The organism is Paraglaciecola sp. MB-3u-78, from assembly GCF_002835935.1.
GTDB lineage: Bacteria > Pseudomonadota > Gammaproteobacteria > Enterobacterales > Alteromonadaceae > Paraglaciecola.
On sequence record NZ_PJCF01000004.1, the window covers coordinates 403,699 to 634,384 of the forward strand.

General features: G+C 41.0%; 190 protein-coding genes, 1 tRNA gene, 9 pseudogenes and 1 CRISPR repeat array (2 of these 201 running past the window's edge). Of the genes and pseudogenes, 116 read left to right on the forward strand and 84 right to left on the reverse strand.

What is annotated here, in order from left to right; translation table 11 throughout:
• Positions 1-89: the 3' portion of a tetratricopeptide repeat protein gene (locus tag CXF95_RS08595; RefSeq protein WP_101198291.1), read on the forward strand. Its footprint begins 1,489 nt before the window's first position; 89 of the gene's 1,578 nt are visible here — the last part of the coding sequence; its start codon lies off the left edge, out of view; its stop codon occupies positions 87-89.
• 293 nt (positions 90-382) lie between these two features.
• On the opposite strand, the gene CXF95_RS08600 is transcribed toward CXF95_RS08595, so the two are convergent.
• Positions 383-796, reverse strand: a complete 414-nt coding sequence (locus CXF95_RS08600; protein WP_101198292.1) for a hypothetical protein — start codon at positions 794-796, stop codon at positions 383-385.
• 25 nt (positions 797-821) lie between these two features.
• Complete coding sequence (locus tag CXF95_RS08605) at positions 822-1,343, reverse strand: hypothetical protein (RefSeq protein ID WP_157828107.1); 522 nt, start codon at positions 1,341-1,343, stop codon at positions 822-824.
• 567 nt (positions 1,344-1,910) lie between these two features.
• Here CXF95_RS08605 and CXF95_RS08610 point away from each other — a divergent pair.
• The gene (locus CXF95_RS08610) at positions 1,911-2,702 is read left to right on the forward strand and encodes an aminotransferase class I/II-fold pyridoxal phosphate-dependent enzyme (RefSeq protein WP_232787730.1); all 792 of its coding nucleotides are present in this window, start codon (positions 1,911-1,913) and stop codon (positions 2,700-2,702) included.
• Positions 2,656-2,937, forward strand: coding sequence for an aminotransferase class I/II-fold pyridoxal phosphate-dependent enzyme (locus CXF95_RS30495; protein ID WP_232787731.1), 282 nt, complete (start codon positions 2,656-2,658; stop codon positions 2,935-2,937). Before CXF95_RS08610 ends, CXF95_RS30495 begins: the two co-directional genes overlap by 47 nt.
• A gap of 215 nt (positions 2,938-3,152) precedes the next feature.
• Here CXF95_RS30495 and CXF95_RS08615 read toward each other — a convergent pair whose 3' ends face one another.
• Complete coding sequence (locus tag CXF95_RS08615) at positions 3,153-4,433, reverse strand: citrate synthase (protein WP_101198294.1); 1,281 nt, start codon at positions 4,431-4,433, stop codon at positions 3,153-3,155.
• 490 nt (positions 4,434-4,923) lie between these two features.
• Here CXF95_RS08615 and sdhC point away from each other — a divergent pair, with 490 nt between their 5' ends.
• The 17 genes and pseudogenes from sdhC to CXF95_RS08695 all read left to right on the forward strand — a co-directional run bounded on the left by sdhC (position 4,924) and on the right by CXF95_RS08695 (position 31,593).
• Entirely contained in the window at positions 4,924-5,298 is a 375-nt protein-coding gene (gene sdhC / locus CXF95_RS08620; RefSeq protein WP_101198295.1) for a succinate dehydrogenase, cytochrome b556 subunit, read from the forward strand.
• On the forward strand, positions 5,292-5,639 hold the full coding sequence (sdhD, locus tag CXF95_RS08625; protein ID WP_101198296.1) for a succinate dehydrogenase, hydrophobic membrane anchor protein: 348 nt from the start codon (positions 5,292-5,294) through the stop codon (positions 5,637-5,639). The genes sdhC and sdhD overlap by 7 nt, the downstream gene beginning before the upstream one ends.
• A complete protein-coding gene (gene sdhA, locus CXF95_RS08630) occupies positions 5,640-7,409 on the forward strand; it encodes a succinate dehydrogenase flavoprotein subunit (protein WP_101198297.1) in 1,770 nt (589 codons plus the stop codon).
• An 11-nt stretch (positions 7,410-7,420) separates the two neighbouring features.
• Positions 7,421-8,131, forward strand: coding sequence for a succinate dehydrogenase iron-sulfur subunit (locus CXF95_RS08635; protein WP_101198298.1), 711 nt, complete (start codon positions 7,421-7,423; stop codon positions 8,129-8,131).
• Between the two features lie 74 nt (positions 8,132-8,205).
• Entirely contained in the window at positions 8,206-11,031 is a 2,826-nt protein-coding gene (locus CXF95_RS08640) for a 2-oxoglutarate dehydrogenase E1 component (RefSeq protein WP_101198299.1), read from the forward strand.
• 9 nt (positions 11,032-11,040) lie between these two features.
• Complete coding sequence (gene odhB, locus CXF95_RS08645) at positions 11,041-12,504, forward strand: 2-oxoglutarate dehydrogenase complex dihydrolipoyllysine-residue succinyltransferase (protein ID WP_101198300.1); 1,464 nt, start codon at positions 11,041-11,043, stop codon at positions 12,502-12,504.
• Positions 12,505-12,644: 140 nt separating this feature from the next.
• On the forward strand, positions 12,645-13,811 hold the full coding sequence (gene sucC / locus CXF95_RS08650; protein ID WP_101198301.1) for an ADP-forming succinate--CoA ligase subunit beta: 1,167 nt from the start codon (positions 12,645-12,647) through the stop codon (positions 13,809-13,811).
• Positions 13,811-14,683, forward strand: coding sequence for a succinate--CoA ligase subunit alpha (gene sucD / locus CXF95_RS08655; protein WP_101198302.1), 873 nt, complete (start codon positions 13,811-13,813; stop codon positions 14,681-14,683). Before sucC ends, sucD begins: the two co-directional genes overlap by 1 nt.
• A gap of 582 nt (positions 14,684-15,265) precedes the next feature.
• A complete protein-coding gene (ltrA, locus tag CXF95_RS08660) occupies positions 15,266-16,216 on the forward strand; it encodes a group II intron reverse transcriptase/maturase (protein WP_198556529.1) in 951 nt (316 codons plus the stop codon).
• A 5-nt stretch (positions 16,217-16,221) separates the two neighbouring features.
• Entirely contained in the window at positions 16,222-16,593 is a 372-nt protein-coding gene (locus CXF95_RS29940; protein ID WP_198556530.1) for a group II intron maturase-specific domain-containing protein, read from the forward strand.
• A gap of 570 nt (positions 16,594-17,163) precedes the next feature.
• Positions 17,164-17,529, forward strand: a pseudogene (locus CXF95_RS08665) (TonB-dependent receptor plug domain-containing protein); the annotation flags it as partial.
• 106 nt (positions 17,530-17,635) lie between these two features.
• Positions 17,636-19,075 (forward strand): IS66 family transposase, encoded by a 1,440-nt coding sequence (locus CXF95_RS08670; protein WP_101197042.1) that lies wholly within the window; start codon positions 17,636-17,638, stop codon positions 19,073-19,075.
• Positions 18,996-21,782, forward strand: coding sequence for a TonB-dependent receptor (locus tag CXF95_RS08675; RefSeq protein WP_232787732.1), 2,787 nt, complete (start codon positions 18,996-18,998; stop codon positions 21,780-21,782). The genes CXF95_RS08670 and CXF95_RS08675 overlap by 80 nt, the downstream gene beginning before the upstream one ends.
• A 101-nt stretch (positions 21,783-21,883) precedes the next feature.
• Positions 21,884-26,218 (forward strand): pullulanase-type alpha-1,6-glucosidase, encoded by a 4,335-nt coding sequence (pulA, locus tag CXF95_RS08680; protein ID WP_101198751.1) that lies wholly within the window; start codon positions 21,884-21,886, stop codon positions 26,216-26,218.
• Positions 26,219-26,321: 103 nt separating this feature from the next.
• Positions 26,322-27,836, forward strand: a complete 1,515-nt coding sequence (locus CXF95_RS08685) for a tryptophan halogenase family protein (protein ID WP_232787733.1) — start codon at positions 26,322-26,324, stop codon at positions 27,834-27,836.
• A gap of 25 nt (positions 27,837-27,861) precedes the next feature.
• On the forward strand, positions 27,862-30,525 hold the full coding sequence (locus tag CXF95_RS08690) for an alpha-amylase family glycosyl hydrolase (RefSeq protein WP_101198303.1): 2,664 nt from the start codon (positions 27,862-27,864) through the stop codon (positions 30,523-30,525).
• 126 nt (positions 30,526-30,651) lie between these two features.
• Positions 30,652-31,593 (forward strand): alpha/beta hydrolase, encoded by a 942-nt coding sequence (locus CXF95_RS08695; RefSeq protein ID WP_101198304.1) that lies wholly within the window; start codon positions 30,652-30,654, stop codon positions 31,591-31,593.
• 17 nt (positions 31,594-31,610) lie between these two features.
• Here the strand turns inward: CXF95_RS08695 and CXF95_RS08700 are convergent, their stop codons facing one another.
• Positions 31,611-33,410 carry a hypothetical protein gene (locus CXF95_RS08700; RefSeq protein WP_101198305.1) on the reverse strand — a complete coding sequence of 600 codons (1,800 nt, stop codon included), beginning with the start codon at positions 33,408-33,410 and terminating at the stop codon, positions 31,611-31,613.
• Entirely contained in the window at positions 33,397-35,241 is a 1,845-nt protein-coding gene (locus CXF95_RS08705; protein WP_101198306.1) for a hypothetical protein, read from the reverse strand. Before CXF95_RS08705 ends, CXF95_RS08700 begins: the two co-directional genes overlap by 14 nt.
• 187 nt (positions 35,242-35,428) lie before the next feature.
• Here CXF95_RS08705 and CXF95_RS08710 point away from each other — a divergent pair, with 187 nt between their 5' ends.
• The 3 genes from CXF95_RS08710 to CXF95_RS29945 are packed head-to-tail and all read left to right on the forward strand — an operon-like array spanning position 35,429 to position 37,911.
• Positions 35,429-37,336 (forward strand): carbamoyltransferase, encoded by a 1,908-nt coding sequence (locus CXF95_RS08710; RefSeq protein ID WP_101198307.1) that lies wholly within the window; start codon positions 35,429-35,431, stop codon positions 37,334-37,336.
• A gap of 3 nt (positions 37,337-37,339) precedes the next feature.
• Complete coding sequence (locus tag CXF95_RS08715) at positions 37,340-37,759, forward strand: SxtJ family membrane protein (RefSeq protein WP_101198308.1); 420 nt, start codon at positions 37,340-37,342, stop codon at positions 37,757-37,759.
• Positions 37,759-37,911 (forward strand): DUF5989 family protein, encoded by a 153-nt coding sequence (locus CXF95_RS29945; RefSeq protein ID WP_198556531.1) that lies wholly within the window; start codon positions 37,759-37,761, stop codon positions 37,909-37,911. Before CXF95_RS08715 ends, CXF95_RS29945 begins: the two co-directional genes overlap by 1 nt.
• A 253-nt stretch (positions 37,912-38,164) precedes the next feature.
• On the opposite strand, the gene CXF95_RS08720 is transcribed toward CXF95_RS29945, so the two are convergent.
• The 3 genes from CXF95_RS08720 to CXF95_RS08725 form a co-directional block, all read right to left on the reverse strand.
• Positions 38,165-38,926 (reverse strand): HAD family hydrolase, encoded by a 762-nt coding sequence (locus tag CXF95_RS08720; protein ID WP_101198309.1) that lies wholly within the window; start codon positions 38,924-38,926, stop codon positions 38,165-38,167.
• Positions 38,927-39,093: 167 nt separating this feature from the next.
• A complete protein-coding gene (locus CXF95_RS31385) occupies positions 39,094-39,216 on the reverse strand; it encodes a DUF1614 domain-containing protein (protein WP_369809300.1) in 123 nt (40 codons plus the stop codon).
• Positions 39,198-39,533 carry a DUF1614 domain-containing protein gene (locus tag CXF95_RS08725; protein WP_101198310.1) on the reverse strand — a complete coding sequence of 112 codons (336 nt, stop codon included), beginning with the start codon at positions 39,531-39,533 and terminating at the stop codon, positions 39,198-39,200. Before CXF95_RS08725 ends, CXF95_RS31385 begins: the two co-directional genes overlap by 19 nt.
• A gap of 328 nt (positions 39,534-39,861) precedes the next feature.
• Between CXF95_RS08725 and CXF95_RS08730 the strand changes: the two genes are divergently transcribed.
• Entirely contained in the window at positions 39,862-40,332 is a 471-nt protein-coding gene (locus tag CXF95_RS08730) for a GyrI-like domain-containing protein (protein ID WP_101198311.1), read from the forward strand.
• A gap of 364 nt (positions 40,333-40,696) precedes the next feature.
• Here CXF95_RS08730 and CXF95_RS08735 read toward each other — a convergent pair whose 3' ends face one another.
• Complete coding sequence (locus CXF95_RS08735) at positions 40,697-42,355, reverse strand: Na/Pi cotransporter family protein (protein WP_101198312.1); 1,659 nt, start codon at positions 42,353-42,355, stop codon at positions 40,697-40,699.
• Positions 42,356-42,799: 444 nt separating this feature from the next.
• On the opposite strand from CXF95_RS08735, the gene CXF95_RS08740 reads away from it, so the two are divergent.
• Together CXF95_RS08740 and CXF95_RS08745 are read left to right on the forward strand one after the other, a co-directional pair.
• The gene (locus CXF95_RS08740; protein WP_101198313.1) at positions 42,800-43,021 is read left to right on the forward strand and encodes a glycine zipper 2TM domain-containing protein; all 222 of its coding nucleotides are present in this window, start codon (positions 42,800-42,802) and stop codon (positions 43,019-43,021) included.
• 22 nt (positions 43,022-43,043) lie between these two features.
• A complete protein-coding gene (locus CXF95_RS08745) occupies positions 43,044-43,550 on the forward strand; it encodes a wax ester/triacylglycerol synthase domain-containing protein (protein WP_101198314.1) in 507 nt (168 codons plus the stop codon).
• On the opposite strand, the gene CXF95_RS08750 is transcribed toward CXF95_RS08745, so the two are convergent.
• Positions 43,489-44,613 (reverse strand): ISAs1 family transposase, encoded by a 1,125-nt coding sequence (locus CXF95_RS08750; protein ID WP_101197148.1) that lies wholly within the window; start codon positions 44,611-44,613, stop codon positions 43,489-43,491. The genes CXF95_RS08745 and CXF95_RS08750 overlap by 62 nt on opposite strands.
• 61 nt (positions 44,614-44,674) lie before the next feature.
• On the opposite strand from CXF95_RS08750, the gene CXF95_RS08755 reads away from it, so the two are divergent.
• On the forward strand, positions 44,675-45,697 hold the full coding sequence (locus tag CXF95_RS08755) for a WS/DGAT domain-containing protein (RefSeq protein WP_101198315.1): 1,023 nt from the start codon (positions 44,675-44,677) through the stop codon (positions 45,695-45,697).
• A 131-nt stretch (positions 45,698-45,828) separates the two neighbouring features.
• Here CXF95_RS08755 and CXF95_RS08760 read toward each other — a convergent pair whose 3' ends face one another.
• The gene (locus tag CXF95_RS08760; protein ID WP_101198753.1) at positions 45,829-46,065 is read right to left on the reverse strand and encodes a hypothetical protein; all 237 of its coding nucleotides are present in this window, start codon (positions 46,063-46,065) and stop codon (positions 45,829-45,831) included.
• Positions 46,066-46,270: 205 nt separating this feature from the next.
• Here CXF95_RS08760 and hemN point away from each other — a divergent pair, with 205 nt between their 5' ends.
• Together hemN and CXF95_RS08770 are read left to right on the forward strand one after the other, a co-directional pair.
• A complete protein-coding gene (gene hemN, locus CXF95_RS08765; protein WP_101198316.1) occupies positions 46,271-47,641 on the forward strand; it encodes an oxygen-independent coproporphyrinogen III oxidase in 1,371 nt (456 codons plus the stop codon).
• A gap of 431 nt (positions 47,642-48,072) precedes the next feature.
• A complete protein-coding gene (locus CXF95_RS08770) occupies positions 48,073-48,582 on the forward strand; it encodes a CBS domain-containing protein (RefSeq protein WP_101198317.1) in 510 nt (169 codons plus the stop codon).
• A gap of 278 nt (positions 48,583-48,860) precedes the next feature.
• On the opposite strand, the gene CXF95_RS08775 is transcribed toward CXF95_RS08770, so the two are convergent.
• Both CXF95_RS08775 and CXF95_RS08780 read right to left on the reverse strand, forming a co-directional pair.
• Positions 48,861-49,127: a DUF4404 family protein gene (locus CXF95_RS08775; RefSeq protein ID WP_101198318.1), complete on the reverse strand. Its 267-nt coding sequence runs from the start codon at positions 49,125-49,127 to the stop codon at positions 48,861-48,863.
• A 292-nt stretch (positions 49,128-49,419) separates the two neighbouring features.
• On the reverse strand, positions 49,420-50,466 hold the full coding sequence (locus CXF95_RS08780; RefSeq protein ID WP_101198319.1) for a hypothetical protein: 1,047 nt from the start codon (positions 50,464-50,466) through the stop codon (positions 49,420-49,422).
• A 615-nt stretch (positions 50,467-51,081) separates the two neighbouring features.
• Here CXF95_RS08780 and CXF95_RS08785 point away from each other — a divergent pair.
• Together CXF95_RS08785 and cas1f are read left to right on the forward strand one after the other, a co-directional pair.
• Entirely contained in the window at positions 51,082-51,927 is an 846-nt protein-coding gene (locus CXF95_RS08785) for a WYL domain-containing protein (RefSeq protein ID WP_101198320.1), read from the forward strand.
• A 150-nt stretch (positions 51,928-52,077) separates the two neighbouring features.
• A complete protein-coding gene (gene cas1f / locus CXF95_RS08790) occupies positions 52,078-53,046 on the forward strand; it encodes a type I-F CRISPR-associated endonuclease Cas1f (RefSeq protein ID WP_101198321.1) in 969 nt (322 codons plus the stop codon).
• A 13-nt stretch (positions 53,047-53,059) separates the two neighbouring features.
• Here the strand turns inward: cas1f and CXF95_RS08795 are convergent, their stop codons facing one another.
• The gene (locus CXF95_RS08795) at positions 53,060-53,428 is read right to left on the reverse strand and encodes a type II toxin-antitoxin system VapC family toxin (RefSeq protein WP_101198322.1); all 369 of its coding nucleotides are present in this window, start codon (positions 53,426-53,428) and stop codon (positions 53,060-53,062) included.
• On the reverse strand, positions 53,428-53,628 hold the full coding sequence (locus CXF95_RS08800) for a type II toxin-antitoxin system VapB family antitoxin (protein ID WP_101198323.1): 201 nt from the start codon (positions 53,626-53,628) through the stop codon (positions 53,428-53,430). Before CXF95_RS08800 ends, CXF95_RS08795 begins: the two co-directional genes overlap by 1 nt.
• A gap of 111 nt (positions 53,629-53,739) precedes the next feature.
• On the opposite strand from CXF95_RS08800, the gene cas3f reads away from it, so the two are divergent.
• The 9 genes and pseudogenes from cas3f to CXF95_RS31390 form a co-directional block, all read left to right on the forward strand.
• Entirely contained in the window at positions 53,740-57,138 is a 3,399-nt protein-coding gene (cas3f, locus tag CXF95_RS08805; RefSeq protein WP_101198324.1) for a type I-F CRISPR-associated helicase Cas3f, read from the forward strand.
• A gap of 11 nt (positions 57,139-57,149) precedes the next feature.
• A complete protein-coding gene (gene csy1 / locus CXF95_RS08810; RefSeq protein ID WP_101198325.1) occupies positions 57,150-58,451 on the forward strand; it encodes a type I-F CRISPR-associated protein Csy1 in 1,302 nt (433 codons plus the stop codon).
• Positions 58,448-59,401 carry a type I-F CRISPR-associated protein Csy2 gene (csy2, locus tag CXF95_RS08815; RefSeq protein ID WP_101198326.1) on the forward strand — a complete coding sequence of 318 codons (954 nt, stop codon included), beginning with the start codon at positions 58,448-58,450 and terminating at the stop codon, positions 59,399-59,401. Before csy1 ends, csy2 begins: the two co-directional genes overlap by 4 nt.
• A gap of 37 nt (positions 59,402-59,438) precedes the next feature.
• Positions 59,439-60,464, forward strand: coding sequence for a type I-F CRISPR-associated protein Csy3 (gene csy3 / locus CXF95_RS08820; RefSeq protein ID WP_101198327.1), 1,026 nt, complete (start codon positions 59,439-59,441; stop codon positions 60,462-60,464).
• A 9-nt stretch (positions 60,465-60,473) separates the two neighbouring features.
• Positions 60,474-61,076, forward strand: coding sequence for a type I-F CRISPR-associated endoribonuclease Cas6/Csy4 (cas6f, locus tag CXF95_RS08825; protein ID WP_101198328.1), 603 nt, complete (start codon positions 60,474-60,476; stop codon positions 61,074-61,076).
• A gap of 707 nt (positions 61,077-61,783) precedes the next feature.
• A complete protein-coding gene (gene ltrA, locus CXF95_RS08830; protein WP_101197890.1) occupies positions 61,784-63,118 on the forward strand; it encodes a group II intron reverse transcriptase/maturase in 1,335 nt (444 codons plus the stop codon).
• 99 nt (positions 63,119-63,217) lie between these two features.
• Positions 63,218-66,065: direct repeats of the CRISPR family, unit length 28 nt; unit sequence GTTCACTGCCGCACAGGCAGCTTAGAAA.
• A gap of 260 nt (positions 66,066-66,325) precedes the next feature.
• Positions 66,326-66,868 (forward strand): annotated as a pseudogene (locus tag CXF95_RS08835) (transposase); the annotation flags it as partial.
• 114 nt (positions 66,869-66,982) lie between these two features.
• Positions 66,983-67,966, forward strand: a complete 984-nt coding sequence (locus CXF95_RS08840; protein ID WP_101198329.1) for a transposase — start codon at positions 66,983-66,985, stop codon at positions 67,964-67,966.
• Between the two features lie 127 nt (positions 67,967-68,093).
• Positions 68,094-68,243, forward strand: a pseudogene (locus CXF95_RS31390) (GMC oxidoreductase); the annotation flags it as partial.
• 18 nt (positions 68,244-68,261) lie between these two features.
• On the opposite strand, the gene CXF95_RS08850 reads toward CXF95_RS31390, so the two are convergent.
• The 3 genes and pseudogenes from CXF95_RS08850 to CXF95_RS08870 all read right to left on the reverse strand — a co-directional run bounded on the left by CXF95_RS08850 (position 68,262) and on the right by CXF95_RS08870 (position 72,233).
• Entirely contained in the window at positions 68,262-70,310 is a 2,049-nt protein-coding gene (locus CXF95_RS08850) for a cytochrome b5 domain-containing protein (RefSeq protein WP_101198331.1), read from the reverse strand.
• A 625-nt stretch (positions 70,311-70,935) separates the two neighbouring features.
• A pseudogene (locus tag CXF95_RS08860) lies at positions 70,936-71,868 on the reverse strand (DUF2235 domain-containing protein).
• Between the two features lie 23 nt (positions 71,869-71,891).
• Positions 71,892-72,233, reverse strand: a complete 342-nt coding sequence (locus CXF95_RS08870) for a hypothetical protein (protein ID WP_157828111.1) — start codon at positions 72,231-72,233, stop codon at positions 71,892-71,894.
• 768 nt (positions 72,234-73,001) lie between these two features.
• Between CXF95_RS08870 and CXF95_RS08880 the strand changes: the two genes are divergently transcribed.
• Complete coding sequence (locus tag CXF95_RS08880) at positions 73,002-74,078, forward strand: Fic family protein (RefSeq protein ID WP_232787734.1); 1,077 nt, start codon at positions 73,002-73,004, stop codon at positions 74,076-74,078.
• Positions 74,079-74,234: 156 nt separating this feature from the next.
• On the opposite strand, the gene CXF95_RS08885 is transcribed toward CXF95_RS08880, so the two are convergent.
• Both CXF95_RS08885 and CXF95_RS08890 read right to left on the reverse strand, forming a co-directional pair.
• Positions 74,235-75,611, reverse strand: a complete 1,377-nt coding sequence (locus CXF95_RS08885; RefSeq protein WP_101198336.1) for an IS4 family transposase — start codon at positions 75,609-75,611, stop codon at positions 74,235-74,237.
• Positions 75,612-75,928: 317 nt separating this feature from the next.
• Positions 75,929-76,348 (reverse strand): ribosome recycling factor family protein, encoded by a 420-nt coding sequence (locus CXF95_RS08890; RefSeq protein WP_101198337.1) that lies wholly within the window; start codon positions 76,346-76,348, stop codon positions 75,929-75,931.
• Positions 76,349-76,765: 417 nt separating this feature from the next.
• On the opposite strand from CXF95_RS08890, the gene CXF95_RS08895 reads away from it, so the two are divergent.
• The 3 genes from CXF95_RS08895 to CXF95_RS08905 all read left to right on the forward strand — a co-directional run bounded on the left by CXF95_RS08895 (position 76,766) and on the right by CXF95_RS08905 (position 79,176).
• Complete coding sequence (locus CXF95_RS08895) at positions 76,766-78,193, forward strand: SDR family NAD(P)-dependent oxidoreductase (protein WP_232787735.1); 1,428 nt, start codon at positions 76,766-76,768, stop codon at positions 78,191-78,193.
• Positions 78,194-78,580: 387 nt separating this feature from the next.
• The gene (locus tag CXF95_RS08900; RefSeq protein WP_101198339.1) at positions 78,581-78,853 is read left to right on the forward strand and encodes a type II toxin-antitoxin system Phd/YefM family antitoxin; all 273 of its coding nucleotides are present in this window, start codon (positions 78,581-78,583) and stop codon (positions 78,851-78,853) included.
• The gene (locus tag CXF95_RS08905) at positions 78,850-79,176 is read left to right on the forward strand and encodes a type II toxin-antitoxin system RelE/ParE family toxin (protein WP_101198340.1); all 327 of its coding nucleotides are present in this window, start codon (positions 78,850-78,852) and stop codon (positions 79,174-79,176) included. The genes CXF95_RS08900 and CXF95_RS08905 overlap by 4 nt, the downstream gene beginning before the upstream one ends.
• Before the next feature lie 223 nt (positions 79,177-79,399).
• On the opposite strand, the gene CXF95_RS08910 is transcribed toward CXF95_RS08905, so the two are convergent.
• Both CXF95_RS08910 and CXF95_RS08915 read right to left on the reverse strand, forming a co-directional pair.
• Positions 79,400-79,903: a regulatory protein RecX gene (locus CXF95_RS08910; RefSeq protein ID WP_101198341.1), complete on the reverse strand. Its 504-nt coding sequence runs from the start codon at positions 79,901-79,903 to the stop codon at positions 79,400-79,402.
• Between the two features lie 179 nt (positions 79,904-80,082).
• The gene (locus CXF95_RS08915; protein ID WP_101198342.1) at positions 80,083-81,948 is read right to left on the reverse strand and encodes a TonB-dependent siderophore receptor; all 1,866 of its coding nucleotides are present in this window, start codon (positions 81,946-81,948) and stop codon (positions 80,083-80,085) included.
• Positions 81,949-82,783: 835 nt separating this feature from the next.
• Between CXF95_RS08915 and CXF95_RS08920 the strand changes: the two genes are divergently transcribed.
• The 5 genes and pseudogenes from CXF95_RS08920 to CXF95_RS08940 all read left to right on the forward strand — a co-directional run bounded on the left by CXF95_RS08920 (position 82,784) and on the right by CXF95_RS08940 (position 88,772).
• The gene (locus CXF95_RS08920; protein ID WP_101198343.1) at positions 82,784-83,470 is read left to right on the forward strand and encodes an NUDIX hydrolase; all 687 of its coding nucleotides are present in this window, start codon (positions 82,784-82,786) and stop codon (positions 83,468-83,470) included.
• 1,107 nt (positions 83,471-84,577) lie between these two features.
• Positions 84,578-86,476, forward strand: coding sequence for a PA domain-containing protein (locus tag CXF95_RS08925; RefSeq protein ID WP_198556533.1), 1,899 nt, complete (start codon positions 84,578-84,580; stop codon positions 86,474-86,476).
• Positions 86,477-86,631: 155 nt separating this feature from the next.
• A pseudogene (locus CXF95_RS08930) lies at positions 86,632-87,285 on the forward strand (IS6 family transposase).
• Between the two features lie 250 nt (positions 87,286-87,535).
• Positions 87,536-87,952, forward strand: a complete 417-nt coding sequence (locus CXF95_RS08935) for an ester cyclase (RefSeq protein WP_101198345.1) — start codon at positions 87,536-87,538, stop codon at positions 87,950-87,952.
• Between the two features lie 127 nt (positions 87,953-88,079).
• Positions 88,080-88,772 (forward strand): annotated as a pseudogene (locus CXF95_RS08940) (IS6 family transposase).
• A gap of 199 nt (positions 88,773-88,971) precedes the next feature.
• On the opposite strand, the pseudogene CXF95_RS08945 reads toward CXF95_RS08940, so the two are convergent.
• From CXF95_RS08945 to CXF95_RS08975, 7 genes and pseudogenes are all read right to left on the reverse strand, one after another.
• A pseudogene (locus CXF95_RS08945) lies at positions 88,972-89,439 on the reverse strand (L-lactate permease); the annotation flags it as partial.
• A gap of 384 nt (positions 89,440-89,823) precedes the next feature.
• Positions 89,824-90,717, reverse strand: coding sequence for a MurR/RpiR family transcriptional regulator (locus CXF95_RS08950; RefSeq protein ID WP_101198346.1), 894 nt, complete (start codon positions 90,715-90,717; stop codon positions 89,824-89,826).
• Positions 90,714-91,745, reverse strand: a complete 1,032-nt coding sequence (locus tag CXF95_RS08955) for a C45 family peptidase (RefSeq protein ID WP_101198347.1) — start codon at positions 91,743-91,745, stop codon at positions 90,714-90,716. The genes CXF95_RS08950 and CXF95_RS08955 overlap by 4 nt, the downstream gene beginning before the upstream one ends.
• Complete coding sequence (glnQ, locus tag CXF95_RS08960) at positions 91,738-92,457, reverse strand: glutamine ABC transporter ATP-binding protein GlnQ (RefSeq protein ID WP_198556557.1); 720 nt, start codon at positions 92,455-92,457, stop codon at positions 91,738-91,740. Before glnQ ends, CXF95_RS08955 begins: the two co-directional genes overlap by 8 nt.
• 2 nt (positions 92,458-92,459) lie before the next feature.
• The gene (glnP, locus tag CXF95_RS08965) at positions 92,460-93,116 is read right to left on the reverse strand and encodes a glutamine ABC transporter permease GlnP (RefSeq protein ID WP_101198349.1); all 657 of its coding nucleotides are present in this window, start codon (positions 93,114-93,116) and stop codon (positions 92,460-92,462) included.
• Positions 93,117-93,192: 76 nt separating this feature from the next.
• Complete coding sequence (gene glnH, locus CXF95_RS08970; RefSeq protein ID WP_101198350.1) at positions 93,193-93,942, reverse strand: glutamine ABC transporter substrate-binding protein GlnH; 750 nt, start codon at positions 93,940-93,942, stop codon at positions 93,193-93,195.
• A 193-nt stretch (positions 93,943-94,135) separates the two neighbouring features.
• Positions 94,136-95,032 (reverse strand): LysR family transcriptional regulator, encoded by an 897-nt coding sequence (locus CXF95_RS08975; protein WP_101198351.1) that lies wholly within the window; start codon positions 95,030-95,032, stop codon positions 94,136-94,138.
• A 112-nt stretch (positions 95,033-95,144) separates the two neighbouring features.
• On the opposite strand from CXF95_RS08975, the gene CXF95_RS08980 reads away from it, so the two are divergent.
• From CXF95_RS08980 to CXF95_RS30505, 4 genes are all read left to right on the forward strand, one after another.
• Positions 95,145-96,491: an aspartate aminotransferase family protein gene (locus tag CXF95_RS08980; RefSeq protein WP_101198352.1), complete on the forward strand. Its 1,347-nt coding sequence runs from the start codon at positions 95,145-95,147 to the stop codon at positions 96,489-96,491.
• Positions 96,491-97,312, forward strand: a complete 822-nt coding sequence (locus tag CXF95_RS08985) for a 3-keto-5-aminohexanoate cleavage protein (RefSeq protein WP_101198353.1) — start codon at positions 96,491-96,493, stop codon at positions 97,310-97,312. The genes CXF95_RS08980 and CXF95_RS08985 overlap by 1 nt, the downstream gene beginning before the upstream one ends.
• Before the next feature lie 125 nt (positions 97,313-97,437).
• Positions 97,438-97,596, forward strand: a complete 159-nt coding sequence (locus tag CXF95_RS30500) for a hypothetical protein (protein ID WP_232787737.1) — start codon at positions 97,438-97,440, stop codon at positions 97,594-97,596.
• A gap of 152 nt (positions 97,597-97,748) precedes the next feature.
• Positions 97,749-98,141 carry a transposase gene (locus CXF95_RS30505; RefSeq protein ID WP_232787775.1) on the forward strand — a complete coding sequence of 131 codons (393 nt, stop codon included), beginning with the start codon at positions 97,749-97,751 and terminating at the stop codon, positions 98,139-98,141.
• 340 nt (positions 98,142-98,481) lie between these two features.
• Here the strand turns inward: CXF95_RS30505 and CXF95_RS08995 are convergent, their stop codons facing one another.
• On the reverse strand, positions 98,482-99,219 hold the full coding sequence (locus CXF95_RS08995) for an ice-binding family protein (RefSeq protein WP_101198354.1): 738 nt from the start codon (positions 99,217-99,219) through the stop codon (positions 98,482-98,484).
• Between the two features lie 557 nt (positions 99,220-99,776).
• Between CXF95_RS08995 and CXF95_RS31125 the strand changes: the two genes are divergently transcribed.
• The 11 genes and pseudogenes from CXF95_RS31125 to CXF95_RS09045 form a co-directional block, all read left to right on the forward strand.
• On the forward strand, positions 99,777-99,902 hold the full coding sequence (locus CXF95_RS31125) for a hypothetical protein (protein WP_255418905.1): 126 nt from the start codon (positions 99,777-99,779) through the stop codon (positions 99,900-99,902).
• Between the two features lie 702 nt (positions 99,903-100,604).
• Positions 100,605-101,291 carry a hypothetical protein gene (locus tag CXF95_RS09000; RefSeq protein ID WP_157828112.1) on the forward strand — a complete coding sequence of 229 codons (687 nt, stop codon included), beginning with the start codon at positions 100,605-100,607 and terminating at the stop codon, positions 101,289-101,291.
• Positions 101,292-101,441: 150 nt separating this feature from the next.
• Complete coding sequence (locus tag CXF95_RS09005; protein WP_101198356.1) at positions 101,442-101,834, forward strand: helix-turn-helix domain-containing protein; 393 nt, start codon at positions 101,442-101,444, stop codon at positions 101,832-101,834.
• An 898-nt stretch (positions 101,835-102,732) separates the two neighbouring features.
• Positions 102,733-103,209 carry a hypothetical protein gene (locus tag CXF95_RS09010; RefSeq protein ID WP_101198357.1) on the forward strand — a complete coding sequence of 159 codons (477 nt, stop codon included), beginning with the start codon at positions 102,733-102,735 and terminating at the stop codon, positions 103,207-103,209.
• Complete coding sequence (locus tag CXF95_RS31395; protein ID WP_157828113.1) at positions 103,191-103,304, forward strand: PEP-CTERM sorting domain-containing protein; 114 nt, start codon at positions 103,191-103,193, stop codon at positions 103,302-103,304. The genes CXF95_RS09010 and CXF95_RS31395 overlap by 19 nt, the downstream gene beginning before the upstream one ends.
• Before the next feature lie 1,395 nt (positions 103,305-104,699).
• On the forward strand, positions 104,700-109,580 hold the full coding sequence (locus CXF95_RS09020; protein ID WP_198556535.1) for a response regulator: 4,881 nt from the start codon (positions 104,700-104,702) through the stop codon (positions 109,578-109,580).
• A 79-nt stretch (positions 109,581-109,659) separates the two neighbouring features.
• Complete coding sequence (locus CXF95_RS09025; protein WP_101198359.1) at positions 109,660-110,130, forward strand: hypothetical protein; 471 nt, start codon at positions 109,660-109,662, stop codon at positions 110,128-110,130.
• A gap of 182 nt (positions 110,131-110,312) precedes the next feature.
• A complete protein-coding gene (locus CXF95_RS09030; protein WP_198556536.1) occupies positions 110,313-111,908 on the forward strand; it encodes a SpoIIE family protein phosphatase in 1,596 nt (531 codons plus the stop codon).
• A gap of 63 nt (positions 111,909-111,971) precedes the next feature.
• Complete coding sequence (locus tag CXF95_RS09035) at positions 111,972-112,301, forward strand: STAS domain-containing protein (RefSeq protein WP_157828116.1); 330 nt, start codon at positions 111,972-111,974, stop codon at positions 112,299-112,301.
• A 53-nt stretch (positions 112,302-112,354) separates the two neighbouring features.
• Positions 112,355-114,610, forward strand: coding sequence for a cation:proton antiporter (locus CXF95_RS09040; protein WP_101198362.1), 2,256 nt, complete (start codon positions 112,355-112,357; stop codon positions 114,608-114,610).
• 357 nt (positions 114,611-114,967) lie between these two features.
• A pseudogene (locus tag CXF95_RS09045) lies at positions 114,968-115,280 on the forward strand (group II intron maturase-specific domain-containing protein); the annotation flags it as partial.
• A 46-nt stretch (positions 115,281-115,326) separates the two neighbouring features.
• Here the strand turns inward: CXF95_RS09045 and CXF95_RS09050 are convergent.
• The 7 genes from CXF95_RS09050 to CXF95_RS09080 all read right to left on the reverse strand — a co-directional run bounded on the left by CXF95_RS09050 (position 115,327) and on the right by CXF95_RS09080 (position 121,887).
• Positions 115,327-115,626 (reverse strand): hypothetical protein, encoded by a 300-nt coding sequence (locus CXF95_RS09050; RefSeq protein WP_101198363.1) that lies wholly within the window; start codon positions 115,624-115,626, stop codon positions 115,327-115,329.
• A gap of 1,243 nt (positions 115,627-116,869) precedes the next feature.
• Complete coding sequence (locus CXF95_RS09055; protein ID WP_101198364.1) at positions 116,870-117,289, reverse strand: hypothetical protein; 420 nt, start codon at positions 117,287-117,289, stop codon at positions 116,870-116,872.
• 749 nt (positions 117,290-118,038) lie between these two features.
• Positions 118,039-118,115 (reverse strand) — tRNA-Val (locus tag CXF95_RS09060).
• Between the two features lie 120 nt (positions 118,116-118,235).
• Entirely contained in the window at positions 118,236-119,237 is a 1,002-nt protein-coding gene (locus CXF95_RS09065) for a DUF3080 domain-containing protein (protein WP_101198365.1), read from the reverse strand.
• Between the two features lie 2 nt (positions 119,238-119,239).
• A complete protein-coding gene (locus CXF95_RS09070) occupies positions 119,240-119,983 on the reverse strand; it encodes a pteridine reductase (protein ID WP_101198366.1) in 744 nt (247 codons plus the stop codon).
• 110 nt (positions 119,984-120,093) lie between these two features.
• A complete protein-coding gene (locus CXF95_RS09075) occupies positions 120,094-120,954 on the reverse strand; it encodes a fructosamine kinase family protein (protein WP_101198367.1) in 861 nt (286 codons plus the stop codon).
• Between the two features lie 282 nt (positions 120,955-121,236).
• Positions 121,237-121,887: an START domain-containing protein gene (locus CXF95_RS09080; protein WP_101198368.1), complete on the reverse strand. Its 651-nt coding sequence runs from the start codon at positions 121,885-121,887 to the stop codon at positions 121,237-121,239.
• 177 nt (positions 121,888-122,064) lie between these two features.
• On the opposite strand from CXF95_RS09080, the gene thrS reads away from it, so the two are divergent.
• The 7 genes from thrS to ihfA all read left to right on the forward strand — a co-directional run bounded on the left by thrS (position 122,065) and on the right by ihfA (position 129,516).
• Positions 122,065-123,978 carry a threonine--tRNA ligase gene (gene thrS / locus CXF95_RS09085; RefSeq protein WP_101198369.1) on the forward strand — a complete coding sequence of 638 codons (1,914 nt, stop codon included), beginning with the start codon at positions 122,065-122,067 and terminating at the stop codon, positions 123,976-123,978.
• Between the two features lie 38 nt (positions 123,979-124,016).
• Positions 124,017-124,544: a translation initiation factor IF-3 gene (gene infC, locus CXF95_RS09090; protein WP_101198370.1), complete on the forward strand. Its 528-nt coding sequence runs from the start codon at positions 124,017-124,019 to the stop codon at positions 124,542-124,544.
• 117 nt (positions 124,545-124,661) lie between these two features.
• Positions 124,662-124,859 carry a 50S ribosomal protein L35 gene (gene rpmI, locus CXF95_RS09095; RefSeq protein ID WP_007636428.1) on the forward strand — a complete coding sequence of 66 codons (198 nt, stop codon included), beginning with the start codon at positions 124,662-124,664 and terminating at the stop codon, positions 124,857-124,859.
• Positions 124,860-124,875: 16 nt separating this feature from the next.
• The gene (gene rplT, locus CXF95_RS09100) at positions 124,876-125,232 is read left to right on the forward strand and encodes a 50S ribosomal protein L20 (protein ID WP_007636426.1); all 357 of its coding nucleotides are present in this window, start codon (positions 124,876-124,878) and stop codon (positions 125,230-125,232) included.
• Between the two features lie 603 nt (positions 125,233-125,835).
• Entirely contained in the window at positions 125,836-126,816 is a 981-nt protein-coding gene (pheS, locus tag CXF95_RS09105) for a phenylalanine--tRNA ligase subunit alpha (RefSeq protein ID WP_101198371.1), read from the forward strand.
• Positions 126,817-126,830: 14 nt separating this feature from the next.
• On the forward strand, positions 126,831-129,215 hold the full coding sequence (gene pheT, locus CXF95_RS09110) for a phenylalanine--tRNA ligase subunit beta (protein ID WP_101198372.1): 2,385 nt from the start codon (positions 126,831-126,833) through the stop codon (positions 129,213-129,215).
• Between the two features lie 4 nt (positions 129,216-129,219).
• On the forward strand, positions 129,220-129,516 hold the full coding sequence (ihfA, locus tag CXF95_RS09115; protein WP_007620765.1) for an integration host factor subunit alpha: 297 nt from the start codon (positions 129,220-129,222) through the stop codon (positions 129,514-129,516).
• Positions 129,517-129,575: 59 nt separating this feature from the next.
• On the opposite strand, the gene CXF95_RS09120 is transcribed toward ihfA, so the two are convergent.
• The 4 genes from CXF95_RS09120 to CXF95_RS09140 all read right to left on the reverse strand — a co-directional run bounded on the left by CXF95_RS09120 (position 129,576) and on the right by CXF95_RS09140 (position 134,118).
• A complete protein-coding gene (locus tag CXF95_RS09120; RefSeq protein ID WP_101198373.1) occupies positions 129,576-130,766 on the reverse strand; it encodes an amino acid aminotransferase in 1,191 nt (396 codons plus the stop codon).
• A gap of 84 nt (positions 130,767-130,850) precedes the next feature.
• Entirely contained in the window at positions 130,851-131,612 is a 762-nt protein-coding gene (locus CXF95_RS09125; protein WP_101198374.1) for an NRDE family protein, read from the reverse strand.
• A gap of 302 nt (positions 131,613-131,914) precedes the next feature.
• Entirely contained in the window at positions 131,915-132,871 is a 957-nt protein-coding gene (locus CXF95_RS09135) for an FHA domain-containing protein (protein WP_101198375.1), read from the reverse strand.
• On the reverse strand, positions 132,862-134,118 hold the full coding sequence (locus CXF95_RS09140) for a serine protease (RefSeq protein ID WP_101198755.1): 1,257 nt from the start codon (positions 134,116-134,118) through the stop codon (positions 132,862-132,864). The genes CXF95_RS09135 and CXF95_RS09140 overlap by 10 nt, the downstream gene beginning before the upstream one ends.
• 163 nt (positions 134,119-134,281) lie before the next feature.
• Between CXF95_RS09140 and CXF95_RS09145 the strand changes: the two genes are divergently transcribed.
• Positions 134,282-134,914, forward strand: a complete 633-nt coding sequence (locus CXF95_RS09145) for a 1-acyl-sn-glycerol-3-phosphate acyltransferase (protein WP_101198376.1) — start codon at positions 134,282-134,284, stop codon at positions 134,912-134,914.
• Complete coding sequence (locus CXF95_RS09150) at positions 134,911-136,149, forward strand: cystathionine gamma-synthase family protein (protein ID WP_101198377.1); 1,239 nt, start codon at positions 134,911-134,913, stop codon at positions 136,147-136,149. Before CXF95_RS09145 ends, CXF95_RS09150 begins: the two co-directional genes overlap by 4 nt.
• A gap of 249 nt (positions 136,150-136,398) precedes the next feature.
• On the opposite strand, the gene CXF95_RS09155 is transcribed toward CXF95_RS09150, so the two are convergent.
• A complete protein-coding gene (locus tag CXF95_RS09155) occupies positions 136,399-136,791 on the reverse strand; it encodes an OsmC family protein (RefSeq protein WP_101198378.1) in 393 nt (130 codons plus the stop codon).
• Positions 136,792-136,798: 7 nt separating this feature from the next.
• Positions 136,799-137,647 (reverse strand): S1 RNA-binding domain-containing protein, encoded by an 849-nt coding sequence (locus tag CXF95_RS09160; RefSeq protein ID WP_101198379.1) that lies wholly within the window; start codon positions 137,645-137,647, stop codon positions 136,799-136,801.
• A gap of 150 nt (positions 137,648-137,797) precedes the next feature.
• Between CXF95_RS09160 and CXF95_RS09165 the strand changes: the two genes are divergently transcribed.
• Both CXF95_RS09165 and alr read left to right on the forward strand, forming a co-directional pair.
• On the forward strand, positions 137,798-138,667 hold the full coding sequence (locus CXF95_RS09165) for a D-amino acid aminotransferase (protein ID WP_101198380.1): 870 nt from the start codon (positions 137,798-137,800) through the stop codon (positions 138,665-138,667).
• A gap of 40 nt (positions 138,668-138,707) precedes the next feature.
• A complete protein-coding gene (gene alr / locus CXF95_RS09170; RefSeq protein WP_101198381.1) occupies positions 138,708-139,805 on the forward strand; it encodes an alanine racemase in 1,098 nt (365 codons plus the stop codon).
• Positions 139,806-139,846: 41 nt separating this feature from the next.
• Here the strand turns inward: alr and cmoB are convergent, their stop codons facing one another.
• On the reverse strand, positions 139,847-140,818 hold the full coding sequence (gene cmoB / locus CXF95_RS09175) for a tRNA 5-methoxyuridine(34)/uridine 5-oxyacetic acid(34) synthase CmoB (RefSeq protein ID WP_101198382.1): 972 nt from the start codon (positions 140,816-140,818) through the stop codon (positions 139,847-139,849).
• A 152-nt stretch (positions 140,819-140,970) separates the two neighbouring features.
• A complete protein-coding gene (cmoA, locus tag CXF95_RS09180) occupies positions 140,971-141,705 on the reverse strand; it encodes a carboxy-S-adenosyl-L-methionine synthase CmoA (protein ID WP_101198756.1) in 735 nt (244 codons plus the stop codon).
• Between the two features lie 416 nt (positions 141,706-142,121).
• On the opposite strand from cmoA, the gene CXF95_RS09185 reads away from it, so the two are divergent.
• On the forward strand, positions 142,122-142,760 hold the full coding sequence (locus CXF95_RS09185) for a response regulator transcription factor (RefSeq protein WP_101198383.1): 639 nt from the start codon (positions 142,122-142,124) through the stop codon (positions 142,758-142,760).
• A 2-nt stretch (positions 142,761-142,762) separates the two neighbouring features.
• Positions 142,763-143,758, forward strand: a complete 996-nt coding sequence (add, locus tag CXF95_RS09190) for an adenosine deaminase (protein WP_198556537.1) — start codon at positions 142,763-142,765, stop codon at positions 143,756-143,758.
• A gap of 365 nt (positions 143,759-144,123) precedes the next feature.
• On the opposite strand, the gene CXF95_RS09195 is transcribed toward add, so the two are convergent.
• Genes CXF95_RS09195 through CXF95_RS09205 form a run of 3 tightly spaced genes read right to left on the reverse strand, consistent with a single transcriptional unit; the run spans position 144,124 to position 146,440 of the window.
• Entirely contained in the window at positions 144,124-145,740 is a 1,617-nt protein-coding gene (locus CXF95_RS09195) for an IS66 family transposase (RefSeq protein ID WP_101197785.1), read from the reverse strand.
• A gap of 35 nt (positions 145,741-145,775) precedes the next feature.
• Positions 145,776-146,141 (reverse strand): IS66 family insertion sequence element accessory protein TnpB, encoded by a 366-nt coding sequence (tnpB, locus tag CXF95_RS09200; protein WP_101197784.1) that lies wholly within the window; start codon positions 146,139-146,141, stop codon positions 145,776-145,778.
• Complete coding sequence (locus tag CXF95_RS09205; RefSeq protein WP_101197783.1) at positions 146,138-146,440, reverse strand: hypothetical protein; 303 nt, start codon at positions 146,438-146,440, stop codon at positions 146,138-146,140. The genes tnpB (CXF95_RS09200) and CXF95_RS09205 overlap by 4 nt, the downstream gene beginning before the upstream one ends.
• Positions 146,441-146,503: 63 nt before the next feature.
• Between CXF95_RS09205 and CXF95_RS09210 the strand changes: the two genes are divergently transcribed.
• A complete protein-coding gene (locus CXF95_RS09210) occupies positions 146,504-146,782 on the forward strand; it encodes a hypothetical protein (protein WP_232787739.1) in 279 nt (92 codons plus the stop codon).
• A gap of 300 nt (positions 146,783-147,082) precedes the next feature.
• Here the strand turns inward: CXF95_RS09210 and CXF95_RS09215 are convergent, their stop codons facing one another.
• From CXF95_RS09215 to CXF95_RS09225, 3 genes are read right to left on the reverse strand one after another with little or no spacing between them, the layout of a single operon-like run.
• Positions 147,083-148,615 (reverse strand): SpoVR family protein, encoded by a 1,533-nt coding sequence (locus CXF95_RS09215; protein ID WP_101198384.1) that lies wholly within the window; start codon positions 148,613-148,615, stop codon positions 147,083-147,085.
• A 1-nt stretch (position 148,616) separates the two neighbouring features.
• Positions 148,617-149,903, reverse strand: a complete 1,287-nt coding sequence (locus tag CXF95_RS09220; RefSeq protein ID WP_101198385.1) for a YeaH/YhbH family protein — start codon at positions 149,901-149,903, stop codon at positions 148,617-148,619.
• A gap of 31 nt (positions 149,904-149,934) precedes the next feature.
• Complete coding sequence (locus CXF95_RS09225) at positions 149,935-151,857, reverse strand: PrkA family serine protein kinase (protein ID WP_101198386.1); 1,923 nt, start codon at positions 151,855-151,857, stop codon at positions 149,935-149,937.
• A 769-nt stretch (positions 151,858-152,626) separates the two neighbouring features.
• Between CXF95_RS09225 and CXF95_RS09235 the strand changes: the two genes are divergently transcribed.
• Positions 152,627-154,792, forward strand: coding sequence for an exonuclease domain-containing protein (locus tag CXF95_RS09235; RefSeq protein ID WP_101198388.1), 2,166 nt, complete (start codon positions 152,627-152,629; stop codon positions 154,790-154,792).
• Here CXF95_RS09235 and CXF95_RS29950 read toward each other — a convergent pair whose 3' ends face one another.
• Positions 154,793-154,966, reverse strand: a complete 174-nt coding sequence (locus tag CXF95_RS29950; protein WP_198556566.1) for a hypothetical protein — start codon at positions 154,964-154,966, stop codon at positions 154,793-154,795. It lies immediately after the preceding gene.
• Here CXF95_RS29950 and CXF95_RS31400 point away from each other — a divergent pair.
• On the forward strand, positions 154,946-155,089 hold the full coding sequence (locus tag CXF95_RS31400; RefSeq protein WP_369809308.1) for an SRPBCC domain-containing protein: 144 nt from the start codon (positions 154,946-154,948) through the stop codon (positions 155,087-155,089). The two genes, CXF95_RS29950 and CXF95_RS31400, sit on opposite strands and share 21 nt — an antisense overlap.
• On the opposite strand, the gene CXF95_RS09245 is transcribed toward CXF95_RS31400, so the two are convergent.
• From CXF95_RS09245 to CXF95_RS09295, 11 genes are all read right to left on the reverse strand, one after another.
• The gene (locus CXF95_RS09245; RefSeq protein ID WP_101198390.1) at positions 155,086-156,882 is read right to left on the reverse strand and encodes a sodium:proton antiporter; all 1,797 of its coding nucleotides are present in this window, start codon (positions 156,880-156,882) and stop codon (positions 155,086-155,088) included. The genes CXF95_RS31400 and CXF95_RS09245 overlap by 4 nt on opposite strands.
• A 166-nt stretch (positions 156,883-157,048) precedes the next feature.
• The gene (locus CXF95_RS09250; protein WP_101198391.1) at positions 157,049-157,300 is read right to left on the reverse strand and encodes a hypothetical protein; all 252 of its coding nucleotides are present in this window, start codon (positions 157,298-157,300) and stop codon (positions 157,049-157,051) included.
• Between the two features lie 292 nt (positions 157,301-157,592).
• Positions 157,593-158,840, reverse strand: a complete 1,248-nt coding sequence (locus CXF95_RS09255; RefSeq protein WP_101198392.1) for an ABC transporter permease — start codon at positions 158,838-158,840, stop codon at positions 157,593-157,595.
• A 29-nt stretch (positions 158,841-158,869) separates the two neighbouring features.
• Positions 158,870-160,186, reverse strand: coding sequence for an ABC transporter permease (locus CXF95_RS09260; RefSeq protein ID WP_101198393.1), 1,317 nt, complete (start codon positions 160,184-160,186; stop codon positions 158,870-158,872).
• 18 nt (positions 160,187-160,204) lie between these two features.
• Complete coding sequence (locus tag CXF95_RS09265; protein WP_101198394.1) at positions 160,205-160,912, reverse strand: ABC transporter ATP-binding protein; 708 nt, start codon at positions 160,910-160,912, stop codon at positions 160,205-160,207.
• A 60-nt stretch (positions 160,913-160,972) separates the two neighbouring features.
• Positions 160,973-162,265: an efflux RND transporter periplasmic adaptor subunit gene (locus CXF95_RS09270; protein WP_101198395.1), complete on the reverse strand. Its 1,293-nt coding sequence runs from the start codon at positions 162,263-162,265 to the stop codon at positions 160,973-160,975.
• 118 nt (positions 162,266-162,383) lie between these two features.
• Entirely contained in the window at positions 162,384-163,058 is a 675-nt protein-coding gene (locus CXF95_RS09275; protein WP_232787740.1) for an ABC transporter permease, read from the reverse strand.
• Positions 163,059-163,093: 35 nt separating this feature from the next.
• A protein-coding gene (locus CXF95_RS09280) for an IS3 family transposase (protein ID WP_101198285.1) occupies positions 163,094-164,262 on the reverse strand; the annotation gives its coding sequence in 2 pieces (ribosomal slippage) (positions 163,094-164,016 and positions 164,016-164,262; 1,170 coding nt in all).
• Between the two features lie 48 nt (positions 164,263-164,310).
• Positions 164,311-164,913: an ABC transporter permease gene (locus tag CXF95_RS09285; protein WP_232787741.1), complete on the reverse strand. Its 603-nt coding sequence runs from the start codon at positions 164,911-164,913 to the stop codon at positions 164,311-164,313.
• Positions 164,910-166,214: an ABC transporter permease gene (locus CXF95_RS09290; protein WP_101198396.1), complete on the reverse strand. Its 1,305-nt coding sequence runs from the start codon at positions 166,212-166,214 to the stop codon at positions 164,910-164,912. Before CXF95_RS09290 ends, CXF95_RS09285 begins: the two co-directional genes overlap by 4 nt.
• Positions 166,214-167,512, reverse strand: a complete 1,299-nt coding sequence (locus tag CXF95_RS09295; RefSeq protein WP_101198397.1) for an efflux RND transporter periplasmic adaptor subunit — start codon at positions 167,510-167,512, stop codon at positions 166,214-166,216. The genes CXF95_RS09290 and CXF95_RS09295 overlap by 1 nt, the downstream gene beginning before the upstream one ends.
• Before the next feature lie 235 nt (positions 167,513-167,747).
• Here CXF95_RS09295 and CXF95_RS09300 point away from each other — a divergent pair, with 235 nt between their 5' ends.
• On the forward strand, positions 167,748-169,895 hold the full coding sequence (locus CXF95_RS09300) for a molybdopterin-dependent oxidoreductase (protein ID WP_198556538.1): 2,148 nt from the start codon (positions 167,748-167,750) through the stop codon (positions 169,893-169,895).
• A gap of 86 nt (positions 169,896-169,981) precedes the next feature.
• Here the strand turns inward: CXF95_RS09300 and CXF95_RS09305 are convergent, their stop codons facing one another.
• From CXF95_RS09305 to CXF95_RS09315, 3 genes are all read right to left on the reverse strand, one after another.
• Positions 169,982-171,154, reverse strand: coding sequence for a hydroxymethylglutaryl-CoA reductase (locus CXF95_RS09305; RefSeq protein ID WP_101198399.1), 1,173 nt, complete (start codon positions 171,152-171,154; stop codon positions 169,982-169,984).
• 137 nt (positions 171,155-171,291) lie between these two features.
• Positions 171,292-171,792, reverse strand: coding sequence for an RNA methyltransferase (locus CXF95_RS09310; protein ID WP_101198400.1), 501 nt, complete (start codon positions 171,790-171,792; stop codon positions 171,292-171,294).
• Position 171,793: 1 nt separating this feature from the next.
• A complete protein-coding gene (locus CXF95_RS09315; RefSeq protein ID WP_101198401.1) occupies positions 171,794-172,810 on the reverse strand; it encodes an aldo/keto reductase in 1,017 nt (338 codons plus the stop codon).
• Between the two features lie 132 nt (positions 172,811-172,942).
• Here CXF95_RS09315 and CXF95_RS09320 point away from each other — a divergent pair, with 132 nt between their 5' ends.
• Positions 172,943-173,341 (forward strand): TerB family tellurite resistance protein, encoded by a 399-nt coding sequence (locus tag CXF95_RS09320; protein WP_232787743.1) that lies wholly within the window; start codon positions 172,943-172,945, stop codon positions 173,339-173,341.
• Positions 173,342-173,362: 21 nt separating this feature from the next.
• On the opposite strand, the gene CXF95_RS29560 is transcribed toward CXF95_RS09320, so the two are convergent.
• The 4 genes from CXF95_RS29560 to CXF95_RS09335 are packed head-to-tail and all read right to left on the reverse strand — an operon-like array spanning position 173,363 to position 181,149.
• Positions 173,363-173,530: a hypothetical protein gene (locus CXF95_RS29560; RefSeq protein ID WP_157828118.1), complete on the reverse strand. Its 168-nt coding sequence runs from the start codon at positions 173,528-173,530 to the stop codon at positions 173,363-173,365.
• 21 nt (positions 173,531-173,551) lie between these two features.
• Positions 173,552-176,641, reverse strand: a complete 3,090-nt coding sequence (locus CXF95_RS09325) for an efflux RND transporter permease subunit (RefSeq protein WP_101198402.1) — start codon at positions 176,639-176,641, stop codon at positions 173,552-173,554.
• Positions 176,634-179,999, reverse strand: a complete 3,366-nt coding sequence (locus tag CXF95_RS09330; protein ID WP_101198403.1) for an efflux RND transporter permease subunit — start codon at positions 179,997-179,999, stop codon at positions 176,634-176,636. Before CXF95_RS09330 ends, CXF95_RS09325 begins: the two co-directional genes overlap by 8 nt.
• 10 nt (positions 180,000-180,009) lie before the next feature.
• Positions 180,010-181,149 carry an efflux RND transporter periplasmic adaptor subunit gene (locus CXF95_RS09335; protein WP_101198404.1) on the reverse strand — a complete coding sequence of 380 codons (1,140 nt, stop codon included), beginning with the start codon at positions 181,147-181,149 and terminating at the stop codon, positions 180,010-180,012.
• A 393-nt stretch (positions 181,150-181,542) separates the two neighbouring features.
• On the opposite strand from CXF95_RS09335, the gene CXF95_RS09340 reads away from it, so the two are divergent.
• The 4 genes from CXF95_RS09340 to CXF95_RS09360 all read left to right on the forward strand — a co-directional run bounded on the left by CXF95_RS09340 (position 181,543) and on the right by CXF95_RS09360 (position 183,452).
• Complete coding sequence (locus CXF95_RS09340; RefSeq protein WP_157828119.1) at positions 181,543-182,070, forward strand: von Willebrand factor type A domain-containing protein; 528 nt, start codon at positions 181,543-181,545, stop codon at positions 182,068-182,070.
• Positions 182,071-182,328: 258 nt separating this feature from the next.
• Positions 182,329-182,724 (forward strand): YfbK domain-containing protein, encoded by a 396-nt coding sequence (locus CXF95_RS09350; RefSeq protein WP_198556539.1) that lies wholly within the window; start codon positions 182,329-182,331, stop codon positions 182,722-182,724.
• Positions 182,721-182,975, forward strand: a complete 255-nt coding sequence (locus CXF95_RS09355) for a hypothetical protein (protein ID WP_101198407.1) — start codon at positions 182,721-182,723, stop codon at positions 182,973-182,975. Before CXF95_RS09350 ends, CXF95_RS09355 begins: the two co-directional genes overlap by 4 nt.
• Before the next feature lie 30 nt (positions 182,976-183,005).
• A complete protein-coding gene (locus CXF95_RS09360) occupies positions 183,006-183,452 on the forward strand; it encodes a YaiI/YqxD family protein (RefSeq protein WP_101198408.1) in 447 nt (148 codons plus the stop codon).
• A gap of 119 nt (positions 183,453-183,571) precedes the next feature.
• On the opposite strand, the gene CXF95_RS09365 is transcribed toward CXF95_RS09360, so the two are convergent.
• Both CXF95_RS09365 and rne read right to left on the reverse strand, forming a co-directional pair.
• The gene (locus tag CXF95_RS09365) at positions 183,572-184,888 is read right to left on the reverse strand and encodes a DEAD/DEAH box helicase (RefSeq protein WP_101198409.1); all 1,317 of its coding nucleotides are present in this window, start codon (positions 184,886-184,888) and stop codon (positions 183,572-183,574) included.
• A 208-nt stretch (positions 184,889-185,096) separates the two neighbouring features.
• A complete protein-coding gene (gene rne / locus CXF95_RS09370) occupies positions 185,097-187,979 on the reverse strand; it encodes a ribonuclease E (RefSeq protein WP_101198410.1) in 2,883 nt (960 codons plus the stop codon).
• Between the two features lie 611 nt (positions 187,980-188,590).
• Here rne and rluC point away from each other — a divergent pair.
• A complete protein-coding gene (gene rluC / locus CXF95_RS09375) occupies positions 188,591-189,544 on the forward strand; it encodes a 23S rRNA pseudouridine(955/2504/2580) synthase RluC (protein ID WP_101198411.1) in 954 nt (317 codons plus the stop codon).
• On the forward strand, positions 189,541-189,813 hold the full coding sequence (locus tag CXF95_RS09380) for an HAD family hydrolase (protein WP_369809309.1): 273 nt from the start codon (positions 189,541-189,543) through the stop codon (positions 189,811-189,813). Before rluC ends, CXF95_RS09380 begins: the two co-directional genes overlap by 4 nt.
• Here the strand turns inward: CXF95_RS09380 and CXF95_RS09385 are convergent.
• Positions 189,776-190,372, reverse strand: coding sequence for a nucleoside triphosphate pyrophosphatase (locus tag CXF95_RS09385; RefSeq protein WP_101198413.1), 597 nt, complete (start codon positions 190,370-190,372; stop codon positions 189,776-189,778). The two genes, CXF95_RS09380 and CXF95_RS09385, sit on opposite strands and share 38 nt — an antisense overlap.
• 117 nt (positions 190,373-190,489) lie before the next feature.
• On the opposite strand from CXF95_RS09385, the gene yceD reads away from it, so the two are divergent.
• From yceD to CXF95_RS09465, 16 genes are all read left to right on the forward strand, one after another.
• On the forward strand, positions 190,490-191,017 hold the full coding sequence (yceD, locus tag CXF95_RS09390; protein WP_101198414.1) for a 23S rRNA accumulation protein YceD: 528 nt from the start codon (positions 190,490-190,492) through the stop codon (positions 191,015-191,017).
• A 10-nt stretch (positions 191,018-191,027) separates the two neighbouring features.
• Entirely contained in the window at positions 191,028-191,198 is a 171-nt protein-coding gene (gene rpmF / locus CXF95_RS09395) for a 50S ribosomal protein L32 (protein ID WP_007635479.1), read from the forward strand.
• 17 nt (positions 191,199-191,215) lie between these two features.
• Positions 191,216-192,244 carry a phosphate acyltransferase PlsX gene (gene plsX, locus CXF95_RS09400; protein WP_101198415.1) on the forward strand — a complete coding sequence of 343 codons (1,029 nt, stop codon included), beginning with the start codon at positions 191,216-191,218 and terminating at the stop codon, positions 192,242-192,244.
• A complete protein-coding gene (locus CXF95_RS09405; RefSeq protein ID WP_101198416.1) occupies positions 192,245-193,204 on the forward strand; it encodes a beta-ketoacyl-ACP synthase III in 960 nt (319 codons plus the stop codon).
• Between the two features lie 23 nt (positions 193,205-193,227).
• Positions 193,228-194,154 carry an ACP S-malonyltransferase gene (gene fabD / locus CXF95_RS09410; protein WP_101198417.1) on the forward strand — a complete coding sequence of 309 codons (927 nt, stop codon included), beginning with the start codon at positions 193,228-193,230 and terminating at the stop codon, positions 194,152-194,154.
• 27 nt (positions 194,155-194,181) lie between these two features.
• Positions 194,182-194,919 (forward strand): 3-oxoacyl-ACP reductase FabG, encoded by a 738-nt coding sequence (gene fabG, locus CXF95_RS09415; RefSeq protein ID WP_101198418.1) that lies wholly within the window; start codon positions 194,182-194,184, stop codon positions 194,917-194,919.
• Positions 194,920-195,088: 169 nt separating this feature from the next.
• Complete coding sequence (gene acpP, locus CXF95_RS09420; RefSeq protein ID WP_007620501.1) at positions 195,089-195,328, forward strand: acyl carrier protein; 240 nt, start codon at positions 195,089-195,091, stop codon at positions 195,326-195,328.
• Between the two features lie 80 nt (positions 195,329-195,408).
• A complete protein-coding gene (fabF, locus tag CXF95_RS09425; protein ID WP_101198419.1) occupies positions 195,409-196,644 on the forward strand; it encodes a beta-ketoacyl-ACP synthase II in 1,236 nt (411 codons plus the stop codon).
• Positions 196,645-196,706: 62 nt separating this feature from the next.
• Positions 196,707-197,549, forward strand: coding sequence for an aminodeoxychorismate lyase (pabC, locus tag CXF95_RS09430; protein WP_101198420.1), 843 nt, complete (start codon positions 196,707-196,709; stop codon positions 197,547-197,549).
• Positions 197,549-198,544: an endolytic transglycosylase MltG gene (mltG, locus tag CXF95_RS09435; RefSeq protein ID WP_101198421.1), complete on the forward strand. Its 996-nt coding sequence runs from the start codon at positions 197,549-197,551 to the stop codon at positions 198,542-198,544. The genes pabC and mltG overlap by 1 nt, the downstream gene beginning before the upstream one ends.
• A gap of 11 nt (positions 198,545-198,555) precedes the next feature.
• On the forward strand, positions 198,556-199,185 hold the full coding sequence (gene tmk, locus CXF95_RS09440; RefSeq protein ID WP_101198422.1) for a dTMP kinase: 630 nt from the start codon (positions 198,556-198,558) through the stop codon (positions 199,183-199,185).
• Positions 199,186-200,079: a DNA polymerase III subunit delta' gene (holB, locus tag CXF95_RS09445; protein ID WP_101198423.1), complete on the forward strand. Its 894-nt coding sequence runs from the start codon at positions 199,186-199,188 to the stop codon at positions 200,077-200,079.
• Between the two features lie 24 nt (positions 200,080-200,103).
• Positions 200,104-200,877, forward strand: a complete 774-nt coding sequence (locus tag CXF95_RS09450; protein WP_101198424.1) for a TatD family hydrolase — start codon at positions 200,104-200,106, stop codon at positions 200,875-200,877.
• Between the two features lie 134 nt (positions 200,878-201,011).
• Positions 201,012-201,335, forward strand: coding sequence for a hypothetical protein (locus CXF95_RS30510; RefSeq protein ID WP_232787551.1), 324 nt, complete (start codon positions 201,012-201,014; stop codon positions 201,333-201,335).
• Positions 201,332-201,697, forward strand: coding sequence for an IS66 family insertion sequence element accessory protein TnpB (gene tnpB / locus CXF95_RS09460; protein ID WP_101197177.1), 366 nt, complete (start codon positions 201,332-201,334; stop codon positions 201,695-201,697). Before CXF95_RS30510 ends, tnpB (CXF95_RS09460) begins: the two co-directional genes overlap by 4 nt.
• Before the next feature lie 35 nt (positions 201,698-201,732).
• Complete coding sequence (locus CXF95_RS09465; RefSeq protein WP_198556450.1) at positions 201,733-203,325, forward strand: IS66 family transposase; 1,593 nt, start codon at positions 201,733-201,735, stop codon at positions 203,323-203,325.
• A gap of 127 nt (positions 203,326-203,452) precedes the next feature.
• Here the strand turns inward: CXF95_RS09465 and CXF95_RS09470 are convergent, their stop codons facing one another.
• The 5 genes from CXF95_RS09470 to CXF95_RS09490 all read right to left on the reverse strand — a co-directional run bounded on the left by CXF95_RS09470 (position 203,453) and on the right by CXF95_RS09490 (position 207,886).
• Complete coding sequence (locus CXF95_RS09470; protein ID WP_101198425.1) at positions 203,453-203,932, reverse strand: YchJ family protein; 480 nt, start codon at positions 203,930-203,932, stop codon at positions 203,453-203,455.
• A 93-nt stretch (positions 203,933-204,025) separates the two neighbouring features.
• Complete coding sequence (locus CXF95_RS09475) at positions 204,026-204,403, reverse strand: hypothetical protein (protein ID WP_101198426.1); 378 nt, start codon at positions 204,401-204,403, stop codon at positions 204,026-204,028.
• Between the two features lie 223 nt (positions 204,404-204,626).
• Positions 204,627-205,949: an anti-phage deoxyguanosine triphosphatase gene (locus CXF95_RS09480; RefSeq protein WP_101198427.1), complete on the reverse strand. Its 1,323-nt coding sequence runs from the start codon at positions 205,947-205,949 to the stop codon at positions 204,627-204,629.
• Between the two features lie 88 nt (positions 205,950-206,037).
• Complete coding sequence (yfbR, locus tag CXF95_RS09485) at positions 206,038-206,661, reverse strand: 5'-deoxynucleotidase (RefSeq protein ID WP_101198428.1); 624 nt, start codon at positions 206,659-206,661, stop codon at positions 206,038-206,040.
• Positions 206,662-206,665: 4 nt separating this feature from the next.
• A complete protein-coding gene (locus CXF95_RS09490) occupies positions 206,666-207,886 on the reverse strand; it encodes a pyridoxal phosphate-dependent aminotransferase (protein ID WP_101198429.1) in 1,221 nt (406 codons plus the stop codon).
• A gap of 202 nt (positions 207,887-208,088) precedes the next feature.
• Between CXF95_RS09490 and CXF95_RS09495 the strand changes: the two genes are divergently transcribed.
• Positions 208,089-208,607, forward strand: coding sequence for a hypothetical protein (locus CXF95_RS09495; protein ID WP_101198430.1), 519 nt, complete (start codon positions 208,089-208,091; stop codon positions 208,605-208,607).
• Positions 208,608-208,777: 170 nt separating this feature from the next.
• The gene (locus CXF95_RS09500; protein WP_101198431.1) at positions 208,778-209,572 is read left to right on the forward strand and encodes a DUF2189 domain-containing protein; all 795 of its coding nucleotides are present in this window, start codon (positions 208,778-208,780) and stop codon (positions 209,570-209,572) included.
• 109 nt (positions 209,573-209,681) lie between these two features.
• On the opposite strand, the gene CXF95_RS09505 is transcribed toward CXF95_RS09500, so the two are convergent.
• A complete protein-coding gene (locus CXF95_RS09505; protein WP_101198432.1) occupies positions 209,682-210,011 on the reverse strand; it encodes a hypothetical protein in 330 nt (109 codons plus the stop codon).
• A 120-nt stretch (positions 210,012-210,131) separates the two neighbouring features.
• Here CXF95_RS09505 and CXF95_RS09510 point away from each other — a divergent pair, with 120 nt between their 5' ends.
• Both CXF95_RS09510 and CXF95_RS09515 read left to right on the forward strand, forming a co-directional pair.
• Complete coding sequence (locus tag CXF95_RS09510) at positions 210,132-210,893, forward strand: Nif3-like dinuclear metal center hexameric protein (RefSeq protein WP_101198433.1); 762 nt, start codon at positions 210,132-210,134, stop codon at positions 210,891-210,893.
• Between the two features lie 14 nt (positions 210,894-210,907).
• Positions 210,908-211,672: a methyltransferase gene (locus CXF95_RS09515; RefSeq protein WP_101198434.1), complete on the forward strand. Its 765-nt coding sequence runs from the start codon at positions 210,908-210,910 to the stop codon at positions 211,670-211,672.
• Between the two features lie 12 nt (positions 211,673-211,684).
• Here the strand turns inward: CXF95_RS09515 and CXF95_RS09520 are convergent, their stop codons facing one another.
• Positions 211,685-212,173: a glutathione peroxidase gene (locus CXF95_RS09520; protein WP_101198435.1), complete on the reverse strand. Its 489-nt coding sequence runs from the start codon at positions 212,171-212,173 to the stop codon at positions 211,685-211,687.
• A gap of 110 nt (positions 212,174-212,283) precedes the next feature.
• Here CXF95_RS09520 and CXF95_RS09525 point away from each other — a divergent pair, with 110 nt between their 5' ends.
• Positions 212,284-213,147, forward strand: a complete 864-nt coding sequence (locus tag CXF95_RS09525; RefSeq protein ID WP_198556540.1) for an NAD(P)-dependent oxidoreductase — start codon at positions 212,284-212,286, stop codon at positions 213,145-213,147.
• Positions 213,148-213,163: 16 nt separating this feature from the next.
• Here CXF95_RS09525 and CXF95_RS09530 read toward each other — a convergent pair whose 3' ends face one another.
• The 3 genes from CXF95_RS09530 to CXF95_RS09540 all read right to left on the reverse strand — a co-directional run bounded on the left by CXF95_RS09530 (position 213,164) and on the right by CXF95_RS09540 (position 219,822).
• Positions 213,164-214,819 (reverse strand): DUF342 domain-containing protein, encoded by a 1,656-nt coding sequence (locus tag CXF95_RS09530; RefSeq protein WP_101198437.1) that lies wholly within the window; start codon positions 214,817-214,819, stop codon positions 213,164-213,166.
• 167 nt (positions 214,820-214,986) lie between these two features.
• A complete protein-coding gene (gene sbcB / locus CXF95_RS09535) occupies positions 214,987-216,417 on the reverse strand; it encodes an exodeoxyribonuclease I (RefSeq protein WP_101198759.1) in 1,431 nt (476 codons plus the stop codon).
• A gap of 282 nt (positions 216,418-216,699) precedes the next feature.
• The gene (locus tag CXF95_RS09540; RefSeq protein ID WP_101198438.1) at positions 216,700-219,822 is read right to left on the reverse strand and encodes a DUF6701 domain-containing protein; all 3,123 of its coding nucleotides are present in this window, start codon (positions 219,820-219,822) and stop codon (positions 216,700-216,702) included.
• A 269-nt stretch (positions 219,823-220,091) separates the two neighbouring features.
• Between CXF95_RS09540 and CXF95_RS09545 the strand changes: the two are divergent.
• The 3 genes and pseudogenes from CXF95_RS09545 to CXF95_RS09555 form a co-directional block, all read left to right on the forward strand.
• Positions 220,092-220,373: pseudogene (locus tag CXF95_RS09545) on the forward strand (CBS domain-containing protein); the annotation flags it as partial.
• 92 nt (positions 220,374-220,465) lie between these two features.
• Positions 220,466-224,389 carry an ATP-dependent RNA helicase HrpA gene (gene hrpA / locus CXF95_RS09550; protein WP_101198440.1) on the forward strand — a complete coding sequence of 1,308 codons (3,924 nt, stop codon included), beginning with the start codon at positions 220,466-220,468 and terminating at the stop codon, positions 224,387-224,389.
• Positions 224,390-224,459: 70 nt separating this feature from the next.
• Positions 224,460-224,762: a PilZ domain-containing protein gene (locus CXF95_RS09555; protein WP_101198441.1), complete on the forward strand. Its 303-nt coding sequence runs from the start codon at positions 224,460-224,462 to the stop codon at positions 224,760-224,762.
• 72 nt (positions 224,763-224,834) lie between these two features.
• Here CXF95_RS09555 and CXF95_RS09560 read toward each other — a convergent pair whose 3' ends face one another.
• On the reverse strand, positions 224,835-226,022 hold the full coding sequence (locus tag CXF95_RS09560) for a class I SAM-dependent rRNA methyltransferase (protein ID WP_101198760.1): 1,188 nt from the start codon (positions 226,020-226,022) through the stop codon (positions 224,835-224,837).
• A gap of 91 nt (positions 226,023-226,113) precedes the next feature.
• On the opposite strand from CXF95_RS09560, the gene CXF95_RS09565 reads away from it, so the two are divergent.
• From CXF95_RS09565 to CXF95_RS09580, 4 genes are all read left to right on the forward strand, one after another.
• Positions 226,114-227,109 carry an NAD(P)H-quinone oxidoreductase gene (locus CXF95_RS09565; protein ID WP_101198442.1) on the forward strand — a complete coding sequence of 332 codons (996 nt, stop codon included), beginning with the start codon at positions 226,114-226,116 and terminating at the stop codon, positions 227,107-227,109.
• A gap of 179 nt (positions 227,110-227,288) precedes the next feature.
• On the forward strand, positions 227,289-228,338 hold the full coding sequence (gene alc, locus CXF95_RS09570; RefSeq protein ID WP_101198443.1) for an allantoicase: 1,050 nt from the start codon (positions 227,289-227,291) through the stop codon (positions 228,336-228,338).
• A gap of 36 nt (positions 228,339-228,374) precedes the next feature.
• On the forward strand, positions 228,375-228,878 hold the full coding sequence (locus CXF95_RS09575; RefSeq protein ID WP_101198444.1) for an ureidoglycolate lyase: 504 nt from the start codon (positions 228,375-228,377) through the stop codon (positions 228,876-228,878).
• Between the two features lie 74 nt (positions 228,879-228,952).
• Positions 228,953-230,686, forward strand: partial view of a malate synthase G gene (locus CXF95_RS09580; RefSeq protein WP_101198445.1) — the 5' portion only. It continues 462 nt past the right edge of the window; the window shows 1,734 of its 2,196 coding nt (coding positions 1-1,734); the start codon lies at positions 228,953-228,955; its stop codon lies off the right edge, out of view.

The following is a 230,686-nucleotide window of genomic DNA, read 5'->3' on the forward strand; positions in this document are numbered from 1 at the left end:
AGTGGCTAGAGCACGATAGTGATTTAGATCCACTTCGCAATGATGCTCGATTTATCTCTTTGTTAGAAAAACTAGAAGAGACAAAATAATTCATACAGTAATTGCCAGCAAGCTAATGCAGACATATATAAACGCCCAGCTTCAAGCTAGAAGTGCCACACCTTTTCTAACCGCTTAAATACCAAGTACGCGCTGAAAGCAGGCATCTGACGGCGAAAATCTAGCGCCGCCTTAGATAAGTCTGTTTGAATTAAACTGTTGATTGAAAAACGAAAAGTGTCGATAAAAGATTCTTTTTTAAGTGATTCAATTATAAGAACAAGCTAAGGGACATAAAATGCCAAAGAGGATTTAATTTCTTTGGCTTTATTGTTTTGATCGACTATTTTAAATCTTTCTTTGACATGAACATATAAAAAGATTGTGTAGAGAAACCTAGTGAAACGCATTCACCATCTTCATTCCAACGAAAACTAACAAAAGAACTATCGTTAATATCAGACACTTTAGCAACAAGTTCAGGGTTGAATGTAGTGCAAATTACCGTAGAATCTTCAGCAACCGACGCTTGACAAAATGCAAATGAAAAAATATCTCCGCTACCGGTATCGCTATTACGTGTTCCACATCCAATAAATTCAAATTCATTGTCTGAATGCCTAGCCGTTACCATATCTCCTGTCGCTACAAGGTTCTCAAGGTCAATAGTGACGGGTGCAGGTTGTGTCAAACCTGCCATCGCTAAAGATTGAAAAAAGAATACTGATGCTATTGTTACTATTTTTAAAAGTTTCATGACATTCTCCATTAATATTATTGATTTAATGCGTTAATTGTATCTGTCCTAAATTTACTGCTTGTGTTAACTTCCGAAATATTTTTTTTCGGCCATCATCATCTAGCTTGGCCAGTTCTTCTTCAATTTTCCACATCTCATTTTCTGATACTTTCCCTTGTGATATGAAATTTTCAATTCGGTTGCTTGCTTGCTGATAAATAATTTGTTGCTCTTCTAGGCTAGGGAGTCGCTCTTCTGAAGTAGTTTGAAGTGGCGTATTTTGAGTCTGAATATCCCGTATTATTACCTTTGTTAAATTTTTCTGTAATATCGTGAATTCATTTTTCAGAAGCTTATGGAAATCAGCGGTTACAATAAGTGGCGGCATCGAAGTAGCTGATGATTTTTGTTGGTAATCGTTGGTGGTGACTGATGATGTCTTTGTATTTTCATAAGAGATAAGCGTTTGTATTTGCGTAATACTGTTTTCCATATTAGTGACTTTAGCCACTAAATACAGAATGACTAACACTTGTAGAATTATTAATGCGGTCAACCAACGCATATAATTAGTACTCCCTGTAAGCAATGATTCGTCTACCTTAAGAATCATTAATGATTGTTTTTTAACCATTGTGGCAGGTGAAATGCTTTTGTTCAAAAAATTAGTAGTATTTGTGAACAACATTTTCAACAATTAAATTAATGAATTAGCGATTCTATAGGAAGTAAAAGGAGATCCGTAAAAATTGACATAGTAGGAAGGGAAGGGGTATTTCAATTAAAACCTTAATACTTAACTTGACACCCCAGCTTCAAGATAGCAACCACTTGTGGGTGTCAAGAAAGCATCATCAAGATAGCAACTATTTTTTGCTGTTGAAAAAAAGTAACTGGCTTGAAGGGATTCAAGTCAAAAACCATCAGGGATGATGATGGCGCAAAGCGTGCTTTGGGTTCTAGGTACTAACGGGCAGTGACTTTTCCTACCTGATGCGCACATTTTTACTAAAAAATTTAATCCCCTTTCTAAAAGAAAGGTCTTCATCAAGAGCAGTGTGAGCTTGTTTGCTATTACTCAAATACAGTGGTGATAGTGATCGCTTGGTGCAAGCTCAATAGAGGGATTTAAATGATGAATATTATACACAATGCATTTTCGCGCAGAGAGTTTATTAAACAACTGGGTTTAGGTGCTGCCTATTTGGGGGTAGCTGCCAATATTCCATTTGCCTTTGCTGACAGCGGCCTAATTTTACCTTTTAGACAAAACGCTGCTCCACTTCTATTACATTTTAATGAAAATTCCCTTGGCATGTCTCCTAAAGCCTTGTTGGCAGCAAAACGTGCTATTGAACTCTATGGTAATCGTTATGCTGATGAGTCATTTGAAGCATTTAAATCTAAGCTTGCGGCTTATCATCAGGTTAAGCCTGCACAGTTGATTTTTGGTAATGGTTCTACTGAAGTATTGCAAGCTATTGCCACTTATGCGGCAAACAAAAATGCGGTCATGATTGAGCCAAACCCGACATTTGGGGCGCTAAGAGGTTACTGCAAAGCTGAAAATATGCAGGTGATTCAAGTTCCAGTTGGACAGGATTTTGCAGTGAATATTACTACCATGAAAAAACAGGCGTCGGCGCAAAAAGGGCCGGTGTTGGTCAATATATGCAATCCTAATAATCCGACCGGGAATATTGTTGATTTTAAAGTATTGTTTGATTGGATTAACAACGCACCTGATAGCCATTTATTTTTACTAGATGAAGCATATTTTGCATATGCTCAAAGTAATCCTAGATACAAAAGCGGTTTAGATTTAATTATGCAAGGTAATGATAATCTGGTCATTAGCCACACTTTTTCAAAAATTTATGGTATGGCAGGTATGCGAATGGGGCAATGGCATTGCGAGTATTGAAACCGCCAATACAATCAAACCCTTTGCTTCTGGGTTCAATTTAAATGCTGCTGGCATTGCTGCTGCGTCAGTCGCTCTTGATGACACAGAGTTCTATAATAAAAGTATCAAATCAAATCAGTTATCAAAAACATTACTCATTGATACCTTAAACAATTTAGAGCTTGAATATGTGCCAAGTGACACTAACTTTGTGTTGCACCGTATTGGCTCACCCTTAGCTGACTACGCTTAGCACATGCAAGACAATGGCATTCGCGTTGGCAGGAGAATGACCAAGGACGATCATTGGAATCGTTTATCGATAGGTACACCAGATGAAATGGCAATATTTACTAAAACCCTTTTGGTGTTTAGAGAAAAAGGCTGGGTCTAGTCGCTAATATTTAATATATTTTGCGCAAAAAAAAGCGAACATTTAAGTTCGCTATTTTTAAAATTGATAAATAACTATTTATCAATTTTACTATATGGACGTTGTGCTTCACCCGTATATAGCTGACGAGGACGACCTATCTTTTGTCCTGGTTGGCTTAACATTTCATGCCAATGTGATACCCATCCTACTGTTCGTGCCAAGGCAAAAATACAGGTAAACATATTAGTTGGAATACCAATCGCTTTTAGGATAATACCAGAGTAAAAATCAACATTCGGGAAGAGTTTTTTCTCGGCGAAGTAAGGGTCACTTAAAGCAATGCGTTCAAGCTCCATAGCGATATTAAGAAGTGGATCATCGATATTAAGCTCAGCTAATACTTCATGGCAACTTTCGCGCATAACAGTGGCACGTGGATCGAAGTTTTTATACACCCTATGACCAAAGCCCATCAAGCGGAACGGATCATCTTTATCTTTGGCTCTAGCAATAAATTCAGGTATACGGTCAACTGTGCCTATTTCTTCAAGCATGTTCAAACACGCTTCGTTGGCACCACCGTGAGCAGGCCCCCATAAAGACGCAACACCAGCAGCAATACAAGCATAAGGGTTAGCACCAGAAGAACCGGCCAAACGGACTGTAGAGGTTGATGCATTCTGTTCGTGATCGGCATGCAAAATAAATATCCTATCGACTGCCTTGGCAACCGCTGGACTGATTTTGTAATCTTCTGCAGGCACTGAAAACATCATATTTAAGAAATTTTCTGCATAGCTCAATTCATTTTTAGGATAAACAAATGGCTGACCAATGTTGTACTTATAACACATTGCAACCAAAGTGGGCATTTTAGCCACTAAACGATATGCGCTGCGTAATCGTTGCTCCGGATCATGAATGTTCAAATCGTCATGGTAAAAAGATGACATAGCACCTACTGACCCACACAACATTGCCATAGGATGGGCGTCGCGTCTGAAACCTCTAAAGAAGTTATTAATTTGGTCATGGACTAAAGTATGACGAGTAATGGTGTCTTTAAAGTCTATGTATTCTTCAGTATTGGGGGTTTTATCATGTAAAAGCATGTAAACCACTTCAATATAATCAGCGTCACGGGCTAATTCTTCGATGGAATAACCTCTATGCAACAGAATGCCTTTAGCGCCATCAATATAAGTGATCGATGATTCACATGAGCCAGTTGCCATAAATCCGGGGTCATAAGTAAAGTACCCATTAGCGCCTAGAGACCGCACGTCTATTACATCGTAGCCTGCAGTACCTGACAAAATCGGCAGTTCGATTTCTTTGTCACCCACTTTTAAAATGGCTTTATTGTCTGCCATATACTGTTCTCCTCAGAATCGTTTTGTGTTCGATAAACAGCATGCTCAGCTGTTTACTGGGGGGGGAATTGCCGCTATTTGAACTTAAATTGACTTATAATGTCAATTTTAATGCGTTTCTGCTTAATAAATATTCACTTCCTTAACTACTAATAATCACTTTTTTAACACCTGCATTGCAAATATAATTTTGGAATACCTTGGTCAAGTTTCGTATAGGTAAGCATTTTCCGTTACAACTAATTAAGTTAACCGTACTTATTACTTATAAACCTTTAATAAGGAACAATAATTGTATTTGTTTGAATGGCTGGATATACTTCTTGGGCTTAAAGCACTTCAGATTGAAAAGATTATTGATACTTAACCTTTCTTTAACAAAGTGGTAACAATCTTAGGGAAAAGAAATTGAATTTTAGCAAAAATTTAACATGCAAGATGTTATAAGCCGAAATGTTTTAACTACCTACGGGTATAAAGAGTGATAAACGTGAAAAAACAAAGACCAGTTAACTTACAACTCAATACGATTAGTTTTCCTCCCGCAGCTATAACTTCCATTCTCCACCGTGTTACAGGCGTCGCATTGTTTTTTGCAATGATGTTTGTGATCTGGGCTTGGGCTATGTCTGTATCATCACCTGAGGGTTTTGCTCTCGTTCAAGAACAAATGGCCGGTCCTCTAGGTAAGTTTGTTGCCATAGGCACCATTTCTGCCTTGACGTATCACGTGTTAGGCGGTGTGCGGCACATGGTAATGGATATGGGGTATTGGGAAGAACTACAATCCGGTGATATAAGTGCCAAAGCAATTATAGCCGCATGGATCATCTTAACCATCTTAGTAGGAGTTGTATTATGGTAACGGGTCAAGCAAGTTTAAAACGTAATGGCGTTCAAGATTACGTCACTACTCGTGCTACCGCTTTGATTATGACTGCATTTTCTTTGTTTATGGGGTGGTATTTTATTGCAACTCCAGACATTACTTATGCAATATGGAACAATTTGTTCTCTGGTCTAGCGATGAAAGTATTCACCTTTGTTACTTTGGTTTCGATTATGTTTCACATACGTATCGGTATGTGGCAGGTTTTAACCGACTATGTTAAAGCACCAGGTTTGCGTGCATTTATTCAATTTGTTATTAACCTAACTGCATTTGTTTATGTGGTTGTGGGTTTATTTGTTTTGTGGGGTGTGTAAATGAGTCTTCCTGTACATGAATTTGATGCAGTTGTAATTGGTGCTGGCGGCGCAGGTATGCGCGCAGCATTACAGATTACAGAATCGGGTAAATCGTGTGCCCTATTATCTAAAGTTTTTCCTACGCGTTCACACACAGTTTCGGCTCAGGGTGGTATTACTGTTGCTCTGGGTAATGCTCATGAAGATAACTGGGAATGGCATATGTACGATACGGTTAAAGGTTCCGATTATATCGGTGATCAAGACGCAATCGAATATATGTGCAAAACAGGCCCAGAAGCCATTATTGAAATGGAAAATATGGGGTTGCCTTTTTCTCGCTTTGAAAATGGAAAAATTTATCAACGTCCATTTGGTGGCCAATCTCAAAACTTTGGTGGAGAGCAAGGCGCTCGTACTGCAGCAGCAGCAGATAGAACGGGTCACGCATTATTACATTTGCTTTATCAGCAAAATGTTAAAAATAAAACTAAAATATTCAGCGAGTGGTACGCACTCGATTTAGTTAAAAACCAAGACGGTGATGTAGTGGGTTGTACTGCTATTGATATCGAGTCTGGCGAAGTTGTATATTTCAAATCTAAAGCCGTAGTATTAGCAACCGGTGGAGCTGGGCGTATTTATGCTTCAACTACCAATGCGCATATTAATACTGGTGATGGTCTAGGTATGGCACTACGTGCTGGTGTACCCATGCAAGATATGGAAATGTGGCAGTTCCACCCAACAGGTATTGCAGGTGCTGGTACGCTAGTAACTGAAGGTTGTCGTGGTGAAGGTGGTTATCTTCTTAATAAAGACGGCGAACGTTTTATGGAACGTTATGCGCCTAATGCTAAAGATTTAGCTGGCCGTGACGTAGTTGCTCGATCAATGATGACAGAAATTCGTGAAGGTCGCGGTTTTGATGGTCCACAAGGTCCACATTGTAAGTTGAAGCTTGATCACTTGGGTAAAGATGTTCTTGAGTCTCGTTTGCCTGGTATTTTAGAATTATCTCGTACCTTTGCGCATGTCGATCCAATTAAAGAGCCCATCCCCGTTATTCCTACTTGTCATTACATGATGGGCGGTATACCGACTAATGTCGACGGACAAGCGCTTACCATGGACGCAAGTGGTAAAACTTCACCTATTAAAGGGTTGTTTGCTTGTGGTGAAATTGCTTGTGTATCAGTGCATGGTGCCAACAGACTAGGTGGTAATTCATTACTAGACTTAGTGGTGTTTGGTCGTGCTACAGGATTACATCTTGGTAAAGCGATTGATGGTATTGATGCTCGTGAAGCCTCAGAAGATGATGTTGATCAAGCAATGGTGCGCTTTAATCGCTGGGAAAATTCAGCAGTGGGTAAAGGCGAAGATCCTGTTCAAATCAAGAAAGATCTACAGCAATGTATGCAATTAAACTTCTCGGTATTCCGTGAAGGTGATTCAATGGCAACGGGCTTGAAAGAGCTTGGTGATATACGCGAAAGATTAGACAATGCACGCTTAGATGATAAGAGTAACGATTTCAACACTATGCGTATCGAATGCCTTGAATTAGATAACTTAATGGAAACAGCCTACACCACAGCTGTAGCCTCTAATTTTAGAACGGAAAGTCGCGGAGCTCATAGTCGTTTTGATTTTCCTGATAGAGATGACAAGAACTGGTTGTGCCATTCTGTTTATTTACCTGAAACAAAATCAATGATAAAACGTGAAGTGAATATGTCACCTAAATTGCGTGAAGCCTTCCCACCTAAAGCAAGAACTTACTAGGAGCTACAATTATGCAATTAAATCTTTCAGTTTACCGTTATAACCCTGATGTTGATGACGCTCCTCGTATGCAAGACTATCAGTTGGAAGTCGCAGAAGGCCAAGACATGATGGTATTGGACGCCTTGATAGCGTTAAAAGAAAAAGATCCTACTTTATCATTTCGTCGCTCCTGCCGTGAAGGAGTCTGTGGCTCTGATGGCGTCAACATGAATGGTAAAAATGGTTTAGCATGTATTACACCGATATCAGCACTCAAAGGTTCTAAAATAGTGGTCCGTCCATTACCAGGATTACCAGTAGTGCGTGATTTGGTGACCGATATGACGCAATTTTATACTCAGTATGAAAAAATTAAGCCGTTTCTTATTAATGATGATAAGCAGCCGCCATCTCGTGAATTTTTGCAGTCTCCTGAAGAAAGAGAAAAGCTAGACGGTTTGTACGAGTGTATTTTATGTGCATGTTGTTCAAGCTCTTGCCCATCTTTCTGGTGGAACCCGGATAAGTTTATCGGTCCTGCTGGTTTGTTACATGCTTATCGTTTTTTAGCCGATAGCCGAGATACAGCTACAGATGAGCGTTTAAATGGTTTAGACGATGCATTTAGTGTATTTAGATGTCACGGCATCATGAACTGTGTCAGTGTTTGTCCTAAAGGATTAAACCCTACTAAAGCGATTGGTCATATTAAATCTATGCTGCTCAAACGAGCAGTATAGGTTTTGCTAAGAACAAAAACACCGTGTGCATATGCACACATAATTGCAAGTCTGATTAAAACCAAGGGACGCCAATGCAACAAAGCGTGATGAAAGCATGGTGGGATTCTTCTCACATGGCTGGTGGCAACGCTACTTATATCGAACAAATGTATGAAGCCTATTTAGATGATGCACAAAGCGTATCTGATGAATGGCGAGGCATTTTTGAAAAGTTACCTAAAGTCGATGGGGTAGAAGTTGAAACCAAACATAGTCTTGTTCGTGATCAATTTCGTAATTTAGCCGCCCTTGGTCCAGCTTCTCGAGTTGGCTCTGGCGCGACTCAGTCAAGTACCAGTGGCGGAGATGAAAAACAAGTTAAAGTATTGCAGTTGATTAATGCCTTTCGATTCAGAGGTCATCAACATGCTAACCTAGACCCTCTTGGGCTGTGGAAACAGACAAGAGTGAGGGACTTAGAACTATCCCACCATAACCTTTCTGAAAAAGATTTTGATACCACTTATAACGTTGGTTCTTATGCTATAGGTAAAGAATCGTTGCCTTTAGGCCAGTTATTTGAATCACTGAACCGCACTTATTGTGGCTCTATCGGTACTGAATACATGCATATTACCGATACGGATCAGAAACGCTGGTTGCAACATCGGATTGAGTCTGTCCAAGCTAAGCCTGAAATCTCTCGAGAAGAAAAAATTTATCTTCTCAAGGGCTTAGTGGCTGCGGACGGTATGGAAAAATACCTCGGTGCTAAATTCCCTGGTGCGAAACGTTTTTCTCTTGAAGGCGGTGATGCATTAGTGCCTATGCTGAAAGCTTTGATCAGTCGTGCCGGCGTTAATGGTACTAAAGAAGTCGTTATCGGTATGGCTCACCGAGGTAGAATTAACACCTTAGTGAACGTGCTTGGTAAAAATCCATCGGTACTTTTTGATGAGTTCTCTGGTAAACACGATGATTCTTTAGGTGCAGGTGATGTGAAATATCATGCTGGTTATTCTTCTGATTTTGCTACACCAGGCGGAAATTTGCATTTAGCCTTGGCATTTAATCCGTCTCACCTTGAGATTGTTAACCCAGTGGTTATTGGTTCTGTTCGAGCGCGTTTAGACAGACGTGGCTGTACCGATGGTTCGGTAGTGTTACCTATTACCATTCATGGCGATGCGGCTATCGCTGGTCAAGGTGTGGTTCAAGAAACTTTTAACATGTCGCAAACACGTGGTTTCCAAGTGGGCGGTACCGTTCGTATTGTTATCAATAATCAGGTGGGGTTTACCACTTCTAAAATTGAAGATACACGTTCAACTCAATACTGTACTGACATTGCCAAGATGGTTCAGGCTCCTATATTTCATGTGAATTCAGACGATCCTGAAGCGGTTTTGTTTGTGACTAAACTGGCGTTAGATTATCGCAATCAATTTAAACGTGACGTTGTCATTGATTTAGTTTGTTATAGACGTCACGGGCACAACGAAGCGGATGAGCCAAATGCAACTCAGCCTTTGATGTACCAAAAAATCAAAGTACACCCTGTACCACGTAAGATTTACGCAGATCAACTTATCGCTGAGGGCATTATCGATGCTCATGAAGTGAAAAAACTGGTCAGCGACTATCGCGCAGCATTAGATCACGGTGCCTGTGTGGTCGAAGAATGGCGTCCAATGACTGAGCATTCAGTGGATTGGTCTCCGTATCTTGGACATGATTGGGACGTTAAATATGACAGTGCAATCAGTGTCGAAAAAATAAAAGAATTAGGTGAGAAACTCTGTACTTTCCCAGCCGAATATGTCCTGCAATCACGTGTTGATAAGCTATATAAAGACCGTGTAGCTATGGTTAACGGCGAAAAGGCACTGGATTGGGGTATGGCAGAAAACTTGGGTTACGCTGCGATTGTTGATGGGGGCAGTAATATCCGCATGACGGGTCAAGACTCAGGTCGTGGTACTTTCTTCCACCGCCATGCAGTGTTGCATAATCAAACTGACGGTTCTGATTATATGCCTTTGGCTAATATCCATGCCGAACAAGGTAAAATGGAAATATACGATTCTGTTTTGTCCGAAGCCGCGGTGTTAGCGTTTGAGTTTGGTTACGCAACAGCAGAACCCGGTACTTTGACTATTTGGGAAGCGCAATTCGGTGACTTTGCCAACGGTGCCCAAGTAGTGATTGACCAGTTTTTAAGTTCTGGCGAGGCAAAGTGGGGACGTTTTTGCGGATTAACTATGTTGTTACCCCATGGTTATGAAGGACAAGGACCTGAGCATAGTTCTGCTAGGTTAGAACGTTTCTTACAAATGTGCGCTGATCATAACTGGCAAGTGTGTGTGCCTTCAAATCCCGCGCAAGTTTTCAATATGTTACGTCGTCAGGCACTTCGTCCGATGCGTAAACCGCTTATTGTTATGTCACCTAAGTCTTTATTGCGTCATCCTTTAGCTGTATCGAGTATCGAAGAATTGGCTGAGGGTGTGTTCCATAATGTTATTGATGAAATTGATGACTTGGAGCCAAGCAAGGTTAAACGAGTCGTGATGTGCTCAGGCAAAGTCTATTACGACTTGTTAGAGCAGCGTCGTAAGAATGAGCAAACCGATGTGGCTATTATTCGTATCGAACAACTTTATCCTTTCCCACACGAGGACATTGGTAAAGTAGTAGATAAATTTAAACACGTTAAAGATTGGGTTTGGTGCCAAGAAGAGCCACAAAATCAAGGTGCTTGGTATTGTAGCCAACATCATTTTTGGTCGTCATTGCCAGTCCCTGCCACACTAACTTATGCCGGTCGAAAAGCCTCTGCTTCTCCTGCGGTAGGTTATATTTCAGTTCACAACCAACAGCAAAAAGATTTGGTTGATGATGCACTAACAATTAAATAAGGAACCAGTATGACAATAGAAATAAAAGTACCGGTATTGCCTGAATCAGTGGCAGATGCATCAATCGCTACCTGGCACGTAAAGGTAGGCGACAAAATCAGTCGCGATCAAAATCTTGTGGATATTGAAACAGATAAAGTAGTGTTAGAAGTCGTTGCACCTGCAGACGGCGTCGTCAGTAAGATTTTTAACGCTGAGGGCGAAACGGTGTTAGGTGAGCAAACCATTGCTAATTTTGAGGAAGGTGCCAGCGCAGCCGCTGCTCCTGCTCAAGCCAGTGAACAATCAAGTCAACCATCCGGTAATAAAGGTGAGTCAGTGGAAATCAAGGTACCTGTTCTGCCAGAATCTGTGGCAGATGCAACAATTGCAACTTGGCATGTAAAGCCAGGTGAAGCTATTTCTCGTGATCAGAATTTAGTTGATATCGAGACCGATAAAGTCGTATTAGAAGTGGTGGCACCTGCAGATGGTTCGCTAAGTGAAATTTTAGCCCCTGAAGGCGAAACAGTATCTGGTGAGCAAGTGATTGCGACTTTTGTCGCCGGTGCCGTTGCTGCGCCAGTCGCAACCGCTGCCGAAGCTGGATCTGAAGAAAACGATGCGCTTAGCCCTTCGGTTCGCAGATTACTCGCTGAAAAAGGCTTAGATGCGGCAAAAATTAAAGGCACAGGCAAAGGCGGTCGCATCACCAAAGAAGACGTTGAAAAGTCTTTACAGGCACCTGCAGCTAAGTCTGCCACAGCGCCAGCGCCAGTTGTTGCTTTAGATAATCGCACCGACAAACGTGTGCCTATGACACGTTTACGTAAAACCATCGCCACGCGTTTGTTAGACGCGAAAAATAATACGGCCATGTTGACAACTTTTAACGAAGTGAACATGAAGCCAATTATGGACTTGCGTAAGCAATACCAAGAAAGCTTTGAAAAACGTCATGGTATTCGCCTTGGCTTTATGTCTTTCTATGTAAAAGCGGTGACTGAAGCACTTAAACGTTTCCCAGAAGTGAATGCGTCTATCGATGGTGATGATATTTGTTATCACAACTATTTTGATATCTCTATTGCTGTATCGACTCCTCGTGGATTGGTAACACCAGTACTTAAAGATACCGATGCACTAGGTATGGCAGGTATTGAAAGTGGTATCAGAGCACTAGCGCTTAAAGGACGTGATGGTAAATTAACCTTAGATGAGATGCAGGGTGGCAATTTCACTATTACTAACGGCGGCGTGTTTGGTTCATTGTTGTCGACACCTATTCTAAACCTGCCACAAAGCGCTATTTTGGGTATGCATAAAATCCAAGACAGACCTATGGCTGTGAACGGTAAAGTAGAAATTTTGCCAATGATGTACTTAGCATTATCTTACGATCACCGCATTATTGATGGCAAAGAGTCTGTTGGCTTTTTGGTGACCATCAAAGAAATGTTAGAAGATCCAACACGTCTGCTTCTCGATGTATAAAAAAGTGGTAGATGTGTAACTAATCGAGGCAGGTGAGGTTTTACCTCGCCTGCGTCTTCGTTGTTATTGTGTTACATAACGACAAAAAATAAAGCGGCTTACTAGCGGCTTTTTTCTTACATTAAACGGGTAGAAAAACCATGAATTTGCATGAATATCAAGGCAAGCAATTATTCAAAGAGTACGGCTTGCCAGTCTCTGACGGGATAGCAGCTTCGACTCCAGAAGAAGCTGTAGCGGCAGCTGATAAAATTGGCGGCAGTGAGTGGGTAGTAAAATGCCAAGTTCACGCAGGTGGCCGAGGTAAGGCTGGCGGCGTAAAACTGGTTAAAACTAAAGAAGAGATCAAAGCTTTTGCTGAAAAGTGGTTAGGCAAAAATTTAGTGACTTTTCAAACTGACGAACATGGTCAACCAGTCACCAAAATTTTGGTAGAAACCTGTACTGATATCGCCGATGAGTTGTATTTAGGTGCTGTGGTTGACCGTACTTCGCGTCGTATCGTTTTCATGGCGTCTACTGAAGGCGGTGTTGAAATTGAAACAGTTGCTCACGAAACACCTGAAAAGATTTTAAAAGCTGAAATCGATCCTATTGTTGGTGCGCAACCTTACCAAGCTCGTGAAATGGCGTTTAAATTGGGCCTTAAAGGCGTACAAATTAAACAGTTCACTAAGATATTCCTTGGTTTAGCAAAAATGTTTGTTGACCTTGATATCGCCCTTATCGAAATCAACCCTCTAGTGATTAAAGCTGACGGTGATATTCACTGCCTAGACGCTAAATTAGCTATCGATGGTAATGCTGTATATCGTCAACCTAAAGTAGCAGCTATGCACGATCCATCACAAGATGATGCTCGTGAAGCAGAAGCCGCTAAATGGGAACTTAACTATGTAGCACTAGACGGAAACGTTGGCTGTATGGTCAATGGTGCCGGTCTTGCTATGGGAACTATGGACATAGTTAACCTACACGGTGGCAAACCAGCTAACTTCCTTGATGTGGGCGGCGGTGCAACCAAAGAACGAGTTGCTGAAGCATTCAAAATCATTCTTTCTGACAGTAACGTTAGTGCCGTATTAGTGAATATATTTGGTGGCATTGTTCGTTGTGACATGATTGCTGAAGGTATTATTGGCGCAGTTAAAGAAGTAGGCGTTAATGTTCCAGTTGTTGTACGTTTAGAAGGTACTAACGCTGAACTAGGCCGTGAAGTGTTGGCTGGTTCAGACCTTGATATCATAGCTGCAAGCAGTTTAACTGATGCAGCTAAATTAGTTGTTAAAGCCGCGGAGGGCAAATAATGTCTATATTAATTAATAAAGACACCAAAGTTATCTGTCAGGGTTTTACTGGTGGACAAGGTACTTTTCACTCTGAACAAGCTATTGCTTATGGCACAAAGATGGTTGGTGGTGTAACTCCTGGTAAAGGCGGTACAACGCATCTTGGTTTACCTGTATTTAACACAGTACGTGAAGCGGTTGAAAAAACCGGTGCTACGGCCTCTGTGATTTATGTACCAGCTGCATTCTGTAAAGATTCAATTGTTGAAGCGGCTGATTCTGGTATCGAGTTGATTATTTGTATCACTGAAGGTATTCCAACAATCGACATGTTGTTTGTGAAAGAATATTTGAATGTAAAAGGCGTTCGAATGATTGGTCCAAACTGCCCAGGTGTTATCACTCCTGGTGAATGTAAGATTGGTATCATGCCTGGTCATATCCACAAACCTGGAAAAGTCGGTATTGTTTCTCGCTCTGGTACCTTAACGTACGAAGCAGTTAAACAGACCACTGACGAAGGTTTCGGCCAATCTACTTGTGTAGGTATTGGTGGTGACCCTATCCCTGGTTCAAACTTCATCGATATTTTGAAATTGTTCCAAGAAGACCCTAAAACTGAAGCAATCGTTATGATTGGTGAAATTGGTGGTTCTGCTGAAGAAGAAGCGGCTGAATATATCAAAGCTCATGTGACTAAACCTGTTGTTTCATACATTGCTGGTGTGACTGCACCTGAAGGCAAACGTATGGGCCATGCAGGAGCCATTATCGCAGGCGGTAAAGGCACAGCTGATGAGAAATTCAAAGCGTTAGAAGCGGCAGGTGTTAAAACTGTGCGTTCTTTGGCTGACATTGGTACAGGTTTACGGGAAATTACAGGTTGGTAGTGTAAACGTATCATCGATACCTGAAAAAACCCGCTATCTAGCGGGTTTTTTTTATTGGTGCGCCAAGTATGGCGCGTAGCGCCCATTCTGGGTGCTGTTCTGATACGCGTGGTGGCGGTCAGATGACTTGGTGGTGAAAGTCCACTATTAACCCGACAAGGGGAATAATTAGCTGAACGGCAAGGGAGTTCATTGTGAGGTGAAATCTGAAGAAAGCTGAAAGCAAAGCACTGGCCTGACGAACAGAAATCGTATATTAGGCGTTCGCAGTGGGTGAGAAGGCCAATATCTTCAAAGCCCAATACTTGTCCAGACACTGCGGACGTAGATACGGCAGGCATAAGTGTGAAGGTCACGCGCATTACCTTGGGAGGTCTGTTGCTCTGCCTTAGGCTACTGTTATCGCGAGATATCAGGATGGGGCAATAGAAGTCAGCCGAGGCCATAGTAGGTTGATAACCGTCAACTGAAGGGCTGAACATGTTAGATGGATTGAGAGCCGACCGCTCGATGACACTGTAGGGGCAGAAACGGTTATTGCGATATAACTGCTTATTGTTGAGAGGTGCAGACAGTATCTGCATGGGTAAACGAATAAGGCACCAAAAAGTCACGGCACGCGAGGGGTACTCTCATGAGGAGACGATAGAGTTACTCGATAGCATACTATCAAGACCGAATATGCAACGTGCTTATCAGCGGGTGATGCGTAATAAAGGCGCGGCGGGTGTTGACGGAATGAGTGTGGATACGCTGAAAAGTTATCTACAAACACACTGGCAACGAACCAAAGCGGCATTATTGCGTGGCGACTACCGTCCACAAGCTGTGTTAAAGGTGAGTATCCCCAAAGCAGGAGGTGGGCAACGCGAACTAGGCATTCCAACGGTGTTGGATAGGCTCATTCAGCAAGCGATACATCAGGTGCTAAGTCCTATATTCGAGGAGCAGTTCTCGGACAGCAGTTATGGATTTAGGCCAAAACGCAGCGCTGGACAAGCCGTCCAGCAAGCTCGTGATTATATGGAAGCAGGTCATCGATGGGTAGTGGATATTGATCTAGAGAAGTTTTTCGATAAGGTTAATCACGACATTTTTATGTCACGAATAGCGCGTCATGTGAAAGATAAAGCGGTATTGAAGTTAATCCATGCATATCTGATGGCGGGTATATCGGATAATGGACAGGTCAATATGAGAACAATGGGCACACCGCAAGGTGGGCCAATAGCATTACTATCAAATATTATACTGACCGACTTAGATAACGAGCTTGAAGACCGAGGGCATAAGTTCTGCCGTTATGCGGATGGCTGTAATATCTATGTCAAAAGTGAGCGTGCAGGGCAGCGTGTATTGCAAAGTGTCACTACCTTCTTGGAAAACACCTTGAAACTGAAGGTAAACCAAGAGAAAAGTGATGTGGGTCGGCCTTGGCAACGAAAGTTCTTGGGATACAGTGTTTGCAATCAAAACAGAATAACCGATTGCGGATCGCGCCAGCGGTGCAAATGCGTTTTAAGAAGGATGTAAAGCAGATGCTTCGTAGCGCCAGAGGTTGGTCACTTCACCGTACGGTGGAAAAGCTGAATCTGAAACTGCGAGGGTGGATGACATACTTCCGTCACATTAACGTTAAACAGGTATTGCTTGACTTAGATGGTTGGCTACGCCGCCACCTTCGCAAGATACTATGGCGACAATGGAAACGCATTCATACTCGTATCAAGCGTTTAATTGCGCTTGGTATTGACGCATCGAGGGCAGCGACAAGTGCCGTTAATGGCAGGGGACCTTGGTTTAACTCAGGGGCTTCGCATATGAACCATGCACTTCCTAAGAAACACTTCGACTATTTGGGCTTAATATCTTTGATGGACTACTATCATCGTCTCAAGAATTTTACATGAACCGCCGTGATACGGAACCGTACGTCCGGTGGTGTGAGAGGAGGAGAGTGTAAACTCTCCTCCTACTCGATCCAAATCATGTCTTAAAGCTGATAAATTTAGATGCTTAATCACACTTCTCAGGCATGTAGATTGCTCAAATAGCAGCAGCACTTTTAAGTTAATATCCTTATTGATGATGTTTCATTCAGTCTGGAACATCACAAAACCGCAATAATTTCATTTAACTTTTTAATAAAAACTGTGTTTATCTTTACAAGGTGTTCACATTTTATTTCAACGAATGAAAAGTTTGTTTTTACTATGTATATGGATTTTTATGTTTTATCTTTCAAAAATAATTTAAAACTAAATTTAATCAATGTCTTAAGTGATTTGTTTTGGTTTTACATGAGACGTTTTATATTGTTATTGTAAAAATTTCGGTGTGCATATTTTTTGAATACGTATGCAATGCATTGAGGCGTTTGTTAATTAAGCGTTAATATCTGTTCATGAAAAGTTGGGTAAAATGCTGATTCGAATTTGAAGCAGCAAGTTAACTGAAAATAACGGGAACGGGACACATAGATGAGAAAATTCAAACCCAGTCTAATAACCGCGGCATTTGTGGCCAGCGGAATGGCTTTTAGTAGCTCACAAATATTTGCACAAGAAGCTCCTGTCATAGCTGATGTGACAAATACAGAAGAAGCTTCGGAAGCAGTTGAGAGAATTGTAATTACAGGTTTTGCTACTAGCCTCATTCAATCACTTAATCAAAAGCGTTTCAGCGACACAGTGTCGGAGCAGATTTCTGCAGACGATTTAGGGGGCTTGCCTGATGTATCCATGGCTGACGCTTTAACTAGGCTACCTGGTATTTCTGCTGTAAGAACCGGCGGTCAAGCAGCAGAAATTAATATTCGTGGTTTATCTGGGGACTTTGTTTTTTCGTAACTATTCAGCCTCATGAAAATATATTTTGACGATCCCAGCGATCGTATTGACTGATCCCGCTAGGATGTCAGACTTGCCTTAATATCACTTTAGTTATTAACCAATGAAGATTGACGGCATTGAAATCGACAGTGTGATCGATTCAACAAAAAAGTTGCTTACAGAGGATAAATCAATTTCGCCGGCCTTAAGAGCGGCAATTGAATTGATCATGCTGGTTGTGTCTTTGCTTGCTAATCGATTAGGACTAAATAGCCAAAACAGCAGTAAACCACCCTCCACAGATTTTGATAGAAAGAAGAATTCAAGGACTAAATCTGACAATCCGGCCGGCGGCCAGAAAGGGCGGGAGGGTAAAACGCTGAGCCCGTTCGAAGAGCCCGATGTAGTCAAGGATATTCCCGTAAACAGGGCGCTATTGCCTCCTGGGAAGTATCGTGATGCTGGCGTCCAGTGTCGTCAAGTGGTTGACATAGAAATATCACGCATGGTCACCGAATACAGAGCGCAAATACTGCTCAACGAAACAGGCAAGAAATTCACAGCTGAGTTTCCACAAGGTGTTAACAGTGCTATCCAATATGGCGATGGCATTAAAGCGCACGCGGTTTACCTGTCACAATATCAATTGCTGCCTTATAAACGTATTGAAGAGTATTTTTCCGATCAACTCAATATTCCGATCAGTGCGGGAACCTTGTTTAACTTCAATCAAAAAGCGTCAGATTTAATTGAGCAAACAGGTGCCGCGGATCGGATCAAAGCCGCACTACGAGCATCACCCGTGCTGCATGTTGATGAAACAGGCGTCAACATTAACGGCAAGCGGCGTTGGTTACATTGTGCCTCATCACTTACCTGGACGTATTTCCATGCCCACGATAAACGTGGGAAAGAGGCCATGGATGCGGCCGAGATACTGCCATGCTTTACGGGCATTCTGTGCCATGACCACTGGAAACCTTACTACAAATATATCCTATGTGAACATTCTCTGTGCAATGCCCATCATTTGAGAGAATTGGAAAGAGCGTGGGAGCAAGACAAGCAGAAATGGGCCAATGAAATGCGTGCACTGCTGACCAAGCTTTGTCAGGACGTGAAGGATAATGACGGTAAGTTAACGCCAGAGTCTGCCCGCGTCGCCAGAGAACAGTACCGTGAAATACTCTTTGAGGGTGATAAGGAGTGTCCGCCACCAAATGAGGAGGACCGACCAGCAGGACAACGGGGTCGTTTAAAACGAACCAAAGCGCGCGCCTTGCTTGAACGGCTCAGAGAATTTGAAAATGATGCGCTTAGATTTATCGAAATAAAAGATGTCCCCTTTACTAACAATCAAGGGGAAAACGATATTCGAATGACAAAAGTACATCAAAAAATATCGGGATGTTTCAGAAGTCAAAACGGTGCGGATATGTTTTGTTTGCTTCGCAGTTACATATCCAGTTGTCGCAAGCAAGATGTTTCAGCAAGTGAGGCGTTGCGACTATTGTTCAAGGGCAGGCTTCCTGACATCTTTTCATCTGCGCGACCTGAATAGTTACGTTTTTTCAACCTTAAATGGCCGTGAACAAGTATCTACCAGTGGCGACCGTTCCATTGAGTTTGATCAATATCCTTCAGAATTAATATCTTCTGCAGCGGTATATAAGTCGCCTAAGGCATCTTTAATTGAAGGCGGTGTAGCAGGAACCGTGGAATTGCGAACGGCTAATCCATTGAGTCTTGAAGGTGATTCTAAGCTGAGTATCAACGCTCGTGGCATGTTCAACGATCGCGCTGACGAAGTTGCTGATGCGAAAGAATTTGGTCATCGATTTAGTTTTTCCTATCAAACTAAATTTCTTGACGACACCTTAGGTTTAGCCCTGGGTTATGCACGTTTATTTCAACCCAGTGTCTCAACCCAATTTATTGGTCTTGCCTACAATGCCCAAGCCGATGTTGATGGTTTAGCCAACGATACAGACGGACCAGAAGACTGCCCTGAGTGTGAAAACATCAGCGAAGGTTTTGAAATGCAACATCAAGGTGGCGAAGAAACTCGCGACGGCTATATGGTGGCAATTGAATGGGCACCAGTTGATAACTTTACGCTTAAAACGGATATGTTTTTATCTCAGTTTGAGTCAGAAGAGTTTGCTCGTGGTTATCGTGTGAAATTGGGAGGGGCGCAGACTTCAATTACCAATCCTATTTTGTCTGGTAATGATGTTATCGGTGGCACCTTTAATCGTACTTCTGGTAGTTTTACCCGGGTTGAATTGGTTAACGATAACAACCAAGATTCAGATGAAGTGTTAAGTCTGGGCATTAACGCTGACTGGCAGGCGACAGACAATCTAAATTTGGCCTTTGATGTGAGTTATTCTAGGGCAACCAGTGATTTTAGAAATGGTTTATTGTGGTCATTGGTTGGTGAAGACGCCACAATAGCTAATCCGCAATTTGATGAAAACATCTCTCTTTCTTATTTATTGAATGGTTTGGATTTACCCGACCTAGCATTTAATCAGGCCGATGCATTTTCTGATTTAGATCGCGTTATGGTCAGTAAATATGGTATTTATCCCTTTGTTAATAAAGACGAGTCTACTGCTTATCGCTTTGATTCGAAGTATGAATTAGACAATGATTTTGTTTCTTCAGTGGAATTTGGCGTACGTTATTCTGAACGTGATTATTCCAATGACCGTTCTGTGTTTGAATATGGTAACGACTCGGCATTTTCTGTGAGTCAGCCTCCTTTAAGTTTAACTCCAGATATGCTGGAAATTGTTGATTGGAGTGGCGAATTTGGTTATTTTCCGTCTTATCCTTCCATCGACTTGAACTCTGCCCTTAATGCATGGTTTCCAGCCGGCATTCCGCAACCAGTGCAAACCTGGGGTACGGGACATCCTGGGGTCATAAATAGCCCAACAGGAGGCGAAGGCCCTAACACCGCTTGGTCTGTACAGGAAAGTGGTGATGTTTCAGAAACTGTCACCGCAGCCTACATTATGGCAAACCTGAATATGGAAATAGGTGATTTACCGATTACCGGTAACATTGGTATTCGCCGTATTGAAACTGAACAAAGTTCCACTGTTTTACAATTAGCCACCCAAAACATAGTGGACCCAGATACAGGTGAAGTGCTAGAAGTACGAGGTGATCCTAGTCTTGGCGCTCAATATATCGTTGACGAAGCGGGTTTAATCAATGATTATTTCAAACCTGATATTTTGACCGATAAATACACTGATTATTTACCGTCATTAAACTTAAATTTTAAACTAACCGATAATCAGCAGCTACGTTTTGCCGCAGCTAAAGTGATGGGGCGTGCACCTATTAACAGATTTGCTGCCAATTCTACTACCTCAATTCAAACAGTTACAGCCAGTCAAAACCCCGATACAGGAGCAATAACTTTATCCTCTCCTACAGCAAAATTAAGTGGTCAGAGTAAAAACAGCCCGTACTTAAGACCTTTCTATGCCAACCAGTATGACTTATCCTACGAGTATTACTTTACAGAAACTGATGGAGCATTTGTTGCTGCTCTTTTCTATAAAGATATCAAATCATTTATTGAAGATATTGCCCTTGACCCCTTTGACTTTAGTGGCAATGGATTTGTAGTACCTGATGATATTAATGTGGCTGTGTTTGTTGAGCCTGACGCGCCAGGCGATACACCGCTGGCTGCAGTGGATGTAAACGGTGACCCTTTGTTTGTCACTGTCCCCACCGAAAATGGCAAATACGAAACAGCAGTTAATAATGCTAAAGGCGGTTATATTCGTGGTTTGGAGTTAACTTACACGCAGATTTACGACTTTTTACCCGATGCTTGGTCAGGTTTGGGTGTTAGTGCCAGTTATTCATTTACTGAAAGTGAAATCACTCGCACCTTGAGTAGCTCTGTTTTTTCCACAGATTTACCCGGACTGTCGGAGAATGTGGCGCAATTTACAGTGTTTTGGGATTATCGAGGTTTTGAAACCCGTTTAAGTACTAGGTATCGTGATGCCTTTGTTTCTCAGCAGGTAGCGGTGAATGAACAGGTGGTTAACTTTGCTTCTGAAGTTGTTATGGACTACCAAGCTTCTTACAAAATTAATGAAAATCTTAGTGCGGTGTTCCAAATTAACAACCTCACAGATGAGCCCACCCGCAGTTACTTTGGTAAAGAAGACTTAACTGGCACCATTCAGTTCTTTGGTACCCAATACTTCTTAGGAGTAACGTATTCATTATGAAAAATTTAATCCTGCAAAAACTGAAAAAGTTACATTTCGCTAAGTTGGCATTACCGCCAACTCAGTCCTTTAGAACATCTAAAACATCGGAGTATGTACCTATGTTTAAACCCAATAAAACAGTTGGCTTGTTAATGCTAATGCTTAGTGCACTGTTTTTAAGCGCTTGTGGTGGATCAGATATTAAGTCTGGAACAAGTGAGTTATTAACCTGTAGTGTACCTAACGTTCCCAATTCAGCAGGAACCATGTGTGTTGCACCTCCGGCTTTCCCATGTGATGCACCAACTGTGGCAAACGAAACCAATGATGGTTGTGTTGTTGGCGCTGACCCGAGTGCGCCAGAGCCGGTGGCTAAACCGATAGAAGATCAAGCGGTACTCTATTTTAACCGCGCCGCAGTGGGTGCGGATAATTCTAGTGCTGACCCATCCTATGAAGGTTACAGGTTACATACTTGGAGCAATGACACTTGTAATGCTTATGCCGATTCTGATACTGATTGGGCAAATGGCCGTGTTCACAATGGTGTTGATCCAAATTATGGTGCTTATTGGATCCTTGATTTAAAACCGAACTATGCAGGTACTGAAGGCGCTTGTGGTAATTTTATTATTCACATTGGCACCGATGATGCGGGCAAAGAAATGGGGGGCGGTGACTTTAGGATGCCTTTATCTCAAGATGATCCTGACTTCACTCGTATGAACTTTACGTTCTCTGGAGTGGCGTCGGTTTTTGAATTTCCCATTACTTCACTAGGTGAACAGCCGGTTAAAATTGAAGGTCAGGCAGCCCATTGGTTAGACGTGAATACATTGGTCTGGGATATCGATCCTGCGACTTTAGGCAGCGTTAAATTACATTATTCTGCGGCAGCCGATTTAACAGTAGACTTAGAAACAGGTTTGAGTGGCACAGTTATGGCCTTAGAACAAATCGAACTGACAACTGAACAACAAGCGATTGCTCCGCATTTAGCTTCATTGCCAGCGTTTCAGGGTACTTGGACCGCAGAAGATGCAAAACAAGTAGTCAAAACACAAGCCGTTTTAGCCGCTTATGATGCTGAAGATAAACTCAACAGCGCCACGGGCATTCAACTTGCCAATGGTCTAGACCAATTGTATACCGCAGGTCAAAGTGACGCCGATGAAGCGCAACTTGGGCCCATTTACAATGAAGACGGTACTATCACTGCCGCCCTTTGGGCTCCCACCTCTCAAGATGTTAAGTTGAAACTGTTTAACACCGATAAAACCTTAGCCTCTACCCATGACATGGTATTTGATGATGTCACTGGTATATGGTCATACACAGGGGGCAGTGAGTTAGACCGTGCTTTGTATCGATTTGAAGTAACGGTTTATCATGCAAAGGCAGAAGGCTTACAGGTGTTAAACGTGACCGACCCGTATTCGGTGAGTTTATCTACTAACAGTCGTTTCTCACAATTCGTTAATCTGAATGATGAAGATTTGAAGCCTGAAGGTTGGGATGCTCATATTATCCCCACTATTAATAACTTTGAAGATGCTGTTATTTATGAAGGTCATATTCGTGATTTCAGTGTACGTGATGCAAGTACCACAGTGGCTAATCGTGGTAAATATATGGCTTTCACAGAAGAAGACAGTGCCCCTGTACAGCATCTTAAAACGTTGGCTGGCAAAGGGTTAACCCACTTCCATATGTTGCCTGCCAATGATATTGCTACCATTGAAGAAGATCAGAGCAAAATTGTCGACATGAGCAGTACCTTAGATGACTTATGTAAGTTAAATAAGGATGCTGAAATTTGTGATGACGCTTCCATCTCATCTTCAACAGTATTAGGTGAGTTGTTTGCCAGTTATGACCCAATTTCTGAAGCGGGTAAAGCTCAAGCACTTGCTCAAGCTATGCGCGGTATTGACCAATTTAATTGGGGTTATGACCCTTACCATTTCAATGTGCCAGAGGGGAGTTATGCTTCTGATCCAGAGGGTGTGACGCGTATCAAAGAAATGCGCGCTATGAACCAAGCTTTACATACAATGGGCTTACGTGTGGCACTAGATGTTGTCTATAACCATACTAATGCCTCTGAGTTAAATGGTAAGTCTGTATTGGATAAAGTGGTTCCTGGTTATTACCACAGATATGAAACAGATTCTGGCGCTATAGTCCGTGAAACCTGCTGTGACGATACCGAACCTCGTAATGCCATGATGGAAAAACTAATGAAAGACTCATTAGTGTTGTGGACCACTCAGTATAAGTTTGATTCATTCCGCTTTGACATTATGAGTCAAGCGACCAAAACCACTATGGTTGAACTGCATGATGCTATTACCATGTATGATGAAGATAACTACTTCTATGGTGAAGGTTGGACCAAACAAGATCGTGGTTACGAACAAGCCACTCAGGTGAACATGGCAGGCACTGAAATTGGTACCTTTAACGACCGTATTCGTGAAGCAGTTCGCCAAGGTCAAATATTCAGTAAAGAGCCAAGTGATGCTGCTTTGTCTGCTCAAGATCGAGTGAAAATGAGTTTGGCCGGCACATTAGCTGATTTTATATTGGAAGATTTCAACGGTGTGGCATCTACCACTAGTAGCATCGGTGGTTATGCCAAAGACCCAGCTGACATTATTAACTACGTGTCTAAGCATGATAACGAAACCTTATGGGATCAATTCAATTATGTGTTGCCTGCGGACTTAACCCTAGCCCAGCGTGTACGCGCACAAAATGTGGCTGCCACTATTCCATTAATGGCACAGGGTATTCCCTTCTTCCAGCTTGGCGGAGACTTGCTTCGTTCAAAATCGATGGACCGAAATACCTATGACTCCGGCGATTGGTTCAGCTATGTGGATTTCACCAAGGAAACCAACAACTGGAATGTAGGGCTACCTCTAGCTGAAGATAACCAAGCTAAATGGTCAGAGATTGGCTTGTTTATGAATAGCCCTGAACGTGCAGCGAGTATGAGCGAAATTGAATTTGCCTCAGAAGTGTTCAATGAAATGTTGAGCATTCGTAGCGAGTCCTCTCTATTCCGTTTAACCACTGGTGCTGACATTATTGACCGTATTGGTTTCCATAATATTGGTAAACGCCAAATCCAAGGTTTAATTGTCATGAGTATTGATGACGGTTTGTCTGCTGATGTTGACATGCCCCGTGCTGATTTAGACCCTATGACAGATGCCGTAGTGGTAATCGTTAACTCAAGTTATGAAGAACAATCCCATGTTGTGCCAACAGCAGCAGGCTTTGAGTTACACATGACACAAGCATCGTCTGTTGATCCAACTGTACGCGGGTCCTTCTTTACCGCCGGTGATGGCGAAGGAACCTTTACCGTGCCCGCATTAACCACTGCTGTATTTGTTAAACCACAAATGGGCGAACAAGGTATGGGTTTATCTGCTTATGCCACATCAGGCGCTCCTGACGTTGTACCTTACGGCAGCACAACAGTGTTTGTTCGTGGTGGCATGAACGATTGGGGTGAAGGAAACCCAATGATCTATAAGGGTGATGGTGTTTACGAATCCGTTATCACTGTTGCTGCGGGTGCATATGAGTTTAAAGTTGCATCATCTGATTGGTCTACTGTCGATTTTGGTTCAGCCGATCAAATAGTTGAACTGGGCACTGACAAAGAGTTGAATCGTGGTGGTTCAAACCTAATGCTAACGCTTACTGAAGAAGCGACACTGCAATTCAGTGTGGACGCCAGTGATACAGAAGCGCCTATAATCAACGTAGATTTTGAAGAGCCTTTCTTCGGCACTACTGTATTTGTGCGTGGTGGCATGAATGATTGGGGTGAAGGTAATCCAATGGATTATGCAGTAGGTGGTCAATACACTGCTACTTTAGATGTGACAGCTGGCTCCTATGAGTTCAAAGTGGCCTCCTCGGATTGGTCCACGGTCGATTATGGCTCTGCTGACCCTGATACCAGCACTGTAGTCGGAGTAGGTAAAGATGTGGCAGTGGGTGGCAACAATCTCGCCATCGACTTTGATGTCGATGGTAGTTATACCTTCTTGTTCGATGCCTCTGATTTAACCGCACCTACAGTGTCAGTGTTTAATGCCCAGATGTTTGGTGATACCACAGTGTTTATCCGTGGTGGCATGAATGGTTGGGGCGAGACCGATGCGTTAACCTACGATGGCAATGGAGTGTATTCTGCACAACTAGACATTGATGCAGGAAGTTATGAGTTTAAGGTGGCGTCGTCCGATTGGTCTACGGTTAACCTTGGTGGCAGTGGTGATGATACGGCAACCAGTGTTGATGTACCCAAAGCCATAGTGGCTGAAGGTAACAATTTGGTGATTGATATTCTGACTACCAGCACTTACAAATTTACAGTTGTAGGCCCTGACCCGTCTGCGCCCAAAGTAACAGTGAGTGAAGTGACACCTTAATAGTGTCAGTTGAATAAAACTCTAGCCGCTCCCTATGGAGCGGCTTTTTTTTTCGAAACATCGGTTAAGCTAGTGAAGCATGACTATTTAAATAGGCGTTAAGGTGACAGTAAATAATCCAAACACAAAAAAAATTGTGATTCTCGGTGGTGGAACTGCTGGTTGGATGGCAGCAAACTTACTGCATCACTATTTGGCCCAATATGGTTTTACTATTAGTTTGATAGAATCGCCTGATATTCCGACCGTAGGGGTAGGAGAGGGCTCCACACCACAATTAAGGCAGTTTTTTAAAACCTTAGGCATAGCAGAGCAAGACTGGATGCCGGCATGTAATGCCACTTATAAAAATGGCATCAGTTTTGTGAACTGGTCTGAAAAACCAGGTTTTGATGAATATTTCCATGCTTTCCCATCGGCGCCAGACCGACAAACCGCGGCAGGATTTTTACAAAACTGTATGTCCAGACGACGTGGATTTAATGTAGACGCACACCCTAATCGATATTTTTTATCGGCGACCTTGGCACAACAAGCTTTGTCACCTAAACCCAAAGGCCAAGCAACAGTTGCGATTAATTATGCTTATCATTTTGATTCGGTGTTATTGGGAAAATATTTGGCTAAGATTGCCATCAATAGCGGTGTTAATTATATACAAGCTAGATGTGACAAATGCCACAATCATGCCAATGGCGAAATAAAGAGTGTTGAACTTCATACTGGTGAACAAATAGAAGGTCAGTTATTTATCGATTGTTCTGGCTTTCGTTCGGTTTTATTACAACAACATTTGGCGGTGAAATTTAACAGTTATCAAGATTCATTATTCAACGATAGCGCTATTGCCATGCCTAGTAACAGTGAACATGTTATCCAGTCACAAACTCTATCCACTGCATTATCGAATGGTTGGGCTTGGAAAATTCCTCTGACTAATCGAATTGGTAATGGTTATGTTTATAGCTCTCAATTTATCAGCGCTGATGAAGCGGAACAAGAATTACGCACTAAGCTGGGCTTGTTAGACCATGCCGATAGCGCTAAACATTTGTCCATGAAGATTGGTAGGGTGCAACAACACTGGGCGAAAAATTGTTTGGCAGTGGGATTATCCCAAGGATTTATCGAACCTTTAGAAGCTACTGCTTTACATCTGGTGCAAGAAACCATTGAAAGTTTTGTGAGTGCTTTTAGTGCAGGCAGGTTTACTCAGCAACATCAACAGCAATTCAACCAAAGGTTAAACGCTAGATTTGATGGCATACGTGATTACATTGTCTGTCATTATAAAATCAACAGCCGAGATGGCAATGAGTATTGGCGAGCTAACCGACACAATTCGAATATCTCCGACAGCCTACAGAATATTTTGCAATGTTGGGATCAAGGTGGCGATATCACAACAGAAATTAACCGCCAACAAATCGCAGGTTATTATCCCGCGGTGTCCTGGCATTGTTTGTTAGCTGGTTATGGGCGTTTTCCAGAAATGCACACAGCACAGCGCCAGACCACAACAACAGATGACAATTTGCAACTCATCGATGGATTTATCCAAGAATGTGCCAACAATTTTCAGCCACATGCCAGCGCTTTAAAGTTTGGCTCAAACTAATTTAGTATTTTATGGAACGTTCTTTATGTCTTCTTCTGTTCGAGTACCTGTTTTTACTGGTTTATTACTCGGTATTTCGATTATTTTGTTGGCCTGTCAGCCTCAGCCCCTGATGCAAAAAGCGGCAAACAGCTGTGATCCAGATACCAGTTGCGCTGAAGAATTATTACTGCATGTGCCTTCACCTCAGTGGCAAGATCAAATCGTCTATTTTTTGATGATCGATAGGTTTTCCGACGGTAATCCATCTAACAATGACCAAGGCGTCGGGGAGTTTGATCCCTCTAAAGAAAGTCACTATAGCGGCGGTGATTTAAATGGCATTATTAACCGACTCGACTACATTAAAAATTTAGGTGCAACAGCCGTGTGGACCACACCTCAAGTGGCCAATCAGTGGTGGGATCCGTTGGTGAATTACAGTGGTTACCACGGTTATTGGGCCCGGGATTTTAAATCTGTGGATGAGCACTATGGCAGCTTGCTGGATTATCAAAAATTATCCAGTGCATTACACAATAATGGCATGTATTTGATCCAAGATGTGGTGGTGAATCACACCGGTAATTTTTTCTCCTATCAAGGCGACTACGATCAAGATGATCCCACGCAAAACATCGTTTTTAATCACCACTCTAAGCCCAGCAACAGGCCGACACAATTTCCATTTAATCAAAATGATGTGACCAATCCCGAGCATAGAGCGGCCAATATATTTAACTGGACTCCTAACATTCAGGATTTTTCGATACATAAGCAAGAAACCACTTACCAAACTTCGGATTTGGATGACCTCAATACGCAAAATCCAGTCGTGCGAAAAGCTCTAAAAGATGCGTTCGGTTTTTGGATAAAAGAAGCGGGTGTTGATGCTGTGCGAATTGACACCGCTAAGTATGTTGAGAAGGAGTTTTACGAAGATTTTTTGCATGCAGAAGATGGACTAGAAGCGATTGCGGAACAAACAGGCAGAGATCATTTTTTAAGTTTCGGTGAGATTTACCAGACGTCTGATCCGCTTAGTGATAATGGTGAACGTAAAATTAATCAGTATGTTAGTGATGATTCTGCGCAAAGAATGACGTCAGCGATAGGTTTTCCGCTATATAAAGACATCAGTAGAGTGTTTGCTGGTAGTGCGCCAACTTCATACCTATCCTATCGTTTGATGGCACAAATGCGCAGTTTTAAAAATCCATATTTAGTTAGCAACTTTATCGACAATCATGATGTTGAGCGTTTTCTTGCATCAGGTAACATCAATGGCTTTAAACAGGCCTACGCACTGATGATGACTGTGCCTGGTATTCCGACCATTTATCAGGGAGATGAACAAGCATTTCTAAACAGCCGCAGAGCCATGTTTGCAGGAGGTTATCTTAGCGCTCAAGATCAGTTTAATCAGCAGTCTGATATGTACCTGTTTATTCAGAAATTAGCCTCACTGCGACAAGCACATAAAGTGTTTAGTCGTGGCAGCATAGAAATACTCAAAGATAATTCTACAGGGGCGGGGGTGTTAGCATACAAAAGGCAGTATGCCGGGCAGGTCGCCTATATTTTGTTTAATACCGCAAAACAGTCGGTACTGCTGAATTCACTACAAACAGAATTTACTGAAAACAATCCGCCACAACTGCTGGCCAGCCAAAATTTACCAACAGACTTAACTTTTGCTGCGGATGGTTCAATGACTGTCGTTTTGCCAGCCCAGTCATTTGGCATATTTTTGGGCAAGACTCAGACCATAAACAAATATTCAGAAATTTTTCCGAGTGTAATCAGTGTACAAAAGATACAAACAGTGTATGTGCAACAAACCCATGCAGTTGTTGCCGGTAAAGTCTCAGATCCAAACGCAAAATTATTAAGGGTAATAGACGGAAAAGTAGGTGATGCACAAGCATTTGTAGCGGATCAATTCGGCAATTGGCAAGTTGAATTGCCGGTAAATGATTTGGGTGAACATCGTCATTCTCTGGACATATTTTGGCCTGAAAAAAACAAAGTATCGGCCACTCATTTTTATAACACACGCTCAACAGTGATTGAACACCAGGCAATAACATCAGACCCTCAGGGAGATGACACTGGCCCTACGGGTCGCTACATCAAACCGTTGGATGAAAGTATTGGCTGTCAAATGGACATCACCGAAGTTGAGGCTCGAGCAGGCGGGTCGGTTATGGAGCTAGATATTAAAATGTGTGACATTTCCAATTTGTGGTCTCCCCCTAATGGGTTTGACCATGTGTCTTTTACAATATTTTTTGACTTAAAAAACAGACAAGGCATAAGTGAACTGCCGTTAATTGGTGGCCATTATCCTAACCAGCAAAAGTGGGATTTGGCACATATGGCATTTGGTTGGGCAAGTTATTTATATTGGTCAGATGATGCAACCCGCCATAATGAGGGCGAAAAGCCTGGGATCGCTCCGGAAATTGAGATTGACAAGCACAACAATTCTATTCGGTTTATCTACCAGGGAAGTGATTTTGGAGTGCAGGATTGGGACGGAGTTTCTATTTACATTACGACTTGGGATAAAAGTGGGGAAGGTAATTATCGAGACCTATCGGCAAAAGAAGCGCTATGGGCTTTTGGTGGCGCAGGTTCTAATGAGCCAAAAATCCTTGATGATGTATTAATAAAATTGCACCCATATACCCAGGACTCCTCAGAATGACGCATTTAGCAGACGTTTAAACAGGTTTAGCTAAGCAGACTATTTCCGATTGAGAGAATCTCCTTTTCAACTTATTCGACCAAAATTAAATGTTTTTACTGTTAGATTGTTAAGGAAAATAACACTATGGATAAATTTGTCACAATATTATTACTTTTGTTTTTTACAACGGGGCTTTTTGCTGGAGATGATAAATCGCCGATTATACCGAATGTAAGCAAAGGAGAAATCGTTCATTACACTCAGTTCCCTTCTCAGTATGTAACTGCGCGGGATATAAACGTCTGGTTGCCCGAGGGGTATTCACCAGAGCAACAATATGACGTTCTGTATATGCACGATGGAGGTATGTTGTTCGATAAGGAACTATCCTGGAATGAACAGTCGTGGGAAGTTGATGAAGTGGCCGGAGCACTGCTTAGTTCAGGCAAAGTAACTGCATTTATAGTGGTTGGCATTTCAAATGGAGGTGCGCTTCGTCACAGTGATTATTTTCCACAAAAACCTTGGGAAACATTGAGCTTGTTGCAGCAAGAAAAACTTTATAACAGTAAGCGAGAGGGCGGAGGAGACATTTTTGAAGCCGCTGTGGCTTCTGATAAATATTTGAAATTTTTGGTTAAGGAACTAAAACCACTAATTGAACAGCAGTTTTCCGTTAATACAGGGCCTGAACACACCTTCGTTATGGGTTCTAGTATGGGGGGCCTGATATCCATTTATGCAATCAGCGAATACCCAGATGTTTTTGGTGGTGCGGCCTGTTTGTCGACCCATTGGCCAGGCATTTTTAATTTGCATGATAATCCGATACCTGAAGCTTTCTATGCTTATCTTAGAGAACATCTGCCTAACCCAGAAACGCATAAAATCTATTTTGATTTCGGCACTGAAACACTCGATGCAATGTATGCCCCGTTACAGGCAAAAGTCGATGCGATTATGCGAGACAAAGGTTTTGATGCAACAAACTGGAAAACCAAACACTTTGAAGGTGCGGCACATACTGAGTCTGCCTGGCAGCAGAGATTGCACATTCCATTACAATTTTTATTTGAAAAGAAATGAATACTACTGGCCTTAGTTTACTTTAATTTATCTAATTGCAGTTGCCATTGCCGGGCTAATTCCGGTTGTTTATTGGCTCGATAAGCGGCGATTAAAGAACGCGCTAATATTTTGGAATCGGGATTAACTTTGTGTGCCCGTAAATAATAATGGATGGATAAGTGAGGTAGTCGTTTATTTCGAAATAAGTTGCCTGTCATTTGGTTTAATATAGGGTCGTGAGGTAATGCATCTGCCAGTAATTGTGTCGACTTTAGGACCATTTCTGCATTTTTTTCCTGCTGATAACCTTTTAGCGCAAGTTTCATCATAGTCACCCAATCAATCTGTTTTAGAAAGTACTCTTTGCCTAATGATTGTTGCCAGTCTTCTGGTTGAGGTAATGTCAGGGTTTTAGGGGTATCGGTAAAAGGGAAGTCACCCATGAGCTGCAATATTTTAGCAAAACCATTGTATTCCTCAGAGGGAAGAATAGGGCGATTTTGCCAAGCTTTTTCAATACGCACAGTATACCAGTCAAGCAATTTTGAATGCTGTTTTATTGCGTTATAAAAGGTATCGGCCAGTAAAAAGTAGCCCTGTAAGTTGGGATGTAAATGTTCGAGCATTAGATTATTGCCAATCAAACCATGTTTTGAACTCTTAGCCAAACGCCCAGCTACATCCACCAAGGTCACATTTTGTTGGCTCTTAGCATATTTACGAATAATGTTATTGATTGCTTCAGGTGCACGAAAACGTAATAAATCCAATTCTTTAGCCTGGTTGTAGTGATAATAAGCAGAGCTAAAATCACCCATTAAATAATATCTATTGGCCAATTCAAATTGGGCTAAGGCATTGTTATTCAGGCTTTTAGCTTGGCTCATTTTAGACAATTGCGCTGTCACTTTGTCGTTTTGTTTAGTTTGAATGAGCTGGTCTAACAAACTCAAATCTCGACTAAAATCATCGGACAAATCAGGACTTGCAAAAGGGGGTTGATCTTTTAGATTGCTAGCAATAGTAGCGAGGTAAACGGGCACATTGGCTGCGGTATATTTGTCTAACACTAAGCGTAAATTAGTATCGAATTGTTGCACTCCGGCTGCAAACATATTCGAGTTCAGGGGGATATTTTTGTGTTTGGCTACCTTTGCCATAAAGGTTCTAGAATCTTTGAAGTTGGTTTTGTCTTTTGGCTGTTGAAAATAACTATAGGTATTTTGCATCAGTTGAAATAAACGCAACTCTTTGAGTTTTAGGAACAGTAAGGTGCTGGCCTGAGAACTTGCAGCAGTATAATTTGAGCCAACCCCCATAATGCCTAGATATTCGTTGTGACCCATATAAATCAGAACCGCATCAGGTTGTTGTGCAATTATTTCATCGGCTAAGTCTAAAACAGTATAGGAGTTGACTGCTGACAAGGCGGTATTGACCACTTCTACATAATGATAGGGCAAAGTGCTTTTTAATCGGTTGTCCAACATACCGGCTAAAGACGCACCTAATCCGTACGGGAAACCGGCAGCCGTTGAGCCGCCCTGCACAAATACCCGATAACCGTTTTTGGGTTTTTCTTTGAGCAGAAAGTTAGCCTCCATGGTCACACTGGGTATGAGGCTGTTATCAGAAAAGTAACGCCTGACAATATCAGGTCGGGGTAAAATGTACTCAGTGTTAGCAGGGTTAGCAATAAATAACGGTAGGTTACGGCCATAATCTGCTATACGTAACCCTAGTTCAAATAGCACAAAAAACAGTATCGGTATGCTCAGAGCAATCAGCCAATACAGTGGTGTGTTGTGGCGTTTTTTGATGTTACTTGTTGGCATTTAACTGTTCCAAGTAAAAAGTAGCTTTAGGGTGACCTGGTTGCAATTTCAACACTGCTTTAAGTTCGGCAATGGCTTCATCATCTCGTTTTAAGTTGTAGAGTATTTGCGCAAAATTTAATTTGTAAGGAATATTTTCTGGCATTAAATTAACCGCTTGTTTGGCATAATAATAGGCCAAAGACATATCTTGTATGTCCACATAAAGGCGCCGAGCAACATCAGCAATTTGTGCATTGTGTACTAATGCATCAAATAATATGCCTGCCACTTTAGCTGCCTCTGCGGTTTTATTTTTGCTTTGATAATGACTCAACATTTTTTGTTGAATCGCTAGCCAAGGCTCACCATTAATACGTTTTAATGTCATAGCGCTTTCAAAATTTTGGTTTTTAATCGGTACTACTTTTTGTGGGGTAGAAGTAAAAGGGTAATCAGCGGTGAGATTAGCAATTTTAAATTGGGCGTATAGTTGGTCAACTTGGGTTAAAGGAATATCTTGCCAAGCTTGTTGATGGGTCACCAACAAAGGAGAGCCCAGCAGTTGTTGCTGGACTATCGATTTTATAAAGGCTTCTGCTAGTAAAAAATAACCTTGTTTATTCGGGTGTAGATGTTCAAACATCACTTGATTACCAATTAATCCCGATTGGGTGTGTTCACGGATAAATGTCTGAGCATCAACCCAACTTGCTTGATATTGATGACTTAACTGACGAATGATCTGGTTAAATTCACTGGGGGCTCTAAAACGCAATAAATCTAGATCACTGGCTCGGATGAAATGTTCTTTTGCCTGTGAAATTTGACCTACATTAAGGAAACTTTTTGCTAGTAAATAATGGGCATCTGCTGAATTAGGGTATAGGTTGATAGCGGTTTTACCCAGTATGATGGATTGTTTAAATTGACCAGATTTAAAGACCTTTTGCAGTGCAGATACATCGGCATTTTTTTCAGATGCAAAAGGAGCTTGTCCCACTTCATTGGCTGCAAGTGAACTGATCAAAACTTTGATATTGGCATTCTGGTAGTCACTCAATATACTGCGCAGATTGTCTTCAAACTGACTGATACCAGCTTGATACAGTGGACTACTCATAGCGATATTTTTTTCTTTTGCTACCTTAGCCATTAAACTTTGGGATTGACCAGCGCCTTGGTTTTCAAACTCTTCAGCTTGGGGATCGAACATGGCGTAATACAATTGTTGGATTAATTGAAAAACTCGCACTTCTTTGAGAGCTAAAAATAGCAGATTAGCTAAATGCCCTCCATTACTGGCATACACTGAGCCCACACCCATAACACCTAAGTATTCATTGTGACCCGCATAAATTAACACTAAATCAGGCTGTATTTTGATGATTTCCCTTACCGTATCCCTAAGGGTATAACTGTTAACACTGGCCATAGCGGTAGAAATTATTTCAATATTTTTATCTGGGTATAACCGCTTAAATCTCTGCTGTAACATACCAGTGAGGGAGCCAAAACGTCCATAGGGAAACCCTGCAGCAGTTGATCCTCCTTGGATCACTATTCGAAAACTGTCTTGTGGTTTTTGTTGTTTGAATAATACGGTATCAGGGCTGACATCAGGAGCCAGTTGTGGCTTGTGAAAATATCGTTTAATGAGGTTAGGGTTAGGCTGTAGATAACCGCTTATTCCTTGAGCCTCAATAAATAGTGGATAACTGTAACCATAACCTGCGGCACGTAAACTGGCTTCTGTTAAACCCAATAAAATAAATGGAAACAACAGCAAAATAACATAAAATATTTTAGGCGGTTGTACTTGGCTGTGTTTATCATTACGTTTTGTAGTCATGTTCGAGCTTTTTTGATTGGCAAATATTTACAGTGTTCTGATGCATACTATATCGACAATTTTTCAATTCGGATATTCTGTAGGGCATGTAATTGTCTTATGCAATCGTATTCAATTTACTAATTGCACTAAAGTCATGCATTGTACAATTGTCACAATTCGTATTTTTAACAAGTAACTGGTGTAGATGACAAAAATTCTCGGCATTTCTGCCTACTATCATGACAGTGCCGCTAGCATTATTGTAGATGGCAATATTGTTGCTGCGGCTCAAGAGGAACGTTTTAGTCGAATTAAACACGATCCCTGTTTCCCCAAACAAGCGATTGAGTATTGTTTACAGGCTGCTAACTGTGATGTAGAAACTTTAGATGCGATTATTTTTTACGATAAACCTATGCTTAAGTTTGAGCGATTGCTAGAAACCTATTTAGCCACAGCACCCAAAGGATTTATGTCCTTTTTGCGAGCTATGCCTATATGGTTAAAAGAAAAGTTGTATTTAAAGGCAGTGTTACGTCAGGAACTGCGGGCTTTGATACATCAACAAAAGTCAGTGCAAAATAACACCTGTATAGAAGTCGAGCGTAAAGCCGAAAAAAAACCTAAGTTACCGCAATTACTGTTTAGTGAACACCATCAGTCTCACGCTGCATCAGCCTATTATCCCAGTCCATATAATAAGGCCGTTGTATTGTGTTTAGATGGAGTGGGCGAATGGGCCACATCTTCGGTTTGGTTAGCTGAGGGGGCGTCATTACAACCACTATGTGAAATTCAATTTCCACACTCATTAGGATTACTGTATTCTGCTTTTACCTATTATTGTGGTTTTAAGGTTAATTCTGGTGAATACAAGTTAATGGGGTTGGCTCCCTATGGTGAGCCCAAGTATGTAGATTTAATTTATCGACACCTCATTAAAGTGGCCGATGACGGCAGTTTTCAGTTGGACATGGACTATTTTGATTATCCTGCCGGTAGCACTATGACCAATGGTGCTTTTCATAAATTGTTTGCTGGTGAACCTAAATCAGCCGACGCCGAAATTACCCAAAAAGAAATGGACTTGGCCCGTTCAATTCAAGTGGTCACCGAAAATATCGTATTAAAAATTGCCCATCATGCCCATAAAATAACTGGCTGTGAAAACTTATGTTTAGCAGGTGGTGTGGCCCTTAATTGTGTGTCTAATGGACGGATCCAGCGTGAAGGGCCATTTAAGTCTATATGGATCCAACCTGCTGCTGGCGATGCCGGCGGAGCATTAGGGGCGGCACTATTGGCTTGGCATCAATATTTTGAGCAACCTAAAGAGATTACAAGTGATCTCAATGTACTCGAAACACATGATAAAATGCAGGGCGCTTATTTGGGGCCAGAATACTCAGAACAACAGATTGTAGAGTACTTACAGAGTCAATCTATGCCTTATCAAGTTGTGCCAGAGTCAGAGTTATATACACAGACAGCCGAGAAGATTACTCAAGGTAAGGTGATTGGTTGGTTTCAAGGGCGTATGGAATTTGGCCCGAGAGCCTTAGGTAATCGTTCTATTATTGGCGACCCACGGAATCAAGATATGCAATCGGTGATGAATTTAAAAATTAAACAGCGCGAGTCATTCAGACCTTTTGCCCCTGCTGTTTTGGCTGAAGATGTGTCAAACTATTTTGCGATTGATTGTGCAAGTCCGTACATGTTATTGGTGGCTCAAGTGCAAGAAAATTTACATGTTTCGTCTGAAAATCATTTTGCTTTTGGTATTGACCGTCTGCATCAGGCCCGTTCAACTTTACCTGCTATTACTCATGTAGACTATTCTGCCCGAGTACAAACTGTGCATCAAAACACTAATCCTGAATTCTATGGGTTACTCAAAGCTTTTAAGAAAATGACCGGTATCGGAGTGTTAATTAATACATCATTTAATGTACGGGGTGAGCCACCCGTGTGTTCACCACAAGACGCAATACGCTGTTTTTTAGCCACCGAAATGGACTACCTTGTGATGAATAATGTCATGCTGGATAAAAATCAAATGTGCCAAGCACAAATTCTAAAGGCAAAATCTGTGACCTTTGAGCGAGATTAATCGATGTTAAAACTAGCTAAAAAAGATGATGAGAATGCATTAAAAGAATTTGCTCGCACTATGATATTTATGTTGCCTTTAGTGTTTATGTTGATTTTACCTTGGTGGTTTAACGGTGCTATACATTGGTGGCCAGCGGCTGCAAGTGGGGTGTTAGGGGTATTATATTTTGTGTATCCCTTGGCTTTGTATTATCCCTATCGAGTATGGATGGCTATTGCCTCTGTTTTAGGTTGGGTCAATACTCGTATCATATTAGGGCTGGCCTTTTATTTGTTAATTTTACCCATTGGCATAGTGATGCGCAGTTTGGGCAAACTGCAATATAAAACGGGCTCTCGCAGTAAAGGCACCTCCGGTGTTAGTCATTGGATTAGAGACAAACGAAAAATCGATAAAAACAATCTGGAGAAACCATTTTAATGTGGGAATTTATTCAAGATCTTTGGGAGTTTCTTAAGGTCAGAAAAAAGATTTGGTTATTACCCATTATAGTCGTGCTAGCGTTATTGGGGGGGCTTGTTGTTGCTACTCAGCAATCGTCTTTGGCGACCTTTATTTATACTTTATTTTAATTGGCCTAGCTCAATTGACTCCATCGTATAGTTCACATAAATATTATTCTTCTTTAGGAGTATCATAAAGTTACTAATATAAATATTTCGCCGACGATATCGGACAAATCTTATCATTCAGGAATGTTTGCCGTAAGCGACTTGCTAGTCAGTTAATTAGTACTGATGGTTTACACTGAAACGCCAACCCTTTATGTGTTGGCGTTTTTTTTGCTCGTGTCATGAATCGGGGAGAACAATACTTTAGTTATTTTTAAGATGACTGAAGTAACTGTTCAAATAGTAACTTTTCAAAAAAATCAGGAAGCTCGGCAGGGTGCTCAACAATATAGTCGGGAGTGATCCCCAAATTTTTATCAAAGGATTGATTATGACGCACCCAGACTGATTTGATATGACTGGCATTCGCCCCAGCAATATCTGGGATGAGTCCATCGCCAATATGTATCACTTCATGATTTTCACAGCCAGCTAATCTTAGGGCTTTTGTAAAAATAGAGCGTTCGGGTTTTTGCTCTTTTTCTTGGCCACCAATAATTATATGGTCAACATGTTGGGCAAGATTGACTCGTTTCACCTTAGGTACCTGAGAAAACGCTGGGCCATTAGTGATCACCACCAGCGTTAAGCGCTTTCTCATATCCCTAAGAAACAGCTCAATGCCAGGGAAAAAATCAAAGGCAGCCAGTCGTTCTTTATCAAAGCAGTGTTGCAGTAATAGTGCATCTTCCACAGTGACAGCTGGCTGCTGCATATCGGCTAGGAGATCTTGAATCAACTGCACACGAAATGCATCTTCACTCTGTTGCTCAATAATTTGCATGTATTTTTGTTGCTCAAGGGCAGTCCATTGTCGATAAATACCTTGTACATAACGTTCGGCGAATTTCTCGCTATTGAGAGAGTCACCGCACAGAATTTGCGCGCTTTTGGCAAGCTCATGTTTGGCTACAATATTCGCTTTGCTTGTATCGCAAAGTGTTTCGTCCATATCCAGAAAAAGCGCTTTTAGCACGAGTACTCCAATCTATAGTGTTTGGTGGGCGTCGCAAATTTAGAACAAAGACGTCTCATAAATAAGCCACTTGAAATTTAGAAATAGGGAAATGTGGTTCATTGTAAACCAAGTGTCTCTTTATGTAAGGTGAATGATAAGGATAGGCATGGTCTTACTGAGGCCAATTACGCCGAGTCATCGATTAACCTGTTGCCAGTCAATGCACTTAAGCAAGTAACACCCGCCAACAAACCGGAAATAACAATACCGTCAAAGGTACCTGCACCGCCTATACTGGCCAAGCCCACATGGGTCTCACGATTTTTTTAAGGTACATCAAATTAGCCTCAATAACCGGCCCCAAAACACCTGCGCAAAAGGAGACAGGTGGTGCTAGGGTAGTTGCCAATAACAAAGCACAGATGGCGGCAACCACGGCCGGGACAAGAGCGGGCAGTTTGATGCCAATCTGCGGGACTGGCTGGGCAAGTAAATAACACTCCAACACATTAGCCACATTTTTATAGGTGACCGATATCGATTGGCAGGAACCCCACCAAGGTGCCAAAAAATCGACCATTAGTGGGATATCGTTGCGTTGGGTAAAACGGTTAAAGTTCGCCATCGATAAGTCCACAGGCAGGCCAGTAAAAAGTAACTGTTTGCATTTCCCGCATCTGGGCGCGTTTACAAGGCGAAAGGTCAAAATGCGGTTAAGAGCTCAACAATGGGGGCAGGCTACCTAGAACACATCATTCATCTTTATTGGGCCTCTTAATTTGTGTTTTATTAAGTTAAATCCAAGCCTATATTTTCACTGCTACTGCGCTACTTTCAGAGTTCGCGTTTGCGAGTCAAATAAGTTGATCCCTATCAATGGATTAAAAATAGAGCATTACATAATGTTGTTCATTATCTAGTCATCAGTTAAATTTACAGCGTAAAGGGGAGCAATGATGTCAATTAAATGTGAACTTGCCGAACTTGTTCCTCAGCCCTCTCTGTCTATTAGGGTCATAACATCAGCGCAAGATTTACCAGACGTTTTTGCCAAAGGTTTGAGTGAAATCATGCAGTACTTGCAAGAGTTCAAGCAGCAGAACGCAGGACATCCTTATGCCACATATTACAATTTTGATGCACGTAATCTAGATGTGGAATTTGGCATTCCTATTTTAAGACGTTTTAGCGGAAGGGATAATATTCAAGCGAGTCAAACCCCCGGGGGCAAAGCCATCACTTGTCTACATGTTGGCCCCTATAGTGAGATTGAACCCTATTACCGTGCCTTAGTTGAATGGATTAAAGATAATGGATACAAAGCGTCAGGGATAGCCTATGAAGTTTACCTTAACGATCCTAAAAGCACCCAGTCAGAAAAGTTGCAAACGCAAATATACGAGATGATAAGCACCTCTTCATAGTCATTTTGGCGAGAAACACAAAGGCACATAAATGGAACAAAGCTCTATACAGACAGATACCATTTTTCTCTCTCGTATATACATGACACATTTTTATAAAACTTAAGGGTATCGAAGAATCATATGTCACAAGAAACTAAAAAACATGCTACGTGCCATTGCGGTGGTGGCCTATCAAAGCAAATACTGTAAGTCGGCATTTAGGAGCTTGTCATTGCCATATGTGCTTGCGAGCTAAATAAAACTGATGGGTAGAGGCCTTTGTGAAGGCCATAAAAAAGAAGGCGGTAAAGAAAACAGCATAAAGCAGACACTCACTTTAAAAAATAGCAAAACACCTGCCAGCTTCTTTATTATTCGTTACCTATTCGCGCAGTTTAATGTCTTTAGGATCATTTTTAACAGGACTGCTCTTTGCCAAAGAACTCTTTGTTAAAGAACCCTTTGCTAAAGGTAATTTGAGATTTGCAAAATTAGTGAGTTTGTCTTTTAATCGTTGAGAATAAGTAATGAAATTGGTCAGTGCTCCAGCATCAACCCTTGTTGGGTCAACCAGTAAAGTGAGCAAATCACGATTGGCGGAATCAATGTAATGTTGCAGCTCTTTTGCAGGGGTTTTAATGTCGATGGCTTCATCGTTTTTGATTGCGGCATTAATTTCATCGAAAAATCCTAGGGTTTGACTGGATAATTCCCGCACCAAAATTAATACATCACTTTTTAATTCTATATATTGAGCATTCATCACCCGTTTTGAATCAAACAGATCGGTGATTGAGTCGTGTATCTGGAATAAGTAATCAAATTGATTGATCAATTTAATCAAATGCCTCGAGTCATTTTTTTCTCTGATCAGCGACACCGCTTTTGCAAAGTAATTCATATATTCTTTTTTGATAAATTTAATGTAATCAATGCGCTTCTCAGCCGCATCAAACACCCCATGGTAATTTGTTTCAACACTTAGGGTGACAGTGTTGTAATTTTCTTGAAGGAAGAAAAACAAGTCTGCAGCACCTTTATCGAGTTTCGTTTTTACTTGCTCGAAATTATCGTTTTCGTCAAACACCGGTAATTCAAGACGAGTGAAATCCATTTTTCCTTCTCCAAGGATGAAATCAATAAAACGTGTGAATGGGTTAATGAAAAGAGTGAAAATCAAACTAGTCGCTAGGTTAAATACCAGATGGATATTCGCCAATGCGATGGCCGGCTCCATTTCAATGCTGCTAAGGCGATGGCCAAACACAAGCAACAATGGTGTGAATATAAGCACGCCACCAATGTTGAATAAAAAATGGCTTAAGGCGGCTTTCTTAGCGGCAATATCCATATTAAATACCGCAATAAAGGCGGTGGCTGTTGTGCCAATATTGGCCCCCATAATGATTGGCACTGCGTTTTCTAGACTCAATAATCCCTGCATGGTAAAGACAATAGCCAGTCCGGTTGTCACTGAGCTGGATTGAACGATAGCCGTAAACACACAGCCAAGTAAGATGGCATATATGGGGTTTTGTGGCTGACTCAATACTTTCATCAAAGCTTCATTTGCCTGTAAAGGCTCAAGTGATGAAGCAATCAAATTTAAGCTGAAAAACACAAAACCAAAGTAAAAAATAGTTTTGCCAAAAATAGCCATGCGAGAACGAATAATAGATAAAAAGAAGCCAAAGATGATCAAGAATGGCGCAAAACTGGTTAATTTAAAGGCCACCAGTTGGGCTGTGATGGTGGTACCCACGTTACTACCAAAAATAATGCCCACACTATGCTTAAATGACAATACACCTGCATTGACCAGACTAATCGTAATCACAGACGTGGCTGAACTTGATTGGATTACCGCAGTGACCAAAGCCCCAATTAATACACCGACTAACGGCAATTTGGTGGCATTGCTAAGGGACTTTCGAAAATGCTCGCCGGAAATTCGTTCAATTTCTCTAGAAAAGTTTTCTAGTCCGAATATAAATAAAATGATGGCAGTCATGCCGGCTATGAATATGGATAGACTCTCCATAGGATTTTTCACTCCATTTCAGATGTATTGTCGGTTATCAAATATCATTTTGTGATTGTAATCTGCAAACCTTCAATAAAACTGATGTATATCAAATAGCCATCTTTTAGCCTGTGTTAATTATTGTGTTCCACAGACTGGCGATCCTCACTTTTCAGTGCTTTCAAATATTGCCAAGCGCGCAGCTAGGAGCAATCAATGCAGATAACGTTGAAAAGGACTGACTGTTTTTTATGCCTAAGCTTTGCCGAAGTGTGCCTCTGCAACTGTTGCGTTGGCAACTTGGTGGGGGCGCTATATACATTGGGTAATACAGAATGAACTTCTTTGAATCGATTGTTTGGGCTTAAATTTTGATGTAAGTCAAAACGGGTTAGTAAGATTTACTTATTTTATTAGCATATTAAGTCAATGTTCATTCAATCAAGTAAAGAGGGGATGATTATGTTTACGTATCTGAAAAGAGCGGCGCTCATGTTTTGTTGTGCAAGTATTTTACTATTAACGTCATGCGCCACGACTAGGGGTGATAACGAAGCGGGTGGCATGATCATTGGTGGCATTTTGGGTGGTGTGTTGGGCCATGAAATAGGCAGTGGCCATGGTAGGGCCGCGGCTACCATTATTGGCACTATGATAGGCACTATGATTGGCACCATGCGCTGATTAAACCTAGGAGAGTTTATTGATGGAAGCGCTGTCAGGCTTAGATGCCTCATTTTTATACTTAGAGACCGCCAAAATGCCGATGCACATTGGCAGTATTGCTATGATTGAAGGCACTATTACCTTTGATGATTTTAAGGCGTACATTGGGCAGCGTTTACATCTGGTAGAGCGATTGCAGCAAAAGCTGGTGTTTGTACCTTTAGAGCTTGATCACCCTTATTGGGTACATGATCCAGATTTTGACTTGGATCGGCATGTATTCTGCACTGCGCTGCCAAAGCCGGGAGGATGGAAAGAACTCCGAGACCTTGCTTCTCAGGAATTCTCCATACCATTGAGTCGTGAAAGACCGTTGTGGGAATTCATTTTTGTGGAAGGTCTAGACACTATCCCACAGGTACCTAAAGGCTCAGTTGCGCTGCTAAGCAAGATACATCATGCCGGGTTTGATCAGGGCAATCGCATTAAAATATTTGTAGCAGTTTCAGCAAGTAATCATTATCCCAACCTGCCATTTGCCGCTTAATCTTAATACCTACCTTATTATCATTATCTGACGTTAATAAATTCAAAGATATGTGGCGTAATATTGCCATGTTTTGATCTGCATATCCTTGACGAATTCGACAATGATCTTCGTCAAATGCCATATCTAATCTCCAGTGAAGATTATTCTCTACACCCCAATGAGCACGTACATAGTGAGCAAATTTCTCTGCATCGTTATGCTTAACGCTACTAATAAAGTATCGCGTTTCTTCTGACCATTCGTTCGCAAGAAATCTTCTTGATTTGACGCTAACAATACTGGCAAGGTGTGGGTGAGTATGATGCTCAGTAAGCCAGTCAATTCGGTTGCAGGAAGTCACTGTTCTTTCTTCAATACGGCCATGCCCTGAATCAATACTCTTATAAGTATTTAACGTGCCCTCATAACTTTTAGGGGTATTTTCAAAGAATAAAATCACATCATCATGTAGGGTGCTTTGATTTCCTTTCAGTGCGGTTAAATAATCAGCGCCTTTACTCACGATCAGTTCAGCCGATTTCTTTTGTGTGTTTAATGCATCGGTTGTGATGATACTGCCTGTGATGTCTAAGTTTTTGAGTAGGGAAGGTAAGGCGGTTATTTCATTCGATTTTTCATCAACTTTCACTTGTCCAAGTGCCAGCTGATTATCATGTGACCATGCGCTAACCATATAAATAGCTGATTTATTAGATGACTTATCATGAGTGCGTCGAAGGCATTTACCGTCAATAGCGATCACATCGCCCGTGACATTTTTTACTATCTCTTTGATCCAGCTAGAAAAACAGGTTTGAAATTGCTCAGGATCAATTAAGGAAAAAATACGTCCCAAAGTATCATGAGACGGAATACCATTTTCTAGGGATAAATATTGTTCAAACCAAGTGCGTTTAATGTTGGCAAATTTTTCAATGGCAACCCAGCCATCACAGCCACAGATAACGGCACATAGGGTAATAAAAAAGATGTCATCTAATTTATGTAATTGTTTTCTTAGAAGACGAGGATCTTCAATGTCTTTGAAATGTTCGATAAGTGTGGGCTTGTATTTGGTCATATTACGTCGCGTAAAGCGAAGTAATAGATCAAATTAGGGGATCTGTGTCAAGCCATTTTTAATGCGATTGCCCTGCGGGTTTGATGGTAAGGCTGGGATGGAGTTAATGACCATGTTATATAACCCATCCGCTCACATCAGCGCAGTGCCTGCACTTGCCAATAAACCTATTGAAGCCACACCAAGCAGGTTTGAATTGTTAAGCAAGAGTGTGCTGCAGCTTATCTTACGGCCAAGCAAACTCCCTTCTTTGATATTAAGCAGCACTCAATCGGCATTGAAGGCAGGTTACCTCAATCAAATTCAGCACATTAAGCTGCCAACCTTGCCATTTACTGCCCCTGATACTTTCCTTAGCGGTGCGGTGGCGGTTGAACGCAAATGGGATAGCACCATACTTGACTTAGCGAGGATAAAAGCCCTGTGCAGTCTGGTGGATGGGGCCACCCTCAATGACGTGGTATTAGCTATTTGCGCAGGGGCGTTGCGGCGTTATTTGTTAGAAAAACAGCAGTTACCTGAAGACCCTTTAGTGGCCATGGTGCCCATGGTGCCCGTATCGACACGGGCTAATGACAATCATGGCAGCATGGGCAACCAAGTTTCTGCGATGTTTATTCAGCTTGCCACTAATGTGGGCGACCCCCTGAAACGCTTACAGAAAATTCAGCTCAATACCTTGGTTGGCAAACTATATCAAGACATGGCCACGGCGAATAGTCTGATGTCCTATGCCGAACTGGTTCCCTTTGGTTTAGCCCATATGGCTACCCGTTTGTATTCTCAACTCATGCTGACTAAACACATACCCCCTCCTTTTAATGTCATCATAACCAATGTGCCTGGGCCGCAAACTCCCTTCTACCTAGCGGGTCACAAATTGTTATTTAATATGGGCATGGGGCCTATCTACCAGGGGGTGGGCTTGATCATTCCCGTGCTGAGTTATAATGGCTCATTGACTATCAGCCCAACTAGCTGCGCCAAACTCATGCCGGATATTGAACTGTTTTGTCGTTATATCAGAGAGTCAGTTAACGAACTGGAAATCGCCGCGGTGAACAAACAACCATCCACTACCTAGATACAGCCAAAAAAGTCATAGTCGACAAAGAGACCACTACCATTATTTCTGGTGCAGGTGATGAAGATGATATTCTGGCGAGGATAGCGCAATTACGCAAAGAAATTGGTCAGGCTACCCACTAAGCTGGGCTAAGGTTTTTGTTTATTATCTGATTCACGTTTTACCAATAGAAATGTCAGATACATTTTGGTGGGCAGGGACAAAATCATGCCAATGGCAATACACACAGCGCTGATAATGATCCCGTTTACCCCCATTTCTTCTATCGTAGGGCTGAAGTTGTGGAAGTAAATCCCCAATAAAATCAAAACGATACCGACAGAAATACAGACTTTTAAAATTAACATAATGGTCTTGTCGGTCATGGTTCGCTGTCTCTCTTTGGTGTCATCGTCATGTAGCAGCCAAATATTAAATGGAATTGACGTTGTCATATTGACTTAGATCAAGATGCAATTGTTTGGCTTAAATATACTGCTCATTCAAGCAAATCTGCTTCACTTTGATGACTAAGTGCACATCCGGTCGGTAGCGCAACTGTAATGGGCTGCTGGATCACACAGGAAATACATGCAAAACACTGATTTTTTCGATAAAGCACTGCTCAATAAATATGCAACAAGTGGCCCTCGCTACACGTCCTATCCGACCGCACTGGAGTTTGCAGATGACTTTTCTGACGAGCAACTCAATATTGCTGCAAAGTTGTCATTTAACAACGCCTTAGGCTTGTATATTCACATCCCATTTTGTCACAGCTTGTGCTACTACTGCGGTTGCAACAAAATTGTGACCCGGCATGCACATAAAGCGGATACCTATTTAGACTATCTAGAAAAAGAAATTATTTTTCGAGCCAAAACATTTAAACGACCCATAACCCAATTACATTTTGGGGGGGGCACACCTAGCTTTTTAACTTCGCAACAATTGACCCGAGTGCTCGATACCTTGCAGCAACACTTTTCTTTTGCTGCGGATATTGAAATCAGCATAGAAGTGGATCCAAGAGAAATCGAGGTTGAACTTGCCGATCAGTTAGCCAACATCGGCTTTAATCGACTGAGTATTGGAGTACAAGACACCAATAAAAAAGTCCAAGACGCGATTAACCGACCTCAATCTACCCAATTCATCCAACAATTTATTCAGCGGGCCAAAGCGGTCGGTTTTAAGTCGGTCAATATTGACTTGATTTATGGTTTACCCCATCAAACATTACCTAGTTTTGCACAAACGTTACAAGAGGTTATAACCTTATTTGATGCTGATCGTATTTCGTTATTTAGCTATGCGCATATGCCCAGCGTCTTCCCTGCACAACGAAAAATAAAAGATAATTGGTTGCCAAATGCCGAAGAAAAATTTGCGTTAATGCAACTGGCAATTCAAACCTTGACCACCAGTGGATATGAATTTATTGGCATGGATCATTTTGCCAAACCTAAGGATGAACTGGCTATCGCCCAGCGCGGCGGCGATTTACATCGCAACTTCCAGGGGTACACCAACAAAGGAAACGACGACCTTTTAGGATTGGGTGTGTCGTCCATAAGTTCAGTGGGCAATGTATTTAGTCAAAATGTGAAAACACTAAAAGACTACTATCACCTTATTGATAACCAAGGTTATGCCACGGTTAAAGGGCTGAGATTGACCCAAGACGATCTAATAAGGGCAAAAGTCATCAAAGCACTTATGTGTAACTTATATGTGGATAAAACCCTGATTGAACAAGAATTTGGGATTAACTTCGAACAGTATTTTAGTGAAGATTTAGCCTCATTATCGCCCTTTATCCAAGATGACTTGTTAGATAATTCGGCAAAGGCCATCGATGTGTCACCCAAAGCAAGATTATTGATTAGAAATATCTGCATGTCTTTTGATGCCTATTTGCACAAGCACCTTAACCAGCAAAGGTATTCCAGAGTCATTTAAACCGGTAAAAACACCTAATTTAATGGGGCGAAATCAAGGGGCAGGTCACTTGATTTGCATCTCACTTTATTGGCAAAAATCAACCTCGGCTAATGGCCGAGCACTCAAGCACTGCCTTGTGCTGGTAGCTTTTGGCAAGGTGTCGCTCCGCAGGAAAGGCAATCCCCATTCAAGTAGCGAGAACGCAGTACAAAATTGGCTGGGGCTTTCTGAGAGAGCAATTTTTTATGCGGATGGGTATTAGAACAAACGCATGTATTACCCTCTTTTTTAGTCTTATTTCCCGCAAATTCACAACAACATTTGACGCCGGTCAAGTATTCGCTCAGGCAAATTCCTAAACTACAGAGGCATAAACTGGATGACATTGTCAAATCTGTCATTGTCTCCAGACATTACATTCTATAACAGAAAACGGGAGTACTTGAGTAATGAATATTAACGAAATTATGAGTATCGATGTCAAAACCTGTATGCCGAGCTCAAACCTACAAGACGTCGCAGGGCTCATGTGGAACAACGATTGCGGTGCCATACCTGTTGTCAATGAGCTAAATATCCCCCTGGGTATAGTCACCGACCGGGATATAGCCATGGCGGCGATGTTAAACCAGAAACCATTGTGGGCATTAACCGCAGCTGAGATAATTCAAAATCAAAATTTGTGTAGTTGCCAGCAAAATAATTCTTTGCAAGAGTGTTTAAATATGATGAAAGAAGAAGGCGTGCGCAGGGTGATAGTCACCAATGCCGATGACACCCTAGCGGGCATTGTGTCTATTGGCGATGTGCTGGCCTTTACCGGCAACTCAATTAGCAGAGGCAAAAAGCAGGCGGCTCAAATCAAACACGAACCAGTATTGAGTATGTTAAAGCACGTTAGCGCACATCGTATGCAGCCACAACAACCTCTTGCGCAGATGGAAAAGAATAGTGAGTAATAGTGAGTAAAGAATAAGACTTATCGCCATAAGTCATGACCCTCTCAGTGAGAGTGTAGGAAGGAAGATAGGCAGGCAGCTAGGAAGGCAATAAAGTGAAAGCGGGCCGTCCGTTAAGCGGCCTTACTACTTGTTATTTTGGGAAGCAGCAGTTATGTGCTGCATTCCCACGACTTAAAAGGGATAAACATGACTGACTTTATGAATATTTTTATCATGATTTTAAAAGCATCCAGTCAGTCAGCCCAGCCATCTTAATCATCTCAGTCAACTGCGACCTACACCCCCATATTACTCAGAGTCACCATAATATTATTCAGAATACCGGCTACTCTAGGGTGATCTTGCTCAAAGGTGGAGACCATATTCTCAACTTGATCCACCAAGGTTTGTGGATCGCCTGCGACCAACTTGGGCTCATTTAGCTGCAGTTCTATCTCTGCGATAAGCCCCATCAATTTATTTTTATCATCATCTGGTGCATGTAAGTCACCAATAGTGCTATTCAATTGCTCTAAATATTCTCTAAGTTGCTGGCGTTCCACGTCAATCTCCTGTGTGATGTAGTGGGCTAATCATAGCATTAATGAATGCTTAACCATTAACCTGCGTCAATAAACAATAAAATCATCAATGTCAGTTTCAATTGCCGCATTGCTTGCCATTTGCCCCAAGAATAAGCCATTTTTAGCTAGAATTTGACATGCAGAAACTCAGTGGCGGTGCCACAAGAGATTGGAATGAGTGAATTATCCTAGCTGAGCAGTTAATTTTGGATGGCGAAAAGAAAATTAATCTGCTTAATTTGGATCTGACCTTTTTATGTTTAATGAAATATTACTCGATGATCATTTTCGACATATCAGACACTAGCTCTGCGCCATCACCTGTTTCAATGAATGTAAATGCAATATCACCAGCGATAAACTGACATTCCTTTCGCTCACGGATACAAGCCCTAACACTATATATATCGAAAGGAGGAGCCGGAGTCCAATTTGATGCATTCAATATATTCTTTGAGATAAGAAAATGGTGAAGGCTTTTATGCGTATTCCCCCCCAATGCAGTGGACATGTTTTGGCCCAAAGATAATTTGCCTAGGGGCAGTAATGTTTCACTTTTAAAATTTGCGGTTGCGTTATCATAATCAGCAATCCAATTTGATGACAATTTTATGTCCATATTAATGGCGTGTGAAAGCGATTTTGCAGCCGCAAAATTAATGTTGAAGAAAATGAGTTCTAGCCTAAGGGCATCAACAGCGTGTGAATACTCAAACTTAAAAACTAAATCTGCTGCAATGGTTAATTCACCCTCTTGTTCAAAAAAGCGCAGCACTCGTATACATCGTTCTTTAATGCTTATTTGCCATTTCTTATTATCTGTTTTTGGAATAGGGGTGAGATGATAAAAGCCATCTATGGAGATTTTAGTTGAGTATGTTGCCAAAAATGCAGAGGTTTCATTTGCTACTATTTTGGCACCGACTTTTTTTAAAGCTGCGATTACGTCAATCTCCAGCAACTCGCCACTCACCGCCGAGCCTCTGGAGCCAACGACAACAATCTCCTCAATTTTGTCGGAAGGATCTTCCTTAAACACGTCATACTCTCTGACTACCAAAGGTACGTTGCATACCTCATTCAGTTCATCAGACAATGCGGCTATATAGTTTTGGGTTTCGACATCCCCATGCAAAACAGCAAGGGTGATACTGCCTTCAGTTTTACTTGAATTGTCTACTCCTTGTATAAAGGAAAATCCAGAAATGGAATAGATAAAGTAAAACATGTAGATAGAAGCCAGAGCCAGACCTGTTTTTAAGAACGGCGACCACACCTTAGCAATCCATTTACGATACGTAACGTGTTCACTTCCCATGAATAACCCATTCCTTTTTGAATTCAGGATTAAAGAGACATTCAACTCGGTGAACTGAACAGTCTTTAACTGAGAAAAAGTATTGATGAGGTTCTTTTAGTCGAAAAGAGATGTTACCGCAAGCCAAGATGGCTAAAAAAACAACCGATACACTGCTGCGACCCCGATACCCAAGCTAATATTCTAAACATACATAAATCAACCACCACGACAGGTTGATTTGACCACTTGATTTTCGAGCCCTTGATTTATGGTGCCGTTATGTTGGACTTTTTTTACACAATAAAAAGTAGACTAAAGTCGCATTTACTTATTGCATTTATATTAGTAAGGAGTAGTTTAAGTCCCTGATAAGTAAAAACTTACTTTTAAAAGTCGTCGGTAAGGAAACAAAAGATGTTAGTCCATGGACTATAGCCCACGTCAGCAGCGCCATCGAGGCGAACCAAAAAATCATCTCCATCATTTGTCACTGCCAGTGCACCGAGCGTTATGCTGGTGGCAGCGCGCTGAGTCTTGCCAGAACGACCTTGACGATCAATTTATCCTTCTGTGGTTCGTCTTTAATGCTAGCAACAACATGTTTGCACATAATTGATAAGGTAAAAATTGAGAATGGTAGTGGTAAGGGATAATACAAACATACGGTACAGGATTATTGAGTTACTCAGCTATTGGGAAGGGCTGGTTAACACCACTCAACTCATGGAGCACTTTTCCATCAGCCGCACTCAGGCACAAAAGTACTTCAAATCCTATCAGGTAGACTATCCCGACAACCTTATCTATGACAACCGACTCAAGGGTTTTAAGCCCAGTGAATATTTCACATCCCACTGCATAAGTAGCGATGTGAGCGAATATTTAGACTGGTTAAATAATACCGGTCAGCTCGCTGCACCTATGCACAATACACGTTTCACCAATGCATCTTTAAGTCTGCCAGTGAGACAAGTATTACCCCAAATTATGCGTGGCCTAGTCAGTGCCATAAAGCATCAAAAGCGACTCGAGGTTGACTATGTCTCGCTCGCCAATCCCAATGGCGAAGGGCGTATTATTCAGCCCCACATATTTGTTAAAACAGGCCTGCGCTGGCATTTGCGAGCCTTTGACGAAAAACATCAACAATTTAGAGACTTTGTATTAAGCCGGTTTCGTGGGCAACCCGAAATATTAGATAACGCCACACATAAAGCCGCGCAGGACATAGCATGGAACAAAACTATTGAGATGATTTTTTCAGCAGACAGCAGACTCTCACCAAATAAAAAAAACGTCATTGAACAAGATTATCAAATGCAAGACGGCAAGCTAGTCACTAAAACACGGGCAGCACTGGCCCAATATTTACTGCAAGACATGCAGGTCAATATCAAATTTCATGACGCCATCCCAGAAGCCCAACAACTCATACTGGTTAACTATAACGACATAAAACAATGGTTATTTAATGCTTAGTCGTGGGTTTTTCGGCAAAACCTGACCACTTTGTTTACTGGTTTTATTTCAGGGATTGTGTCAATTCAGGGATAAGTCAGAATTGAAAAAAATAACACAAACCGAAGTCTGAATATATTTTGCATAATGGATTAAGGAGTACCATAAAAAGTGAAAGATTTATCACCATCAGATCTTAAAACCATTTTGCATTCCAAACGGGCGAATTTGTATTACCTGGAATATTGCCGGGTGATGCAAAAAGACGGGCGAGTGTTGTATCTCACTGAAGCCCTCTCTTCTCAAAAGACAGGGGAGAATCAGTATTTTAATATCCCTATCGCCAATACCACAGTGTTGCTTCTGGGCAACGGCACATCTATCACCCAAGCAGCAGTAAGAATGCTCGCCCAAGCGGGCGTATTACTTGGATTTGCTGGTGGTGGTGGCACACCGCTCTATATGGGCAATGATATCGAGTGGATGACACCGCAAAGTGAATATCGGCCAACGGAATATATCCAAGGATGGTTGTCGTTTTGGTTCGATGATGCAAAACGCTTGCAGGCAGCAAAGCAATTCCAGGTAGCAAGAATTGAATACCTGTTGCGCGTTTGGGGCAAGGATCGGGATCTGAGTGCTGAAGGATTTACGACGGATAACGCCGATATTAAAGCAGCATTAAACCGTTTTAACACACGCACCGACTTAGCGGTTAAACCTTCTGAACTGTTATTGACCGAAGCACAGCTGACCAAGGTGTTATACAAATTTGCCGCTAAAAATACGGGAGTCACAGACTTTAGTCGCCAGCATCAGAGCACCGACAAAGCCAACGATTTTCTTAACCATGGCAACTATCTAGCCTACGGCTTAGCGGCTTGTACATTGTGGGTATTAGGCATACCCCATGGTTTTGCCGTGATGCACGGTAAAACCCGCCGCGGGGCACTTGTTTTTGATATAGCCGATTTAATCAAAGACGCCATTGTACTGCCCTGGGCCTTTATCTGCGCCAAAGAAAATGCCACAGAACAAGAGTTTCGCCAGCAAGTGCTACAAAAATTCACCGACCACAAAGCGCTGGATTTTATGTTCGAACAGGTCAAAAAAGTTGCGTTGCAAGAGCAGAAAGAATGAAATTATACCTAATTCAATGGAAAGAAAAGCTGAGCTTTAAGTCGTCTGCAAGGTTTTTTAATCTGCGATCATTTGTCCACAAAAAGGTGTTAGTACTGAGTAACGTTGACGCCAGTAAATGTAGATCAATAAAACCAATGCCTTTACCAAACAAGCTGTGTTTTTCTAAACAGTGCAAGGCCTCTTGATGCGTAGCATGGTTAGCATGTGGCAAACTTTGCCACAATTTGATGATGGACAAACGATTTCGCAAATTGCCACAAGCCAGTTCACCAACAATCATAGGATGCATGCAGACTTGCCCATTTATCAACAATTGGCTCAGCACATCATCTTTTTTACGAATGTGATCAATCCACACAGAGCTATCGACCAAAACCATTATTCAGTCATTTCGCTCTGGCGACGAGGGCTCAATTGTGCCGACGGATCAGTACCGCCCAATAAAGCCAAACGTCGTGCGCTTTCACGCTCAATTAAAGCTTTTAAGCCCTCTCTCATTAAAGCGGTTTTTTCTTTTACACCCGTCAACTCAACGGCTTGTGCAAATAAGTCATCATCGATATTTAAGGTTGTACGCATATTTATATTCCTCAGGCATCAATATAGTCATCAGTATATGCCTATATTGATGCTTATCGCAAAAAATAAACACCACGAGCGTCTTATGCCAGAAAAAGAAGGTGAACAGCCATGATGGTCACCTTTGTCAGCCAATGCGAAAAAAACGCCCTCAAGAAAACCCGCAGAGTACTAGACGCCTTTGCCGACCGCATAGGCGACAACACCTGGCAAACCCTGATCACCGAAGACGGCCTGCTCACCATTAAAAAAATGCTCCGCCAAACGGCCAGTAAAAGTACTGCGGTGAGTTGCCACTGGATACGCAGCCGTGCACGTAGCCAGTTTTTGTGGGTGGTGGGTAGTAGGCATAAGTTTAATGAATTGGGCGTGGTGCCGGTAAATAGTACCAAACGTACTTTGCTGAATACAGATATTGAAAATGATTGGCACTACTTGCCATTAATTAAAGCCTTGGTTGGATTAGCCGCCTTATTACATGATTGGGGCAAAGCAACGGCTTTATTTCAGGAAAAACTCAATCCTGTGAATAAAATGGGCTTTAAGGGTGATCCGATCCGTCATGAATGGATTTCCCTGTTGTTATTAAATGCGTTTATTCAGTCAACGGACACTAGTTCAGACGAAGTTTGGTTAACCCAGCTTAGTAATGGGGTGGTTAATGAAGATACTCTTAAACAACAGGTAAAACAAAACGAGCTGCAGCCCTTGAGTAAATTGCCGCCAGTTGCCAAGTTAGTCGCCTGGCTCATCGTTTCTCATCATCGTTTACCGTTGCCGGATAAAGAAAACTGGAACAATTACACAGCGGAATCAGCCGACTCTATTGATGTCATGCTCAGCAGAATTACTAAAGAGTGGGGCTATGAAAATCGATTTGATGAAATAGAATATCAAAAACGACTAATTGAATGTTTCAGCTTCCCTAAAGGCTTAATAAGCAATTCGAAGCCCTGGCTCAGTCAGATAAAAAAATGGTCGCTGCGATTGTTAACCAACCAAAAGCAAGCCACAGAATGTATAAATGATGGTAGTTATCGCGTAGTCATTAACCATGCTCGACTGTGTTTGATGTTGGGAGACCATTATTACTCATCACAGCAAGCAGATAAAAAATGGCAGGATACAACAGGCTTATTTGCCAACACTGATCGTGCAACTAATCGCTTAAAACAAAAATTGGATGAGCACTTAGTCGGAGTAGCGAGAAGTGCCTTACAGACGGCCCATTTGTTACCCGCATTTGAACGGGAGCCACCCGTCGCACAAGACATAAATAGTTTAAGAAAACGCAGTCCTAAACCTTTTGAATGGCAAGACAAAGCCGTAGATAAAATCCTTGCTTGGCAGCAAGAGACTGCCAAGCAGAGTAAGCTGAAATTCGGCTTTTTTACTGTCAATATGGCCAGCACCGGTTGTGGTAAAACATTTGCCAATGCCAAAGTGATGCAAGCCTTATCAAACGACACTAAAAGCTTACGTTTTATTTTAGCCCTTGGTTTGCGTACGTTAACCTTGCAAACGGGTGATGAGTATCGTAATCGTGTTGGTTTAGATAACAGCGAACTAGCGGTACTAATTGGTTCTCGTGCCGTCATGGAATTGCATCAGCAAACAAAGATAGATCAAGACGACCAGAGTTTTGAAAACACCGGTTCTTTGTCACAAGAGCCGTTGCTGGGTGAGGAGCTGGACTACGACTGCGCCATACCCGAACAAGGTTTAAGTACAGTATTAACGTGCGAGCGTGATAAGCAATTTCTCTATGCACCAGTTCTGGCTTGTACTATTGATCATCTAATGGCCGCGACTGAAACTAAACGCGGTGGCCGTTATATCTTGCCAACACTGCGGCTTATGTCCTCTGATTTGGTCATCGATGAAATTGATGATTTTACTGGTGATGATTTAATCGCCATTGGACGCTTGATTCATTTGGCAGGTATGCTTGGCCGTAAAGTGATGATTTCATCGGCGACTATACCCCCTTATCTTGCCGAAGGTTATTTTAAGGCTTATAGAGATGGTTGGAAATTATATTGCCAAACTCGGGATGCCAGCAATGTTATCGGCTGCGCCTGGATAGATGAATTTTCGACTAAAGTCAGCACTAACAATAACATTGAAACGCCCTCTGCCATATTGGAATATAGAGAAGAACATACCCAATTTATTGAAAAACGTGTAGCAAAACTTCAGCAACAACCAGCCAAACGCAAAGCCGATATTACTGACTGTCAAAGTATTATTGAAGATCATCAGGGGCAAACTCATCGCCAGCAAGAGGTAATTGAAAGTAAACAAACAGCCTATTTTGAGTTGATTGCACAAAGTACTCTTAACAAACATCAGCAACATCATTATTACGATGAACGCAGCGAAACTAAGGTGTCGTTTGGAGTGATTCGAGTTGCTAATATTTCGCCATGTGTTGACCTCACCCAATATCTGTTAGAAAAAGACTGGCCTGAAAACACAGAAGTCAGAGTTATGGCTTATCATAGTCAACAAGTGTTGTTGCTACGCTCTTTACAAGAAAGGCATTTAGATCTGGTTCTTAAACGCAAAGAAAAGCAATGTGAAATTCCCGCAGCCTTGAATGAACCTGTTATTCGCCAGCATTTAACTATCATAAAAAATCTATCTCCAAAGATTGAAAATGTTCTATTTATATTGGTGGCAACACCGGTTGAAGAAGTTGGCCGTGACCACGATTTTGATTGGGCGGTGATCGAACCTTCATCTTATCGTTCTATTATTCAGTTGGCAGGAAGAGTTAAGCGGCATCGGCAAGGGGAGGTTTCTGAGCCGAATATTGCCTTGATGCAATATAACTGGAAGGGTATACGAGATCATCATGATGAAAATGCCAAGGTATTTAATCGGCCAGGTTTTGAAGACCTTATTCGTTTAACAACTCATGACATAAAACAGCTTATTGATGTCAATCTCATCGCTCAACGTTTGGATGCCATTCCTCGTATTCAACAGTCAGCGCAATTAACGGCAAATTTCCTACGAAATTTAAATCAGGCCTCCAGCTTAGCTGAACTTGAACATGCCGCCACTTGGCATTGGCTGGCAAATTACAAAAATTCTGGCGATAAAGCGCAAGTAGGCCCCCAAACTTTGCAGGGCTGGTTAAATCATCATTGGTTTTTAACTGCCTTGCCTCAAGCATTAGCACCATTTCGGAAAAGTGCACCGAGCCTAAGGGTGTTTTTGGTGTTTGATGAACATCAGCAAACGAGCCGGTTTTGTGAAAAAAATGAGCAAGGCTTTGCCATTGAACGGGAGGGGCCACTTAATATACAACGAATAACATTAAGTGAACAAGCGCAGCAAAGATTATGGATAACACGGGATTTTGATCAAAGTTGTAAGGCGTTAGTCGATGATCAGTATCTTAGTCAAAGAAGAATTTCATTGCGGTATGGGGAGTTAAGCTTCCCCCACGATGAGAAAAAACAGTATGGCTATAACGACCAATTGGGATTGGTAAAAATTTAATAGGAGGGTTTATGGTAGACAAAGAAATAACGGCTTTTTTCGACGAACGAAAAACCTCATGGTTAAAGAAAAATATTTCAGCAACGATGTCAGAAGTGGATGTGCGAGAGAAAAAATTAGAGTGCGAATCTGTTTTTGCACTAAAGCATTGGCTACCCAATGCGGCCAGTAGAGCAGGGCAGATCACTATTTCAACACACCCTTGTACATTTAGTCACCCCAGTTCACGTAAAAATAAAAACGGCTATGCCAGTTCTATTATTGCTAATAGCAAGAGGGTAAATGATGGATTTTTAAGGAGTGGAAATGTCGCAGTCGATGCAGATGCTTTAGGTAATGCTGCCGCGTTAGACGTATATAAATTTTTAACTCTGGTGATGGGAGACGGGCAAACTTTAATCGAACATCTGGAACAAGATACTGATCTAGCATTAAGTTTACTTTCATTATCCAATGCTGATGAAAGTCAAAATTACCAAAAGCTAAAACATGGCTTTTTGGCAATGACGACTGGTGCTGACGAAAGTATTACCAGCTCCAAAATAAAACAGGTCTTTTTCCCTGTAAAAGAACAATCTAATGGCAATCCTACAGACGTTAATAATTATCACCTGCTGTCTATTTTGACTGCATCAGGAATGGTATTTGAATTAAGAAAGCGCCTTGATGGGATGCGCTTTGGTGATGCTATAAAACTTGCGCGCGACAAAAAAAAGAATAATCAGCAGCACGAAGGTTATTGCGAAATTTATAATTTAACCACTATTGGTTACGGTGGTACAAAACCACAAAATATTAGTGTGCTAAATAACCAGAATGGGGGCAAAGCTCATATGTTTATGAGTGCACCGCCGCAATTAAAAAATCGCAATATACACTTTCCTCATACAGACTTTTTCAGTCAAACCGTGAATTATTTCCAATGTAAAAATCAGTTTTATCAGTTGCATAAACTCTATAGTCGTGACGATAACAATATGCATATACGGGCTGAGCGTGATGAGTATTATCAAAGTGTGATTGATCACATTATTGAAAAAATGTGGCAGGTACGTAGCATCGCACTTGAGCAATATAACTCATCAGCAAACCAATTACAGTCGTCACAAAAAACATGGTTGTGCGAAGACGAATCCAGCAAAACGCTGCGAGATACCACAGATGATTGGTTGGACGGAATAGTTAAATCAGTGTCCATTTTCTTATTTTATGGTTATGAAAAAATACTGGGTAAAAAAGCCGTTAAATTCAGTGATGTTGAGCATATATATATCCAGCAGTTGGTGTTGTTAAATAAGGAGGCATTGCGATGATAGGCGAAGTTAAAAAATTACTGATTATCCCTCACATTAAAGTGCATAACGCTAACGCACTATCAAGCCCGTTCACCATAGGTTTTCCAGCAATGACAGCTTGGTTAGGTGCGGTGCATGCTCTGCAACGTAAGTTAAACGCGCAAGATATCTCAGTTGTTTTTTCAGCCACAGGCGTGGTGAGCCATGATATGGATTTGCAAACCTACAAAGGTGACAACGACTTTGTGCGTTCGATTGTGGGCACAGGTAATCCCTTGGACAAAACTGGTTCGAGATCAGCATTCATCGAAGAAGCGCGTTGTCACCTTGATGTGAGTTTGGTTATTCAATTCGACAACATCACTATTGATGAACGTGAACAGATGTTAACTGCCATCAGTCATTTACTTCATGCCAGCATGAAAATCGCAGGGGGGGATATTAAGGCCTTTCAAGCCCCATTTTGTATCAATTGTAAAGAAGGTGATGATCAAGATTTACGTAAAGTACAACGGATTTTAATGCCTGGCTATGCGCTAATTGAGCGCCGAGATCTGATGCTAGACGCAATGTCTAATGGCTCAGACGCCCTAGACTCATTGATTGATTATCTTGCCATTCATCATAAGTGTGAAACAGATGATGACGGCAATGTAACGTGGAGCAGTTATCGCAAAACACTGCACAATAAACCCGCGGGATGGATAGTACCAATCGCCACCGGATTTCATGGCATCAGTGAATTGGGTGATGCTAAAAACCAGCGGGATCCAGTCACGCCTCATCGCTTTGCAGAAAGCATCATCACCTTAGGTGAATTTAAAATGCCTCACCGGATTAGATTTATCGAAGACATATTGTGGCGTTATCACAGTGAGGGCGATCTGTACCTTTGCCAACAAAATAAACACGCAACTTCAAAGAATGAACTTGATTCAGAGTCAAGTGCAATCGAATCTGAATTTTAATTCAATCAACATTCAACACAAGTAAAGGATATTTAACATGGCTAAGAAAGACAACATTGCATCGGTATTGGCATTTGAAAAAAAACTAGTAACCAGTGACGGTTATATGTATGGCACAACGTGGGATAAGCGTAGTCAAGTAACGCCCCTTGCTTTAATAGAAAAATCGGTTCGAGGAACTATATCAAATCGCTTGAAGCCAGCTATTAAAAGTGACCCAGCAAAGCTTAATGCGGAAGTTGAAAAAGCAAACTTACAACGTGTTGATGCTTGTGCATTGGCACCAGACCAAGACACCTTAAATCTACAATTTACCATAAAAGTTTTAGGTGGCATTACTAAGCCATCAGCTTGTAACAATGCATTGTTTAAACAAAGTTATAGTGCAGCTGCCGGTGGGTATATTACCAGTCAGGCATTTACTGAGCTGGCACGGCGTTATGCAAGCAATATCGCCAATGCGCGTTTTTTATGGCGTAACCGTGTAGGTGCTGCGAATATTGAAGTACAAGTAAATGCAAAAAACAGCACGGTAAATGAGACGTGGCTTTTTGATGCAACACAATTTAATACCCGTAATTTTGATTTTAATGATGATGGTATCAACCAATTAGCTGGGCATATAGCCACTGCTCTTGCCAGTGAAGATAACTTTTTATTGTTGGATATAAGTTGTTTTGTGCAAGTGGGTAAAGCGCAGGAAGTGTATCCCAGTGAAGAATTAGTACTGGATAAAGGAAAGGGCGAGAAAAGTAAAATTCTTTATGATGTTAATGGGATTGCAGCCATGCATTCGCAAAAAATTGGTAATGCCTTGCGAACTATCGACACCTGGTATCCTGAATTTTCTGATCCTGAAACTAGCGCGGGTCCGATTGCCATCGAACCTTACGGCGCAGTAACCAACTTGGGTAAAGCTTATCGAACGCCTGCTGCGAAACAGGATTTTTATACTTTTTTTGATGTTTGGGCTCGCGGTGAAAAACTATCGCGTGTAGAAGATGAGCATTATGTGATGGCTACGTTAGTTCGTGGTGGCGTGTTTGGCGAAAGCGATAAATAAGGGGATGATATGAAATATTATCTCGACATAACCTTACTACCAGACGCAGAAGCCAACCTTGGTTTCCTCTGGCAAAAGGTATTTCAGCAAGTACATATTGCGCTGGTGGATAACAAAGTAGGTGACAACGAATCAGCGGTTGCCCTCTCTGTTGTGGGCTATGGCGATAAAGCCTTTCCCTTAGGCAACAAACTGCGCTTGTTGGCGGCCAGTGAAGATATATTGCAGAAATTGGATATGCAACGTTGGCTCAATAGGCTAAGTGATTACTGTCATCTGTCATCGATTAAACCGGTGCCTGCTGAGGTCAAGCAATATGCTCGGTTTAATCGTAAAAATGTGAAATCTATTGAGAAAAAAGCGCAACGCCGCGCCGTACACTTAGCTAAATCCTACAATGAAGTTTTGGCTTATCTGATTGAAGAGGGTAAATCTAAAGAGTGTAAATTGCCCTTTATCAACGTAGAAAGTCAAGAGTCTAAAAAGCAATCAGGGCAGGGCGTGTCCTGTCAGTTTTTACTCTTCATCGAAAAAACTCTTTTTGATGAAGCCGTGAACGGTAAGTTTGATTGTTATGGTCTATCTAAAACTGCCACCGTACCTTGGTTTTAGTGCCAGAACACTAGCTGTTAGTTGATGCTTTAAAAATAACCCGCCGTATATGGCGGGTTATTTTTTCTATGGGTTCAACTTACCCAATTGACCAATAAAAATCGCTCTTTAACAATAAGCAATAAAATCATATAGTTATCACAAGCCGAAAAAACATTGGTAAAAATGCCCATTTACCTCTATCTGCTTGTGTACGCCCAGCATGGGCACGAACTAATGAGGTGAAAGTCCTCTGTAGGAAGATCACCGTTTATATAACTTACCGTTATTAAACGTTAACTACTAGCGAATGGCAAGGGCTTAGCCGCGAGGCTTGGTCTGGAGGAAGCCGGACGCAAATTTGCGAGCTGATGAACAAGAACATCATATGAGGCGTAGGCTAGAGGTGAGTTGGCACAAGACGACGAAACCACGTGATCTAATGGCCACCGTAAATGATGCAGCAGTGCAAAGAAAGTTCATGCTTTTATCTGGGGAGATCTGCTTAACAAGCGATCGGTAACTAACCAGTGAGGCTCTGGTATACAAGTGCCTTGGCTTTTCAGTGTCATCGACTGGAAAGAGCAAATAGATGAAAACCGATAGCGCATAACGGTGTAAGCCGTCATGTGATTAAGCAGAAGTCAGCAGACGACATATTAGCCAAATGCCCATCGTAATGGTTGGGACACGGTGAAGGTCCGAACATTTAGAACAAAGGAGGAGCCTTGTCAGACTTGAATACACGAATGCCGTCCGGTAGTGACGTGACTCAGCGTACCGACAAGCAGCCAGCCTTTAGTGCAGATCTACTTGGGCTTATTCTTCGTCCAGCCAATATCTTGGCTGCATGGAAACGAGTTCGAGCCAACAAAGGGGCCGCTGGCATTGATGGGATGTCCATTGATGACTTCCCCGCTTGGGCAAAGGATGGAAACTGGAAACGTATTATGTCTGAGCTTTGCTCAGGTCAATACCAACCTTCACCCGTTCGGCGTGTGGAAATAGATAAACCAGATGGCGGTAAACGTCAGCTAGGTATCCCGACCATCGTTGACCGAGTGATCCAACAAGCCATTGCTCAAGTCCTTACGCCTATTTTCGACCCGACCTTCTCAGACAACAGTTTTGGGTTCAGGCCAAATCGAAATGGGCAACAAGCGGTGAAACAGGTACAAAGCATCATTAAAACGGGTCGCCGTTTTACAGTCGATGTTGATCTGTCTAAGTTCTTTGACCGCGTTAATCATGATTTACTTATGACGCTCCTTGGCTACAAAGTGAAGGACAAACGTCTACTTAAATTGATTAAACGTTATCTGCGAGCTGGGGTTATCGATAACCAGCTTTACGTGGAGAGCCGAGAAGGAGTACCACAAGGCGGGCCGTTGTCACCCTTGCTGTCCAACATCATGCTCGACCCTCTGGACAAAGAGCTTGAGAAACGAGGCCATCAGTTTGCCCGATACGCGGACGACTTTACCATTTTGGTAAAGACGCCGCGTTCGGGCAAGCGTGTGCTGAGTAGTATCAGCAGGTTCCTGTGTCACCGTTTGAAACTGGTCGTTAATACGACCAAAAGCCACGTCGTTAAAACCAGTGAAAGCAAATTCCTTGGATTCACATTCAACAGAGGACGCATTCAATGGCATCCGAAGACTTTGCTGAAGTTTAAACAGCAAGTTCGGCGGTTAACGAACCGTAACTGGGGCGTGTCTATGCATTATCAACTCTTTAAAATCAGTCAATATTTACGAGGCTGGATAAACTACTTTGGTATCGCTAATAGCTATCAACGATGTGTAGACTTAGATCATTGGATCAGGCGCAGAGTGAGAATGGCGTATTGGCGGCAGTGGCGAAGACCACGTACCAAAGTCAGAAGTTTAATGAGATTAGGTGTGCATGTACAAGCTGCGGTTGCGTGTGGCATTACCAGTAAAGGGCCATGGCGTAGTGCGAAAACTCCGGGGATCAATCAAGCCTTATCGCTTGATTACTTAAAATCCGAAGGGCTTTATTCGTTACGTGATGGTTGGATTGCGCTTCACTATCCTAAATGAAACGCCCTGTGCGGAGCCGCATGCAGGGTGTTGTGGGGGCTGAGGGTTAGAGACCCTTGGCTACCCGATTGTAACTTATTTTTTTACAGTTATTCTATTGTTCACTGCCGCACAGGCAGCTTAGAAATACAGTTAAGATTAATTAGTAAAAAGCTAGCAGTTCACTGCCGCACAGGCAGCTTAGAAACTACTATTTATGGAAGCTTTAAAGGTGATTTAGTTCACTGCCGCACAGGCAGCTTAGAAAATTAGGTGCATTAATTCCAAAGCCTGATTAACGTTCACTGCCGCACAGGCAGCTTAGAAATGCTTATAATACTCAATTGTCATAACTTACTCGTTCACTGCCGCACAGGCAGCTTAGAAATTATACGATTGATTTATTCGGGGGTCTGTAATGTTCACTGCCGCACAGGCAGCTTAGAAACAAAAGTATCAAATATTACCGCGCAAATACTTGTTCACTGCCGCACAGGCAGCTTAGAAACATTTAAGCTTACATCTAAAGACAGGAAGTTTGTTCACTGCCGCACAGGCAGCTTAGAAAACTACCAAGTAAGCGCGGATTACAATAGTAAAGTTCACTGCCGCACAGGCAGCTTAGAAAAGCAAATGATATGCCCGCCAGCAAAAAGAAAAGTTCACTGCCGCACAGGCAGCTTAGAAAAACACAAGTCATAGTGTTGTTTCATTGATGTAGTTCACTGCCGCACAGGCAGCTTAGAAAAGCAAATGATATGCCCGCCAGCAAAAAGAAAAGTTCACTGCCGCACAGGCAGCTTAGAAAGCTTGTATTGAACGCCACAAACTCCGCAACAAGTTCACTGCCGCACAGGCAGCTTAGAAAATCATCATTGTATCCATGACATGCTATGCCGCGTTCACTGCCGCACAGGCAGCTTAGAAATTGTCCGTCCATCAGTGTCACGCTGTCGCCATGTTCACTGCCGCACAGGCAGCTTAGAAAAAAGGCTGGCGACATTAATCTATAGTTTAGATGTTCACTGCCGCACAGGCAGCTTAGAAAAGGTTAGCCCGTGAATGTGCCGATACAGTAATGTTCACTGCCGCACAGGCAGCTTAGAAATGTAGGCATCATTTGTGCTGTATAGGATTCGTGTTCACTGCCGCACAGGCAGCTTAGAAATGTCACCTGACACGCTTGCATCTTCCATTCTTGTTCACTGCCGCACAGGCAGCTTAGAAAGAATGGCGCTTACAATATTGATGTTGTTTACGGTTCACTGCCGCACAGGCAGCTTAGAAATACAAAGAATTTGCGCGTTTGCATATTGAAAAGTTCACTGCCGCACAGGCAGCTTAGAAATACAAAGAATTTGCAAGGGCGCACATTGAAAAGTTCACTGCCGCACAGGCAGCTTAGAAAAAGCATGATTAAGGGCCAAGGTTCGCACAATCGTTCACTGCCGCACAGGCAGCTTAGAAATTTAATTACTGGGCTTGGTTTGAGTACGCTGTGTTCACTGCCGCACAGGCAGCTTAGAAATGATGAGAGTCTTTCACATATTTCATCTGCAAGTTCACTGCCGCACAGGCAGCTTAGAAAGTCCAGCCGTTGCCTAACATTTTATATTGTTGGTTCACTGCCGCACAGGCAGCTTAGAAAAGAAACACACAAAAACAAGTCTAAAAGTAAAGGTTCACTGCCGCACAGGCAGCTTAGAAATCTATAGTGATAACTCCCTCTATAGTGATAACGTTCACTGCCGCACAGGCAGCTTAGAAATGATTTGATTGCAGCAGCAACGCATGTGTTGCGTTCACTGCCGCACAGGCAGCTTAGAAAAACGCCGACCTGAGGCTGCGCACCGATAGCCAGTTCACTGCCGCACAGGCAGCTTAGAAAGGCCCACTCACTCAGTTTTACGCCTGATTTGAGTTCACTGCCGCACAGGCAGCTTAGAAAATATATCGCTTGGTTACTTGCTTATGATTAGCGTTCACTGCCGCACAGGCAGCTTAGAAAAAGTATGATCAGCTCAATACAAGAGAGGTATCGTTCACTGCCGCACAGGCAGCTTAGAAAAATAATAAAATTATTAATAAACATATACACTAGTTCACTGCCGCACAGGCAGCTTAGAAAAGCAACTATCTAACCAGCAACTATCTAACCATGTTCACTGCCGCACAGGCAGCTTAGAAAACGATTCAATGACCTTGGTGCGCCTAACGGTAGTTCACTGCCGCACAGGCAGCTTAGAAAATTTAAGTAAATAGTGCCCACCGCGCCTAAGCGTTCACTGCCGCACAGGCAGCTTAGAAAAAGCCAAGAACGACTCCGAAATTGGTGGTGATGTTCACTGCCGCACAGGCAGCTTAGAAAGTTTGACCCTGACGCTGGACTAACGGTACTAAGTTCACTGCCGCACAGGCAGCTTAGAAACATAGCAATAATGGCCGTGAACGGCAGAGTAAGTTCACTGCCGCACAGGCAGCTTAGAAATCAACCTAACCGTTGGGGCTTTTTAATGTGTGGTTCACTGCCGCACAGGCAGCTTAGAAAGCGAATAGTAGCCTCACCAACTGCCAAAGCCTGTTCACTGCCGCACAGGCAGCTTAGAAATGTTGATGTATCGAGTGATGTATCTGACGGCTGTTCACTGCCGCACAGGCAGCTTAGAAAACCAGTGCAGGGCATTATTTGCATTGATGAAAGTTCACTGCCGCACAGGCAGCTTAGAAAGTCAGGGTCGCGCAGTATAGTTGAAAATTCTTGTTCACTGCCGCACAGGCAGCTTAGAAAGAATGGCAAATCTAATGTTCAAGATGCCGTAGGTTCACTGCCGCACAGGCAGCTTAGAAAAGCATGTCAACATCTGAATTAAATTTAGAATCGTTCACTGCCGCACAGGCAGCTTAGAAACTACAATAATATCCATCAATAATTCTCCAATTGTTCACTGCAGACCCAATTTACAGGGACACCCATTGCAGACCCAATTTACAGGGACACCCATTATAAATCAATTTACAGGAATTTACAGGGACACCCATTATAAATTGACTGCAGACCCAATTTACAGGGACACCCATTATAAATCAATTTACAGGAATTTACAGGGACACCCATTATAAATTGACTATTTACCCATTATCAATTTACAGGGACACCCATTATAAATTGACTATTTAATAACCTGTTCTATATTTTAAGATACGGATTGTTAACTAAGTGGGTACCCCATGACCCAAAAACGAGAGAGTTTGGTGTGTTTGTCGGATACACCTTATTACCACTGCGTATCCCGTTGTGTGCGTCGGTCATTCTTGTGTGGTGTGGACAGTTATTCTGGTCAAAGCTTTGAGCATAGGCGGGCATGGGTAGAAGAGCGTCTGTTGTACTTGTCATCAGTGTATGCAATTGATATATGCGCTTATGCCGTGATGAGTAATCATGTACATGTGGTCGTACATGTTGACGTAGATAAAGCACAAGGGTGGAGTGATAAACAAGTCATTAGCCTGTGGCATACTTTATACAAAGGCACCTTGATTACGCAAAAGCGTATGCGAGATGAGACCCTTAGTCCGGGTGAGGAAGTGACGTTACAAGATACAATCAAAGCGTACCGAAGTCGTTTACATGACATCAGCTGGTTTATGCGCAACCTCAATGAATTTATTGCCCGCGAAGCCAACAAAGAAGATGGCTGTACGGGTAGATTTTGGGAGGGGCGTTTTAAATCTCAGGCCTTGTTAGACGAAAGTGCGGTGTTAGCGTGTATTAAATCAATTTACAGGGACACCCATTATAAATTGACTATTTACCCATTATAAATTGACTATTTAATAACCTGTTCTATATTTTAAGATACGGATTGTTAACTAAGTGGGTACCCCATGACCCAAAAACGAGAGAGTTTGGTGTGTTTGTCGGATACACCTTATTACCACTGCGTATCCCGTTGTGTGCGTCGGTCATTCTTGTGTGGTGTGGACAGTTATTCTGGTCAAAGCTTTGAGCATAGGCGGGCATGGGTAGAAGAGCGTCTGTTGTACTTGTCATCAGTGTATGCAATTGATATATGCGCTTATGCCGTGATGAGTAATCATGTACATGTGGTCGTACATGTTGACGTAGATAAAGCACAAGGGTGGAGTGATAAACAAGTCATTAGCCTGTGGCATACTTTATACAAAGGCACCTTGATTACGCAAAAGCGTATGCGAGATGAGACCCTTAGTCCGGGTGAGGAAGTGACGTTACAAGATACAATCAAAGCGTACCGAAGTCGTTTACATGACATCAGCTGGTTTATGCGCAACCTCAATGAATTTATTGCCCGCGAAGCCAACAAAGAAGATGGCTGTACGGGTAGATTTTGGGAGGGGCGTTTTAAATCTCAGGCCTTGTTAGACGAAAGTGCGGTGTTAGCGTGTATGGCCTACGTTGACCTCAACCCCATTCGTGCCAAGATGACCAGCACTCCCGAAACCTCCAAACACACCAGCATTCAAAAGCGCATTAAAGCTGTTAAACAAAAGCGCAGGCAGCCCCGTCAACTTATGCCCTTTGTGGGCAACCCTAGACAAAATATGCCCAAAGGCATTGCCTTTAGCCTCAAGGATTATTGCGAATTAGTGGATACCACAGGCAGGTGTGTACGAGAAGACAAAGCCGGGCACATAACGCATAGCCATAGCCCGATATTGGCGCGTCTAGGCCTAAACAGTGAACAATGGCTCACGCTTGCGACCGAATTTGAAAAACACTTCTGCTACGCCGCAGGTGCCGAGCAAATGATGTGTGAATTTAAAGCCCATACTGGCCATCAACGGATGCGTGGCATGGGCAAAGCAAAAACCTTGTTACGCTGCGCATAACCTCATAAATTCATGATGCCAAATACCTAAATGGCATAACCGTGCCTTAAATTCAGATACGCCCGCATTATTCTACTTTTTTTCATCTAAACAACTGAATACCTTAAACAGAGTTAACAGGAGAAGAGTTAACAGGACAGGCATGGTAATGGGCATGCGACACTTAAGAGTTGTACATGCATCGGTTATGCCAACGCTAATTAGTGGCAATACCAATGCGCCTACAATCATGATTGCAGAACGCATATCGGATCTAATCAAACAGCAGTATGCATGATCCCGCCGATGATCTTATTTACCAACACAAAATATTTAATTTAGCATTTGCAGCGTCGCCCATTTTCAAATTTTCGCAAATCATATCTTGCCAACCATTTGGGCCACAAAGAATAACGATGCTAGATCCAATAGCTTGTGTAATTTCGTTTAAATGTATGCCACTTAATCTTTCAGTTCTAAGCTCCCCTGGAAAGCCATCTGGCACACTCGTATTTTGACCACTTAAAAAGCAAGTCCAATTTAAAAGCTTAGGATTTTCTTTTTTGAGTTCAATAAGCTCATCTTTCATAATTTGATGTTCGAAGGTTCTATCACATGTTATCAGCTTCACATGCTTTGATTGATTACTGATTATATTTTTAGCTAACTGATATATAGGAGTAATACCAGTGCCAGCAGAGATAAGATATATATTATTTTTAGTTAATTCATAAGCTTTATTATTAACAGAATCAATTATGGATTTATTCTTAACACAATAATATTTACTACCATGTGGACCAAATAGTGCAAGTACAGAGCCGTCTTTTCTACTCGCTAAATATGATGATGCGGTCATATAATGCTCATTAGTATATTTTTTAATGCGCAGAGCAATTAATGTTTGATCTGTTTCAGGCAAGTATTTGTGCCAAATAGGCGTATATTTGCGACTTAATGAATCATTAACTTGTATAAGAATATGTTGACCAACATTAAGATAAATAGGCATTTTAGTGCGAATGATGAGTTCATAACCATCGGTACTAATTTTATTGCAAGATAGCACCCGATTATTTAAATCAAGTCTACTGCCACCTTTACCATTAAGCTGCTTGCGCTCTAACTTATTACTTAAGTACATGAAAATTGCACACAGCAGAATAATAGTCGCTGAAAAATAATAATATAAATAATAATCAAGGACTAGATCATCAGGTATCGCTTTATAGGTCGCCACTAATAATATTGGACCCCATATTAGGTACTTATTAACTTTTATTGTTCTTAGGTATAAACAAACTGCAGCAATAGCGATAACAAGTGAAATTTTGATTGGCGCAATTATAAGGAAAAATGGAACTGCATAAAACAATAAGAATGTATAAATTTGATGATATGCATAAGGAGAAATTAAGTTTTTCCTTGTTAGGGTCATCAAAAATGCAGCCCCTTGAATTGCAGGCAAAGTAAAAAACACTGACTCATAAGTGCCAAATATACAAATAACAGATGCGAGATATTGTGCAAATGCATATGATAATTTATGAATGTTTTGCCTTATAGGTGAGCAGTCAGGCCAATATGGCATTGAATCTGTCGTTTTATATCTATCATCACTAGCCGTTAAACGATCAGATATGATGTCAGATGAATAAAAACAAGAAATGACAATTAAACAAATTATAAACTGCTGTATTTGAGGATCAGCAATAATGAGATCAACAATCATTACCAACACTGCTCGCAATGCAAAGCAGATACTATGAGCACGAAACATGCTATGAATCATAGGTTTGTTTTGATTGGCATGTTTAGGAACATGAAATATCAAACTAGAAAGGCTTAAAAACCCATGGCATATTGCAAAAAGTAACATAAGCCAAACAGGAAACATGGTCTCCATAGTTAAACCAAAATAACTATTACCAAATAAGGTATCACTAGATTCAAACACCATCACTGATGAGCGCATAAATATATGCACAAGAATCAACAGGCCAAATATTTTATGAAAGAAAAAAGGATCTTCATGAGTCATCAATTTGTTCTTGATATGAAGTAATTTTTGATGAAAAACTGAAAGATTTTTATCTACTTCTAACTCATTTATATTTGTATTAGCAACATAGCCAACAACATATTCTTTAAGTAATTCTCTTGCATCACTAGAATGGCCTATTTTTTCAAATTCTTTTGTCGCATCCTGACGATTATACTTTAATAAAATTTCACCACCACCTGGGTGTAACTTCAGAAATTCTGTTACATCACAAACATAACCATTGAAAATAATAACCACCCTAGATGCAGGCATAGTTTTAATTTGCTCAAGATTAAATTCAGGTAATTTTTCATGATCCATAATTGAAAATAAGGTGCAGTTTGAATATGGGTAAAATAAACCATAAGCCTGATCTATACAACAGGCATTGATTTTATTGGGATTTGGCTGATTGAACTAAATGGTGGGACAGGCTTATGGTTTATTTTATCTATATTTTGTTTATGAAACTCTTACTTAATATGCAAACACGGCTGTTTTATGAATGCTTAACTTTAGTTATTCCAAACTTAAATCTCACCACAAAGGAGCATGGCTAATACTCGACTTAGTGATGCCTGGCTTGCTCATTATTAACTTAATTTGGCTGTTGTTTGACGGATTATTAGCCACCCAAGGCTGTCGAAATTGCAGGGACACCCAGTGCGCCGAGATAAATCGGTAGAAGATCGGAGCGGAGGCCGCCCAGGATGCAATTCCTCTACTTGGTATGGTAAAACTATCGGGGTCAGCATAAACTATCGGGGTCAAACAACTATCGGGGTCAAGAACAAAGTTAAATTAACTCTTACGCCATCCAAGTTTCCTGCCAGGCGGCAATGTATGTAAACACTTCCGTGACCCCACACTTCCGGGGCAGGCCATTCAGATGACGAAAAAAATAAATCTGTTTAATTTGGAGCTGACCCCATTTAACCCCTAAGTCTTATGTTTCATAGTTCGGTTCCGCAGGCAAATTAGAGGGTCTGTACGCCGCCATGTTCTCAATACGCTTCTGGGTTGAAGAATGCACTGCAGCTGATTGGGCTATTGAACGTTTTTTTGAACCAAAAGCCTTCCAGATCCCATCGTATGAATTGTGCAACTCTGCGCAAGGGTCTCTTTTAAGTTGTTTGACGGCACTCGTTTTACACCTCAGGCCATGCTTATAGCCACGATCGATCATCCATTGCAATGGGATATCAGACAGCCCACATTCAGTATACCCGCCACCGATATCTGCGTGTACTCCGGAGAACCACACCTGCTTAACACGCGATTCGTTAAGCCATTTTAGGACCGGGAAAAACTTTCGTTTTTCATCGATTGCCATTGCGTGGTAGCCGGCAACAACGCACGCAGGCAGTTTGTGGTCGTTAAAATCTTCATCGGTGGTTGTTTTCACTGTGTCCCAGACACCCAGCATTTCCAGCGGAATATCGAAAAAAACACCTTTATTCTTTAACTCATCAGCACTGCTAACGTCACGCTTCAGATAAAGCTGCCAGGCAAGCTCAACATCACCTGCTTTTTTTGGTATACCGCAATATGAAATCAAACCGGCCAAGCGACGGGCGGCATAAGAACCTCTGCTGAAACCAAAAATAAAGACTTTATTTTCTTCTCTTTTCCACTTTTTGTCCGCAAACCGTTTTCTCAAGAAACGATATGCTCCGAGAATCTACCGATCCAACCCTTTACCATAAATACCACCGGGAAGGGCTTCCCAATGCGCAGTACCGACACCCTCTTCATAATGTGTTAGCTGATTTTTCCCCGTGCATGCGTTCAACAATTTTGCGACATTGGTGAGGGCTGATGTATCTGTATCATTCCAGGTACCATCACAGCCAATAATTAAATTCCGGATTTTAGTCACTTTAATATTTCCTTAAAATTATTTTATTGACCCGGGATATAAACGTCTTCATCACCCACTAGAACCGATGCACCGTCGCACCACCATTGGGCAGTCTGTGGCACATAGAGTCCCAGAGACACAACCGACACTAACGCATATACTAAGTTGGTATGGTATCGCACACGGTAGAGGCCTCTATTATTATCGCATTTATCCACCGGAGGTTGTGACCAAACAAAGTTGTAATATGTGCCGTGTACGGTATGTGTTCCTGTTTTTGACTGGGCTGTTTTTTGACCATCACCTTCAATTGTCATCGTGGCGCATCCGGCCAAACTCCCAATGATGCAACAGAGCAACACCGGTCGAATTATATTTCTCATATTCCCTCTTCCTTTGAGTAGTAATATCTCACTAAGTGAGCTTAGCATTCGAAACAGAGTTTAATTTGGATTAAACCTTCTATTTACTCGAACCAATGGGACAAGACGTTGAAACGTAGTGGTTGCCGAAGTTAACAGGAAAACTATGATAACAGGTTTCAAAACAACTAAATTTACGTTCAGTTATCGTAGCTGTCCCGCTAAGTCCTGTATGCATCGCATCGCTAACGCACGAGATCCAGCGCCCAAAATATTTCTCTTTTTTTCTACCCTACTGCTTACACCTTCGCGGTGCAACCTAAAGTCTCCCTTTGGCTACATTAATTTTGAATGGGTAAAAAGAAATAAAAGGGGCAAATCCAAATTAAACCATTAACCAGTCACCCATAATAACGATCGGCTAAAAAAATTAGTTTTTCGATTTATTACGATGGGTATCTTTATAATTTCGAAGGTAAATTACTTGAAGCTATTCGCTTCAATTCGAATAAGGGAATGGCCATTGGTAATGAGTAATTCAAGCAAGAGATAGAAGCCTTAACAGGCAGAAGAATGAAAGATAAAAAAATGGGTCGCCCAGCCCACCCACAGAAAAAGAGAAGCTAACTGGGGTGTAGGAATTAAGTTGAACCTGACTCCCGTTTTATTTATGTTATTGATATATGCACAACAAAGTGTGAAAGTGTGTGCACATAAAATGCACGTGCACAAAAAACAGCTTTTGTTAGGCACTTATACCAATAAGCATAAGATTGAAGGTAATAGAAATTGAATTGTGATTATAATTTTATGCCACTTGAGCAACTAGGTGACATAGAAAGCAAAGCAGTATTAAAAGCCACAGCCAAGGCTCACCAAGCTTTAGGTGAACTAAAAGGCCTAGCGGTGACTATGCCTAACCAATACTTGCTGTTAGCCACGCTTTCGTTACAAGAAGCCAAAGAAAGCTCTGAAATTGAAAACATCATTACCACCCAAGATGATTTGTATCGTAGCAACTACCAATCTCAGCAATTTTTATCCACCAGCGCCAAAGAAGTACACAACTATGCCCAAGCCTTAGAAACGGGTTATAACACCATTATTAAAACCGGCTTGCTCACCAATAACACTATTATCGACATTCAACGCATTATCGAAAATAACGACGCTGGCTTTAGAACTCAAGGTGGTACGCAGCTGGTTAATCAACAAAATGCACAAGTAGTGTATACCCCACCGCAAACCGGCCAGCACATAATCGAATTAATGGGCGACCTAGAAAACTTTATTAATAATGATGAGTTGTGTGATTACGACGAACTCGTCAAAATGGCGCTAATACATCACCAATTTGAAAGCATTCACCCGTTTTACGATGGCAATGGCCGAACCGGCCGTATTATCAATATTTTATATCTCAGTAAGCAAAAATTACTGGGTGCGCCCATTCTGTATTTATCCCGCTATCTTAATAAAAACAAAGCCCAGTATTATCAGTTATTACAAGGCGTGCGTGATAATAACGACTGGCAAGCGTGGTTACTGTTTATGTTAAAAGCATTACAAGTCACCAGCCAAGATACCTTAAAAACCATTAAAGGTTTAATTGCTTTAATGCAAAGCACCAAACAAACCATTAAAGCCCAATTGCCTAAAATGTATAGCCACGAGTTAATTAATAATTTGTTTATTCATCCTTACACCAAAGTCGAGTTTATTACCCAAGATCTCAACATACACCGCAACACCGCCAGTAAATATTTAAACCAACTGGTGGATATAGGCGTGTTAACCAAACACAAACTAGGCAAAGACAACTATTACCTAAACACACAACTTTATGCACTTTTATCCGATGAATAATACTTAGCTAAGCATTAGCCAAAACGCATAAACGAATACCTAAGGTCAGAGTAAACTTTTAAGTACGGGGGATATGCGTCTTAGGAATAAAAGTGAATAAAAGGGTCAGATCCGAATGGCACTTAATTAAGGATAAAATCACATGATATCAAATAGTTACTTCATCTTTTGTGGGTGACCATTCTTCATAATATCTTGTCTGGCTTCAGACCTAGGGATCATCAATAACTTATAGGGTTTGGGTCGCCGCTTGATGGCTCTGGGCTCCATCCTTCCAGGTCTGTTGCCTACGAGCCGCTTTGCTATCAAGGCAAACATCGGAGCATCCAACGCTTTTTCCAATAAAAAATACGTGTTCCATATTTGTACCGTATGTTTAAAACTCAGTTGCCTTGGTAGTAAGTCTTGCTCAACGGCGGCTTGCGCCATTAATAACCGGATTAGATTATTGGCCAAAAAGTACACCCACATCTCCTTTTGACACATTTCAGGTGTTTTACAACTCAGTACAACCAGACCTAATGTCGTCTTGAGGTTTCTAAAATCGACTTCAACATGCCAACGTTGTTTAAACAACGCACCTAGCTCTTTTTTAGGATACTCCTTTGCAGCTAGCATAGTGGTAATAAGCGTTTTTTGACCGACCTTAAATTCTCGAATGGTAATTTTTTCAGGTGCTTCATGAAAGGCTTTCTGAGTCATCCAATCTGGTTTTATTTTAGGTTTACTGAAATCGATTAAGTGGTCTTTTTTAGCTAACGCGATACCTTTTCCAAAATCGGTCATTAATTTGCGAGGGCCTAGTTGTTCAAACAGCACATCAACACCTCTGTTCATCATTTCAACCAATAAAAAATAACTTCCAAAAAAAGCATCGCCTACCACTATATCCCCAACGTTAAAGGTATCGAGTACATTACGAAGCAAACTTTTCTCATCACTTCCTTTACCTTTACAAGGTCCTATTGATGCATTAAGGATAACACCTGTGTGCAAACAACTTACTGCGAGTAACCGGCATATAGGGAAACCTAGCCCTTCTTTTTGATTCTTTGGTTGTGGGTAAGCAACCTGTGATTTTTCAGTGTCCGGCATTGATATTGTCGTACCATCAATCAGTCGAACAGACCGGCCAAACCATTTCCATTGAGGGGGAGTATTTTGAGAAATACTATTACCCACTTTAACGGTAAGCTGAGTTAACAAAGCTAAAGGTAATTTCTGCCGGGCAAGACAGTACGCTCCAGTATTGGGGCTGATTGTTCGCGAATTTTCTTGTGATTGGGTTTGAATAATCAGGTCATTAACAGCTTTACTGCAAGAACGATCATCACTTAGAGCTTGAGCCATAAACATAGATAATGTTTGCATGGGCGTGTAAATTTGCTCCCTGTATTCGGGGATATTCTCTTCTACTATTGAAAGCCATTCATCATTGTACAACAACTCAAGAAAGTCGGTTGCTGTGATGTTTGTTGCGTATTTTTTAATTTTTGACTGTTGAGAAAGATAAAATTGGGAGATAATGGACATTGAGGTAGAGAGCTTTTGTGAACGTTTTTGTGGTGAAAATATTTTACAGGACTCTCTGCCTTTTTTGGTTTTTATTTAGATAAACAATTAACTTAACCATTTGTTTATTAAATAATATATCCTTAATTAAGCGCCATTCGGGTCAGATCCAAATTAAACCATTAACCAGTCACCCATAATAACGAGCAGCTCAAAAAATTAGTTTTTCGATTTATTACGATGGGTATCTTTATAATTTCAATGTACCCAAATTAGTAAAGGCTGTTAATGATGCGATTTGTCGTTACACTGTTATCACTTCGAAAATAGATGCATCATTACCAGCTTTCAGCCTCAAAGCGAGCAACTCTTGCCTCTGCCTCAGTGCAATGGGTAAGTAATACCAATTTTGATAACGTGATACTTGGGATTTGGGTGATCAATCGAATCAACTTTGCTTCTAACGTTTCTAATTTATCAGCATGTCCCAATAAAGCAGTTTCAATCTTCTTGATAAGGTAATGAAACTCACCATCACCTTGTTTATTTAACTTCTGTGAAATCATTTGATGTGCTTTTAGCTGTACGGCGTAAGTTTGAACCTTTATCGCATCACCCGTTACACTCCAATTTCTTGAGCGACGTACTCGTTTTAATTCGCATTCATACTGTAATGCCATTGCTTTAGCTTGTTTAGCTGTCTCGCCCCCGATTCGGTGAATAAGAGAAGGAAGCGCAATGTTAATATCTTCATTCATGACTGTGAGTGCGCAAGTTTAATAAGGCTTTATGACTCACTATTAAATCATTAAGTAGGATATTTCCCCACTTTTTTTTGCTAATAAAAAGAGATAAAAGGGCCAGATACAGGATAAAAAGGGGGGCAGCTCCAAATTAAAAGTTAACCTTAATTGAATCTCTTCAACTAAGTCATTCTTTTGCCAAGAAAGCCAAGAGTTTCAGTGGTTGGTGTGCCACAACATATTATTCAACGGGGTAAAACCGGCCAGTGTTCTTTGCTGATGATGGTAATATGAAAGCCTATGACCCTTTTATCTAATTTTGATCTGGCCCTGGCCCTTTCTTAGACGCCGTAAATCATTTAACTCATCGCTGAACTAAACTGCTCTTCGCTGCGTATTTTTTTCAACTATCTGTTAACGATGGAACCTAGTATGAGTAATATTACTACCCTAGATAAAACTATTGAAGTGACACGCAAGCTCCATGAGGCATTTGCCTACGTGAGTGAGTTCTCACGTATTGAGCAATGGGATCCTGCTGTAGCTAAGGCCTTGAAGCTATCTAGTGGGAAACCCAGCGTCGGCAGTCGCTATCAGATCGACATGAAAGTAGGCTTTACTCTGTACTACGAAATTATTGAATTTGAAGTTAATAAGCGGCTGCTAATGACGGTCGATTCAAAACTATTTACAGCCGTAGAAGAGATTATATTTACCGATACTGATACCGGCACCAAGGTGCGTTATATCGCTAACTTTAACTTCCCGGCGCCCGTAGCGATTATCAGTCGATTAAATCCTGCGGTAATGGATCGGGTCGGCAACATTGCACTTGAAGGCTTAAGAAAAGCGTTAGAAGACAATTTTACTACTCCCAAGGCGTCAAAAGTTCTGGCAGTCGCCGACAAGCTAATACTGCCAGGTGTCTGGCGTTTTACTCGCTTGGGTTATACAAATTCCCGTAAGCACTGGAATGCGCTGTCGGCATATATGCATGATCGCCATGCAATCATAACAGGAGCTACTTCCGGTATTGGTTTGGCAGCTGCGAAACAATTGGCTGAACTTGGCGCAGAGTTAACATTGTTAGTACGTGATAAAAACAAAGCTCAGCAAGTTGTACGTGAACTAATAGAGCAAACTGGTCATACTCGAATCAATATAGAGCTTGCCGATATGTCGCTAATGAAAGATGTACATGCGTTGGCAGACCGTCTACTTAAAGCAGGTAAACCGGTTGATATATTAATTAATAATGCCGGCGCTTTGTTTAATCCCCGCAAACAAACCACTGAAGGTTTAGAGCAGAGTTTTGCCTTGTTGCTACTTGGGCCTTATATCCTTACCGAACGATTGCATCCATTACTGGCAAAGTCTGAGTCAGCAAGAGTCGTTAACGTACTGTCGGGCGGAATGTACTCGCAAAAGATCCAGGTCAACGACTTACAAAGCCAACGGGGTGAATACTCAGGCTCTACTGCATATGCGAGAGCAAAACGCGGCTTAATGATCTTGACCGAAGAATGGGCTAAGCGCTGGCAAGGTGATGATATAAGCGTCAATGCAATGCATCCTGGCTGGGTAGACACGCCTGGGGTTGTCAATGCTTTGCCAGAGTTTTATCAAGTGACTAAGTGTTTACTGCGTAAACCTGAGCAGGGCGCGGATACTATTACTTGGCTAGCCGCTGCTACAGAAGCGAGTAAAGTATCTGGTAAGTTTTGGCTAGATCGAGAGCAGCACCCTAGTCATCTTTCAAAACGTACAGTTGAAACTGCCGCTCAGAGAAAGCAGTTGCTAGTGGAGCTGGAAAAATTAGAAAAAACAACTGCGGCGACTAAACCAAAACGACGCACATAAGGGGGTAGGTCTTAATTTTGCAGTTTAAAAGGGGGCGTAGTCAATTTAAATAGTCGTTTTCTCGCCAATCTGCGGGGAGATAAAGAAGACCGCCAACTTTAATACAGTGATAGTAGTTCCAAGTTGTTTAACGCATTAAAAATCAAATGATTTCTATTTTTCAACGAACCTGTCCCTGAGGGATCCCCACGAATATTCGAGCATTAAAATTGCCAGCAATCATACTTCTGAGTTTTAACACCACAGTTCCAGTTCCCCAGTTCCAGTTATGAAGCTACTGAGTGAACGCGCAGTATGCTAATCCGTCCAATTTGAAAATGGTAATAAGACTAAATTAAGTCTATATTTGGTCTTATTGTTGTATTGAATTAATCGTTGGAGATAGAAATGAGTTTATTAACCCACACCAAACCTATCAGTTATTTAAAAGCGAATGCGGCCAAAATTGCGCAAGAGTTAAAAGAAGATGGGGAACATTATGTGATAACCCAAAATGGCGAGCCAGCTATGGTGGTGCAATCGGTACACGAGTACGAACAAACGCAAGAAACCTTAGCCATGCTTAAAATGTTGGCACAAAGTGAACATGATATTGCTCAGGGCAATACTATCCCTGCAGATGATGTCATCGCACAACTTAGAAAACGTCACTCGTTGTGAAAAAGTACTCTGTTGAAATCACGCGTTCTGCTTTAAAAGATTTAGAACAAATTAGTGATTTTTATCTAAGCCATAGTGATCAAAAAATAGTCACTTACCTAATATCGTTAATAGAAAGTGCAATTGAACAATTAAAAACGATGCCAGAGCGGGGTGGTGAAGTGTCAACTTTAGTGAGAGAAACGGGAAGACGGTATCAGCAGTATCTAGCGGATCCGTTTAGAGTAATTTACCGAGTTGAAAAAAATAGTGTATTTGTTGTGATGGTATTGCATCAACGACAAAGCATTCAAAAGGCGTTGCGTAACCGTTTACTTAAATAACATTGGAGACAAGGAATAAAAGGGCTCGTAGTCAATTTAAATAGTCGTTCTCACGCCAATCTTCGGGAAGATAAAGAAGACCGCCATCCTTAATACGGTGATAGAAGTTCCAAGTTGTTTAACGCTTTAAAAATCAAATGATTTCTATTTTTCAACGTACCTGACCCTTCAGAATTTTGCAGAATTATTGGTTTGCATTTCTTCTGGCAAATACTGAATTGCCTTAATCCTCTTTACCTGAGCGGCTAATCGCTTTATTGGCAACTGAATATGAGAACCCTTGCCCAATCAAATGTCTTAATGCTTTTTGTTTAAGTTTTTCATCTACAATTGGGGATTCACCGAATTTTTTAAATTTAAGTGCTAGTGCTTTATCTAAATAGTCTTCTTCAGTGTGATCTAATGATTCTACGCACTCATTGATTATTTGGGATGTGAAGCCTTTGGCGTAAAGTTTTTGTCTTATTTTGTTGGGACCAATATTCTTTTCTGAATAACTTAGGGTCAAGCGTTTTGCATACTGAAGATCATCAACAATTCCTCGTTCGAGAAGGTGGTTAAGCGCTTCCTCATTAAATGAGGTATCTTCTTTGAATAAACTGTTTGCCTTTTGCATTAAGGTTTTTGATGTGTAATCTCCATATTTGCCAATCAACCACAAGTAATAGCCTTTCACTCGTTCGTACGTTATCTCCTTAGGCTTTGCATCTTGCTTTTTTTTAAACATGTTTTAGATCTTCTAATTTAAAGGTGCAACAAGTTGTGCCAGCATGATTCGCGGCGTAGCGGCTGAAACAGGACTGGCATAAAAATCCATTAAAGCAAAGTATTCGACAATGAATCACCCCAACCAACCCTCTATGTCAGGCTAGTTGTCGGGGTCGATGCACCGGACGTTATACAATTTTACCAGTGGTAAGTTGCACTGATTGTATATTGTTCTCCTCGGCCAGGTGTGCCAGGGATTTCTTCAAAAGATTCATCCCAAAGATTGTCTGCCGCAAGCATAATATCTAGTCCCTTAAACTGCGAGGGCGTTATCTTTAACGTTAGGTGTGTGAATAAAGCATCGTCGGCACCGTTGCGTAGCGTATTTTCTTCTTGTTTACGCCACTCGTTATCAACGCGGACTTCAACCATGTCGGTAGGGTGCCAAATAACACCTAATGTGACGCGATGATCTGGGTAGTTCAATGCATAAAAGCTAGCATCGATATCAGCAGTGCCATAATCTTCAGATTTCTTAAGAAAGGTATAGCTGGTAATGATCTCTGTGTTGTCAAAACGCTTTATGGCAAGTAACTCTAAACCTAATGTCTTTATGTCGACTGGATTTGCGGTACGGGCAGTGGTTGAACTTAAATTATAAGTCCAATCGGTTAAATCGTTATCTTGTCGATAAAAAATAGCAGAATCAAGACGCCAAGTGTCGTGGTCTAATGCCAAGCCTAATTCAATGTTTTTAGTTGTTTCTCGCTCAAGATCATAGTTACTTCTGAATAACCCACTGCTGTTACTGCCACCGATAGCCGTATAACCAGGCACTTGACTGGCTTGGGCATAAGAAAGATAGACAGTTTGATAGGTATCGTCAGCATTTATGGTGTTCAACGTTATATCCCCAATCAGTGATGTTTCGGAGCTATCTCGATTAGTATCGTCAAAAGCAGCGCCGAGGCGATACGTTAACTGTTGATCATTTTTTAGATCTATTTGGTATTCAGGTAATACACTGAACTTGTAATAACGACGAGTGGTGAAGTTATTTTCAAGGCTGGTTGATTCAATACCGTCTGTTATAAATTGTGCAGAATAATTGAGTGCAAAGGATGCTGTTTTTCCATGGCGACCGGAAAGCGCTATCGATTTAACCTCAGTTTCGTGAAAAGCCTGGAATGTATCGGGGTTTTCACGGGAAAAAATATAATGGTCGTTGTGACGACGATAGTAAGTCGACACTTCAAATGTGCTGTCTTGTGCATATTGTTGTTTATGATTAAATATTAATAGTCGCGCTTTGGTGTCTTCAGTTTCATTGACATTAAAGGGGGTGTACATATTTGGCCAACCAAAGAATTTTTCCTGAACACCTAAAAACAGGTCTGTTTGTGATGATGGCCCAACTAACTGAATACGACCAGATACGCGCTGAAATTGGTGGTCGCCATTTTCTATAGTACCGTCACTTTCAGAGCGAGAGAGCTCACCTTCAAAACCGATAGTCCAATCATTAACGTCATCCAGTGCCAACGTCACACCACTGTGAATTCGTTGTAGATTAAAGTTATTATTACCTGCGCCAATAGAAACGCTACCTGATGTTTTTATGGGGGTCCAGTAGCGAGAAACAGTGCCTACTGAACTGTTAACACCGAGATGCGCATTGTCGACGCCAGTCATTACACTGGCGTTACTTAGCATTTCTTGAGCGATAGGAATTTCCGCAAAATAATGCCCGGTTTGCGGATCAAATAATGTGGCGCTGCCTACTCTAAAGCCCGTATTTTCGAAAATACCGCCACGGATCGTCACATCGGCTTGAGCTTCCGCCATATTGCGAGACTGTAGATCAACACGGGGATCATATTCCAGGTTTGAAATGGGTGAACCAAAGGTTCCCACCGGTTTATCATTCGCGGTTGCTGATCCCTCAACCGTAATTTTCTCAACATATTTTACTTCATTGCTATTGTCGGGCTCATCGGATGCCGATGAAAAAGCCGATACGCTAAATAACAAAGCAGGCAAAGCAACTTGTACAACCAGATTCATGTTAATGCTCTCTATTTTCAGTGTTAGGACTACTGGTACAAACGATTATTTTTCTGCTACCTCACACAACAATATGAACGACTAGGAGAATGAATCATTCTTCTACTAGTGCTATACAACGGAGCTTAATATATTGGAACAACCCAACGAAAAGGTCGTTAGATAATGCTGAGGTTAAGTTGAAAGGTAGTAATCGTTACGTTAGTCAATATTGTATCGTAGCGGTTAAAATATAGATGCATAAAAAGGGTGGCAGATCCAAATTAAAAACTCAACTTAATTGAATCTCTTCAACTAAGTCATTCTTATGCCAGAAAGCCAAAAGTAGCAGTGGTTGGTGTGCGGAACGTATTATTCAACGGGATAACAACCGGCAAGTGATCTTTGCAGATGAGGGTGATATGAAAGCCTATGTCACATGGTTGAAAGATTAAAATAAAAGCAATAAAAGGGATCGTATTCAATTTAAATAGTCGTTCTCTCGCCAATCTGCGCGGAGATAAAGAAGACCGCCTCCTTAATACAGTGATAGAAGATCCTAGTTGTTTAACGCATTACAAATCAAATAATTTCTATTTTTCAACGAACCTGATCCCGCAAAAGTCTTGTTGAACAACTCAGAGCGAGAAGGTGACCTTCAAAAGATTGTTTGGTAATCTAAATTAAAGTCGCTAAACGCGCCAAAGCCAACACTGCTTGGATGCTAAGCAAAGGCTGAATACGCGATAAATTTATAAATCGTTAACCGCTGACGAAACAGCCAATAGTCATTACTTAGAGGGATAAAATAGTCATCAAAGCACAACATGAGTCTAACCATACTCCAGCCAGCGAAATGCGTTTGAAAGGGCGTGCGGTAAAACCCAAAGACGCGGCAACTCTTATTATTGTTCGTCGGGATAGCGAGCAACCCAAAATCCTTATGGGTAAACGCGCTGCAGGACACAAGTTTATGCCTAATAAGTATGTTTTCCCCGGTGGTAAAGTGGATGCGGGAGATAGTCGTATTCGGCCACCTTACGATCTGCATCCAAGAGTGCTGCAACGTTTGATGAAAGGATGTTCTGAGACGCGCGCGAGGTCGCTGGCACTGGCGGCAATTCGTGAAACCTTTGAAGAAACCGGGCTGATTCTTGGCGAAGCGGATTCTGTGACAATTACGAGCCGCTCGCCTCAGTGGAGCGTGTTTTTGCAACACGGTATTAATCCACGTCTGGATACACTCAATGTTATCGCCAGAGCCATTACGCCACCCTATCGAAACCGTCGCTTTGATACGCGGTTTTTTATGGTTGAAGCCGATCTTATACAGGGAGATGTGCACGCTGCATCGGAGGGATCTGGCGAATTATTAGCACTGCATTGGGTCTCGCTCGAAGATGCCGAGCAACTCGAACTGCCAATTATCACGCGGATGATACTCAAAGAAGTTGCACAACGCTTAGTCGACGGTCATTCGCCAGACGTTGAGGGGCCTTTTATTTACTTCCGTAATGGGAAACCTATCATAGACAAAATATAGCTCTGGTAAATCACTCACCTGCAATATTGGGGCATAACCATTTTAAAAATCGATGGGGCGGTGACGTTGATTTTGGATTTTGTGATCAGTCACATCTGAGACAAGACTAGATTTTGGTCTCAAAAAATAACTAGACACTAAGATAAAAATGCAAAAGAGTATTTGCTGTTGGACGTTTAATCAGGGGGTAAGTTTTCCTAAATCAACCATGAGGTTGATGCGGGATTAGTAGGTTGAGATACGACAAACATATTAAATTCAAGTGTGTCGCCAGCAAAACAAGAGGGATTTACTGGCGCAGGTAGTTAAAAAAACGAAACGGTATTAGTACTTGGGTCTGCGGCGTATGTGAATTCAAGAACGTTGTTACCAGCCAAATCAACTGTTGCGATGGATGCACCACCGCAACATTCGAAAACGTCCTGAACACTCATAGCCCTGCGTGCACATATAGGAAGAATACTTATCCGATTTTTTCCTTACTTAAATTAGTGTCAAAGCCAAGTCCATAATGATGGCATTTCATATCTCTGAAGGCTTCTGTTTATACAATACAAACAGGGTACCCATAGGTCGGTAACGACATAGCTGCCCAGTAAAGGCTTCAGGGATATTTGTTGCATTAGGATAAAGTAACGTAATGCACCGCCAGTTACGATCCTCTGTATGAAAGAAGCTTGGTTTTCTGGTTTTTCGTTCGTTTTGATGTCATGAACTTCTTCATAAAGTGTGATATTGCGACCTTGTTACAAAAGCTGCCATCGCGTTTCTTCTCGTAGTAAACCTATTAGGTATGACAAAGGAAAGGATTTTTTTCAAAACAGTGTTTATATTCATGGCATTAATGATTTGTGAGGTTCGGCGATTGATCTGCTCACTAATTGCCATGAATGTTCCCTTTTTTTAATTATCCCTATGATTTTTATGGGTATTTGTGGGAATGCCTCAGACTACACCCCCTTTAAATTCTGCGTGCATGGCACTTAATCGCTTTCTGGACTACACTTTTTTTTACACGAGTAGGACAGCCCATACTAGAACATTATGCATCAAGCGAAGGCTGGACTGCGGTGCCAAATTATTATTCACTGTAAAAGGAGAGTTACCATGTTTTTCTTACAAACAAGACAGCGACGAAGTGCGCTTTCCCTCATTTCGTTCGCAGTTCTGCTAGTGGCAGCGTTCGGATTCGGCCCGACAGCAGCTCACGATAAGCTCGATGACGGCCTCGACGATAAGGGCGTGCTCGAACTCCCGGTCTATTTCTCAGCGGCGCTCGCAGCGTCCGACAACTCATCGAACGCCAATGTGCCGGGTTCAGGTGCCATCGGCTCCAAGACGCTTGATGTCGTGGGTCGGGGCGTTCGTAATGTCGGCGACGCAACGACCGACGTCTGGGCTTACGGGGGGTACGCGTACACCGGTACGTTCAACAGCCCGTGTGGCGGCGACCCAGATGCTGGCATCTGGGTCTGGGACGTCCACAACAAGAATAACCCGACGTTCGTCGGCGTGCTCCCGTCGCCGACCGGCAGTCGTACCAACGATGTTCGCGTCAACGGCATGAACTCCGGCGACGTGCTGGTGCACTCAAATGAATCCTGTGCTGGCGGACCTGGTGGCTTCGAGATCTACAACGTTGATGACCCGGCCAATCCGGTGGCACTCGCGTCCGTGCGCATCGACGATCCAAATCCACTTACACCGTTCATCTTCGGTCCGGTCACAGATGTTGGGGTCCACAACCTCTGGCTGTTTTCGCAGAGCAACCGTGACTACGTGGGTGTGACCACCGAGACAGCGTACGGCAACTTCCACATTTACGACATAACCGACCCGACTGCTCCTGTGCTGGTGTCGTTCTTCGGTGCCGAGGAGACGTTTGATCCAGGTGTCGTCGCAAGTGGCGACTTTACGCGAAACCTCAATGCGGCCTTATGGCTGATCGACGGATTCGGCGCATCGGCAAACCGTTTCCTCCACGACGTCACGATCAGTGCCGATGGCACCGAGGCCTACCTTGCCAACTGGGACGCAGGTCTGATCAAGCTCGACATCTCCGATCCAGCCAACCCGCAGTTGATCTCGGTCGCGATCGATGTCGTGAACGGTTCGCTCGACGGTGAGGTCAACAGCCACTCGGTCTGGCCGAGCGCAGACGGCTCGATCGTCGTCGAAGGCGAAGAGGACTTCACAGCATGGGAAGCGAGCATCGCACCCGGCAACGTCACATTCGGAAACGGCAACCCGATTCCAGGAGTGATGGCAGCAACCACTACCGGTGATGCCTTCGAGGGAAGCCAGACCGGCAACGCGGGGTCGATCACAGCATCCGGTGTGACCGTCACATTGGGCCCGCTCGCCGAGCTGACGTACTCAGCCAACGAGTTCACTGGGAACAACTTCCCACTCGGTGCTGGCTCCGTCGCTGGCGACTTCGTCTGGATTGGACAAGCCTGTAATGGCGACCCTATCCTCAATCCGGGTGGAACGAGTTACATCGCTGTTGTTCGTCGCGGTGCTTGCACGTTTGCCGAGAAGTCGGTGAACGCATCCAATGCTGGTGCTGCCGCGATAGTCGTCACCAATAACAACCCGGTTTCGACGCCGTGGTCCGGTCTCCGAATCTGGGACTACAGCGACGACGCCAATCCCGTGTTGGCTTCGACGTTCAATACTGTGTGCAGCGCCTCCACGGAGCCGTCCGCTGAGTGCCCCGCCAACGGTACGTACTCAGTCCACAATGTTGTCGTGGAAAACAAGGGCAACAAAGTGTTCGCCTATGTCTCCTGGTACTGGGATGGCATGCTCGTCCTAGACGTTACCGACCCCTACAACGTTTTCGAGGTAGCTCGCTATCTCGACACATCTGGGCCGAACGACGGCATGGCGAACGACTTCTGGGGCGTCTACAAGGAAAAGAACAGCCCGTTCCTGTTCGGCTCTGACCGCAATGGTGGGCTTTACATCTTCAAGTTGAAGGGCAAGGGATTCGGCAAGAAATAGACGAAGTCATAAAAGAAGCCATAGCGAGCTATGATCTGGATAGAGACCCAGGTCGTGGCTCACCGATTCCGAATCACGTCGGCGCTATGCGTTTATTGCGCCGACTGGTGCTGTCAACTTGTCAAAGCCACTTGGATTAGTAAGATAAACAGGGCATGAAAAATACCAATATTTATGCCGGATATCGCTATCCACCCCAAATAATCAGTCACGCTGTGTGGCTTTATCATAGATTTACACTTAGCTTTCGTGACATCGAAGAATTATTGGTAGCAAGAGGTATCACCGTGACCTACGAAACTGTCAGAAAATGGTGTCTAAAGTTTGCTGGTCGATATTGCAATCAGAAAAAGAAAAACCGAGGCAGACTCGGAGATACATGGTTTCTAGATGATGTACTTATCAAGATAAATAGCGTTTTGCACTACCTTTGGCGAGCTGTCGATCAGGATGGTGATGAACTGGATATTTTAGTTCAGAAACCTAAGCATAAAAAAGCTGCCAAACGATTCTTTAAAAAATTATTGAAAGGCCAACAATGCGCGCCAATCAAGATAGTCATCGATAAACTCAGGAGTTATTCTGCTGCAAAGCGAGAATGGATGCCTAGTATTGAACATTAAACCCAACAGTATGAGAACAACGGCTGTGAACTTTCCCATCAACCATCAAGGCAACAGGAACGACAAATGCGGCGGTTTAAGTCACAAGGTCAGGCTCAACGGTTTTTATCGTGTAATTGCGTAGTTAATAATCTATTTTGGCTTGGGCGCCATTCCATGAAAGCGAGTAATTATAGAGTTTTCTGAGACAGAGCGTTCGTTGAGTGGGATAGGGTTAGTTGCGTCCAAAATTTGAGCTAGCAGTGTAAAGTTACTTTTTATCAACTACATTCTACAAGTTGACAATACCATAATGACATATAATAAAAACATCATGGTGGGAATTTTACTCGCTGAAAAAACGCTCCTAAAATCCCCATATGTTAAGCGTTAAGTGTTTAATTTTATATCATCAACTATAGTAATTAAGTTTAAAATCAATTATGGAGTTTACCTAATGAGTAATATTACAGAGATAGCTGAATTATTTTTTGATGCCTGTGAAACAGGAAAGGGCTGGGATGCATGCAAAGAATATTGCCATCCTAGTGCAACATTCTCTTCGCAGGCAGGAGCATTAGCCGATATAGTTAACATAGAAGGTTACACAGAATGGATGAAATGGCTTTTAACGCCGATTCCTGATGGTCATTATGAGTTGAAAAGTTTTTCAACAGATGAAAAACGCAATTGTGTAACTGCTTTTGCTGTATTTCATGGTACTCAAACAGGAGTCGGTGGTCCTGGTGAGCCAACAGGTAAAGTTATTGCGGCTGATTATGTTTATGCAATGCAATTTGAAGGTCGGCTAATAAGTCATATGACAAAGATATGGAATGATTCAATTAGCCTTCAACAGCTAGGGTGGGTATAAACACCTAATAAATAAGGATAGGTCGCGAGCTTTTTCCGCGACTTAATCCTATTGTTGGACAAAGGTACTGTCAAGTTAACGAGCGGACTCAGAAACGTGCGATGATCAGGGCATAAAAAATACTAATATTTATGCAGGATATCGCTATCCATCCCAAATAATCAGCCACGCTGTGTGGCTTTATCACATATTTACACTTAGCTTCCGGGACATCGAAGAATTGTTGTCAGCAAGAGGCATTCCCGTCAGTTACGAAACTGTCAGAAATTGGTGTGATAAATTCGGGCAAAGGTATTGCAGTCAAATTAGGAAGAACCGAGGGCAATTAGTTGATACTTGGTATCTTGATGAGGTATTTATCAAGATCAACGGTGTTCTGCATTACCTTTGGCGGGCCGTCGATCAGGATGGTGATGAAATTAACATTCTGGTTCAAAAACCTAAAGACAAGAAAGCAGCGAGCCGATTCTTCCGAAAGTTACTAAAAGGCTAGCAAGCCGCACCAATCAAGATAGTCACCGATAAATTGCGCAGTTATTCAGGAGCAAAGAAAGGGCTGATACCTGGTGTAGAACACTCAACCCAGCATTACGAAAACAACAGATGCGAGTTATCCCATCAACCTAGTCGACAACAGGAAAGGCAGATGAGGAAATTTACATCACAAGGTCAGGCTCAACGATTTCTCTCCTGTCATGGAGTGGTTAATAATCTATTTCGGCTTGGTCGCCATTTAATGAAAGCGAGTCATTATAGAGCTTTCCGAGACAGAGCGTTCGTTGAGTGGGGTAGGGCGAGTTGTGTCCAAAATTTGGCATAGGTAATCAAATTGCCACTCTATTCATCTGAACTCGGTAACTTGAAAGTACCGATAAATGGTCTTCCATGATGGTTTGATAATTAATCGTCATAGTGTTCTCTTTTATTAATTCAACTGCAAGCATCAGTCGTAAGCCACCGCAGTAAAGCATTAGCAGTAAACTACAGCAACTTGCGATGTTTAGAACAGGTAAATAAGGTTAAAAGCCACCCCAAATAGCTGCAATGGTGCCTGCAACAAGGGCATAACCTAATGCTATAGGCATGGTTTTACGGATGATTTCTGATTCTCTACCCGCCATTCCCACCACAGTTGCCGCGGCAACTACATTCATCACACTCATCATATTACCGGCGTTAGCGCCAATGCCTTGTAGCGCTAATGCCATTGCATGGTTCATCCCAACATTATCGGCTACAGAGTACTGTAAGCCTGAAAACATCATGTTGGAGAAGGTGGTAGCACCGGATAGAAATGCGCCAAATATACCGACTATCGGTGAAACCCAAGCCCAAACCGAGCCCATGGAATTGGCTAATAAATCGACCAGTGCCACAGGCATAGATTGCAGACCGGCAGAGTTTGCCCCCGAATTTAAGAAAATTTTCACCATTGGCACCGATGCACCGAGTGAGATTATGGTGGGTAACATTGAACCACATGAAACTCTTTGCTTGTAGGGTAGTTAGTTTAGTTTGATTATTGCTTGTTATATTTCTATTGCTTCGATGTAACACGAAGTTGATGTAATAGACTGCATTTTGTGATTTCAATACTTGATCAAGATAATCTTAAAACGTGACTATTACAGAGCATACAAACATTGGGACTTAGATCGATTTAGCGCATTTTGATAAGGTTAGTGTAATAAAAACAATAGCATACAAGAGAAAAGCACTAATGAGTATGAGCCAAGATTAGGTAAGTATTTTACTATAGGAAATTGGTACAACCAAGTGGACTCATTTAGTGTTAGTCAACCGTTATAGCTGTATGGCATAACTTGGCTGTTGCAACTAAAAATATTATTTTTATTGAGCTTAAATTTAGGTCACAACTCAATATTAAAGCGCTTAATCATAGCCTCTCTTAACTCTAGCTCTTTCTTGGAATCATCTGATCTTGCTGCAGCACAGCTGCTTATCAAACATTCTGCTAGCAACATAAAGACAGTAATTGAGTTAGAAATAAAACTACTTTCATGAGGTACAAAAAGTCCAACCTGTGAAGCCGGTATTAAAGGTGAGGTCGCATTATCGGTGATCGCCAATACAGGAATATTAATGTCTTGTGCAGCATTAGCTACCGCAACAACTTGAGAAGAATATGGTTCACAGCTAGCACAAATAAGCAGATCATTTTCAGTTAATGTTGCTAATTCTTCAGCAATACCAAGCGCACTAGCATCCAGTATATTTACATCCGTTCGAATGAGTCTTAATCCGTATGTTAAAAAACTAGCAAAGGCATGAAACTGTCTTATTCCGTATATATAAACTCGAGATGCTGATGAGATCATTGCTACGGCTTGTTCAAAACGTTCAGCAGATAAATGTTGAATGAATAAATCCACATTGGCTTTATTTTCTTCACATAACGTTGAAACTAATGCATGAGCAGGTTGGTCATGGCTAGCTAATGCTGTCCGTGCATGGTTAGAATAAAACTGCGAAGACAACGAATCACTTAATATAACTTCTTGAAAGGCTCCAAAACCACTATAGCCCAAATTTTTAGCCAGGCGAGTAATAGTAGAAGGATTTATGTCTAAACGATTTGCCAAGGTGGTAATCGATAGTAATACGGGGTCTTTATGCAAATCTAAAATTTGCATAAACGCTTTCCTAGCTTTAGGACCAAGCTTTATATCACTATGACCATGAGCAATGTTTAACAGAAGCTCACTGAGCTCCTGAATGGTTTTTGGTAAGGCAGAAGTTGTCATTTTATACTATCTGATTGATGACCAAAATATACAGGTTCAGAAAACGCTTGGTCGTAAATTTTCCAATCAATGCCACGGTTGTTAATTCGTATTACCGCGGTAGCTAGCGTATTCTCATCATCAGGATCATCAGGCTGATTGCGGTAAATAGGAAGACCTTTCCCTGAACTGTCCCACAGTACTGTAAGAGGGTCAATCGCAGGTCCCGTCACCAAGTTATCGCCTTGAATTTGGCGGTCGTGAGACGAATCAGTTATCCATTGAGGTACTGCTTTAAAATCTTCATGTATTGCATGATTAGCATGCATTGCTGCAGACGTTATTAGATCAGCAGATGCAGTTCCAGCACCAAATTCTAAACTAATCAAGCGATCATCACCTTGCTGACAAAGAGAAAAATGGAAGCCTCCTGATGCTGAATGACTTTTAATTAACTCAAGTGCTTCATCCAACAATTCACAGCTTAGTAATGCTCGCCCTAATACCATTCGAGGAATATTAGGTTGGCAATCTATCAAACGTAAATTATTAACCGCCTGAACTAAACCTTTATCAGTAATCGCAAAGGTATGCCCTGGAATAGAACCTGGATAACAAAAAGAAATAAAACCTGCTTGATTATCTACTTTTACGTTTGCAATAAAGCAATGACCTTTCAAAATAGGCATGCCATCTTCGTTGTGAGCAATAGTTAGCTCGTCGTCATTTAATTGTACTGTCGTACATCCGTCTGGTACCGATACAATTAAGTCGCCACGACAATTCCAAGCAAAAACATCATCAATAGTAAGTTCTAATCCCGCAGCAAGTCCTTTAAGTTCTTCCCAAACATCCGGGAAGTCACGCTGAGTATTCTCAGCCATTCTCTCTAAAGTTGCTTTATGCTTAGGGTCGGTTACTTGCTGCCAAATAGTAGTTTTGATCACATACTGGTGCATAGCATATCGACCGATTTCACCTAGCTGTGATCCTACTTGGTAAGGAGTACCAAATGTAGTTTTCCAGCCAAGGTTTAGTTCTTTAGACATGTTTTAAAAATTCCTTCAAACGATCATTGGGTGGAGTATCAATGATAATATTTGGATCTCCATCAACAGTAATTTTACCGTGCTCCATAAAAATCAAACGAGTACCAACTTGTTTAGCAAAGCTAATTTCATGGGTTACCACAATCATGGTCATCCCTTCTTTAGCTAAGTCATTCATCACGGTCAGTACTTCTTGTTTTAATTCAGGATCAAGTGCAGACGTGGGCTCATCAAACAACATAACTTTCGGGTTAATCGCTAGTGCTCTAGCAATAGCAACACGTTGCTGTTGACCTCCTGATAACTCAGATGGAGAGTGATTCGCTTTATCTTTAAGGCCCACTTTAGTCAATAATCCTAACGCTACCTCTTTAGATTTTTCTTTACTTTCGCCTCGTACTTTTTCTAAACCAAAGGCCACATTCTCTAATGCCGTCATTTGAGGGAAAAGATTAAATTGCTGAAATACCATACCGGCTTCTTGACGAATTTTTTGTAGCTGCTTTGCATTACCTGTAACACTGATCCCATCCATAATTAGATCACCACCGGTAATACTTTCTAAACCGTTAATACAACGTAATAATGTAGACTTCCCCGATCCTGAAGGACCAATCAAAACAACAACTTCACCCGCATTAATCGATAAGTCCACCTTATCGATCACGGTAAGGTCTCCAAAAGCTTTTGAGGTTTGTTTAAACTCAATCATGCTCATAAAACTTTCATCCTTTTTTCGATAGTTCTCAATATCAGGGTTATTGATCCTGTCATCAGAAGATAAAGTATCGCCACTGATGTCCATATTTCTACCGCTCGAAAGTTAGCCGCCATAATCTCCTGTCCGGTACGCGTCAACTCCCCTACGCCAATAACTATAAACAATGACGTATCTTTTAAACTCACAATACATTGATTACCTAAAGGTGGGATTAAGCGTCGAAAAGCCAAAGGGCTTATGATGTAAAGCAACACTTTCCAGTAAGGTAAACCTAAAGCTAACCCCGCTTCTGCTAAGCCTTTTGATATAGAAATAAGTGACCCTCGCACAATTTCAGCAATATAAGCTCCGGCATTAACAATGATCGCTAAAATAGCTGCCGACATAGGGTCTATACGAATATTCGCTATAACAGGTAATGCAAAATACAAGAACATAACCTGAACAACGATAGGGGTACCTCTAACTAACTCAATAAAAATCAGCGCAATCGTATTGATAATTGGACCACCATATGCACGCATCAGCCCAGCTATAACACCAATAATAATACCGCCCAAAAGACCTAATGAGGTAATATATAAAGTGATTTTTGCCCCGTCGAGAAGTTCAGGCATAAATTCGATAACAACAGACCAATCTATTTCCATAAATTTTGCTCCAATTTTGTAATTTAAATATGCGTTGAAGAAACACTTCAGCATCGATAATTTTTTGATTAAAAATTTATTTCTTATTTAAAATAAAAGTATTCTTGCCAAACCATTTGCTATAAATATCGTCGTAACGTCCGTCTGCACGCATATTAGCGAGCGCTTTATTCACCCGATGAACTAACTCTCCGCCCTTTGGAAATGCGATACCATATTGATGCGCCATCATATTTTCTCCCACAGCTTTAAATTGCCCGTTACCTGCCGTTGCTATGTAATACATAATGTTGGGCGTGTCGAAAACAACAGCATCAACACGACCTGAAAGTAGCTCTAGATAGGCATTGCCAATATTTGGAAATAGATGGAATGTTGTGTCTTTAAAATTTTCTTTTGCATAATAGGCTGCTGAAGAGCCCGTTTTAATTGCAATTATTTTTCCTTTTAAATCATGGCTTGATTTAATATCACTGTTTGTCGGCACCATTATCGAAAAACCACTTTCGTAATAACCATCAGAAAAATCGAGCACCTTCTCACGCTCTGGTGTTATGGTTATGCCTGCTAGTGCTACATCCACCTGACCCACTTGTAATGCAGGAATAATCCCTAAAAAGTCCATAGATTGAAGACGATATTCCAACTTTAATTCATCCGCGATAGCCTCCCACAAGTCAATATCAAAGCCGACATACTCCCCTTTATGCCTAAATTCAAAAGGCACAAAAGCGGTGTCTGTGGTAACAATGAGTTCATCGGCAAAGCTTGTATTGATATTAAAAATGAGCAACACACCAATAACGTATTTAATTAATTTATTCATATCATTTACTCTTGTTTAACTTAAGTTAAACACATAAATTTGCACAATAATATTTAACGCAATTATATTTGCAGTGGATGCACAATTAAACACAATGTTTTGCGCTATGCAATAACTAAAAATAATACTCTGTGTATTTAAGACTTAAAAAGCAGATGATATTTATTTTAATACCATGAAATAAACAGCTATTTTAACGAGTTAATTCAACTTCAAACCATGCTAATAATTTTTGTATTAATGGGTTTTGTTGCTTATAAGAAGGTGTTAAAAAGTAGTATCCGTAGCCACTTTCATAGGTTAAATCCAATAGATTTATCAATTCATCAGCAGCAAGTGAATCTTTAGCTAAAAAATTGGGGATCAGAGCAATTCCATGCTTTTGCTTTGCTGCCTCTAAAGACATAAAAAAGTGTTCAAATGCATGATTAAAACTTAACGTATTTCCCCAATGCTCGTCGCCTAATAAATTGCTAAAACATTGCGGCCACAGCTGTGGACGAGTGGTTGATTTTATTAAGGGATAATTCAATAAATCTTTATTTTTATTAATCGGTAACTCTTTCACCAAGTCTTTATGAATAATAGGTAACAAGGTTTCTTTGATTAATAAATGAGCATTATGATGACTTAGCGATAACGGCAAACAACGAATAGCAATATCGGCACTTGATTGATGAAATTGGTATGCTCCATCACCAGAAATAAGGTTTAACCGTAAGGAAGGAAAAGCCTCGCTTAGCTTATTTAATCGAGGGATCATCCACAAACTACTTAAAGAAGGAGAAATATCCAAGGTTAAATATTGTATTTCTGATGAGAACTGTTGAAGGCTAGCCGTTGTACTTTGAATTTGCTCCAATGTCGACATGATCGTGGGTAAGTAATATTTACCTGCTTCAGTCAGTTGTAAACCCCTAGGGGTTCGGTCAAATAACTCAAGTTGTAAGTGCTCTTCAAGCATTTTTATTTGCTTACTTACCGCTCCTTGCGTTACACACAAGTCAACGGCTGCTTGAGAAAAGCTTAATTTACGAGCAGCAACTTCAAATACTTTTAAGGCATTAAGTGGTGGAAGTTTCATTGACATAACTCACCCTATTACTTTTTCTCATAGGGGATGAAAATATATCGTTTGATCGTCCCTGTAAAGCCATATTATGGTTACTTATACATAATACGCTTGATTAGAAAATACAATAATGAACCACCTTTTTCAACGCCACTGCCATTCAAACCTTCCTATTGCCGTAAAAGGTGAAGGTGTTTATTTATTTGATAAAACAGGAAAAAAGTATCTTGATGCGAGTGGCGGAGCAGCAGTTTCTTGTTTAGGTCATAGCCAGCCAGATGTACGTGCAGCAATACATAAACAAATTGATCAACTGGCCTACGCTCATACAGGATTTTTTAATACAGATAACGCCTTAGAACTTTCTGAAAAATTAACGCAAGCAGCCCCTAGTGATTTAAATCATGTGTATTTTGTTTCAGGTGGATCTGAAGCCGTTGAATCAGCACTTAAACTAGCACGTCAATACTTTGTAGAGAAAGGTGAGTTACAACGCACACATTTTATCTCTCGTAAACAAAGTTATCACGGCAATACGTTGGGAGCACTTGCCGTAGGTGGTAACGCATTACGACGTGAACCTTTTTCACCCATTCTAATGCCAACAGAACACATATCAGCTTGTTTTGCTTACCACGGTAAAAAGGCATCGGAAAGTTTATACGAGTACGGCCAACGTACTGCTAATGAATTAGAAACACGTTTGTTGGAAGTTGGGCCTGAAAGCGTTATTGCTTTTATTGCTGAACCCGTTGTTGGCGCTACTGCAGGAGCTGTAGCCGCAGAAGAGGGCTATTTTAAACGTATTCGAGAAATATGTGATAAATACGGTGTACTGCTAATTTTAGACGAAGTAATGTGTGGTATGGGCCGCACTGGCACTTTATTTGCCCATGAACAAGAAGGCATTCATGCCGACCTTGTTACTATTGCCAAAGGATTAGGTGCAGGCTATCAACCTATTGGTGCGATGCTGGCCTCAAAAGAAATACATAATACTATTTCACAAGGTTCAGGTTTTTTCCAACATGGACATACTTACATGGGTCATGCAACTGCGGTAGCCGCGTCACTTGCCGTGTTAAATGTGATTGAAAAGAATAACTTATTACCCAGAGTACTAGAAGCTGGTGATCTATTACAAACACGCTTAACTGAGCGCTTTAAAGATCATCCTTTTGTTGGAGATATACGCGGACGTGGTTTATTTAGGGGTCTTGAGATTGTTGCAAACCGTGAAACTAAAGCACCATTTTTATCGAGTTCAAAACTTCATTCACTTGTAAAAAACAAAGCCATGGAAATCGGTTTAATGTGTTATCCAATGCCAGGTACCATCGATGGTCAAAACGGACATCATGTTTTATTAGCGCCGCCCTTTATTATCAGCAATGAACAAATTGACGAGCTTATCGACAAACTCTATACCAGTGTAGATTCAGTGACCCAATCCTTGTTTAAAGAAGGACAATACTAATGAACAACACTAAAAAAACGTTAATAATAGTAGCACCCAATGGCGCAAGAAAAACTAAAGCCGATCATCCTAATCTCCCTATTGGCCCAGAAGAAATTGCCAACGAAGTTGCAGCATGTGTAGAGGCAGGTGCGGGTATGGTGCATCTGCATGCGCGTAATGCTCAAGGAAAACATTCGTTAGATATTATCGATAACGCAACGGTTTTAAAAACGATTAAAGATAAATTAGGTGATAAGGTGATAATACAGCTAACAACTGAAGCTGTTGGTATGTATCAACCCTCACAACAAATGTCCTTAATACAATCGTTAAAACCTGAAGCCGCTTCTTTAGCTTTGTCTGAGTTAATTCCAGACCCAAGCTACGAAGAAAAGGCCAGCTTGTTTTTTCATTGGGCAGCAGAAAATAAAATATTGACGCAATACATCATTTATTCACCAGAGCAGTTAGCTTATTACCTTGATTTGAGAGAACGTAAATTATTGCCGAGCCATCACCACCACCTATTATTGGTATTGGGTCGGTATCATGCTAAACAGCAATCTGAGCCAGAAGATCTCACTCCATTTTTACCTTTAATAAAACAATTAGATGTACGCTGGGCAGTTTGTGCTTTTGGCAAAAAAGAGTTGGATTGTTTACTTGCTGCTGCTGAATTAGGTGCAGATGTACGTATTGGATTTGAAAACAATATGCATACGCGTTCTGGTGAATTAGCCATAAATAATGCAGCTCAGGTAAAAATCCTTGCAAATGACCTAAACGAAAAATTTGCTCTTACTCCGATGAATGCCAGTACATTCCGTCAATGCTTTTAAACTATTGCAGCTAAGTGAAAAGTGAAAAGTAAATAAGTTTGGTGTTTGCTGAGTTCTTGGCGATTATACGAGTGAAGGTACTGTCAAGTTAACAAGCTGACTCAGAAACATGGGATAATCTGGGCATGCAAAATACCAATATTTATGCCGGATATCGCTATCCACCCCAGATAATCAGTCACGCTGTGTGGCTTTATCATAGATTTACACTTAGCTTTCGTGACATCGAAGAATTGCTGTCAGCAAGAGGTATTACCGTCAGTTACGAAACTGTCAGAAATTAATGTGATAAATTCGTGCAAAGGTATTGCAGTCAAATTAGGAAGAACCGAGGGCAATTAGGTGATACCTGGTATCGTGAGGTATTTATCAACATCAATGGTGTCCGCATTATCTTTGGCGGGCAGTCGATCAGGATGGTGACGAAATTGACATTCTGGTTCAAAAACGTAAAGACAAGAAAGCAGCGAGCCGATCCTTCCGAAAGTTACTCAAAGGCCAGCAAGCCTCGCCAATCAAGATAGTCACCGATAAATTGCGCAGTTATTCAGCAGCAAAGAAAGAGCTGATACCTGATGTAGAACACTCCACCCAGCAGTACGAAAACAACCGGTGCGAGTTATCCCATCAACCTGGTCGGCAACAGGAGAGGCAGATGAGGAAATTTAAATCACAAGGTCAGGCTCAACGTTTTCTCTCTAGTCATGGTGTGGTTAATAATCTATTCAGGCTTGGTCGCCATTTAATGAAAGCGAGTAATTACAGACTTATCCGAGACAGGTCGCTCGTTGAATGGAACAGGGTGAGCTATGTCCAAAATTTGGCATAGGTAATCAAACTGTCGTTCAATTCAACCGATCTCGGTAACTTGACAGTATCGAAACCATATCTCTAGCCTATTCTGATCTGCATTGTGCCGCAATGCCTAGTGCAGGTCCTGCACGGCTATTTTTGAATCTCGCTATAGTATGAGTCGCCTTGTTACATTGCTTGTTTGATTCAATGCCGACATAAGAAGTATCACGCTATGGCGATGATAAGTAACAAGTGAAGGGCAGTACAATAGATAAGAAATCAGGCTGCTTACGCAGCCCGATTATTATTCAATCATTACTGACGGCAAAGATTGGACTGGCTTTTTAATCGCTAGATTTAGTCACTTACAGTTTTTATGGAGTAACGGTGTTCTTCTGCAAGGTAACGGCGGTTTGGGCAAATAATCGTCCCTTGACCGACGCATTGGTATTAACTGCAATCAAGGTTTTACTTAATATAACGCCTTGAAAACTGGCACCAGTGCCTATCGTTACGCCACCGGCAACCTGCCAGAAAATGTTTTCAGCTTTAGCGCCGCGGGCTAATATGACTGACCTTGATGAGGCTTGAAGTAAGTCCCCTGCAATCTGGAAAATCCACACAGCATCGTCGACTCCGCCAGCATCAAGCGTTAAATCAGTTGAAATGCTCACAGTGCTGCTCCATTTGTGAAGCCCGGGAGCAAATGTTGAACCGCCAATCTCACCGGCGCCAATCTCAGTTGTATCAGGGTTAGTGCGCCCGGCTGCGTCTCTGTATGCATCTTCCATAGCACCGATAGCACCGGTTAAGCCACTGGGGTCAGTTACAGCACAGGGTAAAGGACCGGCAGCATCAACGGTGAATACCTTGCCATCACCTACTACTTCATTACATTCAAGCAATAATGCCGCGCCGGTGATTGGACTTGTTCCAACACTACCCGTAACTACTGAAGGATATACATCAGTAATGCCAGTTTTAGTCAGTATGGTAAAATTACTGGCAGATCCGAGATTTACTGGATGCTGGTCAGCCATGACATTGGTTGCGAATAAACCACCAATCAGTAAGGGTAATAAAATTTTTTTCGAATTTTTAATTATATTCATATTTTTCTTCTATTTGATAAAACAATAAAACAATCGCTTTAACAGCATTGTTTCTCGCTTACACAATGTATAACAACCATCCCAATGCGTAAGTTTTTCAAGTGGGGCGCCGTTATCCAAGGTACACTTATAAATTTAATAGTTATAAGACCATCAGCATACACGATGTTGGTCATTTTTACCGCACATTCTAAAAAAACCGGCTATAGGCAAAAAAAACATGCGCAAAAAGGGTATGTTAATCCATGGTTTACGCGAATACTCCGTCTCAGTGCCCCGCACCGGAGCCCCACGGAGCAATAACCAACTTTGAGTGCAGAAAGCAAAAATACAGGGCTTTTTGTCCCGGAAGTAAATCTAAAGATGGGCATATGGTCACGCTTTGCCATATAAAAAAAGATGATGGTTATTCAATCATGGCTCGATTTTATAGACCGTATATGGGGACTGTTTTGTTGATTATTTTTGAATCGCACAACAACATCACCGAGATAAGCATGACTCAAAGCCTTCGCTCAGGGTAATCGTCAGGGCTATGTTCAGGTAAATTGGGCCGCGTGGATAAGATGTTTAAGGCGGAGCTAAATATTCCCTTTCAGCAAAATCTGTTGCGGGAAATAGCGGATGATGGCTCGGAACTGTTTATTATCAACAACATTCGTAATAATACCAATCCACCTTAATATCTACTCACTCAGCGAACGATAATATTGGCTTAGTCTGGGTATAAAGCTTAAGCAAATTTGGCATCGCCCTTCGGGAAGGTCTGGCAAGCTCCCGAGCTGCATTGTATTTTGCGCATCCCTGCGCGCCAACTTTTCAGGGCCGTCTTTCAAACCTTCTGCAAGATTTGTTGGAACAAATCCCAACAGCTTCAGCTGGCCTGCTAAGCAGGTGAGCTACATGAATGTGGCAAATAAAAACATACCCGACGTTTTTGTTACGTCTATGAAGGCAACCAGCTCGCTAGAGTCAAACAGCAAGGACGAAAGGTTTTTACCTTGCACAAACCGTTGCACCTATGGCAGAGCAAGGGCTTGCGTCAGGCTGTGCATCAAATGTAGCAGGATTCAGTCTCCATGCAGGTGTTATGAGCAATGCACAGGATAGGGGTAAACTCGAAAGGCTGTGCCGTTACTTATTTTGAAGAGAGTCCCACTCTGGGGTATTAGAAAAAAGGTTGGCAATAACGACTTACCCCAAGGTTCGCTACCCACTCAAAACAGCCTACCGTGACGACACCACCGGTCACCGGCGCAGTCATGCCATCTATCATTCCGCACATTTATTATAAATAAACCATCGGTCACTTATCAACCAATTTGAACGCAATTCGACCTTTTCGACATGATTTTTCAAAAATAAGTTGACGCCGATCTCCGATCTTGATCTATTACTCACTTTTGCGAGTTAAATCTCATATCAGCAGCCTTAAAACCGCCCAGCAATGTCGCTATTTAGTGGCTGATGCCGCATTGTATGTCAAGGAAACCATCGTTGAAATGAATGCACTGGGCCAATTGTTTATTACACGAGTACCGCAAAAACTCAAAGAAGCAAAAACACTGATACAAAATGCAAGTTTACTGACATTTGAACCTATTTGTGATGGCTACCAAGGTGTCTGGCACATTAGCGATTATGGTGATATAGAGCAGAAATGGTTACTGGTGCGTAGTGAGCAAGCGACGAAACGAGAGCATTACACCCTAAATTCTCGGATGTTGAAGCAGGCAGGAGTCGCAAGACCTTCAAAAAATCATGCCAGCAAGCGTTTGCCTGTCGCACAGATGCCCTTGCAGCCATTGAGCAATGGCAGGAAAAACAAGCCACGCTGGCAGTCGAAGCCACAGTGCTTGAAGTGCCAGTTTACAAAGGCAAAGGATGAATACTTCCCTGATATGAAAAAAAAACCAACGCAAACCCCAACGGTTCGCTGGGTATTTCAGTGTTTTGCGGGTATTGATCTACTTACGATTAATGAGCAGCAAACGCTGCTGTTAAATATTAAAGACAGGCAATCCGTTATAATCAAAATTTTAGGTATAAATTATCAGAGGATATATTCCTAAAATGCTGCGGAATGACGGCTATATATTAATGTTTTCTAATAACAAAATTGTTTACTGCCTTACTAATAAGTTTGCAACTTAGACGGGAATAATTATGAGGCTTTTAATTATAGCAAATATCGGGAGTATAATAATCGATGCAAGGATAAACTGGGCTTAACGCAAGGTGAATTGGCCGAAAAAGCCGGGATAAGTCAGCAACTTATTGGCAAAATAGAAAGCTGTGATGTGTCAAAACCTGGGTCGCTCGAAGAAATTGCTAAGGCATTACAGGTAAGTTACTCATGGATAAAGCATGGCGCTGCTGATATTAGTAACAAGTCCGTATCTTCGAATATAGATTCATTTATATTAACTGCTGACAGCTCTATTGATGAAGCTATTAATACTATGATTATAATTAACGGCCAACGTGGTTTAGCTCCAAATGAGCTTAATATTGAAGTGCTGAAAAGAGCCTTCAAGATCTCATTACGTGGAAAGCTAACAGGCGATTATGTAACCGCCGCAATTAACGTTGATGATATTAAGCGACCTAGGTAGTTAGCTCTATACCAGCGCTTACCAACAATAAGGCTAATAAAATCAGAAAACACGTTTATTGAAATAGTCAGTACTTCACCTGACAAACATTAATCATAGAACTTAACCAAGTCTGGTATAGAGCTATGCGCTAGTTTTAGACATTACAGCCTCAGGCACCAGCCTCTCTTGCAAATACATAATAGCAATCTCTATGCTTCCGAAAACCTTTACAATCTTGTTTTCGACTTCTTTTTTGCTTCTTTATCCATATCAGATTGAAGCAGTTGAAGCCAAGTTATGACTAATATGACGGGGGGTATTGCATGATGCTCGTCCGTGAGTTCGTTTAATAATAAACATAGCTCACGAACTAGGGTATTCAAGTAAACTCAAGTATCTTAAATCCGTATGATTTTCGCGCCACTCAGACTCAAAAGTGCCATTTGTAGAAATTGAGAAGGACTAAGTTGACAGGCAGCTTCGAGCGCAGACTGTGTGAAAAATATTGAACACCTTTTGAGCTAATACCGTGCAATCAACATCATTGCTGACATGCCATCAAATGCTTCCCTTTTATTGCATTATCAGCACAAATGAAGCGATGGCAGAGCCCGCGGATGGCGCGCAAACATGACCGCCTATTTCATCCACCTTTAGCCAAATCAATAATTGTCAGGTTTTTTTACACATATTAACGCCCTTTAAAGTGTTAAATCCCCTTCAGCTCAGTGTTTGATATTTAATCCCAATGCATATGTCAATTTCTTTTACACTTTTAGTTTATAAGGCAGGCCATAACCGCTGGAGACCCTGTGCTTTCGAGGTTGGTATATTTTTTGCATGATGTTTTTAATCAGGTAATACATCTGATAGATAACGCACACACGCTAACAACTAAAGAGAGAGATTTTTACTCATGTTTCGTTCAATTATTTGCACAGTATTACTTAGTACCTTCGCCTCGACTGCAGGAGCCGTTATTATCGATTTCGAGAGCGCTTTGACCTTCCCATACACAGAGGATGGCTTCTTGTTCCAACAAACTGCGGGCTCTTCATTTAGTTTCTCAGCCAATGGTAATCCTAGTACTTCATTTGATGGTGGCTCAGTTATTCCGAACATAGGAGATACCGTTACTGTCACGCAAATTGGTGGTGGCCTATTCACTTTTGACAGTTTTGATGCTGCTTCATTTGTAGATAACTTTTCTACTACCAGATTTGATTTCTTTGGTATTGTGGCGGGTCACAGACAGAACTATTCGCAGATTTTTCTCTTAACGATTCAACCTGGGCGAATTTCACCCCACTTTTCGCAGCGGCCATCGACACGCTTTTTATCTCTGTTGACCAACAGGGATCCACGGCACTGGCCATGGACAATTTCAGTTTAACATCGGCGGTATCGGTGGTTCCAGCTCCCGTCACCCTCGCTATCTTCGGTCTTGGACTCGTTGGCCTTGGATGTTCACGCCGCAAGAAAGCGTAAACAGGACTTCTAGTGAGGGCTTTTTATTGACCGTAATTTGACAATGCTAACGTCCGCTCCTACATGGCGAAGCGTACGATCAAACCAGTTTTATCGGATAATAGCTACGACCGCAAATGGCTCCAGTGAGCGAGGAACGGTCGTAGCCCAAACTGAATATATTGTTAACTTTTTTGATATTTGTGGATGCTATCGGTCGGAATCCTAGTGGCAAGTTTTCCGACAAAGCGGTCATTAGCGCTAAGAATTTTATAGGTGTATTTTGCTACTAAACCCCATATTTAGGAACGTCTTCTATCCGTCGGCCATCTGCCAATTGCAGACGTAGCCGATCAGTTCAGTGAACGTTCCCAATTAGCAGTTAGGAGACAGTCAAGTTTTGTATTTGCATTCTGCGGAGTCCCGCTACTTGCGTAATATATATTTTAAATACCGTAAAGCAGCCTAGGAAAAATGCTGTCTATTAAAATCATGTTTTAAAATCCCCGACTCTATGGTCATTACAAGATAAAAATGTTTGCTTGTAATCCATGCTACTGACGCCTTTTATGATACTCCTACAATCCATGGTGCTGAGTTATTCCACAACTCAGTTCGGGCTATCCAAATGCTAGATATCTGTAAAGATAAAAGTATGGCGACACAGGTCATTGTCGCTCTATGAAGGCGACCAAGGGTATGAAAGTCATAGAGCGCCAGAGCAATTAAAAACGGCGAAAACACTGACTTACCAAAACACAATCCTAACCACCAATACATAAACCCGAGATCTCAGATTTAGTTAACGTGGGTGTTTATGTAAGTACTCTGGCTTATATATTTTGGATGTTTTGGTATTTTGTTGGTATTTTGAACTATATTTTGGATTTCTTGGCATTTTGGTATTTAGTTTATATCTCGTTTGAAAGGATATAATCAGCAGGTATTGTTATCCAAATTAAAGAAACAAGTTGTTGTTTTGAGTACGATGAGGCTCAGAAAACTTTAGATTTAGTTAAAAAAATTTTATCGATAAATTAGTGATTGGTTAGAGCGTAATGAGCAAGAGGAGGCAATAGAAGGCAAGAGGAACGGTTTAAATCACAGCACCATGCTCAACGATTTCTTGCTTGTCACGAACTTGTGAATAATCTGTTACGATTAGGTCGAAACCTGATAAAGCAAAGAATTACAGAACTTTGCGTGAGCGACCGTTTATTAAATGGGAAAGAGTAAGCTGTGTCCAAAATATGAAATAATGTAGTACGAAGGTCATTAATTCTGCTTGATTTCGACAAGTTCATAATACCGTGGTTCTGTATAAGTAAAATTGTCAGGGTGCAAGGCTGCGTTCCACGTTTCTATGCGATGGTGACTGGTTTCTATTACAAAAAAGAGGATTTCTTGGTGGGTACTATGATTGACAGTCTGAGCAAATTTATAGATAAAGGGCTTAAGCGTCAGATATTCTGCTTGACCGGATTCTTGAATTCACTCAGGTGCTGCTCCCTGCTTCTCTTGTTGACGGCAATTGCGCCGATTGTGAACGCACAGTCCCTGGATCTGAATTTCAGCAATGAGGAGCTGGCCTGGATTGCTGACAATCCAGTGATCCGCGTCCACAATGAAACCAACTGGCCGCCATACAACTTCAACGTTGATGGAGAGCCGACGGGGTTTTCAATCGACTATATGCGGCTATTGGCCAAGCAGGCCGGTCTGCAAGTCGAATTCGTGAGCGGCCCGGACTGGAATGAGTTCCTAGACATGATGCGTTCTGGCGATCTCGACGTGATGCTCAACATTGTCGATACACCTGAACGTCGCGAATTTCTGCTGTTTACCTCCCCTTACTCGATCACCTCGCCTGTACTTGCCATCCAGGAGCATGTAACTGGGATAGCTTCCTTAAATGACCTGGTTGGTCGAACGGTGTGCATACCGCAAGGTTCGTCGACCGAGGAGTTTCTGCGCCAAAATTATTCTGATTTAAACCTTCTACCATTAAACGATGCAACGGCCTGCCTGCATGCCGTCGCCGATGGTCGGGCGTTCGCTTCCGTCGGTGGATTTTCGATTCTGGATTACCTCATCAAATCAACCAAGGTGCCGGGCGTGAAAATCGCCAATATAGAAGTAGATCCAAACATGGCATCAGTCATGAGTATCGCGACCAGTATTGGTCAACCGTTGCTAAGAAATATACTACAGAAGGCGCTGGACAGCCTTGATCGAACTGCAGTCACTGACCTACGGCAACAATGGTTGGGTAGCCCGCCTGCTATTACGGGTGTCGGCAATCTCTCAATACTGTGGTGGCTGGTCGGAGGCGTGTTCGGTCTATTCTTATTATTGATGCTGCTGAACGTAATAAGCAAACGTTTTTCATCTGATTCTGGCGTGGTTTTACAAACGGGCACATTACGCTTTCGGATCATCATATACAGTTCACTCAGCATTTTCGTGATTACTATCAGCATCATCGGCTGGTTTGCTTTGGCACAGATCAAAGGAAAAATATTGATGGACATGAAAAACAATCTGGAAAACGTGCTTATAACGACAAATCAACGACTTGAAATGTGGGTAGATTCGCGGGTTTCACTTCTCACTCAAGTCGCCAGAAATACCGAGCTGATTGCTGCAATCGATGGGTTACTGAGAATCAAAGTGAATCCCGATGCACTAACGCAATCCGAAGAACTAGCCACAACACGTTTAGTGCTAGCACAGTATCGGGAAGAGCTGGAACTTGGTTTTTTTATCATCAACCGGGAAGGGATCAGTGTCGGTTCAGCTAGGGATAACAATATTGGCATTCAAAATCTGATTGCCGACCAGAGGCCTAAATTACTTGAACGTGTATTTGCAGGTGAGGCCGTATTTGTACCATCAATATACTCCGATGTGGTCATAGGCGACAAAGACATAGCACATTCAATAAGTATTTTCATTGCTGTGCCGATTAAGCGCAAGGATGGTAAAGTTATCGCAGCACTAACGATGCGTCTCGATCCTGCACAGGGTTTCACACGTGTAATGCAATTATCCAGAGTTGGCGAAAGCGGAGAAAGTTACGCCTTCGATCAAAATGGCACTTTGCTTTCTGGAAGTCGCTTTGAAGATGATTTGCGGCAGATAGGTTTGCTTGGCGAAGGTGAGTCGAGCATCATGAATATTCAGATTCGTGATCCGGGTGTGAATTTAACACAAGGTTTTCGCTCAGACGTCCCTCGGAAACAGCAGGCGATGACTTTAATGGCAGACAGTGCGATAGCTAGCAAAGTCAATTCTAGAAACCAACAATCTCCCGTGCAAAGTAACCTGATTGGATATGGTGACTATCGCGGCGTTCCAGTTTTTGGTGCTTGGTTATGGAATGGCAACCTTGGGATCGGTTTGACCAGTGAAATTGATGTCGATGAAGCATTATCCACCTATTTAACTGTACAACAGACTGCTTTTGGTGTTCTCGGTATCACGCTTTTCTTGGCGCTCGGAGGCATAGTTTTAATCCTAGTGACCGGTGAACGAACCAATAAGATATTGTTACGGGCTAGGGATGAGTTGGAAGATCGTGTTGAAGAACGTACTCAGGAATTGAAGAAGGCGACCAAAAAATCAGAGTTGATTCTGGAGAATGCTACTGATGGCATACTAACAATAGACGATCAGCAGCGTGTCGTAGGATTCAACCCTGCATGTGAGCAGATGTGGGGCTACGGTGCGGACGAAGTGCTAGGTCATGAAATTACAATGCTGATCCCGGAGTATGCCCGGAAAGATCATCTCGCAAACGTTCATAGGTTTCGGGACAGAACCACTGCCGGTATCAGTCTGGAGAGCCGTGGGTTGAAACTGTTTGGCCTAACAAAGTCCGGTGTTGTTTTTCCAACCGAAGTTGGAATAACCAAAAATTTGATTGACGGCGAAATATTATATTCTGCTTTTATTAAGGACATAACCGATCGTGTAAAGGCAGACACTGAGATCCTCGAGGCAAAAAATGCAGCCGATGCTGCGAATCAGGCCAAGAGCGATTTTCTAGCCAATATGAGCCACGAGATCCGCACGCCAATGAATGCGATTATTGGTTTGTCTGACCTAGCACTACGCACGTCATTAACGCCTAAACAACAAGATTATCTTAACAAAGTTCATTCATCGGCAAATTCTTTATTAGGTATCATTAACGATATTCTCGATTTTTCTAAAATTGAAGCCGGTAAGCTTGATATGGAAGTGATCCCATTTTCATTGGATGAGGTTTTGGAAAGTCTGGCCACCATGATTAGCGTTAAAACTCAGGAAAAAGATCTGGAGCTTTTGTTTTCAAGAGCTTCTGATGTACCTGTAAACTTACTGGGCGATCCACTTCGTTTAGGGCAAATTTTGATAAATTTATCCAATAATGCGGTGAAGTTTACTGAAAGAGGAGAAATACTGTTAAGAATAAGTTTAGTCAATCAGAAAGCTGATAGAGCGACGATAAAGTTTTCGGTTGAAGACACCGGCATTGGCATGAGCCAAGAACAAATGGGTAAATTATTCCAATCCTTCTCTCAAGCGGATACCTCAACATCAAGAAAATATGGCGGCACAGGATTAGGCTTAACTATTTCTAAACAACTGGTTGAAATGATGGGCGGTAAAATCTGGATTGAAAGTGAACCCGGCAAAGGAAGCAAATTTATTTTTGATATTCATTTAGACATCAACCCTAATCCTCAGGATAAAAAGCTGTCTTCTGATCTTGACGGACTTAAAGTTCTTGTCGTCGATGATAATCCACATGCCAGAGAAATATTAGAGCAATATATCAATGATTTTGGTTTAGAAGTTGAGTGTGTTGCGGCGGCTGAAGAAGCGTTTGAAAAATTAATAGGTGTTGACCAACCATTTGATTTAGTTCTTATGGATTTCATTATGCCCAATGGAATGGACGGCGTGACCGCTACCAAACAGATAAAGCAAAAACTAAAATTAAAGAAAATACCTAAAGTTATATTGGTTACCGCTTATGGTTATGGTGATTATGCTGATATGGACGGTGTTTCTTTGTTAGACAACGAACTGAATAAACCCGTCAATCCATCACTGTTGTTAGATACCATCATGGAGACTTTTGGCCATCAAATACTTGGTAACGCCAAAGGAAGTAGGCAGAGCCTAGGTATTGACAAAGAAGCGTTAGATAAAATTCGCGGTGCAAAGATTCTTTTGGTTGAAGATAATGCGATTAATCAGCAGGTAGCGACTGAACTATTAGAGGCGGAGTTATTGGTCGTAGATGTCGCTAATAATGGAAAAGAGGCTGTTGAGGATTTCGAATTAAATAATTATGATTGTGTATTAATGGACGTTCAAATGCCCATTATGGACGGCTATACTGCGACCAAGTTGATCAGACAAAAGCAACAATATGCAGATTTACCAATTTTGGCAATGACAGCAAATGCAACTCAAGAAGATAAAGAATCGGCTTTGGCCGCTGGCATGAATGACCATATTAGCAAACCCATTAATCCCACGGTTTTATTTAATACACTGGTTAAATGGATAAAACCCGGTGATAGGGAAATTCCTGAAACAATAAAAATTGATGAGAATAATACCCCAGAGGCTAATACTGACGGGATAGAACAGATCAGAGGCCTTTCAATAGAAGAAGGGCTTAAACATGTCAATGGCAATAAAAAACTATTAAATAAACTCATTATGGATTTCTATAATGACTATCAAAATGTATTGCTGACGATTGAGCAAGCATTGTCGTTAGAAAATTTTGACGAAGTACAAAGAATCGCCCACACATTAAAAGGAATAGCTGGAACCATTGGCGCATTATCTGTTCAGGAGCAGGCTGGTAATCTTGAGCTCGCTATTAAAAATAACCAAAAGGAATTATTTGAGTCTACTTTGGAAGAATTGGTTGTTGTTTTACAGCCATTATTTGAGCAACTCAAATTAGTCGCAAGTAGCAACAGCCAACAAGCTGATGACTCAGAGGTTTATATTCTGGAAAGTGTTGAAACAGTCAGTGAAAAGATAACTGCATTAGCGCAGTTATTAGAAGAAATGGACCCTGACTCAGAGGAACAGACTGAAGACTTAATATCTAGTTTGAAAGGATATAATCAGAAGGTATTGTTATCCAAATTAAAGAAACAAGTTGCTGGTTTTGAGTACGAAGAAGCGCAGAAAATTTTAGACTTAGTTAAACAAAATATTATCGATAAATCAGAGGCTGGTTTGCGCCTAATGGACAATTCAGATGATGTTATTGATCCAATTTAAATCTTGTATTTGATGAAAATCAGACTAGATTTAACATTTACACTCACCTTTTAAATCATTGCTTTGGGGATAAATAAGAATGAAAAATGGTAAAGATATTTGGATGCAGGCATCGGGCTCAGTTACCCAACGCATTAAACAGGATGATGTGGGTCAAGTGATCCACATTGATAAAATTGACGGTTCAAACGGTGTATTACTTGACCCCAAAACTGGTAGTTTCACGGTGGAATCTGACGGTGATTACCTTGTTGTTGCTGCACCACAGGTAGGGCGCGAAAATCCAGGCGACAACGCCAACTTTCGTTGCTGGCTGCGGGTAAATGGTGAAAACGTACCTGACAGCAATGTGCTGTTGAACCTGTTCCATGTAGACCTTAAAGACGTTATTGTCAGCCAGGGATTAGTCCACCTCAATGCCGGAGATGTTATTCAGGTCCTTATGGCAACCAATAACGCGGCTGCAGGTGTGGGTGTCGAAGCGATTCAACCTACACCAGATGAACCACTGGTGCCTTCCATCATTTTCTCGATTGAGGCCTACGGTTAGAAGTTTTTTCAGGTATTCCTCGGGTTTTAACAATTCAAGCACGCGATGCGGCCCTGTTCGGTTTATGCTCCAAGTGCATATTTACTTACCGTAAATTCGCGTTTTGTAAGGGGCTCGATTTACATCGGGCGTAGTGTGTTATAAAAAACATGAACGATAAATCAGTGGTGGGCTAGCGTGTGGTGGATAAAATCCAGAAGATATTAGTGGTCGATGATGAACGATTAAATATCAATGTGTTGGTTGAATTGTTAAAGCCATCTTATAAAATGATGGCGGCAATAAATGGGCAGCAGGCGATAAAAGCAGCAAATTCTAACTCCCCACCTGATCTAATATTATTAGACATTATGATGCCTGAAATGGATGGTTATGAGGTTTGTAAGCAATTAAAAAATGACCCTAAAACAAAAGATATCCCGATTATTTTTGTTACCGCAATGGGACAAGAAGAAAGTGAAGCTAAAGGTTTAGATTTAGGTGCTGCAGATTATTTAACAAAACCAATATCGCCAGCCATTGTAGAAGCCAGAGTTAAAACACAGTTAGCGTTAAAGCAAAGGCATGAAGAGTTAAAGTCAGCTTATAAAATCATTGAAGAACAAAAAAAACGCATGCAAAATGAGTTAGATGTTGGGCGGGAGATTCAATTAGCAATGGTTCCCAGCATTTTTCCAGCCAGTCACATGTATAATATTTACGCCTCATTAGAACCCGCAAGAGAAGTCGGTGGTGATTTCTATGATGTGTTTAATATAGATGAAGAACATGTTTGTTTTTGTGTAGGTGACGTATCTGGTAAAGGTGTTCCTGCAGCATTATTTATGGCTATGGCTAAGACGCTAATTAAATCCAGAGCTTCAAATGACCCTTCTACGGCAAGTATTGTTACACATGTTAATGATGAATTAAGTCAAGATAATGAGGGGTGCCTTTTTGTCACGTTATTTGTATGTATATTAAATACGCTTACCGGAAAAGTATTAACTACCAACGCTGGACACAATCCACCCATTCTAAGACGCGCTAATGGCGTAATTGAGCTATTAAAGAGACTTGATGGACCGGTGGTAGCCGCAATAGAAGGTTTTGCCTACAAAGAAGGTTTTGTTCAGCTAAATAAGGGTGACTCTTTGTTGATATTTACTGATGGCGTGACAGAGGCAGATACCGCTCATGGTGAATTTTATGGTGATCCAAGATTAGTGAGCTTATTTGAAAATACCGAGAATCGTTCACCAAAACAAATGGTTGAACAGATACTTAGTGATGTGCATGAATTTGAAGGGCAAGGTCGTCAGGCTGATGATATTACCGTCATGGTATTAGATTACTTAGGCGAGATGCAAAGTGAGCAAGATAAAACTATTTCATTTCAGGTCACTAATGCGTTAAATGAAATTGAAAAGGTTGTTGATTTATTTGATGAGTTTGCAACTAATAATAAAGTAAACCAAAAAGTAAAATCGACTATTTCAATGGCACTTGATGATCTACTGACAAATGTAGTCAGTTATGGCTATAACGATGAACAGCAGCATAAAATCGGGGTGAGAATTTCAGTCGTTGAGAGTTCAATTGTCGTAGTAATTACAGACGATGGCATGCCTTTCAATCCTTTTCAAATGGAAAATCCAAATACAAAAGCATCCATTGAAGAAAGAGATATGGGAGGACTAGGTATTCATTTGGTTAAAAAGATGTTTGACCATGTTGCTTATCATAGAAATATTGAAAAAAATGTAGTGACTTTAGTAAAGCAGTTTACTGCTAAATAGAGTGTCGCAATAATACTAAATAAAGATTAATTAAACTTGAAGTATAAGAGGTAGTTTATGAGCATGGAAACAAAAAAAGAACAAGGTGTGTTTGTTATTTCGCCTATAGGCCGTCTTGATACTAATACATCGCCTGATGCTGAAAGGTTGATTGTTGAAGCAATTGATAGTGGTGAAAAAAATGTCGTCATGGACTATACATCCACTGAGTACATCTCAAGTGCAGGGTTACGAGTGGTCCTAAAAACTGCCAAATTACTCAAGCCTAAAGGCGGTGTTATCGTTGTTTGCAATGGCAATGAACAAATAACTGAAGTTTTTGAAATAAGTGGATTTAGTGGCATGGTCGCTTCTTTTAATTCTCTAGAGGAAGCAGTAAGTTCATTAAACTAACCCCGTTATCCAAATACTAAAAAATTTGATTTTTTATTGGAGATAATTGTTCAATGCATAACTTCATCTTAATTATTATTGCAACAGTGGCAATAGCAACGTTATTAAATGTGTTTTTAAAACGATTTAATATGCCTACAGTGATTGGATATATTTTTACCGGAATTATTGTCGGCGCAATATTTAATCTTAAAGTGCAAGGTAATGAAGAATTAGAGCATGTAGCTGAGTTTGGTGTGGTTTTCTTAATGTTTACTATAGGACTTGAATTTTCGATATCCCATCTTAAAAAAATGAAAAAGGAAGTTTTTATATACGGATTTCTACAAGTCTTTGTTAGTGGCATTGTATTAGCATTAATAGCACATTATATCTTTGCAATTGAATATAAGGCAGCAATAGTCGCTGGTTTTGGTTTGTCGTTATCATCAACAGCCATTGTATTAAAAATATTGAACGAATCGGGTCAAATTACAACTGACTACGGCCGCAACTCCCTTGGTATTTTAATTTTCCAAGATATCGCAGTTATTCCAATTTTATTGATGATCGCAATATTTACTAATAACGATAAGAGCCTTTCTGATTTATTATTAGAAACAGCCATTGATGCGGCAATAGCTTTATCAATTTTAGTTTTAATCGGTAAATATCTACTCAGCTATTTTTTTAAAATTGTCTCTAATAGTAATTCAAAAGAAATATATATGGGGTCGATTTTGTTTGTTGTTATAGGCGCTTCGTATATTGCGCATTACTTTGGCTTTTCTTATTCACTCGGCGCTTTTATTGCTGGAATGATGATTGCCGACACAATTTATAAATATCAGGTAGAGGCTGATCTCATTCCCTTTAGAGATTTATTGCTAGGGGTCTTCTTTGTTTCCATAGGTTTACAAATTGACCTCGGTGTTGTGAAGGATAATATCTTAATTGTTTTGGGGCTTAGTCTGTTTGTTATGTTAGTTAAAATGTCGATAACTTATTTAATATTAATTAAATCAAACACACCTAAGACATCATTAAAAACAGCGATAACCTTATCTGAAATAGGTGAGTTTTCACTGGTTGTTTTCTCCTTGTTGATGGCAGAACAAATGATGGATACCGTCACCATACAGATATTGATGGTGACAATTGTGTTAACCATGATCTATACACCCTTCCTGATTAACAACCTTGATTCAATCGTTGGTTTAGTCATAAAAACTGATGTCGCAAAAGAATCATTTGAAAAATCAAGCGTGATAGGTGGTCATGTTATTTTGTGTGGTTATGGAACTTTTGGGCAAGCCGTATCAGAGAAACTACAAAAGGAAGAAATAAACCATGTGATTATTACAGATGATACTGATGACTATGTCAAAGCAAAAGAATCTGAACGCAATGTAGTGTTTGGCGATCCTGCCGATAGAGTTCTACTAGATAAGTTAAGGATTAAGGATGCAATGAGCATTGTTATTGCACTTGAGTCGATTGAAGAGATTCAAAAGGTGAGTGCCGCGATTACTCTAGTTGATCCTGATTTGAAAATTATTGCAAAAGTAGCTTCTGAAAAAGACAAAGCTAATTTAGATCAATTTAATCATGATTTTCTGTTAGACGGGAATGTTCATACCGCAACATTACTGGTTGACAAGATATCTAAATCTAGAATTTTGGCAAAGGAAACATCTAGTCTACAGTACTTAGGTAATTATTCTTTAGATGACCCTTTAGATGCAATTGAAAAAACGCAAAAAGAACAGGCCAGATTGCTAGATATCATTTCTAAATCTTTTAACGCATTTAGAGAAGAAAAAGACATTATGCAAATAAAGGCCCTTTATGATTCGTTTAAGGTTCTAAATGAAATTGTTGGTGCTGCTATTCGCGATATTTTAACCAATGCCAAGCTTGAGTCAAAAGAATATGAAAAAGTGAATTTGTTGATGGATAACCAGACCTTGCTTATTGCTCTTAATGAAGAGTTGGAAAAACTGGGTAAGGAATTAAAATTATTGGAGGACAATGATAAAACAAAATCACTGGCTTGTATTGCAGTTGAAGGCTTGGATACAGTATTGTTAACCTTAAAAGATATAGCCGAAGACTATGATGATATGGATATGGATATGTTAAAGGGGATGACTCTGGGAGAAGGTAAAGGATTATCTAAGATAAGAGAAAGCTATCTCGATACAAAAATGGAACTCAATGCAGAGTCTAAAGCATTGTTGGTTTCTTCAACAAATCATATGGAAGGACTTAAAACGATATTTGGTTCCATCGGAGAGAACTATCGAAAGATTTCTATTATGAATGGATAATTTCATTGGCTGGTTATGTAGTTCAAATCCCATCTGACTTTAATCAGCAAAACAATGAAGCACTAGGAGCAATTGCACTAATTGTTGCTGAATTGGAAAGCCGCTGAACTAGAACATTGTTAGCATTCAAACCTGTGCACTCTAATACCAGCTTAGTGGCAACTTGAGCCAGTCAATGAGTGATTAGTCTACGGCTGGTATTGGCACAAACTTACAATTCAACCTTAATTTTCGACTGACCGCTTTCTCAGTGAACTTGCCGTTGAAGGCAAAGTTACTGAATGGCTAGATCGCTCATTGCCGCCACTCAGGTCTTGTCGCTCTTCACAATTCATCATTTTGAACAGGGAAAACATGTATGTACATGGCTGGATAAACTACTTTGGGATCGCCAATTGTTATCAACGCTGTGTCGAATTGGATCACTGGAACAGGCGCAGAGTGAGAATCGCCTATTGGCGACAGTGGCGTAAGCCCCGCACCAAAGTAAGAAACTTAATGAGATTAGGTATACGTTTACAAGCTGCGGTTGCGTGTGGCATTACCAGTAAAGGGCGTGGGGTAGTGCGAAAACTCCTGAGATCAATCAAGCCTTATCCTTGATTACTTAAAATCCGAAGGGCTTTACTCATTACGTGATGGTTGGATTGCGCTTCATTATCCTAAGTGAAACGCCCTGTGAGGAGCCGCATGCAGTGTGTTGTGGGGGCTGAGGATTAGAGCCCCTTGGCTACCGGATTATGTGAATAATGCACCAATTGAGAAAGCTTCTCGTGCAGACCTACAATTTTTTGAGCGCAATGCTCAGCATCAATTTCACTTGGAGCTTCATTTTTAGTCAGTGAATTAATTATCTCAAAGTACTCTTTACCAAGCTCTTTAGGTATATCAGTGCCGACCGATATATGCAGCAAATGGCTATTAATCGCATTTTTTAATCGGCTCTGCATTGAGCCTGGGCCAACTAGATTCATAATAGCCATATGTAATTTTTCCATTCCATAAATATATGACATAGTAAATACCTCCTACAACAAATATCAAAAATAATTATAGTTTATTTAGTTCAGGTCATACATTGATCTTAAGAACAAAAAGATATCAACCGATCTATTAATAGCCGATGCTAACATAACTAATTATTAGTGAGACCTTGCAAGCTATACTACCTTGTAAGGTAGGAGGTAGCTATGTATAGACGCACTAAGAGTATAGGTAAAATAAAACGTCATTTTTCCTAAAATCAGAATACATGATGCCTCATATTTTCCATATTGACATCTATTTTATATTCTTAAGGGAGTGAAAGTTGGCTATTTTTCGTCTATTAATCAACTGTTTTCACATAATTCAGAATTTAGAACAAGCGCTTCCCGCTGTTGTGCAAACCAGCTCTGAATATTGTTTATTATGATGAACGGCTTTTTTTCAAACAAACTTATCTGAGGTGGTGTTAGATTTTCGCCGTTAGATGCTTGCTTTCAGCGCGTACTTGGTATCTAAACGGTTAGAGAAACTTATCCTCCCACCGTCCTCTCGCTCATTGCCGTCAGTCAAATTTGATTATTCGTATGATGATTTTTCGCTCAATATAGTCTGATAGTTTGAATTCTCTTACGTCCGCTTTAGGTCGTTAGCTGCCCTTTTGGGCTGCGAACTAGACTGACAAATTATCGCGAAAATCAGTTTAACTGAAGTGACTCCGAATGATGGGTATTGGCACATTTGAGCCGAATAGATAAAGGCAGAGCTACGCAGCATCTTCCCGCGCGGCGGCGGCCTTCTGTACGACTTATTTTTTGTCTACAGCCACAAAAAGAAATATCGGGGTCAGAACAAGATTAAATAGCCATAAATAATTTAGTTATCTAAAAACCAATTTCGCCTCTCACAATGGCTTAATCATATGTCTGATTTATAAATATCGGGGTCAGAACAAGATTAAATAGCCATAAATAATTTAGTTATCTAAAAACCAATTTCGCCTCTCACAATGGCTTAATCATATGTCTGATTTACGCTCAATATAGTCTGATAGATCGAATTCTCTAACGTCAGCTATAGGTCGATTTAAGCCTTTTCTAGACTAGAACCTTATGTCGGCTTTTGGCACAAACCCGACCAAAAAGGGGGGGCGTGGCTGTGCAAGATAAAAACTTTAATATGCTCGTACAGAAATGTTTATTGAAAATAGGACTTTTGCATCTAATTCTTAATCTTCAACACTAGCTGTTGAGCAAATTTATTGACGTGACACTGTCACAGATTAATATTTTGGCTATTTATGGACGGTGGGCAAGCTTCTTTACTACGAATATCGATAAGCATGACAAGATAGTCCTTTATATTCATATCTTCGGCTGCTGCAAGATATTTTAAATCAAGGTATGTTTCGCGCGGTAACTCGACAGAAAAGGAAGCATGTTTACGCCTGGATTTCTTTTTGCGTAGCGCCGCTCGTAAAACGTTTAGCTGTTTTTCATTTAGGTGCTTCTTACACCATGAGTCTAGATTAGTAGCTAGGGAGTCATCCTGCTTTATAGAAATGAATGACGAAGTGATGATTTTTTTCAGTTCGTAATATTCGACATGTGCAAAATAAAAGGGGTCGTTTTTCAACTTACTCTGAATATATGACCACGCATGTACCTTGTTTTCGTCTGTGATTGTAAATCGCATTAGCCCATCCCATAAAATGTGACAGTGTCACGGTATATTTAACGAAGCAGATTGTGCGTCGGTCACGTACCTTTTTCTTCCCCATAAAAAATCATTTGCTTTTAGACGATCAGTATTTCATCGGGATGCTACACAAGAATCAAACTCTTTCTTGGTTTTTAACATTAGCCGCTTCCTTGATTGGCTAAAATCCATTATGTAATTAAAGACCATGAAATGAATTTTTGCATGGTGCGGGTAGGCGGTTTAAATCTCTACCGCCTTTGTTTGCCAGTACCGTTGCTTAGCTTTTCGAACACACCCGTAACTTCAGAAACTTTTACAGGAACACCGGAAAGTCGCAATAAAGCTAATTCGCAGAAATAGCAAACAGAAGAAGATTCACCCGCTAAGTATGGTCTTTGACAATTAACGCATAAATAAAAGCCCTTGGGGAATAAAGCCAAGGGCAGTAGGTCTTTCATCAATATGAAATCGCTTGGAAGGAATTCTAAAGCATTTTAAGTAAAGACCAGTTTGGCAAAAAAGAAAAAGGCTGTGTGATATTTTAGTTAGCGAGGTATTAACTTATTGTTGGGCGGCGTCAATACTCGAAGGGTAATTTGATAATGTTTTAGCAAGCTTATTCGCACCTACTTTCCTAATAGAATTACACTAAGCTTATTTTTTGGAGGATGTTCCCAGAACGTTCCCACTTTTAATATACACTATGTTTTTTGGTGACTACTTTGGCTGAAAGCCTTTAGAATTGGTACAACCGAGTGGACTCGAACCACCGACCCCTACCATGTCAAGGTAGTGCTCTAACCAGCTGAGCTACGGTTGTATTGATTGGACTGTCGCTAAAAGACTGAGCTTCTAAGCGGCGCGTATAATAACGATGTGATTATTTATCTGCAAGCCCTTTTTTAGTTATATCGGTTCGATCGCGCAGCAATTGTACAAATTAGCGTTTACCTGGCTTGATATTGCAGCGTTTAAAGAATTTTTGCCAAAAATCTATATGTTGTTGCATAGCAACTTGATAATTTTCAAAGCCTTGTTGGTTGGATTGGTTGATATAGTATTTAAAACTGGGTGACAAATTTGGATGGGCTACTAGGTCTTCTAAAATGGGACTGAGTTGGTATTGGTAGTGATTAATTTGGCTGGCAAGAGGTTGGATTTTTTCGATAAAAAACTGCTGAAAAACGTTGCTTAGATATTCCGCTTTTTTGTTTGACCCGTTTCCGGAACATTGAAGGTTAACAGCGTGTTCTAAAAGCCATTCAGTAGCTTGATTTAAGTGTTTGGTTAATGTCAGTTGGCTTAACCATAATTTAGCGGGTAACGGATTGTTCATCAAATATTGCAAATGTTGTTCTAATTCTGCACTGATAATCTGCTGTTTTTTGTCAAGTTGAACAAGGTAGTGTAATGCTGCTTTGGATTGATTCAGGCCATCTTGTTGATTGCCTTCAATTAATCCAAAATTGGCACTGAAACTTTGTTTTAATTCGCTGCTAAGTTGAATTAAGTCTGCCCAAACCATCGGTAACTGCTGCGTTTTGGTTTGTTGCCAACTTGCTAACTTTTCTCGTAACTTTGAGTCTGTGGTGTCCTTAAGACATAGTTGCAACGCATCCAGTAAATGTCTTTCGTACAGATAACGGGTAGAGGGTAATTGGAGATTACCAAGGGACGTATTGCGCTCGGCAACGAGACTATACAATTCACAGTGTTGCAGGTTATAAAACTCAAAAAGTTTCATTGTGGTGGCCGGAATATTTTGTTTTATATCCCTAAGCGCCGGGTAGGGTGGCAAACTAATGTTCAGGCTGTCTGGGCTTTCAACCTCTAATACGTTCGCCATACGTTGTTGATAATCTTGTAAATGGTTTTGCAGTGAGTGGCTGCTGTCACAGCCCACAACCAACATCATCAACAGAATAAAAGGGTTCTGACGCACAGCTAACCTTTTGTATAGGAAGAAATACTGCGTCCTCCATCAACGGCAATAATTTGTCCTGACACATAAGAGGCTTCTATTAAAAACTTAATTGTATGGGCAATATCTTCCATGGTGCCTAGTCGCTGTGCGGGCACTTGGTTTAGAATTTGTTGTTTATCATCTTGGGTCATTTGCATTTCTGGCCATAATATTGCGCCCGGTGCTACACCGTTAACACGTATCTCAGGCGCTAATTCTAAAGCTAAAGATTGGGTCATGGTCACTAGCGCTGATTTGGCCATGCAGTAAAGCGTGTGATCTTTTAAGGGTCTTGTAGCATGGATATCGACCATATTAATAATGACACCCGTATTTTGAGCTAATGCGGGTGCACAATATTGAGATAAAAATAATGGCCCTTGCATATTACTGCCAACAAGGTTTTGCCAGTCTTTGGTGGTGATAGTGCCAACGGGAGTGGGATAAAATGACGATGCATTATTAATTAATACATCTAAGCGACCAAATGAATCGATGGCTTGTTGACCAATGCGCTCAACGTTCGATAAGTCGGACAAATCACCTTGCACCAACATGGCCGACTTTGCTCTGATGTGATTGAGCTCTAAGCATAGTGATTCGGCTTCTTGTCTCGATTCATTGCAATGCACCACAATGTTTGAACCAAAAGAATGTAGGTATTTTGCTGTATGGGCGCCGATCCTTTTGGCACTACCTGTAATAAGGGTGACTTTGTTTTCCATTTTACTCAAACTTAAGCTATTAAAAGATAAGGGTATATCCGAACGGTGTTAAAGAATAGGGTGGGCTGAGTAGGAAAGATCAACTGACCCTCACATTTACCCTTAAAAATCTAGATATCTAGGTTTTTAAGGGTGAATTTTGCGCTATCTAGATAATGACCACCAAAAAGTATCGCGTGGTTCAATACATGGTAAAGCTGATAAATGGGCTTACGATATTGATAGTCTGTGTCAAGTGGCCAAAAGTCATCATAGCCTTGATAGAAGCTTTCAGGAAATCGACTAAATAATTCTGACATGGCTAAGTCTGTCTCGCGATCACCAAAATAAAGGGCTGGGTCGTATAATACCGGCTGATTTTTATAAAACCCGGTGTTACCTTGCCAAAGGTCACCATGTAGCATTGATGCTGTGGGGTTATGACCCGAGAGTAAGTTTTTGATTGCTGCTACTACATCATCGATATTGATTGAAATATGACCTTTTTCAGATAACAATTGCAGCATAAACCCAATACGTTGCTCAGCAAAAAAATAACTCCATTTCTTTTGCCAGAGATTGGGTTGCGAGGTCAGCCCAACAAAATTATCTTCTTGCCAACCATACATATTTTGAGTATGTGTCTTATGGAGTTCAGCTAATTTTTGCCCAAAGTGAAACCAACTTTGTTCATCACCTTGGGTCATAGCTATGTGTTCTAAGACTAAAAAGCTATGATCTGATACCACACCGGTACAAATGATTTTTGGCACTTTAAATAGTTGGGTGTTACTAAAGTGTTCTAAACCTTCCGCTTCAGCCTCAAAATTAGGTCTGTGTATCTTTTCATTGGTTTTGACAAAAAAGCGCCGTTTTCCGTCTGATATTTTGTAGGCTTTGTGACTCTCGCCAGCTGTGACTTCACGAATGTCGTCACAGATGAAATCTTGTTGAGTACACTCACTGATTTGTTCGCTAATAAAGTGCCACATGTGCAGACCTGATTGGGTATGTGATTGCCTAATTATGGTGTAACTGGCTAACTTGTATGGATGATTAAGCTATAAAAGATGAAGTATTTATATGAATAAGTAATTTATACCCTTACCACCGCAACATGGGCGTTTCAGAATGGCTGGAATGTTTCATTTTATGGGCCGTTTAAGACTGGATGTCGGTCACCCTTTAAACTCCCATTGAAAAAAGTGTATGGAACATATTTTAAAAACGTAGGTTGGCCTATGGTGAATACCATGGCTGCTATTCATCATCTGTCATTGAGAGGTGTTATGGGTATCTATTGGCTGATATTCATCTAATAAAATGACTTTTGTTAAATTTTGGAATGTTTTAAACATAGAGGTGATCAGTTCTCTATTCGCAAAAAATGTAGGTAGCTTACCCCCTGGATTACCACCTCCCATGTAAGTGATTTCGCTTTTTCCATTTTCTAGTGCATTTGCTTCCCATAATCCATGCATGTTTTGCATCCGCACATATTTTGGATGGTGGGGTATGGCATCGCCTCTGCCTGATATTTTAATTTGAACGTTATTGTCGGTGAAGGTGATGCTAGAAAACGTCACCATGTCGCGATTTTTTACTGGCCAAGGCGCTGTAAAAAAAGTAACAAACAAGCGTTCAGTTGGTGAAACCTCATCCAGAATTTTTACTTCGAGGCAGTTGTGTATCCACTTGGAAGAAAACGCCACGTCATCAAGCAAGGCGATTAAGGCATGGGGATTAGCTTCGACAATGGCTTTAACCCATATCTCTTTATAACCAGAATCGTTTAGTTTGCTGTAGATACTGACATTGTTTTTGTGTTTTTCCAGTTTCCAATTGTCTGCCCAACTTATCTTAGTGTTCAACAAAGCGGTTAAAACCAAGAAGCAAACAGCAGTTTTTATTGCTTTACATTGCATCACTAAACCTTATCTCGTTATAATACCTGTAATTGTTCTGATGGTAGCAGAGCATCTTTTTTCAAAGCACCCTTTTTTGGGTGTTTTTTATTTTTATCAATTGGTTTGAATTAAAACCGACTCTCAACATTCGCATGTGGCGCTTGGTAGGTGTCACCACTGCATAAGGATTTCCATATGCCCGTAATTACTCTTCCCGATGGCAGCCAACGCCAATTTGAAAATGCTGTCTCTGTATTTGATGTGGCCAGTGATATTGGCCCTGGCTTAGCTAAAGCCACCATAGCGGGCAAAGTGGATGGCGTGCGCGTTGATGCACACGACTTAATTGAGAACGATGCTCAACTGCAAATTATCACCGCCAAAGATGACGATGGATTAGAAATTATTCGACATTCTTGTGCTCACTTAATTGGTCATGCTATTAAGCAACTATACCCTGATGCAAAAATGGCAATTGGTCCGACTATCGATAACGGTTTTTATTACGATATTGACATGGAGCACTCATTGAATGATGAGGACTTAGTCAAAATCGAAAAACGCATGTTGGAATTGGCAAAAACAAATTACGACGTTGTGAAAAAAGTCTTGACTTGGCAAGAAGCCCGAGACGTATTTGAAGCTCGAGGTGAGTCTTACAAAATTAAAATCCTTGACGAAAATATCGACAAAGACGACAAACCCGGTTTGTATCATCACGAAGAATACATAGACATGTGTCGTGGCCCCCATGTACCTAACATGCGTTTTTGTCAGCACTTTAAATTAATGAAAGTCGCCGGTGCCTATTGGCGTGGTGATAGCGATAACAAAATGTTGCAACGGGTTTATGGCACCGCTTGGGCTGATAAGAAACAATTAAAAGCTTACTTGAATAGATTAGAAGAAGCCGAAAAGCGTGATCACCGCAAAATTGGTAAAGCCTTAGATTTATTCCATTGGCAAGAAGAAGCACCGGGTATGGTGTTTTGGCATAATGATGGTTGGAGTATTTACACCGAGCTTGAAAAGTTTATCCGTGGCAAATTGCGGGAATATGATTATCAAGAAGTGAAAGCGCCGTTAATGATGGACCGTAGCTTATGGGAAAAGTCTGGTCATTGGGATAAATATGCCGAGAACATGTTCACCACTACTTCAGAAAAACGTGAATATGCCATTAAACCTATGAACTGCCCGGGTCATGTGCAGATTTTCAACCAAGGGTTAAAGTCTTATCGTGACTTACCCTTACGTATGGCCGAATTTGGATGTTGCCACAGAAATGAGCCATCAGGTGCATTACATGGTTTGATGCGTGTCCGTGGGTTTACTCAAGATGATGCGCACATTTTCTGTACTGAAGAACAAGTGTTGGCTGAAGTGGGTGGTTGTATCGATTCAGTTTACGAAATCTATAAGATTTTTGGTTTCGAGAGTATCTCAGTGAAACTCTCCACACGCCCTGGAAAACGTGTGGGTAGTGACGAAGTGTGGGACAAAGCTGAGAAAGAATTAGCAGAAGCATTAACATCTAAAGGTATCGACTTTCAGTACTTACCAGGTGAAGGGGCTTTCTATGGTCCGAAGATTGAATTCACCTTACATGATTGTTTAGACAGAGCTTGGCAATGTGGCACAGTGCAACTCGATTTTTCTATGCCTGGACGTCTAGGCTCAACTTATGTGGCTGAGGATGGTGAGCGTAAAGTGCCGGTTATGATCCATCGAGCCATTTTAGGTTCTTTAGAGCGTTTTATAGGTATCTTGATTGAAGAATATTCTGGCCTGTTTCCACTTTGGCTAGCACCGACTCAGGCCGTTGTGTTGAATATTACCGATAAACAGGCCGATTATTCGAATAAAGTAGTGAAAAAGCTAAAAGAAAGTGGAATTAGAGTCAAGTCGGACTTGAGAAATGAGAAGATAGGCTTTAAGATCCGCGAGCACACGCTCAAGCGTGTCCCATATTTGCTTGTTGTTGGCGATAAAGAGATGGAAAGTGGGGAAATTGCTGTACGTTCGCGTAAGGGCGATGACCTCGGAAAAATGTCTATACAGGCATTTATTGATAAAACCATGTTGGAAGTTGACAACAAACATATCTGATTAATTTTGCGGAGGAACCACATATTAAAAGCGCTAACATGAAGGCTAAAGATTCGAACAAAGCTCGGATCAATGAAGAAATTACTTTAAATGAAGTACGTTTAGTGGGTAAAGAGGGTGAACCGTTAGGTGTAGTATCTATCAGTGAAGCCATGGAAGTCGCTGAACAAGCTAGTTTAGACTTGGTCGAAATTAGCCCTAATGCTGAACCGCCCGTATGTAAAGTAATGGATTACGGTAAGTTCTTGTTTGAAAAAAGCAAGACACTTAAAGAGCAAAAGAAAAAACAGAAGCAAATTCAGGTCAAGGAGATTAAATTTCGCCCTGGCACTGATGAAGGCGATTACCAGGTAAAACTGCGCAACCTGCGTCGCTTTTTAGAAGCGGGAGACAAGGCCAAAGTAACGATACGTTTTCGTGGACGTGAAATGGCACACCAAGAGATTGGCATTGAACAACTTAAACGCGTTCGCGCGGATTTGGAAGACATTGCCAACTGCGAATCTTTCCCTCATAGGGTAGAGGGTCGTCAGATGATCATGGTACTTGCCCCAATTAAGAAGTAGTTAAGGTCTACAAGTAGGATGGGTACTGCAACCCTGACTCACCTTGCTGCTATATATGTAACTTAAACTTTGAGTGTCTGCAACACGATAAGTTATTAACAATGCGGAGTTTTAGCAATGCCTAAAATGAAAACACACCGTGGAGCCGCCAAGCGTTTTGTAAAAACTGCTAAAGGTCGTTTCAAGAGTAAACAGTCCCACTTGCGTCACATTTTGACCAAGAAGAGTTCTAAGCGTAAACGTCACTTACGTGGCAAAAAGCTGGTCCATGCGGCCGACACTGCGTTAATTCAACGCATGTTACCTTACGTTTAAAACAGGAGACTAGAATATGGCAAGAGTAAAACGTGGTGTTGTTGCACGTGCCCGTCACAAAAAGGTACTAAAACAAGCCAAAGGATATTATGGAGCTCGTAGTCGAGTTTATCGTGTTGCTGTTCAAGCAGTAACAAAAGCAGGTCAATATGCTTATCGTGACCGTCGCAACAAAAAACGTACATTCCGTCAATTGTGGATTGCACGTATAAATGCTGCTTCACGTCAAAATGGCCTGTCTTACAGCCGTTTCATCAATGGTTTGAAAAAAGCCTCTGTTGAAATCGATCGTAAGATTTTAGCCGACATAGCGGTACATGATAAAAATGCATTCGTTGCATTAGTAAATGCAGCTAAAGGTGCATTAGCATAATTTTTTAGCTTTTTTAGCTAGATTTTTTAATAAATAGTCTTAAGTTCTTTCAGGAAACGGCGAGCATGATGCTCGCCGTTTTTCTTTGTCAAATTAAAAGTCTGATATAAGCTAGCGCTCAGTGCCTAAGATTTCCCCTTCATTTATTATTATCTTCAAACACCTCGTTTTTGCATCATTATTAAAATTAGTCGTCAACTCACCTTTTTATGGAACTCAGATCCAAACGGGTCTTCTAAATCGACGAGCTTTTACTTAATCTGTGTGCGTCTATGCTGAGGGTATTATGATCTCTTGTTGTTGGGTTTGAGTGTGAAAAATCTTTTGAACATTCATTTAAAAAACGCAGCAAACTATGAAATATAGATTGGGTCGATAACAATGCTGACTCATGTACTTCTGATAAATGACTCATATTTTGTGAAAATAGCGTTATTTGAGTATTTGAAGGAGATAATCGTTAAATATTCGGACTTTGTGGCAATTGCTCCTAGCCTCAAAGTATCGCTTTCGTGTAGAATTGCCGGCTATTTTGAAATCGCCTAAGACTTAAAGCAAGTTGTTGAATAAAGGCCATATTTTTAATCCAAATTCGAGGACACTATGGATCTAGATGCCATAATTAGTGAAGCAGAAGAGCAAATTAATTCTGCACAGGACGTCAATCTTCTTGATGCTGTGCGTGTTGATTTTATGGGCAAAAAAGGACGGATGACCGAGTTACTTAAAGGGTTAGGTAAACTTTCCAATGAAGATCGCCCTGCTGCGGGTCAAAAAATCAATCAGGCCAAACAGAAAATTCAACAATTGATCCATGCTAGAGGGGTGTTATTGCAAACCCAAGAGCTTAATCAGAAGTTGGCCGGTGAAACCATAGATGTAACCTTACCTGGTCGAGGGCAGAGTCGAGGTGGCTTGCACCCGGTCACTCGCACTATCAATCGTATTGAGAGTTTTTTTAATGAGTTAGGTTTTAGCGTTAAGACTGGTCCAGAAATAGAAGACGGGTTTCATAATTTTGATGCATTAAATATTCCGGCAAATCATCCGGCTCGCGCTGATCACGATACCTTTTATTTTAATCCTGATGTGATGTTGCGTACTCAAACGTCAGGTGTGCAAATTCGAACTATGGAAGTGGAAGAGCCTCCTCTGAGGATCATTTCGCCAGGCCGAGTGTATCGAAATGATTATGATCAAACTCATACACCTATGTTTCATCAGGTTGAAGGTTTGATGGTGGACAAAAATGTAAGTTTTGCTGAGCTAAAAGGCATTTTGCACGATTTTTTAAATAACTTTTTTGAACAAGACTTACAGGTACGTTTTCGGCCTTCGTATTTCCCGTTTACAGAACCTTCTGCAGAAGTCGATGTGATGGGTAAAAATGGTAAATGGTTAGAGGTGTTGGGCTGCGGGATGGTACATCCCAATGTGCTTAAAGCGGTCAACATTGATCCTGAAATCTATACAGGTTTTGCCTTTGGTATGGGCGTAGAACGCTTAACTATGTTGCGTTACGAAGTGAATGATTTACGTGCCTTCTTTGAAAACGATCTTCGTTTCCTTAAGCAATTTAATTAGGTCGGGTCAAGAATATGAAATTTAGTGAAAAGTGGTTAAGAGAATGGGTCAATCCATCTGTAACAACAGATGAGTTATCAGAACAACTCAGCATGGCTGGTTTAGAAGTAGACGGTGTTGAAGCGGTAGCCGGTGAGTTCTCTGGTGTAGTTGTGGGAGAAGTAGTGACATGTGGCCCGCATCCTGATGCAGATAAGCTACAAGTGACAAAAATCAATGTAGGCGACGACGAACTGTTAGATATTGTTTGCGGTGCACCAAATTGTCGTCAAGGCATTAAAGTGGCTGTGGCAAAAGTCGGTGCCGTGTTACCCGGTAACTTCAAAATCAAGAAGGCGAAACTACGTGGTCAACCTTCCTTTGGTATGTTGTGTAGCTTTTCTGAATTAGGTATATCTGACGACCATGATGGTATTTTAGAATTACCTTTAGACGCACCGATTGGTGAAGATATTAGAGCGTATTTGCAACTTGATGATGTGAGTATTGAAGTCGATTTAACACCTAACCGCGCCGATTGTTTAGGGATTAAAGGCCTAGCTCGTGAAGTGGGTGTGCTTAATCAAACGTCAGTTACCGAACTGCAAGTCCCTGCAGTTACTCCCAGCATTACCGATAGCCGTCAGATTCAATTACTTGCACCTGAAGCTTGCCCTCGTTATTTAGGCCGAGTGATTAAGAATATTAATTTAGACGTATTAACACCTTTATGGATGGTTGAAAAGTTAAGACGTTCTGGTGTCAGAAGTATTGATCCTGTGGTGGATATCACTAATTTTGTATTGTTAGAGCTTGGGCATCCCATGCATGCGTTTGACAATAATAAACTTGAAGGTGATGTCGTGGTTCGATTTGCAAAGCAAGATGAAAAACTCACCTTGTTAGATGGCAATCAAGTGACACTCCAGGACAACACACTAGTGATTGCCGATACGAATAAAGCCTTGGCTATGGCTGGTATCTTTGGTGGTCTTGACTCAGGTATGACTAGCGAAAGTAAAGATATTTTTCTTGAATGTGCCTTTTTTACCCCCGATGCTATTATGGGTAAAGCGCGGCAGTATGGTTTGCATACTGATGCATCCCATCGTTATGAACGTGGTGTTGACCCTCAATTGCAACATATCGCTATGGATCGGGCCACTCAATTGTTACTTGATATTGTAGGTGGTGACGCGGGCCCTGTGATTGAAGCGATAGACAGCGCTTTTGTGCCAAATAATTGTTTGGTAACCTTAAGGCACAGTCGCTTATCTAAAGTATTAGGTATTGAAATTGCTGCCGATACCGTCACCGATATTTTTAAACGTTTAGGTTTTAGCGTTTCTTTTGAAAATACAATATGGCAAGTCAGTGTGCCGCCATATCGTTTTGATATCAGTATCGAAGAAGATCTTATTGAAGAAGTCGCTAGGGTGTATGGCTACAACCAGATACCGGATATTGCGCCTGTTGCAAGTTTGAAAATGTCGCAACATCAAGAACAAAAAATTCAGTTAAATCAACTAAAAAATACCTTGGTCGAAAGTGACTACCAAGAAGCTATCACTTATTCATTTGTTGACCCAAAAATTCAATCTTTATTATTCCCTGATATGGAAGGTTTGCAGTTACCCCATCCCATCTCTTCTGAAATGTCGACTATGCGTGTGAGTTTGTGGACCGGATTATTACAGTCTGTGTCATACAATCAAAAACGCCAACAAGGCCGTGTTCGATTATTTGAGTCGGGTTTACGTTTTATTCCTGATCCCAGTGAAAAGACAGGTGTCAAACAAGAACTGGTTATCAGTGGTGTGGTGTGTGGTTTAGTTGCTGATGAAAACTGGGATAACGTAACTCGTTCAATTGACTTTTTTGATGTAAAGGCAGACGTCGAAAATCTACTTAATTGCGCTGGTGTTGTGGATTATCGTTTTGAAAGTGTCAATCATAGTGCATTACATCCTGGTCAATGTGCTGAAATTTTTAGCGGTGATTCATCCTTAGGAATGATTGGAGCGGTACACCCTCAGTTTGAAAAGGCACTAGGGTTAAATGGACGATGTTTTGTCTTTGAGTTGGAAATTCACTCTTTTGGAGTGAAAAAGTTACCTCAAGCGCAAGAAATTTCAAAATTCCCTGCAAATCGACGTGACATTGCAATCGTTGTAGACGATGATAAAGTAGTCGGAGATATTTTGACTTGCATAGAAAAATTTGGCGCAAATCAATTAGTTGGCCTAAACTTGTTCGACGTGTATCGAGGGAAAGGAATTGCACAGGGAAAGAAAAGCCTAGCAATTTCACTTGTTTTGCAAGATAAAACTAAAACACTAGAAGAAAGTGACATTCAGGCAACAGTAGATGGTATTTTAGCCACGTTGTCGCAAAATTTTGAAGCATTTTTGAGGGATTGACGATATGGCGTTAACCAAAGCCGAAATGGCAGAACACTTATTTGAAAAACTTGGGATCAACAAGCGTGATGCTAAAGATCTGGTTGAGACTTTTTTTGAAGAAGTTCGCGAAGCCTTAGAATCAGGCGAACAAGTCAAGTTATCTGGCTTTGGCAATTTTGATTTAAGACAAAAAAATGAACGCCCGGGTAGAAATCCTAAAACCGGAGAAGACATCCCAATTAAGGCGAGACGAGTGGTTACATTTAGGCCCGGTCAAAAACTTAAAAGTAGAGTCGAGAGTTCGAAGCCAATAGATTAGTTACAGTTATAAAAAAAACCGGTATTACCGGGTTTTTTTATAAGAAACACAAAATATTGTTAAATTACAGATACCAATGCTTTGGCTAATGTATCAACGTTGGATTTGCTAATTCCTGCAATGTTCACACGACTAGAGCCAACAAAATAGACACTATGTTGGTCACGAACCGCTTGCACTTGCTCAGGGGTAATACATAAAAATGAAAACATACCTTTTTGCTTTTTAATGAATTCAAAATCTTTGCTTGAACCGTATTCATTCATTTTTGAAACCAGTAACGAACGAAGATCTTGCATACGACAACGCATCGCCTCAACTTCAGCCATCCATTCATTGAGTAAGGTTTCGTCATTCAGAATAATATCCACCAATGCGCCACCATAGGAAGGCGGCATAGAATAAATCCCACGGGCAATGGATTGAATCTGACTTTGAATGGCTTGGCGGATTGTACTATTTTCTGTGACCATCACCGCAATGCCAACTCGTTCGCGGTATAAACCAAAGTTTTTAGAGCATGAGGCCGCAATAATCACTTCAGGCAAGTTGTTGACTAACAAGCGCATTCCGAAAGCATCTTCTTCTAAACCATCACCAAAACCCTGATAAGCGGTATCTACAAAAGGAATAAAACCTGTCTTTTGCGCGAGTTCTAATACTACTTGCCACTGTTCTTTGGTTAAGTCTGCACCAGTTGGGTTGTGACAGCAGCCGTGTAATAACACCACATCCCCTTTTTTGACTTTAGCAAGACATTCGACCATAGCTTCAAAATTAATACTGGCATTGGTTTTATCAAAGTATGGATAGGTTTGAATGGCTAAACCAGCGTTGCCAATCAGCGGTATGTGGTTGGCCCAAGTAGGATCGCTGACCCAGACCGTGATGTTTTCGTCACAGCGCTTAATCAATTCTGATAAAATTCTTAATGCGCCACATCCACCAGGCGCTTGTACGGCAGCTATTCGATCGGCGAGTAAGGCTGGACTGTCTTTGCCTAACATTAGCTGTAACATACCATCTATGTAACCTTGGACGCCTTGGGGAGTAATATAGGTCTTAGAGTCCTCTTTACCTAACAGAATGGTTTGTGCTTTAGCCACAGAATCGAGAATTGGCGTGTGACCTTGTTCGTCTTTATAAACGCCTACACCTAAGTCAATTTTACTAGGGTTAGTGTCGGCTTTAAATGCAGCAGACAATCCTAAAATTGGGTCGGCAGGAAGCTGGGGCAATACTTCAAACATGATGTTCCTTAATGATAAATTAGCAGATTAGGTAATGAGTACTCATTATGCCACCGGTACTACAAAATTCGAGTTAAATTAGGACTATTTTATACTGAAATTAAAGCTCTGGCTTGAAGTGCAGCTCGCAGTATTGTCGTAGGTACGTTCGTGCCACTGAACATTTTGCTGTTTATCCACTTTTAATACAGTGGAGGAGCGCGTGCCATATTCATCGCCAAGGATAAAAATAGACGAGAGACGGCGCTCCCAATCAATAGGTATACCTGTTTGTGGCAGATCTTCGTCAGCGGCTAGAGACTTATCTAACAATAGTGTAAACAATATTTCTGGGTTGATGTCGTGTCCATCCTGACAATACTCTTCTAATTTATTCACACCTTTATTAATTTTTGGCCAAGGGCTATTTAGGCTTGCATTGGATAACCCATAATAACCATCAGTCAGTTGTTGCAGCTGATCCAAATGATTATTATAGACTGATAAATTATTCCATTTGCCAAACAGCAGGTTGTATCCATTGTAATTATTTTTGCTATTACTTAATGTTTGATAATATCCGTCTTCAGGTTGTTCTAAATAGCGACTGACTAACTCACCCCGAGTAACCGCATTTGCACATATATTTTGTGGGTCGCGGATATTGGTCAAAGATGCGACGTAGCCATGTTTATTGATCCCCATCCATGTGCCATCTGCTTGCAAATCTTTGCCAGCAATAATGCCATGCTCAGGACCCCAAATGTGTGACTCGGTGGTGCCTCTATTAAAAAACTCGTCACGATTAGCCGCAATAATCAACGGGTAATCCTTATGCTGATTAACAGCTACAAACAAAATACACATATACCCATACCACCTCAAAATGACGGATTCAGCGGGAGTTTAAAGCAATTTAGGCAAGGCGACTACTTGCAGGCTTAGTAATCTAAGTCAAACGTAGTCAACGCTGGATAAATTGCTTTAAAACCCGCCATAAATGGAACGACTTGGGCACTCCACTTCTTCGTTGCGCCAATTCAGAAGGTGACCGACATTCAGTCATTGACGCGCCTTGAATTGAAGCGCCCCAGTCGTTCTGAAACGCGCATTTTGAGGTGGTATGGGTATAACCCCCCCTTTACGCAGTAATTAAGAAAGCCAAGCGTTTATTTAGTTTTTAGCTTATCAACTTGGGTAAACAAGTCGTTGGCGTTTGCAATAAATTTCTCTGTTTGTATTGCCGCCGTTATATTGTAAGTAGGTGGTAATAGTATTGGGTTGTAGCTAGGTCGTGGACTAAATTCATCGGTGTTTAAAAAACCCAAAGCATAAATAGGCGCTAGTATGATGAAGGTCATCGAAGATGCAATAATATTGCGCCTATGATTGGTTTGATGAAATGCGATAAATAGGCTCAACCAGATGAAGCTAGAAACAAGGATCGCAAATATCACTAATTCAATCCATGTAAACCATGTCCCAGGATGAATATTAAATATAGCCACCTGTTGCAATAAAATTAGTCCATTGGCAAGTAAAACAACTATCCAAGTTAGATTGAATTGGCTAACAAAATGACTTTCTTTTTTGACGACTTTACCTAAGATTGCAAAACTTAATGGCCATAAACAAAGAATCGCCAATTGCCCAAGCTCAGAGGGAAGTGCTTTAATCAAATTAAACTCTTGTACACTCCCCAAGTATTTTGATAATAATAAAAAACTTAAACAAACAAAGGTTAAACAAATAGCTAAAAAGCTTTGATTTAACCAGCTAAGGTTCTCTTCCAATTCGCTTAAACGTATCGCCTCAGCTAAAGGCACTTTAGTATCGATTATTCTTAAACGGGTGCGACCAATTTTGATTATGTCGTGTGAGTTAAGCGTGGCTTGCCTCACAAATTTATTGTTCACTTTAATGCCATTGGTTGACTGACAGTCATTGACCATGAGTTTGCCCGATTCAGGATCTATGGCGACCAACATGTGACTAGGACACACATAAGGGTCGTCTAAACGTAAGTCATTATTAAAATCACGCCCTACGCACACATAGTCTTGTTCAAATTTATAATGCTTAAGTGGGATATTTTTTCGAGAAAGCAGTTCTAAAACTATTGCCATGCTATTGCGTCCATAAATTTCTGAGTGAATACCAAAGCAGACTCTTTGCTAACGCCAGCCAATGTGTAATGGCTAATCAAACCTTGTTGGGCATGATCAAGTGTGGCTGCAACAAAAAGCACATCATAGAGCTGCTCGAATTCTTTGTAAGCCCTTAAACACAATACTGTTTTATTAGTCACACCATTGATATTGGTGACTTTATCTTGTTGGCAACGAAAATTAGTGACATCGGTTTTAGTCGCATTGTTGCCAGCACCGGCACCTGTGATGCTTTGTGAATAGAAATTATAGAAACGATGTTCTCCCAAAGCCTTACCATCTAACCATTCAAATTCAATTTCAAGCCCCCCAGTGCGTAACCCACGGTGCAAATATATTTGTTCATCTAACTGACAACGGTTTTCTACCGACAAATATAATGCCTCCTTATCGCTGGTATTAGAGCCACCCCAGCATGAGATAAAGTCGGTTATCTTCGAAGGGATCATCGCATCTCCTAATTCACTTGTTTCCCAAGTTTGGTTATTTAACAAGGAAAAAAGTCTATCCTGATTAGCTAATAATTGTGCTTGTATACGAGGCTTAAACTGTTCATTTTCTAACACTTGTGCATCTTGGCTTTTTAACAGCGCCTGAATTTTTTCCAATGGAATAAGGAAGCCAATTTGATTGCCTGCGGTTGCTACATTAACCCCCATCACTTCACCAAGCTTATTGACCACTGGCCCACCACTCATTCCTGGGTTAATGGAACCCGTAAAATGGATCCGTTGGTAAAAACTACTTTTCTTTAATCCATTAAATGTACCTGGCACTACTATCATGCCTAGATCATGGGGATTACCTAGAGAATAAATATCACTGCCTTGCAATGGCAGAGACTGTGCAATAGGGAAAGCACTTTCTTGTTCGGACAGAACCACTTTTCTGACTAAGGCTAAATCATTGACTACATCTACATCAACAAGTTGCAGTTGTCCCTGGGAACCATCATGAGCCAAATATTCAATTCTGAATTTATCAGGGTTATACACATATTCAGATACTACATGGTAATTTGTGACTATATTACCTAATGAATCGATCTGAAAACCAGATCCAATGGATGATTTATTACCAGACTCTAGTTCTATTATTTTGATTTGATACAGGGCAGTACGATGCTGCCCAAATAGGTTTTGGGCAGTTTGTTGACTATGTGCAAGCGAGCAGAACATAGAAAACACAATTAGTAAAATTCTCAAGGTGATTGATCCAGTGACAATTAAGATTAGTGGAGCCAACTTGGTGGGCTACCTTAGGGGGTTAGCATAATCATTCAGGTTGTTAACATTTTGTTTACACTCGACAAAATGGTTTACATGAGCGACCATTTGGCTAGTTTAAATTGCACAAGCCAATAATGAAATGCTTGATAGTGTAAATACTCCTATTCTTTGCGAACAAGTTCCCAGAATAGGCAATAAATTTAGTCAATGGTTGGGTACAACGGTATTAAAACTGTTGGGATGGTCTTACAGTGGCACTTTCCCTTGTTGTTCAAAGATGATCCTTGCGGTTGCGCCGCATACTTCTAACTGGGACTTTGTTCTGGGAATTGCGGTGGCATTTAACTTGCGTCTAAAAATTTCTTTTTTTGGCAAGCACAGTATTTTTATACCCCCTTTTGATCGTCTTTTACGTCGATTGGGTGGCATTCCTATTGAGCGTAGCAAAACACATGGTTTGGTTGATGGCATGGCAGATAAAATGCGAGAAGCCGAAAGTATGGTGTTGTGCCTTGCTCCAGAAGGTACACGCAGTCCGATATCCCCTTGGAAAACCGGTTTTCTTCATATTGCCTACAAAGCCAAGGTACCTGTGTTTTTGGTAGCATTTGATTATAAGAAAAAACTTATCGAGTTTGGTCCCTTGCACAATATAAGCGACAATACCCAACATGAACTCAATAGGATTTATCTGCACTTCAAATATGCACAAGGTAAGTATCCTGAAAAGATGATCACTAACGTTGTTCCCCCCTGTGGAGAGAGAGATTGAAAAATAAAGGTTTTACTACCCGTTTGGTGCATGCAGACAGGTTGTTGAATACACCTGAAAGTGGTGCCATACATCAAGCCACTAATAACTCAGTGTTGTTTGAATATAAAGATGCTCAAGGTTTAGTGGATGTTTTTCAAGGTAAAAAAACAGGGCATGTCTATTCTCGCTCGTCTTCAGGCTCCAATGCTGCGCTGCAAAATATTCTTACTCATTTAGAGGGGGGAATAGGGGCGATAACCTTTGCAACCGGCATGGCGGCCATTACTGCCACTATGCTGAGTTTGTTTAAAAGCGGCGATCATCTGATTGTTAGTCATTTTTTGTTTGGTAATACCCGTAGTTTTGCCGAAACCTTACAATCTTTAGGCATTGAATTAAGTTTTGTTGATGTGACGGATGTGCAGAAAGTAAAAGCGGCTTTTAAAGGAAATACCAAAGCGGTTTACTTAGAAACTATTGCCAACCCGGTCACACAAGTGGCAGATTTACGAGCCATTGGCCAACTATGCGTGTCTAAACATGCGCTTTTTTTAGTGGACAATACTATGACGCCAGCTAATATTTTTGACGCAAATTCAGTTTTGGCTTCACTAACCATTAGTTCTTTAACCAAATATATTGCAGGCCATGGTAACGTTTTAGGCGGTGCAGTAGTCGACACCGGATTGTTTGATTGGGGTGGCTTCGAGAACATTCTACCTATTTACCGTGGCCCAGATAAAACACAATGGGGGCTCACTCAAATTCGTAAAAGAGGCCTTAGAGATATGGGGGGGACTTTATCACCAGATTCCGCTCATACTATTTCAATTGGCCTAGAGACCCTAGTACTGCGAACTGACAAAGTATGTGAAAATGCGATGCGTTTGGCTTCTTATCTGCATAATCATGACAAAGTTTCGGCGGTGTATTATCCTGGCTTAGCTGGTCATCCTCAGCACTTTTTAGCCAGAGAATATTTTAAAGGTTATGGTGGGATTTTGAGTTTAGATTTAGTTGATGACATCGACCCCATTCAATTTTTAAATGCATTAAACTTAGTGATCTGCGCCACGCATTTAGGTGATACCCGTACATTAGCCTTGCCCGTCGCTTCTACCATCTATTTCGAGAGTAGTGCCAAAGAAAGACAAGAGATGGGTGTGAATGACAATATGATCAGAATGTCCATTGGTATTGAAGATATAGACGATATAATCGCCGATTTTGAACAGGCATTTGCGAAGTTTTAGAAGCAGCTACGAGATAAGGCAGCTTCGAGCAGCGAGATAAAAGTAGAGTAAAAATTTAAAAGACAATAAAGGGCATTATTTACAATAAATGATGCCATTTTTGATTGACAGTAGACCGAGTCTGAAAAATCATTTTTGCGTAGCTCGTAGCTCGTAGCTCGTAGCTCGTAGCTCGTAGCTCGTAGCTCGTAGCTCGTAGCTCGTAGCTCGTAGCTCGTAGCTCGTAGCTCGTAGCTCGTAGCTCGTAGCTTAGGCTAGCTCAAAACTCGTGGTGATTTCAACATTTCCCGTGAGCATCAACATCACTGAACAATATTTGTCAGCAGATAATTGAACGGCTCTGGCGACATTTTTTTCAGTCAAACCTTCACCTTTGACAATGTAGTGAGCATGAATTGCAGTAAAAACTCGTGGCGCCTCTTCTGCTCTTTTTGCATCAAGTTGACACACACAATCATCCACTTTTTTTCTGGACTTTTTAAGGATATCTACCACATCAATAGATGAACAGGCACCCACAGATAGCAATACTGACTCCATTGGGGTCATAGTTTCGCCATTACCGTCTAATTCCAAGGTATGGCCTGTCTCTGTTTTGCATGTAAATCGTAGGTTTTCTTGCCAACTAACCGTTGCTTTCATAGTTTCTCTACTTCTTAACGAGCGTTATTTTAGTTTTGTCTAACAATATACGTTTTTGTCTAAACAAATTGCCAATTGCCTTTTTATATACATTTTTGCTGACTTTAAAGCGTTTTGAAATCTCATCTGGTGGACTCTTATCGGTTAAAGTCGACAGGCCATCATGTGCAATTAGGTCTTCTATTATTTGTTCTTCTAGGGTGTTGCGAGCAGTAGGATCATGGAACTGAAAACATAAATCAATTTTGCCATCTTCTCTAATACGTTTGATATAGGCTTTTAAGGAATGACCTATTTTTATTGGCTGGAACACTTCGTCTCTAAATAACAAACCAAGGTGTGATCCATTGATAATGGCTTTGTAGCCCATGTCTGTCTGCCCACATATCAGTATCTCAACTTCTTGCTTAGCCTCGAACGTACCGCCTTCTTCACTCGACTCTTCATACAAAAAATCTTTGAGTTTAGTGGAAGCTGCCAAACGACCTGTTTCTTCATCACAGAACACATAGACCACATAAGATACCCCTTCAGACATCGGGTAATCTTGTTCACTAAAAGGTACTAATAAGTCTTTTTCTAATCCCCAATCTAAAAACACACCTACCTTGGTGACACTGACGACTTTTAAATAGGCACAATGATCTACAAACACCTTAGGACGTTTGATAGTGGCAATAAGACGATCATCGCTATCATGATAAATAAACGCATTCACCATATCCCCAAGCTTACAGCCCAAGGGCGCATTTTTAGTAGGGAGTAGAATTTGACCTTTATCGCCTGCGTCTAGGTAGAATCCAAAGGGCACTTCATTGACGACTTCAAGATTATTAAACTTTCCAACTTGCGACATGTTTTGCTGATTATCTTTAACGAAATTATAAGGATATTGTAACTTAGCAATAGATTAAGAAATATAAAAACAATGTATATATTACTAAATTGATCGCTTTATTCATGGCATAATTGTGCTCATAGAAATTCCTTCTTTACATGGTACTTTATGGCAGACGCTAACAATATTGTATTTTTAGATGGGCAGTTTATGCCAATGTCTGAAGCTAAAATATCGCCTATGGATCGCGGTTTTTTGTTTGGTGATGGTATATATGAAGTGGTGCCATCCTACGATGCTAAGTTAGTGGGTTTTGGCTTACATATTCAGCGTATGCAAAATGGTCTGGATGCTATTGGTATAAAATTAAATATGGGTGTGGATGATTGGCGTGATATCGCGCAAAATTTAATTGAAAAAAATGGCAAAGGTAATCTTGGTTTATACTTTCATGTTAGCCGTGGTGCGGATGTGAAACGATTTCATGCTTTCCCTGAGAATATCCAAACTACAGTGTTTGCTTATGCCTTCACAATCCCCGCGGCACCTATCGCTGATAAGCTAAAGGTCAAACAATATAGAGTCACCAGTAGTGAAGATTTACGCTGGAAACGCTGCCAGATTAAATCTACCTCGTTATTAGGTAATGTGATGCATTTCCAACAAGGTCAGGAAGCGGGCGTTGATGAAACCATTTTATATAATCAGCGAGACGAGTTGACTGAAGCCAGTGCCTGCAATGTATTTATTGTCAAGAATGAAGTGGTGATAACGCCACCTTTAGATAATCAATTACTGCCTGGCATCACTCGAAATATGTTGCTCGATATTTTACGTAAAGATGGCACCTTGCAAGTACAAGAAAGAGTGCTAAGCATGAGCGAAGTTCACGCTGCTGATGAGCTGTGGTTAACCAGTTCCAGCAAAGAAATTGCACCTGTAGTTGAGTTAGACGGACAACCGATTGGCAATGGCAGAGTAGGCGATATTTGGCAACTTGCGCAATACCTGTATTCTGCGAATAAACATAATTATTAAACTAATTCTCCTAACAATAGCTGGAATGTAAATACCCCGTATGTCTCGACCTGCCAAAATTATTATTGATTTAGCCGCTATTCAAGCAAATTGCCGCTTGGCTCAAACGCTAGCGCCCCATTCTAAAACAGTTGCCGTGGTAAAGGCCGATGCTTACGGACATGGCGCTGTTGAGGTGACCAAAGCATTAGAGCCACAAGTTGAAATGTTCACTGTGTCTTGTCTTGAAGAAGCTTTAATCTTGCGAGAAAACGGTTTAAAAAAACCGATCTTATTGTTAGAAGGGTGTTTTGATATAGGCGAATTAAAGATTGCTCTAGACAATCAATGTGAAATTATTGTGCATAGCCGTTTACAACTCGAACAACTGCTTAATACCAGACTTAAAACACCGCTAAATATTTGGTTGAAAATTGATACTGGTATGCACAGATTAGGAATTTTGCCAAAGGAAGTTGAATCTATATATGCCAAGTTGGTTGAATCATCAAACGTTAATAATATCGTGTTGATGACACACTTTGCCCATGCCGATGCTGTGGGTGGGGCGCATACCGCTAAACAAATTAGTCAATTTGAAACCTGTATTCAGCCGATTGTTGCCCATGCCAATCATAAAGTGGAACTGAGTATGGCTAACTCTGCAGCGTTATTGGCTTGGCAGCAAACTAGAGTGGATTGGAATCGACCGGGGATCATGTTGTATGGTTTGAGTCCTTTTGCAGAAACTATTGAGGAAGCCACTGCGCTTATCCCGGCCATGAACTTTGAGTCACAAGTGATAGCCTTGCGTGAGATTTTAACTGGGGAATCTGTAGGTTATGGTTGCACATGGACGGCACAAAGGCCCTCTGTTATTGCCACCATTGCAGTAGGTTATGGCGATGGTTATCCACGCACCGCAAAATCGGGTACACCTGTATTAATCAACAATCAGCGAGCCCCGCTGGCGGGGAGAGTGTCTATGGATTTAATCTCCGTAGATGTCACTGAGCTAGCCAATGTGCAACTAGGCGATAAAGCGGTGTTATGGGGTAAGACGTTATCGGCTAATGAAGTGGCTAGTTGGGCGGATACTATTGGTTATGAGCTAGTAACGCGCATGCCGAGACGCGTGACTAGGCATTTTGTTAAGTAACCAGAGTTCAGGTTAACTAAGCTTGTATTAGTGAATGTGAATTAACATTCAGCGACTAAAACGGCTCGAAGGGGAGCAGGATAACCTTCAATCGTTTTGCTGGGATCGTTCGGATCAAGAAAGTCTACTAATGATTGGCTGTCCATCCACTCTGTTGCTCTTTGTTCTTCTAATGATGTAGGTGCCACATCCACCACGCGAATATTTTTAAAACCGACTCTTTGCATCCATAGGGTTAACGCTGCTGTACTGGGCAAATACCACAGATTACGCATTTGTGCATATCGTTCGCCGGGCATAAATACTGTTTGTTCGTCACCTTCTACCACTAAGGTTTCAAGCACCAATTCACCACCTTTGCGCAACTGATTTTTTAACTGGTATAAAAAATCGATTGGGCTACGTCTGTGATACAACACTCCCATGGAAAACACTGTATCAAATGCTTTGAGTTCAGGTAATTGTTCCACACCTACAGGTAATAAGTGAATGCGCGGGTCAGGATTGAAGTGTTTAATCGCTTGGAATTGCATTAAAAATAGTTGCGATGGATCCGCGCCTACCACCATTTTGGGCTGTTCGCCTAACATGCGCCACATATGATAACCACTGCCACAACCGACATCTAATACATAGCGATCTCTAAGAGGCTGAATATGTGGTTGCACTCTGTCCCATTTCCAGTCGGAGCGCCATTCGGTATCGATATGAATACCCTGGATATGAAACGGTCCTTTGCGCCAAGGCGTAAATTGCTTAAGCAAGCCTATTATTTGTTTTTGGGTATATTCACTGATATCACCTTCTTGACCAAATTCAACTTTGTCTTGCAGGTTAATCGATGAGGGAGAGGTTTTAGGTAGCTTATTTAGCAACTTTACCCATTTAGTAAAGTCCCCGTGCAGTTGTTCTTTTTGCCAAGTAGCAATTTGAACCGGGAGTACTTCTAACCAATGACTTAAAGGTGAATCCGCAATCTGTTTATAAAAATCATTGAACCAATTAACAGCCAAGTGGCCTCCTGCAATAAAAGCAGCTTCGAGTTTCGAGCCGCGAGCTTCTAGCTTGAAGCAAAAAAACCAAAACTAGCACCATTCTCATTAATGTGACGTAGTTTTCGTTGATAGTAACATTTACTTTGTAAAAATATTTTCGTAGCTCGTAGCTAATAGCTTTTTATCGCCACCATTGATGCAAAGTTAAAACAGGTAAACCAACGCACAACATCGCTAAAACCCACTTGTGTTAACCGGTCTTTATGTTGCTCAAATGTTTCTGTACGCATGACATCTTCTAATGCGGTGCGTTTTTGACTTATTTCTAATTCACTATAACCGTTTCTACGCTTAAATTCGTGGTGTAGGTCAATCACTAAATCATTACCTTGTTCGGTGTCATGACTCAGTTTTTCAGATAGCATTAAAACACCACCTGGATTTAATCCGTTATATATTTTCTGCATAATATCGATACGTTGTTCTGGTGGGATAAATTGCAGAGTAAAATTCATCACCACACAAGAAGCATTTGTAATCTCAATGTTTTGTATATCATCACAAATAACACTAATAGGTGTCGTCGCTTTAAAGGCCTGTACATGTAATTCACAGCGTTGTGCCATGGCAGGTGAATTATCAATGGCTAGAATTTGGCAGTTTTCGGTTTGGATATATTTGCTAGCGGCTAAACTGACCGCTCCTAATGAGCAACCTAAATCGTATATATTACTTTGTGGTTGTGCATACCTTGCGCAAATTTGACCTACAGTATCCACTATTGTGCTGTATCCAGGGACAGAGCGCTGGATCATGTCGGGAAAGACTTCCGCCACCGATTGGTCAAATCGAAATTCACCGACTTGTTGTGGTTGAGAATAAATGGTGTCTTTAACTTCTTGCATGATTGCGTAATGACCTCGATAAAAATAATCCACAATTCTACCTGTGCAATCTCATCCAAGCAATTTCCTTTGCTTCCAATTTGTTAGTCATACCAATCCGTATAATTGCTGGCGTGCAAAGGTCGAAAGGCTTAAGTCAAGAGGTGAGAATATGAGTAAGAGAATATAATACCCAGGATGTCACCCAAGATCGTGGTAAACGAAGATCATCAGTTAAGTGATACCCCAACATGAACAGATCCTAGGGTAGTCGATTGGTTAATCAAAATTGGCTTAATAAATAGACGATTATTTTAAAAAAGTGAAATCTAGCTCATGAATTAGGTATAAGTACGGATTATATCTTCATTAGTTGAGACTAAAGTATAAGTCTTCTATAAAGTAGTTAAAATAATAATATAAACGGGCTGAGTTCAGTGGCGAAGTTTTTAATAGCAGATGATCATCCTCTTTATAGAGAAGCATTGATATCGGCACTGCAGCCATTGTTTAAGAATGTCGATATTATTCAATCTGATTGCTTAGATTCGACACTAAAGGCTTTACAACAACATGCAGATTTTGATTTGATTCTGTTAGATTTGAATATGCCAGGTTGTGATAATTTTTATGGTTTGATCCGTGTCACCCAAGATTTCCCGCAGGTACCTGTAGCCGTTATATCCGCAAGTGACTCCGTTGAAGTCGTATCTAAAGTAATGAGCCTAGGAGCCAAGGGGTTTATACCAAAAGCTACAACCACTCAAACCATCGCTAATGCATTGAAACAAATAATGCTTGGCAATAACTGGTTACCAGAGGGCATGCAATCGAGAATTGAACATCTGGCACCCATTATTGATGTGGCAAGACTAGTAGGTGAATTGACACCTAAACAATTCCAAGTATTAAAACTATTGCAAAATGGTTTGCTTAACAAACAGATCGCTTATGATTTAAATATTACCGAGGCGACTGTCAAAGCCCACATCAGTGGGGTTTTTAGAAAACTCAATGTTAATACTCGTACGCAAGCGGTATTACTGTTGAACAAATTGGATATAGCTGAGCAGTAGTTGTGATAACCCCCGACTTGCCTTTAACTGATTTACATCGACACCTCGATGGTAATATTCGACCGTCAACCATTTGGCAGCTAGCTCAAAAATTTTCTATTCCACTGCAGCAACAAAACTTAGAAGAGCTAATCCAATCGACGCAGATCCAAGTTAAAACGACCGACCTTTTGGCTTTTCTGCAGAAAATGGAACTGGGTGTCTCAGTATTAGCCTCAGAACAAGCCTGTTATAGAGTCGCATATGAAAATGTCGAAGATGCCAAGCGGGCAGGGCTCACTTATGCAGAATTACGCTTCTCGCCGGTTTTTATGGCACATGCCCATAATCTACCTATAGATCAAGTGGTTGATGCTGTGATCGCTGGCTGTAAAGCAGGCACTAAAGAATACGGTGTACCCGTCAATCTCATTGGCATATTAAGTCGCAGTTACGGTGAAGCAACTTGTCATCAAGAATTGCAGGCATTGCTCAGAGCCAAAGACGATATAGTGGCCCTAGATTTGGCAGGTGACGAAAAAGGCTTTCCTGCCATCAGGTTTAAACAACATTTTAAATTAGCCAGAGATGCCGGTTGGAACATAACTGTGCACGCCGGTGAAGCCGACGGACCACACAGTATTTGGCAAGCGATTGATGAGTTAGGCGCAACGCGGATTGGTCATAGTGTGGCAGCGCATGAAGACACGCGGTTAATGGACTTTATGGCTAACAACAACATCAGTATAGAGTGTTGTTTAACCTCTAATTTTCAGACCGGTGCTTGTACTAATATCGCCGATCACCCGATTAAAACCTTCATCGAAAGAGGCATAGTGGTGACCTTGAATACCGACGATCCCGGTGTGTCGGGGATTGAGATTGCTGATGAATATAAGTTAGCGAGGGAGGTTGTGGGGTTGTCTGCTGAGCAGCTTGCTCAGATACAGTTGAATGGGGTTGAGGTGGCGTTTGTGGAGGATAGTGTTAAGAGGGGGTTGTTGAGTCAACTTCGTTAAGCTTTTCTTTTTTCTGCAAAAAATTATGCTCTAACGAGCACTGACATCCTTGTCAGTTTTGACCCGAATCCCTTCGAACCAGTTACTTTTTCTTCTACAGCTAAGAAAAAGTAACCAAAAAGAAGCCGCTCGCCGGGTTATGTTCTTCATCCAATTATTTATGAGATTTAGAACCTTTGTTTGCAAACAGGTTCAACCACTTTGAATTAGTCAATCACACGTCCCTGATGATCGGCACCCAAACCTGACGTCCTTGTCAGGTTGTTCAACTGGGCGAAGCTGTGCTTCTAAAAAATCCAGTTGAACCCTACGAAATCTCAAAAATAATTGGCGAACATAGAGTAAGCGGCTAATCAACCCACGTATCAAACAGTCGTAATACTGCGCTTATAGTTCCACGGCAATAACGCTTCAAAATCTTCCACCGTTTCCGCATAGGGTATCGCTTTGAATATAGTATTGAGATATGCGTATGGCTCAATGCCATGTAACCGAGCGGTTTCAATCAAGCTGTAATGTGCGGCACTGGCGTTTGCGCCAGCAGGTGTGTCGGCGAATAACCATGCACGCCTCCCAACGGCAAAAGGGCGAATGGCGTTTTCAGCCATAATGTTACTGATGCGAAGCTGCCCATCTGTGCAATACACAGTGAGTTTATCCCACTGATTATGCAAGTAGGTCATGGCCTTGCCAGTTAAACTGTCGGTGGCCACGCGCGGTTTGTTTGCCGTGAGCCATGCCTGCAGTGTGTTTAATATCGGCATGCTCTTAGCTTGGCGAACGGCCAGTCTTTTCTCATTGCTAGCATGTTTGATGGTGCGCTCAATCCCATAGAGCTTGTTAATCAGGCTCAAGGCCATGTCGGCTTTGCTGGCTTTTATTTTTTTCCCTTTAGGTTGTGATTGCTGTGCCTCGATGAATTTGCGGCGAGCGTGATCCATACAGCCTAATTGAATGAGCTGGTTTTTGCGGCACACTTCGTTGTAACCTGCATAACCGTCGGTTTGCAGGTAGCCATGAGTAAATCCATGTAGCAAGCGCATAGGCACATGGCGAGCACGCGATGGGTCATAGTCAAACAGCACGCTTTGTTGGTCGGCTTTACCGCCGAGTGTCACCCACATAAATTTATCGCCCGTGGGCGCAAGCCCTGGCTCTTTTAATACCTGAATGCGGGTTTCATCCGCCATAATGAGTGAGCCGGCATGCTGAGTCTCCCTTAATAAGTTAATTAAGGGTTGGATTTGTTTGCCTAGCGCAATGACATAGTTGGCGAGTGTTGTTCTTGATATGCTGCCCCCGTATCGTTCGATAATCCCCTCTAATCGATAAAGCGGCATGCCATCGGCGTATTTAGCAATAATGATGTAGGTCATTAAGTTGATACTGCCCATGGCTTTGGGTACAGGGTGTTTAATGACCTCAGCCGCTTTCATGGTGGTTGTGCCTTGTTCGTCTTTAAACACCGCCTTTTCCTGCATGTACTCTAGTACCTGTACTTTGGCAGGGATAATATCTAGCTCTTCTCTGACTTTCACAAAGAAGGTATTGATTGCGCCTTCTTTTTCAGTATCTGACAAATACGCAAACACTTGGGTGCGTGGTAGGTTTTTAGCAAAGGGTTTGCGACCGGTTTTGGCTTTAGGCTCGCTTGTGGTCGGTAACTCAGGCTCAGTTTGTTCTGGCTCACTGGTCGCTTCGGCTTCGTTGAACAAGTTACCTTGCTCTGGCGGGGTTTGTTCAGAGCTGCTGCCAAAGCGTTTGCTATTAGATAAGCGTAAATACTCTTCGAGTAACTCAACGCGCTTTTTAAGTGAATCGATGACATCAGACTTCTTTTCGATGATGTCACTTTGCTCTGCAATCAGTGTTTCTTTTTCCCCAATCACCCCGTCTTTTTCAGACAGCATAGCTTGCAACCTTGACATGGTATCGGTGTCGCTAAAAGCCTTGTTTTTATGGGTGTTGGGCGGTAATTTCATGCCCGATATTATACTAAACTTGAGGCTAAAAAGCCCTAAAAAACACTGTCGAAATGCAACTTTTTATGGCCCTTCATGGCACTAATATCAAGACCATCAAGTAGCCAGTTTATTTGCTGGCCGTTGAGTGTTATCACCTCCTTTTCACACCTCGGCCAAATGAATCTATCTTCCTCTAGGCTTTTGTAATACAGCACGAAACCATTGTTTTCCCAGAACAGACATTTGATTTTAGTGCGCCGTTTATTGGTGAACACATACAAGTGACCCGAAAAAGGGTTGTGACCCAACTCACATTCGACAATGGCGCTAATGCCTCGAAATGACTTACGGAAGTCAATTGCCTGCGGATATAGATAAATATGCGTAAGCGACATGCACGGGCGCATCGCACTTGTCATGACAATGCCGCCGTTAGCTGTTTCACCACATCGATATTATTGGGCGCAATACCCGATAACGACAGGCCATTGGCGAAGTGCAGCGTTAATAATTCTGGCTTGGGTAAATACTCTGGAATAGGCAATGCAATGAAACCCGTTTTGACCGGTGCTGTTTCTTGCGTTTCTAATCTACGCTTATGGTGACTTAGTCGCTGCGGGTTTAGTTGATGCTTTTTACAATACTGCGTTTGTGTTAATGCTGAATCCTTCCATTGGCTTACGTGTTGCTGCCAAAAGATGATGGGTTGTTTTGACATGTCATTTCCTCACTTGATTTCAGTGACGAAATTATGCACCAGCGGTAATGGTAAAATAAGACCGTGGGTTTATTTGGCGCTTACCAATCAAGTGCGCCAACAAAAAAACAAACAAGTCAAAGCGCAAAACACCACAATGTAGTACAAACCAACGAAGCAAAATTAGCCGCTGAAAAAGTAGTGGAAGCTAAAAAATCCAAAGAGAGCTCAACCAAAAAACCAAACAAGAAGACGAGAAAAAGGCACTTGTGGCGCATCGCGCCGATAATATTAGTGACGCAGATCAGAAAAGTAGTGAAGATGATGATTGGTATGCTGAGTATGATATTCCGGATGATTTGAATTGGTAGGCTAACTAACCACCGCATTTTTATGATCAAATAATCTTGATGTTGTCTGCTGCCATTTAATCTTTTTAGCATACTTATTAGCAGGTTAACTAGAGCAAGAGTCACTGATATGTCCCTCATATTGCAGGCCTGGGCCGTAACCAAGTTACCCTGTTTCCAGAAGCCTTAGATTATTTCGTTAATCAATTCACTGAAAATAGTTGATAGCTGCTGTATCCAAGTAGCATATGATTGATTAACTATTTTTAGGATTATTACAAGGTTCAACACAATTATTCTCAAATTCACACTTTTAAATAGCCAGTTCAGTCTGTTGTTTGAGATCTTCCGGACAACTAGCTAACAGTGAAATACTATTATCTTCAGCAAGTTGTTCTAATTTAACTCCAAATCCCCACAAACGGTGAAAGTGTTTAAGTACTGCTTCGCTACTTTTCGACAGTGGAATTGCATTTTGTGGAATGTAGCGCAGTGTTAAAGAACGATCACCACGGACGTCTACGTCATATACCTGAATATTTGGCTCAATATTACTTAAGTTGTACTGGGCAGAAAGTTTGTCTCTGATGTTTTGATAACCCAGTTCGTCGTGGATGGCCGAGATACAAATGTGTGGTTCTTGTTCGTCGTCTTCGATAGCAAATAGTTTAAAATCACGAATGATTTTAGGCGATAAAAATTGACTAATAAAACTCTCGTCTTTAAAGTTTTGCATAGCAAAATTTATAGTTTCCAACCAGTCTTTACCTGCAATGTCCGGTAACCAGCGTTTATCCTCTTCGGTGGGGTGTTGACATACCCGTTTAATATCCATAAACATGTTAAAACCCAGGGCATAAGGGTTGATCCCTGAATAATTGGGACTGTTGTAATCCGGTTGTGCCACCACGCTGGTATGGCTGTGTAAAAACTCCATAATAAAACGGTCGGTAACTTTGCCTTCGTCATAGAGGTGATTAAGTATATGATAGTGCCAAAAGCAGGCCCAGCCCTCATTCATTACTTGGGTCTGTTTTTGAGGATAAAAATACTGGGAAACTTTACGCACAATACGCACCAATTCACGCTGCCAGGGTTCCAGTAGGGGAGCGTTTTTTTCAATAAAATACAGCAGATTCTCTTGAGGTTCAGAAGGAAACCGCACGTTTTTCTCAGGGTCCTTTAATTTTGCCTCAGGTAAGGTACGCCATAAATCATTGACCTGGGACTGTAGGTAGGTTTCTCTGTCATGTTGCCTTTCACGTTCTTCTTGCATGGAGATTTTTTGTGGCCGTTTGTAGCGATCTACACCAAAACTCATTAAGGCGTGACAAGAATCCATGATGTCTTCGACTGCAGATACGCCATATTTCAGCTCACACTTGGCCAGATAATTTTTGGCAAACAGCAGGTAATCAATAATCGACCCTGCATCGGTCCAGGTTTGAAATAAATAGTTGTTCTTAAAAAAGGAGTTATGTCCGTAACAAGCATGGGCTATTACCAAGGCCTGCATAGTTATTGTATTTTCTTCCATTAAGTAGGCTATGCAGGGTTCTGAGTTAATTACTATTTCATAAGCCAGGCCCATTTGGCCGCGACGATAATTCTGTTCGGTCTGAATAAATTTCTTACCAAAAGACCAATGGGTATAATTGAGTGGCATACCAACACTGGCATAAGCATCCATCATTTGTTCGGCGGTGATCACTTCAATTTGGTTCGGGTAGGTCTTAAGTCCATAGTATTTGGCAACACGGTCAATTTCTTGTTCATACTGTTCTAACAATGCAAATGTCCAGTCAGGACCATCACTTAAGGGCACTGATTTATTGTTTTTGGCCACACTAAGTTACTCCTTTTTGTTTGCTGATGTTCTTATCAAATAGCTCTCTGAATACAGGGTAAATATCTCTCACTTCACGAATATGTTTAATCGAGAAATTTGGGTGGATGTCGCTTAGTTGCTGGTATTCTTCCCATAGACTTTGATGCTGGCGTTGAGTAATTTCTATATAGGCAAAATAACGTATTATGGGCAAGAGTTGCTGGTGTAGAAGTTCACTACATTTGGGTGAGTCATCGGCCCAATTGTCACCATCCGAAGCTTGTGCTGCGTAGATATTCCAGTCATTGCTTGGGAATCGTTCAGTTATAATGTTTTGCATCAGTTTGAGTGCGCTGGAGACTATAGTGCCACCGGTTTCCTGGGAGTAAAAAAACTCTTGTTCGTCGACTTCCTTGGCTTGGGTGTGGTGGCGGATATAAATTACCTCAACATTTTTATAGCTACGGGTTAGAAAAAGGTAAAGCAAAATATAGAAACGTTTGGCCACATCTTTTGTAGCTTGATCCATAGATCCAGAGACATCCATTAAACAAAACATTACTGCTTTACTGGTGGGAATGGGGCGATTTTCGAAATTTCGAAAACGTAAATCAAAGGTATCTATAAAAGGTACCCTAGTGATGCGTTTTTTGAGCTCTGCAATTTCGTTTTTTAGAACTATGATTTCCATCTGGTGGTCAATGGTGTCATTTTTAAGTTTGAGTAACTTTTCTTCCAATTCTGCCAGTAAAACTTTTTTACCCGCTGTCATAGCTATACGCCGCGCGATCGAGCCCTTGAGTGATCGTACAACATCCAAATTACTTGGTACCCCGTCAGACACAAAGCCAGCTCTATAGGTTTGGTACTGGACAAGTTTGTCGAGCTGATTTTTTTGCAAATTGGGCAGGGCTAAATCTTCAAATAGTAGGTCTAAATATTCATTTTTGGAGATATGAAAGATAAATTCATCTTCGCCTTCACCGGAGTCACTGGTCTCACCATCACCATTACCCTGGCCATGGCCTCCCTGTGGTCGATTGACCTTGTCACCGCGACTAAAATGGTCGTTGCCGGGATGCACTCTTTCCTGTTTCCCCCCTTTAATTGTATGAAAAAAAGGCTCAGATACATCACGGCTGGGGATGCTGATTTTTTCGCCACTGTCAATATCCGTCACGCTGCGTTTACTGACGGAGTTGGCAACAGATTGTTTGATCTGTTCTTTATAACGGCGCAAAAAACGCTGCCTGTTTACCGTACTTTTACCTTTACTATTTAGCCGTCTATCAATAAATTGAGCCATACCACATCGCCTCAGTTTAATAATCTCGTAATTAAGACGATTTTCTCACGCGTAAATACCATTCACACAAGAGTCGGACTTGTTTTTGGGTGTAACCTTTTTCCGTCATACGATCGACAAAATCCTCATGTTTCTTCTGATCGTCGGCTGAACCTTTGGTATTGAAGGAAATAACGGGTAACAAATCTTCAGTACTAGAGAACATTTTCTTTTCAATTACGGTGCGTAATTTCTCGTAACTGGTCCATGAAGGATTGTGACCTTTGTAATTGGCGCGGGCTCGTAATACAAAATTAACGATTTCATTACGAAAATCTTTGGGGTTACTAATACCTGCCGGTTTTTCAATTTTTTCCAGTTCGCCGTTTAAGGCTTCGCGGTCAAACAGCTGACCGGTCTCAGGATCACGATATTCTTGATCCTGTATCCAGAAGTCAGCATAGGTCACATAGCGGTCAAACAAGTTCTGTCCATATTCAGAATATGACTCTAAATAAGCTGTTTGAATTTCTTTGCCAATAAACTCCACATATTTAGGGATCAAATAGCCCTTCAGGTGTTCTTTATATTTATCTGCTAACTCGGCTGGGAACTGTTCTCGGTCAATTTGGCGTTCCAGTACATAAAATAAATGAACAGGATTGGCTGCTACTTCTAGCTGATCAAAGTTAAACACCCGTGACAAAATCTTAAAGGCAAAACGAGTGGATAAACCCTGCATACCCTCATCTACTCCTGCATAATCCCTATACTCTTGGTAGGACTTGGCTTTTGGATCTGTATCTTTAAGGCTTTCACCATCGTATACCCGCATTTTTGAATAGGTACTAGAGTTTTCTGGCTCGGTTAAACGCGACAATACACTAAATTGAGCCAAAGCCTGCAGGGTGTCGGGGGCACATGGTGCGGCCGATAGCTGACTACTTGCCAGCAACTTACGGTAAATATTGATCTCCTCAGACACACGTAAACAATAAGGCACTTTTACAATATATACCCTGTCCAAAAAAGCTTCGTTGTTCTTGTTGTTTCGAAATGTTTGCCATTCAGACTCATTCGAGTGAGCCAGAATTATCCCGTCAAAGGGTAGGGCTGAGAAACCTTCGGTCGGATTATAATTTCCTTCCTGAGTGGCTGTCAGTAGTGGGTGTAATACCTTAATCGGCGCTTTAAACATTTCCACAAACTCCATCATTCCCTGATTGGCTTTGCATAGGGAGCCAGAATATGAATATGCGTCGGGATCATTTTGCGCGTAGTGTTCAAGTTTACGAATATCTACCTTACCCACCAAGGCTGATATATCCTGATTGTTTTCATCGCCGGGTTCAGTTTTGGCAATGCCTATCTGATCCAAAATTGAAGGGTAAACCTTGACCACTTTAAATTGGCTAATATCGCCATTAAATTCGTGAAGACGTTTTCGGGCCCAGGGCGACATAATAGATTTGAGGTAGCGATTGGGGATCCCGTATTCTTTCTGCAAAATCCCACCGTCTTCGTTTGCATCAAACAGGCATAAGGGATGATCATTTACCGGTGATCCTTTGAGCACATAAATAGGCTGTTTTTGCATTAAGTCTTTGAGTTTTTCAGCCAAAGATGACTTGCCGCCGCCAACCGGACCAAGTAAATACAGTATTTGTTTTTTCTCTTCTAAACCCTGAGATGAATGCCGGAGGTAGGACACAATTTGCTCGATGGACTCTTCCATACCATAAAAGTCGTCAAAGGCTGGATACATGGCAATAACACGATTGGAAAATATACGACTTAATGCTGGACGTTTTGAGGTATCAATCATTTCAGCATCGCCGATAGCCATTAACAGTCGCTCCGCAGCACTTGCATACGCGCTTGTGTTTTTTTTACATATATCCAAAAATTCATTAATGCTGAATTCTTCTTCTTTGTGTTGCTCGTACCTTTGCTGGAAATGATCAAAAATGCCCATAACTAACTCCTAGAAGAAAACATTTGTAGGTCATACTATATATACTAGACCCTTATCAGCACTTTTGTGTAGCACATTAAGATTGATAATAAAAAAAAGCTTTCACTTAGCTTAATAATGTGATTTTTGATTTTTTTGTGGGCTCTAAAAAAGCTCAAACATAAATGTGTAGATGAGAATCTTGAATTAGTTAATGCCGAGGATCCGTACAGATAATTTGGACTCAAACCACGAAGCGTGCTTTATGCATTTTATTATTTAGTAAAATTACAGAGATACCCATTGTAAAAAAATCAATAAAAGAACAGTTAAATCAATATATTACGTATATTTAATTGAATTGAAACAACAACCATCATTATGGGGTTGGGCATTTCAGAGGCTTCGCCGATATTCATCTTAGGTGGCTCTGCCACTGCTTTCCCGCATGTAAAGTATCAGCACAAAAAGGCTTATTTTAGGGGCAAATGGCAAGCTTTAGCTGGCCTGAAAGGTAAAGTGCAACGGAAGCTGCGCGGGACGCACTTTATAAAAAAAGTCACTGGCTCGAAAGGATTCGAGACAAAAACCATCATGCGCACGCCGCGCGAATCGTGCTTTTTCTTAAACAAATATGAGCAGAGGAGGATAGTTTGCAACTAGATATATAATGTACAAAAACAAAAAAACTCCCAATACCATGGCCTATTGTCCAAATTCAACATGCAATTTTACAACTGTATGAACTACTGTATATAATACTGGGATTGTTCGTAACTGACGTCTTCTAATGCGCAATTACCCCAAGGCACTACCAGAAAAATACTATCTTGACCATTTCAATGAATTTATTCATTTTATTACACAACAGTGTGGGCATCTGTTGGATAAAGAACACCAAAAATTTATGAAATGTTACCAACAGTTAGCCCATGACACCCAATGTATGTTTGTCAGGGTAATCAATCGGCAAGGTTGTTTTATCACCTTAGATAAAATGTATTATCACGAGATTAACAACTGTCAAAGTCAATTAGTCGCGCTACAGAAGGTCAATTTTTTAAGGAGATTGAAGCCTGAGGATATCCAAGGTTGGTTACAACAATTGACCAAAATACAATTGCTTGAAATTTTAGAGCAATATGCTGTTAGTGGTATTAAAAAAAGTGCTACGAGACAGGTTTTGTTAGAACAAGTAATTCATTCCTGTACTAATAACCAATGCCTTTCATCAGAGCTTGCCCAGAAAGTTTTAGTTAAAAACTTTGAGTATTGTTTAGCGTATTTATTATTCTTGTTTTTCGGTAATACCAGTAGTGGATTGAACAAGTTTTCTATGCGGGACCTGGGGGTATTAAAAACGCGCTCTGGCACTTCTGAACAAAACGCACGATTCAATAAATTAGAGCAAGGGAAGTGTGTTTTCTATTACAGTTTTAAACTCGAACAATTAAAACGTAATGAATTAAATATTAAGGAATATGTATTAAATAATAAAGGGCCAGTAGAGCACCCAGTCATAATCATTAATTGTGCTCAATGTAATCAACTTAGAGATGAGTTTTTTTATGTGTTGGGTAAACAGCTGTTGGTTCAGTCTCTAGCATTAGCCTTGAAATACCTCAGTGCCTCTAGCCATCCAAAAGCGCAAGAGAAATGGTTAAGAGAGCTGTTTAAACTGGGTGAAAAAGACCGAGTAAAACAGGAATTAGAGTACCTTATCGATAATTCCTTGGATGATGCATTATTACTGTTTGCGGAAGATTTTTATCAACGTAAATTTCATCAGGTAAAAGTCAGTAAATTAACCAAGAAGTTGCGTGATGACAGTTATAATTTAGCGATAGACCTAATACATAAAGACCAAGTAGAAAAGGGCGTTAAACAGTGTTACCAGCGTTTAGGCTCAGTCGTATTTAGGACTGAAAACCGTTTGTTTAACGCATTATTTGGACTGTCATTTTGGCAAGAGCTGTTCAATGATGCTGATTCGGTAGCGACTGAGTTTGACCGCAGGCCAAAGGTAGTCAAAGAAAACATGATTTACCAGACGTTAGAGAACGCTATCGAGCAACGTTTATTGATGTTTTCTGAGTCAAAAAGGGCGACTGCCTATTTAACCAAAATAGCTACCCAGTATTACGGCCAGCCTAATGGTATGTTTCGTTGGAATCCGCATATGATACAGATCATTTCAACTTTTTTGATTGCCGCTCCAGTAGAGGCTGTTGTGCAACATTTGAGAGCCATGGCAAAGAATTACCATGGCTTGAACGATGGTTATCCAGACTTGATGATTATAGAAAATGAGCAACTGCGATTCGAGGAAGTAAAAGCGCCGGGAGATGTTATTAGGCCCAATCAATTTGTCACTATGAATGCTTTACAAGACGCAGGATTTGACGTGCGGATATGCAGGGTAGAGTGGTTTGTTGATCCTATGCAGCCTTATGTGGTGGTGGATGTTGAAACAACGGGTGGTAAACAGCCACAACATCGCATCACTGAAATTGGTGCAGTAAAAATGATCAATGGCGAGATAGTTGAAAGGTGGAGCAGTTTGATTAACCCCCAAAGGCATATTTCCAGCTTTATCACTAAGCTCACTGGAATAAGCAACGATATGGTCAAGGATGCGCCTTTATTCAGTGAAGTGGCAGATAGTCTTAGTCAATTCATGGAAAACTGTGTTTTTGTGGCACATAACGTTAATTTTGATTACGGCTTTTTTAAACAAGAGTATCAGCGTCTCGACCGTAATTTTGTGATGCCTAAATTATGCACTGTGAGGGAAATGAGAAAGCAATTCCCAGGTCTTAGGTCATATTCGTTAGGCAATCTATGTGAAACCTTTGATATCTCCTTAGAGAACCATCACCGAGCGCTTTGTGATGCCGAGGCGGCAGCCGTGCTTTTAAAAATGGTCCATCAGCAAAAAATCACAATAGGCAAATAGTTACAAATAATTCGCCTCTGAAATGGGCAAATTACCTTTTCCTTTAGAAAAGATGTATGCCCATTGGGTGTCTTCTAATACGGTTATTGCCCCCGCAACATCTATGGGTATATATGGGAATGGGATCATGATGGCGATGTGAGCGAAATTGATGTGACATTTTCCGCTACTCATAAAGGTACAACTGTCCTCATCGAACATTCAGGCTTTCAAAAACAACAAAGCATAGCTATGCACGATCAAGGTTGGAGCAGCTATATTGATGGATTTAAACTGTTTTTATCAAAGACAATTTAATCTGTTGTCTTATCTTCCGTTATCAGACTGACAATACGCCAATCTGATTTAGGTTGAATATTTCTTAAGCTAGTGAACATTCTTACTTTACCATTTGGTTCAATCGCGCATAGCCTAATGGAGCGTTTCTGATACTCTTTTTCATAATCTTCATAGCTGAATTCATCAGACAACCTAGTGGTTTTTATTGTGCCTCCCTTGTTAGCATACCCTGCTAGTTTTGCATAAGTCACATCTTCATTAAAAAGGCATAACTTTGCCGCATATGACTCTGATACTTGGTGGCTTGCACGTTTCTGGGGTTCGTTGACGCTTAAGCCTAGTACAGCTCCTTTACCCAGTTCGTGTTCGAAATGATAGGTTACCAAGGGATTGAGTTGTTTATAGGGCGAAATAACCAATACGGTGCCGTATAGGGATAAATCTACAGTACGACCTGCATGCTCAGACATGGGGTTGCCGTAGTAGGTAGGGATATTGTCCATACGTGCTAGCCTTATCGATTCCCAGTTGGTATCTGCTATACGCACTGTGACCTCCTGAGCAATTAATTCCTTGGCAAATAACCTTGAAAATAAACCGCTACCAAAAATCAAAAATCCATAAGGGGCTGGGGCACGTAGCTCGAGCATTTTTGCCACTTTAACGGATGTCAGGCTTTGAATCACCACAGTGGTGATGATCACCAAAAACACTAAGGGTACTAATAATTCAAATTGGCCGTACTCTAAAGCCTCTAACTTCAATGCGAATAAAGCTGATACGGCTGCTGCCACTATACCCCGAGGCGCAATCCAGCTAAGAAGTGCCACTTCTCGCCAATTCAAATTAGTACCCAAGGACGATATAAAAACAGATATTGGCCTAGCAACAAACATGATAACCAGTAAGACAACAACAGATCCCCAGCCTAAATTAAGCATGGCACTGAGCTCAATTCTTGAGGCTAGAAGAATAAACAATCCAGAAATCAACAACACACTTAAGGTTTCTTTAAATTCCAAAATATCATCGACTTCGACCCGTTTCATATTCGCCAACCAGATACCCATGATGGTGACTGTTAATAAACCAGATTCGTGAGCAATCATATTAGAGCCTTCAAATGCACCTAACATTAAGGTTAATACTGCGGTGTTCACTAAATAATGGGGTATCCAGTTATTACGCAGCACGATACCCATTAGATAGCCTGAAAGTGCGCCAATAATAACGCCTACTGAAATGGTTTTAGCGAAGGCAAATAAGGTGTGGCTTAGCGCATCTTGGGTAGACACAATGTATTCAAAAACTAACACAGCTAACAAGGCACCAATTGGATCGATAACTATGCCTTCCCAGCGTAAAATATTGGCTATTTTAGTGCTAGGTCTTACTGTTCGTAACATTGGCACTATTACTGTGGGCCCTGTAACAGTGACAATTGCGCCAAATAAAAATGCCATTTCCCATGACATACCCATAGCATAATGAGCAACAGGTGCGGCAATTACCCAAGTGATCAGAGCGCCAACTGTGCATAAATTTCGCACCATAGAGCCATGACCACTTAAATCTTTAAATTTAAGGGTCAGTGAGCCTTCAAACAAAATAATAGCCACCGATAGAGATACAATTGGGAAGAGCAAGTCACCAAATAATAAGTCGGCATTAATGATGCCAGTTACTGGGCCAACAATGATCCCTGCAATTAATAGCGGTAAAATGGCAGGGAGTTTTATTTTGTAAGCCAAAAATTGGCAGGTAATGGAAATAAGTCCCACTGCCACTAAGGAGATAATCGGATCGCTCACGTGAATTCCAGTATGCTAGATATGTCAAAAAATATGGCCTATCACAGCACAGATAAGTAATTAAAATCAATTATTAAACTCATTTCAATAGCACAAAATGGCAGCACCTCAGGTAAGTAACAGTTGTTATGATGGTTTACCTGAGGAGTTATTGTGAATTGAGGGTTTAGTCTACCGCTTTGAGTTCGGTTATCTCTTGATGTAATTGATACTTCTTATCGGTCACTATCGCTTCAAGCACTTCTAGTCTGGTTTTAACCGATGCTAATTCGTTTTGTATATTTTCTTTTTCAGAAATATTTAAATTAGCATTGACCTTCGCCATTTCCTTTTTATGGGACGTCCAAGTACCAATCAAAACTATAGGTAATACAAATGCAAATAAAATAATCAATACAAACACCATACCTTCGTCCATTTTCCTCTCCTCGCTAATTTAAAGTAAACTTTTTTATTGGTTAAGCATAGTTTAGACCAGATTTATTAGTCTATATAAAACAGTGGTTTAGGTGTTGTTGTTAATATTTTCCAGTGATGGCATTAGTCTTTTTAACCAGTTTTTAATCAAAATGACAAACATAAGCACAGGCTAAAAATTCTGCGTTGGTGTCTACTTTTAGCATGATTTCAGTTGATTTATGACAAGGCTTTTTTGTGTGAGGATACCAAAAGCGAGTTAGTACTTTTAGTATCCTTTATGACTAATAGGTTTAAACCGTTCGAGTGGCTAATGCCGGTGGAATATTTGCGGCTTTTCTGGCGGGACCAAACACTGCGCCTTGACCAACTATCCATAATACCAACATGCCAATAGGGATGTAGAACCAATCTATTCGATCTAGGCCAAAGGTATTCACTAGTATGATATTTAAACCAATGGTGAGTGCCGCTCCCAATATTACGCCTATGCTACTGATCAAGAAGTTTTCTAACATGAAATAGCGAACAATAGCAGACTGACTTGCTCCTAAAGCGCGTCTTGTACCGATTTGTTTTTTACGTTGATTCACACTGAAGCTAGCTAAGCCTACAATACCTAAGGCTGTGACTATGGTTAAAATGATCATCACTGTGGTTAGGATTTTAATCATGGCAGTATGCCCACGGTAGCTGCGTTCTCGGGTTTCTTCGATGCTACGCATGTTTTGAATTAATCGGCCTTTGTTACTGTTGGCCAGCAATTCTTCCACTTGTTTCATTACTGAGTCTCTTTGACCTGGTTCGGTACGGATAAAGTAGCGGCTGCCTTTATAGTCCATTCTTTCTGGCGACAACATAACATTTTCTAAATTGTTCCAGCCGACCCAAGGAGCTTGTAACTTATCAATAATTCCGACCACGATCATGGGTTCAGTGTCATTAATATAGACAGTTTTACCTACAACAGACCCGTAGGGAATATCAGGAAATAAGTTTTCAGCCATAGCTTTGGTCAATATGGTTTTATCAGGCCATTTGACTTGCCCAACAACCCGCATACCAATGTCTGTTTGAGCAAAGTTTTCACCTGCGATAATCTCTACATCTAAGGCATTGAGACCGTGCTCATCAACCATGTATACAGCAGTGCCAACGCCGTCATGTTCAACCCCGGGTTGGGTTTTTAGGCCCATAGACCAACCGCTATCGCTGTTGGGCACTGCGTTAATCTGAATTGCGTCTACGATGCCGGGCAGGGCACGTAATGCATTTAGATCCTCTTCAACGGTAACAGGCGTATTAAAGTTTTCAGTAAAACCTACACTGGTTAAGTAAAAGCTGTTTTCATTATCAATGCCGCTATCTCGCTGCATTTCTTTACTGCGCTCTACTATGATGTATACCGAATTGACGATTATGGTCATAGTCACCGCTATTTGCAGCGCGATTAATATGGCACCTACTTTATTACGTAACATGGCGCGAAAAATAGGCCCAATTTCCCAATTGATTGAGGTGCTAGTGTGAGTATTTGACATGTTCTGGTTCCTTTATTGGCCGACCGGCGCTATTGGCTTTTTAATTGGCTGGCTGGGGCGATGTTACAAGCTCGCCAAGTAGGATATAAACCAGCGGCAATACTAGATACCAAAGCAATGCTAAGGGCGACTAAAATCATGCTTATGTCTAAGGTGGCTAAGTCATCTACAAAGTCGCCGTACAGGCTCTTAATACCTAGTAAACCAAGAACGGCAAAGCCAAGTCCTGCGAAACCACCTAACAAACCTATCATCGCGGTTTCAACTAAGTGTTGTTTGAATAAGTCAGATTTTGATGCGCCTAATGCTAAGCGCAAACCAATTTCAGCCGATTTTCCCGTGAACTTGGCCAACAACAAACCAATGGTATTCAGTAAACATACCAACAAAAACATAAAGGAAAGCCACATCATCATCTTGGCGTCTTCTTCCACCACTTCTTGTCTTTCCATCCACTGCATCACGTTTGATAAGCGATTTTTAAGGGGGCGGGGGAATCGGCCGAGTTCTTTTTGTTCCATCACATAGTTATTCAAATAGTCCATATATTCAGCTTTTGCTGTTGCGTTTGGCAGCTCAACCCACATCTGAGTGTTAATACATTCCGATTGTAAAAATGCTTTATAACCTTCACCGTCAGGGCTTTTCCAGCAGTTGTTGTTACCCCAGTTTGGCAGCTCCAATTCTTCTTTGAGCGTGAAGGGCATAAACAACTCTTCGGTTTCGTTAAATGCGCCGTTATTAACGTCATAAAACTTGGGTATAGGTTGCCAATCGTCTATCACGCCAACAACTTGAAAACTTCTGCCAGCAACCACAATAGTTTTACCTACTGAGTTTTCACCGCCAAACACGCTTTCGTTAGTTCGTTTGCTGAGTATTATCACTTGTTCTCGATTGGTGTCCGAGCGGCTATCCCATGGGTTACCAAAAATAAAGGGCACATCAAACATGCCAAAGAAATCGGTGTAAGCCAGTCTAATGGAGGCTTCAAATGGTTTAGCATCGTCACCAGGAGGTTCAATAATGCCACCAGACCTACCCATAGCAGATTGGCGTAGTGCTTTTTTAGCGAGAGTGAAGTTGGTCGCATCTGTCCAAGTTAGCTGATTCGGAAGAGCTTCATCATCATCATTAAACGCATTGTTGGGATCCCAGCTATCTACTTGTATATGAAATAATTGATGGCTTTTGTGTGGAATTGGATCCGCAGACATCAGATAGTTAACCGTGATCGTGGTCATGCTGGCACCAATACCCAAGGCAATCGCGGTGATCATCAGCAAACTTAAGATGGGATTACGTTTTACACTTTTTATCGCTAGTTTTATATAATAACCAAACATATTGGTTGCTCCTAAGCGTTAGACGGCAGCAAGTTGTGTTGGCATGGCGATATCAACTTCATTAATTTCGCTGACTTTGCCATCACGCACATAAATATTTCGCCTAGCTTGCTTAGCTAAGTGCCCATCATGGGTCACCATGATAATAGTAGTGCCTGCAGCGTTAATGCTTTTTAATAAGTCCAGAACACTGTTAGCCATTTGGGTATCTAAGTTTCCAGTTGGCTCATCAGCTAACAAAAAGCGAGGCTCGCCTGCCAATGCTCTAGCAATGGCGACCCGCTGTTGTTGTCCACCAGAAAGTTGCGAGGGTAGGTGTTTCATACGCTGAGCTAGCCCAACCATTTCTAAGCTATTTTCGATACGTTTTTTACGTTCTGCACTGTTAAATCCGCGATAACGCAAAGGTACGTCGACGTTGTCGAATAAATTGAGATCAGGTATCAAATTAAAGCTTTGAAAAATAAAGCCAATTTTTTCGTTTCTGAGTTGGCTGCGTTTTTTGTCATTTAAATTACTGACGTTTTGGCCGTCTAGTTCGTAGGTACCGCCGTTAAAAGTTTCAAGCAGTCCCGCGATATTTAAGAATGTGGTTTTTCCGGATCCTGAAGGGCCGGTCACAGCCACAAAGTCACCTTCACCCACATGTAAGTTAAAATCCCGCAAGGCATGGGTTTCAACTAAATCGGTGCGAAATACCTTTTTTACATCTGTCATTTTTAACATAAGAATTGTTCCCAAATTTTAATTGTAATTGTAATGAGTATTTTACTATTCGTTTATAAATCACTGAGTAATGAGCACACTTTGTGCGCCGTTAAATTGGTCCGTACCTGAAACTATGATGGTATCGCCTAATGAAAGGCCGTTCAGCACTTCCACACTAGACAAACTGCGTGCTCCAGTGGCAATAGGAGTGCGTTCCGCCATATCATTTCTGACTATATAAGCGACTCTGCCATTCCCGGTTTCCAAAAATTGTCCACGCTGTACCATTAGCACATCTTGTTTATGTTCCATCAGAATGCGGGTCGTTAGACGTTGATTTTGACGCAACCCTTGTGGTTGACTAATACCGCCATTAGAAAGGGAGATGAAACGCACTCTGCCCGTAACTTGATTGTTCTCAATTTCAGGTGAGATGGTCACGAGTTTTGCTGAATGCGTTTCACCATTGAGGTTTATTTGGGCCGCCATTCCTATGGCTAAGTCGTCGGCGTAGCTTTCTGGGATATCCACTTCTATTTCAAATTCAGATAAATCCACCACGCTTAAAATAGATTGGTTTTTTGCTACCTGATTTTTTTGTTCAACAGACAAGTTACCTACTAAGCCATTAACGGGAGACAGTAAGGTCAATTCGTCTACTTGGCGGCTAAGTTCGGCTACTAAAAGCTTTTGGCGCTCTACAAATAGGCGTTTGGTTTTTACCTCAAACTCTAAGCTTTCTAAATTTAGTTCAGCGTCTTTGACAGAATGTTTAAATACTAAACGCGCGTTTTCTAAATCGTCTTGGGCTTTCTCAAAGTCAATTTGACTGATAGATTGGCTTGCAAATGCCTTATCAGCTCGGCGCTTTTCTCTGTCTGCTGCAGTCAGCGACACTTTAGCCAAATCTACCGCTTTTTGATTAACCAGTGCTTGTTTACTGGATTGGATTTTTTGTCTGTCTAGTTCCATTTGTAAACGTTGCAAGGCTGATTGCTCTTGTTTGAGCTGATTGGTTAGCTCAGGGCTATCAATGGTAGCTAAGACTTGACCTTTGAGTACAGTATCGCCTGCATCTACTTCAAACGAAATAGTGCCTTGTGCAGGACTATATAACTTAGGGCTGACAGCGGCTACTACGCGTCCTTGAACGGATAAGTCGCGAACAAAGTCACCTTGGGTAACAGTCGCTAAACGTACTCTTTGTGCAGAAATGCTGACGTCTGAGTTGGACCAGTTGCTGATTGTGGGTGCAAGGGTGACGTATACCAACACCGCAATTAAAATGAAACCTAATGCTATCCATTTGGATTTGTTATTGGATGTTTTTAAGACAGCGGTATCTTGACCGCTGGTGTCTGCAATTTTCATCTGTATCCCTGAAATTTTTAAACAATCACTTTCTATGTCGAAGCAATAATCAAAAAGGTTTAAAAAAGATAAAAATAATTATTGTCGCTGACTTTTTAAGACGATATTTTAACCTAAGCTATTGGCTTCTTGTCGCCTGAGCAGGAGAAACATTCATGGCTTTTAATGCGGGTTTTAACGTTGCCAATATGCCTAATACATACAAACAAAATACCGCTATAAAAATATAACCTAAAGGTAGCTTAGGTAAGGCATATTGAGCTACCAAAAAGATATTAAGACCTACCGCTAGTAAACAACCCATAAAAATACCACAAGTGGTTTGTATAATATTTTCAATAAAAAACTGATTAAGAATATCTATTTTAGTTGCACCTAGTGCGCGCCTAATGCCGATTTGTTTATGTCGCTTAAGGACATTAAAACTAGTCATACCTGCTATCCCCATAGCGGCAATAATAGTCAGGGCTGTCATGACCACCAACAAAATTGTAATGGCAGCAATATCTGGTCCATATACTTGTTTTTTAATGGTTTCTATAGTTTGTACTTTGCGGATCATCCGTTGCTGGTTGCTCATCGCTAAGTACTGCTCAGTATCGGCAATGGTTGCCTGTAACATACTGGGTTTAGTGCGAATTAGGTAACGTGCGGAGTTACGCGTAATCACTCTAGGGTAGATAATACTGTTTTCAATTTGTCCTACTGGGTCCCAAGGTGCTTGTAGTTGCTCTACAATCCCTTTAATAACCGCGCTATGTACTGAATTAATATAAATTGTTTTACCAACCACAGATTGACGTGGTCAACCTAATACGACCACCTTAGTTAAGCTACTTTTTGTAATTCATTGTTTTCTCTTTCAAAGTCATTAGGACTTTGGTAATCCAAGTACGAATGAAGTCTATGGCTGTTGTACCACATGGTCATGTAATTCAATATATCTTGTTGGGCGCTAAATCGTGTTGAGTAATTGCGCCAATGCACCCGCTCTTGTTTTAGGCTTCCAAAGAAACTTTCTGCTACAGCATTGTCCCAGCAACATCCTTTTTTACTCATGCTCCCTACAAAACCATATGTCTTTATAAGGCGTCGATAAGCTTTGCTGGCGTACTGTACGCCTTGATCTGAATGCACAATCAATCCTGCTTTCGGTTGTCGTTGCCATATCGCCATGGTTAATGCGTCACAGACTAAACTGGCCTTCATTCTTGAACTCATACTCCAACCCACGACTTTGCGTGAATATAAATCAATCACCACAGCTAAATACAACCAGCCTTCTGATGTCCAAACGTAGGTGATATCTTGCACATAAGCTTGGTCAGGCTTTTGTGCTACAAAGTCTTGCTTAAGTACATTGTCATAAATAGGCTTTTTATGGTCACTGTTGGTGGTGGCTTTATATTTCTTTTTATACCGCACCCACACGCCTGCTTCTTTCATCAATTGGGCTGTTTTCCTGCGACTCACAGGAAAGCTCAGCGCATTCAATACTTTTTGAATGCGTCGTTCGCCATAGGTATTATCGCTGAACTTGGCGATATCCTTTACCCATTCCAGCATCTCTTGATGCGTTAGATCATCAGGTTTATTCGTTTGACGCTTCTGATAACTGTAATAATTGTTACTTTGTACACCGAGCAGCCTGCACATTAAGCGCACAGGCCAGGTCTTCTTATATCGGGTAATAAACGAATACTTCACTTCGTTTCTTTGGCAAAGAAGACCGTCGCTTTTTTTAATATTTCACGCTCCATTTCGAGACGCTTGACTTGCCCCTTCAAGCTGCGGATTTCGGCTTGTTCGGGTGTCAGGGTGCCGTTACCTCGAAAAGCATGACCATCATCGTCTTCGGCCTCTTTGAGCCAACGACCGAGTATCTGAGGACTGAGGCCTAAATTCCTAGCGGCCTCGACTCGACTGTATTTTTGCTCTACCACCAATGCGATGGCATCCAATTTAAATTCTTTTGAGTATTTCTTACGTGCTGTCATTATCTATCTCCAGTTAAGCTTATTATGTCTTAACTGAGGTAGTCGGATCTAGTTAACCACGTCAGATGCCCAGTTTGAGGTATTGAATAAGTCTGTTGCCACATCACTGGTTATGATGACAACACTTGGGAATGTTTTATTACTTTCTGTTTGCCAACGTACCTCGCTCGAGGTGAAATTTTCTCCGGCAATAAGTGATAGCCCTAGTGCGTCTATGCCGTGTTTGTCTAATTTGTAACTTGCAGCGGGGATCGTATTTTTATCGCTTCCTGCAACGGTTTGTAATTCGTCCCAATCACTGCTACCACTGAACGGAAAAGAGTAGGTTGCGACTGCGTTTATAATATTTGGCATCTGTCTCAATTGTGCTAAATCAGACTGTATGCTGGCTTTTGGGTTAAAATTTTCAGTGAATCCAGAGCTGGTTAATACAAAAATATGAGGCTCGTCGATACCACTTGGTCGTTGTAATATTTCTAAACGTTGGGAGACAATAAATAGCCCATTACTGATAACGGCTAAGGTAAGTGCAATTTGTAACACCAGCATAGTGAATGCAAATTTTTGCCTGAGCAATGTGCTCACCATAGGTCTGAATGCAATACGTGCAAAATGTAAGCGATTCAGATGGGCTTTAACATTCAGATTCATTTTATATATTCCGCAGGCGCTAAAATACACACTTTAATGCTGGGTAGTAAACCTGCTAAGACACTAGATAGAATACTTATTCCCACAGTCATCAGCATTAAAGGCATATCGAGATACACAAATGCACTGAAGTTAGGGTAAAGGTACTTGATACCCTCAAGCCCAAACAGACAAAGCACTAAACCTATCAGTGCTCCTAAACAACCCAATATGATTGTTTCTGTCAGGCATTGGAAAAAAATAGCCTGCTGGTTTGCGCCTAATGCTCTTCTGAGAGCGATTTCACTATTTTTTGCCGTAAATTTTGTGCTCATTAAGCTGGCTGCGTTGAACAAACACACCAGTAAAAATAACAAGCCTAAGTAAAAGAACAGGTACATATCTGAACCAACCACTTCCTTGTGTGCAAGCCATTGATTTATATTTAGCACGATATTATTGGTAACTTTAGGAAAGCGGCCGAGTGCTTTTTGCTGTTCAACATAGGTCTGCAAATAATGTTCAAACTGCTGTTTACTTTGATCACTGGCTAATTCAATCCAAAGATTAAAGTTGACACATTCAGAGTTAAGAAAAGCTTGATATTCCTCACCTATATCCGTTTCCCAACAATTAGAGCTGCCGCCGTGAGGAAGTTCAAGTTCGGCTTTAATTTGTAATGGCACGTATAAGTCCTCGGGTTGATAAAATGCCCCGAACGACATATCAAAAAACTTTGGGCTGGGGTGCCATTCATCTAATACGCCAACAACTCTGAATAACTTACCTAACATGGGTAATGTTTGGCCTACAGAATTAACACCTCCAAAGATCCGTTGATTAGTGGACTTACTCAAAACAGCCACGTATTCAACATGATTGGCAGGGTAATTTTGCCAACCCTGCCCATATAAAAAGGGTACCTCAAACATGGGAAAAAATTCCCCTTGTGTGGCTCTGACGATGCCCAGAAAAGGCGGGACATTTTTATCAGCTGGAGTAACCATTCCCCACGTTATGGCATGGGCAGCTTGATATTTAGCTTGCTTGGCATGCACGATATTCATGGCATCACGCCAGGTGACTTCTTCGGGTGGTAAGTCCGGTGAAATTGCAGCTGAGTTGAGATTCCAATTATCTAATTGGATATGGTAAACCCTCTCACTTTTATTAGGTAAAGGGTCTTTGGACATTAAATGGATCAGCGAATAAGTGATCATACATGCCGCGATACCGATTCCCAGCGTAGTTGATATCAATAGGCTTAAGCTTTTCTGACGGCTTATGCTTTTTAGTGAAAGTGCCAAGTAATAATTAAACATTACTGACTGATCAACACCGTTTTCGCTCCATTAAATTGGTCGGTGCTTGAGATAATAATGTGTTGCCCTTCGGTTAATCCATTAAGCACTTCTACCACAGATAAACTGCGGGCCCCCGTTTTGATTGGAGTGCGAATTGCCAGTCCGTCTTTTACCACGTATGCAATACTGCCATTGGCGCTTTGTAAAAATTGGCCACGCTCTACCAACAGCACATCTTGTTTACTTTCCATTAATATACGCGTGGTTAAACGTTGATTTTGTCTTAACCCTGTTGGAGGAGATAGTGGATTAGCATTCGAGTCGGTTTTGGCAAAACGCACTCGTCCTGTTACTTGATTGTTTTCTATTTCAGGAGAAATAGTCACTAAAATAGCTTGATGGGTCTGTCCATTTAAATTGACTTCAGCCACCATGCCTATGGCTAAATCGTCGGCGTAACTTTCTGGAATATCCACATCCAACTCAAATTCAGTTAAATCAACTACACTCATAATCCCCTGGTTTTTACCGACTTGGTTTTTTTGCTCTACCGCTAAATTACCCACTATCCCATTAACAGGAGAGAGCAGGGTGAGATCAGTTTCTTGCCTAGATAATTCATTTACCTCTAAAGCTTGTCTGTCTACCTGTAGCTGTTTTGTTTGCACTTCAAACTCGAGACTTTCGATATTCAATTTGGCATCTTTGACTGAATGTTTATAAACTAACTTGGCGTTTTCTAAGTCGTCTTGGGCTTTTTCAAAATCAATCTGGCTAATGGAATGACTTTGATAGGCTTGATCAGCTCTGCGCTTTTCTCTATCTGCAGCAGTTAAAGATACGTTAGCCAAGTCTGAGGATTTTTGGTTTTCTAATACTTGTTTTTTACTTTGGATCCTTTGTCTGTCTAGCTCAAACTGCAATCGTTGTAAGGTGGACTGTTCTTGTTTGAGTTGATTGGATAACGCTGGGCTATCGATTGTGGCCAGTATTTGATTTTGTATAACTGAGTCTCCAGCATCGACTAAAAAAGTGATGGTGCCTTGTGCTGGGCTATACAATTTAGGGCTGATTGCCGCCACAACTCGCCCTTGAATAGACAAGTCTCGAACAAAATCACCACGCTTTACTGTGCCAATACGAATGCGATCAGACGGCACTGACATTGAAGAGTCAGACCAACGGGAAAAATAGGGATAAAGCATAGTTAGTGCAATGCATAGAGCTAAAAATAACAATCCGACTAGCATATAGTTCTTTGCTGATTTTTTAGGGGCAATAACAGTGTCTTGAGCACTGGTGTCAGTTATTTTCAACTAGGTTCCTTGGAAGTGATATGACTAAAGCAATAACCAGCTACTGAACTTTTTATACAGGGTAAAATAGTTATACGATTGTGTCTAGTGTACAAACTTAAGTACTCGAAAACATATACCCATACCACCTCAATATGCGCATCTTGAGTTGGTATGGGTATAACTAACAATGATGCTTGTGTATAACAGCGTTAATCGCTAAATTTCAGTCATTAACAATTTTGTGACATCAATTATGCCGACTGAAAAACAAAAACATTATTCAACTTGTACCTTATGTGAAGCCATGTGTGGCATAGAGGTAACCACGCAAGACAGAGACATATTGTCAATTGTAGGTGACAAGTTAAATCCCTTCAGTGAGGGGCATGTTTGCCCTAAAGCAATGGCATTAAAAGATTTGTATGAGGATCCTGAACGTATTCGTACACCTATTGAAAAATCTGCTGATGGAACAGGGTGGAAACAAGTATCTTGGGATTATGCCTTAGATAAAGTGGCAAGTAGTTTGTTTGATGTACAACAAAAACACGGAACTGAATCTGTTGCTACCTATCTTGGCAACCCCAATGCTCATAACATGGGATCCATTTTATTCGGGCCTTATTTCTACCGAGCTCTGAAATCACATAATCGCTATTCAGCGACCTCAGTCGATCAACTGCCGCACCATATTGTGAGTCGCCAACTATTTGGTCATCAGTCACAAATTCCCATTCCGGATATTGATCATACCCAACATTTTATGATTATAGGGGGCAATCCGTTGGCTTCGAATGGCAGCATAATGACGGTGCCACATATCAAACGCAGATTAAAAGCTATTCAAGCCCGTGGCGGCAAAGTGGTAGTAATTGACCCTAAAAAGTCCGAAACTGCTGACATGAGTAGCGAACATCACTTTATAAAACCGGGCACTGACGCTCTGCTGATGCTTGGGATGCTGCATACTTTGTTTCAGAAAAACCTTGTTTCAGCTGATGTATTATTAGATTTTGCTCCTGATTTATTAACTGTTGAAAAATACGTGGGGGACTATCCTGCCAAACGAGTGGCTAAACTTATTGGCATGAGCGAATCTCAGATTATTGGTTTGGTTGAATCATTCTGCACTGCAGGGCCAGCGGTGTGTTACGGGCGAATGGGAGCCAGTGTGCAAGCTTTTGGCACGCTTACTCAATATTTGATCATGTTGTTCAACATGCTTACAGGTAATTTAGACAGGCAAGGCGGCATGATGTTTACCCAGCCCGCTGCCGATTTTTTACCCCATTCAGGTCGAGGGTCTATTGCAAATTTCCATACAAGAGTGCGTCATTTGCCTGCATTTGCGGGTGAATTTCCAGTATCAGCTTTAGCCGAAGAAATGCTTACCGAAGGCGAAGGGCAAATTAAAGCCATGGTAATAGGAGCGGGTAACCCAATTTTGACCACACCTAATGGCCAGCAGTTAGATAAAGCCTTTGAGAATTTAGACTTTGTTGTGGCAGTGGATTTCTATATTACTGAAACCTCACGCCATGCTGACATTATTTTACCCCCGGTAACGGCCTTAGAGCGCGATCACTACGATATCGTTTTCCATAATTTTGCAGTCAGAAATAGTACCAAGTTTTCACCGGCTATTTTCCCTCCTGCTGAAACCAGCAAAACCGATTGGCAAATATACCTTGGTTTAGCTGAGCGCTTGGATAAGTTAAATGGTTTACCTACAGATAAGTATCAAACTCTTTGGGAGAAAGAACCTAAGGGGGTAGTGGATGACTTACTAAAAAGTGGTCGTTATCGTCATGAAGACGAAGTGTTGAGTATTGATTTATTATTGAAAAAACCTCATGGAATTGATCTTGGACCCCTGCAACCTGATTTACCCGAAGCTATTTTTCATAATGATAAAAAAATCAACTTAAGCTTTGAGTACTTTATGGCTGATTTAACCCGCCTAGACAAACACTTCTTTTCTTCTGAAAAACCGAATGATGACAGTTTGCAATTGATTGGTCGTAGGCACCTTAAAACCAATAATTCTTGGTTACACAACAGCCAACGTATGGTGAAAGGCACTAATAATGGTTGGTCGAGGTGTACGGCGCAAATTCATCCTGATGATGCGGGTAAACATAATATTCAAGACCATCAGATGATTACCGTCATTTCTAGGGTAGGGCAAGTTTCTTTGCCTGCAGAAATTACCGATAAAATCATGCCTGGAGTGATTTCTATTCCTCACGGTTGGGGACACAATAAAAAAGGCAGCCAATGGAAAACGGCTGAGCAACATGCAGGTGTGAGTGTGAATGATTTAACCGATGAAATGGTGCTGGATGAGTTATCGGGCAATGCTGTTTTAAATGGTGTGCCAGTGACAATTCGGGCAGCCTAGCTACTCATAAAAGGTTAAACATAAAAAAGCCCGGAAAATCACCGGGCTTTTTATTTAAGTTCTTTATTAAATATCAAAGATAGAAATTATCTATTTCTACCCATCTGGTCATGACTACTCACCCAATGGCCTGCAATAACTGCACAACCTAAGGAAATATCACCAGCCAGAACGGTTGCCGCAACAATTTCTGCAAACTTCTCGGCTTTGCCTTTTCCTACACAACCTAACATTTGTAAACATTCGTTTTGTGTGGGTAGCCCTGTTCCACCACCAAATGTAGCAACTATAAGTGATGGCAATGTGACCGACATATACAAATCGCCGTTGTCCAATAACTCATGTGACAACATACCTGCGTGAGATTCCACAACGTTTGCTTCATCTTGACCTGTGGCAATATATAAAGATGCTATGCCATTGGCTGAGTGTGGACCGTTATATGCGGCCCCTGCCATTTGTGCACCAGTGTTAGCTAATACTGATGCGGCAGCAAGCATTTTGGTATCGACTTTCATGACGCGGGCTAGTACTTCTTTTTTAAGTACTACCTCAGCAATTACTCGCTTGCCTCTTGAATGCAACATATTGAGGTGAGAGTGTTTTTTGTCTGTGTCCATATTGCCGGATAACATATACATACAAGGAATAGGCGAATTGGCTTTGATCCATTCACAGGCTACTAAAGTTGCCTTACCTACCATGTTTTGCCCAGCAGCATCGCCTGTGGTGTAGTTAAAACGTAAATATTTCGTCTTAGACACCGACCATTGCTGAATATGTTCAAGCTTACCGACACTAGTAGTGGTTTCTGCAGTTGCTTTGATTTTGTCAAAATTTTCTTCTATCCAATGACCGAAGTCTCTCGCTTCCCGTGCATCTTTAAAGATAAAAGCGGGCGCCCGTTGCATAAAACCCTCAACAACAGTGGTTTTTACTCCACCACATTCATTGATCACGCGCATTCCACGACTATAACTGGCAACCAATGTACCTTCAGTGGTGGCAAGAGGAACGTAAAACTCCCCTTTTGCATGTTCACCATTCACTAGAATGGGTCCTGCCACACCAACTGGCATTTGCACTATACCGATAAAGTTTTCGATGTTGCCTGGTAACACTGCAGGGTCGATACTAAATTGGCCTGTATGGGTCAGCTCTGCACCCGTTTTTTGTTTAATAAATTGTCTGCGGACCTCGGCCATTTCACTAGTGTGGTCATTTTCTGAATTACGTGGGATGCGGTTATCATCACTCATTAGCTATTCCTTCTATTTTATTGTGAGAATTAATTACAAAATGTACAGATTGTTTTTTTAATATTCACACGGTTAGCTAGAGATGACAAAGGAAATGTGATGATGAAAATCAAATAGTTAGTATTTAATTAATGGGTCTACTTTGCTTTTGTACGGTTATTGGTATCTCGGCTATTCTTTATCACTTCATCGTCTAGGGGCATTTGTGTGGTTTTAGCCAAGCGGTCGTAGAGTAATACGTTGACTGTAGCTGCCAGATTCATGCAGCCGACAGTAGGGATATATACCACATGATCACATTGATCCACTATCTCTTGCTCAATTGACCCATCTTCAGGGCCAAATATATATAAGGCATTTTCAGGATGAATAAAATTAGGCAGTGGTGTTGCGCCTTCTACCAGTTCTACTGCTACTTTCGTAAGATTTGTGTCTGTTGTTGTACAAATGATCTCATCAACATGACTGACCTTAATATTTAAATGTACATTTTTGGTGTCGGTTTGGAATGCTTTGGCCCGCGCATAACGCTCGCCTGTATAACGAATGCTTTGTGCTTGATAACAACCGGCAGCACGCAAAATGCTGCCCATGTTTTGTGGGCTTTTGGGATTAATAATAGCTAAGTGTATTGGCAAGTTACTGTCCTAGTATATTGTCGATGTTGATTAATTCTTGTTGAGTAAATGCTAAATTATCTAAAGCTGCCACACAGTCTTCAATTTGACTGACTTTACTCGCGCCAATAATAGCGCTAGTGACAGCTTGATTGTTAAGTACCCAAGCCACCGCCATTTGTGCAAGGGATTGTCCTCTTTGTACGGCGAGTTCATTAAGTTGCATGACTTTGGTGACTTTCTCTTGGCTGATATTGTCTTCGGTTAAATAAATTTGATCACTGCGTGACGCGCGTGACCCTTGAGGAACACCTTTAAGATATTTATTGGTTAAAATACCTTGGGCCAATGGCGAGAATACAATTGAGCCAACTCCTTCCTCTAACAAAACCTCTGTCAATCCGTCTTCTATCCATCTATCAAACATATTATAACTAGGCTGGTGAATAAGCAGAGGTGTGCCTAAATCTTGTAAAATACGCATGGCTTGTTTGGTATGAACCGGTGAATAGCTAGAAATTCCCACATACATGGCACGACCGGAACGCACAATATAGTCTAACGCTTGCATGGTTTCTTCAAGTGGTGTGTCGGGGTCATAACAGTGTGAATAAAACACATCAAAATAATCCAGACCGGTGCGTTTGAGACTTTGGTCACAGCTGGCAATCAAATATTTACGTGAACCACCCATGCCATAAGGTCCAGCCCACATATCGTATCCTGCTTTACTGGATACCAATATTTCATCGCGATAGGGCTTAAAACTTTTGGCCATAACCTGACCAAATGTCGATTCTGCAGAACCAAAGGGAGGGCCATAATTGTTGGCTAAATCGAAATGATTAATGCCTAAATCAAAGGCACGATGTAACATGTTTTGAGCATTTTGACTCGAGTCTACAGCACCAAAATTTTGCCATAATCCTAACGATAAGGCGGGTAATTTAAGACCGCTTTTACCGCATCGGCCATAGGACATGTTTTCATATCTATTACTAGCGGCTAAATATTGCGGATTAGGATCAGTTTTTATCATTAAGAGTTCCACTGTATAAAAATTTGAGCTAGCCTAAACCAAAGTAAACTAATTCTCAATTTACATGTATTCAATGCTTAGGATAAATCCGAATTCAATGTGATTGAGTATTCTATTTTAAAGGAGTAACAAATGAAATTTGATGCGTTTATACAGTCCATAGATATGGGGCATTGCCAAGATCAACAACAACGTGAGGCGTTGTTTGATTTAGTGTTATTCCTGATTGTTGCTGATGGAGTGATCACTGAACAAGAAACACAATTTATGCGAAATTGGTTAGATAAAATTGAGTGGACTGCGGATGTGACTAAAGAAGAATATTACACCACCATCTTGCTGAAATGTTATGCCGCTATTAAAACTAACACAGTAGACGATTATTTAACCCACAGAGCCAAATTGTTGATTGATAATGACATGAAACAACAAGCTATGCAGTTAGTTAGGGATGTTGCTATTGCGGATGGTGAGCTAGATGCAGCAGAACAACAGGCTATTAACCTGTTGTCTGAGGTCTTGGAGAAATAAAGTTGTAAGTATTGATGGTGTTTAACGCTTGTTGTTTTTTCTAGGGAATGCCTTTAACCTAAAGTCTAGTTCAAACATAAAGCCAAGGATCAAAAACATAATTAGACTGGAAGTGTTACCAATACTATAGAAAAAAATAGCGGCTATCGCTAGTAGTGGCAACACAATCCAGCGGCTTAATTTATTCATGATGTTCTCTTCCTCTGTTTTTCAAATGCTTATGATGCGATTAACCATACGTTTACTGTTAGTGATCATTTCAGTGGTTTTTGCTCTGAGTTTTAGCAGTAATAAATAAGCGAGTGGCACTAATACCAAACTGGTTAATGTAGAAAATATCAAACCACCAATAATTGAAATGGCCATGGGCGAGTAGGGTGGGCCATCGCCACCAATTCGGGTACTGCCTATTGCCAATGGCACTAAGCCTAATACAGTGGTGGCCACTGTCATCAGTATTGGCCTAACGCGCGTTAAACAGGCTTCGATGATCGCTTGTTGCACCCCGTAACCAATATTGATTAGCTGATTTATCCTATCCACCAGCACAATGCCGTTGTTCACCACTATTCCCATTAGTATTAACATACCAATCATACTCATAATCGACATATCTAAACCGGTTGCAAATAAGGCCCAAAATACCCCTGTCATTGAAAACAACAGTGAAGTGATGACAGCGGTAGGTAACAGTAATGACTCAAACAAAGCCGCCATCACAATGTAAATCATGATTAAGGCTAATAACATATTGGTTTGCATGGCATCTTCGTTTTGGTTTTGGCGTTTAATGCTGCCATCAAATGTCCAATCATAACCTGTGGGTAATTTAATATGTTGCATCACACCTTCAATACTTTTTTGAGCATCTTCCAAGGTAAAACCGTCTTGTAAATTGCCGCCAATGGTAATAGAAGTTTGGCGATAGCTACGGTTAATTTCAGAGAGTCTTGGTTTGACCTCTAATTTAGCAATCATATCTAATGTGACATTTTGGCCTGACTCACGAGTGATAGTTAAATTCTTGAGAGCGTCTACTGAATTTTGCAATTCTTGGTCGTACATTAAACGAATGCCTATCTCACCGCTATCACCGTAGCGGAAAGTACGCAGGTTTGCCCCCCGCAACGCGGTAGATACAACGCGAGAAATATCGCTGGTATTCAGCCCAAAACGAAATGCTTTTTGCCTGTCTATGACGATCTGTAATTCCTGTTTTTGACGACTGGTATCGGTTTTGACTTCTGACAGCCCTGCTACATTGGCCAATATTGGAATGATTTGTTCCGCTATTTGGCCAAGTCTCTCAGAAGAGTCGCCTATAAGAGTCATTTGAATGCCACCGCCGTTTCCTTGATCCCACTGGAACGAAGGTTTCGCCCTGACAAATTTCGGCAAGTTATCAGTGATTTGTTTTTTTACTTCTGACTGGGACACGGGCAGATCATCAATTAGGGTAATTCCTGATACAGCAAAACCCGCGGTGTAATAGGTGTAAACCTGTTTGATATGAAATTTCTCCTGATTGGCATACAGGTATTTCTCCATTTTACTCACCGTTTTTTCCACTTCTTCCAAACTAAAACTACCTTGAATGTCATAGTTCATCCACACTCGGCTTTGGTCGTCATTGTTATCATCATCACTGGTAACGTGTTGCATTGGCAGTGCTGTACTTGCAAGGATCAAAATAGCAATTAAGCTGGTTTTTCCTTGGTTGTTAAGGGACCAAGTAAGAATATGTTTATACCAAGTAGCCATTTTCCCAGGTGGTTTCGGTTGTTTGTTGTTGCCGTTTTTAGCTACTTTGGTTTTAATTTTGGTTGAAAGTAGTGGGATCAGAGTTTGAGAAATCAATAACGATGCAAATAATGAGATACAGATTGCAATGGCAACATGTTCTAAAAAGATAGTGATGTTGACCTTAGCGCCGACAATATTTGGTAAAAAAACGATAGCAGTAGTGATAGTTCCAGCGATGACGGCTAAGCTTACTTTACCCACCCCGGCTTTTGTGGCGGCAATAACATCTGGATTTTTCTCCTTTTCTTGTGTGATACTTTCTGTCACCACCACAGCATTATCTACCAACATGCCTACCGCCAACATCAGTCCCATCATAGATAGAATATTGATGGTATAACCCATCATGTACATGCAACCTAAGGTAATACAAATACTAAAAGGCACAGATAACACCACTAATAAGGTACTCGTTACATTACGTAGAAAGGCGTAAAGAACAAGTAGTGATAATAATGCGCCAATCATACCGGCATTGAGTAAGTCGGAAAGAGACTCGGTTACACTCTCTGCTTCGTTCTGCATAATAAATAAGTGGATGCCATTAAAAGCTGGGTTTGAGTTAGCATCTTCAATCACCTTTAACACTTGACTGGATACCTCAACCATATTACTGGTCGATTCGCGAAAAATGTTAAATCCTACTGCATAGGACTGATCCAAATGACGACCTTCAGTGCGCTTTGGTTTTTCGTATTTTACTAAAGCAATATCGCTAAGGTGCACGCCCTTTTTAACCATCAGGTCACGGATTTCCTGCAAGCTAGTAAACTCACCCTGAGGATTGACTGTGATTTTTTGCTCAATATCAGAGTCAATAAAACTGCCTGCTGTAAGGGAAAAGTTGGCATCACTTAAAGAGCTCGCCAATTCATTGGTATCAACTTGCAGCGCTGCCATCAGTTGTTGATCTAAACGAATAGATATTTGCTTTTTTGTGACTCCGTAAAGTTCGACTTTAGACACGCCCGCCACTCTTTCTATTGGCCGCTTTAAGTTCCGCTCAAGTAAGTCGTAGGCGCTAGAAAGGTCACGTTCGCTAGACACTCGCAATGAAAAAATGGGCATGTCGTTGGTGTTAAATTGATATACCAATATCCGTTCTACATCGTCAGGCAAGTCTGCCCTTATGGCATCTATTTTTTCTCTTGCTTCAATGCCTTTGGCTTTTAGATTTTCATCCCAAGCAAACTGCAATTGAATTTCAGCACCTTCTTCAGAAGAACGAGAACGCAAACGTTTGATGCCAGACATAGTAGCTAAAGCTTCTTCTACTGGCCGAGTGATCATTTTCTCCACTTCCACCGGTGTCGCATCATTGTAAGGAATACGAATAGATATTTCCGGAATATCAATGCTGGGGAATTTTTCCAGTGGTAATAGCTGACTGGATATAATGCCAAATACCAACATAGATAAAAACAACATCATAATAGTGACTGGGCGTCGTATGGCAAAATCCGCTAATGCAGATCCCGCACTTTCGAACTTATCCATACATTGTCTCCCCATCATCTGTACTTATTGGCAATTCCTTTGATTGTTTTTCAAACTGCTTACGGTCAAATAAACTGTAGATTACAGGGATAAAAAATAAGGTTAGAAGGGTGGCAAAAAGTAAACCATAAATAACAGTGATGGCCATAGGTGTACGAATTTCAGCCCCTTCTCCTAACCCGACTGCCATAGGTAGTAACCCTAATGAGGTCGTAAGAGTGGTCATTAAAATCGGTCGTAGGCGACTTTGTGCGGCGTCGATGATAGCCGCGGTTTTTTCTAGTCCAGAGGCACGCAATTGGTTAATTCGGTCGATTAATACTATGGCATTATTCACTACAATACCTGCTAGCATAATTAGCCCAATAAAGACCACTACGCTGATATTAGTGCCTGACAGGTACAATCCATAAATAGACCCTGCACAAGCTAAAGGCACAGTAAATAAAATCAGTAATGGGTGTAATAATGACTCAAATTGAGAGGCCATGACCAGGTACACTAAAAATATCGCCAGTGCTAAGGCAAACTGTAAAGATTGAAAACTGTTTTCCATTTCTTCACTTTGTCCGGCTACTTTAGCTTGCATGTTTAAAGGCAATTTTAACGTATCGATATGTTGTTGTACGGCTAATACCGCTTCGTTTAAATCACCATAATTTAAATTGGCTGAAACTACTGCAACCCGTTCTTGACCTATTCGGGTGATTTCACTTGGACCAATTGACATACTTATGTCTGCCACTGCTGCCAAAGGGATAGAGGGTCTAGCACCTGGATTAACGATCATTTGGCCAATATCAGCAATAGAATCCCGTTGTTTTTCAATGGTTCTGACGAGGATATCGACTTTGCGGTCTTCAATACTGTATTTTGTCGCTACTTCTCCGCCAATTTTTGCAGAAATAAGTTTAGACACATCGGGTGCATTGATACCAAGCTGGGCGAGCTTTCCATGGTCGAATTTTATTTTAAGTTCTGGATTACCTGATTGTAATGAGGACTTCACATCGGCGAACCGTTTATCACTTTGCATGATAGTTGCCATCTTTTGACTGTATTTACTCAAATTTTCAAGATCATAACCCACGATTTGTACCGCTAAAGGTGTAGCAAAAGTAAACAATGCAGGTTTACCAAATTTACTCTGAACCCCCGCTTGTTGTGACAAATAACCGCGCATTTTGTCCATCACTAGTTGATTTGTCGCAGCAGAGCTATCGGTTTGCATCACCACATTTAATTTGCCCCAATATTCACCACCTTGACTGGCTGATACATTCATTAAACTTCCTGTCCCCGCTAAAGCATAGGTGCGCTCTACGCCTTCAAGGTCAGCTGTAAAGTTAGCTAAGCCAGCAATTACGCGGTCGGTATTTTCTAATTGGGAGCCTGTGGGTAAGTTGATTTCCACATAAAACTCACCTTGAGACATATCTGGGATCAACTCCATACCTAGCTTAGGTAATAACAACACTGACGCCAAAGAAACCGCAATCACCGCAGTCACAACCAACAGGCGAATACCTAATGCCTGTTTAAGCGCAGCCAAGTAGGTTTTTTCGACTTGTTTAAAACTTTTGTCAAATATCCATAATAAGGGCTGGAACAAAGTACCAAATACTTTACTTAATAGTCTGAATAACAAAACGATTAAGGACGTAATAACAAAGGGTATAAAATGGAAAATCAATTGAACTAGCCAATACACTGGCAGTGATAAATAATGAAAAAACCAGCCTGTCTTGGTTGTTGGAAGAGTTTTTTCGAGGCTTCCACCTAAATCTAAGGTTGGTTTATTTTGTGTCTCATCTGTGGATTTCTCTCTTGCGGCCAACATAGGTATCAATGTTAGAGCTACGACTAGCGATGCAGCCAAGGCAAAAGTAACGGTTAAGGCTTGGTCGCTAAACAGCTGGCCGGCTATGCCTTCAACAAAGACTAATGGAAAAAATACGGCCATGGTTGTTAATGTTGATGCGATGATGGCCATGGATACTTCTTTGGTACCGATGATTGCAGCCTGTTTGAAATTTTTGGTTTTAGTTTTATGCTGAGCAATGTTTTCTAACACTACTATGGAGTTATCGACAAGTAGGCCAATAGCCAGCGCGATACCCCCTAAACTCATAATATTTAAACTAATATCATTGCCATACATAAGATTAAATGTGGCAATAATTGAGACAGGAATGGAAATAGAAATAATCAATGTTGACCAAATGTTTTTCAAAAACAGATACAACACCAACATAGCCAGCAAACCACCAATAACAGCGGCTGATTTTACTTCGTTAATTGCACTGGCAATAAACCTAGATTGATCGTATACCAACTGCAACTGATATTGACTGGGTATGTCATCTTGCAATTGAGCAATGCGAAACTGTACATTTTCGGCTACTTGTACAGTGTTCGCATCGCCTTCTTTATAAATCGCTATTTCTACGCCTTCAAAACCATTAAAACGGTTCATAGAGGTGGGCTCTTTGTGAGCATCTTGCACTGTGGCAATGTCACCTAAACGAATATTTCTGCCTTCTCGATTAGCGATAAACAGATCACGTATCTCGTCTAAGGTTTGAAATTGATTTAAGGTGCGCACTAAATACTCTTGTGAGCCATCTTTTACTCGGCCACCAGAGGAATTGACGTTTTCATCTTTTAAACGTTTAATAACCTCACTAACAGTGATGTTCAACTGACTGGTTTTTTGTTGGTCAACCAGTACCTGAATTTCATTTTCTAAACCACCACCTACTTTAACCGATGCCACACCCACTACTGATTCGAGTTGCCGCTTAATTTGTTCTTCGGCGTATATCCGTAGTGCTTTAATACCTTGGTCAGTTAAGGCTATTTGCTGACTGTCTTTTGTTGCTAGGGGCTTTGAACCTGTTGTGGCATTTGCGTCATTGACAACTTTGGCACCTCCTAAGCCAAAACGCATGACTGGATCTAAGCTAGGATTAAAGCGTAATAATAATGGCTTTTTTATATCCAAGGGTAATTGTAGCGTGTCTAGTTTTTCCCGTACCTCAAGGCTGGCTAAGTCCATATCTGTGCCCCACTCAAACTCAAGTAACACATCAGATTGACCGGCTTTTGAAGTTGAAGTGACGGTGCGTACACCTTTAACCACACCTATAGTTTCTTCAATGGGTTTGGATACCAGTTGTTCTATTTCGCCCGGTGCTGCGCCAATATAATCTGTGCGGATAGTCAGGGTAGGGTAGGACAATTCCGGTAACAGGTTTATCGCCAGACGCGATAATGAAACCATACCAAATAAAATAACTGCAAAGGTAAACATCCATACTGTGACTGGCCGTTTGACCGCAATCTCAACAATGTTCATAAGACGCCCCTTAACCTTTAGTTAATTGACTGGATGTTTTCTGAGCAAGTTCTACAGTTTCGCTTTGGCTATCGTCATTATTGACAATTTCAACAGGGGCCTGATCCCTAAGGTTTTGATGCCCTGTGATAACCACATTTTCAGTACCTGATAAGCCACTTAATATTTCTACCACTTCACCCTCTTGATAACCAACAGTGACGGCCATTTTACTTGCAATGCCATCTTTAACCACAAACACATTGATACTATCGTCTATAGCAAGTAACGCTTTTCGTGGAAGGAGCACCACATTTTGTTTGGTGTCGTAATTTAGTTTAACTTGAGCAAACATCCCTGATTTGAGTAAGTTATCAGGATTAGGTACTCGTAATGTGACTTTAAACGTCCCGGTTTTTGAATCAATAACTGGACTAATACGTTCGACAAAGGCAAGAATATCGTCACCATCAAAAGCAGTTAAGTCTAAAGATGCTTGTTGTTCTTTATGCACTTTAGATAGCTCCTTTTCAGGTAAATAGACAATTCCATATAGTTCTTTTTGTTGAACGATATGGAACATTCTTTCACGTTGAAAAGACTCACTTAGATTACCTACTTTTGCATTTCGTTCAGCAATATAACCGGATATAGGCGCTGTTATAGTTGCTTCCTTTAAATCCAGCTCGGCAAGAGAGCGAGTGGCTTTAGCTGATTCATATTGAGCGGTCAGTTTGTCATAAGTATCGTCACTGACTAATTTCTTATTGTATACCTTATTAATCTTTGACAACTCTTTCTCAACACCTACTAAATCTGCTTTTGCTCGGTCGAGGTTCAAGTGATAACGACGGGGTTCAATTTGCGCCAATATTTGCCCTTTTTCAACATAGTCGCCTTCTTCTACATAAATATGCTCGATTATTCCTGAAGCTCTTGGCACAACAAAGGCTTCTTCTTTTGCTTCTAAAATCGCAGTAGTCGCATAATTTGACGAAATATGACCTATCGACAATGGTGCGACTTCAACTGGAACCGAGATAACGACTTCTTGGGTGTCTTCATCTAAGGCCTCGGCTTCACCACAACCACTAAGCAGGCTAACTGATAGCAGGATAGGCAGTATCGAAAGTAGTCTAAGGCCAACCTTTTTATTTATTATTGATTCCATTTTGGGTTTCCTGAAAAGCAAATTTAAAGTTAATAGTGAGTAAGTATATCTGGGTATAGTATCAGTTCTTGTCTGACATGTTGTAGTAGGTTTAGCATTGACTATGCCAACCCAATAAAATTCATATAAAACAGCTAGATAGTAGAATTATGTAAATAAAATGCGAGTTTGCAATTGTAACCATTAGTGATATTCACCATTTGTTGGTTTAAATGATTAATTAAATACGCTTAAAATAAATAACCCTTTTGATTACCTGACCCGTTAGTAAGGCAAACACAGCGGCTTTTAATTAGTTATCAAGAGAGCAATTCAAATGAAGAACCAAAACATCAAGCAAAGTCAGTGGTGGCAGCCTGCCGCCCCCTAGAGGAAGAATTAATATGGGAATCTATGGCTGATACTCATAGCATGGTTAACCGTTCCGTTTCTCATGCGTCGCAGCTGCGTATCAAACATCTCAAACCATCCATAGTGAATAGCGAAAACTACCAGCACTATCAAGAAAATGGGATTAAATCAGTATTGCAGGATCCTGTTTCAACTTTCTCTATAGATGTGGATACAGGTAGTTACACTAATATTCGTAGAATGATTAATCAGGGCATATTCCCTCCTGCAGATGCCATAAGAATAGAAGAGTTTGTCAATTATTTTGATTACGATTATTCCCAACACCATGCAAATAACTCAGGAACCCCTTTTAGTATTAATACCTCTATCGCTGCTTCACCATGGGCAGAACAATGGCATATTATGGCTATTGATTTAAATGGCTTTAGTCCAGATGTTAGTCAGATTGCAGGGCGAAATCTGGTGTTTTTATTAGATGTGTCGGGCTCGATGAATCAGCCCCACAAAATTACCACTGTTAACCCGTTCACTCGACTTGTTAACAGGGCAGTTAGGGGAACAATATAATGTTTCAATTCTGGTATATGCTGGTGCGTCGGCCGTCGTATTTGAGCCTACTGCCGGTGATCAAAAAGCTAAACTAAAGCAAGCACTGGCAAGTTTGCGGGCAGGTGGTTCAACCAATGATCAGGCAGGAATTGAACTCGCTTACACTATGGCATAACAGGCCTTCATCAAAGGTGGTGTAAATCGAGTTATCTTAGCTACAGACGGTGATTTTAATGTAGGTGTTAGCAGTCATGAGCGATTAATCGAGTTGATGAAATGAACACCTTGATTAAACTGCGCTATAAGCCTGTTGATAATGATAAAAGCCAGTTAATCACCCAAGCTATTATGGTCAATCAAATCACTGATTTCGATAAACAATCTGATGACTTTAGGTTTGCCAGTAGCGTAGTGGGATTTGCTCATTTATTAAAGCAGAGTCACTATTGGCAGGATATGAGCTATCAACAAATTATCGACATCGCGTCAGGGGCTAAAGGTAAAGACAAGTTTGGGTATCGTGCCGAGTTTATTAACTTGGTGCGCAGCAGCGCGTTGTTACAAGCCAATATTCCTAATCAACAAGGCGAAAAATCACAGTCAACAGAATTGAATATTAAAGGTTTTACCCGCACTATTGAGGTTAAACCGACTCTGTTGACTGCCCATTGAAACAACCTCTGAATCCTAACGCTAGTTCTGCTGAGTCAGTACAATCCACCGCTGACTCAGCAGATTATCAGATACAAACAGTCAGCCTAACAAGACAAGCGTCAGAAGAGCAGATGTTGGACAAGTCTGTGTTCGAAGACGATTTTACAAAAATAACATCGATGTCATTGCCTGATATGTCTAAACTGGCAGAGTTATTAAAACAACAAAGGCAACAATTGGAATCAGCGGTTGCTGACCTTGTTCCATAAAATTTATTAATTAAAAAAGAGAGGGTTACATTGAAAATTTGGGTAGATGCGGATGCATGTCCAGTGGTAATTAAGGATATTCTATTTCGTGCCGCAGAGCGTAAAAAGGTTGAAACCATCTTTGTGGCCAATCAATATATTCGTACCCCTGGGTCTAAGTTTATTCGCTCTATGCAAGTTAGTGCTGGGTTTGATGTGGCTGACGACGAAATAGTGCGGCAAATTGAACCCAATGATTTAGTGATCACCAGTGATATTCCGTTAGCCGCAGAAGTGATTGAAAAAGGCGGTCAGGTATTAAGCTCAAGAGGAGAGCTGTTTACCACTGAGAATATCCGCGCTCGACTCAATATCCGCGACTTTATGGACACCATGCGTGCCAGTGGTGAACAATCAGGTGGGCCGCCGCCATTAAATCAAATGGATAGACAGAATTTTGCTAATCATCTGGATAGGATACTCACTGCAAATACATAACGCTTGGGGCGATGAAAGTGCAAGTGTTAAACACCTGCACTTCAATATAAAGTGCCTACCCTAAAAAGGTTACTAAAATATAATCTAAAATTTGAGTCATTATTTTTGGTAGCTATTGATTAACGATTGCCAGAGTTTCCACTGGATTGACCTTTATTTCTATTCCGTGAGTGATTGCTTTTAGGCGGCTGCCCACCAGAAGAATTACGCCCAGAACGTTGCCCATCTCTGTGACCAGTTTGAGCTTGCTTCGGCTTTTTGGCTTTAATGGGTCGTTGACCCAGTTTTGATTCAGGTAACGGCTGTGTGGGTTCAAAACCAACAGTAATTTTTCTCTGAATAAGTTGTTTGATCAGTATTTCAATATCGACTAATTCTTTGAATTCATCTTGTGTCACCATCGATATTGCTTGACCAGTTGCACCAGCGCGACCAGTACGTCCAATTCTATGGACATAGTCTTCGGGTACATTGGGTAAATCAAAATTGACTACTTGGGGTAATTGATCAATATCCAAACCACGGGCAGCAATATCAGTTGCTATCAAGGCTTTCACTTTACCTTGCTTAAAGTCTGCAAGTGCTTTGGTACGTGCACCTTGACTCTTATTGCCATGAATAGCTGCTGAGCTAATACCATGGGCTTCAAGCTGCTTGGCAATGCGGTTAGCACCATGTTTAGTGCGACTAAAAACCAATACCTGTTGCCAATCATTTTGTTTAATCAAGTGGGTAAGTAGTTGGGATTTTTTACTTTTGTCTACTGGATACACCCATTGTTCAACTAAATCGACTGTGGTGTTAGCAGGTGATACGGATATCTCTATAGGGTTATTGACTAAACCTTTGGCAAGTTTTCGAATGTCGTCAGAAAAAGTCGCTGAAAACATCAAATTTTGACGTTTTTGAGGTAACAACTTTATTATTTTTTTGATGTCGTGAATAAAGCCCATATCTAACATACGATCGGCTTCGTCCATAACAAGGATTTCTAACTCGCTAAACTTCACTGCATTTTGGTTGTATAAGTCAAGAAGACGACCCGGTGTGGCAACTAATATATCCACGCCTTTACGTAATTTAATCATTTGGGGGTTAATACCCACGCCGCCAAATACTACGGCAGACTTTAAAGGTAGGTCTTTGCCATAAGTTTGCACACTTTCTGCTATTTGCGCTGCCAACTCTCTTGTGGGAGTCAGTATCAATGCCCGAGCTTGATTAGGCCGGGCTGATTGTCCTTGGCTAAGTAAATGTAAAATTGGCAAAGTGAACCCCGCCGTTTTACCGGTACCTGTTTGTGCCGCAGCCATTACGTCACTACCTTGCAATACTGCTGGTATGGCTTTAGCTTGAATTGGAGATGGGGTGGTATACCCTTTACTGGCTACAGCGGATAAAATTTTTGGTGATAGGCCTAGGTCGGCAAAACTCATAGATAATTCTCAAATAGGGTGATTAGCTTATTTGCCTGGCAAAGTCGTAGACAGTGTCAGACATAGCTTAAATTTTAAACAGCTTAAAATAGTCGCGGGAGGATACAGTAAACAACACATAATAACACTTAGACTATCAATAAAATGCCGCAAGACAGTGAAGTCTTGCGGCATTTTCTAAACTCTTGCGAGTATTTAATTGAATAGTTTACGAACCTGGGCGAGTTGCTGGTGCTGCAGCTGCATTCGATGAACTTGAAAACGACTTACCAGAGCGTTTAACTTCTGGTCTGGCGGCGTCGTCCAGAGAACCGATTTTAACATCAACAAAGGCTTCATCAATGGAAGCAGGTCGAGCCATAGGGGCAGACACTGATTCTTTCTTGGTTGGCTTAGCAGGCATTTTCACAGACGTGGCTTTTTTGGGCGTTTTCTTAGCTGGCGCTTTTTTGATCGGCGCAGAAACATCTTCTTTTTCAGACTCAGTTGCAGCCACAACACTTTCGTTTGCAGTTGCAGGTTGAGCAGCCGATTCGGGTGAATCGACACCTTGATTAGACTTTGTCGCCGATGTCACCGCTACCTGAGCTGGTTTTTCTTCAGGCACAGATACTACAGGTGTTGTTTCGACTTTAGGCGCAGCAACCGGTTCATCAAACTGAAGTTCATCTTGAGTCACTTGAGCTTCAGTTGCTTCAGTTTCGTCTTTCTCGTCACCTTCTTTACGACGTTTTTGACCCGCCGCTCGAATGTGTCTAGGAGAACGACGACTGCGAGTACGAGTTGTAGACTCTTCATCTTTATTCGTTTCGCTATCTGCTGGAGTGTCTATGTTGTCAGATACCGCTTCTGGGGCAACATCTACTTGTGCAGGTTCAACGGTTTTTTGCTCATTCAATGCTGTACTCTCTAATACGGCATCATTTTTAACGACTATTTCTGGTTGCTCAATAATGGCCGCCTGAGTTTCTTTAACCGCTTCTACTACTTTATTTTTCTCGTCATTATTATCGTCAACTCTGACACTACGTCTGGTATCGCGGCGTTTTCTGCGTTCTGCTACCTGTTCTTTTTTCTTGGCAGGTGCCGGCGCTGCAGCAGGTGCTGGTGCAGCGTTTTTTGACACCATAGCTGCATCTTGTGTTGCTTCTACTGGTTTGTCATCGCGGCGTGGTTTGCGGTTATCATTTCTAGGTTTACGATCAGAACGTTCGTTTCTGTCATTCTTATCATTTTTATCATTTCTATCTGGACGTTCGGAACGATTAGCGGACTGTTCACCGTGCTCTTTACGCTCATGATTTTTGCTATTACGTTTGTTTCTATCAGGGCGAGGATTTTTATTTTGACGCTGATTAGTACCTTGATTACGAGTATGAGTCGTTTTCTTAGGAACCACTTTTTCTTCCGCTTTAAATAACCCAGAAATCCATTTACTAGCTTTATCTATTAAGCTTTCTGATTTAACTTTAGAAGAAGCTGAAGCGAGGGGAGCTTTTTTCTGCTCCGGTGCAATAAGGCTTTGCAGAGCAGGTTGTTCTTTAGCCATTGCTGGTGCAACATTTTTATCGGTAATATTTTCTTCTTGCTCTATTAATGGCAAGTTATAACTCATTTCCTGAACCGCGTCATCTGGGCGTCTGCGAGCAACGCTATACTGGGGAGTTTCCATTTTAGGATTAGGAATAATAACAAGCTGCACATTGTGACGTTTTTCAACGCTGCGCACTGAACTACGTTTTTCATTTAGTAAATAAGTCGCAACATTAACAGGTAACTGGGCTTCTATTTGCCCTGTATTATCTTTAATGCTTTCTTCTTCCATAATACGCAGCACAGATAATGCTAAGGACTCGGTACCACGAACCGTACCGTGGCCACTACACCTTGGGCAAACGTTATTAGCTGAATCACCTAAAGAGGGACGTAAACGCTGCCGTGACATTTCTAGTAAACCAAAACGTGAAATACGGCCTAACTGAACCCTTGCTCTGTCACCACGGACTGCGTCCTTCATGCGGTTTTCAACTTCACGTTGATGACGCACTGGGGTCATATCGATAAAGTCAATGACCACCAAACCGCCAGCATCACGCAAGCGTAATTGACGTGCAATTTCGTCTGCCGCTTCAAGGTTGGTATTAAAGGCTGTTTCTTCAATATCGCTACCTTTTGTTGCTCGGGCAGAGTTAATGTCTATTGAAATCAACGCTTCGGTAGGATCAATCACGATTGAGCCGCCTGAGGGAAGTCTTACTTCACGTTGGAAAGCCGATTCAATTTGGCTTTCAATCTGATAATGACTGAACAGTGGCACATCACCATTATAAAGTTTTACGCGATTAGCGTAATCAGGGCGCATTTGCTCAACATGTTTTAATGCTCTTTCGTGTACAACGGCATTATCGATAAGGATTTCACCAATATCACGTCTTAAGTAATCTCGAATTGCGCGAACTACTACATCACTTTCTTGGTGTATAAGGAATGGAGCAGGGCGAGAGTCAGCCATTTCTTTAATGCGGCCCCAGCCTGATACTAGGTAATCTAAATCGTATGCAAGCTCTTCAGTTGTTTTACCTACACCAGCGGTTCTGACGATTAAACCCATGCCGTCTGGTAAGTCTAAACCACCTAAAGCGGCTTTTAATTCAGTACGTTCATCGCCTTCAATACGACGAGATACGCCGCCAGCACGAGGATTATTTGGCATTAAAACTAAGTAGCTACCTGCTAGACTGATAAAGGTGGTTAAGGCTGCGCCTTTTTGGCCACGTTCTTCTTTATCAATTTGAATAATAACTTCTTGGCCTTCTTTGATCACCTCTTTAATATTGGGGCGACCTTCAAATCTATAACCTTGGGGGAAGTAAGTTCTGGCAATTTCTTTTAGAGGAAGGAATCCGTGACGATCCGCGCCATAATCGACAAATGCAGCTTCTAAACTAGGCTCTACGCGGGTAATTGTACCTTTATATATATTGGATTTTTTCTGTTCGTGACCTGGGCTTTCTATGTCCAAATCATACAATTTTTGACCATCTACAAGTGCAACTCGCAATTCTTCTAGCTGAGTGGCATTGATTAACATTCTTTTCATTCTTGTTAGCTCGGTAAAGTACCGATCACCACAAGTAAAGAACTACGCAGTAATGTGACAATTATTCAATGCAGCCTCACGACTGTATCCTAAAAGTTAAGTTTTTTGAGCCTAAATGTTATTGCCATTAATTATTTAATGCACTGTTTTTAAACACTTTACCTATATTTTATAGGCGCTAAACAAGGCTGCTAGTTTAGCTTACTGATTAAATATTCTAAAACTTAGTTGTATTCAAAAACGAATGCTTGTCTGGCTATTCATTATTCAAATATCTTGTCAATTCTTTTGTATTCTTTACATCAATGGCGATCAATAGGTTAATTATATCGCTGATGTAAGGGTTCTGTTTAATCAAGCTTGTGAAAAGTTACTCGCTTCACAGTTGATTAGCCGTATTAAGCTTGCAAGATACGTTCTAAGATAGACGTTTTACGACAAATTGGTCGTTTTTGCATACAGAACTGATTAATCCATCTGTTTGTTTCAAACATTCATTACATGTTTTAAAACACATGCATTATCACATTAAAGCACTGACACTGGCAAGACATTAAAATACTGGACATTTACCATAGCAATCCAGTTATAATACCCGGGCTATGACAGACCTAACAATTCCAAAAGTTCAATTTATTACTATCGATCCCGAGCTTGAAGGGCAAAGGATAGATAACTATTTACGCACTTTCTTAAAAGGAGTGCCTAAAAGCCGTATTTATCGCATTTTGCGTAAAGGCGAAGTGCGAGTGAACAAAAAACGGGTTAAGCCCGAATATAAATTACAGGCCAACGATGAGTTGCGAATTCCTCCTGTCCGAGTATCTGAGCCAACCGATTTACCATCTACTAAGCTGAATAAAGTATCGAGCTTAGAAAACCATATATTGTACGAAGATGAGTGGTTGATTGTGTTGAACAAACCTTCAGGCACAGCGGTACATGGTGGTAGTGGTTTAAGTTTTGGAGTGATTGAAGCACTCAGAGCATTACGTCCACAGCAAAAGTTCTTAGAGTTAGTACATAGGCTAGATCGGGACACGTCTGGTTGTTTATTGATCGCAAAAAAACGTTCTGCATTAAAAAACCTCCATGAGCAGCTCAGAGATAGAAAGGTAGATAAACGTTATCAAGCCTTAGTGTCAGGAGAATGGCCCGCTAATCGCTTTAAGGTGAAAGCGCCATTGTTAAAGAACACTTTAAAGTCTGGCGAACGAGTTGTGTTGGTTGATGAAGAGGGTAAACCCTCAGAAACACGCTACCGCATTTTGGAATCCTTTAATCAAGCCACTTTAGTTGAGGCTTCACCTATTACAGGTCGTACTCACCAAATTCGGGTACATTGTTTACATGCGGGTCATCCGATTGCGGCCGATAATAGGTACGGTGATAAAGACTTTGACCAAAGAACATATAAAATAGGTCTTAAACGATTATTTTTACATGCACACTCATTGGCCTTTATTCATCCTAATACTGATGAAAGAGTGACTTATAAAGCACCTTTGGAGCCAAGTCTGATCAGTGTGTTGAAGAGACTGAGATGTGAAATATAAAGCAATTATTTGATATCCAAGATGAAAACACTGCAATGGCCCTTTTTCATACCTATAAAAAACATTTTAAAGAACATACACAAATAAACAGTCCACTTTTTAATGGTGCGATAACGTTATTAGAAGGACTAAAACAACGAGGCTACATATTGGCGGTAGCCACTGGAAAAGGACGCCAGGGTTTAGATCACAATTGGCATCATTCAAATACAAAACACTTTTTTAGTACATCTAAGACTGCATATAATCAAATAAGTCCACAGACATAGTCTTAAATAAATCCATTAAGGCAATCAAAGGTAACCCAATTAATGTATTTGGGTCTCTGCCATCGAGTGATTCAAACAATGCAATACCTAAACCTTCACATTTAAAGCTGCCTGCACAGTCATAGGGTTGTTCAATTCGTAAGTAAGTTGAAATTTGACCCTCTGTTAAGGTTTTAAATGTGACATCAAAGGTTTCTACTATGTGAGCTAATTGATTTTTAGCTGAATGAACCAAGCACAATCCAGTGTATAACGTCACCGTTTGGCCACTAAACATCAACAGTTGTTGTTTGGCGGTAGCAAAGTCTCCCGGTTTACCTAAGACTTGACCATTAAAACTGGCCAATTGATCTGAACCAATAACATAACTATTAACATTGGCTTCTTTTGTAGATATGGCTAATGCTTTACTTTTGGCTAGACGTTCGACTTGATCAGAAATTGTTTCCCCCAATACAGACGATTCATCAATATTGGGGGTGACACAAGTGAACGGAATATGCAGTTTTTTTAAGATGGTTTGGCGGTAAGAGGAGCTCGAAGCCAGAATGATTTTCATAGATAAGGGTGACTGTCTCTTAAAATAATACTAGAAGCATATAAAATGCAGCGCTCAGTGTCATTAACAATGATTTTCTTTGACTAAGTTGTGATGTTTCTATAATATGCGCGCGCTATGCAGAGAGTGAAACTACCCAAGCTGGTTGACCCAGTTAAAAACGCAACTATACGCTCCGATTATCGGGGAGTCATACTGTCGTCTGAAATGCCAAGGTTGCTTGGATCAGTTGCTGATATTGCCAAAGAAATAGATGTTGAAATTAAATTTGCTAAAGACGAGCAGGGTCTTAGTTACTTTCAAGGTCATATGGCATGTTCAACATCACTTATCTGTGAGAGATGTAATGAAGTCTTTGATCATCCTATGGATGTATCTTTTTGTTTTAGCCCCGTGCAGAGTGTTAAAGAAGAAGACAAAGATGAGTTACCGGATAGTTACGAACCGGTTGAGGTCAATGACCAAGGAGAAATCAATTTATTTCAAACCCTTGAAGACGAACTGATTTTATCATTGCCGATTGTAGCCCTTCATGCAGAGAAGGATTGCAAACAAAAGCGCGATAAAATGAGCTTCGGAAAAATTGAACCGGTAGATGAACGTCCAAACCCGTTCGCGGTTTTGAAAGAACTTAAGCGAGACTAGGAGTAAAGTAATGGCTGTACAGAAGAGTAAGAAAACTCGTTCAAGACGTGGCATGCGTCGTTCACACGATGCGCTTGGTACTGCGACTTTGTCTGTAGATTCAACGTCAGGTGAGACACATATACGTCATCACGTGACCGCTGATGGTTACTACAAAGGCAAAAAAGTTTTATCTCTTTAATTTAAAGTGACGAAATTTTGAGTCGTCTAACCTTAGCGTTAGATATCATGGGGGGCGATAACGGCCCCCATATTATTTTTCTTGCTGCATTAACCGCACTGCAACAAACCCCTCATTTACACCTTATATTATGTGGTCCTTTGACCGTTATGTCTCAGTGGCTAAACCAACAATTACCCAATATTCAAGCTCGTATCACCTTGTCCGACTGCCCACAACATGTAGCTATGGACGAAGCGCCCGCTCATGCTTTACGTCATAAAAAAAACTCTTCGATGCGACGTATATTAGATTTAGTTAATAGTAAAGAAGCAGACGCTTGTGTCAGCGGCGGTAATACCGGCGCTTTGCTCAGTATGGCGTATTATGTGTTGAAAACCTTACCTGGCATAGACCGACCTGCTCTTATTACACTGATACCAACCATAAACAATGGCAAAGTGTATTTTTTGGATTTAGGCGCGAATATTAATTGTGACTCAGACGTGTTATTCCAATATGCCGTGATGGGTTCTGTATTGGCGGAGCAAATTTCCAATATCAAGCAGCCAAGAGTGGCGTTACTGAATGTTGGTTCTGAAGAAATCAAAGGCAATGACCAAGTTAAACATACTGCTAGATTATTAACTGATTCCCAAAATATTAATTATATTGGATATGTTGAAGGTAACGATATCTTCTCCCAGAAAGCGGATGTAATAGTTACTGATGGCTTTGTGGGGAATATTGCGTTGAAATCCTGGGAAGGGCTGGTGAACTTTGCTATTCAAGAAATTAAAAAAGCATCACAGCATAATTGGTTGTCTAAAATTGTGGCAAAAATAGCGACTCCTTTTTTCCGTGGTATTTATTTACGTATGAAACCCGACCAGTATAACGGAGCTAGTCTGATAGGATTGCGCGGAATTGTGGTAAAGAGCCATGGTAATGCCTCTTCAGAGGCTTTTTTGTATGCTATCCGCGAGGCAATACAACAAGTCGAGATGCAGGTCCCAGATAAAATAAAAGATAAAATTGAAGCTGTTTTAATGGAGCGCCACGAATAAATGAATTCCAGAATAATTGGCACAGGTAGTTATTACCCTAGTGATGTAAGAACCAATGCAGATTTGTCTGTGATGGTTGATACCTCAGATGAATGGATTACCGATCGCACCGGTATCAAAGAGAGACGCATTATTGGCGCCAATGAAACGGCTGCGACTATGGGCTTTGAAGCCAGTAAAAAGGCATTAGAAGCAGCGGGCATTGATGCCAAATCTTTAGACATGATTGTATGTGCCACAACAAGTGGCCGTTACGCGCTACCTAGCACTGCTTGTGAAATTCAAAAAGCATTAGATGTAGATGGTATACCCGCATTTGATGTGGCTGCTGCCTGCGCGGGTTATTGTTATGCACTCAGTGTGGCTGATCAGTATATAAAAAGCGGTATGGCTAAACGAATATTGGTAGTGGGAACAGATTGTTTGAGCCGAATGATTAGCCCTGAAGACCGTACTATGGTCATCTTATTTGGCGATGCAGCAGGCGCCACTATTATTGAAGCAAGTGAAGAGCCCGGTATTTTATCAACCCATATTCATGCTGCTGGCTCCTACGGTGATTTATTGACCATAGGCAACCCGCAACACGGTGATGAGCAATCTGTGCATGAAAACTGGGGGAGTATGAAAGGCAATGAAGTATTTAAAGTTGCCGTCACTAAATTAAGTGAGGTAGTTGAACAAACGTTAGCTGCTAACAACATGAAAAAATCAGATTTGGATTGGTTAGTGCCACATCAGGCGAATTTCCGGATTATTAAAGCGACGGCTAAAAAATTAGAGATGCCGCTGGATCGGGTGGTCATGACCCTTGAACAATATGGTAATACTTCTGCTGCTACAGTACCAACGGCCCTAGATACAGCTATACGAGATGGCAGAATTAAACGCGGCCAAAATCTTCTTCTTGAGGCTTTTGGTGGCGGTTTTGCTTGGGCATCTGCGTTAGTACGTTATTAAAATACTATTTTAGAGAATCAATTATGAGTAAACAAGCATGGGTTTTTCCTGGTCAAGGATCCCAAACTTTAGGTATGTTAAGTGAGCTAGCTTCCGAATATGCCATCATTCAGGAGACTTTTGCTCAAGCCAGCGAAGCCTTGGGTTATGATTTGTGGGATGTGGTTCAAAATGATGAGCAAAAACTCAATCAAACCCATATTACCCAACCCGCTTTGTTAGCCGCAAGTTATGCAATTTATAAACTTTTAGTCGAAAAAGAACTCAGTCAACCGGTATATCTGGCGGGTCATAGTCTTGGAGAGTATTCCGCTTTAGTCTGTGCTGGAGTCATAGATTTTACTGATGCTGTTAAATTGGTTGAAGCTCGAGGCCAATTTATGCAACAAGCGGTGCCTGCGGGCACAGGAGCTATGTACGCTATTATTGGTTTGGATGACGACAAGGTGGTTGCAAGTTGCCAGCAGGCACAAGCAGAAACCAATGAAGTTGTGGCAGCGGTTAACTTTAATTCGCCAGGACAAATCGTGATCGCTGGGAATAAAAACGCTACAGATGTAGCCGCGAATTTGTGTAAAGAACATGGTGCAAAACGCGCATTGCCATTGGCCGTTAGTGTGCCGTCTCATTGTGCATTGATGAAACCAGCAGCAGAACAACTGGCAAGTTTGCTTAAAGACATTCAGTTTCAGACACCTAAAATCCCCGTTATCAATAATGTCGATGTGGCCTACCCAAATGATCCTGAAGCGATAAAGCAGGCTTTGGTTAAGCAATTATATAGCCCAGTTAGATGGACCGAAACTGTCACAATGTTAGCCGAACTTGGGGTTGAAACTTTATTAGAAATGGGGCCAAGTAAGGTATTAACTGGATTAACTAAGCGTATTGATAAACGCTTAAGTTGCACGGCAATTAACACAATTGATTCTGTTAATTCATTGATTTAATTTAATAATTTTTTGTAGAGAGAATGTATGGCTAGTTTAAATGGCAGTATTGCACTGGTAACTGGTGCAAGTAGAGGAATTGGAAGAGCAATAGCCGAGCAGTTAGCTGCAGATGGTGCAACCGTTATAGGTACTGCAACATCTGAAAAAGGGGCTCAGGCAATCAGTGATTATCTAGAAGGTAGTGGAGAAGGTAAAGTACTCGACGTTGCCATACCCGATTCGATGCAAGCTTTACTGGCTGACATCACCGAAAAGCACGGCGCTGTGGATATATTGGTCAATAATGCTGGGATCACCCGTGATAATTTATTGATGCGTATGAAAGATGACGAATGGCAAAGCATTATGGATACTAATTTGACATCCATTTTTAAAATGTCTAAAGCAGTGCTTCGCGGTATGATGAAAAAACGTAAAGGACGTATTATTAATATCGGTTCTGTCGTTGGCTCTACAGGTAATGCTGGTCAAGCCAACTATGCCGCTGCGAAGGCCGGTGTGATTGGTTTTAGTAAGTCTATGGCCCGTGAAGTTGCGTCTAGAGGTATTACTGTTAATGTGGTTTCACCAGGTTTTATTGATACTGATATGACAAAAGCATTAACGGATGACCAAAAAGAAAGTATATTTAAAGATATTCCAGCAAACCGTTTAGGGGACCCTAAAGAAATAGCGGCGACGGTTGGATTTTTAGCAAGTGATGCTGCTGCATATATCACTGGTGAAACGATACACGTCAATGGCGGCATGTATATGGGGTAAAAGGTGATAAAGTTTACAATTATTGTTGCTTTATCAAACGAATAAATATTTACTAATCTGTGAGTGGTTAGACCAGAAAAAAAGTTGACCCTGCTACTTGCAAGGGGTCACTTTGCTGAATACACTACTCACAAATTTATATCTAGCGACTTAAAGGATAACTAGAATTATGAGTACTATCGAAGAACGTGTAAAAAAAATCGTCATTGAACAACTTGGTGTTAAAGAAGAAGAAGTTAAACCAGAAGCTTCCTTCGTTGACGATTTAGGTGCGGATTCACTAGACACTGTCGAATTAGTAATGGCTCTTGAAGAAGAGTTCGATACTGAAATTCCTGATGAAGAAGCTGAAAAAATTACCACTGTTCAGTCTGCTATTGACTACGTTAACGCTAATAAAGACGCATAATTTTTTTAAAAAAAAACGGTCCTCTCCGGACCGTTTCTTCATTCAATCACATATACTTTCATAATTAGTCGGAGGCCGATGTGGCTAAACGTCGCGTTGTTGTGACCGGTCTAGGCATGCTATCACCTGTTGGTAATACTGTAGACTCTAGTTGGAAAAACATTCTTGCGGGCAAAAGTGGAATTGCAGCTATCACCTCTTTTGATTGTACTTCCTTTACAACTCAGTTTGCAGGTGAAGTCAAAAACTTTAATGCCGAGGAGTACATTCCCAAAAAAGAAACCAAAAAGATGGATAGGTTTATTCAGCTAGGTATTGCTGCAGGTAAACAAGCTCTGGTGCATTCTGGTTTAGAGGTTACAGCTCAAAATTCGGCAAGAATTGGTGTTGCAATTGGTTCTGGGATTGGCGGTTTGGGTTTAATTGAAGAAAATCATCGTCGAATGCTTGAATCTGGTCCAAGAAAAATATCCCCCTTTTTTGTTCCTGCCACTATCACTAATATGATCTCTGGCTTTTTCTCCATATTTGAAGGACTCAAGGGTCCAAATATCAACGTTGTTACAGCCTGTACTACTGGTGTTCACAATATTGGAATTGCTGCCCGTATTATTGCTTATGGGGACGCTGACGCAATGATTGCCGGTGGTGCTGAGTCGACTGTCTGTGCTCTAGGTATCGGTGGATTTGCTGCAGCCCGTGCATTATCAACACGTAATGACAACCCTGAAGCCGCAAGCCGGCCATGGGATAAAGATAGAGATGGTTTTGTAATGGGCGAGGGGGCCGGCGTCGTGATGTTAGAAGACTATGACTCTGCTGTAGCGCGCGGCGCAACTATTTATGCGGAACTAGTAGGTTTTGGAATGAGCGGTGATGCTTACCATATGACTTCACCGCCACCAGATGGTGAAGGTGCCGCAGCTGCTATGGTCAACGCTATTAACGATGCCAAGATTGACGTTAACGAAATTGGTTACATCAATGCACACGGTACATCCACTCCAGCAGGGGATGTGGCTGAAGTCGCTGCCATCAAACATGTGTTTGGTGAACATGCAAACAGGGTTTTGGTGAGTTCCACCAAATCGATGATCGGACATCTACTTGGAGCCGCAGGCTCAGTTGAAGCTATCTTTACTATATTGGCATTACGAGACCAAGTTGCACCACCGACTATTAATTTAGATAACCCTGGGGAAGGTTGCGATCTTGATTTTGTTGCTCATACTGCAAGACCTGCGAAATTGGATTATGCCTTATGTAATTCTTTTGGTTTTGGTGGTACAAATGGCTCATTGCTGTTTAAAAAATAGTAGGCAAAATGTAGCTTATGAGTATTATTGATTATCTTTTAGGTATATAGACGCAAGAATGAATGATTGTTAACGGTCGGCAGCAGCAACATATAGAGATTGCAGACAGAGCCTTTCAGTATGGTGATGGCTGTTTTACTACTTTGGCGTTTAGACATGGTGGTCTTGAGTTTTTTGCTGCTCATATCGAGCGTCTAAAGTGGGCTTGTAAAACACTGTCTATCAATTTTGATAAGTGGGATGAGTTACGAAGATGCATAGTTGATTCATTGACATCCACGAGTGACTGCGTTGTAAAAGTGACGATTACCCGAGGCGAGGGTGGTAGGGGGTATAATCCAGAAGGAGCTATAAACCCTAACTTTGTGATTACTCAGCACAACATTCCAGTACATTACCCTCTTTGGCAAACCGATGGTATTAAGTTAACCATCAGTCCTATTAAGCTAGCGAAACAACCTTTGCTTGCTGGCATCAAACATCTAAACCGTTTAGAACAGGTTTTGGTTAAACAATCACTGGCACAAACGGGTTATGATGATGCCGTTGTTTGTGATACTCAGCAACACATAGTTGAAAGCTCTGTCGGTAATCTGTTTTGGTACAAGGATACTAGTTGGTATACCGCAAACCTGACAGAATCAGGGGTGGAAGGCGTTATGCGTAACCATGTATTGGCTGTTATGCAAGAAAAAGGCATAGAATGTCAGGTGGTTAAGCAGGAAGTTATTGAGTTGTTTTCTGCTCATGAGCTTTTTGTGTGTAATTCTTTAATGCTATTGGTTCCAGTAGTGAGTTTGTTTGATCCTATCAATAAAAAACATCAAGAGTTTGAGGTAGCCCAATCCAAACAGTTACAGCATTATATTCAGCAAACAATTGATACCAAGGCGTTAAAAATTTAATGAAAATTATAAAGTGGTTATCGATTTTTGCGTTTTTAATCGGCATTATTTTTGTCGTAACCTTGTTTCATTTTGACAAAAAAGTACATCAACAAATTAATATCACTGAGGCAATGGTATACCAAGTTAAATCCGGTCAATCAGCCAAAGGGATTGTGAATCGACTCAAAGACCAAGGGGTTATTTCCGATAACATTGGCCTTAAAATTAGATTAAAGCTGGAACCAGAACTCGCGAATATTAAAGTTGGAACCTACGAATTATTACCGTCCATGAGTGCATTAGATTTATTGGAGCTTTTTTCTAGTGGTAAAGAAATGCAATTTTCAATCGGTTTAATTGAAGGGCTGAATTGGCGGGAGTGGTTATTAGTTTTAAAAGCCCATCCCCAGATTAAATTTAATAACGATTTTCAACAGCAACTTGATGCTTTATCAGCCCAATTACCTGAGCAGTCAATTGAAGGCTATCTTTTACCTGACACCTATCATTTTGTGGCGCAAACAGCTGCGATTGAGTTGGTTAAACGAGCCCATTTAAGTATGCAACAATATCTGGACGGGGCGTGGGAGAGCCGAGCATTAGACTTGCCTTATGCTTCCGCTTACGAAGGTTTGATAATGGCATCCATCATTGAAAAGGAAACGGGCGTACCAGAAGAGCGGCCACGAATTTCTGGGGTCTTTGTCAATCGACTTAATCTGAATATGCGTTTACAAACTGATCCTACTGTTATTTATGGCATAGGTGAAGATTTTGATGGCAATATCCGGCGCAAAGATTTAAAAACCGCCACACCTTACAATACTTATGTGATTAAAGGGTTACCGCCAACCCCTATTGCCATGCCAAGTAAACTAGCCATCGATGCTGCTTTTAATCCATTAACAACTGAAGAGTTGTATTTTGTATCTAAGGGTGATGGCAGCCACAAATTTTCAACCACTTTGCAAGAACACAATCTTGCGGTGCGTAAATATCAATTAAACAAATAAGAGAGTCTTAGTTGCACATATCAGGTAAATTCATCGTTATTGAAGGTTTGGAAGGCGCTGGAAAGAGCAGCGCAGTAGCGATATTGACGCAATCTATCCAAGCTGCTGGACATATTGTGATTAATACTAGGGAGCCTGGCGGTACTGCTATGGCTGAAGCTATCAGAGATGTAGTTAAACACGACTGGCATGATGAAAAGGTCACGGTAGAAGCTGAGTTACTATTAATGTATGCCGCACGAGCGCAACTAGTACAAAATGTTATATTGCCAAATTTAGAAAAAGGTCACTGGGTACTTGGAGACAGGCATGATATGTCTTCCCAAGCTTATCAGGGAGGAGGTCGTCAGATTGATCAGAGCATGATTGAAAACCTAAGAGCCATCACCTTAAAAGACTTTAGACCAGACTTTACCTTGTATATGGACGTTGAGCCTAAAGAAGGGCTTAAACGAGCAAAAGGGCGAGGTGAGCTAGACCGTATTGAACAAGAAGATGTGAGTTTTTTTGAGCGGACCCGAGAACGATACCTGCTATTAGCCCAGCAAGATAAAAATTGTGTAGTGATCAATACCATGCAAAGTATAAAAGCAGTGCATAACGATGTTGAGCTAGCTATTAACCAATTTTTGGAGAGCTAAGTGTTTCCATGGTTGGAGGATTCATTTAAACAGCTAGGTAGTAGAATTGCTGCTAATAAACTGCATCACGCGCTACTTATTCAAGGCCCCGCTGGTTTAGGTAAATCAAGCTTTGTTTTGCAGTTAGCCCAGTTGCTGTTATGCAAAGCTAGGCAAGGGCATAAGGTATGCGGTCAATGCCAATCTTGCTTACTCAATGCTGCGACCACTCATCCAGATTTACATGTGGTAGAGTCTGATAAACAAATTGGTGTTGATCAGATACGCGACGTCATTAAAAAGTTAGTGAGTTCTGCCCATTTGTCAGGAGCAAAGGTATTGATTATCTATGATGCTCATACGATGACCGAGTCAAGCGCTAATGCCTTATTAAAAACTTTAGAAGAGCCTACGGCTAATACTTTTTTACTACTCACTACTGATAAGCCGGAGCGTATATTAGCGACAATCAAAAGTCGCTGTGAAAAGTTAGCCTTACCTTTACCCCCTTTGGATGCAACGCTGGCTTGGGTGAAAACCCAATTTGATGGGGAAATTGATATCAATTTTGCTAAGTTGTTTAGTGCTCGCCCGTTAGCTTTGTTAGCTGAGCTACAAGAAGAACAAAAATTTACCTATGATATCTTCAGCCGAGGTTTAGAAGCGTTATTGCAAGGACAAACTAATGCCATGCAGCTAGCAATGGATTGGCAAGACAGTGCCGATAAAGTACTTAAGTGGACGCAATATTGGGCTCGGCAGCAATGTACTGATGATGCCCCTGAAACCGTTTGGCAACTGCACCAACAAGCAACTAAAGTCACCCAACAATTGCGTAATCCTGGAGTGAATAAAACGTTAGTGTTAACAGAGCTATTAGATAAACTTGCCCTTGTAAAAGTTGCATTAACTTAACCCTATAAAAGATGGAAAAATTACGTGTTTGTAGATTCACATTGTCACTTAGACCGATTAGATAAAACCCCAGAAGAACTTTCTGAGGTGCTCAATTTTGCAAGACATCGTGGTGTCGAACACTTTTTATGCGTCTCGGTGTCTGTTAAAGACTTCCCTATGATGTTAGACACAGTTAAAGGGTTTAATGATGTATCTGTCTCTTGTGGAGTACACCCATTACATCAAGAAGATGCTTGTAGTTATGATGAGCTACTTAACATGTCTGATAATGAAGAGGTAGTAGCCATAGGCGAAACAGGCTTAGATTATTTTTATAGCGCTGAAACTAAGTCTGTACAGCTCACCTCTTTCGTTGATCATATTAAGGTTGCCAATAAGTTAAACAAACCTTTAATTATCCATACACGAGATGCCCGCGAAGATACCCTTGATTTACTTAAGCAGCACAAAGACCGATCAACCAAAGGTGTACTTCACTGCTTTACCGAAAACTGGGAAATGGCGCAGGCAGCGATAGAGTTGGGTATGTATATCTCGATATCTGGGATAGTCACCTTTAAAACAGCAATTGAGTTACAAGAGGTGGTGAAAAAAATTCCATTAGACAAATTACTCATAGAAACTGATTCGCCTTGGTTAGCGCCGGTTCCGTATCGAGGCAAACCCAATCAACCGGGTTTTGTAAGAGAAGTAGGGGAGTTCATCGCTAATTTGAAAGGTGTAAGTACGCAAGAGTTGGCTAAAATAACAACGAACAATTTTTATGATTTGTTTGCTATCAAGCGAGCAGTTTGAAGTTGTTATAGAGGGTCCGGTTTTTAAATTTTCAAGATGCAAACTTATCGTAAGCGCTTAATAAACCTACGTCCTTATTCCGACGGGCAATCTGCTGCATAATTTCCTCATTACAAACGTATGAGGAAAACAAAGTGACCGCAACATCAAATTTAAAGCAGGAAGCTCCGCTGTGGCGTGAGCATGTGACTCAGTGGCGTGACTCAGGTTTAACCCAAGCTGCCTATTGTCGAGATCACGACCTGTGTCCACACAACTTCAGCTACCACAAACGCAAATACTCAACCGCACTGGTACCCATTAACCACAAACCCTCCGGTTTTGTCAGTGTGCAGCGATTACCTGAGCCGCAACATCATGATCCACTCTCATTGCACTTTACCAATGGTGTTCGTCTGATAGGTATCACGGCAAGTAACGTGTCAGTGGTTAAACAATTAGCCGAGTTGTTGTCGTGAGCAAAGTGATGCGTCCAGGTGTGGAGCTCACTCAGGTTTTTCTTTACCAACAGCCGATTGATTTTCGCAAGGCACACTTGGGATTATCTGCCATCATTGAATGTGAGTTGGGGCACGACCCCTTTGCCGGTCACCTTTATGCATTCACCAATAAACGGCGTAATAAAATCAAGTGTCTGTTCTGGGAAGATAATGGTTTTGTGTTGTATTACAAAAGCCTGTCAGAGGAAAAGTTCAAGTGGCCAAAGCGTGATGATAAGGTGATAACACTGACCGGGCAGCAAATTAATTGGCTGCTTGATGGCTATGATATCAGTGCCATGAAAGGTCATAAAAAGTTGCATTATGAGGCCGTTTTTTAAGGTAATCAATGCGCTAATTTGGTATACTTTACGGCATGAAATTAGCGCCGCAAGACACTGAAAATAAAGCAAAATTACATCTGGATGCGATGAGCCAGATGACCGCATTGCTGTCTGAAAAAGACGATGTCATCGAACAGAAAACGGATGTCATTGCCGAGCAAAAGAAACGAATAGCGATGCTTGAAGAGTACTTGCGGTTGGCCAACTCAAAACGTTTTGGCGCCAGCTCTGAGCAAACACCACCACAGCAAGGTCACCTGTTTAATGAAGTAGAAGCGGTGGCTGAGCCTGAGCCTGTCGACTCACCTTTACCTACAGGCAACGAGCCAAAGGCCAAAACCGGTCGCAAGCCACTGTCCGACAAATTGCCCCGCCTTCAGGTGTTCGCTTATTTGAGTGATGAAGAAAAAGTGGGTGCCATTGACACCTTCTTTGTCAAAGTCAGGGAAGAGCTGGATATCATTCCCGCTCAGGTACGTGTATTGGAATACATGCAGGAAAAAGCGACCTTCAAAACACAAGATGATGGCCGCACGGTGAAAGCCGCCCAGCTTATCAAACATCCTGTCCCCAAGGCCATGGGGAGCGTCAACCTGATGACCTATATCATTATTTCAAAATACGCCGATGGCATGCCGCTTTATCGACTTGAAAACATCATCAAACGTTATGGCGGTGAAATATCAAGGGCCACACTGGCCAACTGGGTGATTGCCCTGTCGAAACAAGCCCAACCTTTAATTAACCTACTCAGGGAGCATCAACATTCGGGCCCACTGATTTGTGCGGATGAAACCCGCATTCAAGTATTGAAAGAGCCAGATCGTTCGCCCACTTCACATAAATGGATGTGGGTAACCCTGGGCGGGTTACCGCAGCAACGAAGTGTCTTGTTTGAATACGATCCCTCCCGTGGCAGGGAGGTACCCTTGCGCCTGCTTGATGGGTTTACCCATGGCTACCTGCAAACCGATGGCTGTGCCAGTTATAACGAGGTATGCAGACAAAATCAGTTAATCTCGGTGGGTTGCTGGGATCATGCACGACGAAAATTCCGTGAAGCCAAAGATGGGCAACCCAGGGCAATGAAAGGCAAGGTAACCAAAGCGGATATGGCACTGAGCCTTATCAATAAGTTGTACGTGGTAGAGCGTCAAATCAAATTGCTAAGCGCGGATGAAATTTATCAGGCCAGGCAACAAAGAAGTGTGCCCATACTCAGCGAGCTGAAAACATGGCTGGAGCTCAATCGCCCCAGAGTCGACAAAGGAGGATTGACGGGCAAGGCGATGACCTATTTACATAATCAGTGGGAAAAGCTAATGGTTTACAGTACGGATGGTCGGCTGAGGCTCAGCAATATTCTGGCTGAAAATGCCATTCGTCCCTTTGCTGTTGGTAGGCGCGCCTGGTTATTTGCCGATACCCCAGCAGGCGCTAATGCCAGTGCAATCCATTATAGCCTGATTGAGTCAGCCAAAATTCATGAGCTTGAACCTTACGCTTATCTCAATGCCGTGTTCAAGGCGTTACCCTATGCTGACACGGTTGAAAAGATCGAAGACCTCCTGCCATGGAATTTCAAAAATTCAAAACCCAGTTGGCTACCCCCGCACGTTCAATAGCGCTTACTGTGAACTGTTAGATTATGACAAGGATATTTATACTTGGAAAGTACGTCGGTTTATTAAGCGCTTACAACTTATCTGACTTAATGGACAAATATTTGTGTTATGCCATTTTGGTTATTGACTACATACCACAACACTTTTTGAATTTCTTACCACTACGACATAAACATTGGCTATTACGTTCTGGACTAAATTCTCCAGAACCTTTTTGCATTGTCCCATGGTTATACAACCACTTTCCTGATTCAAAAATAAAACCTGATAATTCATGCATCACATAATAAGTATGATGCACTTGATAGAAGGCTTTAAATTCTACCTGAGCAGTGTGTGTTTGACAGTGGTGTGTTAAGACTTGCAGAGATAGCCATTGTGTATCTTGAGCACTATCTGATAATTCACTAATAGTTATATGAGTACGTTTGGCTGATGAGTAGGTGTCTAAGATGTACTGATAATTTTTTAGAACATAAGCAGTAAAACGTGAACGCATTAACGCTTCAGCATTTTTAGCATCCACTTTGCCATTAATAATCGGCTGGCAACATTGTTCAAATGTGAACCCGTTACCACAAAAGCAGTGTTTAATAGTCGTCGCCAAAATCAAGTAACCTAATCAAATTGATAGGCAAGCCTAGGCGATGAGAAGGAACATAGTCAATAGCGCCTATAGGTGTTTGTTAAACTTAGTCCTTTACCAAGGGCCTTTTACTACGTTATCTTTTTGCTCTTTGTTTGGCATCAAATTGACTAGTGCGACTTTGTAATCAATACATAGTTGTTTCAGACGTTTAAAGCTTATTTCATCCAATGACAGCTGCTCAACAAACAAATTTGAACATTGACCGCCAGTAACAATTTTTTCTAGCCATAGTGACAAGCAGTGTTGTTTGGGTTTAATCAGGCGTATGCAATTAACTCGTTTTTCAGAAAATCGAATATGATTGGCCACTAAAAAAGTCCATTTATTTGCATGCTCAACATTTATATCGTTGTTATGCCTATTATCTGCAGGCACTTGCATAGTGGCTAGTGGAGTAGAGTTACTTGTAAACGCATGTAAACTTGCCATAATGATCTCTCAACAGTGATGTTATATACAGTGGTTGTTTATACAGTAGTACTGTATAAATCATCATGCAAGCTTTTTTTTACTCTGGTTTGTTTTAGTTCGTTTATTTAACCTTGTGTTGTTCTCATTAATTTTAACTCAGCTATTGGCATGAACGAATAGACTGTTAATTCAGCACAAAATTTCATCACGGAAATCTGAGTGATTCTTGTGTCGTGTTTTATTAACTAAATTTTTCTGCAACAGCGGCAGAGGAGGGCATAAACAAGGTGCCGTATAATTTGGAAGCAAAACCATCTGTCATACCTGAGATATAATCGGCAATCACTCTGTGACCATTCCCTGCTTCATGGGCTTCTAACCAGCGTTGGCAGGTGTTGTCAGGGAGTAACCTCTGTGGATCTGAAGCAAAAGCTTGAAATAATTCCATGACTATTTGTTGGCCTTTATACTCGAGCATTTGTATTTCGGGCTTTCTGATAACACGATGAAATACATAAGCCTTGAATATACTTAGCGCCTGATTAAATGGAGCGGGAAACACTGCGTTATATTTAAGTAAATCTTGCTCAAATTTTGGTGCAATTTCAGTTATCTCAATATTGGTAATAAAACAATTAACCAAAGCACCTATGGCATCTTTACGTTCGTGGTGATGTTGACTAAAGAGTTTTTCGCTGAGCGCCGCTATATTTTGGTTCATCCAATCAATGTCTAGTTTGAGCAACGTTTCTGCTACTTCTTCAAAAAATTGTGACTGGTTGACTATGCCCATTACGATCGCATCTTCAAGATCATGGATGGCGTAAGCAATATCATCTGCCAACTCCATAATAGAACAGTCAAATGATTTATATAGGGTTTTGTGATGACTTTTGGCGGTTTGCTTAAATTGCATAAATCGTTGAGAGTCATGGGCAGAAACCCCCTCAAGTAACCAGTCAAAAGAAGCTTGATCGCACTCATATAAACCTTTGGGAGGATTCCAAAGGGATGCTTTAACTTCTCTATGGGACACTGTCTCTTGCCCTTGAGGTGGCTGATTAAGTTGTGGAAGATAGTTCGGATATTTGATTAAACCCAACAAGGTACGCCTACTAAGATTCATGCCATGATTAGCGGTATAGGGTTCCAGTTTAGTGACTATTCTAAATGTTTGGCCATTTCCTTCGAATCCGCCATGGTTGCGCATCATATAATGTAGCGCCACCTCACCACCATGGCCGTAAGGGGGATGACCAATATCATGAGCTAAACATAACGCCTCAATTAAAGTGTCATTCAAATCTAGATGTTGGGTTAATTCAGGGTACTTACTTCTTAGCTGTGCAGCGATGCCTTGGCCAATTTGTGATGCTTCTAAGGAATGAGTAAGCCGAGTGCGATAAAAATCACTCATGCCGACACCTAATACTTGGGTTTTCGCTTGTAATCGTCTGAATGCAGCAGAATGCAGAATTCTGGCTTTATCACGTTGGTAAGAAGTGCGATGGTCACCCTGGCGTTGAAGTTTTTGGCCATGCCTGCGCTGTGTCCATATTTCCATAACTTACATCTGCTCCACACTTAATTATTTGAGGCGAACTACTTTAACGTTATGTGACCAGATGCTGCTGAGTTAATCAAGCCATTGTTTAGTCATATAATGAATGTTCTTCTTGGGTAATTTCGTCGAGGCTTAAGCTAAAACTGGGCACATAAGCTTTCATGAAATAATCGACTTCACTTGAGTGATAATCCTTCAACATTTTGTCTAAACGTTTTTTGGCTAGTTCAAATTCCTTATTTCCAGCAGAAAGTTCTTCTAGGGTTTTAAGATAGGCACATATTACATCGGCAGCTTTAACGATAAAGGCGACGTCTTTATTATGATGATGGTGATCAATCAGCTGTGCATAATCTTCTTTAAACTCCTCTGGAGCCATATTAATCAACTTTTGTTCTGCGAGCTTTTCAATCTTTTTATATTCGTCACGTATGATTGGATTTGAATATTTTATCGGTGTGGGTAAATCGCCAGTGATCACCTCTGATACGTCATGAAACATAGCAATAGTGGCTACTTGATTGGGATCTAAATCACCATCAAAATATTTATTGCGGATCAGTGCCAAAGCATGAGCCACCATAGCCACTTGTAAACTGTGTTCTTGAACATTTTCTGTTCGTATATTGCGCATTAAAGGCCATCTGTTTATCAATTTCATTCGTGATAGATGGGCAAAGAAGTGACTTTGATTAGGTGATATGTTGTTCATGTATCTAATTTACCTGCTTATAGCTTTTGAAGAAGTTTGCAATCGCTACTAATGCCGGTTTTAGTACATCAACATGGGGCAGAAAGACTAATCTAAAATAACACCCTTCTTTAAGATTGAACGCAGAGCCGTGAACTAATAATATTTTTTCTGTGCGCAATAAATCAAAAATCATTGTTTCGTCGTTAGTAATATTGAATTTTTCAGCGTCTACTTTAACAAAACAATACATGGCACCTTTAGGCATAACACATTCAAGGCCATCTACAGCATTTAACATTTCAAAGGCCATATCTCTTTGAATTTTTAATCGTCCACCGTCAGCAATGAGTTCGTTAATACTCTGATATCCACCTAAAGCTGTTTGAATGGCATGTTGGCTTGGAACATTTGCACACATGCGCATGGATGACAGAATGTTCAGCCCTTCAATGTAACTTTGGGCAATTAATTTGTTGCCGCTAACCACTAACCAACCTGCTCTAAAACCTGCTATGCGATAGTTTTTTGAAAGACCACCCATAGTAATACAAAAAATATCTGTGGCCATTGATGCAATACAATGGTGTTTTGCGTCGTCATATAAAATCTTGTCGTATATCTCATCGCTGATCACAACCAGTGAAAATTCACGCGCCAATGCAATGACTTGTTGCAATAATTCTGGACTATATACTGCGCCAGTGGGGTTATTAGGATTAATTAATACTATTGCTTTGGTCTTATCAGTAATTTTGCTGCGGATATCTTTTATGTCAGGCTGCCAACCATTGGTTTCATCACATCGATAATGTATGGGTACACCAGATGCTAGACTTACAGCGGCTGTCCATAGAGGGTAATCTGGTGCGGGTATCAATACTTCATCATCGTTATTTACCAGCCCTTGCATGGCCATAACAATTAGCTCGCTTACGCCGTTACCAATAAACACATCTTCAACTTTGACATTTTTGACATTTTTCTGTTGATAATATTGCATTACAGCAACGCGAGCTGAATAAATACCATTAGAGTCTGAATAACCTTGGGATTTTGGCAGGTTATGGATCACGTCCTTTAAAATATCATCGGGAGCTTCAAAACCGAAAGGGGCTGGGTTGCCAATATTCAGCTTTAGTATTCGATGACCTTCATCTTCCATTTTTTTTGCTTCGGTCAAAATGGGTCCACGTATCTCGTAACAGACGTTTTCTAATTTGTTCGACTTATTAATTTTTTTCATTGATTGTGAATAACCTACTGCATGGGGCGACAGATTAAACCAACAAGGGTAAGGGTGTTAAGTGTTAAATTAGCTATGCTATATAAAAATGTTAAATTGGCCCACTGTTAACTGATTCTGTTACATCCAATTACAATGCAAATTTGATTTTCGACCTCTTTTGATTTTAGCTGGAGTTACATCCTTTTCTGAGTGAAATGATATGCCCGCTCCTTTAATCTGGCTTGGTGTGAGTGCCATAACATTGTTAGCTGGTGTTAAATATTCAAATGATAAAAGGTTGGATGGATCTGTTAGTCGCTTGCCAGGAAATACAGATATAAAAGTTGATCCTATGAATGGTGCTGTTGTGACTTGTGGGGTGTATGGCCTATTTGAGCACACTGGTATATGGGTGGATGGCTATATTTTAGAACTAAAAGGCAACGGCTTAATTCGTGGTGTATCCCCCAACAGATTTTTACAAGAACGCAGCGGTGATAATATTTACATAGCTTGCGATGACAATCATACACCGTTGATACTTCCAGAGACTGCTGACAGAGCTATCTCTCAGGTTTTCAGTTATTCCGAATATGATGTCATAAAAAACAATTGTCACAAATTTGTTTGGCAGTGTATCTCAGGCGAAGATATACCTCTTACTCGTTTTTCTGCACTAAACCATAAAATGGCTGATAGATTTGCTACCGATATTCATTGGCATCCAATTAACTATTAACTGAATCGACATCTGATCATGTAACAAAAATTATCTTGTACAACCCAGCCAACAAAAAATTGTTGGCCTGTCACACGAGATCTATATACTTTTTGCATTGTTTAAGTAAACTGAAAGGTAAGTTTAATAATCTAACAATCATTTGTTTTCAGGTTTTATGGAGTCTAGCTATGTCACAACATTTTAAAGAAACACCCCATAACGCAATTGCTGATAGTGATATTGCTCGCGTTATTCCTTGTAAACAATTATCAATGAGTGACCCCTTTAAGTGGTTGGTGCTCGGTCTCAAAGATGCGAGTAGGGCTCCTGTTTTAACGCTGTTTTTTGGTTTGATATTTACCCTGATACCTTGGTTTATAACCTATTTAGTACAGTTAACAGGTTGGCACTTGGTGATCATGCCAGCCATAGTATGTTTTATGTTGATAGGACCTTTTTTAGCCGCAGGTATGTACGATGTGAGCTGGGAGCTAGAAAAAAATCACGTGCCTTCTTTATGGCATAGCATTAAGGCAATCAAGCGCAATGCGGTTAATGAATGGGGCTTAGGTATTTTACTCATGGTATTAATGATTTTTTGGTTACGGGTAGCCTCATTGATCCACGCTTTATATCCCCCTTACTTGGATGAAAACCTTGAAAATCTATTACCATTTTTAGCGGTAGGAACAGTAGTTGGTGCTGGTTTCACACTATTAGTCTTTTTCCTCAGTGCGTTTACACAGCCAATATTAATGGAGCGTAAGGTCGACTTAGCTACCGCTTTATTAACTAACATGAACGCTGTTTGGACCAACAAAGGCCCTATGATGTTATGGGCATTTATCATTTTACTCGCAGTATTGATTGGTTTTGCTACATGGTTTGTAGGCTTTATTTTTCTGATGCCGCTTATAGGATATGCGACTTGGCACGGTTATATAGACACCATAGAAACCAAAAGAGAACGTCATTTCCAATAGTAAAGCAGTTTTATACCAATCAGCTTAGATAATTAACATCTTAACTCAATAAAAAAAGCCCCGTGATAGATAACCACGGGGCTTTTTTTTATATTGAAGCTTAGGGGTCTTATCTGGGTAATTTAGAAACTGAACTTTGTTCTAAAATTTTCTGAGTCCAAAATGACTTCACTGAAAAGTCAGATTTTTTAGCTTTCTTTTTAACCGGTGCTTTAACTGATTTTTTCTCAACAGCCGGCTTTTTCGCTGTGGCTGTTTTTGTTGGAGTAGAGGTGCCTAGTTCAGGGATCATTGCATCCAAATCTGCCAAACGTATATTTTTACCACCACCAACACTATACCAGCCACCTTTGGCTTCGATTGTGGGGGCTTTACCATTTGTTGCAGTGTAAGCTTCAGTAAAAGCCGCGATTACTTGATCCTTATCCAATTTACTCATAATCAGGTCTTTGCCTTTTATATGTTTATTTTCAAAATATGGACAGGTTTTATACCTTTTTTTACTTATAATGTCTAATTTTGCTCAATTCGTTATGTGTATAAATTAGTAGGAAACACAATGTCAGTATCAAACAGTCAATTATTAGAATTTCTTAATTCGTTATTAAAGCCAGAAAAAGTCAATGATTATTGCCCTAATGGTTTGCAAGTAGAAGGCAACAGTAAGGTGACTAAGTTAGTCACAGGCGTGACTGCCTCTCAGGCATTAATTGACCACGCTGTATCAATTAATGCAGATGCCATTTTGGTACATCATGGATACTTTTGGAAAAGTGAGTCGCCTTGTATAACAGGTATGAAAAGAAAACGAATACAGACTTTATTGCAGCACAATATTAATCTTTATGCCTATCATTTGCCTTTGGATATTCACCCATCACTTGGTAATAATGTTCAATTGGCTAAATTATTAGGTATTGTGGATATCTCAACTTTAGAACAAAATAACCCTCAATCTGTGGTTATGCAAGGCAGGTTTGAGGGAGGCATTTGTCCGAACGAATTGACTAACTTGTTAACTAATATGCTAACTAAAATCCCGTTACACGAGCCAGCAAATAAAACTAAAATTGAAACAGTGGCTTGGTGTACAGGAGGTGGTCAAGGCTACATCGATTTGGCTGCTGAAAAAGGCATTGATGCTTATATCACCGGTGAGGTATCAGAACAGACTATACATACAGCGCGGGAAATGGACATTCATTTTTATGCTGCTGGTCATCATGCAACCGAACGTTATGGGGTAAAAGCGTTGGGTGAGTATATTCAACAAAAATTAGAAATCGAGTCTGTCTTTGTAGACATCGATAATCCAGCTTGAGGCACATCCGATAAATGGATAATGATAGGAAAGATCAAAGTTTTGATAAGTTTGCAGATAAATTTGAAAAAAACATTTATGGCTCCACAAAAGGGCGATTACGCCATGAGTTGTTAGTACATCATCTTCATGATTGTATTCCTCTAAAGCTAATGCCATTAGATGTTTTGGATGCAGGAGGGGGGACAGGTGTAATGACACAAGTCATGCTTGATTTAGACCACAAGGTGACATTATCCGATATCTCTTTAGAAGTATTATCTTTGGCTAAAAACAAATTAGGTGAAAATAATAATCTTGTTGTTGAGCATATGGATATTTTGTCCTTAAGTCCTAAAAAACAATATGATCTGGTTGTTTGTCATGCCGTTTTAGAGTGGTTACAAGATCCTTTTGAAGTGATACGAAAACTGGTGGATTTAGTAAAACCGGGTGGGTATTTATCTCTTAGCTTTTTTAACTATGATGCACAGTTGTTTGGAAATATGTTGTATGGCAATTTTGATTATGTAGAACAAGGCATGGTGAGTAAAAACATTGTGCGGTTAAGCCCCAAAAACCCACAAAAACCTAAAATTATTTTATCTCAACTTGATAGTTTACCTGTTCAGATCATAAAACAAGCGGGTATCCGTTGTTTTCACGATTATTTGAAACAACCAGAGAAACAAACCAACGAATATGCGCAACTAAAACAGTTAGAAATTAAATATGGCTCAACTGAGCCATATATGTGGTTGGGTAAATATTTTTTAATTATTGCCCAGAAAGATGCATAATAGTGAATTGCATTATTCCGCTAGTAATTTTTCAATATCTTTCATCATTTCATCAGGCTTGGTAGTAGACGCATATCGTTTAGTGACTTTGCCTTGTTTGTTGACTAAAAACTTGGTGAAATTCCATTTGACACTTTTGCTACCCATTACTCCTGGTGCCCCTTCCTTCAAATATTTGTATACTGGGGCTGCGTTAGGGCCATTAACCTCAATCTTTTTAAATAAAGGAAAATTGACATTGAAATTCAGACTACAAAACTCTTGGATTTCGGTATCTGCTCCAGGCTCTTGATGACCAAATTGGTCACATGGAAAACCAAGCACTTCTAAACCTTGGGGTTTAAATTGTTTATATAAGCTCTGTAATCCATCATATTGTGGGGTAAAACCACACTTACTTGCGGTGTTAACTATTAACAACACTTTGCCTTTATAGTCATTAAAATTTATATTTTCGCCGTTATTTAATATGGCATCAAACTGATATATGGTGTCCGACATAATTATTCTCTTTTATATAGGTGTTAGCTATATTGTCATTATCTAGAAGTGTTTCAACTGTTTAAGTCAATAATTTAAAATTTAGGTAAGCCCTGATTAAGGAAAGTAAATTGGTACAAAAAATAGCGTTTATTGGATTAGGTGTCATGGGTTATCCCATGGCTGGACATTGTAAAAAGTCAGGTCATGAAGTCACAGTATTTAATCGCACCATAACAAAAGCTCAAGCTTGGGTTGATGAGTTTTCAGGAAATAGGGTCGCAACACCTAAACTGGCTGCAGAGCAAGCTAATGTGATTTTGATATGTGTGGGTAACGATGATGATCTACGTTCCGTTATGTTAGGTGAACATGGTGTATTAGCAGGTGTGAATGCTGGAGATATTATAGTTGATCATACTACCGCTTCAGCAGAAGTCGCTCGAGAGATGGCGATAATATGTTCAGAGGTCGGAGTTGGGTTTTTAGATGCGCCAGTATCAGGTGGGCAAGCGGGCGCTGAAAATGGCCAATTAACTGTGATGGTAGGCGGGCAAAAAGACCATTTCAATTCTGTTGAGCCGGTTATAGATTGTTATGCCAAGTTTAGCCAATTGCTTGGTGCTGTGGGGAGCGGTCAACTGGCTAAAATGATGAATCAAATTTGCATTGCTGGAGCAGTTCAAGGATTGGCCGAAGCACTCAGTTTTGGAAAAAATGCTGGATTAGATTGTCGTGCAGTAATAGATGTTATTTCAAAGGGCGCAGCACAGTCGTGGCAAATGGAAAATCGATTTGAGACTATGTTAGCAGGTCAGTTTGACTTTGGGTTTGCCGTTGATTGGATGCGTAAAGACTTAGATATCGCCCTAAATGAAGCAAAAACAAATGGCTCTACACTGCCATTAACTGCATTAGTGGATCAGTTCTATGCCGATGTTCAGAGAAGAGGAGGAGGCCGATGGGATACCTCTAGTCTGTTAACAAGATTGTAATATTAAAGATAAAAAATTAGATCAGTGGCTCAACATGCCACTGATGTCCGTGAAAACAAATGTTGGCCCTATCGTATTCTCGGTCAGCTCGCCAAGTGCGATTATTTAATTTAACCACTACACCCGGATAAAGGCGTTTATTGGCGATGAGTCGAATGTCAGTTTGATATAGCTCTTTGGTCTTGTGCATTTCTTTAGACTTGCTTTGAAGCCAAGCCAGCAATTGTTTTTCAATTTGAAACAACTGGTTAGCTTCTTCAACTCGTCCCTGCATATCTTTTGGAATGAACTTAGAGTTAATTAAATTGATACGCTCTAAGTGCCGATTATTGTTGTGTATTGTTTTATTTAAAAATTCGTCGAGTGTGTCTATGCGTTCCAATAAAGTATTGAAACCTTCACTAAAATCGATACTTAAGTTACTGCCTGAAACGGCACCTAAAGTGCCTGCAGTCACTGGACCTTGGCATGTAATTGTGCTGGCGAAAATATTGCCATTCGGCTTATCAATGGCACCGACCGTCACTTTTCCTCCGCAGTTAATTCGACTGTATGCTAGTTGTCTGCCAACGGTCACATTTCCTTTACAATGAATATCTAAGCCTTGACCATGCTGAACATGGACACTACCTTTTGACGTTAAACTGGTACTGTATTCAGTGGCGCTATCGTTCACTTTTCCCATGGCGCCTTCAGTAATAATGATATCCCCGCCTGCATGAATAGTGGCAGACTCAACAAAACCATTGATTGTGACATCTCCAGTAGCATGGATTTCCATCTTTTCAGTTACATCACCATTGACGAGAACCGAACCATCATAATTCACATTGCCGCAACCTACATTGACACCTTTACAAGTGAAAATATTGTCAACCCACATTTTTTGATCTTTAAATTTGGGCATGCCAGAGATATCTGCCAGCAATAAATTTTCATCACCATCACTGATAACCGTGCCATCACCGGGTTTAAATTTAACCCATTCACCTGATTTGGCATCGATAATATCCCCACCCACTGTAAATCCACTTCTGCCTTCAGTTGGTGGCATTCTGCGAAGAAGTTCAGTGTCTTTTTGTACGCATATAATCTCACCTAAGTTACGCATGTCAACACGGGTAGAGCCCATTGTTTGCGGTTTTAAAATCCTATCTAGAGCATTTTGTACGAGTGGTTTCAACTTAGATGATTTACCTACTCTAGGCGCTAAACCTTTGGCAATCAGTTCTTCAAAAACTTCACCTGGAAAAGCTTGTGCAGACTGCTGAACTAAATTGAGCAAACGTTTTTTGCTGATCCCGCGTTTTATACCGAATGTATTTAATTCTTTTAGCAATGATTTAACTGATGGGAGTTTACCCGCGTAACCAGTCGTTATTGTTAAGTAGGCAGATAATTGGTCTTCAACAATCCTAAATTTTATTTGAGTATCTCTACGCTCACCAATTCGATGTTCTATCAGTTCAGAGGTGTTATTTTTGGTTGCAGATTGATAATTGTTGACTGCTTCAATGATATCTTCATCAAATATAAAGAAATACTTAAACTCACTTTTTTGAACAAGCTCAAAGATAACGTTCGCTTCAACCTTATCTTTAACAAGGTCTGGGTCAATATTTAAGTCTAAATATTGGTCTGTGTCATCAACCTGTAATGTTATGCCGAGCATTCAATCGCCTTTGATTACGCCACATAAATAATGTGGATTTAAGTCAGCCTAATATATCAACTTTTATATCGGCTTATTATTGAGTTACATTAATTGATAACCATTTTCTGCATCTATAACACAAATCAGTGGAAATATCTAACCGTTAAAAACTGTTCTTTGTATTCTTATAAACTTTGAGCATAGTTGTAAAGAGCTTTTAATATAGTCAATTTATCTGGGTTTTGGGCATATTCCATACTCAGTTGTTCAAGTTGCAATAAAAATTCTGGCATCTTAATACTCGCAGGAGACTCATCGTCGAAAAATTTAAAATGTCGATAACGTTGCCATCGTTCGATTTCTGGCCCCGATAACGACTGAGATGCATTGCGAGCGCGGTACCTAAATAATAATATGTATAAACGTTCGTCTTCAAATGGTAAATAAAGTTCGGTTAGACCTTCCACGTCAGAATTTACAATTTGGTTCATCAATTCTTTGTCGGTAGATGAAAAAAATCCACCTGAATATAATGCGTGTTCAGGGTCAAGTGAAGTAAGTCGATCTGTTTGAACGTATACTTCTTGCATTTTGTCGATGAAATGCGGGTTAGCTTTGATTTTTTGCAAATTATCTAAACAAAGTTGCCTATCGATCCCCAAACGCTCGGCATTTTCAGTGCTAAGTGTTTTAGCTGGGGCCAACACCGGGCATTTATTAATATGCAGAAGCTTGATGGGCAAGCGTTGTTCATTTTCTTCTAACATGGCATTGGGAGTGTATAATTTTTTTCTTATTTCATCAGCTGTAAGTGTAAATAGTGGACTAGGGTCCAGAGCTAAATTTAGAATAATCACTGCATTTTTATTTGATGGATGCATACCTACAGGCACTATCCAACTACAGCAACCATGAACTGAAGGGAATTTTGAAGATATGTGTACCAGTGGTGTTAATTTTTTATAATCGATTTGTTCCAATACCTTTCTTTTATTTCGTAAAGTAAACAGATAATCAAATAATTTGGGTTGACGTTCTTTAATCAACTTGGCAACAGCAATTGTGGCGTACACATCAGACATAGCATCATGTGCACCTTGATGTTGAATGTCGTTGGCCTTGGTCAAGTCCTGCAACTTAAAACTGGGTGACCCTTCTTCATTTAATGGCCAATTAATGCCTTCAGGTCTAAGGGCATAACAAGCTCTGGCTAGGTCAATAATATCCCAACGGCTATTGCCATGTTGCCATTCTCTGGCATAAGGGTCATAAAAGTTTCGATACAAGGTGTAGCGAGTAATTTCGTCATCAAATCGTATGTTATTGAATCCGGCTACACATGTATTGGGCTCTGAGAACTGCTTAAGGATCTTGGCAATAAAATCTCTTTCCGGGATCCCTTCCTTTAAAGAACGTTGTGGGGTAATACCTGTGACTAAACAAGCTTGAGGAACGGGTAGACAATCATTAGCAATTTGGCTAAAAATCATCAAAGGTTCACTTATTATATTTAAGTCTGAATCAGTTCGTATACCGGCAAACTGACATGGAAAATCTTTTTGGGGATTAGCCCCCCATGTTTCATAGTCGTGCCAATAAATGCTTGGCTGATTTATAGGGGCATATTTTGTGTTTTCATGTTCTTTATTGTTCATATAAATCAACTGATGAATGTGGTTTAGTGTTTCTTGATGGAAAGCTGTGTATCGACGGGTTTTCTAACGTTCTCTTAAAAAACACGTGAAAAATACCAGAATTATTACAAATGTTACATGATGTTATCTGGCTGATGATTTTAGAGCAAAGATTATATGTGGTGAAAGTCTCATTAGCCTTTGATTGTGTTGGTTGTTTTAATAGATAATTTGAGAATTGAGTGTGTGTTATCTATATCTGAGTTAATGATAGATTTCTCGTATATGATTAATTTTGTCATTACCACGGAACAAGCCAAATGTGGCAGTAGCACTAGGGTCTTGGTCCAATATTCTGGCATCAATGCCATTCCAGTTCCAGTCATACTCTAGCCATGAATAAATGTCATACTCAACATTTATTGTTCCCTGCTTACCTGCTCCCGGTGCAGTTAATAGTATCTTTTGGGTTTTACCTTCCTCAAGTTGTCCTACTACTACATTAACACCGGTTAATTCTTTTTCTAATGTACCTGAGGTGAGTTCGATATTGTCAGCATCATACTTTGTACAACTATCTTGTTTATTGACCACATAACGGTCACTAGCATTTAAATATTGTGCTGACAAATGAAGCCGAAAACTTTCAGTTTCGGGCCCAAAGCTATTTTTTAGTGCAGCACGCCCAAAGCGAATGTTAATACTTGCTGTACTGGTTATATCTTCGGGAGAAGTGATTTTAATACCATCACTATCAGCAAAGTTAGCTTGATCGATTAAAAAATCAATATCATTGTCTTGTGCAAACACTTCTGAATTTTCATTGCGTGGATAAAAAAAGTTATCCTCATCAGCTAGCTCATAATGCAATATTCCTGCCCCAAGGGGCAAATCAAAGCTAGCGTCGCTTGTGGCGAGTCCTATATTACTCAAAGTTCCAGCGAATATATTGGCTGTTAATGGCAGAAGATGAGAGTCGTTACCTAGGATAGAAGAGTCGGTTGTAGGCGCTATAATAAAATTAGCCCTCGCAATAAGTTTGTTATAACCCGATGCTGTATAATTTTGCACTGTGACACCCTGTACATTTTTTGCGGTGAGCTCAACAACTGGATTAACAAAATAAGATATGGCACCTTTTCCAGCATCACTATTCAAAACTTGTCCGGTGTAAGCAAAAGGGGGGTTTTGATAACAAACTGCATCTAGGCTGCCATGTTCAACGACTGTTTGCTCAAAATAATCAGGAGTAAAACGCCCTATATTGATGGCGTCAGTATTTATTATATTATCTGAAAAACCATAGTCGACATCTTGTAGATCGAGATTTAGTAAACCAACCTCAGAATAAGATGCAATGTCAGTAGAGGACACTCCTGAGTTAAACGTCGTTAACGTAACACTTTGATAAACTTTAGAAAGGCTACTTAACATAGTGCCATTTCCATAGTTGAAAACGCCATCAACCCCGTCTGAAGTTGGCCCCGTCCGCAATAATAATAATTGCATATCATTAGGGGCATAATTAGCCGTAATATTGTCAGGTTCTATGCCAAGAGAGTTATATGCTGTTACGGTGAGATCAAAGGTTTGCCCTGCTTTATGTTTTATAACTGAACTGTCAGCATTACCACTGATGTGACTACCATTAGATGTTGCAGTAACAACTAATTTTGCTGGACTCACCCAAAAATCTGTACTACCCCCTAAGAGGTTCACACCATCAACACTGTATTTAGCATGCAAACGAATTTGACCTGCGTCTAAGTATACAGGTGAAGGAATAATAGCTTTGCTATCCTCATCAAAATTGAGTGTAATGTCTGGCGTATAAGTTGGATATTTAGCAATATTAGTACCTGAAGGGCCATTAACTTTAAAGCTTAATCCCGTTGTTCCAGTAAGTGTAATATTTTGTTGTGAAAATTCAACATCCACATTGTCAGTAAATAAACCAGTACAAACCCCATTTTCATTTTTTACAGCTTGAATCTTTATTTCATCAGTAAAGTTATTGCCACTTATTTGATGATCAATAGTCGTTGTTTCATCGTTGCCATATAAAAATCTGAAACCTGCATCAGCGAACATCACATCACAACTGGTTGAGTTTCCATTTTTACATTCAAAGGTTTGATCTAAACTTAAGGTTGCCGTATCGGTATTCGTAAAAGAAAAGTTGGCGATAACACTGCCATCAGAAATCGTTAAAGTTTGATCAAGTATGCCATTAATTGATAACTGCACCTCAATAGCATCATTATATAAAGTAGAACAGGTTGCATCAGCGCAAGCTTTCAAGGTCACACTCTCGGATTCGCAAGTCAAACCTTCGCCATCATGTTCGATTTGAATGAATTCGAGCTCAGATGCTCCTGCACAACCGGGGGGGACTGGCACAACTAACGTACTGTCGTTAGTTGTGCTGTCAGTTAGAGTGACAACTCCTCCACCTGAGGAGGAAACAGTGCCAGCGACTCGTGAATTTGTTAACGTTATGGCGCCAGCGCTAGTGGCGACATTACCGCCTACATTGACATTTGTTAAAGTCACAACATCAGCACCCAAAGGGCTAACGTTGCCTCCAATCCTACTTCCAGAACCAATCGATATGGCGCCTCGAAAGGTGCTGACATCGCCGCCTATTAGTATATTTTTTGCTATTGATACCTCACCATCACCTCCCGTGGTGGATACGCTTCCACAAGTTGAGCTTCCATCTTCAATACTAATACCGCCTGCGTCGGTGCTTATATCACCGCCAACTTGTATGTTAGTTTGTAAAGTAACAACTCCAGCTTGTGTGGAAACCCCCCCTCCGACAGTACTTAAACTAGCGATATTAACTGCACCGGCATCAGTCTGAATAAAACCACCCACAGAGTTCTTACCACCAAGGGTGACAACGCCTGTGGTAGTGCTTGCCGAGAGATCGCCGCCAATTGAACTGCTAGCCCCCATGTTAATGGCGGCAGTGCCTGTCACGTTTGCATTTAAAATGGTGTCAGCACCCAGTGTGAGTGTGCCTTTAGTTATAAGATTCAAGTCAGAAGTAGCACCTGCGGTATTAATTAAATTACCCGCAGCTGTTGTGAATGCACCGGTAAAAGTAACAGTAACTGGCGTAAGTGACGGTATCACCCCAACCACGACTGTGTCTCCTCTCCCGAGAGCGACAACACCACAAGTATAGGAAGTGCTGCTGAGTACATCTAATTCACAGCTATCAGGCAGTGTTCCATCTGGTGTAAAACTATATTCAGTTGCTGCATATGATGGCAGCCCAGCAAGGGCAGGTAGCAGAGCAACTAAAGCTAATAGCCACTTAAAGGTGATATTAGTGTTTGACAAAATGCCATCGAAGTGATTGATTTTAGGTTGTGTCACTTTTTTGATATTTGATACCTGCCAAAAGTTGAAATTATACTTGAAATGCTCAGGTCCGGCTATTGGTAAAAATGCCTAAATTGAAGGTTTGTAGCGGTTAGAGGGTGAAACTCTATGGTGTAAAACATTGATGACTCTAAACTGCTACTTGTGTAAACAGCCAACACGCATCAATAACGTTATGAACTTTATTCGTTACATCATCATTAGTTTCATATCAAAACAATTAGGAATAACCGTCACTTAAGTATATCTTTATCTGTGTCGATATAGGTTTTTTATCCAAACAAGATTGTCTGGTCCAGATGATTGAATCTAGTTACTACAGAGAGCAGGTAGCACACGTTAAAGATATTATGAAAACCGAGGTGTTGGCGATCAAGCCTTATACCTCAGTCATTGAGTTAGCACAAAAAATGATAACTGAAAGACTAAAAATTTACCCCATCGTGGATGGCGATGGTTATTTGCTTGGCACCATCAATCGTTCAGCTTTGTTGCACGCCATAGATTTGCAACTCCATGAGGGTTACAAATTACGAACAAGTTAAGTCATATTTGTTGAGTAATATTTCTGGTATTTGCTCTGTTCATCTTCTAGGATCATTTATTCCCTTTTATAGATGTAATAGAGCAGTCGTTTTTGTCTTCAGCACAATCATCACAATCATCACAATCCAAACAAGAAAGTAGCGTTAAACAACTTTCCAGTGATATCGCATCTTGTATGTCTAAAGACAAATTTAGGCTTTTTTCCCGTTTGCGAAAATTTCACAGCCTAACTGCAGATAAAAAACCAGAACATTTATCCAAACTACAACATGATGTAGAAAAATCAGCTCAAATTTATGCTTCTAGACTAGCCCAACGTCCAGAAATTGATTTTCCTCCCTTACCCGTTTGTGAAAGGAAAGATGAAATAGCAGAGGCTATTGCTAATAATCAAGTGGTCATCATTGCAGGCGAAACAGGCTCAGGGAAAACCACACAAATACCCAAAATATGTTTAGAACTCGGCAGAGGAGTTGGCGGTTTGATTGGTCATACTCAGCCTAGACGTCTTGCTGCTAGAACTGTGGCCAACCGTATTGCTGAAGAATTAAAGACCCCACTTGGGCAACAAGTGGGGTTTAAAATTAGATTTTCAGACCATGTATCTGATAGAACCTACATCAAATTGATGACAGACGGTATTTTGTTGGCTGAAATTCAACAAGATAAATTTTTAAGTCAATATGACACGATCATCATAGATGAAGCCCATGAGCGTAGTTTAAACATTGATTTTATTTTGGGTTATCTAAAACAACTTTTGCCTAGACGTCCCGAACTCAAGCTGATTATTACTTCGGCGACTATTGATCCATTACGTTTTTCTAAACATTTTAACGATGCACCGATGATTGAAGTCAGTGGCAGAACTTACCCTGTAGAAATGCGCTACCGGGAAATTGAAAGCAGCGATTACGATCAGATCCAAGCAATCACCGAAGCCGTTAATGAACTTTTGACCGAAGCCGGTGGTGATATTTTAGTGTTTTTGAGTGGAGAGCGTGAAATACGCGATACTGCTGATGCACTAAACAAACAACAATATCGCAATACAGAAGTGTTACCACTGTATTCAAGGTTAAGTAACAGCGAACAAAACAAAGTTTTTTCTGCACACTCTGCGAGGCGAATTGTACTTGCTACCAACGTTGCCGAAACGTCACTGACTGTACCGGGAATTAAGTATGTAATAGACCCTGGTACCGCTCGAATTTCGCGGTACAGCGTGCGCAGTAAAGTGCAACGTTTGCCTATTGAAGCTATTTCACAAGCATCAGCGAATCAAAGGGCAGGGCGCTGTGGTCGTGTATCCGATGGTATTTGTATCCGTTTGTATTCAGAAGATGACTTTTTATCCAGAGATGTGTTTACTGATCCAGAGATATTACGCACCAATTTGGCTTCCGTTATTTTGCAAATGATGTCGCTAGGGTTAGGTAAAGTGGATGATTTCCCTTTTGTAGAGCCGCCTGATTCCAGAAGTATTAATGATGGTTTTAAATTGCTCGAAGAGTTAGGAGCTATCGATAACAAACTGGGTCGCCAAGGATTAACGCACCAAGGTAGACAACTAGCCAGACTTCCCATTGACCCTAGATATGCACGTATGGTGATCGAAGCCGCGAAACAAAATTGCCTAAGTGAAGTACTGATTATTGCTGCGGGATTGAGCATTCAAGATCCTAAGGAAAGACCTCAAGATAAGAAACAACAAGCTGACCAAATGCATGAGGATTTCACTAATAAAGAATCTGATTTTCTTGGGTTTTTTCAGCTATGGAAAGGTTTTAAAGAACAACAGCAAGTCTTATCATCAAGTCAATTACGTCATTGGTGTAAGAAACACTTTATCAATTTTATGCGGATGCGCGAATGGCAAGATATTGTCAGTCAACTTAAAAAATCAGTCGCAGAGTTAGGTTTTGGTATTACTTCGCAACAGGCTGAGTATCAAGCTATCCACCAAGCTATTGCCTCTGGTTTGTTATCCCATTTAGGCAATAAAGATACAGACCGTGAATACTTGGGTGCCCGTAATAGCCGATTTAAAATTTTCCCCGGTTCTGCTTTAGCTAAATCTCAACCTAAATGGACTATGGTGGCTGAGTTAGTTGAAACAGCACACCTGTTTGGTCGAGTGGCAGCTAAAATCGAACCAGAGTGGATTGAGCCGCTGGCTCAACACTTAATCAAAACAGAATACTCCGAGCCACACTGGTCAAAAAAACAAGGAGTGGTGCAAGCTTTTGAAAAAGTGAGTTTATATGGGTTGATACTGGTAAACCAAAGGCGAAAAAATTATAGCCAGATTGACCCAGAGATCTGCAGAGACATATTTATACGGGAAGCACTCGTTAATATGGAGACTAAATTAAACTTTGCCTTTTTGTCACTTAATCAGAAAATGATAGAAAATATTGAAGATTTAGAGGACAAAAGTCGCAGACGTGACCTTCTAGTAGATGAAGATACCTTAGTCGATTTTTATAGTGAAAAAATTCCCAGTCATATTTGTTCTGAAGTCAATTTTAAGAAATGGTGGAAAAAACAATCTGTTGAAAATCCAGGTGTGCTTAATTTCGATCCTAAAGCCTTACTTAAGAAAGATACCGGACATATCGACGCTATGTCATTCCCAGAAACCTTTAGACAAAATAATCTTACTCTAGGTTTAGATTATCATTTCGATCCTAAAGATGAAGACGACGGTGTGAGTTTGATGGTGCCTTTAGCACTTCTCAATCAAGTGACTCCTGCGGGCTTAGATTGGCTTATTCCGGGGTTACGTCATGAACTTATCGTAGCCTTAATCAAAGCGTTGCCAAAATCATTAAGGCGAAATTTTGTGCCTGCACCCAATTACGCGGATGCTTGTTTGTCGGATATGCCGCAACTCGATAAGCAAGGTAACCCTGTAGCATTTTTAAGCGCTTTGTCTTTAAAATTAAAACGCATGACAGGTCGCGAGCTGGAAGCCAGTGAATGGCAAATAGATAAATTACCGCAACACTTAACGTTTAATATCAAGGTAATAGATCAACATGCCAAATTAATTGCCCAAGGTCGAGATTTGTTTGCGCTACAACAAAAACTCCAAGGCAAAGTGAAACAAAACCTGCAGGCAGTGGCCACACCTGAACTTGAGAAAACCGGTTTAGTCAGTTGGGAAATCGATAAATTACCCAGTGAGTTTATCAACAAAACAGGTGGCTATGAAATTAAGGCCTATCCTGCCTTAGTGAATGAAGGTAAAACGGTAGCCGTTAAATTATTCGATCAACCCCACATGGCGCAAGCATCTCACAAACTGGGATTGCGCAAATTGATTATTTTAGGGATCCCTTCACCGGTTAAATATCTACAGGATAAATTGCCTAATAAAGCCAAGTTAGGGCTGTATTTTAATCCCTTCGGTCAAATTAAAGCATTAATCGATGACTGTATTGATGCCGGAGTAGATCAGCTTATTAATCAATTTTCTCAGCAAACAAACAGTGACATCCGAGACAAAGTCCATTTTGAATCATGCTGTAATTTTGTCAGACAAGAAATTAACGATACGGTGTTGCGAATTGCTCAACAAGTAGAAGCGGGCCTGACTGTTGCCCATGAAATCAAGAAAAAGATGAAAGGCAGTGTGCCATTGAATCTAATCTACGCTCATGGACATATCAAAGGTCAGCTCGACTCCTTGGTTTACAAAGGTTTTGTTGCTGATGTAGGCGCGCACAAGCTGGCTGATTGGCAACGATATATTAAGGCGATTTCTAAAAGGTTAGAAAAAGTCGCCATAGATACCACCAAAGATAAATTACATCAGCTTAACTTAGAAAAAGCAGAACAAGCCTATCAAGCCAAATGTAATAAGATCCCCGAAAATCAGCCTATACCCGAAGAATTACAAGAAGTACGCTGGTTATTACATGAATTACAAGTTTCATTTTTTGCTCAACAATTAGGCACGTCAGCGCCTATTTCAGTCAAACGTATACTGAATCATTTGGATTCTATTTAATATGCGTTGACTTTGTTTTCACGGCATCCTATAAACAACAAGGTAGAATTTAAACAGTATGAGGTAATGGATGATAGGTTACGATGACAAACGCAATTTTTTCCGAATGATGGTTAATTCTGTATGTGAACTCAAAATAGTAGACGATGAATCATCACGTAGCCTTCAGGCCGTGTGTAAGGACATAAGCGCAACTGGAATGTCTCTTGAAATAGAAGAAAATTCCGTTGAAATGGGCACCAAGGTCAACGTTTATATTGAATCAACCAATTCACAAATCCCTTCACTTACTGCCGATACTAAAGTGGTGCGCTGTGAAGCGATTGATGACAACTCATGCACTGTCGGTGTTGAAATTCTCGAAATGAAATAAGCGACTACGCAGTCGCTTATTAAAATTTACGATTATAAGTTGCTCTGACAAACCCGAGGTTTGCAGGTCAACTTACAGTACCCTACACACCAATCCTTTTAAATAAAATCCTTCAGGATAGTTACTGCCAACAGGGTGATCGGCGGCTTGGCCTAATCTTTCGATAAATTGTACCGTTCTGCCCGCGTCTAATGCTGCATCTGCTACTACCTTCTGAAACAAGTCAAAAGATAATAAGCCTGAGCAACTAAAGGTACATAAAATTCCGCTCGGCTGCATGATTTGCATGGCCAACATATTGATGTCTTTATAACCGCGACAGCCACGAACTAACGAACTCTTTGAATCGATAAATTTAGGTGGATCAAGAATGATTTGGTCAAAGATTCGACCTTCTTGTTTAAAGTCTCGCAAGGCCTGAAAAACATCAGCGTTTAGAAACTCACATTTATCCGTGTCTAAATCATTGATCTCAACATTTCTTTTTGCAGTGGTTAAAGCCAAGTCTGAAACATCTATACTGGTTACTGACTTAGCGCCACTAGCCAAGGCATAACTGCCAAAGGTGCCGGTGTAACAAAAACAATTGAGTAAGGTTTTATCCTTTACGTATGTTGCCGCAATGGCACGATTGTCTCTTTGATCAAGATAAAACCCCGTTTTATGTCCCGCTTTGACATTGACAATGATTTTTACACCATTTTCTTCAATCACTACTTCTTCAGGCACGTCACCATGTAATACCTGAGTAATTTGTTCTAAGCCTTCTTTCTTTCTTATCGCCACATCACTGCGTTCATAAATAGAACATTCTGGAAATTCTTTCTTTAATGCCCAAACAATTTTGTCGCGATGTTTTTCAGCTCCGGCCGATAACAACTGACAAACCAACACATCCGTGTATCTATCAATAGTGACACCAGGCAGTCCGTCTGATTCGGCAGCGATAAGTCTATAACCGGTTAATCCATGACGGGCGATTAAATCTTCTCGTGACGCTTGGGCTGCAGCAATACGCCTTTGAAAAAAACCATTATCAATAATTTCATCTTGTTCAAATGTCCAAATCCGAACTTGAATTTGAGATTCTGGCGACCAAGCTCCTCTGCCTAAAAACTTACCATCATGGGAGATCACATCTACTGTGTCTCCCATGTTGGTTCTGCCAATAGTTTTTTCTATCGCCCGAGAAAAAATCCAAGGATGTTTACGTAATAAAGATTTTTCACGACCGGGCTGCAAAATGACGCTAGATGACATAGGATAACTTTTAGAAATAATTTGATTTGATTGTACATGAGGGTAAGGCTTTGCTAAACAGAATTTCCAATCCAAAAAAAGATTTAAGGTTATGAGTGATTCCATGCGTTATATAAAACACGAAAACAGTTGTGCACCTGACGCATTAGAAATTTGTCAGACCAACATTCCTTCTTTGGCATCTGGACAGGTATTGGTCAAAGTGGCCTGTTTTGGTTTGAATCGAGCAGATACCTTACAAAGGCAGGGTAAGTATCCCGCACCAGCAGGTGAAAGCGATATTTTAGGTTTAGAAATGAGCGGTGAGATAATCGAAATCCATCCTGAACAAACTGCTCATCAATCTTTTAAACTCGGTGACAAAGTATTTGGTTTAGTGGCAGGTGGCGGATATGCCGAGTATGTGGCAGTGCACAGTCAACATCTGATGCCAGTGCCTATCAACATGGAAATGCCTCAAGCGGCGGGTATAGCTGAATGTTTTCTGACGGCATACCAAGCAATGTTTATTGAAAATGATTTACAGCCAAAACAACATGTATTGATCCATGCTGGAGCCAGTGGTGTTGGGCTTGCAGCTATTCAGTTAGCCAAACGACACGGCTGTGCTGTTGCGGTAACCGCATCAAGTCAAACTAAATTAGACTTATGTAAACAGCTCGGAGCGGATCTGGTCATCAATTATCAACAACAAGATTTTGCGGTTGAAATCGCCAAACATTGGCAAGGTTGTGATTTGATTATTGATTTTGTTGCGGGTGATTATCTGAATCTAAACCTAAAACTCCTGAATATTGATGGTTGTGTGTTGTATTTGGCCATGTTGGCTGGCCGCTATGCAGATAAATTAGATATGGCGATGATGTTGGGTAAACGGGCGACAGTAAAAGGGTCAACGTTGAGAAGTCGCGATGATCAGTATAAAACCCATCTTATAAAAGAGTTTAGCCAAACCTATTTAGCCGAATTTGATACTCGTAACATCATCCCCAATATTGATACTGAATTTGCTGCTAAAGATGTGGGCTCAGCCCATCAACGCTTAGAAAATAACGATACTATGGGTAAGTTAATTGGTTGTTGGTGAGATACTAGAAGTTTTAATAAGCAGTTAATTTCTCAAACCAAGCTATGCACAGCTTTTCAATTCCATTACAATAATTACCTGACAGTTGTGTCAGGTTTTATTGCTGATAGAGCCCGTTACGACTTCCCCTTGTATTAATACAAATCAAATTGAAAACCATCATGTTAGGGAAATTTTAAATGATTGAGAATACCCAAGAGCAAAACAAACTAGCTGGTAAAGGTGCTGAGCTGGAATTGAAGTTAAAAACCTATTTTGTTGATCTAGCCAGCGAACGTGTTGGTGGCGAAACCTTATCTTGCAGTGATGATTTTTTTGCCGAGATGGAAAACTTACTTAAATCTGGCCGTGGTATTTTTATCGATGATAAATACACACAACGTGGCAAATGGATGGACGGTTGGGAGTCTCGTCGCAGTTATGGCAGACACAATGGTCGTGAATTTGACTGGTGTGTTATTCGCCTTGGTATCAGTGGTGTGATCCATGGTTTTGATATTGATACCAATTATTTTCGTGGTAATGCCCCGCAAACTGTTTCAGTTGAAGCCTGTGTCAGTCTAGAGCAGCCAGATGAAAATACTGTTTGGCACACAGTGTTAGCCGAAAGTGAAGTATCAGCTCATAGCCAAAATATTTTTAAAATTTCTAATTCTCAATCTTGGACCCATGTTCGACTCAATATGTTTCCCGACGGTGGGATCGCCCGTTTTCGGGTCTATGGCGAAGCAGATGTAAACTGGAACAACTTTGTTGATGGTGAACTGATTGATTTAGCATCTATTAAAAACGGTGCAAAAGCATTGTTAGTGAGTGACATGTTTTTCAGTGATAAAAACAATTTGATCATGCCTGGTCGTGGTAAAGATATGGGTGATGGTTGGGAAACAAAACGTCGCCGTGATCCTGGTCCGGATTGGTCAATTGTTAAATTAGCGGCACAAGGCAGTGTTGAGAAAGTTATTGTAGATACTTGTCACTTTAAAGGTAACTTTCCAGACACTTTTAAGCTGGAAGGCATTAATACCAGTAGTGGCGATTTTAATGCTGCTAATGCAGACTTAGATTGGCATTCCATTATTCCTCAAACTAAGTTGTATGCCCACCGCGAGCACCTATTTATTAATGAAATAGTAGCTGATAAATTACAACAATTTACCCACGTTAAATTAAGTATTTATCCAGATGGCGGTATTTCTAGGATGCGTGTATTGGGTAAACGTACGTAAGGCTTAATTATTGGATGGTAATGGGATAATAGCTTGATGATAGATAATAAACTGATAATACCGAAAATACTCACCCGGGAAAACTTCGCCCAGTTTGGTGATGTGATAGAAGTGAATGATAAGGCCAAGCACTTCAGTATTAACGATGGATTTACGCAGCGTTATCATGATTTAGCAGAGGTTGACGTAACTCAAGAAAATGGCCGTACCTTGATTAATATATTTCGTTCAACACCACTTGAACAACCTGTCAGTATTAAGATGATGGAGCGCCACCCATTATCTAGCCAAGCTTTTATTCCAATAGGACAACAACCTTATTTGGTGGTGGTTGCGCCTAAAGGTGAATTAGATATTACAAAAATTGAAGTGTTCTTGGCTTCATCAAACCAAGGTGTCAATTATCATAAAGGCACTTGGCATCATTACTGTCTGGCGTTACACCAAGTCAGTGACTTTATCGTGGTTGATCGCGGTGGAGCTGGGGATAATTGCGATGTGATTAATCTGGACGGATCCCTCATCATAGCTCCTAGCTAGGATACACGTTAGAGATTAACGTTAACAACATAAACTACATCTAACGGATGATTAGAAATATTATAGGAAACACAATGAATAAACGAATTGATGAACATGGCTATAAAATCGCCGAATGCCTTCACCGCTTAATTAACCATGAAGTGCTTCCTGGTTTGCATATTGAACAACAAGACTTTTGGCTGGCAGTGGCGGATGTACTTAATGAGTTTATTCCTAGAAACCAAGCACTGTTGAATACTCGAGACGTTTTACAAGCCAAAATTGATATCTGGCATTTGGACAATGCAAATACGGCTTTTTCACAACAAACATACCAACAATTTTTGACTGAAATTGGTTACTTGGTGCCTGAGCAAGGTGATTTTCACATCACCACTGAAAATGTTGACTCTGAAGTTGCGTTCATTGCTGGTCCCCAATTAGTTGTGCCTTTAATTAATGCCCGGTTTGCACTAAATGCGGCCAATGCAAGATGGGGTAGTTTGTATGATGCCCTTTATGGCTCTGACGTGATTGTTGATGATCATAAACGAGAAAAAATAGCCGGTTATGATCCCGTTCGTGGTCAAAAAGTGCAAATATTTGCTCGCGACTTTTTGGATATATCTTTGCCTTTAATAAAAGGCAGTCACCATGATGCAGTCAACTATAAAGTCGATGACCAACAACTTGTTATTACCTTAAATACCGGTAACCAAGTTAGCTTAAAAGATATCAGTCAATTTGTTGGTTTCAATGGCTCTGTAGAAAACCCTAACGCTATATTGTGTATCCACAATGGCTTGCATGTTGAAATTCAAATTGATAAAAACCATCTAATTGGTCAAACAGATGCGGCAGGAGTAAAGGATGTTGTTTTAGAATCTGCCTTGAGCACCATACAAGATTGTGAAGACTCCATTGCTGCTGTAGATGCCGCTGACAAAACCGCTGTTTATGCTAATTGGTTAGGATTGATGAAAGGTGATTTGGCTGAAACCATAAGTAAAGCTGGTAAAGAAACCACCAGAACCCTTAATCCTGATAGAACATACCTGACGACTGCTGGTGAACCCTTGAGTTTACCCGGCCGAAGCTTACAGTTTATCCGTAATGTAGGTCATTTAATGACAACTGACGCTATATTAACTGCGAATGATGAAGAAGTACCGGAAGGTATTCTGGATGCTCTGATAACATCCTTGATTGCTCTGCACGACTTAAATGGTTCGTCAAAGTTTGTGAACTCTAAACATGGCAGCATCTATATAGTTAAACCTAAGATGCATGGGCCCGAAGAAGTAAAATTTACCAATGACTTGTTTAGCCGCGTCGAAGAAATCCTTGGCCTAGATGAAAATACTATCAAGATGGGAATTATGGATGAAGAGCGCAGAACGTCGGCCAATCTAAAAGAATGTATTCGCGCAGCAAGTACCCGAGTCGCCTTTATTAATACTGGGTTTTTAGATAGAACGGGTGATGAAATTCATACCAGCATGTTAGCAGGGCCTATGGTTCGTAAAGAGCTGATGAAAAATGAAAAATGGATTTCAGCCTATGAAAACAGAAATGTGGTAATTGGTCTAAAAGCAGGCCTTAAAGGTAAAGCGCAAATAGGAAAGGGCATGTGGGCCACGCCCGATGAAATGGCCGCTATGCTTAAGGCTAAAATAGGTCATCCACAATCAGGCGCGTCATGTGCGTGGGTGCCATCTCCCACAGCGGCCACATTACATGTGATGCATTACCATCAAGTCAATGTGTCACAAGTACAACAACAGATGTTAACTGAGGCTAATCTGAGAGAAGATAATGCTCAATTC

Bases quoted from the DNA above. Each gene is read 5' to 3' on its own strand.
- CXF95_RS08600 (WP_101198292.1), bottom strand. From the start codon at position 796: ATGAAACTTTTAAAAATAGTAACAATAGCATCAGTATTCTTTTTTCAA.
- CXF95_RS08605 (WP_157828107.1), bottom strand. From the start codon at position 1,343: ATGCGTTGGTTGACCGCATTAATAATTCTACAAGTGTTAGTCATTCTG.
- CXF95_RS08610 (WP_232787730.1), top strand. From the start codon at position 1,911: ATGATGAATATTATACACAATGCATTTTCGCGCAGAGAGTTTATTAAA.
- CXF95_RS30495 (WP_232787731.1), top strand. From the start codon at position 2,656: ATGGTATGGCAGGTATGCGAATGGGGCAATGGCATTGCGAGTATTGAA.
- CXF95_RS08615 (WP_101198294.1), bottom strand. From the start codon at position 4,433: ATGGCAGACAATAAAGCCATTTTAAAAGTGGGTGACAAAGAAATCGAA.
- sdhD (WP_101198296.1), top strand. From the start codon at position 5,292: ATGGTAACGGGTCAAGCAAGTTTAAAACGTAATGGCGTTCAAGATTAC.
- sdhA (WP_101198297.1), top strand. From the start codon at position 5,640: ATGAGTCTTCCTGTACATGAATTTGATGCAGTTGTAATTGGTGCTGGC.
- CXF95_RS08635 (WP_101198298.1), top strand. From the start codon at position 7,421: ATGCAATTAAATCTTTCAGTTTACCGTTATAACCCTGATGTTGATGAC.
- CXF95_RS08640 (WP_101198299.1), top strand. From the start codon at position 8,206: ATGCAACAAAGCGTGATGAAAGCATGGTGGGATTCTTCTCACATGGCT.
- odhB (WP_101198300.1), top strand. From the start codon at position 11,041: ATGACAATAGAAATAAAAGTACCGGTATTGCCTGAATCAGTGGCAGAT.
- sucC (WP_101198301.1), top strand. From the start codon at position 12,645: ATGAATTTGCATGAATATCAAGGCAAGCAATTATTCAAAGAGTACGGC.
- sucD (WP_101198302.1), top strand. From the start codon at position 13,811: ATGTCTATATTAATTAATAAAGACACCAAAGTTATCTGTCAGGGTTTT.
- ltrA (WP_198556529.1), top strand. From the start codon at position 15,266: ATGGGTAAACGAATAAGGCACCAAAAAGTCACGGCACGCGAGGGGTAC.
- CXF95_RS29940 (WP_198556530.1), top strand. From the start codon at position 16,222: ATGCTTCGTAGCGCCAGAGGTTGGTCACTTCACCGTACGGTGGAAAAG.
- CXF95_RS08670 (WP_101197042.1), top strand. From the start codon at position 17,636: ATGAAGATTGACGGCATTGAAATCGACAGTGTGATCGATTCAACAAAA.
- CXF95_RS08675 (WP_232787732.1), top strand. From the start codon at position 18,996: ATGTTTCAGCAAGTGAGGCGTTGCGACTATTGTTCAAGGGCAGGCTTC.
- pulA (WP_101198751.1), top strand. From the start codon at position 21,884: ATGTTTAAACCCAATAAAACAGTTGGCTTGTTAATGCTAATGCTTAGT.
- CXF95_RS08690 (WP_101198303.1), top strand. From the start codon at position 27,862: ATGTCTTCTTCTGTTCGAGTACCTGTTTTTACTGGTTTATTACTCGGT.
- CXF95_RS08695 (WP_101198304.1), top strand. From the start codon at position 30,652: ATGGATAAATTTGTCACAATATTATTACTTTTGTTTTTTACAACGGGG.
- CXF95_RS08700 (WP_101198305.1), bottom strand. From the start codon at position 33,410: ATGCCAACAAGTAACATCAAAAAACGCCACAACACACCACTGTATTGG.
- CXF95_RS08705 (WP_101198306.1), bottom strand. From the start codon at position 35,241: ATGACTACAAAACGTAATGATAAACACAGCCAAGTACAACCGCCTAAA.
- CXF95_RS08710 (WP_101198307.1), top strand. From the start codon at position 35,429: ATGACAAAAATTCTCGGCATTTCTGCCTACTATCATGACAGTGCCGCT.
- CXF95_RS08715 (WP_101198308.1), top strand. From the start codon at position 37,340: ATGTTAAAACTAGCTAAAAAAGATGATGAGAATGCATTAAAAGAATTT.
- CXF95_RS29945 (WP_198556531.1), top strand. From the start codon at position 37,759: ATGTGGGAATTTATTCAAGATCTTTGGGAGTTTCTTAAGGTCAGAAAA.
- CXF95_RS08725 (WP_101198310.1), bottom strand. From the start codon at position 39,533: ATGGCGAACTTTAACCGTTTTACCCAACGCAACGATATCCCACTAATG.
- CXF95_RS08730 (WP_101198311.1), top strand. From the start codon at position 39,862: ATGATGTCAATTAAATGTGAACTTGCCGAACTTGTTCCTCAGCCCTCT.
- CXF95_RS08735 (WP_101198312.1), bottom strand. From the start codon at position 42,355: ATGGAGAGTCTATCCATATTCATAGCCGGCATGACTGCCATCATTTTA.
- CXF95_RS08740 (WP_101198313.1), top strand. From the start codon at position 42,800: ATGTTTACGTATCTGAAAAGAGCGGCGCTCATGTTTTGTTGTGCAAGT.
- CXF95_RS08745 (WP_101198314.1), top strand. From the start codon at position 43,044: ATGGAAGCGCTGTCAGGCTTAGATGCCTCATTTTTATACTTAGAGACC.
- CXF95_RS08750 (WP_101197148.1), bottom strand. From the start codon at position 44,613: ATGACCAAATACAAGCCCACACTTATCGAACATTTCAAAGACATTGAA.
- CXF95_RS08755 (WP_101198315.1), top strand. From the start codon at position 44,675: ATGCGATTGCCCTGCGGGTTTGATGGTAAGGCTGGGATGGAGTTAATG.
- CXF95_RS08760 (WP_101198753.1), bottom strand. From the start codon at position 46,065: ATGACCGACAAGACCATTATGTTAATTTTAAAAGTCTGTATTTCTGTC.
- hemN (WP_101198316.1), top strand. From the start codon at position 46,271: ATGCAAAACACTGATTTTTTCGATAAAGCACTGCTCAATAAATATGCA.
- CXF95_RS08770 (WP_101198317.1), top strand. From the start codon at position 48,073: ATGAATATTAACGAAATTATGAGTATCGATGTCAAAACCTGTATGCCG.
- CXF95_RS08780 (WP_101198319.1), bottom strand. From the start codon at position 50,466: ATGGGAAGTGAACACGTTACGTATCGTAAATGGATTGCTAAGGTGTGG.
- CXF95_RS08785 (WP_101198320.1), top strand. From the start codon at position 51,082: ATGGTAGTGGTAAGGGATAATACAAACATACGGTACAGGATTATTGAG.
- CXF95_RS08795 (WP_101198322.1), bottom strand. From the start codon at position 53,428: ATGGTTTTGGTCGATAGCTCTGTGTGGATTGATCACATTCGTAAAAAA.
- CXF95_RS08800 (WP_101198323.1), bottom strand. From the start codon at position 53,628: ATGCGTACAACCTTAAATATCGATGATGACTTATTTGCACAAGCCGTT.
- cas3f (WP_101198324.1), top strand. From the start codon at position 53,740: ATGATGGTCACCTTTGTCAGCCAATGCGAAAAAAACGCCCTCAAGAAA.
- csy1 (WP_101198325.1), top strand. From the start codon at position 57,150: ATGGTAGACAAAGAAATAACGGCTTTTTTCGACGAACGAAAAACCTCA.
- csy2 (WP_101198326.1), top strand. From the start codon at position 58,448: ATGATAGGCGAAGTTAAAAAATTACTGATTATCCCTCACATTAAAGTG.
- csy3 (WP_101198327.1), top strand. From the start codon at position 59,439: ATGGCTAAGAAAGACAACATTGCATCGGTATTGGCATTTGAAAAAAAA.
- cas6f (WP_101198328.1), top strand. From the start codon at position 60,474: ATGAAATATTATCTCGACATAACCTTACTACCAGACGCAGAAGCCAAC.
- CXF95_RS08840 (WP_101198329.1), top strand. From the start codon at position 66,983: ATGACCCAAAAACGAGAGAGTTTGGTGTGTTTGTCGGATACACCTTAT.
- CXF95_RS08850 (WP_101198331.1), bottom strand. From the start codon at position 70,310: ATGGATCATGAAAAATTACCTGAATTTAATCTTGAGCAAATTAAAACT.
- CXF95_RS08870 (WP_157828111.1), bottom strand. From the start codon at position 72,233: ATGAGAAATATAATTCGACCGGTGTTGCTCTGTTGCATCATTGGGAGT.
- CXF95_RS08885 (WP_101198336.1), bottom strand. From the start codon at position 75,611: ATGTCCATTATCTCCCAATTTTATCTTTCTCAACAGTCAAAAATTAAA.
- CXF95_RS08890 (WP_101198337.1), bottom strand. From the start codon at position 76,348: ATGAATGAAGATATTAACATTGCGCTTCCTTCTCTTATTCACCGAATC.
- CXF95_RS08895 (WP_232787735.1), top strand. From the start codon at position 76,766: ATGAGTAATATTACTACCCTAGATAAAACTATTGAAGTGACACGCAAG.
- CXF95_RS08900 (WP_101198339.1), top strand. From the start codon at position 78,581: ATGAGTTTATTAACCCACACCAAACCTATCAGTTATTTAAAAGCGAAT.
- CXF95_RS08910 (WP_101198341.1), bottom strand. From the start codon at position 79,903: ATGTTTAAAAAAAAGCAAGATGCAAAGCCTAAGGAGATAACGTACGAA.
- CXF95_RS08915 (WP_101198342.1), bottom strand. From the start codon at position 81,948: ATGAATCTGGTTGTACAAGTTGCTTTGCCTGCTTTGTTATTTAGCGTA.
- CXF95_RS08920 (WP_101198343.1), top strand. From the start codon at position 82,784: ATGCGTTTGAAAGGGCGTGCGGTAAAACCCAAAGACGCGGCAACTCTT.
- CXF95_RS08925 (WP_198556533.1), top strand. From the start codon at position 84,578: ATGTTTTTCTTACAAACAAGACAGCGACGAAGTGCGCTTTCCCTCATT.
- CXF95_RS08935 (WP_101198345.1), top strand. From the start codon at position 87,536: ATGAGTAATATTACAGAGATAGCTGAATTATTTTTTGATGCCTGTGAA.
- CXF95_RS08950 (WP_101198346.1), bottom strand. From the start codon at position 90,717: ATGACAACTTCTGCCTTACCAAAAACCATTCAGGAGCTCAGTGAGCTT.
- CXF95_RS08955 (WP_101198347.1), bottom strand. From the start codon at position 91,745: ATGTCTAAAGAACTAAACCTTGGCTGGAAAACTACATTTGGTACTCCT.
- glnQ (WP_198556557.1), bottom strand. From the start codon at position 92,457: ATGATTGAGTTTAAACAAACCTCAAAAGCTTTTGGAGACCTTACCGTG.
- glnP (WP_101198349.1), bottom strand. From the start codon at position 93,116: ATGGAAATAGATTGGTCTGTTGTTATCGAATTTATGCCTGAACTTCTC.
- glnH (WP_101198350.1), bottom strand. From the start codon at position 93,942: ATGAATAAATTAATTAAATACGTTATTGGTGTGTTGCTCATTTTTAAT.
- CXF95_RS08975 (WP_101198351.1), bottom strand. From the start codon at position 95,032: ATGTCAATGAAACTTCCACCACTTAATGCCTTAAAAGTATTTGAAGTT.
- CXF95_RS08980 (WP_101198352.1), top strand. From the start codon at position 95,145: ATGAACCACCTTTTTCAACGCCACTGCCATTCAAACCTTCCTATTGCC.
- CXF95_RS08985 (WP_101198353.1), top strand. From the start codon at position 96,491: ATGAACAACACTAAAAAAACGTTAATAATAGTAGCACCCAATGGCGCA.
- CXF95_RS30500 (WP_232787737.1), top strand. From the start codon at position 97,438: ATGCAAAATACCAATATTTATGCCGGATATCGCTATCCACCCCAGATA.
- CXF95_RS08995 (WP_101198354.1), bottom strand. From the start codon at position 99,219: ATGAATATAATTAAAAATTCGAAAAAAATTTTATTACCCTTACTGATT.
- CXF95_RS09010 (WP_101198357.1), top strand. From the start codon at position 102,733: ATGTTTCGTTCAATTATTTGCACAGTATTACTTAGTACCTTCGCCTCG.
- CXF95_RS31395 (WP_157828113.1), top strand. From the start codon at position 103,191: ATGGACAATTTCAGTTTAACATCGGCGGTATCGGTGGTTCCAGCTCCC.
- CXF95_RS09020 (WP_198556535.1), top strand. From the start codon at position 104,700: ATGATTGACAGTCTGAGCAAATTTATAGATAAAGGGCTTAAGCGTCAG.
- CXF95_RS09025 (WP_101198359.1), top strand. From the start codon at position 109,660: ATGAAAAATGGTAAAGATATTTGGATGCAGGCATCGGGCTCAGTTACC.
- CXF95_RS09035 (WP_157828116.1), top strand. From the start codon at position 111,972: ATGGAAACAAAAAAAGAACAAGGTGTGTTTGTTATTTCGCCTATAGGC.
- CXF95_RS09040 (WP_101198362.1), top strand. From the start codon at position 112,355: ATGCATAACTTCATCTTAATTATTATTGCAACAGTGGCAATAGCAACG.
- CXF95_RS09050 (WP_101198363.1), bottom strand. From the start codon at position 115,626: ATGTCATATATTTATGGAATGGAAAAATTACATATGGCTATTATGAAT.
- CXF95_RS09055 (WP_101198364.1), bottom strand. From the start codon at position 117,289: ATGCGATTTACAATCACAGACGAAAACAAGGTACATGCGTGGTCATAT.
- CXF95_RS09070 (WP_101198366.1), bottom strand. From the start codon at position 119,983: ATGGAAAACAAAGTCACCCTTATTACAGGTAGTGCCAAAAGGATCGGC.
- CXF95_RS09075 (WP_101198367.1), bottom strand. From the start codon at position 120,954: ATGTGGCACTTTATTAGCGAACAAATCAGTGAGTGTACTCAACAAGAT.
- CXF95_RS09080 (WP_101198368.1), bottom strand. From the start codon at position 121,887: ATGCAATGTAAAGCAATAAAAACTGCTGTTTGCTTCTTGGTTTTAACC.
- thrS (WP_101198369.1), top strand. From the start codon at position 122,065: ATGCCCGTAATTACTCTTCCCGATGGCAGCCAACGCCAATTTGAAAAT.
- infC (WP_101198370.1), top strand. From the start codon at position 124,017: ATGAAGGCTAAAGATTCGAACAAAGCTCGGATCAATGAAGAAATTACT.
- rpmI (WP_007636428.1), top strand. From the start codon at position 124,662: ATGCCTAAAATGAAAACACACCGTGGAGCCGCCAAGCGTTTTGTAAAA.
- rplT (WP_007636426.1), top strand. From the start codon at position 124,876: ATGGCAAGAGTAAAACGTGGTGTTGTTGCACGTGCCCGTCACAAAAAG.
- pheS (WP_101198371.1), top strand. From the start codon at position 125,836: ATGGATCTAGATGCCATAATTAGTGAAGCAGAAGAGCAAATTAATTCT.
- pheT (WP_101198372.1), top strand. From the start codon at position 126,831: ATGAAATTTAGTGAAAAGTGGTTAAGAGAATGGGTCAATCCATCTGTA.
- ihfA (WP_007620765.1), top strand. From the start codon at position 129,220: ATGGCGTTAACCAAAGCCGAAATGGCAGAACACTTATTTGAAAAACTT.
- CXF95_RS09120 (WP_101198373.1), bottom strand. From the start codon at position 130,766: ATGTTTGAAGTATTGCCCCAGCTTCCTGCCGACCCAATTTTAGGATTG.
- CXF95_RS09125 (WP_101198374.1), bottom strand. From the start codon at position 131,612: ATGTGTATTTTGTTTGTAGCTGTTAATCAGCATAAGGATTACCCGTTG.
- CXF95_RS09135 (WP_101198375.1), bottom strand. From the start codon at position 132,871: ATGGCAATAGTTTTAGAACTGCTTTCTCGAAAAAATATCCCACTTAAG.
- CXF95_RS09145 (WP_101198376.1), top strand. From the start codon at position 134,282: ATGCTTGATAGTGTAAATACTCCTATTCTTTGCGAACAAGTTCCCAGA.
- CXF95_RS09155 (WP_101198378.1), bottom strand. From the start codon at position 136,791: ATGAAAGCAACGGTTAGTTGGCAAGAAAACCTACGATTTACATGCAAA.
- CXF95_RS09160 (WP_101198379.1), bottom strand. From the start codon at position 137,647: ATGTCGCAAGTTGGAAAGTTTAATAATCTTGAAGTCGTCAATGAAGTG.
- CXF95_RS09165 (WP_101198380.1), top strand. From the start codon at position 137,798: ATGGCAGACGCTAACAATATTGTATTTTTAGATGGGCAGTTTATGCCA.
- alr (WP_101198381.1), top strand. From the start codon at position 138,708: ATGTCTCGACCTGCCAAAATTATTATTGATTTAGCCGCTATTCAAGCA.
- cmoA (WP_101198756.1), bottom strand. From the start codon at position 141,705: ATGCAAGAAGTTAAAGACACCATTTATTCTCAACCACAACAAGTCGGT.
- CXF95_RS09195 (WP_101197785.1), bottom strand. From the start codon at position 145,740: ATGAAATTACCGCCCAACACCCATAAAAACAAGGCTTTTAGCGACACC.
- tnpB (WP_101197784.1), bottom strand. From the start codon at position 146,141: ATGACAAGTGCGATGCGCCCGTGCATGTCGCTTACGCATATTTATCTA.
- CXF95_RS09205 (WP_101197783.1), bottom strand. From the start codon at position 146,440: ATGTCAAAACAACCCATCATCTTTTGGCAGCAACACGTAAGCCAATGG.
- CXF95_RS09220 (WP_101198385.1), bottom strand. From the start codon at position 149,903: ATGGCTCAATTTATTGATAGACGGCTAAATAGTAAAGGTAAAAGTACG.
- CXF95_RS09225 (WP_101198386.1), bottom strand. From the start codon at position 151,857: ATGGGCATTTTTGATCATTTCCAGCAAAGGTACGAGCAACACAAAGAA.
- CXF95_RS09235 (WP_101198388.1), top strand. From the start codon at position 152,627: ATGCGCAATTACCCCAAGGCACTACCAGAAAAATACTATCTTGACCAT.
- CXF95_RS29950 (WP_198556566.1), bottom strand. From the start codon at position 154,966: ATGAGTAGCGGAAAATGTCACATCAATTTCGCTCACATCGCCATCATG.
- CXF95_RS09250 (WP_101198391.1), bottom strand. From the start codon at position 157,300: ATGGACGAAGGTATGGTGTTTGTATTGATTATTTTATTTGCATTTGTA.
- CXF95_RS09255 (WP_101198392.1), bottom strand. From the start codon at position 158,840: ATGTCAAATACTCACACTAGCACCTCAATCAATTGGGAAATTGGGCCT.
- CXF95_RS09260 (WP_101198393.1), bottom strand. From the start codon at position 160,186: ATGTTTGGTTATTATATAAAACTAGCGATAAAAAGTGTAAAACGTAAT.
- CXF95_RS09265 (WP_101198394.1), bottom strand. From the start codon at position 160,912: ATGTTAAAAATGACAGATGTAAAAAAGGTATTTCGCACCGATTTAGTT.
- CXF95_RS09270 (WP_101198395.1), bottom strand. From the start codon at position 162,265: ATGAAAATTGCAGACACCAGCGGTCAAGATACCGCTGTCTTAAAAACA.
- CXF95_RS09285 (WP_232787741.1), bottom strand. From the start codon at position 164,913: ATGAATCTGAATGTTAAAGCCCATCTGAATCGCTTACATTTTGCACGT.
- CXF95_RS09290 (WP_101198396.1), bottom strand. From the start codon at position 166,214: ATGTTTAATTATTACTTGGCACTTTCACTAAAAAGCATAAGCCGTCAG.
- CXF95_RS09300 (WP_198556538.1), top strand. From the start codon at position 167,748: ATGCCGACTGAAAAACAAAAACATTATTCAACTTGTACCTTATGTGAA.
- CXF95_RS09305 (WP_101198399.1), bottom strand. From the start codon at position 171,154: ATGAGTGATGATAACCGCATCCCACGTAATTCAGAAAATGACCACACT.
- CXF95_RS09315 (WP_101198401.1), bottom strand. From the start codon at position 172,810: ATGATAAAAACTGATCCTAATCCGCAATATTTAGCCGCTAGTAATAGA.
- CXF95_RS09320 (WP_232787743.1), top strand. From the start codon at position 172,943: ATGAAATTTGATGCGTTTATACAGTCCATAGATATGGGGCATTGCCAA.
- CXF95_RS29560 (WP_157828118.1), bottom strand. From the start codon at position 173,530: ATGAATAAATTAAGCCGCTGGATTGTGTTGCCACTACTAGCGATAGCC.
- CXF95_RS09325 (WP_101198402.1), bottom strand. From the start codon at position 176,641: ATGGATAAGTTCGAAAGTGCGGGATCTGCATTAGCGGATTTTGCCATA.
- CXF95_RS09330 (WP_101198403.1), bottom strand. From the start codon at position 179,999: ATGAACATTGTTGAGATTGCGGTCAAACGGCCAGTCACAGTATGGATG.
- CXF95_RS09335 (WP_101198404.1), bottom strand. From the start codon at position 181,149: ATGGAATCAATAATAAATAAAAAGGTTGGCCTTAGACTACTTTCGATA.
- CXF95_RS09340 (WP_157828119.1), top strand. From the start codon at position 181,543: ATGGCTGATACTCATAGCATGGTTAACCGTTCCGTTTCTCATGCGTCG.
- CXF95_RS09350 (WP_198556539.1), top strand. From the start codon at position 182,329: ATGAACACCTTGATTAAACTGCGCTATAAGCCTGTTGATAATGATAAA.
- CXF95_RS09365 (WP_101198409.1), bottom strand. From the start codon at position 184,888: ATGAGTTTTGCCGACCTAGGCCTATCACCAAAAATTTTATCCGCTGTA.
- rne (WP_101198410.1), bottom strand. From the start codon at position 187,979: ATGTTAATCAATGCCACTCAGCTAGAAGAATTGCGAGTTGCACTTGTA.
- rluC (WP_101198411.1), top strand. From the start codon at position 188,591: ATGACAGACCTAACAATTCCAAAAGTTCAATTTATTACTATCGATCCC.
- CXF95_RS09385 (WP_101198413.1), bottom strand. From the start codon at position 190,372: ATGAAAATCATTCTGGCTTCGAGCTCCTCTTACCGCCAAACCATCTTA.
- yceD (WP_101198414.1), top strand. From the start codon at position 190,490: ATGCAGAGAGTGAAACTACCCAAGCTGGTTGACCCAGTTAAAAACGCA.
- rpmF (WP_007635479.1), top strand. From the start codon at position 191,028: ATGGCTGTACAGAAGAGTAAGAAAACTCGTTCAAGACGTGGCATGCGT.
- CXF95_RS09405 (WP_101198416.1), top strand. From the start codon at position 192,245: ATGAATTCCAGAATAATTGGCACAGGTAGTTATTACCCTAGTGATGTA.
- fabD (WP_101198417.1), top strand. From the start codon at position 193,228: ATGAGTAAACAAGCATGGGTTTTTCCTGGTCAAGGATCCCAAACTTTA.
- fabG (WP_101198418.1), top strand. From the start codon at position 194,182: ATGGCTAGTTTAAATGGCAGTATTGCACTGGTAACTGGTGCAAGTAGA.
- acpP (WP_007620501.1), top strand. From the start codon at position 195,089: ATGAGTACTATCGAAGAACGTGTAAAAAAAATCGTCATTGAACAACTT.
- pabC (WP_101198420.1), top strand. From the start codon at position 196,707: ATGATTGTTAACGGTCGGCAGCAGCAACATATAGAGATTGCAGACAGA.
- mltG (WP_101198421.1), top strand. From the start codon at position 197,549: ATGAAAATTATAAAGTGGTTATCGATTTTTGCGTTTTTAATCGGCATT.
- CXF95_RS09465 (WP_198556450.1), top strand. From the start codon at position 201,733: ATGAAATTAGCGCCGCAAGACACTGAAAATAAAGCAAAATTACATCTG.
- CXF95_RS09475 (WP_101198426.1), bottom strand. From the start codon at position 204,403: ATGGCAAGTTTACATGCGTTTACAAGTAACTCTACTCCACTAGCCACT.
- CXF95_RS09480 (WP_101198427.1), bottom strand. From the start codon at position 205,949: ATGGAAATATGGACACAGCGCAGGCATGGCCAAAAACTTCAACGCCAG.
- yfbR (WP_101198428.1), bottom strand. From the start codon at position 206,661: ATGAACAACATATCACCTAATCAAAGTCACTTCTTTGCCCATCTATCA.
- CXF95_RS09490 (WP_101198429.1), bottom strand. From the start codon at position 207,886: ATGAAAAAAATTAATAAGTCGAACAAATTAGAAAACGTCTGTTACGAG.
- CXF95_RS09495 (WP_101198430.1), top strand. From the start codon at position 208,089: ATGCCCGCTCCTTTAATCTGGCTTGGTGTGAGTGCCATAACATTGTTA.
- CXF95_RS09500 (WP_101198431.1), top strand. From the start codon at position 208,778: ATGTCACAACATTTTAAAGAAACACCCCATAACGCAATTGCTGATAGT.
- CXF95_RS09505 (WP_101198432.1), bottom strand. From the start codon at position 210,011: ATGAGTAAATTGGATAAGGATCAAGTAATCGCGGCTTTTACTGAAGCT.
- CXF95_RS09510 (WP_101198433.1), top strand. From the start codon at position 210,132: ATGTCAGTATCAAACAGTCAATTATTAGAATTTCTTAATTCGTTATTA.
- CXF95_RS09515 (WP_101198434.1), top strand. From the start codon at position 210,908: ATGGATAATGATAGGAAAGATCAAAGTTTTGATAAGTTTGCAGATAAA.
- CXF95_RS09520 (WP_101198435.1), bottom strand. From the start codon at position 212,173: ATGTCGGACACCATATATCAGTTTGATGCCATATTAAATAACGGCGAA.
- CXF95_RS09530 (WP_101198437.1), bottom strand. From the start codon at position 214,819: ATGCTCGGCATAACATTACAGGTTGATGACACAGACCAATATTTAGAC.
- CXF95_RS09555 (WP_101198441.1), top strand. From the start codon at position 224,460: ATGATAGGTTACGATGACAAACGCAATTTTTTCCGAATGATGGTTAAT.
- CXF95_RS09560 (WP_101198760.1), bottom strand. From the start codon at position 226,022: ATGTCATCTAGCGTCATTTTGCAGCCCGGTCGTGAAAAATCTTTATTA.
- CXF95_RS09565 (WP_101198442.1), top strand. From the start codon at position 226,114: ATGAGTGATTCCATGCGTTATATAAAACACGAAAACAGTTGTGCACCT.
- alc (WP_101198443.1), top strand. From the start codon at position 227,289: ATGATTGAGAATACCCAAGAGCAAAACAAACTAGCTGGTAAAGGTGCT.
- CXF95_RS09575 (WP_101198444.1), top strand. From the start codon at position 228,375: ATGATAGATAATAAACTGATAATACCGAAAATACTCACCCGGGAAAAC.